This is a genomic window from Polaribacter glomeratus, from assembly GCF_002954665.1.
Lineage (GTDB): Bacteria > Bacteroidota > Bacteroidia > Flavobacteriales > Flavobacteriaceae > Polaribacter > Polaribacter glomeratus.
In genome coordinates this window covers 1,252,836-1,483,521 of sequence record NZ_MSCM01000001.1, presented here as the reverse complement: position 1 = coordinate 1,483,521, position 230,686 = coordinate 1,252,836, and the positions used below count along the sequence as shown (strand labels likewise).

Below are 230,686 nucleotides of genomic sequence, written 5' to 3'. Positions count from 1 at the left end.
ATTAATTCGTTTACATTATTATCTTGCATAGAATCAAGTGCAGCACGAGTTGTACCGCCTTTAGAAGCTACTTTTTCCATCCAAGAAGTTGGCGATAAGTTAGATTGATTGAAGAGCTCTACGGCACCAATAAAGGTTTGACTCACTAAAACGGTAGAGTCATTTTTTGAAAAGCCCATTTTTAACGCAGCTTCCATCATGCTTTGCATAAAATAGAACACATACGCGGGTCCGCTACCAGAAATCCCAGTCGAGGCATCAATCAATTTTTCACTGCTCACTTCCATCGATTTTCCTGTAGTATCTAACAAACTTTCAACCGTTAGTTTTTCTATTCTAGACACTTCTTCGGATGTTACATAAGAGGTTAAGCCTTTACCAATCTGTGCTGGTAGATTTGGCATTGCTCTTACTATTTTTGTTAAGCCAGAATATTTTTTAATATTATCAATATTTACACCAGCCATAATAGATACAATTACTTGACCTGGTTTTGTAAATGGTTTTAGCGCTTTAAATAAGTTTTCTGCATGATATGGTTTTACGGCAATAAATATAATGTCTGCTTTTGGCACACAGTCTTCTAATTCTTCAAAAGCATCAAAGTGAGACATGCCATTTAGCTCTTCTAATTTTTCTGCAGATTTATCTAAAACCATGATGTTTCTTTTCTTTAACAATCTTGATTTAGACATTCCTTGCGCATATGTTAAACCCATATTACCTGCGCCAATTACTAAAATTTTCATTTTATTTTTATTAATTATTAATACTATTATTTTTATTTAATTTTATCTAAAGTCATTTGAATTTTTTCGGATGTAAACCCTCTTTTTTCAAATAAATTAATTGCATTATTTTCTTTATTTATATTTAATGCAATGTTACCAGTACAATAAGGAATCGCTTTTTCAATTAGTTTTGTTGCTATTCCTTTATTTCTATGTTCCTTGTGCACGGCTACGTAAGCTAAAAGGTTTTCTGATTGGTATTCACTCATTCCTGTTTTATTAATAACCGTAGCGCCAATAATGACCTCTTTTTCTTCCATTACAAATACGTAACCTCCTAAACTGGGAATTTCTTTTGCTGAGTATAATAGCGATTTTCGTATGGCACTTGCAGACTCGTCAGAATCTTCTAAATGTTTATGCAAAAAATTTGTAATTCTGTTAATATTTAAAAAGGACATCCTTGTAAAGGCGTCGAAGGTTTTAATATGCATTATTTATGTTGATTTTATTTATCTGGATACGATAAAATTAGAGGCTAGACTGCTATAGATATCTTTTGGATAAAAGATAAATTCTTCAGTTTAAAAAAAGCGAACTATTTTTGGTAAGTTAATTAAGGAAAAAGGCTAGGAGGTGTAGTTGTTTCTAGATTTATTTCTAAAAACTATAAAACTAAAATTGAATACTATAAAGTTGCGCGGTTCGTGCATGCTTACATTCATAATGCAAATTTACAAAAATGCTTGCCGGTAAGGGTGGTTTTGAAACCCAAATAGTTAATTATTATGATAAACTTAGTATGAGGCGTGTTTTCTTATCGCACTGATAATTTTAGACTAAAATTAGTGTAGAAAGCAAAATTTGATACATCTTTATTTTAAGTAATTAACGTACTTTTTGAAAAATTAACCATAAAAAACTTCAAAATTTAGAGTATTTGTTACAATTAAGCGCTTATGATGTTTTTTTTAAGTTTAAAAAGAATTAAGTTAATTTATAAACTCTCTCTTAAAACCGCAATCTCATCACGCAGTTTTGCGGCCACAATAAAGTCTAAATCTTTTGCAGCGGCCTCCATATGTTTGCGTTTTTCACGGATGCGTTTTTCAATTTCTTCTTTTGGTAAATATTGTAAATCTTGCTCTGCAGCTACTTGTTTTGCATTGTCATAATGATAACTAGAAACAGCGCTTCTAGATAAAGTATCATCAATTTTTTTGTTGATTTGAGTAGGAGTGATGTTGTGTTTTGTGTTGTATGCAATCTGTTTTTCACGTCTTCTATCTGTTTCGTCGATGGTTTTTTGCATACTATTGGTCATTTTATCAGCATATAAAATTGCCAAACCATTTACGTTTCTTGCTGCTCTACCAATAGTTTGGGTAATAGATCTATGACTTCTTAAAAAACCTTCTTTATCAGCATCTAAAATTGCTACCAAAGAAACTTCGGGTAAATCTAAACCTTCTCTTAAAAGATTTACACCTATTAAAACATCAAACAAACCTTTACGCAAGTCTTGCATGATTTCTACACGCTCTAAAGTATCAACATCAGAATGAATGTATCTACAACGAATATCAACTCTGGTTAGGTATTTTGTGAGTTCTTCTGCCATTCTTTTGGTTAAAGTAGTCACCAAAGTACGTTCGTCTTTTTCTACACGAATCTGTATTTCTTCAATTAAATCATCAATCTGATTTAAACTTGGTCTAATTTCAATAATAGGATCTAATAAACCTGTAGGTCTAATTACTTGCTCTACAAAAACACCTTCTGTTTTTTGCAATTCGTAATCTGCGGGAGTTGCAGAAACAAAAATAGTTTGATTCTGAATTGCTTCAAACTCTTCAAACTTTAATGGGCGATTGTCCATTGCAGCAGGCAAACGAAAACCATATTCTACCAAATTTTCTTTTCTACTTCTATCACCACCATACATTGCGTGGGTTTGCGGAACCGTTACGTGGCTTTCATCAATAATTGTTAAATAATCATCAGGAAAATAATCTAACAAACAGAAAGGTCTTGTGCCAGGTTCGCGGCCGTCTAAATAACGAGAATAGTTTTCAATTCCTGAACAATATCCTAGTTCACGAATCATTTCTAGATCGAATTCAGTTCTTTCTTTTAAACGTTTTGCTTCTAAGTGTTTGCCTATTTCATTGAAATAATCAACCTGTTTTACCATGTCTTCCTGAATTAGATGGATGGCATTTTGCAAAACATCTGGCGAAGTAACAAACAAGTTTGCAGGATAAATTGTAAGCTCTTGAAAGCTTTCGATAACAGTATTGTTTTCTAAATCGAAAGATTCAATTTCCTCTATTTCATCACCAAAAAAGTGTACTCTATATCCATGATCTCCATAACTAGGATAAATGGTAACCACATCACCTTTTACTTTAAAGGTTCCGCTTTTAATTTCTACTTCGGTTCTAGAATATAAACTTTGAACCAATTGATGTAAAAATTTAGTTCTCGCAATTTGCTGATTTATTTGAATAGGTATTACGTTTTTCTTAAATTCTACGGGATTTCCAATTCCGTATAAACAAGAAACAGATGCTACAATTAAAACGTCCCGTCTTCCAGAAAGTAGTGAAGAAGTGGCTCTAATTCGCAAGCGTTCAATATCATCGTTGATGGATAAATCTTTTTCTATATAAGTTCCTGTAACAGGGATGTAAGCTTCTGGTTGATAATAATCATAGTAAGAAACAAAATATTCTACAGCATTTTGAGGAAAAAACTGCTTAAACTCTGAGTATAATTGTGCAGCTAGCGTTTTATTATGCGCTAAAACTAAGGTCGGTTTTTGTACTTCTTTTACAAGATTTGCTACCGTAAATGTTTTACCTGAGCCTGTTACACCTAATAGCGTTTGAAATTTTTCACCAGATAAAACCCCTTCTGTAAGTTGTCTTATTGCTTCTGGTTGATCTCCTGTTGGAGAGAATTCTGATACTAACTTAAATTCCATTATGCAAAAATACGGATACTTTCTAAAAAAGTATCCGTATTTTATGATGTTTTAAAACAGTATTTCTATTTTCTAATCAAAGAAAAATTTCCTTTTTTGTTGATGGTTGGTTTTGTGATATCCGCAGGAATTAATGTAATATTAAACCAATAATCATCAGAAGAAAGTGTTTTTCCGCCATAGGTTCCGTCCCAACCTTGACCGTCTATAGGCAGTTGTGCAACTAGTTTTCCGTATCGATTAAAAATATTAATACTACTATTAGGGTAAAAAGTTTTGTTAGCACCTTTTACAATCCAAGTATCATTATCTCCATCTGCATTTGGTGTAAAGAATTTTGGAAACTGAATTACAGAAACCAACAAAGTGGTATCTGGCGAGCAGCCATTTTTATCGTTTACAATTATTTTGTAAATTCCGCCTTCTAAGTTTTCAAAAAGAGGTTCATTTTGAAAGCCTGCAAAAGGAGTTCTAGAGTTATCATCTGTGTTTACAATTGCGAACTGATAGTCGCCTGGTCCTAAATCATTATCAATTGTATTGATGGAAATTGATAAATTATTCTCGCTACCAATATTACTTGATTCATCTATGATTGTAATAAAACTTCTTTCTAAAGTTGCAATATTAGATTCGTTTACATCAATCGTTTCTGTTCTAGAACAGAATGTTCCATTTGTAGTTGTTGCTGTAACAGTGTAGATTCCTCCTGTAGTAATATTAATATTGTCTGTAGAAACGGTGTTTAAAGTTGTTCCGTTTGTATTTTTCCATTCATAAGTGTAAATACCTCGAGGATTTTCTACTCTAATATTTAATGGTAAATTATTTAAACATATAATTTGAGGCGTTGTTACCATAAAATCTGGAAGCGAATTTACGATGACATCAAAAAATGCATCGTCGTTAATACAGCTCGTTTTTTTGTTTTGAATACGAACAAAAATAGTTTCTTTTGATGTTGAATTTTCATAAGGTGTTGAAATAGCAGCAGTGCCAAGAGTTGCATTTGCTTTGGATGCATGAAAGGTTACAATAAAATCGTCTGGATCTTGAGAAGCTCCTAAAATTTCAGGAATTTTGCCGTCTAAATCGATAGTTTGAATAATCCCATTTGCGTCATCAAAATCATCATTGTTATCGCATTCCGAAAGATTAGAAATCGTTTCGAAAGTTGGCTCTGGATTTACAACGACATCAAAATTAGAGATTCCGTTTGCACACTGCGTATCAGCATTAAAAACACGAACATAAATAGTTTGTCTGTTTGCAGTTGTGTTGCTAAAAGGAGAACCTAACGGATTTACTCCATTTTGCGCTTCAGTTAAATTACGATGATAGGTTACTTTATTAATAGTAGCATCTTGGGTTCCTAAAATCCCTGAAGTTTGACTCTCTAAATCTATAGTTTGAGAAAATCCGTTTCTAGCAGAACCATCCGTATTGTCATCACAAACCTCTAAATCATCTACAAAATTTGCAATTGGTAGCGGATTTACAGTTAAATTAAAAGTAGTATGATCTGTAAAACAACCTGTTGAATTATTAGTAACTCTTACAAAAATGGTTTGCAAATCGCGAATTGTATTTGTAAAAAGAGATGCCTGAGGACTGTTTCCTGAATTTGCATCCACAGCAGAAAGATGATAGCTAACTGTAAAATTTGAGTTACTTTGTGTGCCTAAAATAGTTGAAGTCTGACTTTCTAAATTAAAGGTTTGCACAATTCCGTTTTTTCCATCGCCATCATTAGCATCATCACATAATTCTAAACCATTAACATTTGTTGCTGTTGGGGTTGTATTTATTTGCAGATAAAACTCACCTAAACCTTGGCAATTGTTATTGATGGTACTTAAAATTTTATAATAAATAGGAAATTGAATTCCGCCAGAAATAGTTGTAATATCAATTTTATTACTATTATTTCTATAATTTGTAATGTCAATCTCGTTTAAAGTATTGTTTCTGTCATCTGCATTTTCATAGAAAAAAACATTAGTATTTGCAGGTGGATTAATACTCGTAATAATAGCGTCTTTATCTAAATAAAAATTTGTTATATTATCTGTGTCAGAATTATTAACAGTATCATTTCCATCCGCATCTAAAAAATCATCACACGCAGGTGGTTGAATGTCATTGTAATCGTTGTCTGGAGTTTGACCTACTTTTATTTTTAATTCTATAATTTCTCTATCACAATTTTTATCAGAAGTAACTATTACAAAAACAGATTGTGTAGTATTTACTTGAACAGGATAAGAAGTTACATTCGTAATTTGGGCAGTCGCAGCTGCATCTTCATAATATTTGAAAGTAGCATTTACAGTTTCAGAAATACTTTTTTGAGCAGTTGTTAAATTTACGCTAGGGTTACTGTCGTTAGCACTTATACATTGCTCTAATTCTGGGTTATTTTTTAATACAGGCAAAGGATCTACAAATAAATCTAATATTTTGTTGGCATCATAACATGCTATATTGTCCTTGTTTTCAACTCTAATAAAAACCTGTTTACTGTTTGTTACAGAAAGATTATTACTTTTATCAATTACAGTTGAAACATCATTATTTTCTGCACCAATTTTAGTCGTATGATAAGTAATATTATATTGATTTGGATCTAAATCTCCTAATATTTCTGAATCTTTAGTATTTAATAAAAAGGTGTTTATTTTTCCGTCTGTATCGAAACCACTTTCTAAATCATCACAAATTCTATAAGGTATTGGTTGTTTGGGTTCAGGGAAATCTGTTATTGCCAAGTTAAAATTAGTAATTGCGAAACATGCTTTTGGAGCATTTCTGTTCTCTACCCTTGCAAATATTGTTTGTGAACTAAATTTAGTAGTATTTGTATATGGATTTGATAAAGAATTAATGTTAGAATTTGCATCATTAACATTTAAAAAATAGGAAACTTTAAAAACAGCTGTATCTAAACCATTTAAAATTTCAGTGTTTTTATTTGTTTGCAAATCAAAAGCATTAAAGCCATCTCGATCTGTATCACAAAAAATAATATTTTCTGGTTTTTCTTTAGCTGATGCTGCTTCAAAAACATCGATGTTAAAGGTAGCATTGTACTCAACATTATTTCCACAATCATCTTCTAGAGTTATTACGAGTGCATAAATTCCAGCATTATTTAAGCTAATATTAGTTAGCTCTAGTTTTCGTTGAGTTGAAGAAGACGATAACGTAGTTGATGTAGTTCCATTATTAAAAATCCAAGTATAATTTACGTTTGTGCCCGCTATAGTTGCAGGAGTTATAGTTTTATCTTGACCAATACAATATTGTAAATTTTCATTATTAACAACACTGTTGGTGTCTTCGTCTTTTATTTCAATTGGTAGTAAAAGAGAGGCAAGAAAAGGAGGTAATCCTTGTACAGTTCTTCCTGTTATTAAGTCTATTGCATCTTCAGTATAGATTATGTCATTAGCAGGATTATTAGGGTTTTCTATAACATCTAAAAAACTAGATTCTGGTATAGAGGCATAAATCTTACCGTCTGGGCCCAATTGTAATGCTCCTCTAAAACCTCTTTTAGTTATAATTTCGGCTCTACTAGAAGCAATATTTGGACTCTCTAGGTCAAATTGAAATACTGTAAAATTATCATTAAAGGTGGATGTGTATAGTTTGTTAGATTGTTGAGAAAAAGCAACACCGTATGGAGATTGTCCAGAACCTCTTGGTATTAATACTTGTGAAGAATTTTGTTTTACAATACCTGAGCTAGCATCAAAATCAAACAAAATTAAACTTCCTTCCATATCGCTTCCAACTGCATTATAATCTGCAAATGCAATTTTTGCTCCATTTGGAGATACTTGTAAATACCCTCTTTTATCTGAAGCGGTAAAATCAACAACACTTGTAACAACACCAGCAACATCTACGCCAGCGGCATTAACTCTGTATGCGTAAAAAGTGTTTTGTACAAAAGAAAGCACCCAAACTTCATCGCAATTAGACCCTTTAACGGCAGTTACTTTTTCTGACCAAACATCACCTAAATCACTCTTTGTAATTGGGTTTATTGCCAGATTTACTGGGCCGGCTGTTATTTCTCCTAAAGGGTTCGCAGAAAAGTCAATAGTATAATAGTTAAAACCAGGATTAGGATTAACTCCTCTTGGTACAAAGTCTGTACCAACTGTAAATAAATAATAAACTGATGTTGAACCAGGTTTAGGTATAATCATACCCGATTGTGTACTTGATGGATTTCCTTTTAAATCATTTGCTAATCGACCATCGGAATAAGTCATAAGCGCGTGGTCTTTATTAAAAACTTCTATTCCGTCAGAATAAAATAATAATTCTCCCGTTGGTGACGAAAAAGAAGAACAGCCTTCGGTAGTATTTAGCTTGCCATTTGTTAAAGCTGTTGGCGGACTTGTGCTAAAATCTATACCAGCATTTTCACCAAAATACCAAAAATTAGCTTCTTTTTGCGAAAATACATTTAATGTAAATATTAGTAATAAAAAGGGAAATAATTTTTTCATTTATCAATGTTTGTTATTTAAACATCAAATATATTTAAAAAGTATTACAAATCCCTCTTTTTTAACAGTGCAAAAGACAAGTAAATAAAGGCAAAAGTCCAGAAAGAAACAATTAAAATGGTTGTGAATTCTACCGCATAACTTTTTGTAAAAGTTTCACCCATAGTATTGGCAGCAGATCTTACGGCTCCTAATCTAGAAAAAGGCTCTTTTATTAAATTTGTCATAGATTCTAATGGTAAAAATTGCATTACCGCATCTACTTTTTCTCCTGTATTTTCAGCACCATTAAAAGTCCAATATAAATAGCCTTTAAACATACTTTCTATAATTAACCATACAAACATTGCGCCTACAGCAAATGCAGAGCGTTTTACAAGGATTCCTAAAAACAATCCAAAAGAGAAAAAACCAACTAACTTTATAAAAAACGCTAACAAATAATCTAAATCAGAAAAAATAATTGCAAGCTCATTATAATCAGAATATACCATACCTAGAACTAAAGAAACTAGAAAAACAAAAATTGTAGAAACAAATGCAAAAGCAATTACCGTGTAAAATTTTGACAAGATAAATTCCTTTTTACTAAGTCCGTCAATTAAGTTTTGTTTTAAGGTTTTATAGCTGTATTCGTTAGACATCATGGAGACAATTACCAACAGTAAAAAGAATTTTAAAATGGCTGCAATATAAGTGTTAAAGTGCCATATGTATGGAAAATTGAAAATACCGGCATCAGCTAAATGCAGTTTAAAATTACCAAATTCAAATTTTATGGCAGCAATTAATGCAATAGAAGTTAGCAAACCAAAGTAAATAATTATTAATATTTTACTTGCTTTGTTGTATTTTAATTTATGAAATTCTATAGTTAGGAGTCTTAACATGACGTTTTTGTTATTTTGTGAATTTGTTCTCGATAAAATTTCGCGGAAAAACGAAATCACTCGAACTGACATTCTGTTGATTAGTTGCTGTTGGTTAAATCTAAAAATTGCTGTTCTAAGCTAGGTTTTCGTTTTACCAAATGTGATAAAACAAAACCTTTATTGAACAAATAGGTGTTGATTTCTGCGGATGAAATTTCCTTTTTTAAAGTAGCAATTAAAGTCTCGTGATCTTTGGTGATTTTACCAATTGCTTCATGGTTTTCTAATAATTGGATTAATTCATCTTCTTTTTCATCTACTTTTAACTCCAATAAACCATTAGATGCAGTCATTTCATCAACGCGGCCACTGTACAATTTTATACCTTTTCTAATAACTATAACATGCGAACATACTTTTTCAACTTCATCTAAAAGGTGCGAAGCCAGTAAGATCGTTGTTCCGTTTGCGGCAATAGTTTTAATTATTTGTCTAATTTCATGAATTCCTTGAGGGTCTAAACCGTTTGTAGGTTCGTCTAAAATTAGAATTTCTGGATCATTTAATAATGCAGATGCAATTGCCAAACGTTGTTTCATTCCTAAAGAAAACGTGCTAAATTTGCTATGTCTTCTCTCAAAAAGATTTACAGTTGTTAATTTTTCGTCGATTTTTTCTGTTGATATTCCCTTTATTTTACAAATCAGAGCTAAATTTTGAGTTGCCGTCATGTAAGGATAAAAGTTTGGTCGCTCTATAATTGCACCAACTTTTTTTAAGGCTTCATGAGTTGTTAATTTGCCGTTAAACCAAGAGAATTCGCCAGAAGTTCTATTTACAACATTTAAAATAATACCTAAGGTGGTAGATTTCCCGCTGCCGTTTGGACCTAAAATTCCGTAAACATTTCCTTTTAAAATATCAAAAGAAAGGTTGTTTACAGCATGAACAGCTCCGTATTTTTTATCGAGATTTTTGAGAGATAAGATTGTTTCCAAAGAAATTGTTTTAGTCGGTTATAGCATTTAGACGACCAATTTACAATTTTGTTACGAAAAAACAAGTAGGCAGTTTTCAGTTTGCAGTAATCAGTTATTTTTTGGATGAAATTTTTTACTAATTTTTGATTTTTGACAGCTCACTTATTCAGTATTCTACTGAAAACTGTTACTCTAAACTGAATACTAAACTAATATTCATTAAAATCGTAATCATCAAAATGACCATAATTTTCATCTAAATCATCAATATTTTCATCATCAAACTCATCATTTAAGTTTTCTGCAACAAATTCTTTTTTAGGTTCTTTTTCAGGAATTTCGCCAAAGGATAAAATTGTTTCGGGTAAGTTTTCTTTTATTTCTGATGAGATTTCTACAACATCCACATAAAAAGTCCACATTTTTAAGAAATCGTAGACATAAATTAGTTTACTATTTTCTTCTGGTAAAATTTCATTTACAAAACAAGTTTGCATAGAAATATCTTCGCCAGCTTCTGCCATGTTAAATAGAGGGATTTCTTCACCTTGATTCCATTCATCATCTGTTCTATAAAAAGAGGCCATTTGTTGCCCCTCAAAACCAAAAGATGCCGCAATAGTTGTGTGCAAATTTTCTAAACTAACGCTCTCATCAACCAAAATAGTTCTAATAACATCTTCTTTGGTATCTAAAATAATCCGTATTTTATACATAAAATTCAATCAAAATATTGGCGCAAAAATACAAAAAATAATGCGTATTTTTAACCTTTTAAACTTGTTGTTAATGGATAAAATAAAAACGCTAGAAATTTTAAACAATCTTAATAAAAACACATTAATGGAAACGCTACAAATTGAGTTTGTAGATGTTGGTATTGATTATGTTACAGCAAAAATGCCTGTAAATTCTAAGGTGCATCAACCGTATGGGATTTTACATGGTGGTGCAACTGCAGCTTTAGCTGAAACCGTTGGTAGCTGTGCATCTGCGCTTTTTGTGGATACAAAAACCAAGATTGTTAAAGGAATTGAGTTAAGTATTAACCATTTAAAAAGCAAAAAAGAAGGTGTTGTTTATGGTATTGCAAAACCAATTCATCAAGGCAAAACAACGCATTTATGGGAAATTAGAATTGTTGATGAAGAAGATAATTTAATTTCTATTTGTAAACTTACCAATATTATTTTAGACAAAAAATAGCTTGAAAATTTTTAAAAAAATTACTACTTTTTACCAAGAAGACAGACCTTTTGTTGTGTATAGAAAACCAAATTCAGAGTATGTTTCTGGTTTGTTTATGAAAAACGATACGCTACTGTTTACTAATGATTTTTCTGAATCTGGTTTTGTATTTGCACCTTTTGATAGTGAACAAAAAGCAATTTTATTTCCTCTAGAAAATTCTGAATTTATAACAGAAAAACTTTTTTTGGATGCTTTTATTGACCAAGAAAAAACTTTTTTTGCTGATGAAGCCGCTAAAGAAAATCATATAAAACTGGTAGATAAAACAATTAAGGAAATTAAAAAAAACGATTTAAAGAAAGTGGTTGTTTCTAGAACGGAACAACTAGAAATTACAGATTTTAGTTTGTTGGCGGTTTATCAGAAATTATTACAGAATTACACTAATGCTTTTGTGTATGTTTGGTTTCATCCAAAAGTTGGTCTATGGCTTGGTGCAACGCCCGAAACGCTATTAGAAATTGAAAATTCAGTTTTTACAACTATGTCTTTAGCAGGAACGCAATTGTATAAAGATACAGTTGATGTTGTTTGGAAAAGCAAGGAGTTAAATGAACAGCAGTTAGTTACCGACTTTATAGAAAATCAATTATCTGGTATTTCATCACAATTAAAAATTGATAAAACAGAAACGGCAAGAGCAGGTAGCTTGTTGCATTTAAAAACGAAAGTTACGGGTGTTTTAAATCAAAAATCAACCTTAAAAACCTTGGTAAGCGCATTGCACCCAACTCCGGCTGTTTGTGGTATGCCAAGAGAAAAGGCGAAAAAGTTTATTTTAGAAAACGAATATTATAAAAGAAGTTTTTACACGGGTTTTTTAGGCGAAATAAACATCAAAAGTTTAAAGTTTAAAACTCAAAGTTCTTCGTTGTTTGTGAATTTAAGATGTATGAACATCAATAAAAACAACGCTTCTATATTTATTGGCGGCGGAATTACAAAAGATAGCAATGCAGCAAAAGAGTGGGAGGAAACCGTTTCTAAAAGTAATGTTATGAAACGTGTTTTGTAAAAAAAAAATCGCAAACAATAAAGTTTGCGATTTTTTAGATTTAAATTAAACTTGAATTTAAAATTGTTTGGTTGGCTTTGTTTTTTAGAACAAAATCAATTTTAAAAGTTTCTTAAATTTTAAATATCGTCAAAAGAAACATCTGTAAAACTATCTGTAGATTTTGTCTCTTCTGTTTCATTTTCTTCTTTCTTAAAATCTTTTTGATGGCGTTCGCTAATAACTTCATTCCCTTTTTCATTAAGAATGTAATCTGTAGCTTTCCCTAACATTTCATGAAAATCGGTAAAATCTTCTTTGTATAAGTATATTTTATGTTTCTGATAATGAAAAGTACCATCATCATGTGTAAATTTTTTACTTTCTGTAACAGTTAAATAATAGTCATCTGCTTTTGTTGCTCTAACGTCAAAAAAATAGGTTCTTCTTCCTGCTCTTAATACCTGTGAAAAAATTTCTTCCTGTTCAACTCTCTCTGCCATATATTCTTTTAAATAGTTGTTATAAATTATTTGTTATGCTTACAAATCTAATAAAATATTTTACGTAGCAATGTTAAAGATTAATTTTCTTTTTCTAAAAGTTGCTGATCGTACAAATCTTTATAGTAACCTGCTGCTGTTATTAATTGATTGTGAGTTCCTTGTTGTATTATTTTACCTGCATCTAACACAATAATCTTATCGGCATTTTTTGCTGATGAAACTCTATGACTAATAATAAAGGTGGTTTTATTTTTAGAAACTTTTTCTAGATTTGATAGTATTTTTTCTTCAGTTTCGGTGTCAACTGCTGATAAACAGTCATCAAAAATTAAAATTTTAGGATTTTTAATAATCGCTCTTGCAATAGATACACGTTGCTTTTGACCACCAGATAAAGTTACGCCACGTTCGCCCAAAATGGTTTTATATCCGTTGGTAAAATCAATAATATTATCATGCACTACTGCATTTTTAGCGGCTTCTATAATTTCTTGTTCTGTTGCATCTTCTTTTCCGAATTTTATATTATTCTCAATTGTGTCAGAAAACAAAAAAGGATCTTGTGGTACAAAACCAATTTGATTTCTTACGTCATTTAAATTAGCCTCTTTAATAGGTTTATCATCCAGTAAAATAACCCCATCTTGAGTGTCGTATAATCTTGCAAGCAATTCAATAATAGTAGATTTACCAGAACCTGTTTTACCTAAAATGGCTATTGTTTCACCAGAATTTACTGTAAAGTTGATATTTTTTAATGCCGTAATATTTGTATCATCATAGGTAAAAGTGACGTCTTTAAAAGTTACTTTACCAAAAATTTCTGTGGATGATTTATTGGCGTTTGTAATTTCTGGAACCTGATCTAAAAATTCATTTATTCTTGCTTGAGACGCATCAGCTTGTTGAATCATAGAGGTTACCCAACCAACGATTGCCACTGGCCATGTAAGATAATTTACATATAGTAAAAACTGAAGAATGGTTCCTGATTTAATCTCTCCATTTATGTATTGCAAACCTCCAACATAGACAACAATTAAATTACTAATTCCGATTAACAAGATTATTGAAGGATAAAAGAGTGCATTTGCTTTTTCTAAATGGATGTTTTTGTCTTTATTATCGTCAGAAATTTCATCAAAATCTTTGGTCATAGAAGGTTCTATTCCGTAAGATTTTACAACATCAATACCCGAAAAAAGTTCTTGTGTAAAGGTTGTTAATTTTGATAGATTTTGTTGAACAATTGTACTTCTATGATGTATAATTTTACTTAAAAAAAACACAGAAACAGAGAGCAAAGGAAAAGGTAATAAGGTATATAAAGTAAGTTTTAAATCTATTTTAACCATTTCTGCAAAGCAGACTACAAAAAGTACAACCATGTTGGTTGTGTACATTACAGTTGGGCCAACATACATTCTAACTTTTGTAACGTCTTCGCTAATTCTATTCATTAAATCGCCCGTTCTATTTTTTTTGTAAAAATTAAGCGATAGTTTTTGGTATTGCTGATAGATTTCGTTTTTTAAATCGAACTCAATTAAACGAGAAGTTACAATAATGGTTTGTCTCATTAAAAAAGTTAAAAAACCACTAAATAGTGCAACACCAATAATAAGGAGAATGTTTATAAAGAGTTGGTGTTTTACGTCGTCTATGTTTGTAGTAATACCTTTTAAATAATCTTCAACAATATTTAAAGAATCACCAACAAGTTTAGGAACCTTTAAAGCGATAATTTTGGATAGAACTGTGATTAAAATTCCTATTAAAAATCGCCATTTGTATTTATAAAAATATTTGTTTAAATATTGTAATGCTTTCAAAGAAAATTGGATTAAAAAATAATCTACGAATATACGAGATTCAAAGCGAATCTTTTTCTTAAAAAAGTATTAAAAAGACGCAGCCACAAACTAAAATAATAGTACTTTTGCACCGCAATAAAAACGCAAATTATTTAAGTTCTTTACAATGATTAATAGAAGACATATTAGAGTTAAAGTAATGCAATCTGTATACGCAATGCAGCAATCTAGTAATGACGACATTATTAGAGAAGACAAATTTTTAAAACATAGTATTTTAAAAATGTTCGATTTGTACGTTTTAAACATTCAGCTTTTGGTTGAAGTTCAAAAACTAGCGGCAAAAAGAATTGCGCTTTCAAAAAAGAAAATTCTTGTTACAAAAGAAGAATTAAATCCGAACACCAAATTTTTAGACAATAAAGTAATTAACGCAATTGCAGAAAGCATAAGTGTGGAGAGCTATATTGAGATGAATAATCTTAAAAACTGGGAATTAGATACGGAGTACGTGAAAATTATTTTAGATGAACTGCTAAAGAGTGATGTTTACCAAAAATACATCAATACAGCAGAAAATTCTTTTAAAATAGACAAGGATTTTGTAGTTGATTTCTTTAAAGAAATTATTGCTCCTAATGAAAAATTAGCAGAGTATTACGAAGACAAAATGATTTCTTGGGTAGATGATATTCCTTTTGTTAACACTTGGGTTGTAAAATCTTTGAGTAAGTTTAAAGAAGTTGGGATTTTTGTAGTGGGTAGTTTGTATAAAGACAAAGATGATGAAGATTTTGTATCCGCATTATTTAAGAAAACAGTTTTAAAGCAAAAAACTTACGAGGCAGATATTGCAGAAAAAACACCAAATTGGGAAACGGATAGAATTGCAGATGTAGATATGATTTTGATAAAAATGGCTATTACAGAGTTTATCAACTTCCCTTCTATACCAACAAGAGTAACGATTAACGAGTATATAGAGATTTCTAAAGATTACTCTACTGAAAAGAGTAGTTACTTTATAAATGGAGTTTTAGATAAAATTTCAAAAGAATTTATAACTAATAAAAGAATAGTTAAAATAGGAAGAGGCCTGCTTTAAACTATTGTTTTAGACAATTAATTTAGTATTTTTACAAAAATTTTAAATATCATGAGAAAAATAACAATTTTATTTGCTTTTATTTTAGCAGCAAGTTTTTTTACGTCTTGTAAAAACGGAGGTGATGCAACTACAAAAATCAATAAAGAAAATATAGATGATGCAACATCTAGAGATTTAGAAATTAAAAAAGGTACAGCATCTATCTCTTTTGATAAATCAGAATATGATTTTGGTACTGTAAATGAAGGTGATATTGTAGAAACAGTTTTTAAAGTTACAAATTCTGGTAAAACAGATTTAATAATTACAAATGCACAGGCAACTTGTGGTTGTACAATTCCTGTTTGGCCAAAAGCACCAATTAAGCCAGGAGAAACTGGCGATATAGAAGTTAAATTTAATACAAACGGTAAACCAAACAGACAACAAAAATCTGTTACTTTAACTACAAATACAGAATCTGGTAGAGAGATTTTAACGATTAAAGGAATGGTTACACCAAAAGCAATTCAATAATATGTTTATAACAATAGGATTACAATTAGGTATGGAAAATTTAGCATCAATGTTACCATTTGTAGCAATGATTGGGGTTTTATATTTTTTTATGATAAGACCACAAATGAATCGCCAAAAGAAAGAAAAATCTTTTCAGGCAGAAATTAAAAAAGGATCAAAAGTAGTTACCTCTAGCGGTATACATGGTAAAATAGCAGAAATTAATTCTACAGAAAATACAGTAACTATAGAAACTGCAGCAGGAAAAATTGTTTTTGAACGTTCTGCAATTTCTATGGAATTAAGTAAAAAATATTTAACACCAGCTGTTAAATAATACTTTATTCTTAAACTTAATTAAAGTGAGCTTTTTCTATTTATTGAAAGCTCACTTTTTTGTTTTATATCTTTTTACTAGATTGCATTAAAAATTAGAATTAGAGTGAAAACTTCAAGAAAAATACCAAAAACATTTATCGGTTTTTTAATAGCCTCTTTTTTTATCTGGCTAATGATAACCTTTTCTAAAGAGTACTCTGAGGTTATCTCATATCCTGTAGTTTATAAAAATATTCAACAAGATAAGTTGCTACAAGAAGCGCCAATTAAGCAAATAGATATTGCAGTAAAAGCAACTGGTTTTAAGCTTTTACGCGCTAATTTTACAAATAAAACAATCTATTTAGAATCTTCGGTTTTACAACGAAAAAAGAAATCTAAGTTTTATTTATTAGTTAAAAATCAATTTACAAAAATTCAAAAACAACTACCTTCAGGTATTGAATTACAAGAAATTCTCTTAGATACTATTTACTTAGATTTAGGACTCTTAAAATCTAAAAAAGTAGCTTTAAAACCTAATTTAGATATTAAATACCAAGTTGGTTATGATCTTTTAGGTGATATAAAAGTAGTACCAGATTCTATTGTTGTTTCTGGTCCAGAAGAACAGATAAAAAGAATAACACATCTTAATTTAAAGAAAACTAAATTAGATAATTTAAAAGAAAATTTTTCTGAAAATACAACCATTATTCAGCCAGCTACATTTAAAAATCTCAAGTTTACTGTTTCAAAAGCAACAGTTTCTGGAACCATAGAAAGGTTTACAGAAGGCACACTAAGTATACCTTTTACTACAAAAAACCTTCCTGAAGGCGTAAATTTAACAACACTTTCTGAAAATGTTGAAGTGGTTTTTATTGTTGCTTTATCTAATTTTGGAAAAGTTTCTGAAGCCTCTTTTAAAGTAGAATGCGATTTTGAAATATCAGAAAAAAATAATCTTTCTTATTTAATACCTAAAGTAATTATTAAACCAGATTTTATAAAAAGCTTTAAAATTATACCCTTAAAAATAGATTTTTTAATTCAAAAATAACAGATGATTATTGGTTTAACAGGCGGTATTGGTAGTGGTAAAACTACAGTTGCAAATTTTTTTTCAGCATTTAATAATGTTGCTATTTATATTGCTGATGTTGAAGCTAAAAATTTAATGAATTCATCAGAAATTATTAAAGAAAAGTTGCTACATGAATTTGGAGAAAACTCTTTTGTAGATCAAAAATTAAATAGAAAATATATTTCTGAAATTGTATTTAACAACAAAGAAAAATTAGCGGTTTTAAATGCAATTGTTCATCCAGAAGTAAAAAAGCACTTTAAAGAGTTTGTAGAAAATAATAGCGATAAAACCTATATTATTTATGAAAATGCAATCCTTTTTGAAAGTAAAAGCAATCTAGTTTGCGACTATATTATTAGTGTGTATGCTGATATTAATACTAGAGTTAAACGTGTAACTTTAAGAGATACATCTGCAAAAGAGGATGTGTTTAAAAGAATACAAAATCAATGGAATGACGATAAAAAGCTATTACAATCTAATTATATCATCCGTAATGAAAACCTTGAGGAATCAAAAAATCAAGTACACAGTATTCATAATATTTTAACAGAAAAATTTAAATACATTTAAAGATTTTCAACGAAACTGTTAAAACATTCTTAAAGTTGCAGTAAATTAGTTAATTTTCTTTAAAAATCTTAATTGCAATTTTAGAATAGCTTATTTTTGAATGATGGGCAAAAAAATGTTTGTTCTTATTGTTTTTCTGATGAGCGTTTCCCTAATAGGAATTATCGCTGTGCAGCTGTATTGGATTAATAATGCGGTAGAAAGTAAGAAGGAACAATTTAAAAATGATGTTCAAAAATCGCTAGGTAGTGTTGCTGAACGCATAAATGAAAAAGAAAGAACTCTTTTTGATAAAAAGTTTGAAAATATTATAGAAAATGCTGTTTTAGCTAATGAAGCTCAAATTAAAAGCCTTTTTTTTCAGGAGATTGACACTACAAATAATCAAAAAATATCTTTTGGATCAACAATTTTAGAAGAAAATTTTGAAATACCAGCAGATTTTTTAGGAAATGATTCCGTTATTTTTAAACGAGTTACGGGTAAAAAAGATTTTTTTCAATCAAGATTAATTAAAGGTCCAGATAATTTATTTTCTTCTGTAGACGAACATAGATATTCATTTACAAAAAGACTAACGAATATAGAAAAAAGTCAGTTCTCAGAATGGTTTAAAGATTACAATAGAATAAATCCTATTCACAAAAGATTAAGTAATAGAGAGCTTAATGAAACAATAAAAGACGAGCTAAAAAAAAGAAATATACATTTAGATTTTAAATATGGTGTGTATAGTATAGACGGTTTAGCTACAAAACTAAAATCGGGTTATTATACAATTAACAAAAAAGATAGTTATTCATTTCCATTATTTTTTGATTCAGAAGATGAACCAGAATATTTATTATTTGTAACCTTTCCTGCCAAAAATGATCATATTTTATCAGGTATTTCAAATATATTATTATTGTCTATATTTTTTATTTTTATCATTATTGTGGCTTTTTCTAGCTCATTATATCAATTAATTCAACAGAAAAAAATATCAGAAATAAAAACAGATTTCATTAATAATATGACGCACGAGTTTAAAACTCCAATTGCAACTATCAATTTAGCATTAGATTCTATCAAGAATCCTAAAATTATAAATGATAATGAAAAGGTTTTGCGTTATGTACAAATGATTCGTGACGAAAACAAAAGAATGCATACTCAAGTAGAAAATGTATTGCGTATTTCTAGATTAGAAAAAAATCAATTAGATATTAGTAAGGAAATAGTAGATATTCACGACATAATAGAAGACGCAATTAGTCATGTTAGTTTGTTAATTAACGATAAAAATGGAACTGTAGACACACATTTTGAGGCAATTACTGCAGAAATTTCTGGAAATGAATTTCATTTAACAAATGTTATTGTTAATATGTTGGAAAATGCAATTAAATATTCTTCGGAAAGAAGCCCTAAAATTGATGTGTACACAGAAAGTACAAATAAGTTTTTTATCTTTAAGATAAAAGACAACGGAATTGGAATGACCAAAAGCGTTCAGAAACTTGTTTTTGACAAGTTTTATAGAGAACAAAAAGGAAATATACATGATGTAAAAGGTCACGGTTTGGGTTTAGCATATGTAAAAGAAATTGTAGAAAAACATCACGGAACAGTTTTTGTTGAAAGTGAAAAAGGAGAAGGAAGTATATTCACAGTAAAATTACCTTTAATTTAAAAGTATATAAAATGGGAAGTAAAAAGATTCTATTAGTAGAAGACGATCCAAATTTCGGAACCGTTTTAAAAGATTATTTAGCATTAAACGATTATAATGTTACGCATGCAAAAGATGGTATAGAAGGTTTAATCATGTTTAAAAATAGTGATTATGACTTATGTATTTTAGATGTAATGATGCCAAGAAAAGATGGTTTTTCTTTAGCGCAAGATATTAGAGGAACAAATAAAGAAGTGCCAATAATCTTTTTAACAGCAAAAACTTTAAAAGAAGATGTTTTAAAAGGATATTCTGTAGGTGCAGACGATTATTTAAACAAACCTTTTGATTCTGAGGTATTATTGCACAAAATTAAAGCAATTTTACAAAGAAAAGAAAGCGATCAATCTAAAGAATCAGAAGAATTTGAATTTAATATTGGTTCTCTTTTCTTTAATTCTAAATTACGTCATTTATCTATTGGTAAAGATGCAGAGCCCGTTAAATTATCACCTAAAGAAAGCAAACTGTTACGCATGTTGGCAATTCATAAAAATGATTTAATGCCAAGAGAATTAGCGCTTACTAAAATTTGGAGAGACGATAACTACTTTACTTCTAGAAGTATGGATGTTTACATTGCAAAACTAAGAAAGTATTTAAAGGTAGATGAGAATGTTGAGATTTTAAACATTCATGGAGAAGGATTTAGGTTAGTAGATAAGACTTAAAAAAAGAATTTCCCTATAAAATATAACTCAACTTGTATATTTCAAGTTGAGTTTTTTTGTATTTTTATACTATGGCAGAATTTATTAAATTATATAATGACAATCCAAATCAAAAACAAATTGACCAGGTTGTTAAAATTTTAAAAAATGGAGGATTAATTATTTATCCTACAGATACGGTCTATGGTTTAGGTTGCGATATTACAAACACTAAAGCCCTAGAAAAGATAGCGCAGATAAAAGGCATTAAATTAGACAAAGCTAATTTCTCTTTTGTTTGTAATGATTTAAGCCACTTATCAGACTATGTTAAGCAGTTAGATTCGCCAACTTTTAAGCTTTTAAAACGTGCGTTGCCTGGTCCTTATACTTTTATTTTACCAGGTAGCAATAACCTTCCAAAAGCCTTTAAAAATAAAAAAACGGTAGGTATTCGTATACCTGATAATAATATAGCGAGAGCTCTAGTTTCTAGTTTAGGAAACCCAATTGTGTCTACATCGATAAGAGATGATGATGATGTTTTAGAATACACAACAGATCCAGAATTGATTTTCGAAAAATGGAATCATTTAGTGGATGTTGTAATTGATGGTGGTTACGGCGATAACTATGCTTCTACAATTATAGATTTAACAGACGGTTACCCTGTTGTAATTAGAGAAGGTAAAGGAAGTTTAGAGATACTTTAGGATTAAATTTTTAAAGTTCAAAACTTAGGTTTTAACGTTTTTATATTAGTTAGCGCTTTTTTGATTTTTTTTATTGGAAAATCAACTATTTAAGATCCTTAAATTTTTTTCTACCAAGAATAAAATATTGCCAAACAATACTTGTGTGCAGATTATAATCTAATTTTTTTTGCAATACTTTGCGTTTTTTTAAAAATTTATAAAAATTTCTATAAAAACTAAAATGTGCTTTTAGAATTGCGAATGTATGAATTGGCCTTAGTTCAAGAATAAACTTGAGTCCTGCAATCCCGTCTAAAATTAAACGAGAAAAAATTACAAATAAGAACCATTTTTTAGGAACATTTTTGACTACATTTAGTAAACTATTTCTAAAATTTAAGTAAGTTTTCTGCGGATCTGTTTCTTTTAAAGTAGCACCGCCAACATGATAAACAGTTGATAAGCCTACGTATTTTACTTGATAACCAATATTTTGAGTTCGCCAACACAAATCAATTTCTTCTTGATGAGCAAAATAATCTTCGTCAAAACCATTTAATTCGTGGTATACGTTTGCCCTAATAAATAAACAAGCACCAGACGCCCAAAATATTTCTGAGACATCATTAAATTGTTTTCTATCTTTTTCTAGGTGATTAAAAACGCGTCCTCTGCAATAAGGATAGCCGTACAGATCTATAAAACCTCCAGCAGCACCTGCATATTCAAAAGTTGTTTTGTCTTTAAATGCTAGTATTTTAGGTTGAATAATTGCGGTGTTTTCATCCGAAGTAAAAACATCTAGAATAGGAGAGAGCCAATTTTGAGTAACCTCTACATCCGAATTTATGAGGCAGTAAATGTCTGCTTCAATTTTTTGCAAAGCATCATTATACCCTTTTGCATAGCCACCGTTTTCTAAGTTTTTTACAATTTTTACAGACGGAAAATTAGTTTTTATGTAGGAGATAGAAGTATCTTCTGATGCATTATCAGCCACGTAAATTTCTGCTTCATTTGAGCTGAATTTTACGATAGATGGTAAAAATTGTTCTAACAATTTTTTTCCGTTCCAATTTAATATGACTATAGCTATTTTCAAGTGTGCGAATTTACATTTTAAAAATTAGTTTTCTAATAAATTTCTCCTAATAAAAAGGGGAATATTCCTATTTATCTTATCCTTTTTAAGATAAAGGAATATGGTTCTATTTAAAATGATTTTGAAACTATTATACATATTAAAATTTGTATAAATTTATTTAAAATGAGTGAATTTACTTGTAATTAGGAACTTCTTTTAAAAAAATATAGGTTTCATTTTCAAAGTCCATTTTGCAATAAAAATGTTCTAAACCGTTGGTTACAATTAAGAAGTTAGCTTTTAACTTTAAATTATAACGTGCAATTTGATCAAAAGTATCTTGTGTAATTTTAATAGAGGGCGCTTTACATTCAACAATAATCTCAGGGTTACCTTTACTATTAAAAACTAAAATATCTGTTCTTTTTTTGCGATTATTAATTGTTAGTTGTTTTTCTAAAGCAATTAATGATGCTGGGTAGTTTTTTTTATCAATTAAAAAACGTACAAAATGCTGACGAACCCATTCTTCTGGAGTTAAAACCATATATTTTTTTCTCAATTTATCAAAAATAAGCGTCTTATTTTCTTTACTTTTGAGTCGGAAATTATAAGTTGGTAGATTGAGTTTTATCATCAATCAAAAGTAAATAAAAATCAGTTATGATACATTTATTAGTAGGTAATACTGGTGCAGGCAAATCTACCTACGCAAATAGAATGAAGGCCGAATCAAATGGTGTTATTTTTACGATAGATAAATGGAATAAAATATTGTTTTTTCCTGATAAAACAGAAAAAGATGGTTTAGATTGGTTTTTAGAACGCATTGAAAGGGCTGAATTATTGATGCAGAATTTAATTTTACAATTAGAAAACGCAAAAGTCGATAGTATTTTAGATGTTGGGCTTTCTAAATTTTTACACAGAGAAAAATATAGAAATTTTGCTAAGAAACATAACATTGAAGTTAGAATTCATTTTTTAAATATTCCGAAAGAAATACGAAAAGAGAGAGTTCTAAAAAGAAATGTTGAAAAAGGAGAAACCTTTGACTTTGTAGTAACTGAAAAGGATTTTGAATTTATGGAAACTTGGTTTGAAACTCTTACAGAAGCAGAGTTACTAACTGCTATAATCATAAAAGAATAAATGAACGAAATAAGAAACATTGTTTTAGATATTAAAAACGGAAACATAAAACCTATTTATTTTTTAATGGGAGAAGAACCTTATTATATTGATAAAATTTCTGATTATATTGAAGAAAATATTTTAGAAGAAACAGAAAAAGGCTTTAATCAACAAGTAATGTATGGACGTGATTCTACAATAGAAGATATTGTATCGGCAGCAAAGCGTTACCCTATGATGGCAGAAAGGCAAGTTATAATTGTTAAAGAAGCACAAGATTTAAGTAAAAACATAGAGAAATTGGTTTCTTATGCAGAAAATCCGCAACCAACAACTGTTTTAGTTTTAAATTATAAATATAAAAAGCTTGATAAACGTAAAAAACTGCACAAAGCCATTGCTAAATTTGGTTTAATTTATGAAAGTAAAAAGTTATATGAAAATCAGGTTTCTGACTGGATTAGAAGAGTTTTAAGTGGCAAAAAATACCAGATTGAGCCCAAAGCTTCACAAATGTTGGTAGAGTTTTTAGGAACTGATTTAAGTAAAATATCGAACGAGTTAGATAAATTAATGATTATTCTGCCAAAAGAAACGGTTATTAATGATAAACATATTGAGGATAATATAGGTATTTCTAAAGATTTTAATAATTTTGAGTTGCGCAAAGCAGTAGGCGAGAAGAACATTTTAAAAGCGAACAGAATTATTAATTATTTTTCCGAAAATCCGAAGAACAACCCAACAGTGATGACTATTTCCTTGTTGAATAGTTTTTTTACACAACTCTTATTGTTTCATGGTTTACAAGATAAGTCTAAAAGTTCTGTTGCTAGAGCTTTAGGCGTAAGCCCTTATTTTATAGATGAATATTTTTTAGCAGGTAGAAATTATCCAATGCGTAAAGTTGCCCAAGTAATTGCATTTTTAAGAGATGCTGATGTTAAAAGTAAAGGTGTTGGAGCAAATCAAACTCAAGAAGATATCTTAAAAGAATTGTTGTTTAAAATATTACATTAAATTTATTTTAGACACCTATTAATTTTTTTCAGCATTATAAACTAAACTGTTGTTTATTTCTATAAATTCTTTGATAGTTCCATTGGCGTCTTTAACAGGAATAATTGTTGTGTTTACTGTATATACTTTACCTTTTTTTGATTTATTTTTAATTTCTCCTTTCCAGATTTCTCCAGAATTAATAGTATTCCATATTTTTTTAAATAAATTATTTTCTTGATACCTAGCATTTAGATAAGGATGAGAATTACCAATAAGTTCTTCTTTTGAAAAGTTTGAAATTTCACAAAATGAATTATTTGCATACATCATATTTCCATTAATATCTGTTATCGAGAATATTGCAGTTTTATTTAGAGCTTGTTCGTAGCTTTTTAACTTTTTATTTTGTTGCACTAAATTATTTTCTAATCTGTGTCTATTTTTTTCTGTATTATTTAATTTCATTGCAATTCGTGATATATATAAAAGCCCAAGTGGTATCATTATAACAGTAAAAAGAAGGATACTAAAGTCTATACTAATCCAATTTTCGCTAATTCCAAGTAATAATAAGTTTGCAATTACCACAGGGAAAATAATTATTAAAGGAAGCGTTCTTTTAAAAATTTCGCTACCTAGATACCTGCTAGAAAAGAGTTTATGAAATAGTGATATCTTTCTTTTTAAAATTAAATCTAGAGAAATACCAAAAAATAATATAGCTGTCTGTAAAGACATTGTTTTAAAGATATAAATTTTATTTTCTGTTGGTATAATTAAAATATATGCTATCAACGCCGTTAATGAAATTATAAAAACTACTAATGCAGTGTTTTGACTAAACCTTAAAAAAACCATATTTTTAGATTTGGAACCTAAAAAACCTACCCCTAATAGTACGGAACAAATTGCCGTGGCAGGAGACATTCTTCCAGGATTGGTTTCTGAAAAAACATCTTTGATAAAATAATTGTCGATTTCAAAATAAGAAAAGTTTGTATATTCAACTAAAGTCAATAAACCAATTAAAATAATTAAAAAGGAGAGTGTATTATAAATTGAGTTTAATACTGGTTTTTTTTTATTAATGATAAATAAGTTTACACCAGCAAAAAGAAAAACCAAAGCAGTGTTAAACTTCATTGTTGCAGTGCCTGTTAATAACGTTAAAGCTTTTTCGGACTCTATATACCATAAAAAAATAACAGATAAACTTAATAAGGTTGAGACAGTAATAATAAAATTAGCTAAAAATTTATTAGGAAATAGTGTAAAAATGTTTGCAGAACTTAATTTTTTGGGTAAGTATTTCATAGGGATAATACATAAATGATGAATATAAAAATTAAATTAATAGTTTTTATAAAATCTAATTTTTTGTTAGTTGCGTTTTAATAAATTTAATTCGGTTTTAAATTATTGACAAGAAATTTATTTAATTAAATTGTTTGCTGTTTTTTAAAATTTCCCTTAAGGTTATTCACAGTTATTAGTTTTAAGAAATCATATTATTAGGTTTAGTTTCGGTTGATGTTTCTTGTATTATGTGGATATAGCCTGTTATCTCTTTTTTACGATTTTTAAAAGGTATTATTTTAGCATCAACCCAATAAAAAGAATTGTCTTTAGCTTTGTTTTTTATTTGACCAGACCATATTTCTCCTGTTTTCATAGTTTCTTGCATCTTTTTAAAAAAAGCTGGTTCGTGATATCCAGAGTGTATTATTTTAAAAGTAGATCCAATTAATTCTTTTTTAGAATATTGTGAGATTTCACAAAAGGAATCATTTACATAGGTTATAACTCCCTGTTTATTAGTTACTGCCATGGTTGCTATTAAATCTAAAGCTTTATTAAAATTATTTAGGTTTAAATTATGAGCTTCTAATTTCATGTCAAGAATTTTTCTTTCTTTTTCAATAAAATTTATATTTAATGCAAATCTAGAAACATAAAGAATAGCAACAGGAATAATGATTACGGTATAAATAAGAATACCTGCGTCTGCACTAATCCAATTTTCAGCAAAACCAAGTAATAATAGGTTAGAAATTACAATAGGATAAATTATAATTAGTGGAAGTGCACTTCTAAAGTTTTTACTTCCTAAATATGTGCTGAAAAATAATTTGTTAAAAATAGATTTTTTTCTTCTAAACATTAATTCTAAAGAGATTACAAAGAATAATATAGAAGTATGCAAAGACATTGTTTTAAATATAGGTATTTTATTTTCTTGCGGTATAATTAGAATATAAGAAATTAAGGATATCAGCGAAATTATGGAAGCTATTTTAGAGGTATGGTTGCTAAGTTTTAAGAAAACTGTATTGTTAGATTTAAAACGTAAAAAGCTAATACCAATTAATACTGCACAAATAGATGATGTTGGAGACATTCTACCTGGGTTAATTTCATGAAAAACATCATTAATTAAAAAATTGTCTATATCAAAAAAATAGAAACCTGCATTCGCAAATAAGGTAATTAAACCAATGAGAATGGTTGTAATTGAAAGAAGTTTATATATTTTAATGTAAATTTTATCTTCAAAATTAAAAATAATTAAATTAATACCAGCAAAAAGTAAAACGAACGCAGTGTTTAACTTCATTGAAGGATTACCTGTAAATAGTATTAAAATTTTTTGGGAGTTAATGCTCCAACCCAGAATTACAATTAGACTTATTAAAAGACAAGAAGTTATAATTATTTTAGAAGTATAACTTGCTAAATTTAACTCTTTGACTTCAGTAGGGGGACTTATCTTCATTTAAATAAATTTTATCATTACATTTTATTCTTCTAATATTTGAAGAAAAATTTTATTGTGCTATAATAAATAATGTGTTCTACTTTTTATTTGGAATTCAATTCTCGATCTGGTTTTAGAGTTTCAGATATGATTTTGGAAGTTTCAGGTGTATTTGATATAGAATTATATATCTGTACTGCAATTTTTTTCATGAGGGAGGGTTTTAATACAATTATGTATTTTAATAATACATAATGTAGATCATAAAAATATATTTTTTTTTCCAAAATTCCAAAAGTTATGTACTTTTTTTTATAAAAAGTTTAACACCAGTATGTGTTTACTGCTTAAAAAGTGTTACAAAAGGCACTTAAAAAGGCCTTTTTTTCTATTTAAAGTTGTGTTAAAACTTTAAATTTATTTAACAACAATGTGTTTTGCCATTCTTAAAAACATATCTGTAGCTTCGGTTTGGAGGTCGTTGTTTTTAGAGAAAAAATCAATATTATTAATAAATTGATTAATATCTGACTCTTTATTAATAGATTCATGAAAAGCCATACTCCAGCCCGGAAACATTCTTTCTGGTACATCATGTTCCACCAAAAGTGTAACCTCATAATGCCTTGTATCTCTTTTTATTTTTTCGTATAATTCTTGAACAGCCTCTTTTTCGCCCTCTAATAACTGCAAGTATACCTTATTATAAAAAAGTAAACATCCTGTAATATTTTTTTTAGCGTTAGTTGCTCGAGATTTTTTAAGAATATCGTTAACGATCTCAGTAGTTATTTCTGTGTTAGAAATTGAATAATATACTAGTTCAAACATTTTTTTTAGATTTAAGTTCAAAAGACTTATCAGGGAGCAATCTTATTTACACGTAATATAAGCTAAGTTATCTTTATTTTTTAAAAACTAAAGAAGAATAACCTTTTTTTCGATAAAAAAACTCCCAAAGCGGGAGTTAAATCGTTTTTTTATTAGGTTCTATAAGCTTGGTAAGATTCTAATACATATCTTCAGTTTTTGTTGTTAGGTCATTATTTTTTAAAAGAAAGTCAATATTTTTAATAAATTGATTTGTATTGTTAAATTTATGAAATTCCATGCTTCAGCACGGAAACATTCTTTCTTTTATAATCTCTTCAAATACGAATGTAATATTTGTGTGTTTTTTAACTTTTTTTATTTTACGATGCAAATTACGAACCTCTTCTCTCTGCCTTCAGGTAACTGTAAAAAAATCATATTATGAAAAAATAAACATACTGTAATGTTTTTTGAGGCATTATATCCTCGAGCTGGTAAAAGAATATTTGATACATTTTCTTCGGATAGTTCTACCTCTTAAACAGAATAATAAATAAGTTCAATTATCTTTTTTATGTTGAATTTCTTGGCAAAATTTTATATCTTATTTATTGATTAGTAGGTAATTGTGAAAGTATTCTTTTAATCTAAACCTTTTTTAGATAAAAAAAAACTCCCAAAAGTGGGAGTTAAATTAAATTTGATTTTTAAACTATTTATAAATCTTATCATATAAATTTTGATACATTTTTAAAATTATTGCACGCTTCATTTTCATCGTAGGAGTTAAGTGCCCATCATCAATTGTCCATTCATCAGCAGTTAATTCAAAACGTTTAATTTGTTCCCAATTACCAAAATTACAATTACAAGTGTCTACAGCATCTTGTATTTTTTTAATCACTTTTGGGTTTGCTATTAACTCATCATTTGAATTAAAAGGAATATTATGATCTTTTGCCCAACCTTTTAAATATTCGAAATTTGGCTGAATAATAGCTGCTGGCATTTTTTCGTTTTCACCAATAACCATTACTTGCTCTATAAATAAAGATTGTTTTAATTCGCCTTCTAATAATGGCGGAATCACATATTTACCTCCAGAAGTTTTAAACATTTCTTTGGTTCTACCTGTAATTTTTAAGAAACCATCTTTGTCAAATTCTCCTTTATCACCTGTATAAAAATAACCGTCTTTAATAACTTCGGCTGTTTTTTCTGGGTCTTTATAATACCCTAACATTATGTTTGGTCCTTTTGCTAAAATTTCACCTGTTGCAGCAATTATTACTTCTACACCTTCAATAACTTTACCAACAGTACCTACTCTAAAGCCACCGTTTGTAACATCATTTACTGTAATTACAGGCGAGCTTTCGGTTAAACCATAACCTTCCATTATTGGCATTCCTGCAGCTGCAAAAACACGCGTTAATCTTGGCTGTAAAGCTGCACTTCCAGAAACCATTAATTTTAACTCGCCACCTAAAGCAGCTTGCCATTTAGAAAAAATAAGTTTACGAGCTAACCCTAATTGCTTTTCGTACCACCAACCATTTGCGCCATAAGGTTCGTATTTTAAACCTAGGTTTAAAGCCCAGAAAAATAATTTTTTCTTGATACCAGCAAGATCTTCACCTTTTAAAACGATTTTGTCATAGATTTTTTCGTACAATCTAGGAACAGCAGTCATTACTTCTGGCTTAATTTCTTGAGCATTTTCTGTTAATTTCTCAATAGATTCTGCATAATAAATATCAACGCCACAATATTGATATAAATATAAAATCATACGTTCAAAAATGTGACAAACGGGTAAAAAACTTAAGGCTTTAGAATTACCGTAATCTAAAGGAACTCTTTTTTTAGCAGATAAAACGTTAGAAACAATGTTGTTATGAGATAACATAACACCTTTTGGTCTTCCTGTTGTGCCCGAAGTGTAAATTAATGTAGCTAAATCTTGTGCTTTTACAGCATCTTTTCTTGCTTCAACTTCATTTTGGTTGCTTTCATCTTCACCTAATGATAAGATTTCGTTCCAACTTTTTTCTCCTTTGATATCATCAAAAGTAAAAACAGCTATTAATTTTGTGTTACTTTTAATTTGATTTAATTTTTCAAGTATTGTGGTATCAGAAACAAAACAGTAAGTGGCTTCAGAATGATTTAAAACATACTCATAATCTTCTTTACAAATAGTTGGATATATTGGTACAGTTTGCGCACCAGTTTGTAAAACACCAATATCACAAATATTCCATTCAGTTCTATTGGATGTTGAAATAATAGCTATTTTATCATTAGGTTTTATACCTAATTTTAGTAGACCTCTACTAAATTGATTCGATCGATCTACATATTCTTGCGAAGAAATAGATTCCCATTTTCCATCGTATTTTGTGGAAAACGCTTTCTTAAGATTGTAAGTTTCTAATTGATAATAGGGAAAATCAAATAATCTACTAATTTGTGTCGGCATAAGGTCTTTCTAATTTATACATTGCAAAGTAATAAATATACTTGTATTTTACAAATACTTATTAAAAGACTTTATATTTTAAGAATTTTATATTTTTTAATGTAAATAGTTGTGTTTTTCTTTAATTAACTTTCGTTTTATTTTCATTGTCGGATTGGGTGGTTTTAATTCTAAAAATCATTTAGTAGGTATAATTTCAAACTCTTTAATTTGTTTCTATTTTCTAAATTACTAATTGTAAAAATCTAGATCTTTTTAAGTACTACGAATCAGCCTCTTGTTTCAATTAACAACTTTAAACTACTTGTTTAATCAATAATTGTTAAAGAACCTTTTGTATTAATTTTAGCGATAGAAGTAATGTTCAAGTTTTTGAAATTTTCATTTTTATCTGTAAATGCTATATTTTGTAATAAGTAAACATAGTATTCTTACTATTAAATTTCGTTATCAATGGCAATATTTAAGCATTTTTAAGAAATTTAAGTGCTTTAAGGTTATCTGTTTTCTAGTAAATATTTGTCGAAGCTTTGACCATTAATTTTTGTGTATTTAGAGTCTATATCGTAGCCAACTTTCATATTAGTAATATTAAAATCACCAGAAACATTCATATATTTAATATTTAAATCTTGCTTAAATTGTGCGTTTTTAAAGGAAACCCCGTTATTAAACTTTGTGTATTTAAAAATTGCAGCATCTTTAAACGCAGCGCCATAAAAGCTCACATTTCTGCTAAAATCAGCATATTTAAAAGTTGCTATTTCATTAAATGTTGAGTTAGTAAAATTAATATCACTGTCAAACTTTGCATATTTAAAAGTACTGTCATCATTAAATGCAGCGCCAGAAAAATCAGTATTTCTTTCAAAACGAGAGTATTTAAACATTGCTTTTCTCTCAAAAACACAACTTTTAAAGATAGCCTGTTCTTCAAAATTTGCAGTAAATGTGTAGCCAGAATCTTCGTCTGGTATATATGCTAATACATCATCTTTAAAAATACAGTTTACAAAAGAAATTTTTACATCAATTATTTTTTTTATCACGTTTGTAGTGTTTCCGCTACTCCACCAACTACTTTTCTTTTTGCTTGGTAAATTTTTTAGTGCTTCATCCATATAGGTAAAATCTAAAACACCGGTAATTGTTGCATTTTGATAAGAAACAGATTTACCGTCTTTTATATCTTTTAAAATATCGGATGCCTTCACTGTTTTTTGTGCAAAAGAAAAAGTGGATGCTAAAAGAAAGCAAATGATAAAATTGATTTTGATTTTCATTTCGTGTATTTTTATAGTTATTCTATTAAAAGACAAGAATGAAACTAAATTGTGACAGTTTTAAACAAAAAATAGCTAATTAGAAAATAGTTGTTAAGTTACACTGCAAGTAGGTTTATCTAAAAATGATATAATAGTTACAATTGTATTAAATTATTACCGATTCTATTTTGTAAACTTCATCTATTTTTAAAAAGCAGGTACTCTTCTAATAAAATTTAAAAAATGTGTCACAAACTAAAAATTGCGCAGTCTTTTGAATAGTCTAACGATTGTTTAAACTAAATAACTGCAAATAAAAACTAATTTTAAAATTGATATTATGAAATTTAAATTGATTATTCTCCTTACTTCCTTACTTTTTATAAACAGTAAGATAAATGCACAAAAAGCAATAAAATTAGATGCTAATTTTGATAAAGTTATTGTAAGCCCGCACATAGAAGCTATTTTTAAAAAGGGCAACGAGGCAAGTATTGTTATAGAAGACATTAATGTGCCTATAGAAAAGTTTACCTACGAACTAGAAAACGGAACGCTACAAGTTTACCTAGAAGGTGCCAAAACCTACACTAAAAATAAAAAAATAGTTACTAGAAATACCGAAATGAAAGTGCCTTTATATAATGGGCGAGTAGCTAAATTAATTATTACTTATATAGATGTAAATACTTTTTCTTTAAGAGGAGAAGAGAAAATCACGTTTCAAACGCCTATAATTCAACAAGAATGTAAATTACTAATTTACGGTAAATCCGAAGTTACAATTAACAGCATCGAAGTTAATCAATTAACAGTCGCTATTTATGGCGAAAGCTATTTAAAGATAGATAGCGGGAAGGTTAAAAAGCAAAAAATTACCGCTTACGGCGCAAGTAAAGTAATGGCTTCTAATCTAATTACAGAAGAAACCAAACTAACCGCTTATGGAGACGGAACCTTTAAATTAAATGTTTCTAATAAATTTAAAGTAACTGCATATGGCGAAGCTACGGTGCTTTATAAAGGTGATGCTACCTTAAAAAAAGGAATTGTTATTGGCGAATCTACCATAAAAAAAGTGCAATAGCTTTTGTTTTTGGGCGTTACCAAGGTCGGGCTTTACGTTGCAATCTTTTTGCTTAAAAAAGCAAAAAGGATTTTCACTGCAATCCCTAACGCAAATAAAAAAAATCAGCCTTTAGAGTTTTCTAAAGGCTGATTTTTTTTATTTAGAGATGTTGATTCTTTTTTGTTTTCGATCCACAATCTAGCATTTACAAAAGCATCTAACAAAGGCAAAACTTTTTTCTTTTTTTAATACAAATAGTTTTTCTACAGTACCCTTTTCTTTAAAAACTTTCATTAAAAATTATTTTAATTTTAGTACTTTTTACTATTTCTTTTATGTATTAAAAACTAATCTTTAAAATATTTTAGATGTATTAAAATACCACTTAATATGATACTTTCTATCGTATTTGTTTTTTTAGGTTTAAATTTTTTATTTGCGATTTCATATTTTTTTGTGTTATAATCGTACGTAAGTGGGTATCCTTTTCTTGCAGTGTCATTAAGATGTAGATATAACATATTACCATTCCAAATTTGAACCTCGAAGTCGTGGCTTTTAATTAATTTTCCTTTTTTAAAAATTTCATAATTTCCAAAATATTCTACTATTTTGTGTTTTGTATCATAAACCTCTCGAGTATAACTTCTTGTTTTTAAATCGCTTATACGTGTAGTAAACTTTCCAGAACTAATACTTTGCGCCTGAGTTGTTGGAAATATAAAAAACAAAAAGAATGCAAGAATTAAGATCTTATTTATACTATTTAATGTGTTTTTCATGTTGTTAGCTTTTAAAGATTAATTAAAAATTGGTTTCTCACCAGTAGGATCAGAGGTGTTTAAATAAATAGCACAATTTGGCATGCGTTCTTTTAAAATAAATGCGTTCTCCAATATGTTTTCTTCATTTTCTTCCGAATCCAAAAATACTTCCTTTAGACTTTGATTGTTCAACTGCTCAGATAAATCGGTTAAGGTAATTTTAGTTTTAGTGATGTTTAAACTTTCTAAATTATTCATTTTATTTATAAACGGAATACTTGCTTTAGTTATGTTTTCATGTCTTCTTAAATAGAGGTTTTGAAGTTTTTTAAATTTAGTCATGTATTCAACGGCTTTATCTGTAATTAATGTCTCTTTTAGGTGAACTTCAATAATGCTGGTAACGCGTAAAGTGAAAAAATAAAAGAAATCATCTTTTTCAACTCCGTGCATAGACCAAATTTGTTGCCAATCTCCATGAAGTTGAGAAGGTTTATCAAAATGATAATGGGTTTGCCAGAATTGTTTTTCCTTTTTGGAGAATTTCATATTTTGAGTTTCATTTTACACCATATTATTTGTAGAAAAGACATTTATTTTCATTCATAAAAAATAGAGCATTACATTATTTTAATTTTTGAAATAATAGCTCTGTAGTAGTTGTGTTTTTCCCTGTTACTTTCCCTAACTTAATTGCTATTTCTGCATATATACGTGCATTGTTTTTATCTCCTAGCTTGTAATATAAATTGGCAACAGTGTCATTGTTATGAAAATTGCTGGATTTTGAGACAGATTCAATGGCCCATTTTAAAGCTTTCTCTAGAGATTCAATATTAATACTATGCTCAAAAAAACGCCAAGCTGTATCGTTTAAAAAGCCCATACTTTGGTTTTTGTAATTTTTATCCAAATAGGCAAGCGTATATTTTTCAAACAATGCATGGTCATTCGTGTCCGTAGAAATTTGCATACCAAAACGATTTTTTAGTTCAAATGCTTTTTGTGGCCTAAATTTTAGAATTGTTTTTTCAACCGCTAAAACCATATTTTGAGTGGTTATTGTTTTTGGCTGGTTTTCTTTATTTACAGTTATAGCATATTCTAAAACTACCAAATCTAACTTATCTGAAATTGAATTTTCTTGATATAACTTTTCGGCTTCAACTTCGTTTTTTTGTAAAAAAATAAATTCATCGGATAATGGATTCTCTATATATTGATACATTAAATCGATTGTTTTAGCTGTCATTAAATTCTTTTGCGTTTTGTAGTAAGCCTTAACATAATCGCTTGCATCTTTTTTATTAACTCTTATGGCATTGATGGATAAATCATATAAAAAATCAGGATCTCTTTTACCTCCATTAAACTCTTCAATTTTTGGTTGCAACATAAATGCATCAATATATTCCATGCCAATAAAGGATAAACTAGATCCAGCATCTTGTTTTTCTTTTATTTTTTCGATTAGTTTTTCGGTTGCAGTAATATCCAGCTTCTCTTTTTTGCCTAGTACAAGGGATTCTTCAGCCATTTCCAAAGCCAAGGTATAAAAACCTGTTTTGTATAGCAATGCAGCATAAGTGTCTGTATTATAACTGTCTTTATTTAGTTTAATGGCTCTTTTTACCCAAATAATAGCGTTATTTAATTCAGTAGTAGTACTATTTGTTTTCTCATAAACTCCCCAAGCGAAGCTATTTAAATAATATGCGTTGTCCCAAAAAGGAAGAATACTAAAAGTATCCTCCTTCATTTCTCCATTTATATATTCAATTTTGTTTATTAATAAGCCTTGATAATATTCGTTTACAAAGCCATTTCCATTTTGTAAAGTTTCCTGATTCAGGGCAGTACCATTAACATCAAAATAAGAACTTATGTACATCAGTTTACCGTTTTTTAGGTTTTCAATTTTTTCTAATTGCCCGTTTTCGTAGTAGTGTTTCCAGTCTCCTATTACTATTCCATTTTCCATTTTTCCAATAGAACTTAATTGCCCATTTTCATGATAAAATTTCCATTCACCAGCAGGTTTTACATTTGCGTATTTTCCTATCATCTTTAATTGCCCATTTTTATAATAGAATTTCCATTCTCCTACTACTTGTCCATTTTCTAAATTTCCAATCGATTTTAATTTTCCATTATCGAAATAAAACGTCCATTTTCCTGTTGCTATTTTATTTTCAAACTTTCCAACCCTTTCTAGCTGTCCGTTTTTATAATAGAATTTCCATTCTCCTATAGCTTCACCATTTTCATACTTTCCAATCGATTCTAATTGTCCGTTTTCGTGATAGTGTTTCCATTCTCCTATTGCTTTTCCGGTTGAGTCATATTCACCTATTTCTTTTATATTACCATTTTCAAAGTGTATTTTTTCTACTTGTGCGTTTAAACTTTGAATATAAAATATAAATAAGACTAAAATGATTCGGTTGGCTTTCATAGTTTTAAGTTTTCTAGGTGTTTTTTTTTGAAAAATTTAGTAGGTTACTTGGGGTCTCCAATCTTATTTTTATCTACTATTTGATCTTTATATACTAATGGAATTGCTGCAGCGGTTCCTCCCAGAATCATGAAAACATATGCTCTATTTGTTCTTTTGTCAAAATTATGAAGATCTATTACACTGTTAAATCCAGCTTCTTCTGCTTTATAAATTGAATTTAATAAGTTAAAAGTTGCTTTGCTTCGATGTTTTTCATGCATTTTTATAACAAATTGAGAAGCAGTTACTTTACTTCCAGTTTTTAAATAACCTTGGTAGGTTTTTGATATAGAAAGTGAATCTCCATTTAACGCATTAGTAAAATTTTCTTTTATCAATTTTTGACCTAAATTAAATTGTTCTGTTTGCATTTTCTGTAAATATTCTCTCTCTTTTGCCTCTCTAGCTAATTTTTCGGGTGAAGGTGCAAATAAATCAAAAACACCTTTTACTAAATCTTGATATGCTTTTTCTTCTTGTTGCTTTCTTGCATCTTCTGCCAAAAACATGTTATTATAAACAGTTGCGTCACTAGATAAGGAAGAACTATTTAATGTTGAAGGCGAACTATTAGCAGGTTTGTCAGAAGATGATTCTCCAGAAACGATTAGACCAGGCATTTTGTAACTAGAAGCTGGAATACTTTTGTAATTGGATAAATTCTTAATTAAACTTGGTATGTAAACATCAATAATCAATGGAGATAATTTTTCTACTTGATCAACTGCTAATTTATGATGTTCTTCTGTCCATAGGCTTCCATAAGAATCTCGTGGTTCATAAAATTCATTAAATTCAACCTGAAAGACATAGTAGCCTTCCGCTCTTTTTGAACTGATTAAACGATTCCTACAATCTGCGGAAAATGTTCTTGTACTTGAGTGTTGCGGCATATTTAACTGTTCTCTGGAGGTGATAGGACAGTAGCCATCTGCTTTAACAATAGAATAAAATGATTCTGCAATATTAGAATCAAAAACAATATCTTTTGCAACTCCTGAAACAAATACTCTTTCATTTGTTGTAATTTCATCTAATTTCTTATTAAAGTAATTTATAATATTACCATAATAATTTGTGCTTGCATTTGAAAGCTTATCGGATGCATCTGTGTCTTTGTATTTTTTTCTATAAACATATGAACTTACAATTAGAATTTTAACATTTGGATTTACTGGCGATTCTGCATATGCGTATGCAAAACAAGATTCCCTTTCTGATTCAGCTAAAATTATGCCTTTCTTTTGAGCTTTTACAGTAACAATTATTGATATTAAAAAGCAAATGGTTAGTAGTTTTTTCATTTTATTTTTAATTATGTGCTTGGATTCCTAACGTGTAGGTTTTTTAAGATTTGAACTACCAAAATTATTAAGAAAACCATTATATTAAAAGTGGGGCAATTGCTTCAGTAATTGTTGTAACAGTCTAGAGAAAAGAATTTTGTATTTTGTTTTTTTTCTAAATATCAAACTGTCTGTTTTTTTTATCGGTTTTTTTAGTCTTCATTATTTTTAATAAAAGAACAACCATTTTTTTACTATCACAATACCCATAAATGGGTATTTTTAAACTTTCTATAAGCTTATAGGAAGCGTAATCTGTAGTGTAGTGCCTTCAGATTCTATACTGTTAATTTCAAATTTACCATTGTAAAACAATATTCGTTTTTCAATGTTTTCTATGCCAAAACCTTTTGTTTGTTTAGAAATAGTAAAACCAATACCATTGTCATAATATTGAAAATGATAGGTATCTGAGTGTTTGTAAAGTTCAATAATTATTTCACTAGCATTGCTGTGCTTTAAAGCATTGTTTATAATTTCTAGTGTAATTAAATAGAGGTCAAAAACCCATTCTTCATTTATTTTTTCAGGAAAATCGTACGTGTAAATTTCTATTTTTGTTTTTTTAAGTCCTAAGTTTAAACTGGCTATTTGACTTTTTAAATTAGACATTAAAGCGCCTTCATCTAAAGATTTGGGTAATATTTTATGTGATATTTCTCTAATATCAGAAGAAAGTTCATGTATTGTTTCGGATGCTTGTTTTGAGTTTCCCATATCAAGTAAATGCAATACATGCGCTATTTTACTACCTAAATTATCATGGATAATGTTAGCGATAGCTCTTCTTTCTTTAATTTGAGTTTTTGTAATCGATCGAATAGTTTTTTCTTTTTCCGCAACAATTTCTTTTAATAATAATTTGTTCTCTAAAAATGTAGCCAAATAGTTTTTCGACAAAATATAACCAAAAAGTAAAATTTCAAAAACACTGAATATTGGCAACCAATCTGCTTCAATTTTTTTCGGAATTAATTGAAATGCGTTTAATATCAATGAAAAAACCCAAATTAAATTAGGTAAAAAGGAGAATAACACATAAAAAGCATCTGTTTTATTAATTTTTAAATGGCGCATTGCAGCAAAACAAATAAGAACAATAATTAAACTTAATGCACTATAATTAATGATAAAAAATATTTTTAGTAAACTTAAAAACCCTAGTTTTAAGAACAAAATAGAAAACAATATTAATAACAGATTTATAAAGTTTAGCGTTATTATTATTTTGTTTGTTAAAGGATTATATTGTTTAAAGTTTAAAAAATAAGATAAAAACCAAGTTAAACTGATAAAAGAAAGAACACCAATATAAATTCTAAGTTCACTAAAATATAGGTAATCAGGAAATAGTAAATGCTTTGCATAATTGGTAGAAATGAGAATGTAAATACAGGAAAGTAAAGAATAGATTACAAATAAGAGGTTTTCCTTTTTTTTATTAATCAGAAATAGCAATCCATTAAATAAAACTAACAACGTTATAAAACCTAAAAAAAAGGATAACAATGCAATTTTTTGACCTGATTGCTTATTTAAGTTGTAACTATTAAAAACACTTATTGAAAAATCCAGATAAGAAATTCCCTTTTTAACTCTAGTAATAAATAATTTTTTCTCATTTGGTAACAACTCAATCTCAAAAGCTTGTGTGGTAATAAAAGGGCTAGAATTGGTTGTTCGATCTCCAAGTAATTTTGTCGTTTTACTATCAAAAAAAGTGATACTATCTAGATGATTATTATTAAAACATAACCAAGCTTTAAACTTTTTATTCTCCTTGTTTGTAATATTTATAAGGCACCAAACCGCATCGTTTTTGTTATAACCTACATTTAAACGCTCTTCAAAATCAATAAACGGATACTTGTTTATGTCCTTTAATTTCCAAGAAGAATTGATGTCAATTGCATATTTAGCATCGACAAATACTTGTTTAGATGATTGTGTAAATGTAAAGTTGAAAATTAATAGAAAGCTAATTAAACAAATTGTTTTCATTCGCGAATTTAATAAGTGAACTACTATTTGAAACTTCCAATTTCTTGTTGATATTTTTACGATGTGTATCTACAGTTAACTTGCTAATAAATAATTTTTCTGATATTTCTGCGCTTTTTTTTCCTTCGATGATGAATTTAATAATTTTTATTTCCTGTTTAGATAATCGATATTTATTTACAAAAGTTCCATCAATCGCAGTGTACCTATTCTTATCTGCATTTTTGATTTTATTTGTATAAAAAGGGGCGTTGAGTTCTCTATTTATGACAAGGATAAGTTCATCTACTGTTGTTTCTTTTTTTAAAAAGGCATGAATTCTATTTTTTTTTGCTTTTTGAATCAGAAAGTCTTCATAATAAGCAGACAGAATAATTATTTTGATATTTTGTAGTTGGCTTTTTAATTCTACTAACAAGTCAAAACCATCAAAACTATTAATATTTAAATCACAGATAAACACATCTATTTGTTCAAAGTGATGTTGTATATATATTTTACAAGATTCAACATCACTAAATAAAGTTATCTCAAACGTATTACTTCTTTTTTTTAATATTTCTGATACTCCATTTAAAAACAGCGTGTGGTCATCACAAATAACAATTTTTTTCGTCATAAGTTTTAATTATAAAAATAAAATGGGAACCTTTTCATAATTAGAAGTTGTAAAGCTAAGTTACACAAGTAATTTTTATTTTCAATTTTTAACGTAAAAAAAAATCAGCCTTTAGAATTTTCTAAAGGCTGATTTTTTTAATATAAAAAAAGTAAATTACTTTTTGTTTTCAATCCATAATCTAGCATTCACAAACGCTTCTAACCAAGGCGAAACTTCATCTTTTCTTCCTTTTGGATAATTTGCCCAATTCCATTGAAAAGTAGAACGCTCAATATGTGGCATCGTAACTAAATGTCTTCCTCTTTTATCACATAGCATTGCGGTGTTAAAATCAGAACCATTTGGGTTATTAGGATAGCCTTCATACCCGTATTTTGCAACGATATGGTAATTTTCTTCAACTTCTGGTAAGTTGAATTTACCTTCTCCGTGAGAAATCCATACTCCTAATTCCGTTCCGGCCAAAGAAGCCAACATTACAGAATTGTTTTCTTGAATTTTTACAGAGGTAAAAGAACTTTCGTGTTTATGAGAGTCGTTATGAACTAATTTTCCGTGTACTTTATGCTCCGGATTTATCAAATCTAATTCCATCCATAATTGTGCACCATTACAAATTCCAACAGACAAGGTGTCTTCTCTTTTAAAGAAATTTTTTAATGCTTTTTTAGCTTTTGCATTGTATAAAAATGCGCCAGCCCAACCTTTTGCAGAACCTAATACATCAGAATTTGAAAAACCACCAACTGCACCAATAAATTGGATATCTTCCAATGTTTCACGACCAGAAATTAAATCGGTCATGTGTACATCTTTTACATCAAAACCAGCTAAATACATAGCATTTGCCATTTCACGTTCTGAGTTAGAACCTTTTTCACGGATAATGGCAGCTTTTGGTCTCTTTCCGTCATTTCGAGGCGATTTAGCCGAAGCAATCTCTTCATTTACAGGAAGTTTACCCGTAAAATTGGCTGGGAATTTATACGTTAACGGCTGCTTTTTATAATTGTCAAATCGGTTTTGTGCCAAACCATTTGCAGTTTGTTTTTGATCTAGTAAGAAAGAAGTTTTATACCAAACATCTCTCATTTTAGCAACATCAAAAGAGAAAGTTTCTTCGTTATTCTTGATGTTTACTTTTCCTGAGGTATTAGCAGAGCCAATATTAAAAAAGGCAATTTTATTTTCTGATAAAATACTTTCTACAGCTGCATCCGCTTGAAAAACAATTCCTGAATTTTCTGCAAATAATACTTTAATAGCATCTTCTTCATTTAAAGCAGAAATATTAAAATCTGCACCTAAATTCATATCAGCAAAACAAAGTTCTAGTAAAGTAGTAATCAATCCACCAGAAGCAACATCGTGCCCAGCAACAATTTTATCCGCTTTAATTAAATCCTGAATCGTGTTAAATGTATCTTTTACAAAAGCACTATTTTTAACATCAGGCGCTTCATTTCCAATCGCATTTAAAACTTGATGAAAAGAACTTCCGCCTAACTTAAACTCATCCTGAGAAATATTAATATAGTAGATATTTCCACCATCAACTTGTAAAACAGGTTCAACCACTTTACTTATTTCAGTACAATTTCCGGCTGCAGAAATTATCACAGTTCCCGGAGAAATTACTTCATCATCCGCATATTTTTGCTTCATTGATAAAGAATCTTTTCCAGTAGGAACGTTAATTCCTAAATCAATTGCAAATTCAGAAACCGCTTTTACAGCTTTGTACAAACGTGCATCTTCACCTTCATTTTTACAAGGCCACATCCAATTTGCAGAGAGCGACACGCTCTTTAAGTTTTCTTTTAATGGTGCCCAAATAAGGTTTGTAAGAGATTCTGTAATTGCATTCCTACTTCCGGCTGCAGGATCAATTAAACCAGCAATAGGAGCATGGCCAATAGAAGTTGCAACGCCTTCTCTTCCGTTATAATCTAGTGCCATCACACCCACATTATTTAACGGAATTTGCAAAGAACCCACACATTGTTGTTTGGCAACTTTACCACCAACACAACGGTCTACTTTATTCGTTAACCAATCTTTACAAGCCACAGCTTCTAACTGTAAAACTTGTTCTAAATAGATGTGTAAATTCTTTGTTTTATAACGCGGATTTTTATAATTTCTGATAACAGTTTTGTCAGTCATAACCGTTTTTGGCGAGGATCCAAACATGTCTTCTAAAGCTAAATCCATAGGTTTTTCTCCAGTAGATTTAGACTCAAAAGTAAAACGGTCATTTCCTGTAACTTCACCAACCGTATACATTGGTGAGCGTTCACGATCTGCAATTCTTTGTAAAGTATCTATATGTTTTTCAGCAATTACTAATCCCATTCTTTCTTGAGATTCGTTACCAATAATTTCTTTTGCTGATAAAGTTGGGTCACCAATTGGCAATGAATCTAAATTGATTTTACCACCTGTATCTTCAACCAATTCTGATAAACAATTTAAATGTCCGCCGGCTCCGTGATCGTGAATAGAAACAATAAAGTTTTCTTCGCTTTCTACCATTCCACGAACTGCATTTGCAGCACGTTTTTGCATTTCTGGATTCGAACGTTGCACCGCGTTTAATTCAATCCCGGATGCAAATTCTCCAGTATCCGAAGATGAAACAGCAGCGCCACCCATTCCTATTCTGTAGTTCTCACCACCCAAAATCACAATTTTATCACCTTCTTTTGGTGTGTCTTTTAACGCTTGATCTGCTTTTCCGTATCCAATTCCGCCAGCTTGCATAATCACTTTGTCATACCCAAGTTTTCTGGCTTTAGCAGTACTTACAGCCGAATTTTCTTCGTGTTCAAAAGTTAATACAGAACCAGTAATTAAAGGTTGTCCAAATTTGTTTCCAAAATCAGATGCGCCATTTGATGCTTTAATCAAAATATCCATCGGTGTTTGATACAACCAATCTCTTGCTTCAAATTTATTTTCCCAATACCTTGTGTTTTTAACTGAATCTATAGAAGCTTCTAAACGAGAATATGAAGTCATATAAACCGCTGTTCCTGCTAAAGGTAAAGAACCTTTTCCGCCTGCAAGTCTATCTCTAATTTCTCCTCCAGAACCTGTTGCTGCTCCGTTAAAAGGCTCAACAGTTGTAGGAAAATTATGTGTTTCTGCTTTTAAAGAAATCACAGATTCAAAATCTGATGTTTGATAAAAGTCTGGTTTGTCTGCCGTTTTTGGTGCAAACTGCTCCACTTTTGGTCCTTTTACAAAAGCAACATTGTCTTTATATGCGGATACGATATCATTTGGGAATTGCTTCGCCGTTTCTTTTATCAACTTAAATAAGGAAGTTGGCATTTCTTCCTCATCAATCACAAAAGTTCCGTTAAATATTTTATGTCTACAGTGTTCTGAGTTTACTTGGCTAAATCCAAAAACTTCTGAATCTGTTAATTTTCTTCCAATTTTAGTAGCAACACTTTCTAAATACGCAACTTCTTCATCACTTAAAGACAAACCTTCTTGTGTATTATACGCAGCAATGTCTTCAATATTTAAAATAGCTTCTGGCTTAATTTCAATTGTAAAGCTATCTTGATGTAAACCCTTAAACTTCTCAGAAATCATTGGATCAAAATCAGAAAAATCTTCTGTAACAGCTGTAAACTCTTCAATTCTGATGATGTCTTTGATGCCCATATTCTGAGTGATTTCAACTGCATTTGTGCTCCAAGGCGTAATCATCGCTGCTCTTGGGCCAACAAAAAAAGTATCTAATGATGCTTCTTCTATTTTTGGTTGATTGGCAAAAAGCCAAGTCAATTTAGATATGGTTGTGACAGTTAATTTTTTTGTGGTTTGAACAGCGTATACTTTACTGTCTATATTTCCAAAGAAATGAATCATTATAGTGTTTATTTGGGTATTGATTTAAAAATGCAAATTTACTTTTTTCATCTTAATTCTGATGAATTATTTTTATAGAAATAAAGCTATTCTTCCAGGTATTCTGAATCATAAAAAAGACTGCCTTTGAGAGACAGTCTTTAATATAATTATTTATAAATATGCTTAGTTTCTTAGTAGTTTTTTAGAAATATAAGATTTATCAATATTCATTTTTATAATAAAAACTCCTTTTGATAAATCAGAGATGTCAATACTGTTCTTACTTTCGGTAATTTTTGCTGATTTCACCAATTGACCTAGCACATTGTATATTGTTACAGTAGTGTTTTCATTCGTTTTAAAGTAAATAATATTTCCATTTGTTGGATTTGGATAAAATGTAATCGTATCCATTAAATAAGCGGAAACACTTGCTGTGTTTCTATGAAAACCAATACCATCAAATGTGTTTTGGGAAAATTCATCCCATTCACTAGCTGTATAGGTCGTATTAGGTTTTGTAATGCTATTTTTTCTTCTTAACGTAACATTTTCAGCAAATGTTGTTGTTCCATTTAAATCACCAATAATATCGATTAAAACATCATTTTTAAACAAGCCAATTCTGTCATCACCATTAAAAGTCATCGGAGTTGAATTAGCAATTTGTAAATCTGCTTCTGCAAGTAATGTTGGTTCTATTGCATCTCCTACACCGCTGTTTATGATTACATAAACATCACCAGCAGCAATTATACCACTTAAAACTAGTGGAGTTTCCCAGTTACCTCTAGATTGTCTTTGAATAGAATATGCAGATAAGTCAATAGCATTTTCTGTAATATTTGCAATTTCTAAAGCTTTATTATAGCTACTACCTTCAACGTATTCAGAGAAAAATAATTCAATAATATTATTACTACCATCTGTTGTAGTTGCAGTAACTGCTGTAGATTGTGATGAAGTATTATTTACTTTATCTTTTGCTGAAACTCGAATACTATAAGATGTAGAAGCCGTTAAACCAGTAACACTGTACGTTGTATTTGCGGATGATCCATTAAGAGAACCATCAATAAAAACGTCATAAGCAGTTACGCCTGTATTATCTGAAGAGGCTGTCCAAGTTACTTTAAAGCTTGTTCCTGTTATGCTAGAAACTGTAACATCCGTAGGAACCGATGGAGCGCTATTATCTGCTAAAGTTGTTCCGTTTGCGGCTGCAGATTGTGCAGATTTGTTGTTTGCAATATCTTTTGCTAAAACTGTTATAGCATAAGCTGCATTTGAGTTTAAGCCAGTTATTGTGTAATTTGTGTTTTCAGTTTCTCCGTTTAAAGCTCCATTTGCATATACTTCATATTTTGTAACTGCAATATTATCTGTGGAAACATTCCAAGAAACGCTCATAGTAGAAGTTGTAATATTACTAACTGTAACATTTGTTGGCACAGTTGGCGCTTCATTGTCATTAGAAGTATAAATTCCCCAAGAATCTGCCGCAGGATTTCCACCCCAAATTCTTGTTGCTAAATAAGCATTATCAATAAATGGATTTCTATTACCTTGTGAAGAACTTTGATTTGATTCGTGATACGTATTTCTTTGTCTTTCAAAATCTGAAACAGGATCTTCTACATTCCATTCTAGAAATAAATCAATCATATCATCAGGAGTAGAAGCGGTGCTTCCTAAACCAACACCATTTGGTTTACATTGGTCGCCATAACGTATATACATATACATCATCATTCTTGCAACATCACCTTTCCATTCATCACCAGGATACCATCCGCCAGAAACGCTACCAGAATTTCCAGAACCATTCGCAAATTTTAAATTTCCTCTTTGACTGTTATAGCTTACATCCGAAGGTCTTAAATGATGTGCATCTGCTCCAGGACCTGTATCTCCTAAATTAGGGCTTCCTAGAGATCTTGCGTAGGTATGTTCTCTATTCCAATCTCCTTGACCACCACCATTTAGGTCCTTGTTTCTTGATCTAGCAGTTGCGCCAGACGCAGCATAACCATATACCAATAAAACCTCAGAACTATTTTCTGGGTTTAAATCTGTTACTTTTAAAGCGTCCCAAACACCAGGTGTATAACTAAGAAAATTAGTGTGCGCACTGATTGTTTTTGCTGATAAATTATTTTTTAATTCTAAACCTTCCGCAGTTAAGTCTACACCATTGTAGTAGGATTCTTGAGCTGAAACTACAAATGTTAAAAATAAAGATAATAAGAGTAATTTTTTTTTCATTTTTTTAGGATTAAAGAAACGATTCAAAATTTTGAATCGTTTCTTGTTAAAGTATAATTTTAGTATTAATTTTTAATTAATTTTTTGGTAATAAATTGCTTACCAGAGTTTATTTTTAAAAGATACATACCAGTTGCGAATTTTGAAATATCAACACTGTTCTTACTTTTTGTAACCTTAGATGTTTGTACTAATTTTCCTAATACCGTGTAGATTTGAATAGTAGCATCTTCTGTAACACTAAAATAAATTTGATCTCCATTTGTAGGATTCGGAAACATTTTAAAAGCTTCAAAAGCATTATTTTTTGTACTTAAAGTGGATGTATGGCTACCAATGCCATCAAAAGTGTTTTCAGAAAAAGAAGTCCATTCACCTTGTTTATCAAAAGTAGTATTTGGGCTACTAATATTTCCGTTTCGTCTTAATGTTACGTTTGCAGCAAAAACTGCTCCGTTACCAAAAACACCAATAATATCAATTAATACGTCGTCTTTAAACAAACCAACGGCATCGTCTCCATTAAAATTTACAGGTTGACCATAACTAGTGGCCTCAATATTAGGTTGAACTAAATCTACCTGCCCAACCGTATTATTATTTGAATAAGGTTGTAATATAGGATCTGAATTATCTCCATTACCAATTACAAATACATCACCAGGTACAATGTTTTTAACAGTTCCGCTGTTTAATGCTAGTGGTGTAGTCCAAACTCCTGCACCATTCCTTTCTAATTTTACCACGTAACCAACAAGACTTACTGTAGCGCCTGTTAAATTATAAATTTCTAATGCTTTATTTGTACCGCCATTACCTTCAACATATTCAGAGAAAAATAATTCTGAAGCAGCTCCAGCTGTCGAACCATTGGTTGTAACGCTTACATTGCTGCTTTTTGCAGATTTGTTATCATCTTTATCTTTTGCTAAAACAGCCGCAGTAAAAGTTGTAGATGAAGTTAGACCTATTACCGTATAAGAAGTTGATGTAGTAGAAGCTACTAAAAGGCCATCAACAAAAACATCGTAACCTGCAACTTCGTTATTGTCTGAAGAAGCAGACCAATTTATGTTAAACGAACTATCTGTAATAGTCGATATAGTTACATTTAACGGTACCGATGGTGGCGTAGTATCCTGTAACGTTTTTGCATTTACAGCAGTACTTGCAGCAGAAAAATTGTTTATAAGATCTTTAGCGATTACAGTAAACCTGTAGGTTGTGTTTGTATTAAGATTAGAAATTGTTGTATTTGTATTCGAAGTTTGTGCTGTTAAAACATCATTAACATAAACGTTATAGCCAGTTACACCAAAATTATCGCTAGAAGTATCCCAAGAAACATCCATTGAAGTTAAACCTATGTTAGTTAATGTTACGTTAGTTGGACTCGTAGGAGCTTCAGTATCGCTAGTTGTGTAAATTCCCCATCTATCTTCTGCAGAGGTTCCTCCCCAAATTCTCGTTGCTAAATATGGATTGTCTATAAACGGATTTCTATTTCCTTGGGCATAGGTGTTAGAGGTGTTTTCATGGTAGGTATTTCTCGCTATTTCAATAGCTGAAACTGGGTCTTCTGCATTCCATTGTAAAAATAAATCAATCATCTCATCAGATGTAAATTCACTGCTACCAACACCAACATTGTTAGGTGTACATTGTGTTTTACTAACGGAAGTTCCATCTCCATTATAGTGTAAATACATATACATTATAATCCTTGCTACATCTCCTTTCCATTCATCTCCAGGATACCAACCTCTTGTATTTGGACCATCTGGACCATTATAGGTAACGGAAGAACGACCGGAATTACCAGTGCCAGGCGCGAATTTAAAATTATTTCTTTCAGAGTTTCTACTTCTATCAGCAGGTCTTAAATTATGAGCATCAGTTCCAGACCCTGGGTCATTCGTTTCTAAACTAGGTATAGCTAAAGATTTAGAAAAAACATGTTCTCTATTCCATCTAAAAGATTCACCATTTCCACTATCTTGTAAAGTGTTATTTCTAGTTCTGTCGTTTGTAATGTCTTGATCAGTACCATCTTCCCAACCATAAATTAAAACAACTTCTGACGTATTTGATACGTTAGCATCCGTTATTTTAGATGCTTCCCAAACGCCAGGAGTATACGTTAACAACTTTGTATGTGTTGTAATAATTTTAGTAGCTAAAGCGTTTTTTAAATCTGCACCTGTTAAGTTCAGGTTTACATCACTATAATAAGATTCTGCTTGTGAAAAAGTAAATGTGCAAGTAGTTATTGCAATTAAAAATAGTAGTTTTTTTATCATGTTTTTTATTTAAAATGAAACAAAATTTTACTTTCTTTTTCTGCAATTATTACACTATATCAGCAATAAATATAGGGTTTTATTTTCTTTCTAAAAGCGCCATGTAAAATCCGTCGAAACCAGAAATATGCGCTAACACTTTTTTATCGGATACAAATGTAAAATCTTTTCCTGATTCTGATGTTAAGAAAGTCTTAACTTGTTCTTGATTTTCTGATGGTAAAATAGAACACGTTGCATATACCATTTTTCCGCCTGGTTTAACCATTTTAGAATATTGTTGTAAAACTTCTTGTTGTACTTTTTTAATATTTTCTATAAACTCAGGCTGTAGTTTCCATTTAGAATCTGGGTTTCTTCGGATAACACCTAAACCAGAACAAGGAGCGTCAATTAAAACTCTGTCGGCTTTTTCATGTAATTTTTTAATCACTTTTGTAGAATCAATTACACGCATGTCTATGTTATGTGCACCATTTCTGCGAGCTCTAACTTTTAGTTTTCTAAGTTTACTTTCGTAAATATCCATGGCAATTATTTGCCCTTTATTTTCCATTAAAGCAGATAAATGCAATGTTTTTCCTCCTGCACCAGCACAAGTATCAATCACTTTCATTCCTGGTTTTACGTCTAAATATGCTGCAACTAATTGCGATGAAGCATCTTGAACTTCAAAAAAACCTTTATGAAAAGCTTCACTTTTAAATACATTTGCTCTTTCTGGCAATAGCAATGCATCTGGATGATTTGGAACAAATTCAGTAATAATATCTTCTGCCTTTAATTTCTTTTGAAGAATTTCTTTAGAAATGTTTAAGGTATTTGTTCTTAAAATTACTTTTGCTTGCTCGTTTAAAGCCGCAATTTCTTTGGTCCAAACTTCTTCTCCCAATTCAGAAACACAAAGCTCATCCATCCAATCAGGAATAGATTCTCTATATTTTCTTGTTCTTGATAATTCTGCAAAACGACCTTTAATTCTTCGTTCTGGCACATCACCAACTTGGTTCCAATCTGGTAAAGCGATTCCTCTTAAAATACACCAAACAGAAAATAATCTCCAAATATTATCTCTGTCATATGGTACTTTTACTTCTGCAATTTCTGCATATAGTCGGTTCCAGCGAACAATATCATAAATCGTTTCAGCAACAAATTTACGGTCTCTTGCGCCCCAACGTTTATCTCTCTTTAAGGCTTTTTCTACCGCTTTATCTGCGTAAACACCTTCATTAAATATATCTCGAATGCTGTCTATAACGGCAAAAGTTAAGTTTCTGTGTAATCTCATTTTTTCATTATAATAGTGTGCAAAGGTACGTTAAATAAAAGGTATTTTGTATTTTCGTTTTTTATATCTTTTTAAATTGAATTTAAGTTATCCTATAACATATATAAACGGAATTAGTGTACAAAGAGCAACGCTTTTGTACACAGAATTGGGCATTAAATCTTGTAATGATTTGCTCAATTTTTTCCCTTTTCGATATATTGATAAAACCGCTTTTTACGCCATAAAAGAGTTACAGCCAAACACATCCGAAGTACAAATTGTTGGTAAAATAACGAGTATTAAATCTGTTGCACAAAAAAGAGGCAGTAGGTTAGTGGCAACTTTTCAAGATGCTACAGGAACCATGGAATTGGTCTGGTTTAAAGGCCATAAATGGATTAAAGAATCCTTGAAGCCAAATGAATCGTATGTAGTTTATGGAAAACTGAATCATTATAATGGTAGCTTTAGCATTCCGCATCCAGAAATAGAATTGGTTACAGAATATAAACAAAAGCTGCAATCTAAGATGCAACCTGTATATCCATCCACAGAAAAATTAACGAATTCTGGCGTTTCTAATAAATTGATGCGAACGTACATTCAGAATTTACTAAAACAGTTTTTCGACGGAATTCAAGAAAGTTTATCACAAGAAATTATTGATGATTTTAAGTTGATGCATAAAAGAGATGCTTTTTTAAATGTGCACTTTCCTAAAAGTCAAGAAAATTTAGCCAAAGCAGAATACCGTTTAAAGTTTGAAGAATTATTTTTTATTCAGTTGCAATTATTGCGTAAAAAACTCATCAACAAAACCAAAATAAAAGGATTTATCTTTGAAAATGTAAGCGATAATTTTAATGATTTTTATAACAATCATTTGCCTTTCGATTTAACAAATGCTCAAAAAAGAGTACTTAAAGAAATAAGAAAAGATGTAGGTTCTGGTGCGCATATGAACCGCCTTTTGCAAGGTGATGTTGGCTCAGGAAAAACAATTGTGGCCTTATTAACCATGCTTTTAGCAATTGATAATGGCTTTCAAGCCACCATAATGGCGCCTACAGAAATCTTAGCATCACAACATTATAAAGCAATTTCTGAATATTTAAAAAACACGAAGCTAAAAGTAGATGTATTAACAGGTTCTGTAAAAATAAAAAAACGAAGAGAAATTCATAAAAATTTAGAAAACGGAACGTTACATATTTTAATTGGCACACACGCTTTGCTAGAAGATAAAGTACAATTCCAAAATTTAGGTGTTGCAATTATTGATGAGCAACATCGCTTTGGAGTTGCACAAAGATCTAAATTATGGTCTAAAGGTGGAGGATCCGTTTTAACCATTGCCAAAGGAACGGGAATTGAAGTACGCAATCGTTACGAAACTGCGCATCCATCAGTATATAAGTTGATGAAAGAATTGCAAAAAGAAAGAAAAAAACAATCCGCAGAAGCAGAAAAAAATCTTTGGGAGCAATTAAAAACAAATAAATTAGAATTTAAATTTAGACGACAGCATATTATTGACGAATTTACGGTTGATTTTGCTTGTATTTCAAAACCGTTACTAGTTGAAATTGATGTAGAATATGACAGTACCGCAGAACAGCAAGAAGCAGACGCGATAAGAATTAAAATTCTTGAAGAATTTGGGTATAAAGTTATCAGATTTACAAGCGAAGAAGTTCTCGAAAATATAGACAATGTAATCGAAAAACTTGCGCAAGAATTAAAAAATATTCCCTTTAAAAAAGCTGAAGTTACGTCTCCGCCACATATTTTAGTAATGACGGCAACGCCAATTCCTAGAACGTTGGCAATGTCTGTGTATGGCGATTTAGATATTTCTGTTATTGATGAATTGCCTCCTGGAAGAAAAGAAGTAAAAACGGTGCATCGATTTGATAGCAATCGATTGTCGGTTTTTAAATTTATGAAGGATGAAATAGCAAAAGGTAGACAAGTATATATTGTGTATCCATTGATTCAGGAATCTGAAACGATGGATTATAAAGATTTAATGGATGGTTATGAAAGTGTTTCGCGCGAATTTCCAAACCCAAAATATCAAATAAGTATTGTTCATGGACAAATGAAACCTGCGGATAAAGAATTTGAAATGCAGCGTTTTGTAAAAGGCGAAACTCAAATTATGGTAGCAACAACGGTTATTGAAGTTGGTGTAAATGTGCCAAATGCGAGTGTTATGATTATTGAAAGTTCAGAACGATTTGGTTTAAGTCAATTACATCAATTAAGAGGTAGAGTTGGTAGAGGTGCAGATCAAAGTTATTGTATTTTATTGTCGAGTTATAAATTATCCGAAGAAGGTAAAACACGTTTAAAAACCATGGTTGAAACTTCCGACGGATTTAAAATTGCTGAGGTTGATTTAAAATTACGTGGACCAGGAAACTTAATGGGAACGCAACAAAGTGGTGTCTTAAATCTTAAAATTGCTGATATTGTAAAGGATACTAAAATTTTAGTGAATGCCAGAAATACGGCAATTTCAGTATTACAAGAGGATTCTAATTTATCAAAACCAGAAAATGCAAATATTAGAAAAACCTATTTAGAAGTGTCTAAAACTTCTAAGATTTGGTCTAATATTAGTTGATATTTTAACCAAACAAAATGAGTTAAAAAACAAAACACTTGCATTTTAAAATGCAAGTGTTTTGAGAACAATAATCTAAAAGGATTATTTAATAAAATGTTGTTTTAATCCCAACCACCACCTAAAGCCTGGTATAATTTTACGTTCGCTAATAGTTGATTTCTTTTTGTTTCTATGATTTCAATTTTAGAATCTAAAGCCTCTCTTTGGGTTAGTAGAACTTCTGTATATTCTGCTCTCGCTGATTTAAAAAGCTGAATAGAAAGACCAATAGATTCTGTAAGCGCTTCAACTTGCCCTTCTTTTAATCGGTAGCTTTCTTTAAGGTTTTGTGCATTAGAAAGCTGATTTTGCACTTCAATATACGCGTTTAAAATCGTTTTCTCATATTCAAAAATTGCAGCTAACTGTCTATTATTTGCAGTGCTATATTCAGCTTTAATAGCATTTCTGTTAATTAAAGGAGCAACTACATCTCCAATTAAATTATAAGTTAAAGATTCTGGCGTGTTTATTAAAAATTTTGGTTTAAAAGCTTCTAAACCAAGACCAGCTCGAACTCCAATTGATGGATAAAAATTAGCTTTGGCAACACTTACATTTAATTTAGCCGCTGCTAATTCAAGTTCCGCTTTTTTAATATCTGTTCTGTTTGCTAGTAAATCCGAAGGAATTCCGGATTTTATTACATCCATAGATTTGCTAATAAAAGTGTCTGAACTTCTGATTATTTGTTGCGGATATCTACCTACTAAAAAATTTAATAAATTTTCGGTTTCAACGATCTGCTGCGAAACGATAAATTTATTACTTTGATTTTTAAGTAGTTCTGCTTCAAATCTTCTAACGGCTAATTGCGTAACTCTAGCAGCTTCTTTTTGAAGCTTCACCATTCTTAATGCGTTTGTTTGAAGTTCTAAATTCTGCTCAATAATTAACAATTGATTATCCAAAGCCATCAACTCATAATATGTGCTCGCAATTTCAGAAACTAACTGCGTAACCATAAAATTCTTACCTTCTACGGAAGCTAAATATTCTAACACAGCTATTTTTTTTCCGTTTCTTAGTTTTTTCCAAATATCTAACTCCCAAGAAGCAGAAAGACCTGCAGAAAAGTTTGATAATGGTTCTGGGAATTTTTCATCTTCACGAATACTAAGGTTTTTTTCTACAGCACCATTGCGTGTAAATTCGCCTACTTTTTCAATTTCAGCACCTGCATTAATACTTACAAAAGGTAAATATTCTCCTGTTCTTGCTTTAATTTCATTTTTAGACATTTCTACCCTTTGCAACATAATTTTTAATTCTTGATTGTTAGCAATGGCAATATCAATTAGTGTAACTAAATTAGTGTCAGAAAAAAAGTCTTTCCATTTTACGTTTGCAGAATTAATACTGTCTTCTACTTGATTTTTATACGCATCAGGTAGCGTTTTATCAGCTTCTCTTATTGCTGTTTTTGTTGGCACACAAGAGAAAAGAATAAGCGTTGTTAAAAAAACGATAAGTGTACGTTTTACTATTTTTATATTATTCATTTTTATCGCTTTTACTAAGTTTTTTTAATAGTCTTTTTAGTTTGCTAATTTTATCAGCATTTACTTTTGCTTGACTTTCTGATTCACTATTTCTAATAACTTCTTCCGAAAGAGGTTCGTGCGTTTCATCTTTAATAAGACTTCTTCCTTCTTCTAGCTTCGCAAAAATGTAGAATAATCCGGGAATAATTATAACTCCGAATAGTGTACCTATCAACATTCCTCCTAAAGAAGAACCACCAATAGTTCTGTTACCAATTGCACCGGCACCTGTTGCCATCACTAACGGAATTAAACCAGCTATAAAAGCAAACGAAGTCATTAAAATTGGTCTAAATCTTGCTCTTGCTCCTTCAATTGCTGCTTCTAAAATTGTAGCGCCTTTGTTTTGTTTTTGAACTGCAAATTCTACGATTAACACCGCATTTTTACCCAGTAACCCAACAAGCATTATAATGCCGATTTGTGCATACACATCGTTTGCTAATCCCATCGCCTTTAAGAGGATGAAAGATCCGAAGACACCAACAGGTAACGATAAAATTACCACAAACGGTAATAAAAAGCTCTCGTATTGTGCGGCAAGAACGAAGTAAACGAAGATTAATACAATAATAAAAACGTAAATGGATTCATTTCCTCTACTAGCTTCATCATAAGACAAACCTTCCCAAGCGATATCGTAACCTCTTGGTAATTCTTTAGCAGCTACTTCTTTAATAGCATTAATTGCTTCACCACTCGTAAAACCTGAACCTGGTAAACCTCTTATGGATGCCGAATTGTAAAGGTTATATCGTGTAATTTCATTAGGACCCAATTTTTTTTCAACAGACATAAATGCCGAATATGGTACCATTTCTCCTGATTCATTTTTAACGAAAAGTTTCTCAAGATCTGATGGCAATCTTCGATATTCTGGAGCTGCTTGTGTATACACTTTAAAGAATCTACCAAAACGAATAAACCCTTGTTCATAAGTACTACCAATTAAAATATTTAAATTTTCCATGGCTTTACCAATTGTCACACCTTTTTGCATGGCAATTTTATTGTTGATTTTTAACTCATATTGAGGATAATTTGCCGAAAAGAAGGTAAATAAACCTGTAAGTTCTTTACGTTTTGACATCGCCTCCATAAAATTATTATTAATTTTTTCAAATTCATGATAATCCGTTGAGTTTGTTTTATCTAATAAACGCAATGCAAATCCTCCAGAAGAACCAAAACCAGGAACAGCAGGTGGTTCAAAATATTCAATAATAGCACCAAGGTTTTTTGTTTTTTCTTCTAACTCTTCCATTATTTCATGAACAGAATGTTCTCTTTCTGACCATGTTTTTAGGTTGATTAAACACGTACCCGCATTAGATCCTCGACCTTCTGTCATAATTTCGTAACCCGCTAAAGAAGAAACAGATTCTACACCTGCTGTTTTTTCACAAATTTCTTGAAGTTTTTTAGCAACATCATTTGTGCGCTCTAAAGTAGCACCAGGTGGAGTTTGAATAATAGCGTAAATCATTCCTTGGTCTTCGTTTGGAATAAAACCAGCTGGTAACACTTTATTTGTAAAGTAAATTCCCGCACAGAATGCTATCAATATTCCGAATGTTACAATACGTCTCGCTACAATTTTATTTAAGATTGCTACATACGTTCCTGTTAATCTCTCAAAACCTTTATTAAACCAATTGATAAATTTATCTACTGTTGATTTTTTAATTTTTCCGTGATTATTTTTAAGCAACATTGCACATAATACAGGTGTTAACGTTAAAGCTACAATTGCAGAAATAACTATTGCACCCGCCATTGTAATCGAAAACTGACGGTAGAAAACCCCAATAGGACCAGTCATAAACGAAATAGGAATAAACACCGAAACCATAACTAATGTAATTGCTATAATTGCGCCTCCAATTTCGCCTAATACTTCTGTTGAAGCTTTATAAGGCGATAAATTTTGTTCTTCCATTTTAACATGGACGGCCTCTACAACAACAATTGCATTATCTACCACAATACCAATAGCAAGTACCAAAGCAAAAAGGGTAATTAAGTTGATGGATAAACCGAATAACTGCATTACAAAAAAGGCACCTATTAAGGAAACAGGAACCGCAATAATCGGAATTAAAGTAGAACGCCAATCTCCTAAAAATAAGAATACTACAATCGCAACCAGAATAAATGCATCTCTAAGTGTGTGTAATACTTGCTCAATAGAAGCATCTAAAAAGTTAGAAACATCATAACTTATTTGAAAATCTACATTTGGAGGTAAATCAACTTCTAGTTCTTTTAATTTTTCTTTTACAGCTTTTATTACATCGCTACCATTACTTCCAAAAGTTTGTTTTAGTACAATAGAAGCAGAAGGTTTACCATCTAAATTAGAGTAAATATCATAAAACTCACTTCCTAATTGTACATCAGCAATATCAGATAACTTAATAATTTCGCCTTCTTTATTAGCACGAATAATTATCTCTTTGTATTGTTCTGGCTCATTATAGCGATCTTGATACGTTAATACATATTCTAAAGATTGCGATTTTATACCCGAGCTACTGCCTAAACGTCCTGGTCTTGCCAAAACACTTTGGTCTAACATGGATTCTAAAACTTCTTCTGCAGAAATGTTATAAGCACGCATACGGTCTGGTTTTAACCAAACTCTCATTGCGTATTTTCTACTTCCTAATATTTGAGCATTTGCAATTCCGTTAATACGCTGAATTTCTGGAATAACTTTCGTGTAAGCGTAATTGTACAAAAACTTTTCGTCGTTGTTTTTATCAGAACTAGAAAGGTTTACATACATTAACATACTTGGTTGAACCGGCGTAATAATAACACCTTCACGCTGCACCAATTCTGGTAATAAAGGCATTACTTGGTCTACACGCGTTTTAACCCGAACTACCGCTTGATCTGGATCTGTGCCAGGTTCAAAAATAATTCGAATCGTAGCTTCACCAGCACTTGTAGCATCCGAAGCGATGTAACGCATTCCTTGTACACCATTAATAGCCGTTTCTATAGGGATTAAAGTAGAATTTACTAAAACTTCTGCACTAGAACCTGGATACGCAATAAATATGTTTACTGTGGTTGGTGCTATTTCAGGAAACTGTGAAATAGGCAATTGTTTGATAGCAAGTGTACCAATAAAAATGATGATGACCGATATGACGATTGCCAATACGGGTCTTTTTATAAATTTTTTAAACATGTCTTTTTAGATTATTTATGAAAATTATTCAGCATATAAGTCTAATGAAGACATCACTTTGTTGGCATCCAAAAACTTGGTATTTATTTTTTGATTGTTTTTTACCATTCGAATACCTTCTAATAAAATGGTTTCTTTTTCATTCAATCCTTTAGATACCACAAACAAGTTTGGCAATTCTGCGCCAATCTTTATTTCTCTTTGTTTTACAATATTATCTTTGGTAATTACAAACACATAGGTTTTATCTAAGATTTCGAAAGTTGCTTTTTGAGGAATTATAACTACATTTTTAAAAGGAACTGTCATTAAGATACTTCCGGTTTCTCCATGTCTTAAAATAGCATCAGGGTTTTGAAAAGTTGCTCTAAAAGCAATATTCCCTGTTTCGCTATTGAACTCTCCTTCAATGGTTTCAACAATTCCTTTTTGGTTAAAAACTTTGTTGTTCGCCATTAAAAGCGCTACTTCTTTTTTAGAGTTTTTGTCTGAACTCATAATGTAATCAAGATATTCTGCCTCTGGAACATTAAAGTACACCCACATTTTACTATTGTCGGATAGTTTGGTTAGTAACTCACCTTCTTCTAAAAAACTACCTTCTCTAGCCTCAAGATGATCCATAATACCATCAAAAGGAGCTTTAATTTTTGTAAAACTTAAATGAGTTTCTGCAAGCATAACTTCTGCATTTGCTTTGTCTAATTTCGCTTTTGCTAATGCTAGTTCATTTGGCGAAACCACATTTCCATCAGCTAAAAGTTTTGTGTTTTTTAGTTCTATGGATGCAGCATTTGCCTCAGCTTTTGCTTTTTGTAATTCAGCTTGATAAATATTTGGCATAATTTGGAACATCGCTTGTCCCATTTTAACATGCTGACCTTCATCAACAGATATCTGTTTTAAATATCCTTTTTCTAAAGCTCTGATTTCTATATGTCTAAAAGAATGAATTTGACTCACATAATCTTTTGTAATAGCAGTGTCTTTTTTTATTGGATTTGTAACAAGAAAAGCTGGTAGCTCTTTTGTTTCTTCTTTTTTAGTTTGACAACTTGTGTAAAATAATACCACAAGCGCACCAATTAAAATTTTCTTCATGGAAATGTTATTCTTAAATTTGTTTGGTATAAATAGGTAAACAACCAGTTTACCCTTAAAAATTAATTGTTTTTTAAAAGTATCTTGAGAAATATTAAACAGCTTAAGCAAACTGTTTTAAATTATTATCAAATTTTGTAAACCTGAAACCGCTTATAAAGGCGAATAAATGAAGATGTTGTTATGAAGTTTTTAAAAAGTACTTCTTCTTTAATACTAAGTAAGTTGTTTTCTACTAAGTTTTTATAAAAAAAGGAAGTCTTATTTTTTACAAAAAAATACTTGCTTTTGTTACTTAAAAGGTTTTCCTCAAACTCTTCAACTTCTTCAATCTTTATTTCTTGAAGAAATAAAAGCGAACTATTCGATTCTGTTGTAGATTTTACACTAGCAGTTTTTAAATGCTGCATGTTATTACTAAGCTTAACAAGATAAGACTGCTTAGTTGCGTTCTTTAAGTTGCTTTTAGAATTTACATTTAAATTAGTAAAGCAAACAAGCACAAGCGATAAAAGTAGAAATAAAAATAAATGTACTCTTTTATTCAATTTTTTATTTATTTGAGCGCAAAATTATAGCAAACAAATAATTTCACAAAATAAATTTCATATTAAATAATGTAACTATTAAATTTTTATGAAAAACGTGAATTTAGTATTTTCAAAATGTTAAATCCGTAAAATTTTAGGAGTTTTTAATTTAAAATTAATAGTTTTATCAGTAAAAACGTTAATTTATTAAAAATATTTTATTTCTGTTTTAACGGATTTTAATTTTTTAGATAAAATTTTGCTTTCGTTCTATCAAAAAGAGAAAGTAATAAGCACCATTTAAAATTTTTCATCTTTTCTTAATGATGAGGTTTTACAGGTTAGAGGTTTAAAATTTAAATCAAACTATTTCAACAAGTTGTTTTTAACAAATACCATACAGTGTTGCCAAGGTAAATTCGTGCTATTTTTCTCAAGTTTAAAACCAACCGCTTTCATTTCTTTGACGGCTTGTTTTTCGCTCATTTTATGAATCATTTTTATAGGCACAGAAATGTCTTCACTTTTGTATTCAATTAAATATATTTTTCCGTTTTCTTTTAACGATTTTTTGATAGACAGCATCATTTCTTTGGGGAAATTAAATTCGTGATATACATCCACCATCAACACTTTATCAAAGGTGTTTTCTGGCAGCTTTACACTTTTTTCATCACCTTGTATAAGTTCTATATTTGTATACTTTTTATATTGATTATTTTCTAAAATAGCTTGCAACATTTCTGGTTGAATGTCAACAGCATACACAGCTCCTTTATAAGCAATTGGCGCCATTTTAAATACATGATATCCAGAACCTGCCCCAATATCGGCAATAATATCTGTAGGTTGTATGTGCATGTTTTCGATAAGTTTCGAAGTGTTTTCTTCTTTTTCTCTAGAAGAACGTTCTAGCCAATTAATACCTTCATAACCCATAACGTATGCAATTTCACGGTCTAAATACCATTTTCCAATTCCGTTTTTATCTCCTTCTTTAAAGATATAAGTTTCTTCGGATGTTTTTTGTACCTGTGCTTTGCATGAAAGCAAGGGAATTAACAAGAGTAAAAAAAGTTTAAAAAGAATGGATTTTTTCATTTGTTTAATTTTAAAGAAAACTTTTAGCAATTAAATTTATATCTTTCAAGAACAAAAATAAATAGAACTACAATTCTAACAATCTCTTAGCAGCATTAAAAGGAGTCGTTTTTCCGTTTTTTAAATCTTTAATTTCTTGATGTAACGCATTTTTAATTTTCGGATTTTGATAAAATCGATCTTTTAATTGTTGATTGATTGTAGAAAGTAACCAATACTCATTTTGCTCATTTCTTTTGATATCGAAATACTTGTTTTTTTTCGTTAAAGAAATATAATCAGTAATCATTTTATCAATTTTTGCAATTCCCAAATTCTGCAAAGCACTTGCTGTTAAAACTTTTGGCTGCCAAGTACTTTCTTTTATTGGGTACAAATGCAAAGCTCTGTTAAATTCAATTTTGGCAATAGTTGCGTTTTTTTGATTATCGCCATCGGCTTTGTTAATGACAATTGCATCTGCCATTTCTATAATTCCGCGTTTAATTCCTTGTAATTCATCGCCTGCGCCAGCCAATTTTAGCAACAAAAAGAAGTCAACCATAGAATGCACCACAGTTTCCGATTGTCCAACTCCAACAGTTTCAATAATTATCGTATCAAAACCAGCAGCTTCGCAAAGAATAATACTTTCGCGTGTTTTTTGTGCAACGCCGCCTAAAGAAGTTCCGGAAGGTGAAGGTCTAATAAAAGCATTTGGATCTGTAACCAATTCTTCCATTCGCGTTTTATCACCTAAAATAGAACCCTTGTTTACAGAGCTACTTGGGTCAACAGCTAAAACAGCAACTTTTTTTCCTTGCGCCGTTAAGTGTTTTCCAAAAGATTCAATAAAAGTACTTTTTCCGACACCTGGCACACCCGTAATTCCTATTCTCACAGATTTATTTGCGTGTGGCAAACAACGATCTAAAATTTCATTTGCTTTTTGCTGATGTTTTGCATTTGTGCTTTCTACCAAAGTAATTGCTCTGCTTAAAAAAGTAATGTTTCCTGCTAAAATATTGGACACAAAATCATCAACAGAATTCTGTTTTGCTCTGCTGATTTTTATTTTTTCTGCACTCGATTTACTCGTTGTTTCTGGTTGAGAAACACCTTCATTTTCATGTATAGCAGATTTTTTTTTATCCATGGTAAAAACTTAAATGTAAATTTAGATATAAATATTGAGATTTTTTAGTTTATCAATCTAATAGATTTCTATAAATTTAATCTGATAAATAGGTTTATTAATTAAAAAACTACCACAAAACGAGTCTTTGCAAATCAGTTCTAAAATGCTCTGTGAATTTCTGTAAAACTTTTTTCATGTGTTTTACAGCTAATTTAAATAAGTAACATAAACGTGTAACATCATAAAATCAAGTACTTACAGCAGCTTCAGTTTTCACTAAATTTCTAATAAATTCCATTTCGATATTCTTTTTAAAGTTCCTATCTTTATCGACTGTAAATAGTAACTTTTTTAATGGAACTCTACAAAGAAAATAAACTTAAAGTATACAACTCTCTTAGCAAACAAAAAGAGGATTTTAAAACCTTAACAGACGGATATGTAGGTATGTACGTTTGTGGACCAACCGTATATAGCAATGCGCATTTGGGTAATGTAAGAACCTTTATGTTCTTTGATGTGGTGTATAGATATTTGTTGCATTTGGGGTATAAAGTACGTTATGTGCGTAATATTACAGATGCTGGTCATTTAGAAAACGATGCGGATGAAGGTGAAGACAGAATTTCTAAAAAAGCACGTTTAGAGCAAATAGAACCAATGGAAGTTGTTCAGCGTTATACGGTTGACTTTCATGATGTGTTAAAAAATTACAATTTTTTACCGCCAAGTATCGAGCCTACGGCAACCGGTCATATTGTAGAGCAGATTGAAATGATTAAAGAAATCATAGAAAAAGGGTTTGCCTATGAGGTAAATGGTTCTGTTTATTTTGATGTTTTGGAATATAATAAAAATAGTCATTACGGAATTTTATCTGGCAGAAAAGTAGAAGATTTAATTCATAATACGCGTTCTTTAGACGGGCAATCGGATAAGAAAAACCCGCAAGATTTTGCGCTTTGGAAAAAAGCGGATGAAAGACATATTATGCGTTGGCCTTCGCCTTGGAGCGATGGTTTTCCTGGTTGGCATTTAGAATGTTCTGTAATGAGTACCAAATATTTAGGAGAACAGTTTGATATTCATGGAGGCGGAATGGATTTAAAATTCCCACATCACGAATGTGAAATTGCGCAGTCTCAAACTTGTAGCGGCAAAACGCCTGTAAGTTATTGGATGCACACAAATATGCTGTTGTTAAACAGTCAAAAAATGGCAAAATCTACAGGGAATTTTATTTTACCAAATGAAATTTTATCTGGGAAAAATAATATTCTACCAAAAGCATTTTCAGCAAGTGTAGTGCGCTTTTTTAATATGCAAGCCAATTATAGAAGCATTTTAGATTTCTCTGGTGAAGCTTTAGAAGCATCAGAAAAAGGACATTCTAAATTAATGGAAGCCGTTAATTTTCTTGATAAAATAGAGACAAGTAAAACATCTACTTTTGATGTTCAGAAATGGAAGAAAGGTTGTTATACAGCAATGAACGACGATTTTAATACACCCATTTTAATTGCGCATTTGTTTGAAGCTGTAAAGGTAATTAATCAAGTTAAAGAACAAAAAGCGAGTTTAACTGCTGCTGATTTATCAGAATTAAAACAAATGATACATGCATTCGTTTTTGATGTATTAGGTTTGATGAATGAAAATTCTCAAGACAATTCAGAAAAAATAAATGGAGTAGTGGAGCTGCTTATCAAATTAAGAAAAGAAGCAAGAGAAAATAAAGATTGGGCATTGTCTGATCAAATAAGAGACGAATTAATTGAATTGGGAATTCAGTTAAAAGATGGGAAAGAAGGCACAACGTTTTCAATAAATTAAGGGTTAATTTGGATTCCTTAAAGATGAATAAAAAATACGCAAGTTCGTGTTATTTTGGTTTTTCATCGAAATTGTAACGAGAACTCTTTAAAAATAAAAAGTTTAATTTTTGAAAAAAATACTTTCATATCCATTTATTTTGCTGGTTCGTTTTTATCAAACAGCAATATCGCCTTACACGCCGTCAACTTGTAGATACAGTCCTACGTGTTCACATTACACCATAGAGGCGCTGCAAAAGCACGGTTTGTTTTCTGGCGGATGGTTGGCTTTGAGAAGAATATTTAGTTGTCATCCTTGGGGAGGAAGTGGTTACGATCCTGTGCCAGAGAAAAAAGAGTAACGAAGTTAGAAAAAAGAAGTACGACTTTATTAAGAAAGACGTACGATTTTAACTTTGAAATATAAATTTTGAATAAAAGAATATGAATTTTTTAGCAATAGAATGGAATCCATCATTAGGAATTGATTTAGGATTTTTTGTGATACGTTGGTACAGTTTAATGTTTGTTGCCGCATTTTTATTGGGTTTGCACCTAATGAAAAAGGTATATATAAATGACGAAATTCCTGAAGAAAAGTTAGACACTTTATTTATGTATGTTTTTATATCAATGCTAGTTGGTATGCGTTTGGGTGATGTTTTCTTTTACAGTTGGGATTACTATCAAAACCATTTATTAGAAATAATTATACCGTTTAAACAAATTAACGGTACTTGGAAGTTTACAGGTTTTACTGGTTTTGCAAGTCACGGAGCCGCAATTTCTATTATTATAACGATGTATTTTTATGCTAAAAAACATTTAAACAAACCTTGGCTGTTTATTTTGGATAGATTGGCAATTATGGTTGCTTTAGCAGGATTTTTTATAAGAATGGGTAATTTTTTCAATTCAGAAATTTACGGAAAAGAAACAGGTTCTAATTTTGGAGTTATTTTTAAAGCAAACGGAGAGGATTTTGCAAGACATCCAACGCAATTGTATGAAGCATTTAGCTATTTAGCACTGTTTTTTGTACTTTGGTTTTTATACTGGAAAACAGATAAGAAAAAACAACTTGGTTTCTTATTTGGTCTGTTTATGGTTGTTTTATGGTCTTTACGTTTTATAATAGAATTTTTAAAAGTAGAACAAGCAGAAGGTAGAGAAGATGGTTTCTTTAATTTATTAAATACAGGTCAAGTATTAAGTATTCCTTTAATTTTAATTGGTCTTTGGTTAATGTTTAAAAAAACTAAAAAAGCACTATAATTTTGATGGAAAAATTAAAACAACGTTGGAATATTGATAATAATTGGTCTATAATTGCCATTATATTGGTTTTTTCAATTAATGGTTCTTTTGCTACTTGGGTTGCAAAACCAATTACTATTTTCTTCGGATTGACATTAGAAACAGTTTCGCCTTTTATTTTTTGGCCATTAAGAATATTGCTAATATTTCCTATTTATCAATTGACATTGCCAATTGTGGGTTGGTTTTTTGGGCAGTTTAAATTCTTTTGGGCTTTCGAAAAAAAGTTTTTAACAAGATTAGGTTTGGGTTTTTTGTTTAAAGAATCTTCTAAACCTCAATAATAGTTATTTCTTTTTTATCCTCTTTATTAATTAAATAAGTATAAATCCACATAATTGTAAAAGTTGGAATTACATCTAAAAAAGGAATTATTTCCTCTAAAAAACTGATAACACCAGCTATTTTTCCTTTATTTCCTTTGTACATTTTTGTCATTAAATAACCAGAAATTGGCGCCCAAACTACATCAAAAGGAATTATTGTAAAAAAGCCAATGATATCTAACACAATACTTAAAATTAATTTTTGATATTTTTTATTCATCATTTTATTTGCTTACTGTAAATCAAAATTCTTGCCAAAAAATATTGTTTTGCTGCAGAAAATTATAAGTTTGTTAAAAGTAACTATTCAGAATGAATTTTAAAGACTTCACCCAAAAAATTGAAGAACTAAAAAGTAAGGAATTAGGAGGTTTACAAGCTCAATTTAAAATGGCTCCCAAACTCCGTTTACAATACGATCAAGATAAAATAGCAGCTAATAAGCCCAGAAAAGCGGCCGTTTTAGTATTATTTTATCCAAATAAAGAAAATGAAACTTGTTTTTTATTAACGCAAAGAGCAAGTTATAAAGGCACACATTCTGCTCAAATTAGTTTCCCTGGCGGAAAAACAGAAAAGGCTGATAAAAATTTAGAACAAACTGCTTTAAGAGAAACATTAGAAGAAGTTGGGGTTTTACCTTCAACTGTAAAAATTATAAGAGAATTAACGGATGTGTACATTCCGCCTAGTAATTTTTTAGCAACGCCATTTTTAGGTTTTGTTGATGAGCGGCCTAATTTTGTGTTAAATCATGAAGTTGCCTTAGAAATTGAAGTATTAGTGAGCGATTTATTAGATGATAAAACAATGACTACCGTTACTTTAGATACTTCATATATGAAAAAAATAGCAGTTCCTTGTTTTAAAATTAACAATCATATCGTTTGGGGAGCAACAGGAATGATGCTTTCTGAAATTAAAGAACTCTTAAAATAGGAAGTTATTAAATTGTTTTTGTAATTTTGTGGAGTAACCAATAAAAAAAAGTACAAATGCCCCTATTTAAAAGGAATCCTTTTGGACATTATTTATTTATAAAAAAGTGGATTATTCGCTTTTTTGGCGTTATTTCTCATAGTAGATACCGTAAATTTAATAGCCTTCAAATAGAAGGCTCTCAAATATTAAGAGATTTACCAGACAGCGGAGTTTTGTTTATCTCTAATCATCAAACTTATTTTGCAGACGTAGCAGCAATGTTTCATGTTTTTAATGCCGCTCTAAAAGGTAGAGATGATTCTATTAAAAATATTGGTTACATATGGCAACCTAAATTAAATTTTTATTTTGTTGCTGCTGGTGAAACCATGAGAGCAGGATTACTGCCAAAAATATTTGCGTATGCTGGTTCTATTTCTATAGACAGAACTTGGAGAAGCGAAGGCAAAGATGTAAACAGACAAGTAAAAAATTCTGATATTTCTAATATTGGTAAAGCTATAGATGATGGTTGGGTTGTTACCTTTCCGCAAGGAACCACAACACCTTTTAAACCAATTAGAAGAGGAACAGCGCATATTATTAAAACGTTTAAACCTATAGTTGTACCTATAGTAATTGATGGTTTTAGACGTTCTTTTGATAAAAAAGGTTTACGTATTAAACGAAAAAATGTGTTACAATCTATGGTTATTAAAGAACCTTTAGATATTGATTATGAAAATGAAGACGTTTCTGATATTATCACAAAGATTGAATATGCAATTGAGCAACATCCTTCATTTTTAAAAGTTTTATCTGTAAAAGAATTAGAAGAAATCCAAAAAGAAGAAGACGAACTAAACGAACAACGTAAATTTTGGAGGTCTTAACTTTTAAGATTCTAAATTGTAAAGTACGTAAGTTAAAATCATATAATTATAAAGCATCCATTTTTTATAGATATGGATGCTTTTTTTGTTAGTTAACTTAACTAAGATTTAGTATTGTTCTTAATTATTTGTACGAGAAGTTGTTTAGGTGATATTTTTACAAAAAAAACAATAGTACAAATCTACTTTTTTGATAAAAGAATTTCACAAGTAGGTAAGGTTACTTTAAATTATGGATGTATTTTTCCTCTAAATAGATCGTTTTTTGATATTTAAAAATATTTAGTAATCGTTAACAATTTAGAAGTAACACTGCTTTAAAACCCATTTTTTTGGAGTTTTTTAATTTACTTTTAGTAACTTAAATGTATTGTTTACTATAAAGCCATTTACTTTTTTATCAAATAAAAATTCAATAACAGTACCATTTTCTGGTTCTATGAATTTGGTTGCTGATATAGGAATCATATTTAAGTCACCAAGAGGTGTGTTTGTTATTAAAAGTTGGCTTTCTTTTAATTGAACTTCAAGAATTAAATTTTCTTCCTTAAGTTCGTATTTTCCTAAGTATTTTTTTAAATCAGTCTCTGATAATTTGATAACTTCAATAATTTTCGTTTTGCTTATTGACCAATTATAATATTTTGATACTGAGTTTTCTATTTCTGATATTAATTTACTGCCATTATCAGCATTAGTCATCACTATAATAGCATTTCCTTGATATGCATATGCTTTCATATCATTTGTAAATCCTGCATTTTTACCACCGTGACCAAAAATTAAAGAATCTTTTTCGTTTTGTAAAGAAGGTCCTAGTCCCCAATCATTTTTATGTTTTGTTAGCATTTTTTCAACCGTCGCTTTTGTTAAAATACCTACTTTTTTACTATTTAAGATTTCTTGCATTTCTATACAATACTTTGCTAAATCTGAAGGAGTTGTCCATAAACCCGCCGCAGCTTGTTCAGGATAATTGTTCCATAAGCCTTTAATTAGTTTTCCATTTTCATCGTAAGCCGAACTAATATTTTTTTGAAATTTTTTAGCTATAGGTTGTTGATAAGTACTATTTTTCATGCCCATTGGCTGCAGAATATTTTTATGCATATAGTCCTCTAGAGTTAAACCACTAATATCCTCTACCACTTTTTCCATAATAGTATAACCACCTCCAGAATATCGCCAAATACTACCTGGTATCATATTAACCACTATTTTTGCGGTATTTCCATTACCATTTAAAACATCAATAATATCAGGGAAATTATCAGACTGTTGATAACCAGGAAAACCATGAACGGTTATTCCTGCAGTGTGTGTTAATAGTCTTTCAATTGTTACTTTTTCAGTTTTAGTAAACTTGTTATCAGGAATCTGCCAATTTTTTAAATAATAATTTACATTCTTATCTAACTCTAAACTATCATTTTCAAATAGTTTTAACGCAGATAAAGCAGCAAGAGGTTTACTTATCGAACCAGCTTGAAAAAGGGTTTCCGTATCTATTTTAGTTCCAGTTTCAGTATTTGCGTACCCGTATCCTTTTGCCCATTTTATCTTTCTGTTTTGTACAATTGCAATGCTAACTCCCGGAACTTTATAAAAATCCATCCTTTCTAAAATAGTATATTTTTTAATGGAATCTCCTTTTATTTGAACCATTTTACTTAAACTATTTTCAATAGTATTTATTTCTAGTAAGAGTTGGTCTTCATCTTGGGCATAACAATTACTGATTAAACTTAAAGAGAAAATAATGAAATAGATTTTTTTCATATCGATGTTTTTTAATTATATAAAATTTTAAACTAATACTATAGCGCTTTAATTTTTTATTAAATACAATATTATTAGCTAATTTACTCTTTTTCAATTAAATAGATTGTATGTGGAAGTCTTTTTTTAAAGAATAAAAAAAATATTGATTTACAGTAAACTGTGTAACTTTTTTTGTGAAGCTATTGTTTTTTGATTGTGTATCTGCCAATAAATTATTAAAATAGAAGTAGTTTTTACTTTAGTTGTTAAGTGTTATAATTACTGATAGGTTGGGTTTATAAAGTAAGCAATAATTTTTCAAGTTTCTCAACTGTATAAGGTTTTTGTAGCACAAAATCAATAGTATGTTCTTCTTTTGTTTTGGCATCAATGCTCCATCCAGATACTGTTACAATTTTTATTTCGTTTCCAAAATCTTTTCTAATTGCGGCTATTAATTCCCATCCATTCATGCCAACCATTCCAATATCAGTAAATACAATATCACAGTCGTTTTTGTCAAGATATGCTAAGGCATTTTTTCCATTATTTGCAATATCACAATTATGCCCCATCAATTCCATTAAATCACTAACATCTTCTGTAATTGATGTATCATCATCTACCCATAAAACATTAAATGAAGTTTTATCTTTTTGTTTAGTAGTTTCTAATTCTGTTGCTTCTTTTTCATTACTTACTGGAAAAACAATTTCAAAAGTAGTTCCTTTGGATATGCCAGAGGATGTAATAGTAATATCTCCGTTGTATTTTTTTATGGTATTGTAAACGCCACTCATTCCCAAACCACGCCCTAATTCGAAACCTTTTGTAGTAAAAAAGGGCTCAAATACTTTTATTTTTGTTTCTTCATCCATTCCAATACCTGTGTCGGTAAAAGTAGCATAAACACGTTTCTCTTTTGTAAACGTTTTAATCACAATAGCTCCACCTTTTGGCATGGCTTCAATACTATTTTTAATTAAATTAAAGAAAACTGATTTTAACTCTCCTCTATTACCTAGAAACCTTGGAATATTTTCGAAATCAGTTGTAATAGTTACGCTTAACCCTTTTTTTTCCATATCATCTTTCCATAAAGGGCGAGATTGATTCAAGCCTTCTTCAATCAATGTATTAAAGTCGATTAATTGTACATTTTTGTTTTCATTTTCTGTATCACCAAGTTTTTGAAGTGCACTTACTCGATCTGCAACATCATCTATAATGTCTTCAATATTATTTAAACGTTCAATAGTAGTATTTGAAAATCCTTTTTGAAACTTTATGATTTCTAAATTTCCTGTCATTTGTTGCAACGAATTATTAAAATCATGCGCAATAGAAGAAGACATTTGTCCCATTGCTTTTAATCTTTCATGTTTTACTTGCGCTTTTTCTAATTGTTTTTGTAAAGTAATGTCTTGAATAGTTCCAGTTAGACTAATAACTTTACCGTAATCATCTAATTCTGGTGTACAAATTGCTTTTATTGATTTTTCTTCACCGTTGGGAAGACAAATTCTACATTCAATATCGTATGGAGTTCCGGCTTTAATAATTTTAATAAAAGAGCTACTAAATAACTCTTGGTCATCTATGTGAACTCGTTTATATAGCGCATCATATTCAGGAGCATCTTTCTTTGAATCAAAACCCCAAATACGAAATGTTTCTTCAGACCATACTCGCTTATCATTTGAAAGGTCTAAGAACCAGCTTCCAACTTGTGCTAGTTTCTGAGCCTCTTTTAATTTAGTATCACTGTCTTTTAATTGTAAAATAGCCAACAATTTTTCTTCTTCAACTTCTACTTGTTCAGTAATATCTATAAAACTAATTACAATTTCTGTTAGTTCGTTGTTGTCGTTAAGTGCTGGATATCCATTAACAGATACCCAAACAATATCTTCTTTATCCGATGAGGAGATACCTAAAATTTCATTTTTTATTGATTTCTTACAGGTTACAATTTTGTTAACAGGATACTCTTTTAAAGGTAGCAGCGTTTTATCTGATTTTAGAAATTTCCAACTAGGGTCGATGGCTTTTTTCCCTCTCAACTGGTCGTTGGATAGTTTTAATATCTTTGAAGCTCTAATATTATTTATTATAATAGATGTATCGGGTGCATGCACAACAATACCTGCTTCCATATTACGCATTAAAAGACTAAACCTTTCTTCTATTTCTTCCGTTTGTTCTTCAGCAACAATTATTCTTGTGGCTTGCTTTTCTTCAAAATTTTCCTTTACAATTATTTCTTTATTTGCACTTATTAATTTTTGGCGCGTACTATTTTGTTTTGTTATATCCCTAATTATAGAAGTTATTTTTATTATTTTTTTATCTTTTCGATGAACATTTACAGACCATTCTGTTTCAAGTACAATGCCAAGAACACTTATTTGTTTATTTTCAAAATCAAAATTATTATTCTCTGAAGTTTCCCATTCTATAAATTTAGTTTGCGTGTATTCCTTATCCTCAGGATGTGTAAAGTCAATAATTAATTTACCAAGACATTCATTTGGCGGTAAACCGTAGAATTTTTTTGAAGCATGATTTACAAATACTATTTTTCCAGTTCCGTCAACAACAGTTATAAGATCGTTGCTGGCTTCTACCACGCCTCTATAAGCTTTCTCGCTTTCTAATAATGCTTTATTTTGAATTTCTATTTCTTGTTCTGCAAGTTTACGTGTATGAATATTCTTGCATATTTTAACCATTTCGGTAACCTCACCAGCCGTGTTTTTAATAGGGTATATGTATTGAGAAACCCATCTTTCTTTGCCTAACCAATCTAAAAGTATTTCTACGGTTTCACCTTCACCTGTTTTGGTAACTTTTTTAAACGTAGCAAGAAGAGTATCGGAAACGTCTTTTTTAAAAAGTTCACTAGGTGTTTTACCCACAATATCTTCTGGGCTTTTAACATAATAGGTTGGGCCACTATAATAAAGATATTTGCCGTTTAGATTATGGATGCTAATCATATCTTCGGGTGCTTTTAATAGCGTTTTAAAGCGATCTTCACTTCTTTTTAGTCTATCATTTAATTCTAATTTATCAATTAGTTTTTCCAACTCTTCGTATGTTGGTTTTTTAGTTGATTTCATTTTGTAGGGCTTTAATGATAAATTAATACTGATATGATTACAGTATAGTATTTAAAGTGTAGTGCTTTTACTTAGCTAAGTTAGGCTTTTTTTAATCAACGTGTAAAAGCTATTTTTTTAAAATAAAAAAACCTCACAGATTTGTGAGGTTTCTTATAATAATAGAATTTGTTAAAAATAGTTAATCTTTAATTTTTTCTTTAAATTGATCAAATTTATCAGCATCTTTTTTAGGCCAGCTGTTATTCGATGTATCAACATCTGCCGTTTCTAAATCTGGATCTACGGTAATATTTGTAATTTCTTGTGTAGAAGCAAAAACTCTTTTTACAGAAGTATCATCTTGCATCCAAATTTGAGCAGGGAACGTTTGTTTTACTTTAGAACCGTCTGCATAGGTTAATTCAACAATAATTGGCATTACTAAACCTCCTGGTTTTTCAAACTCAACCGAATAAATAAAAGAAGGTACTTCTTTACCGGCTGCATACATATCCATCGCTTTCGAATTTGCTTCTTCTTTGTTATCTGTAATGTACACTAAGTCTCCTAAACCATCAAAATATTGTTTGTATTGCTCTTTTAACTTAGTAACTCTTTCACTTGGCTTATCCGTTAAATATAAAGGTTTTACTTCCTTAATACCTATATCTGTTACATCCGTAGTATAAAACCATCCTCTAAAAAACCAATCTAAATCCATACTAGATGCATCTTCCATAGTTCTAAAGAAATCTTCTGGTGTTGGGTGTTTAAACATCCATCTTTTTGCATAGGTTCTAAAAGCATGGTCAAATAATTCTGGACCCATAATTGTTTGGCGCAACATATACAAACCAGCTGCTGGCTTAGAATATGCATTTGGGCCAAATTGTTTTACGTAATCTCCTTGAGACATAATAGGAGAGATGTTACTTTGATCTCCGCCCATATATCTTGTAATTTCATTTGTAGGGTTTGTTGCAAATAATTCTGGATCGTAGGTTAATTCAGCTAAAATTTCTACAAAAGAATTTAAGCCTTCATCCATCCAAGTCCATTGTCTTTCATCAGAATTTACAATCATAGGGAAAAAGTTGTGACCAACTTCATGAATAATTACACCTAACATTCCTTTTTTGGTTCTGTCAGAATACGTTCCATCAGCATCTGGTCTACCAAAGTTGAAACATATCATTGGGTACTCCATTCCTTGTCTTTCAGAGTGTACAGAAATCGCTTTTGGATACGGATAATCGAATGTTAATTTAGAATATTCAATTAATGTATGCGCAACTGCTTTTGTAGAATGCTCTTCCCATAAAGGGTTTCCTTCTTTTGGATACAAAGAAACAGCCATTACCGTTTTACCGTTTACATTGGTGGCCATTGCATCCCAAATATATTTTCTAGACGTTGCAAAAGCAAAATCTCTAACTTGCTCTGCTTTAAATTTCCAAGTTTTAGAAGTTGTAACTCGCCCCTTTTCTGCAATTTCAGCTTCTTGTTGTGTTACAATTAAAACAGGATCTTTAAAAGATTTTCTAGCTTTTTCCCAACGATTACGTTGTTCTTTGGTTAAAACATCTTTTTCATTTTGTAAAACCCCAGTTGCATCAACAATATGATCTGCGGGTACCGTTAAGTTTACTTCATAATCTCCAAATTCTAGAGCAAATTCACTTCTGCCCCAGAATTGCATATTTTGCCATCCTTGTACATTGTCATACACACATAATCTTGGAAAAAACTGTGCAATTGTATAGTTATTGTTTCCATCGGGAAAAGTTTCTAAACCAGAACGACCACCATCAATATTGATGTCATTTATTTTATAATTCCATTTAATACTAAATTTAAATGTTTCACCAGGCGCTAATGCTTTTGGCAAATTAATACGCATCATGGTACTATTAATAGTATGTGATAATGGTTTACCATCACTTTCTACTTTTTCTATTTTAAAACCAAAACCTTTACCTTCTTTCATAAAAGAAGTTTTAAAGTTGTCTGGGGTTAAAAAAGCAGCAGCAGCATTAGAAGATGCTAACGGAGTTTTAGAATCATCTGCTCTCATGTTTTGGTCTAATTGCAACCATAAATAATCTAAATTATCTTTAGAATTATTGTGATAGGTAATGTTTTCGTCACCATAAATTTTGTTAGTACTTTCTTCTAAACGAATGTTCATCACATAATCCACCTTTTGTTGTGTATATTGATGACCAGGAGCTCCAGAAGCAGTGTGTTGATCATTAGCTGTTGCCAAAACATCTTTCATTTGTCGAAATTTGTTTTGATCCGTGTGTCCTTGTTGCGTTTTCTTTGCTTCTTGTTTTTCTTGCGCAATATTTGATGCAACTACAAAGAATAAAGAAAATACTACTAAATAGATTTTTTTCATTTGATTTGATTTGAATTTTTAATTGTCCACTAAATTAGCAATATCTCAGTAAATAAGTTAAAGAATGTTAAAATTTTAACAAACCTTTATCATAAAAAAAGGCAATCTGTATAAAGATTGCCTTTTTATGTATTCTTCTGCTAAATTTTAACCCTTAATTTTGTTTTTAAATTGATCAAATTTATCTGTTTTATCTTGCGGCCAATTGTTATTTGTTGTGTCAACATCTGCCGTTTCTAAATCTGGATCAATAGTAATATTTTCTATTTCTTTTGATGAAGAAAATACTTTAGTAACTTCTTTGTCATTTAATCTCCAAATTTGTGCAGGATATGTTTTTCGTTCTTTAGTGCCATCTTTATATGTAAATTCTACAATAATTGGCATTACTAAACCGCCTGGTTTGTTGTATGTAATTTCGTAATGGTATTTTTTATGTTTTTTAGAAAACCCTAATCCTTCGGATGCATCTTCTGTAAATACTACTTCATCGTCACCTTGTGTGGTATAGAATTTTTTTACACCTTTTACACCGATATCTGTTACATCCGTAGTATAAAACCAACCTCTCCAAAACCAATCTAAATCAACGCCTGAAGCGTCTTCCATTGTTCTAAAAAAATCTTCAGGTGACGGATGTTTAAACATCCATCTTTGAGAATAGGTTTTAAAAGCATGGTCAAATAATTCTTTACCCATAATGGTTTCACGCAAAATCCACAGCGCAGTTGCAGGTTTGCCATATGCATTATTACCAAATTCATATACATTGTCTCCTTTGGTCATAATTGGTGCAATTAAAGATTGATCGCCATTCATATACCCAACTATGTTTTTAGGATAGCCTCTTGTTATAGGGAAATCTTTGTCATAATCTAATTCGGCTTGCATTTCCATGTATGAGTTTAATCCTTCATCCATCCAAGTCCATTGTCTTTCATCAGAGTTTACAATCATCGGAAAAAAGTTATGTCCTACTTCGTGTATTGTAACTTTAATCATTCTGTATTTTACTTTATCAGAATAACCACCATCAGCAAGATCTGGTCTTCCTGGATTAAAACAAATTTGCGGATATTCCATACCCATTTGTCCGTCTACAGAAATTGCTTTGTGATACGGATACTCGAACGTGAATTTAGAATATGTTTTTAAAGTTTGTGCAACTGCTCTTGTAGAATGGTCGCCGTACAAAGGGTTTGCTTCTTTAGAATATAAAGAATATGCCATAACCGTTTTGCCATTAATATCTACCGCCATTGCATCCCAAATAAATTTTCTTGAAGTTGCAAAAGCATAATCTCTAACATTTTCTGCGAAGAATTTCCAAGTTTTTGTTTTCTTAGAATTTCCTTTTTCAATTTGTTCTGCTTCTTCTTGACTTCTAATAAGAACAGGCTTGTCGAAGGTTTTTTTAGCAATTGCTAACCTTTCTTGCTCTTTTTTTGATAAAACAATAGTTTCATTTTTTAAAACTCCAGTTGCGCCTAACATATGATCTTCTGGAACGGTAATATTTACGGTAAAATCTCCAAACTCTAACGCAAATTCACTTCTTCCCCAAAATTGGTCATTTTGCCAACCTTCTACATTATCATATACACACAATCTTGGGTAAAATTGGGCAATTACATAGTTATTATTTCCGTCTTCAAAATGTTCAAAACCAGATCTTCCTCCTTGCGTTATATGATTGTTGATGTAATACCACCATTTAACATTAAATTTAAAAGTAGCGCCAGATGCTAATGGTTTTGGCAAATTAATACGCATCATGGTTTGATTAATGGTGTATGATAAAGAACTACCATCAATATTTGTTACGCTCATAATTTTAAATCCACCATCAAAAACTACATCAGGATACGATTGATTAAATTTAGCTTGGCTTAATTTTTCTGGAATTGCAGCTGTTTCAATATCTGGTGATTTAGAATCTGCAGCTCTCATGTTTTGATCTAATTGCAACCATAAATACGTTAATTCATCTCTAGAATTATTATGATATGTAATTGTTTCTGCACCTGTAATTTTTTGTTTTTCGTCATCTAAAACAATATCCATTACATAATCTACTTTCTGTTGGGTGTAATTTTTTCCAGGAGCACCAGAAGCAGTTCTTTGGTCATTTGGTGTTGCAAACTCATCTTTTAACTGTTTAAATTTGTTTTGATTTGTGTGTCCTTGTTGTACTTCTTTTTTCTGTGCAAACGTATTTGCTATAAAAAAAAGAGATAAAAGGAGGATTCCAAGTTTTTTCATAAGTGATTGATTTTGATTTGAATAAATATTAATAAGTAAATTTTGCTGAATTCTCTTCTTTTGTTAAAAGCAAACTTTTATGCTTTTCGCCAAGTTTACATTTTGTTAAATTTTGTTGTTGCGGAAAATGTTCAATTAGTATATTATTCTCAACTTCAATAGTTTTAAATTGATTGATGTTTGGTATTTCTAAATAAAAATAAACTAAATCACCTTCATATTCTTTGCCTACAAAAGTGAATTCTTTGGCAATTCCGTCTATTTTAAAATGTAACTTTTCTTTTAAATACTTTTTAAAGTAAATAGTGTTGTCTTTTAATTCTTTTTTTGTGCTTAGTTTTAAATCGATATTATAATCTTTATTTAAAGCAGTTTCTATATCATCCATAAAAACATTGATAATAATTTGAACGGATTTTGCTTCTGACTTATATTTAATTTGAGTTAAACTCAAATAGTATTTGTGTGCAGAAAAAGAGAGTAAGGGAATAATAAAGAGTAGTAAAAAAGTTTTGTTTAATTTCATACACTGTAAGAATCAAATAGTAGGCCAATTTAATCATTTTTTATGATTTCATGGTACGAGATACTTTCTGTTCTTAATATTTTAATGATTTCTAATAATTTGCCGTCTTTATGCATTTTTTCTATACCTAACGGATTGCAATACTCTAAGAAATGAAAGTATTTTTCAACAGGAATTTTAAGTTCATCAAAAAAGAATTTTTCGCCTAATTCTGAAAGTATTTTAAAAGGAAAAGCTTTCTTTAAAGCCAGCTCTCTTCTTAAAGCCCACAAACGCTCAGAATCTTTAAAAGGTATAGTAGCAGATGCACCCGCACCAACAAATCTACTATTTGGATCTGTATTGTTTACAGGCGGTTTTGCTCTAATATTTGCATCAATTGTTTGATCTTTTTGCTTAAAATTAACGTTTGAAAAATCTAATACTTTCGCTAACAAAGAATCTTTTTTATTATTAGGAACTGCTTTTGTGTCAATACCCAATCGTCCGCTTAAATGATGTCTTTTTAGCTCAAATGTATCTAATGTATAAATATTCGATTTTAATAAAATTTGCATATTTTTTTCTTTGATAATTTTTCTTGTGATAAGAAATAATCTAGGAATATGCTGCACAGACGATACTCTTAAAGAATCACCTTCGGAAACAAAAATTCGAAACAAGCCTTCATCACTAGAAAAAGTACCTTGTTTTGTTTTTAGGTTGATAATATTTGCGTTTTTAATAATACCAAGAGAATCTGAAACTTGACCGCTAATAATCTTGTTTTTTTCTTGAGAAAAGGAGTTGATACAATAGATAAAAAAGAAAGATGCAAAAAGTAATTTTTTTATCATAAGTAAGTTTTAGCTTTTTACAAATTAAGCAAATTTAATTCTTATTTTTAATAAATTTAATTCTAAACTTCTGTTAAATTCTTATTTTTTAAAAACTATTAATGTGTCTGTATTTACAATCTGAGGAAAAGTTTTGCTTTGATCCATTAAAATTTTAGTAACCTTTATATTTTCGTTTCTATTAAAGTAAGCAACAATATTACTTTTGAAACAGTAATTTAAAAACGGATTGATTTGCTCTCTTTTAATATGCAAATCTGTTATAAAAAAGTCATCAGTAAAATGTTTTCTAATTTTTGAAAGTCCGTTATCTTCTAACAAAATTTTTTGTAGTTCTTTTTTACGTTTGTTATTCCCGTTTAAAGTATTAAATAAATTATCTAAACTTACAACGCCACCAGATCTAAATTTTAAAACAGAAAGGTCTTTTTTTGCAATGGTATTTGCATACGGTAAATTAAGTGTGTTAGCATTTACTATTGGTGGCGGCATCATTTGCGGGTCTACATAAAAAATACTTCTAGGTTTTTTAAGAGTAATTTCATTTAAAGAATATGTTTTTTCTTCTAATGTAAGTTCTATTTTTTTTGTAGTTAAGATTTCTTTTGTAATTAGTAACTGTTTTTCCTGTAAATTAACATGTGTAAATTGTAAACTATCACCAATGTAAACAGGTATTTCAAACCAACCTTCGTCATTTGTAATTGTTCCTTGTTTAGTATTTTTATTGATAATATGAACATCAGAAACAACAGCTTTACCAAAAAAGATTTTGCCAATTATAAGTTTTCTGTTTTCTTGACTAAAGCCTAAAATTGAAAAAAAGAGTAAGCAGCAAATTAGATGTTTTTTCATGTTCACAAAGAACAGCCCTGTTTCTCTTAAAAATCTACTAATAAAATTGTAAACTTTTGTTAAACAAAAAAAGCATCCTAGTTATTAGGATGCTTTTAAGATTTTAGCTTCAAATTATTATTTTTCTAAAGTTATAAATGCTTTTCCAACTATTTCTGCATTCACGTTATTGATTGTAATAGTTTGATTAATTTTAGTTTCTACAACTATTTTAGAACCCGTATACTCCATAATTTCAATATTTATAATTTCTCCAGATTTAATTAAACTAAGGATATTATTGTCAATTTGCCAAGAACTAGATGAAGAACCAAAAGTGTTGTTTAAAAGAATAGCATCTAGGTAAAAGTTTTTTGTATAGGTTTGACCGTTTGTATAGGTAAGTTCAAAATTAAAGTTTCCATCTACAGAAACTTGGTTTGGGTTTTCATCAAAAGTAATAGAGGCATTGTAATTTTTACCAAATCCGCTTGCGGTAATAGTTAGTGGATCTGGAGAAGTTATATTTAATATTGCTGAATCAATTCTTAAATTTGTTAAACTCCACGTGCCAACTAGGTCACCACTTGTAATATCTGGTTTGGAACTTGTATTTACTTCACAAGCAAATAAAAGAGGAATTGCAATAAAAAGGAATAATAGCTTCATTTTCATGAGTTTTTTTTAGATTTTTAAATATACGAAAATTAATTATTTCTTTTTGTTATTTTTGAAGGATGAAAAAATTACTGATTGCAAGTACATCAACCATCCACGGAACTGGATATTTAGAATATTTGTTACCAACGTTAACTGTTTTTTTTGCGGATGTAAAAAAACTACTCTTTATTCCGTATGCCAGACCAAGCGGTATTTCTTACGATGCTTATACTAAAATTGCACAAAAAGCATTTGCTAAAATACATATTGAAGTTGTAGGAATTCACGAATTTGATAATCCGAAAGAAGCAGTTTTAAATGCTGAGGCAATTTTTACAGGTGGCGGAAATACTTTTGAGTTGGTATATCAATTGTATAAAAACGATGTTCTTGCTACTTTAAAGCAAGTTTTAGAAAACGGAACTAAGTATTTAGGTACAAGTGCCGGGAGCAATATTTGTGGTGTTTCTATGAAGAATACAAACGATATGCCAATTGTGTATCCACCAAGTTTTACCACTTTAGGATTGCTTCCTTTTAACATTAATGCACATTATTTAGATCCTTTAAAAAACTCAAAACACATGGGTGAAACTAGAGAAACTAGAATTAAAGAGTTTCATGTTTTTAATGAAACGGCCGTTTTAGGTTTGCGTGAAGGAAGTTGGTTAGAAGTTTTAGGGGATTCTATTACTTTAAAAGGCACTGAAACTGGTCGATTATTTGAAAAAGATAAAATTGCAAAAGAGTTAGAGTTGGGTCTTTTGATTATAAAATAGAGTTTACCAATTAATTTTAGTAACAATAGGGAAGTGGTCAGAATTTTTTTCTGAAAATGAACTAAACTGGTTAATAATAGCAGTTTCATCTGTAAATATAAAATCAATTCTCATAGGAAACCAATAATTAAATGTTTTTCCAAAACCTTTTCCTGCTTCTACAAAAGCATCTTTTTTGTTTTTTGAAATTTGATTATAAACCCAAGAATAACAAGTGTTGTTAAAATCGCCAGCTACAATTTTTTTACCTTTAAATTCTTTTTCGTGTGCTAGAAAAATTTCGGTTTGGTCGGCTTGTTTTTTAAATCGCTCTTTTAAACGTGCTACTAATTTTTCTGAGTTTGCTTGACCAAAATTTTCTTTACTTGTATTTAATTGTAAAGATTGTAAATGCAAATTATAAACTCTAATCGTATCTTTTTTTCTTAAAATGTCTGCAAAAATGATGTTGTTAGAAGTATGTTCTAAATTTAATGAACCAGTATTTAGAATAGGGAATTTAGAATAAATAGCCAAGCCAATCTTATCTTGTTTATTTTTTGTTTTAATATATTTATACGGATAATTAAATAGCGGCTTTTCTAAATTATAATATTCTTGAAAAAGTATAATGTCTGGCGATTGTTCGGTTATAAAAGTTTTAATGTTTTTAGAGATTTTATCATCATCTATCCATTTCCAATGGTTAAACATTCTTACATTATAACTCATTACTTTTATATCATCATTTAAAGAAGAGTTGCTTTCTGTTATTTTATAAAATGGCGTAGAAAAAACCCAGCCAATACCTAAAATAATAGCAGATAGCATAAATTGTTTCTTAAATTGTAGCAGCCAATAAAGCGCAAAAACCATGTTAATAATGATTAAAAAAGGAACAAATAAACTTAAAATAGCAAATACTGGTATCGTTTTTGGCGAAATATATGGCAGTAAAAATGACAGCAAAAGTATAGTTGCAATAAGCGAGTTTAGCATGTAAACTAACTTATTAAAGATGGATAAATTTTTCAAGTATTTTTATTTTTTTCCTTGTCTAAACAAGAATTCTTTTTCATTTTTTGTTAATGTATCATAGCCAGATTTACTTATTTTGTCTAAAATAGCATCAATCTGTTGTTGCGTAAGATCTGTATTTTTTTCTGAATTTGTTGTTTTTTTAGCCGATTTATAAACTGTTTTTAAAGGCTTTCTTTTTGTCTTAAACAGCGATAATATTCCGTTAAAGATATTAATTTCTTTATTGTTCGCTTTTGTAACATATAAAAAGCCAAAAAGACTTCCTCCTAAATGCGCAAAATGCCCGCCAGCATTGTTACCATCTAAAGCAATAACATCTAAAGCAAGCCAAAATGCAGCTAAATACCAAAGTTTTACAAAGCCAATAAATCGTAATTTTAATTGATAATTTGGCATGTAAGTGGCAATACCAATAAATATTGCTGAAATTCCTGCAGAGGCTCCAACCAATAAAGATGATTTACCTTCAAATAATGGAAAATAATTCTGACTAAAAATAAACAACAATCCGCCAAAAAAAGTTCCTAAAATATAGAAGCTAAGTAGTTGTTTCTCTGTAAAAAAAGCGATGAATAAATTACCAATAAAATGTAAAACTAAAACATTCATTAAAATGTGTAAAAAGTCTGCATGTAAAAATCCGTAAGTAATAATAGACCACGGTTTTTTAAATAAAGAACTGTAATCGTCATCCAAAGAAAACCATGCTACTAACCAATTTATTTCTCCTTTATACAATCCTTGTAAAACACTAATTAAAAGCGTTATAACAAACACAGCAATATTTATATAGATTAATTTATCTACAATGTTTCCGTTAAAATAGCGTTTTTTAAGATTGTCTATGAAGCTCATTAGTTTGCTTTAAATTCATTTTTTTTCCAATACCAAGCAATTATAAACCCTATTAAAGCACCACCAATGTGTGCAAAATGTGCAACATTACCAACAGAATATTTTGTCATTCCAAAAAATAAATCTCCCAAGATCATTACGGGAATAAAATATTTTGCTGCAATAGGAACTGGGAAAAATATCAAAGCTAATTTTGCATCTTTAAAGAACAGACCAAATGCAACTAAAACTCCATAAATTGCACCAGAAGCACCAACTGCTGGCGTATTATATAAAGATGTTATTTCGTTAAATTGTTCTTGACTAATAGCGCCTACAACTCTTGCATCATTTGTGCTACCACTTTTTAAAATGGATACTACCTCAGAGTTATTTAAACCTGCATTTATAAAGAGTTCATAAAGGTTATTAAACTGGTAATAATTTACTAAAGTATAAATTAAACCTGCTCCGATACCTGCAGAAAAATAGAAGAAAATAAATTTCTTTTTCCCCCACATTTGTTCTAAAGGCGTTCCAAAAGCCCATAAACCGTACATATTAAATAAAATGTGTGCAAAACTGCCGTGCATAAACATGTGCGTAACATACTGCCAAAGTCCAAAATTTTCGTTCATTGGAAAATGGAGCGCAAGCATGTTAGTAAAATCTAATTGTAACAATTGCGGTGCAACAAATACAATTACATTTATAATAATTAGGTGTTTTATAGCGTCTGTTAGATTGTTCATTTTTAACTATTAAATAAATTGTCTATCTCGTTTAAAGTAAGTGTTTTAAAGGTAGCTTTTCCGAAAGGAGAGATAGAAGGTTCTTTGCAAGAAAATAAATTATTTACCAAGCTTTCTCGTTCTTTTTCTGATAGTTGCGTACCTGTTTTTATGCATAATGTTTTTGCAAATGATTTTGCCATTACATCAAAATGACTAAAACTTGCATCTGGTACTTCTAGATTCATGTCGTTTAAAAGCGCTTCTAAAATGATGGTAATTTTACTTTCTATAACAGAAACTGGGATCCCTTTAATTGTTACACTGTCTTTAGTAAATTCATCAAAAGAAAAACCAGCATTTTCTAATTCGGTTTTTATTGTGTAAATCATTTCTATTTCTTGTGATGAAAAAGATATTTTTACAGGAAATAATAATTGCTGACTATTTGCCTCTTTTACTGTTATGCTTTCTAAAAATTCTTCATATAAAATTCTTTGATGTGCCAAAGATTGATGAATTAAAACCACCCCTGATTTTATCAAACTCATGACATATTTACGCTGAATTTGAAATGTTTTTTGGGTTTTTGATTCTTGCTGATGTTCAAATAAATCAGATTGACTTCCTTCATCAGAAAAAGCGGTAGACGTATATAAAGACTCCCAACTTTGTGTACTTTGTTCTCTTTTGTACGGAAAATTAATTTCTTTTTGTTTGGCTTCCCTAAAAGGATTAAAATCTGGATCAACAGTTATTTTGGGTACAGAGCCGTTTACTGCGTTTTTGTTTAAATGATACGAAGTATCTAAATTAGAATCTCGGTTAAAATCCAAGACTGGTGCTACATTATATTGGCCTAAACTGTGTTTTACAGTTGCTCTTAACATCGCATACAATGCCTTTTCATTGTCAAACTTTATTTCTGTTTTTGTAGGATGAATGTTGATGTCAATACTACTTGCAGGCACCGTTAAATATAGAAAATAGGAGGGATGTGCGCCATATTCTAACAAACCATCAAAAGCATTAACAACGGCATGATTTAAATACGAACTTTTTATAAAACGATCGTTCACAAAAAAGAATTGTTCGCCACGTTTTCTCTTAGAAAACTCAGGTTTTGCAACAAAACCTTCAATAGTAAGAATATCTGTATGTTCGCTAATTGGTACTAACTTTTCGTTCATTTTAGAACCAAAAACAGCTACAATTCGCTTTCTTAAATTACCACCTTTTAAATGATACACTTCATTGTTATTGTGGTGCATTAAAAATGAAATGGTAGGATGTGCTAATGCAACTCTTTGAAATTCATCAATAGAATGTCTGGTTTCTACCGTATCCGATTTCAGAAAATTTCTTCTAGCCGGGATGTTGTAAAATAAGTTTTTTACAGCAATGCTTGTACCTTTAGAAGTAGAAATAAAATCTTGAGAAACAATCTTACTTCCTTCAATTTTAATAGAAGTTCCTAATTCTTCACTTTCTTGTTTTGTTTTTAGCTCAACATGTGCAATAGCAGCAATAGATGCTAAAGCTTCGCCTCTAAAACCTTTTGTGCACAAATTAAATAGGTCTTCTGCTTTTTTAATTTTAGAAGTTGCGTGCCTTTCAAAACACATTCTAGCATCTGTAGCGCTCATTCCTTTACCATCGTCGATAACCTGAATAAGTGTTTTGCCAGCATCTTTTAAAAGTAGCGTTATATTTGTTGCACCAGCATCAATAGCATTTTCTAATAATTCTTTTACCACAGAAGCGGGTCTTTGAACTACTTCTCCTGCAGCAATTTGATTAGCCACATGATCTGGTAAAAGTTGAATAATATCTGACATTATTTTGTAAAAAATATAGACAAATCAAAATCTATGATGTACAAGAAAATAAGAACTAATACTAAAATGATATAGACAACCGTTTTGTTTGATCCTTTTTCTGCGTTTTTAAGTTCATTAATTGCACTGGTGAATTTAGTCTTTAAACCTTTATTTTTTCCTGTGGTGTTTCTAAACTTATCTAATTTGTGTTCTATTTTATAAGGACTTCCTTCGCCTTTGTAGTAGCGAGGTTGGTAATCAAATTTTTTGTTTGTTCTTTTTAAAAATCCCATAATGCTAAAAGTAATTGGTTCTTATTGCTCTATAAAAGAGCAATTACTATACCAATTTTAAGTGTTCCAAATTTAAAGAATTAAAAGGAATACATCAAGAAATGATGTTAAAAGTATTCTTAAATGTTTTTACTGATTTTTGCAAAATTTATGACCATTTTTATAATTCTATATAAAATTTATTTCATGCGTTTTTTCAATTAATTCCATCCCAGATTTTAGAAAAATCTTAACTGTAAAAAAGGTAGTTTTTGGAATATTATCAGCACTACTCATGTCAATTTGAAAATAATCATCAGCGTAATACTCATAATTTATGTCAAGTTCTCTATTTTCTAAATACTCTTTTATTGTAATTTGAGTACCAATATTTTGATAGGTGGTAAAATTATCTGTAACATCTAAAATTTCTGCGGTAACAGAATTGGTTGCTAAAATTTGGATAGAAGAAATAGGATTATTGTTAATGTATTTGTCAGGCAGGCAGCTACAAGCATACGCTGCAGAAAAACCCATAGAGCTTAAATTTATTTTAGACCTGTTTAAAGAAATTTGTTTCAGTTCAGATTCAATAAAAATGGATAATCCGAAGGAATTTTTATTAACTGGTGCTGTTATTTCTTCATTTTTAAAACCAGAAGTATCCCAAGCTTTTATATTCAGTATTTTGTTTATTCTTTCATACGTATTAACAGATCCGCAGCCACAAAAGTCGCAAGATGTTACTAAAAACTGAAAAATAAATAGTAGAGAAAGACAAATTACATTTTTGTTCATAGCAATTACGGTATATGTTTCCCTAATTTAAATAATTATATCAAGAATTGATGTTATAAATATTTTAAAATTCTAGATGCTATTTTAATCAAATAAAATGTATGCTTTGCCGCAAAGTTGGTTAGGACTATTTTTAGTATGAAAAAACTATTAACTTTATTTAAAACAATATGTGGTTATGCTTTATTAAAAATGTCTAAAAACCGATACTTTCAGACTTTGCATTTAAGTTTTTTAGAGCCGCCATTTTAATAGCAGCAACAGCACATTCTGTGCCTTTATTACCTAATTTACCACCAGATCTGTCTAAAGATTGTTGTTTAGTATTGTCTGTTAACACACAGAAAATTACAGGAACATCATGTTTTACATTTAAGTCTACAATACCTTGTGTAACTCCTTCACAAACAAAATCGAAATGTTTTGTTTCTCCTTGAATTACGTTTCCAATAGCAATAATTGCATCTACTTTTTGAGATTGAATCATTTTTTTGCAACCATAAACAAGTTCAAAACTTCCAGGAACATCCCAAGAAATAATGTTTTCTTTTGTTGCGCCACAATCTAATAAAGCTTCAATTGCACCTTTTTTAAGGTTTTGTGTAATTTCTGGATTCCATTCAGAAACAACAATCCCAAATCGAAAATTCTTCGCATTTGGGATTGTTGCTTTATCGTAAACTGATAAATTTGTTGTAGCCATTTTTTAGTTTTAAGTGATTAGTCTTTAGTTTTTAGTTGCAATTAACTGCTAACTGCGACTGTTTACTAAAAACTATTGAGCGTATTTAGCTGCATTTATAAATTTATCAATATCTAAACCTTGGTCAGATTTTGAATACTTTTCTTTTATTTGCGTAAATAATTTTGCTGCTTTATCGTATTCTTTTAAAGACATTGCAGTTTGACCAGCTTTGTATAAAAATAGTGGAGTTGTAAACTCATTCGATTTTTTATTTGCTGCTTTTTCATAATATTCTAAAGCATCTTCTGGTTGATTGATATCAGAAAAGGCATCGCCAATTGCTCCTAAAGAAACTGGACCTAACATTTCGTCATCAGAATTAAATTTACTTAAAAATTCGATTCCTTTTTGATATTGTTTCATCTGCAAGTAAGAAACACCTGCATAATAATTTGCTAAATTACCAGCATCCGTTCCGCTAAAAGATTCTGCAATATCTAAAAAACCATATTTACCATCTGCGCCTTCTAAACCTAAATTTAGCAAAGAATCAATTCCTGAACCCGCAAGTGCAGCTTCATCAAAATGTTTTCTTGGAAAAGCTAATTCATTAGAAGCTTCTATTTCATTTGGCTGAACGATATATTTATGATATCCTAAAAAAGCTAAGAAAATAACCACGATTCCTATTAAAGAATAGAATAAAGGTTTGCTGTTTTTTTCAATCCATTTTTCAGATCTTGTAGCAGTTTCTTCTAAAGTATGAAATACTTCAGCAGTTTCAAACTTTGAATCATCTAACTGATTTTGTTCGTTTTTATCTTTTGCTTTAAATCCTTTTTTCTTGTAAGTTGACATATTTCCTTAAAAATTAGTGGCGACAAAAATAGTTTTTTTAATTGGATTTTAAAAGAGGTTATTTCGCTAAATTTTCAATAATTTGCAATTCATTTTCAAACTTGTTTCTAATTCATGTATTTACAGAAAATTTCTCTAGTCAATTTTAAGAATATCGAATCGCAAACTTTTGATTTTCAGCAGAAAATAAATTGCTTTGTAGGTGATAATGGTGTTGGTAAAACCAATGTTTTAGACGCTATTTATTATTTGTCTTTTGCAAAAAGTTACTTTAATTCTGTTGCAATTCAGAATATAAAACACAATGAGCCTTTTTTTATGATCGAAGGCGAGTACAGTTTAAACAACAGAACAGAGCAAATTGTTTGTAGTTTAAAACGCGGACAAAAAAAAGTGTTAAAAAGAAATGGTAAAAATTACGATAAGTTTTCTGAGCATATTGGGCAGATTCCGTTGGTAATAATTTCGCCAGCGGATAGAGATTTAGTAACTGAAGGCAGTGATACCAGAAGAAAATTTATTGACGGAGTTATTTCTCAACAAAATAAAACGTATTTACAAGATTTAATTGCCTACAATAAAGTGTTAAGTCAGCGAAATGCATTGTTAAAATATTTTGCAGCAAATAGAACGTTTGATGCCTTAAATTTAAGTGTTTATAATGAACAATTAGCAGCTTATGGAACTAAAATTTATGAGGTTAGAAAAGACTTTTTAGAAAAATTTATTCCTATTTTTAATGAAAAATATCAAATAATTTCTGGTGATAAAGAAAGTGTAAACCTTCTTTATAAAAGTCAGTTGCAAGAGTATTCGATGCTAGAGGTTTTAAAAAAATCATTAGAAAAAGATAAAATTTTACAATATACAACATCAGGTATACATAAAGATGATTTAAGTTTTGAGATTGAAGAGTATCCTATTAAAAAGTTTGGTTCTCAGGGACAACAAAAATCGTATTTAATTGCGTTAAAATTGGCGCAGTTTGAGTTTATTAAGCAACAATCGAACATAATTCCTATTTTATTGTTTGATGATATTTTTGATAAATTGGATGAAAACAGAGTTTTACAGCTTATAGAATTGGTTAATAATGATGAATTCGGACAGATATTTATTACAGACACACATCAAGAAAGAACAGAAAATATTGTAAAACAGAGTAACAAACCGTATAAGATATTTAAACTATAATTTTTATTATTACTTTAGATGAACTTGTTTCAGTAAGAATAATAAAGCGTTCTTAACATTAATAATGAGATTGCCACATCAAACAAAAAAAGCTTGATTCGCAATAACAAATAACACAAATGGCAAAAAGAGAAAACGATTCATTTTCAATTCAGGATTTAATGCAAAGTTTTATCAAGGAAAATAACTTGACTAAAGGAATGCATAAAATTAAAGTAGAAGAAACTTGGACTAAAATGATGGGGCCAGGAATTGCAACACATACAACTTCTGTAAAACTGCAAAATAAAACATTGATTATTCAATTAAATTCATCCGTTCTAAGAGAAGAATTAAGTTACGGAAAAGATAAAATTATAAAAATGATGAATGAAGAATTGGGGGATGAGTTGGTTACTAAGTTGATGCTGGTTTAACTAATAGTTTTAAGTTATTAAGAAAAGTGTTCTTTATTCTGCTGTTTTAAAATCAATCAAAAAAGGGTTTAACGGAATTTCATCTTCAGTTCTACACCCGTTTTCTAGTAAAATTTGATATCTTTTATTCGGTTTTAATGTTATTTTATAAGGTATAGAAAGTCCGTCTTTTGAAAAATTAACTCCTATTAATGTAGGAAAATGTTCCTTACCTAATTCTCCAAATCCGCTTGATTTTATTCTGATATCCATTTTTTTAGAGAAAACTAACGTAATTTCAGTTGTTTTTGAGGAAACAGTTTGACTGTCATTTTTAAACTGTTTTATAGCAGTTACCATCGGTCTTTTTGCTTCAAATTTTTGATAAAGATTTTCTAAAGTATCCGAAAAATAACCAGCATTATTAACGAATTTTTCAATTTGAGATTCATTGTTATAATCCAATTCAATCATTTCTTTTATTGCTGCTTTTTTATCCAAAGACATGTTGTAATTTTTTTTTGCAATTCGGTATCCAATAAAATAGATTAAATCTCTAGTGTTGAATTGGTTGTTTTCATTCCACATCCAATCGCCCATTTTTCTAATATTAAACATTTCATTTCCGTATGCTTTTTTAAGCGCTACTTCGTTTTGTAAGCCGAATTCGAAATATTTAAAAGGTGCATTTTTGTTGGTTACCTTACTTGCTATAAAATCTGCAATGCCTTCAAATAAACTTTGAGATAGCGTATTATTTAAAGTAGGTTTTTGTTACGTGTGTAAATATTCATGAATATTTAAAAAATCTATATATTTTGTCGGATTTATTTTAAAGTAGTTTTTAATGGGGACTTAGATTCTCGTCAAATTCATCTGTAACCGTATTTTTATCACCTATAACAAATTCACATCTTATTAGCTAAATTGTCAAAACCAGTTCCTGCAGATTTAAAAACAACTATGGTATAGTAAAGAGTAGCAGGTTTTAAATTTGAATATAATTCTTTAAAATTTGCAATTCCTTCTCTAATTTTTAGATTGTACTTCTTGCTTTCTAAGGTTTTTTTTTTAATAGAATTCCAAAACTTAGGATACGTATTAATAGCATTAACACATTCTTTTGGTGTATAATTCCGAGCTTCAAACATCCGCTTTTAACCAATAGGGGCTTTGTCAATAAAAAGTTCATTGATCTATTTTAATTGAAGAATTGTATTTTTTGTAGTGGTAACTTTATCAAAAGCATCCCAAAAATTAAGTACATCTGTATTTATAATTTCTTGTGTTATTTTTGGTTACAGTTGAAAAATAGGAAAGTTTTCAATAGAAGTGTGACAGTTTTTTTTACTTCTAGTTAATTTCACAATTTATAATAAAACGTATAATTTCTCTTGTTATCACAAAAAAAATTCACAATAATTACGTTTTGAGTTTTAAATATATTAACGTATGGATTACTTAAAATTTTTTAAAAAGTCCAGCAAGAACTTCGGGACTTGTAGCTTGTGCTTTTTGTAGATTAAGAATTAGATAGGTGCCCAAAGCTTTTAATGCAGCATGTTTACCATAATTTCCTATCTTTTTAATGGCATCTTTACGTGTAATTTTTTCTTTAGACTTTGGTGTTTTTATTTGTTTTTTATGAAGCTTCGCCTTTCTAAATGGAGGTTGTTTATTCTAAGATTATTTTCTTGCTCAATGTACCCGCTTCGGTTTCTATCTGAATGATATAAACACCCTTTGCTAGTTTGGGTAACGCAAGATCTTTTGTTCCGTTAGTTACGAAAGTAGTAAGCAGCACTTGTTGGCCAGCTGCATTGTATCCCTTAATTGTTGTATTTCCTTGTGGTAAACCATCAAATCTTAAGGTAGTATTCGCTGTTTTATAAATGCTAATAGTGTTTAATGTAGCATTTTCTAGCACATTTAAAACATTTTGTGACGTATGTAAATAGAATCTTCCAATATCACTAATAGCTTCTGCTAAAGTAATTTTGTAGGTGGTATTTACTTGGTCTAATTGCGTAAATGTATTGTTCTCTCTATCTTCTAAATACACTTTAAGACCTTCTGGTAAGTTTAAAGTTTCTATAGAGAAAGTAATTTCTATATCGGCGGCAGTTTTTATACCAATGGGAATTACCATGCTTTCATAATCTGAGTTTGGCAACGATTGAATTCCTAGTTTTCTACCCGTACTATTTGCAACAGCATGCGTGTATAGGCTAAAGTTTTGATTGGCTCCCCCAAAAATAGAACTGTCATATCCGTTATCAAAACTGGTTGTGGTTCCTGCTATATAATAGATTTCTGAATGTTTAAAAACGGTGCCGTTTGTGAGTGATATTTTTATTTCTGGTCTGTTGTTGTTTGTTTTTAGGAAGGTATCTGTGCCTTGATGGCTTTGCATTGCTTCTGTAAAACTAAACGTTTTATCGCCATTCGCACTTACAAAAAAACCTTGCCCAGGCGCAATAAAGAAAGCTGCAGAAGCTAAGTTTTTGGTTGTGTAAGATTCGTTAGATTGGTCCCAAAACCACAATGTAGCTTCAGTTAAAAAATCATTGTCTACATCATTTATCGTTAAAAGATTGTTAACTGCATCTGCACCTGTATTTGCAGCAATATAAGAAGGATACGGGTTGCCAATTAAGTTAAAGCCGTTTGTGTTTGATGTTATTGCAATGTCTACTTTTTCAGTAGAAAGAGTGCCTGTAAAAGTAATGTCTTCGGTTTCTGATAGTTTAATTGCGCGCCCATCGCCTAAAACAAAATTTCCAGAATTGGTAGTTCCTGCTTGCCAAAAAGTAAAAGCTTCTGTAGTATTGTTATAATCTGATAAACCTCTATTGTCATCAGTACCAACAGCCATACTTTGCGCTCCTATAAAAGCGTCAATATCTTGCCCGCTAACAGGTGAAGAAATGAATTGCCAATTGGTACTTTCTATATTTCTTTTATAGTTGATTTCTCCAGTCGCATTGCCTGCTACAATAATAGAACTCCCAGAATTAAGTGTTGTAGTACCAGTATTTGTAAAATTTGTTGCAATTGATAATCCTGCACTGTTGCCTGATTCGGTAAAAGAGGCATCTGAATTTACAGTGATACTTTTTACACTTGCAGCCGTTGTAAGCACTGGCGCCGAACCTACATTTTCTATTGTTACATCAGAATTTGTATTAGGTACGCCATTAGACCAATTATCCGCAGTAGCCCAAGCATTACTTTCGCTTCCATCCCAAGTGGTGGCTGTGCTATTTTTATACCAAGATATCTCGCTATCATCAAACGACGTAGCAAGAATATCCATATCGCCATCACCATCCATGTCAGCGGCAGAAATAGACCTTATGTCGTCTGTACCATTTCTAAATGTAGCAGCGGTCCAAGACGGATTTGTATTCCCATCATTTAGATACCAAGATTTAGCTGAAAGAATGTCCATATAACCATCATTATTAATATCTGCTGCAGAAATAGCTATTGGACCAAGCCCTCCAAAAATACCAGTTTGATTTGGACCTGGGCCCGATGTAGCAACATTTTCAGCTGTAAAGGTTGGGTCTGCACTACCATCATTCTCAAACCACTTAATACCATTTTGTTTAACTGCAATAATGTCTATATCACCGTCATTATCCATATCTGCAGCAAAAATAGCTTGCGCAGCAGTTGCACCTGCTATGCCTATTTCAGTAAAAGTTGGATTTGCACTGCCATCATTTTCATACCACGCAATTTTACTATCACCTGATGATGCTGAAATAATATCCATATCACCGTCGTTATCCATATCGGCGGCAAAAATAGATCTTACCGCACTTGCACTGTTTGTAATGATTTCCCCATTTGAAAAAGAACCAGCACCGTCTGTACTTTCGTACCAAGCGATTCTGCTATTACCCCAACCTGACCCAATAATATCCATATCTCCATCGTTGTCCATATCAGCTACAAAAACAGAAGGTTTACCTTCTAAAAGCACACTCTTTCGTCTGTGAGTAAAACCCCTTGTAGACCAAGTAGAACCATCCCCATTATCATTGATATAAATTCTTATAGTGGCCTTAGAGTCTGATCCATCACCACTATCTCCTTCAATAATATCTAAATCGCCATCTCCATCGATATCGGCTGCAAAAAGCGCATATGGTTTAGTTGCCACAGAAGTAGTTCCTATATTTGTAGAGGTAAAGCTAGGGTTTGCATTGCCATCATTTCTATGTAAAGTGATCGTATAGAGCCAAAAGTTACAAGATATAATGTCAATATCTCCATCTCCGTCTATATCAGCTGGTATACTGAAAGTTGTAGCTTCCTGACGTGAACTATATTTAGGAACATCTGCAACATAGTTATCGGTCCAAGAAGGTGTAAAAGCATTCAGCGCGCTTTTGGAGGTAAAACTAAAACTTGTTGGGTTTGTTAAAACTTCATCTGCCGTGTTTAGTACAGCAGCAGTAAGTGTTAGGGTAATTACTTCGCCGGGTTTAAAGTTAGTTGTAGGGTTAAAGACAACAGTTTTGGTGCCACCACCAGAAAAGTCGCCCGCAATACTACCGGTATATCTTCCAGTAATCACAATGTTTGCAGCGGTAATGCTAGCAGTCTTCGTATTGTCACTAAAATTTAAGGTAATGTTCGCATCTAAAGCGATACTATTTGCTACTGCTGCAGGTGAGCTGGAGTCGAATGTAAATTGTGCTTGTAAAGATAGTGTGCACAAAAAGGTTAGAATAAGGGTGTGTTTAAACATAAATTTATAGTTTTTCTTTATTATGTGTACATCTCAAAAAAATAAAAATTTCAAGAATTTAGGATGCAATCAAATTTAAAAGTCTTTTCCAGGAGCTTCGGGGCTTGTAGCTTGTGCTTTTTGTGGATTAAGAATTAGATAAGTACCCAAAGCAGTTAATGCAGCATATTTGCCATAATTACCTATTTTTTTAATGGCGTGTTTACGTGTAATTTCTTCCACATTATTTTCTGACTGTCTTATTTTTTTCTTCATGATGGTTTGTATGTAAGTCTTGGGTTTTATTCTAAGATTATCTTTTTAATCAGTTTACTTGCTTCATTTTCAATTTGAATGATATAAACTCCAGCAGTTCTTTTAGGTAAAGTCGCATTGTAAGATCCGTTGGACATAAAAGAAGTATTTAAAACGTGTTTACCAAGAAGGTTAAATAGTTTTATAGAAGATTTACCTATTGGCAACCCAGTTATTCTTAAAGTATCAGGATTCAAATTATAAACTGTAATATTTTTTAAGACACTCGTTTCGTTAACACTTAAAGCACCATTTGAAGTGTGCAGATAAAATCTACCAGTTCCGTTTAAAGTGATTTTTGGAGTAAAAGAATAGTTAGTACCAACTTGATCTAAACGTGTAAATGTGTTCATTTCTTTGTCTTCTAAGAATAATTTAATACCATTAGGAAGGTTCAAAGATTTCGAAGAAAAGGTAACTTTTTTTCCAGCATCGGCTTTTAAGCCTAAAGGAATAAGCATGTTTTCATAATCTGAGTTTGGCAACACTTGTACACCTAACTTTTGGCCGCTATTATTTGCTACTAATTGGGTGTATAGTTGAAAAGAATTATTGCTATTGCCAAAAATAGTTCCATCATACCCATTGTCAAAACTAGTAGTAGTTCCTTCTATATAGAAAACACGTGTGTATTTGGTGTTCTTGCCTTCTTTTACAAATAATTTAATTTGAGGTCTTGTATCCGCTTGTTTTTGAAAGTTATCTGTTTTTTGATGTGTGATGTCTGCAATATCAAAAGTTGTATTTGTAGATGCACTACCCGCATTTAAAAAGAATGCTTGTGCTGGTGCAATTTCAAAATTGCCATCTACTCCTGAAGTTTTTGTCTCGTATTCACGAGAACTTTGATCCCAAAACCAGGCAGAAGCTTCGGATAAAATACCATCAGTAACATTATCGGCAAAGAAATCACCAAGATTTAAATAGGCAGTAAACGGATTTCCAACTAAATTAAAATTACTTGATGCTTGCGTTATTGTACTTATTTTGCTAACCGTATTTAGAGTTCCTGAAAAAGAAAGATTACCCGCGGTTGCTAATTTTACAGAATATCCTTGCCCAACATTTATGTTACCTGTAGAAGACGTATTTTGATATATCCATCTATTAGAGTTTAATGTATTATTATAACTTGCTAAACCAATATTAGTATCACTACCAGGAGCAAGACTATTATTCGTTCTTAATTTTTCTATAGTTTCGCCCGCAAAAGGGGAAGCCACTAAGTACCAATTTGTAGTTGATAAATTTCTATTATAAATTACAGTTCCTGTAGAAGTTCCGTTTACTTTAAGAGAACCACCAGAATTTATAGTAAAAGTTCCGTTTTGATTAAGGTTACCACTTATAGTAAGGCCGCCAGGAGAATTAACTGTTAATGTTGCCTCTTTTAGGATGGTTAGATCTTTGGATAACGCAATAGTATTTGCATCGATTACAGGTTTTTTTGTCGTATTAGGAATTACAACAGCGTTTGCAGCTGAAGGGGTTGCGCCCGAACTCCAGTTTGTCGTTGTTGCCCAATTTGTATCTGTTGCGCCTGACCAAGTATTACAGTTTGTAGACAAACCTCCATCACCAATAGTCCAACCTTTTGCCTCTAATGCTATTTTAGCATCAGCTCCAGCACAATGTTTTAAGGAAGATAGATCACCTAGATTTTGATTTGCAGGCAAAGAAGCAGCTGAAGCAGCCCATGCGATTAAAAGGTTGTCATAATTTATTGTTGATAAACTTGTTGTCCCATCAAGAAAAAAATCTAGACTTGTAACAGCAGTGCTAAAATCCCAATCAGAAAGATTTGCATTAAATGCTCTAGCATTTCTAAACACACTTTGCATATTGGTAACATTGCTTACATTCCAAGCAGAAACATCTGCATCAAATGCGTATGCATCCCGAAACATATTGTTCATATTGTTAACACTGCTCACATTCCAAGAAGAAATATCTTGATTAAATACTATAGCTCTGATAAACATATGTTTCATGTTTGTAACATTACTTACATTCCAAGAAGAAACATCTCCATTAAATGCGTTAGCATATCTAAACATATACCCCATATCGGTAACATTACTCACAACCCAAGAATTAAGATTTGCATTAAATGCGCCAGCATGTCTAAACATATTTTGCATATTGGTAACATTGCTTACATTCCAAGCAGAAACATCTGCATCAAATACGGATGCACCCCGAAACATCGCTTGCATACTGGTAACACTGCTCACATTCCAAAAAGAAATATCTTGATTAAATACGAAAGCGTTGCCAAACATGGATGTCATATTTGTTACGTTACTAACATTCCATTCAGAAATATCACCATTAAACATTGAAGCTGTATGAAACATGTAATGCATTGTATTAACATTACTCACATCCCAAGAATTAAGATTTGCATTTAATGTTGAAGCACCCATAAACATAAAAGATAAATTAGTGGTATTGGATAAGTCAGGTGCATCTGAGGCAGTTATATTTAATTGCGTACAATATTTAAAAGCATTACTTAAATCAGTTCCCCAAGTAATATCTCCCCATTGTGTAACTGTTTTTATCTTATCTTTTGAGTCAGTGATGCTACTGAAATTTATTCTTGTAGCACCAACACCAATACTAACTGTATAGGTTGCTGCACTTGCGTAACTATGTGTTGCAGTGCCTGTAATGGATTCTATTGTGCCATCTCCCCAGTCTATAGAGTAAGTACCAGACATAGGTATATTTATAGTTTCGTTTGCAGTGGTAGTTTCCCAAGTTGTAATGAATGCGGAAGAAGTAGTGCAATCTAACCCAGCATCATTAATCGTCCAGTTTTTTTTACCTTCTAGTGTTGCTTTCGCCTTTGCACCTGTACAATGCTTTAAAGTTGAGACATTTCCTATATTTACATCCGAAGGTAAAGAAAGAGCAATCGCATCCCAGGCTCTTAAAAGTTTATCATAATTTCTTGTTGATACGCTTGTTGCGTCTTCAAGGAAAAGGAAGAGATTGGTAACAGCACTAAAATCCCAAGAAGATATATCTTGATTGAATACGGTGGCTTTAAAAAACATAAATGGCATATTGGTAACGCTACTAACATCCCAAGAAAAAATATCGGAATTGAAGGTTGAAGCTCCATAAAACATAGCAGACATGCTGGTAACGCTGCCTACATTCCAAGAAGAAATATCTGAATTAAATAGAAAGGCATCGTAAAACATACCATTCATATTGGTAACATTACTTACATCCCAAGACGATAGATCTCCATTAAATGCGGAAGCAGCGTTAAACATACCTTCCATATTTGTAACATTATTTAAATTAGGCGCGTCTGTTGCTGTACTATTTAATTTGGTACATGCCTGGAAAGCAAAACTTAAGTTTGCTTCCCAAACAGTACCTCCCCATTGTTTAATGTCTTTTATTTTATCTTTGGAATGTGGTACACTTTTAAAATCTATTTTAGTGGCGGCGCCATTAATAGAAACATCGTAGCTTCCTACTGCTGTATAGGTGTGTTCTGCTGTATTAGTTAAAGATTCAGTTGTTCCGTCTCCCCAGTCTATAGTATAAGAACCAGATAAGGGTATTTTTACCACTTCGTTTGGGGAAGTTGTTTCCCAATTTGTAATAAATGGCAATGCTATTAAAATAGAAGTTTCTTTTGCTTCATCAATTTTAATAGACTCACTTTCTAGATGGTAAAACTTGTTTTCTTTGGTAAAACTTAAAGTTTTTGAAACTGTTGTTTTTGCATTTAAGGTTGAATTAATTAAAATAGCAACTAGAAATAGTAGTTGAAGTATTCTTTTCATGATGAGGGCTTTTTGCTAAACTAGCGGGATTTAAGCCCTAAAAAAAATACTTTATGTGCACTATTGGGTTTTCAAAAGATATATTGAGTTTTCAACAAGTATAAAAAGAGATAAAAAAAGAAATGGATAGCATTCACTTATTTTATACTGCTAAAAAATTTTGAAATTCTTGTGTTATAGAAATGAATATAGAAAAAATGCTGCTAAATATTAAGTGGTTTTGTTTTATTCTATCTATTAAAGTTAAAAATTGCTTCGATAACAAGTATATAATTATTTGATAGCAGAAAAAGCAAACGAATTAATTGACTTAATTTGAATTTTTATATAAGCTCTATTTTGTTTAAACGTGCATATTCGCTTGGAGTTAATGATGTGTGTACTTTAAAGGAATTGAAAAAAGTGCTATAAGACTCAAACCCTACTTCTACAGATAAAGATTCAAAAGTTCCTTTGACCAAATAACTATTCTCAATTAATCTAACGGCAACTTCAATTCTTGAATAATTTTTAAATTTTGTAAAACTAGTACTAGTAATATGAAACTTTAACAAATAAAAACAATGCGTTAGTGGAACACCTGTTATCCTTGAAAACTCTTTAACGTTAACTCCTTTTTTTTCAAATATATTATCTTTAAATATGTTTTGCTCAAATAGATGAAACACTTTAATTATTTCATTTTTATTGTAACGCTCGGATATTTTTGCTTCAATTTCTGATAAATCAGTATTCAAAGGTTTAATAGACCATGTATCTGTTAAAATTAAATCACTAAAAACATACCGGCTATTTTTTTTATATTTTGATAATATGTTTTTTCGAAATAGATAAAGAATACTAATTATAAGGATGAAGACATATATTAAAATATAGTTGAGATATTCTTTAAAAATTAGCTTGGTACTTCCTTTATTTAAATTTTCTCCTTTGTATGGAAAAAGATTGTTATTTACTTCCTTATTTCTAACCCTTTTCATGTCCCAACTTTTAGAAACTATCTCAAGTTTTTCTTTAAAGGCTTTGGCTCCATAAAACATCAGTTCCATGTCGGTAACTTTAGCGGTATTCCAGTTTGTTATATCTCCATTAAAAGCTTCCGCATAATAAAACATCCATTTCATATTAGTTACTTCGGCCGTATTCCAAATATCTCCATCTCTTCGGATATTTTGGTTAAAAGTAAAGGCATTTTCAAACATGGACTCTGTATTAAGTAAAGAAGTCGTATTCCAATTTGTTATATCTCCATTAAATGAGTGGGCGCTATAAAACATTCTATACATATTAGTTACCGCAGCTGTATTCCAGGAATTACCGTTTCTATTAATATTTTTATTGAATGCCGACGCCTCAAAAAACATGTATGACATATCCGTTACTTTCTGAGTACTCCAATTACTGATGTCACAATTAAATGCCGCTCTACCCTGAAACATAGCCATCATATTAGTAACGTTAGCTGTATTCCAGCTTGAAACATTTACTTTAAATAAAACATCTATAACATCAACTGAAAACATAAATTGCATATCAGTAACCGCAGCAGTATTCCAATTATTTAAACTTTGAGTTCCACCAACATCAAAGGCGATGCAGTTACCAAACATTCCGCGCATATTGGCAACATTGGCGGTGTTCCAGCCAGAAACATCTCCGTTAAAAATCATAAAATTATTAATATTCTTGTATTTACTGCCACCTGCAAATAGATACCTCATGTTTGTTATGGTGCTTACGTCCCAATTCTTAAAAGTTGTTCCTACTAAAGAAGAACAATTTTGGAATGCTCTAAACATCGAAGTGGTTTTAGAAAGGTTTGGTTCATCTGTTGCGGATACTGTTAAGTAGTTGGCTCCAAAAAAAGCGCCAAAAAAAGAACTCCATATTCCTTCGCCCCAATTAGAAATATCTAAAAGCATCGTTCTAGAAGGATGATTCCCGTTCAGAAACATGCTTCCAATATTTTTGGCTGCATCATTTACATCAATTTCGATGTTATAGCTGCCAGATACATTGTAAGTGTGTGTTGGAAATATACCGTTTTTATGGGTTGTAGCGCTGCCGTCTCCCCAATAAACTGTAATGTTTGCGTACTCTTTTAGAGGTAGCTCAAAAGTGCCATTTGGTATTTTCCATGAAGAAGTAAAGTTGTTATTTTGTGCATTGGTAAAAAAAAGGGAGAAACTATAGACGACTATAAATATTAAGTTTCTTAGGGGCATAAATTTTAATAGGAAAAATAATTATTGAATTTCTTGAAACAAACCTAAGGCGAATATTCTTTATATGCCTTAAAAATTGGATAACTTTTTATAATTCTAAAAGACAAATTATCTTTTTAAAAGATGAAATAGTAATAAAGTAATAAAAAGGAATGCTAAATAGAATTTGTAAATTTTACTTTTTAGCACAAAAAAACTCACAACAATTACGTTGTGAGTTTTTTAAATATGTTGTAAACTAAGAATTAAAAATCCTTAAAATTGCTCTCTTCCAGAAAAGTGAAAGTTTCCTTCAATTTGAGCATTTTCATCAGAATCAGAACCATGTACAGCATTTTCTCCCATAGAAGTAGCGTATAATTTTCTAATTGTTCCTTCTGCAGCATCCGCAGGATTTGTAGCACCAATTAAGGTTCTAAAATCTTCTACTGCATTTTCTTTTTCTAAGATTGCAGCAACTACTGGTCCACGTGTCATAAATTCAACTAATTCTCCAAAAAACGGACGCTCATTATGCACAGCATAAAAAGTTTCAGCATCAGCTTTTGTCATTTGTGTTTTCTTTAAAGCTACAATTCTAAATCCTGCAGCATTTATTTTTTCTAATATTGCGCCAGTATGTCCGTTTTCTACAGCATCTGGTTTAAGCATTGTAAATGTTCTATTTGTTGCCATTCTGTTTTTTAATTTTTTGCAAAAGTAGGTCTTTTATTATAAATGACAAATTATGGATAAACTTGATTAATTTCTTGCAGTATTTTGTTGTTTTTTCCTCTCATTTGCATACGAACAGATTTCGATTGAAAATTAAATTGCAACAACCCAAAACTAATTTCTGAAACTACATTTTGCACTCTATATTGATTGGGTTCTGAAACAAAAGTAGCATAAGCATGTGTTAATCCGCTAGACGTAAAATCGATTAAAGGATATTCTAGGTTGTTTACAGTTGTTTTTGAAAACTCAGAAATATGTCGATCTCCCGATAACATAAAAACTCCTTTTGCCTTACTTTTAACGATACTATTTTTTAGTCTTTCAACATCATTTGGGAAATTTCCCCAAGTTTCAAAGCCGTGTTCCGAAGATAAAATTTGAATACTACTTACAATAATATTAAAATCTGCTGTAGAGGTATCTAGTTCATTTTTAAGCCAATTCCATTGCGCAGCTCCTAAAACCGAACTGTCTGGATCTGTATTTGGAATGTATCTCTTTTTTGATCCTTCGGATGCTTTTAAAAGTTCAGTTCTAAAATAGCGAGTATCTAAAATAATCACCTTAATAGTTCCTTTTGCTGTTTTAAAATCTTTGCTTGTATAAATTCCTTCTTGTTTTCTAAGTGGACTATTTTCATCCACCTTAAAAAAATCTAAAAATAATTTTTGAGCTTCCTTTTTTTTATAAAATTCGACTCCGCTATCGTTAAATCCGTAATCGTGATCATCCCAAGTAGCCATTACAGGTAAATTTGCTACAAGTTCTAAATACCCTTTTTGTTTATTTAAAAGGTCATAGTCTTTTTGCATTTTAGACATATCATCTGTATCCGAATAAATATTATCTCCGCCCCAAATCCATAAATCTGGTTTATTTTTTTTAATTTCTTGCCATAAAATATTTGGTTTGTATTGTTTATTACAAGAGCCAAACGCAATTGCAAAATCAACTAGATCATTAGAAATTGCTATATCTTTTTTAGATATTGTTTTGCAAGAAAAGAAGCTGAGAAGTAAAAGAGCACATACTGTAAGTGTCGTATTTTTCATTAATTAGAATAAGTATTGGAAACAAAGGTATCATAAAATTTATTTTGAACACTATTAATAAATTGTATCTTCGCTGCGTATGATTTTAAAAGGAATTGAAGAGTTAAAAACCTTTCTTGAAAAACCAAGAAATATTGTAATCGTTGGACATAGAAATCCTGACGGTGATGCGATGGGTTCTACATTAGCTTTAAAGCATTACTTTGTTAAAAAAGGTCATATTGCAACAGTAGTTGTGCCCAATGAGTATCCAGAATTTTTGCATTGGCTGCCAGGTTCTAACGACACATATCGTTTTGATTGGCAAAACAATCAGTCTCAAAAAGCAATAAATGCATCAGATATAATTTTTCTTTTAGATTTTAATGCGTTGCACAGAGTAGGTTCTGATATGCAGCATACTTTAGAAAAATACCCAAATAATTTTGCAATGATTGATCATCATCAGCAACCAGATGACGTAAAATATATGTTTTCTGATGTTGAAATTTGTTCTACAAGTCAAATGATTTATCAATTTATTGAAATGAATAATGACTTAGATTTAATAGATGCTGATATTGCAACCTGTATCTACACAGGTATTATGACAGATACTGGCTCTTTTAGATTTAGATCTACAACCAGCACAACGCACAGAATTATTGCCGATTTAATTGATAAAGGTGCTAAAAACGACCGAATTCATAATAATGTATATGATGCAAATTCATACAACAGATTGTTATTACTAGGGAAGGCTTTAAGTAATTTGCAAATTTTACCAACTTATAAAACAGCATATATTACTTTAACGGATGAAGATAAAAAACGGTTCGATTTTCAAAAAGGAGATACAGAAGGCATTGTAAATTATGCATTGTCTTTAAAAGGAATTATTTTTGCGGCTATTTTTATTGAAGACGAAGAACAACGAATTATAAAAATATCCTTTAGATCGAAAGGAAACTTTTCTGTAAATCAATTTTCTAGAAATCATTTTGAAGGTGGAGGTCATGATAACGCAGCAGGAGGAAAATCTAATTTATCACTAGCAGAAACCGTCACTAAATTTAAAACATTAGTAGCAACTTATAAAACTGAATTAGAAACCTCTTATGAAGATTAGGTATTTGTTTTTTTTGATGCTTTTTTGTTATTCTTGTTCAAAAAATGAACCTAGAAAACCTATAAACCCAAAACCATCCACAACATTATATAAAGAAACGATTAAAGAAGCAATTTCTTTAAACAAGATTGAAGACGCTAAAATTCTTCAATTAATAAAAAATGATTCTACCAAAATATATTTGCAATCTTCGCAAGGATTTTGGTACACTTACATCAATAAAATTGAAGAAAATTTGCCAACTCCTGTAAACGGAAACGAAGTAATTTTTGAATATGAGATCAGAAATTTGAACGATTCTTTAATATATAGCAAAGAAAATTTAGGTATTAAAAGCTATGTAATTGATAAAGAGGATTTTATTTCTGGATTACAAAAAGGAATAAAGTTGATGAAAATAGGAGAAACCATTACATTTGTACTTCCTTCTTACAGCGCTTTTGGCATTACTGGAGACGGAAACAAAATAGGAATAAATCAATCGATAATTAGTACAGTAACATTAACAAACATTAAATAAATAGAAAAATGAAAATACTAAAAGGTTTAGTAATTATGGTAGCAGTGGCATCTTTGACTTCTTGTAAAGGACAAAAAGCAGATGTAAAATCTTTAGAGACAGAAATTGATTCTGCGAGTTATGCTCTAGGAATGGATATGGCAATTAAAGTAAAAGCAAATTTTGATGAAGCTAGTACAGATTTATTTTTACAAGGGTATAGAAATGGAATGGATTCTACAAACCTATTAATCTCAGAAAAAGATTTAAATACTTTTTTAAGAGATTTCTTTCAAAAACAACAAGTAGTTAAGCAAAAAGAAGCGCAAGAAAAAGCGGCCAAAGATGCAGAAGCAAAGTTTGCTGATGTAAAAAAAGCAGGTGAAGATTTTTTAGCTGTTAATAAAACAAAAGAAGGTGTTGTTACTACTGCAAGTGGATTGCAATACATTATTTTAAAAGCAGGAGCTGGAGAGAAAACTATGCCAACTTCAAAAATTAAAATTCACTATCATGGTACAACGATTGATGGTCAAGTTTTTGATAGTTCTGTAGATAGAAAAGAACCAATGGAGTCTGTTGCAAATCAGTTTATACCAGGTTTTAACGAAGGTTTAGCTTTAATGAATTCTGGAGCAAAATATAGATTCTTTATTCCTCAAGATTTAGCTTACGGTGTTCAACAAAGAGGCGAATTAATTAAGCCGTTTTCAGCATTAATTTTTGAAGTAGAATTATTAGAGATTATAAAAGAGTAAATGAAAAACGGTATTTACATTTTCTTTGCTTTAGTTGTTGCATCGAGTTGTACCTCAGAAAAATATAAGAATTTAAATGATGGTTTGTATGCAGAAATACAAACCAACAAAGGCAATATTTTTTTAGAGTTGTATGCAACTGATGCACCAATGACAGTTGCTAACTTTATTTCTTTAGCAGAAGGAACTAATACAAAAGTGTTAGATTCTTTTAAAGGAAAAAAATATTATGATGGATTAACTTTTCATAGAGTTGTACCAAACTTTATTATTCAAGGAGGAGACCCAACAGCATTAGGTACAGGAACTGCTGGTTATAGATTTGGAGACGAATTTATAAAAGATGAAAATGGTAAATTATTGCATTCTCATAATGATGCAGGTATGTTATCTATGGCAAATAGTGGCCCTGAAAGAAATAGTAGTCAGTTTTTTATAACACATAGAGCAATACCTCATTTAAATGGCAAGCACACTGTTTTTGGAAAAGTAATACTAGACAACGCACAATTAAATTCCGTTAAAAAGCAAGCAAAAGATTCTAAAAAGCTTAAAAATGCTATTGATTCTATTAGGATGGTTGTTGTAAACAGTATACAGCAAGCAGACACAATACTTTCTATAAAAATAATTAGATTAGGTGATAAAGCTGCATCTTTTGATGCGCCTACAATTTTTGAAAATGAGCTAATTAAATATACAAAAAGTAAAAAAGATCGAGCGCAAAAAGAGATAGAAGCAGATATTGCAAGATATGCTAAATACCTAGAAAATAAAGCTATGTTTTCATCAGAAATGAATGAATCAAAGGCTGTAAAAACAGATTCTGGTTTAGGTATTTTAATGTTAAAGAGAAACCCAAAAGGAGAAAAAGTGGTTGATTATAAACCAATAAAAACTCATTTTACAATTTATACTGCGGATGGTAAAAAAATACAATCTACAGAAGATAGTGGAGAGCCATTTGTGTTTCAATTAAACGATGCCTCAAAACCAATGATTACAGGTTTTGAAGAGGGGGTTTCAACTTTAAAAGTAGGAGAAAAAGCAAGGCTTTTTATACCTTATTACATAGGTTATGGAGAAGCTAAATATGGACCATTTCCTGCAAAATCAGATTTAGTTTTTGAAGTAGAAATTTTAGAAATAAATAAATAATTTGTTCGACTCAATTATACAAAAAGACAAAGAATTACTAATTTTCTTAAATAATTTAGGAAGTGAACAATGGGATTCATTTTGGTTGTTAATTACCAACCAATTTTCTTGGACTCCATTGTTCCTTTTTATTTTTTATTTAATTTTTAAGACCTTCGGATTAAAAAAAGGAGGTTTTGTAATTGTATCACTCATTGTTTTAGTTACATTTTCAGATCAGTTTGTAAACCTTATTAAAGACTCGGTAGAAAGGTTAAGGCCTAATAATGATCCAGAGATTCAGCATTTATTAAGACATTTAAATAATCCTCAAAGTTTTAGTTTTATTTCTGGTCACGCTACAACATCTACTTTTTTCTCTGTATTTATGATTCTTTTATTAAGAGAAAAGTATAAATATATTTATCTTATTTTACTATTTCCTTTCGTATTTGCTTACAGTAGATTGTATTTAGGAGTTCATTATCCAATAGATATTTCATTGGGTATTTTAATGGGCGTTTTACTCGCAAACGGATATTATTTTCTCTTTCAAAAAGTTTGTAACAAACTATTTGTCTAGCTTTTTATTATTAAAATACAAATACTTTGTAGCATTGTAATAAGCAGATAATAAACTATCCATTTCTGCTGCTTTCTTAGGATATTGATCCTTCAAATCAATTAAAATTTCACTATTCAAATTGTATAAACCTTTGGTTTTAGTAACAATTGTGCTAGAATAATATAAACTATCTTGCAGCAAACCAACAGCGGGTTCTCCATTAATTTGCAAATAGACAAAAGAGGCTGTTTGTTTGTTATCTAAAAGGTTATTACCTAAAGTATAATTTGTGTGATTCATTTTTAGTAAACTGATTACCGTAGGAAACATATCAATTAATTTTCCGTTTTTAGAAATTTCTCTTGGTTTTACAAATTGTGGCGCATGAATAATAAAAGGGACATGTTGCAATTGAATATTTAAATCATATTCGTTGGTGTATTTATCGGTTCTGTTCATAGCTGTATTATGATCACCAAAAAACACAAAAATAGTATTATCATAATAACCAGATTTTTTTGCTCGTTCTAAAAATTTGCCAATGTTAAAATCCAAATAACGCAAAGCATTTAATTGAGCTACAGATTTAAAACCAGATTTTTCTAATAATGCTTCAGAAATAGAAGCTTCAGAAATAGGAGTGTAGCTTTCTTTTTTGTCTGGTACTGTAAAAGGCATGTGGTTAGAAGCCGTTTGAATATAAGCAACAAATGGTTTATTTTGATCGTGTAATTTTTTAAGTTCTTTGTCAGATTCATTAAATAACTCATAATCATCAATTCCCCAAACATCTGCTCTGTTTTCAGTATCATAACTGCCTTCTTCAAAGATTCTTAACCCTTTAATATTTGATTGAAAAATTCCCCTAATGTTTGCCCAATTTGCGCTTCCTCCTAAAAAATAAAGTTTTTCATAGCCATTAAATTGATCAAATAAAATTCTTTGATCAATAATCATTGGATTTCTGGAAGCTGTATTTACATCATCAATATCTGGTAAGCCAGTAACACTTGCAAAAACGCTTGCTGCTGTTCCTGATTTATGAACGTAAAAGTTAGAAAAACTTAAACTCTTTGTAATTAAAGAATCGATGATAGGAGAACTATTTATTGCATTACCATAGTAACTTAAAGGCTTAACACCAACAGATTCTAACATTACAAAAACTACATTAGGTTTTGTAGTTAAAGAGTCTGTAAAAACCACTTTTCTTTCAAACGAAATAGTATCTAGAGATAGGTTTAATCTTTTGGCAATTACAGGATAATATTTTTTAAATTCATCCATATTTACAGCTTCACTTCTAAAAGCAAAACTGTCAAAAAAGTATAAAACTGGGTTTAAAGCAAACTGATTTACCTTGTTGTTTTTTGAGAAAAAAGCTTCACTCCAGCGCAATGGGTAATGGTTAAAACTATTATAAATACTAAAGGCTAATAGTAAAAATGTTGTTATAAAATAAATTGCTTTTCTCTTTTTAGAAATAATACTTTCATCGTTTTTAAATTTGTAATAGAGAAATATACACATCTTGAAAATTAAAAAACCAAGAACCAAAAATCCTATTAAACCTTTAAAAACAGGGTAACTTTCTAGTAAAACTTGAGAAGAAATTTTTAAATCCTCTAAAAACCTTAGCGAAGCTGCATCTAATCTAATTGATAAATAATCATAATATCCAAAATCAATGGCGTAAAATACTGTTAATATAATGTAGGTTATTACAAAGTAAATGTTAGCAAATTTCCTCCAAAAAGAACTTTTAAAAAAACGTTTGTTTGTAATTAAAACTAATAAAGTAAATGGGAAAATTGCAATAGCAGCTAGTTTAATATCAAATCTAAAACCCAACCAAAAAGCATTTTGAACTTCTAATAATGTTGCATTGTCTAATTCAGCAAAAAAGGAATAGAAGAGTATCCTAAAAATTGAATTAAAGACAATTAGTAAAATAAAATTACTGAAAATATATTTTATGTAATTAGGTGTTTTATTTAACATTGCTTTAAATTATAATACAAAGATATTTATTTTGAGCTTGGTAAAATCAATAATTATTGATTATAAGATTATTTGCACTTAAAAATAGGAGTTTATGGTAATTTTAAATTTATTGAGTTTGAGTATCGCTAATATTTTATTACACACTTATTAATAGAATAAAACTTTTTTTAAAATATAAATATTTATCGGATGATTATTTAAGTATGAACTCCTCATTTTATCAGAAAGAACTATTGAAACTATTTTAGTTTAATAAACTTCATTAAAAGGTTCTTTTTAGGGATCTTTTTTTTTACAACAATTTATCAATGAAAATAGGCCAACTTATTTTAAGTTTTTTTTGTTACAAAGTTAGGGTTTTGTCTTGTTTTTTATTTTTTCAGGTTGAGCAGATTTTTTCTTCTATTGGTTAATAAAGATCAAAAAAATAGGATTCTTAGATTTTAAAAAGACATTTATTATTTTTTTAATAATTTTTAGATATACAATCTATCATAAACAGTTTTAAATGGTACTTTGTGTTAATTAAGTTGATAAAAAACTTTAAATTTGCAGCAATAAAATGTTTAAAAAAACAAATGAAAATATCATATAATTGGTTACAACAATTTTTGCAAGTTAACTGGGAAGCTATTAAAGTAGGTGAACTATTAACTGATTTAGGTTTAGAAGTAGAAGGTATAGAAACTAAAGAATCTATTAAAGGTAGCTTAAAAGGTATCGTTGTTGGTAAAGTTTTAACTTGTATACAACACCCAAATGCAGATAGGCTAAAAATTACTACGGTAGATTTAGGTGATGGTAATCCTGTACAAATTGTTTGTGGAGCTCCAAATGTTGCTGTCGGTCAAAAAGTACCTATTGCAACGATTGGTACTACTTTATATGATGATAAAGGTGAAGGTTTTATAATTAAAAAAGGAAAAATTAGAGGAGAAGAAAGCCATGGAATGATTTGTGCAGAAGATGAATTAGGTCTTGGAACAGGTCACGACGGTATTCTAGTTTTAGACGAAAACATAAAAGAAGGAACTACGGCTGCAGAAGTTTTTAATATAGAAACAGATTATGTTTTCGAAATTGGTTTAACACCAAATAGATCTGACGCAATGAGCCATTTTGGTGTTGCTAGAGATCTAAGAGCAGGATTAATTCAAAAAGGTAATAAGCTAGAATTTATTTCTCCGTCTGTTAGTAATTTTCATGTGGATGAAAGAACGCTGCGTTTTGATGTAGAAATAGAAAATAAAGAATTAGTGCCCCGTTATTGCGGAATTTCAATTACAGATATTACTGTAAAAGATTCTCCAGAATGGATTCAAAATAGATTAAAAGCAATCGGTATTACCCCAAAAAACAATATTGTAGATATAACAAATTATGTATTACATGAGTTGGGGCAACCCCTTCATGCTTTTGATGCGCAAAAGGTTAAAGGAAATAAAATTATAGTAAAAACGTTAAAGGAGGGGACTAAATTTACAACTCTAGACAACGTAGAAAGAAAACTTTCTGCAGAGGATATTATGATTTGTGATGCAGATTCTAATCCTCTGTGTTTAGGTGGTGTTTTTGGCGGATTAAAATCTGGAGTTACAGAAAACACTACTTCTATCTTTTTAGAAAGTGCTTATTTTAACCCTGTTTCTATCAGAAAAACGGCAAAAAGACATGCTTTAAATACAGATGCTTCTTTTCGTTTTGAACGCGGAATTGACATCAACAGTACCGAATATGCTTTAAAAAGAGCTGCTTTGTTAATTGAAGAATATGCAGGTGGTAAGTTAGCTTCTGATGTTTCTGATTTTTATCCTGTTAAAGTTGAAGATTTTCAAGTATTTTTCTCTTACGAAAATGCCTATCGATTAATTGGGCAGGAGATTGAGAAAGATACGATCAAGAATATTTTGGCTTCTTTAGAAATTAAGATTAATAGTGAAACAGAAAGTGGTTTAGGGTTAACAATACCTTCTTATAGAACAGATGTGCAGCGTGAAGCTGATATTATTGAAGAAATTTTACGTGTTTATGGATACAATAATATTGAGTTTTCTCATAAATTAAATACTTCTATTTCTTTTGATTCTAATAATACTACGAAGATCGAAAATGTAGTTGCAAACCAATTAAGTTCTTTAGGATTTAATGAAACCATGGCAAATTCTTTAACAAAAGCAACGTATACAGCCCTATCAGAAAATTTAAATGAAGAGGCAAATGTTGTGATGTTAAACCCTTTAAGTGCTGATTTAGCAGTTATGCGTCAATCACTGTTGTTCAGTGGTTTAGAATCTGTTTCGTACAATTTAAATAGAAAGAATAATTCATTAAAATTTTATGAATTTGGTAAAACGTATCATAAATACAATGATAAATACCAAGAAGATAAACATCTAACACTTTTTGTTACTGGTAATAGAACAAAAGAATCATGGAATACAAAGGCTGCAACTTCTGATTTCTTTTATTTAAAAGGAATTATTATTTCAGTTTTAAGTAGATTAGGTATTGATAATTTAAAAACAACACCAACTAAAGAAGATGTTTTTTCAGAAGGAATTACTTTAAGTTTAGGTAAAATTAAATTAGTAGATTTTGGGGTTGTAAAACGTTCTTTATTAAAAGAATTCGGTATAAAACAAGAAGTATTATTTGCTGATTTTAATTGGGAAAATGTTTTAAAATTATCAAGTAAGAAAAATACTAAGGTTTCTGAATTGTCTAAATTTCAATCTGTAAAAAGAGACTTAGCGTTGTTAATAGATAGTAAAATTGAATTTAAAGAAGTGTATAATTTAGCTTTTCAATCAGAAAAAAGTTTGTTAAAAGAAGTTGATTTATTTGATGTATATGAGGGGGATAAATTACCTGAAGGGAAAAAATCGTATGCAGTTAGTTTTGTTTTACAAGATGAAACTAAAACTTTAGAAGATAAGCAAATAGATAAAATAATGCAAAAATTACAGCAAACTTTCGAAAAGAATTTAGAGGCTGTTTTAAGATAATTAATAAGCTCCTTTTTGGGGCTTTTTTTATAGTTGATAAATAGCAAATGTTGCCTAAAACAGCTCTGCTAGCTTTATTAAAATTCATACTATTTAGATCTCGCTATAACAACTAAATTAGAATTATGTACAAAATATTTATACGACCAATATTCTTTCTTTTCGACCCAGAGAAAATACATTATTTTACATTTTCTTTAATTCGGTTTTTATGTAAAATTCCGTTTATTCCTGCTATTTTTAGAAGTATGTATCAAGTAAATGATAAAAAGTTAGAACGTACTTTATTTGGATTAACTTTTAAAAATCCGGTTGGTTTGGCTGCCGGTTTTGATAAAAATGCGGTTTTGTATAACGAATTGGCAAATTTTGGTTTTGGTTTTATAGAAATTGGTACTGTAACGCCGAAAGGTCAGGTTGGTAATCCGAAGAAAAGATTATTTCGTTTAAAAGATGATCAAGGAATTATTAATAGAATGGGTTTTAATAACGAAGGGTTACAAACAGCCATTCAGCAATTAAAAAAGAATAAAGGTAAAGTTATTATTGGTGGAAATATTGGCAAAAACACGCAAACCTCACCAGAAAATTACACAGCAGATTATCTTGAATGTTTTAAAGGTTTGCATCCTCATGTAGATTATTTTGTATTGAATGTAAGTTGCCCAAACGTTGGTAGCCATGCAAAACTAAATGATAAAGAGTATTTATTAGAGCTAATTTTTGCTTGCCAAAAGTTAAACACTCAACTTTCTTTGACTGATAAAATAAAGTCGAAACCAATACTTCTTAAAATTGCTCCAGATTTAAATAATCTACAATTAGATGAAATTATAGCGTTAGTTGCAGAAACAAAAATAGATGGTGTAATAGCTTCTAATACGTCAACAAATAGAGCTAATTTAAAAGTATCTAAAGAGCGTTTAGAAGAAATTGGTAATGGAGGTGTTAGTGGTCAGCCAATTAAAAATCAGAGTACAAAGGTTATTAAATATTTGTCAGAGAAATCTAATAAATCTTTTCCAATAATTGGAGTAGGAGGTATTCACTCAGAAAATGATGCTTTAGAAAAAATAAAAGCTGGCGCTGATTTAGTTCAAATTTATACTGGTTTCATTTATGAAGGTCCTGGTTTGGTAAAAAGAATAAACAAAGCAATTTTAGAAAACATATAATTGTTAACTTTAATTACACCTAAAATAGAACGTAGTTTTTAAAATATCTATTAAAGCACAAAATTTAAAACTCCGAAAAACACAATCTGTGATCCAATAATGATCAAGCTAATTTTAGTGTTTATTTTAGGACGAAAAAAGTGAATTAATCCATGAATAAAGATGCTTGTCACAAACCACATTACATAATTTTGTAATGGAATGGTATCATTTTCCCAACTCCAAAAGTCTAATTTCATAGCTACAGGTTCCACCAAAAAATCTAAACATGTCATTAATAATGGGGGAAGAATAATAAGCCAGAATGTTTTTTTAGTAAAAAATTGTACAATTCCGTAAGTGCTAAGTGCTAGAAAAAGCCAATTTACACCAATAACTATTGGAGTTTCAAAAACTTTGAATCCAAGAGAATTTCCATAAGCATAATTTCCGAAGAGAACACCTGTAGCAATTCCGATTACTTCTACTGTATATCCGATAAAAAAAACAATACATGAAAGCAGTATAAAATTGCTGCTAAAATCTTTGTTAACTTTATAAAAAACTAGTAAAGTAAGTAGTAAGTTTAGTGGTGTAAACGGTAAAAAGAAATCTCGAAATTGCGGTAAAGACATGCCTAGTAACCCAAAAAAATAGAACAAAAGCAAAAGCCCGATCCATCTATTTTCAGTGGAGATTTTTTTCATCATTTTATAAATTTATCAATTATTTTTGCTGAAGAAAGTGCCAATGGAATTCCGCCACCAGGATGTACACTTCCACCACAGAAAAAGAGATTTTTATATTCATTAGAGAAATTTTTGTGACGAAAAAATGCCGAAAACCGATTATTACTAGACGTTCCGTACAAAGAACCTTTAAATGAATTTGTTTTATCTTGGATAAGTTGAGGCGTTAATTGTTCTTCAAATTCGATAAGACTTTCAATATCTTGGTTTAAAATTCTAGAAATTTTAATTAAAATATTTTTTCTTGCTTCTGCAATCATATTTTCCCAATCTTGTTCATAAACCGATGGTACGTTTATCATTACAAACCAATTTTCTTTATGTTTGGGTGCATCACCTTTTATCTGTTTACTAGTTATATTGATGTAAATAGTGGGGTCTTTGTATATCGTCTTGGATTCAAAAAGATAATCAAATTCAGTTTTATAATCTTCTGTAAATAAAATATTATGCACATCTAATTCAGCAAATTCTTTGCCAATTCCCCAATAAAAAATAAGTGCAGAGCTAGATCGTTCTTGTTTATCAACTTCTGCTAGTTTTTTTGCTGATGGAATTAATTTTTCATACACAGTATGAATATCTGCATTGCATACAACAATATCACCAGCATAGGAGCCTGATTTTGTAACAACGCTTTGCGCCAAATTATTTTTTGTTTCAATGGCAGTTACTTCTTCATTAAAGTGGAATTGCACTCCGATTTCTTTTGCCAGTTTTACCAAGCTATTTGTAATTTCGTGCATGCCTCCTTTTGGTAAATATGCGCCTAATCCAAACTCTAAATGAGGAATAATATTTAAAATGCCAGGAGCTTTGTATGGATTAGAACCATTATAAGTGGCATATCTATTAAAGATTCGTATTGTTTTAGAATCTTTAAATGCTTTTTGATTTACTTGATTCATCGAACTAAAAATATTCAAAAAAGGAAGTTTAAAAAGAGAAAGCAATGTAGAGAAGGATAGAAATGAGCTTATCTTATGAAGCGATTTACTTAAAAATTGTGCTTCGGTAGCTTTATAAATAAATGCACTTTTTTCGAGGTGTTTTTTTACTTGTTTAGCAGAATCAGTTGTTTTAGTTTCAATTTCATTAGCAAAAGTATTTATATCTGCATTTGCAGAAATACGTGTTCCGTCTTCATAAAAATAATTACAAAGTATATCAAGTTTTTCATACTTAAAATAATCAGAGGGATTTTTACCAGAAATTTCAAAAAGTTCGGTAACTAAATTTGGCATTGTAAAAAGCGAAGGACCAGCATCAAATCTAAATCCGTTACCATGAAGTTGCGTGAGTTTTCCGCCAGGATACGAATTTTTTTCAAGAACTTTAACTGCGTATCCTTTGTTTTGTAATCGAATTGCTGTTGCAATTCCTGCAATTCCAGAACCAACAATAATTGCTTTTTTCATTAAGCACTTGTTTTTTTAAGTTCTTGTTTTAAGTATTTAAAAGGTACAATTAGCATCCCAAAACATTCTCCTTCTTCTTTACCCATATGCTTGTGGTGTATTTTGTGTGCTCTACGGATTGCTCTTAAATAGGTGTTGTCACTATTTCTAAACCACTTTAATCGTTGATGAATAAATACTTCATGCACTAAAAAATAAGCGATACCGTACGATAAAATTCCAAAACCGATATACATAATTGTCCATGCGGCAAACATTGAACCTAGCATAATACACAACCAAGACGGAATGGCATAAATTAAGAAAAAGGCATCATTTTTCTCAAAAAATGTTTCTCTATTTGGCACGTGATGATCTAAATGTAAATTCCATAGAAAACCATGCATTACATATTTATGCGTAAACCAAGCCATAAATTCCATTCCCCAGAAAGTAGCAAAAATGATTAAAAAACTCATCAATATTAAATTTTTAAAAGTTAAATAAAAAAAATATTTTTTACTAATTAACAAATATTCTTAGCTTTTAAGTTTCTCTATTTTACGCTAATCATCTTATTTTAAAAGGATTTTTAGAAAAAAAATAGATGAAATAAAAAATATTAATTTGCTAATTACTTTGTGCTTTTACCAGATTAATTAGCTATCAAATTTCTTTACAAATATAAGAAATTTACAAGGGAAGAATCAATTTTTTGTTTAATTTTTAACTATTTACACTAAACAATATTTTTATTGAATACTTGTTTTGATTAAAATAATCAATAGAAAATTTTGGATTTTATGATTTAAATACATAAAAAAATCAGCAAATAAGGATAGCTTTTTTATCAACCTAAATAATCGAAAATGTCTACTTTTACAATGATGATAGAAACCCTTTTGTCTTTTGCTTTTGCAACTGTTATTTTAGCAATTTCACCTGGACCAGACAATATTTTTGTGTTAACACAAAGTATTGTAAATGGCAAAAAATTTGGCTTAGCAACTGTTTACGGCTTAATCTCTGGTTGTTTACTTCATACAACTTTGTTAGCTTTTGGAGTTTCTGCAATTATAAATGAATCTAAAAATTTATTTTTTGCAGTTAAATTATTTGGTTCAATTTATTTGGTATACTTGGCTTTTAAAGTTTATAAATCGGATGCTTCTATTATTTTGTCTGAAGAAAATATAGCGCAAAAAACTACGCTACAACTATTTAAACAAGGATTTATTATGAATGTTCTAAATCCGAAGGTGTCAATTTTCTTTTTAGCTTTTTTTCCAGGATTTCTGTTTTCGGATAGTCTTTCTACCGTAATTCAGTTTTATGTTTTAGGGTTGCTTTTTATGTTGGTTTCACTCATTATTTTTTCTATAATTGCTATTTTAGCAGGAGTTATATCAGCAAAAATTAAAGAGAATAAAAACATTGGTTTGTATTTAAAATGGACTCAAATTGTTGTTTTTATGCTGATAGCAGTTTATATATTGTTTTAATATTCTATTTGGTTACTAATTATTTTTACTTTTATTTGGCCTTTAAATTTAAATTTACTTGTTAAAATTCGTTTATAAAATTGGTTGTTTTACTTATTTTTTAGCGTTTCAAATTTGTACTTTTGCAGACCGAAATAAAAAATAAAAGTGAATATTACTCAATATACATCAGAATTTAAATACAATTGGAAACTTGCAGCACCTGTAATGTTAGGAATGTTAGGTCATACTTTTGTGGTTTTTATTGATAATATTATGGTTGGGCAATTAGGAACTGCAGAATTAGCAGCGGTTTCTCTGGGAAACAGCTTTATGTTTATCGCCATGTCTATAGGAATCGGTTTTTCTACAGCAATTACTCCTTTAATTGCAGAAGCAGATTCGTCCGATAATATTCAGCAAGCCAGATCTACCTATAAAAACGGATTGTTTTTATGCACCGTTTTAGGAATTGCCTTGTTTTTAGGAATTTATTTTTCGAAACCATTAATGTATTTAATGAAACAGCCAAAAGAAGTGGTGGAATTAGCAATTCCGTATTTAGATTTGGTAGCATTTTCTCTAATTCCGTTAGTTATTTTTCAAGCAATAAAGCAATTTAGTGACGGTATGTCTATGACAAAATACCCAATGTATGCAGCTTTACTGGCCAATATTATAAACATATTTTTAAATTACGTTTTAATATTTGGTAAGTTAGGTTTTCCAGAAATGGGCATTGTTGGTGCAGCTTATGGTACACTTGTATCTAGAATAGTAATGGTTTTTTATCTATGGTTTTTATTGCGTTATAAAGAGCGATCTGCACAAATTGTAAAAAACATTAAATTCTTTGTTTTAGATACTTTAACGATAAAAAAAATTGTTAATTTAGGTTCTTTAAGTGCAATGCAGATGTTCTTTGAAGTAGCTATTTTTACATCAGCAATTTGGTTAAGTGGTCTATTAGGTAAAAATCCGCAAGCAGCAAATCAAATAGCATTAAATTTATCTTCCATGACATTTATGGTTGCTATGGGTTTAAGTGTTGCTTCTATGATTAGAGTTGGCAATCAAAAAGGATTGCAAAATTTTAAAGAATTACGTAGAATTGCATTCTCAATTTTTTTTCTCGGATTGATTTTAGCGACAGTTTTTGCAATTCTGTTTTTTGTTTTCCACAAAAGCTTACCAAGTATTTATGTAGATTTAAATGATAAGGTTAACTATGAAGACAATATGGAAGTTATTTCGATAGCTTCAAAATTATTAATTGCAGCTGCATTTTTTCAAATATCAGATAGCATACAAGTTGTAGTTTTAGGAGCTTTACGAGGTTTACAAGACGTTAAAATACCAACAATTCTTACGTTTATTTCTTATTGGGTTGTAGGTTTTCCTATTTCTTACTTTCTTGGAAAAGAAGAAATGTACGGTAGTTTTGGTATTTGGTTAGGTGTATTAGCAGGATTAACAATGGCGTCTATTTTATTGTTTATCAGATTTAATTATTTAACTTTAAGGTTGATAAAAGAGAATGGCGAATAACGCCAAGTTTTTAGTAGTGTGCAAAAAATAATAGTACAAAAAAGTATCGAATTCAAGAACTCTAACAGATTAAAACTCCTGAATTCGTGTTAAAAATTAACAAATAAATAAAATGGACTTACCTAAATTTTTACTAGCTGATAACAGCAATTTCCCTGAAGATGTTTTTGTGTTACACACAGAGTTCCCTCGTTTTTTAATCAACTTAAAAGATGATGAAATAGAATGGTTTGAAGATTTAACAGGAGAAAACGAAGAAGATATTGCAACTGAACTAGCTGATTTAATGAACAAAGCAGGTGAGTTTTATGACGAAGAAATGAAACAGCTTGACTAGTTTTTTAGAAAAGCATAAATAATAAATATATGTTAATTCTTTTCTTAAATAAGTATTTTGTCTAATATTTATTTAAGTTTGTTAGACAATTATAAACCAAACCTATGAAAACTTTCTATTTTACACTTAGCTTTTTATTTTTATCATTAATTATTAAGAATAATGATCAGCCTAAAAACACACCTAATTTAAGTAAAGAATTTCAAGGAAAAGCTACTTATATTTCTAAAACAAAAATGGATTTAGGTAATTGGGGCGCAAAATTAACTGAAGTTCAAAAAAAGCAAATTGAAGCTAGGATGAAAAATAGGTTAGAAAAAACCTATACTCTTACCTTTAACAGTCAAGAATCTTTTTTTAAAGAAGATGATAAAATAGATGCAATTTCTGGGGCTACAGATTCTTGGGGTAAATATTTTACTCCAGGTGATCAATATAAAAATATAGCAACAGATACCCAAATTCAGAGTCAAGAATTTTACGGTAAAGATTTCTTAGTTAAAGACAAATTACAGCCAATAGATTGGAAGTTAGGAGACGATACAAAAATGATAGGCGATTATGTTTGCTTAAAAGCGACTGCTATGATACCTATGGAAGAGTTAACTTGGTATTCTTTTTCTTGGGATAAACTTAGTAGTAGAGAAAAAAAGGAAGGAGATACAGCCAATTCTATAATTTACACTGCAATAGAAGCTTGGTATTCTATACAAATTCCTGTTAGTCATGGCCCACAAGAGTTCTGGGGTCTTCCTGGTTTAATTTTAGAAGTAAGTTATGATAAGACTACTTTTCTATGTTCCGAATTGGTATTAAATACCTCTGGTAAAATAAAAATCGATATTCCATCAAAAGGAAAAGAGGTTACTAAAACCGCATATCAAGATATTATTTCTGATAAAATGGTAGAGTTTCGTGAAATGCGTTCAGGAAGAGGCGGAAGGTAAGTTTATCTTTTTTACCAACACATTTTATACAGTATACATTACACAATTTTAGTTTTATTACCATTTAACCTTTTAGTTAAAACGTACTCTAAATTATTTTTCAGTTCTACTTTATAATGGCTTTTACTTCTGTAACTGGCTATAATTATTTTTTGTTAACTTAGTTGAAAATCAAATAGAGTTCAATAAAATAGGATGGTTAAATTGGTTTCTCTATTTAAGTTCAGCTCTATTAATAGTTAACTGTATTTTAAGCAGTTTATTAAGATAAAAAAACCTCACATTTGTGAGGTTTTTAAATATTGTAATATTAGTAATTTATTATTCAGTTTCTTTTTTAACTACAGCTTTATCAGCAATAATTCTCGTTTCTCTATTTGCAACTTCCCAAGCCGTATAAAAAACCAAGCGTGTTCTGTTTTCTAGTAAATCATATTCAATTTTTTCAGGCGTATCCGTTGGTTTATGATAATCGTCATGGGTACCATTAAAATAGAAAATAATAGGAATGTTGTGTTTTGCAAAGTTGTAATGATCAGATCTGTAATAGAATCTGTTAGGATCATTTTCATCATTATACGTATAATCTAATTCTATATTTGTGTATTTTTTATTGACTTCTTCAGAAATAGTATGTAATTCGGTACTTAATTTATCACTACCAATTAAATAAATATAGTTTCTGTTTTCGCTTTTTCTTTTAGGATCTGTTCTACCAACCATATCAATATTTAAGTCGCAAACAGTATTTGCAAGCGGAAATAAAGGGTTTTCTGTATAATATTTAGAACCTAATAAACCTTTTTCTTCACCAGTAACATGTAAAAATAAGATAGAACGTTTTGGACCTTTACCTTCATCAGCGGCCATTTTAAATGCTTGTGCAATTTCTAAAAGTGCAACAGTACCAGAACCATCATCATCAGCGCCATTATAAATTTTACCATCTTTAATACCTTCATGATCTAAATGTGCAGAAATTACTACAATTTCATCAGGTTTTTCTGTTCCTTTTATAAAAGCAACAACATTTTCTGAGTCTTTTAAGTTTCCGCGTCGTGTATTTTTGTTTAACCATTCTGCTGGTACTTCTTGAAAATAATCATCACCACCAATAGCAGACTCAATTTTTTGAGTTACATAAAAGTTTTTTAAATATTCAACTGCCTTTTTTTGTCCAGGTTCACCTGTATTTCTTCCTTCAAATTCATCCGAAGCATAAATAAATAAGTGAGTTTTTAAGTCTTCCGCAGTAATAGAAGCTCCATATTTAGTAGCTTGATCTACGTTTACATCGTTTTCTTTAGACGCTAATTTGCTAGAACCACAAGCTATAAAAGCCAAGGCACTCGCTACATAAAGTATTTTTTTCATTTATTTAAATGTATTTAATAGTTGTTAGAAGTTACTATTTGTTCAAAATTACTTATAGTTTAGAGCAAAAAACTCTAAATTTTTGTTAAAGTTAATTTATTTATAAAGTAAAAACCTCACTAATTGTGAGGTTTTTAATCTATTTATAACGTTTTATTATTCCTTTTTTTCTGCTTTATCTACAACAATTCTATTTTCTCTGTTAGCTAATTCCCAAGCTGTATGAAAAACTAAACGTGTTCTATTTTCTAATAAATCATATTCAATTTTATCTGGTGTATCACTTGGTTGATGATAATCATCGTGTGTGCCATTAAAATAAAATATTACAGGAACATTATTTTTTGCAAAGTTATAATGGTCAGATCTGTAGTAAAATCGGTTAGGATCATTTTCGTCATTATATGTATAATCTAATTCTATATTGGTATATTTTTTATTAACTTCTTCAGATACAGTATGTAATTCTGTGCTTAATTTATCGCTACCAATTAAATAAATATAGTTTCTGTTTTCGCTTTTTCTTTCAGGATCAGTTCTACCAATCATATCAACATTAAGATCTGCTATTGTATTTTCTAGAGGAAAAATAGGATCAATATCTGTATAGTGGCTAGAACCTAAAAGACCTTTTTCTTCACCTGTTACATGTAAAAATAAGATAGAACGTTTTGGTCCTTTACCCGCATTTGAAGCCATTTTAAATGCTTCTGCAATTTCTAATAAAGCTACAGTTCCAGAACCATCATCATCTGCACCATTATAAATTTCACCATCTTTAATGCCTTCATGATCTAAATGTGCAGAAATTACAAGAATTTCGTCTGGTTTTTCTGTTCCTTTTATAAATGCAACCACATTTTCTGATGTAAATTCTTTAGATCTTTCTTTATATGTAAAACTAATAGGTGTTTTTATTGCTTTAGATTCAGAATCTGTATCTATAGTAGGTAAAATAGTTTTAGCCATGGATGCGTTAACAAAAAAGTAAAACATTTTATCACTCTCTTTATTATTCTTTAACGACATTCTACTACTACTTTTACCATATTGTTCAGAAATCATTGGGTAAATCTCTGGACTAAAGAATAAAATTGCTTTTGCTCCTTTAGCAATTGCAACCTCTCTTTTTGCACCGTATTGCTCTCTTGTAGACCATTTAGAACTTTCATTTGTTCCAGATATCATATAAGAATCTCCAATTTTTGGTTCTCCTTCTTTAATTAAAACAACTTTGTCTTTAACATCAATATCTTTATAGTTAGAGTATTTTTCGTTTTCAATACCAAAACCAACATAAATAATCTCACTCTCGGTTATTGTAGCATCACTACCATCTAAAACGGAAACTAAATCATCACCTATTTTAAAACTTTTATCACCAACAGTAAAGTTGATTTCTGGATTTTCTTGCTTCATTAACGGAACTTCTTGAAAGTAATCATCTTTTGAAATAGGAGAAGGAATTTTTAATGAAACATATTGTTTTTTTAAATATTCAATAGCTTTTTTTTGTCCTGGCTCACCAGTTTCTCTACCCTCAAACTCATCCGAAGCATAAATGTATAAATGCTCACTTAACTCTTTGGCTGTAATTGTAGCAGCATATTTAGCTGCTTGATCTACATTTGCATCTTCTTTTGATGCATCTTTACTAGCACCACAGGCTATAAAAGCCAATGCACTAGCAATATAAAGTATTTTTTTCATCGATTAATAAAGTGTTTAATTTGGTTTTACTGATAATTTAAAAGTAAGAAAATTTACTATATCCTCAAAATTACTTTTTGTTTATTATAAACTGTTGTAAATTTCTGTTAAAATTAACAATTTCTTTAGGAAATAAGTTGTCGAAAGCATTTTTTTTAATTAGTTCTAACGGAGATCCATTACATATTTTAAGATCCGTAAAAAGAATAATCTCATCTGCAAATTTAATTGACAAATTAACTTCATGAGAAGACATGATAATTGTTTTGGAAGTTTTTGCAACCAAATTTTTAAGCAAAGAAAAAATTTTGATGGTATGATGTAGATCTAAATGTGCCGTTGGCTCATCTAAAATAATAATTTCTGTATCTTGTGCTAAAGCTCTTGCAATTAATACTCTTTGCAACTGACCATCACTAAGTTCATAAAAACGTTTGTTTTTTAGGTGATTTATTTCAGTTTCATCAATAGCCCAAGTTATTTTTTCTAAATCAACAGCAGATAATTTATCAATCCAATTTGTGTAAGGTTGTCTGCCAAACGCAACAAGTTCAAAAACGGTTAATTGACTTTCTGGAAGTCTTTCTGTTAAAACCATGCTTAAACAAGTTGCTAATTCTTGATGCTTATAGGTTTCTAAACTTTTATTTTTGATAAAAATTGTTCCGTTTAAAGGTTCTTGAACTTTGGCTATAGTTCTTAATAATGTTGATTTTCCAATTCCGTTTTTACCTAAAACAATAACTAATTTTCCTTTTTCAATAGATATATCAATGCTAGAAGCCACAATGTTTTGTGCTTTTTTTGACTGATAACCTATCGATAAGTTATCGGTTTTAAGAACGATATTTTTGTTTGACTGTTTAATCGGGTGCTTGTTTATTTGTGTAAATATTATATTGTTTGTCTTGTAACTTTATCTTGCTAAATAAATATCTTCTTTTTTCTGATGAGCAACCATATAACAACAGGAGCGCCAAAAAGAGATGTAATTGCGTTTATTGGTAATGTAAATTCGCTGGTTGGTAATTGAGCAATCGAATCACAAATTAACAATACGATTGCGCCAATAATTGCTGTTGCAGGTAGTAATATTTTATGATTAGAAGTTGTAAAAAGCATACGTGCAATATGAGGCACAGCCAAACCAACAAAAGCAATTGGACCAGAAAAAGCAGTAATTACACCTGTTAATAAACTTGTAATTAGCAAAATAATATTTCTACTTTTTTTAATATTGATTCCTAAGCTTTTTGCATAATTTTCACCTAATAAAAAACTATTTAATGGTTTAATAACTACTATTGTTCCTGTAATTCCTATAAAATAAATGATAGCAAAAATGCTAATTTCATTCCAACTTAAATTACCCAAACTTCCAAAACTCCAAAATAAATATTGTTGAATTTGAGCCGCTTCAGAAAAATAAGCTAAAACACTTATAATTGCAGATGTTAAACTACCAAACATTAAACCAATAATTAAAATTGACATGGTGTTTCTAACTTTGTTTGCCGCTATAATTACTGCCGATAATACTAAAAAAGCACCTAAACTTGCTGCGATAGGCAATGATAAGCTTGCCGCTGATGCACTTAGTAAAAAGCCGCCAAAAATGGATGAACCTAAAATTAACAAGGCAACGCCTAAACTTGCTCCAGACGAAATACCCAAAACAAATGGCCCTGCCAAAGGATTTCTAAAAAGTGTTTGCATTAATAAACCACAAATAGACAAACCAGAACCCACTAAAACTGCCGTAATTGCTTTTGGCAATCTAAAATTTATAATAATTGTTTCCCAACTTTCTTTGGCAGGAATTCCGCCAGTTAGTGAGGTAAATATATCTTTAAACGGAATTGAAACAGAACCCAAACTTACATTTACAAAAAACAAAATCACCGTGAAAACGGATAAAATAATAAAGTGTTTTGTGTAATTTGTTTGTTTCATAAATAATTATTAGGTTTTGTAAAACCAGCACCTAACTTTAATATTTATTCAAAAATTCAACTAATTTCTGAATTGCAATTCCTCTATGAGAAATTTTATTTTTTTCTAAGGATGACATTTCTGCAAAAGAAATTTTATATCCTTCAGGTTCAAAAATAGGATCATAGCCAAAGCCTTTTTTACCTTGTTTTTTTGTTAAAATTTCTCCTTTACAGACTCCTTCAAATAAATATTGATTCTCACCTATATTTAAACAAATAGCAGTTCTAAATTGTGCTTTTCTGTTGGTTTTGTGTTCTAATTCACACATTAATTTCTGCATATTATTTTCAGAATTACTAGGTTCACCAGCAAAACGTGCAGAATAAACACCTGGTTTCCCATCTAAACTTTCTACTTCTAAACCAGTATCATCAGCAAAACAATTGTAACCAAATTTTTGTGAAATGTAATTGGCTTTTAGTTTTGCATTTCCTTCTAAAGTTATTTCGGTTTCCTCAACTTCATCAAAACAATTAATGTCATTTAAACTAAGTAATTCAATTGAGCTTGGTAGCATTTTTTGCACTTCTGCAAGTTTATTAAGATTATTGGTAGCAAAAACAAGTTTCATTTTTTTTTGTTGATAATTTAACGATTCAAAGTTACAAAAGATAAGACACGAATTTCATAGATTTTTAAGAATTTAAAAATTCTAACTTTTTTAATAATCTAAGTAAGCGTAATAAATTTTTAGAACAACAATAAGTTACTCATTTTACTATAAATTAAAAGGGAATTCACTTTAAAAGATTCAAAGTAATAAGAAGTCGTTTTTGTGTAATTTGAGTTATCTTTAAGATCGAGTGATTTCGCTTTTCAGAAATATTTTATTTAGAACTCAATTAAAGTATAGTTTTAAAGAACCATTTTAAGAAATTAAAACTGATTAAAAAATATGATTAAAGCCTTTAAGACAGAAAAGAAAAACTTTTTAATCAAAATATAACCTGTCAATATTAGTTTTAATGAAAATTTAAGTAAGTTTATTTTAGCTTCCCCCAAAGTTAAATAGTTACTATTTTATTTTTACTAAAATTTTATATTAACAGGTATATTAAAAAAATGTAATTTGGTTAGTTGTTATTAAATAAAAAAATAATTTTTATTATTAATCTAATATAAAAAAAATAATGTTACGTTGTTGTATGCGAACATGTGTATTGTTGCTTTTTTAGTTAAATCAGTAAGAGTTTTAATGATTCAGTGAGTTATTTTTAAAGAAAACAATCAATTTTAATTATATTTGAGTTTAAGTAATGAAACTATTTTGATAGAAACATTCATATTTTTAATTACCGCTATTATAGGTTTCGTTACGTTGGCTTTATTGCTAAGGTCTTACAGATCAAATCCTTTTTGTAATTTTTTTTTAATAATAATTATAGGTGTAATTTCTTATCGTTTTTTCGTTCATGGTACTTATTATTTAGGTTTGCAATCTATTTTAAAACCAGTAACTGGTTCTTATTCAATATTTTATTTAGTATTAATTCCTTGTTTTTATTTGTATTATAAATACTTAACAATACAAGTTAAATCTTTTAGCTTCAAAGATTTAAAGCATCTTATTTTTATTGTATTTCTATTTCTTATTAATTCAATTGAAACCTTAGATAACACTGTTATCTTTCATTTTGGACCCATGACCAATTTCTTTTTTGTAGCAATATTTATACTATTTTACTTAATAATAACTTTTAAATTACTTATTAAGAAAATATGGTTCAGAAAAAATTTACTTTTAAATACTGAGCATTTTAATTTAATAAAAAATTGGACAATATATTTTTCTATTATTAATGCACTTTGTGCTCTATCGCTACTTGCCTCTATCTATAAAGAATTTAATAACGGAATTAGTGTTTCAGGAAAATCGTTGGCTATTTTTGGATTACTTTTTTGGGTATTTATCTTTTTTAAAATTTTAATTTCTCCAGAAATATTATATGGATTGCCAATATTGAATAGTACCTTATTAAAATTTAATGGCCCTTTAATTGAAGAAAAAGTGCCTGTGTTAGTTCAAAATAATAATTGGGTATTTGAAACGAACACTACTAAAAGCGATCAAGATCAAAGATTACAAGAAAATATTAGAGCCAATATAGAGAGTTATAGTAAAGAAGTCGATTTATTAAGTAAAGAAAAACTAATTTTTCGTAATCCAAAAATGTCACAAAGTGACGTTGCCGAAAAATTAGGAGTTCCTACAAGCCATATTGTGTATTTATTTAAATACCATTCAAAAATTTCTTTTTCAGAATACAGAACAAATGCTAGAATACAAGATGCTATTTTGATGATAAAAGAAAATTTTTTAAATACAGAAACACTAGAGTCTTTGGCATATAAATCAGGTTTTGCTTCTTACAATCCGTTTTATATCGCTTTTAAAAAAGTAACCACATATTCGCCTCAAGAGTATTTAAAGAGAAAAAACACTTAAAAAATATTTTTGCTTATTCGTGATGATAAGGCTCATTCTTTAAAATAGTAAAACCTCTGTACAATTGTTCAACAATAAAAAGACGAATCATTTGATGCGAAAATGTCATTTTTGATAAGGAAATTTTTCCTTGAGATTTACTATAAACTGCATCAGAAAAACCATAAGGACCGCCAATTACCAAAACTAATTGTTTTATTCCTGAGTTCATTTTTTTTTGTAAATAGGTAGAAAACTCAATAGATGTGTAGTGTTTGCCTTTATCATCTAACAAAATTAATTCATCTGTATTTTGTAGTTTTGATAAAATCAATTCACCTTCTTTTTCTTTTTGCTGTATTTCGCTTAAATTCTTAACATTTTTAATATCAGGAATAATTTCTAACTCAAACTTTATATAATGTTTTAAACGATTTTGATATTCATCAATTAATTTAATTAACTGTTTGTTATCCGTTTTTCCTATGGTAAGTAATTTAATTTTCATTTTTTTATGTCTGTTCTAGCGCAGTTGAGAACTAATTGTTTTCTCGATTATACTATCTTTAAGCATTACAAATTTATCAGTTTTTAAAACATAAATTAGCTTGAACGGACAAAAAGTTGAAAATCATCCCTATTTTTACATCAGAATAAAAAAACATGATATCAAAAGAACAATTTAACAACGAATTAGACCTAATTATAAAAAATGCTATTAGAGAAGATGTTGGTAATGGCGATCATACATCACTTTCATGTATTCCTGCGGATGCAAAAGGTACAGCAAAATTATTGGTAAAAGATAATGGAATTATTGCCGGAGTTGAATTTGCAAAACAAGTTTTTAAATATGTGGATGCAGGTTTACAAGTAGAAACTTTTATAAATGATGGCGAAAAAGTAAAATATGGTGATATTGTTTTTCATGTTTCTGGTAAATCTCAATCCATTTTAATGGCAGAGCGATTGGTTTTAAATGCGATGCAAAGAATGAGTGCAATTGCAACGAAAACTGCTTTTTTTGCTGATTTGTTAAAAGGAACCAAAACCAAAGTTTTAGATACTAGAAAAACAACGCCAGGAATTAGAGCTTTAGAAAAATGGGCAGTTAGAATTGGAGGTGGAGAAAATCACCGTTTTGCCTTGTATGATATGGTGATGATTAAAGATAATCATATCGATTTTGCAGGCGGAATTACAGCTGCAATTACAAAAACTAAAAAGTATTTAACAGAAAAAAATCTTGATATTAAGATAATTGTAGAAGCCAGAAGTTTAGCAGAAATTAAGGAAATCTTAACCAATAAAGGTGTTTATAGAATTTTGATTGATAATTTTAATTATGAAGACACAAAAAAAGCAGTTGCGTTAATTGGTGATGCGTGTTTAACAGAATCTTCTGGCGGAATTAACGAAGAAACCATTAGAAAATATGCAGAGTGTGGTGTTGATTTTATTTCATCGGGTGCATTAACACATTCCGTTTACAATATGGATTTGAGTTTGAAAGCGCTATAAAATTTCATGTTTAAAATTTAGAATAAAAAATATGGACGATTATTTTGAAAGCGAAGAATTCATAAAGATAGATTTTAGAAAAACAAAAATCAAAAAAGGAGAGTATGATAATTGTACATTTACAAACTGTAATTTTGAATTAATTAACACTTTAAACATCCAGTTTGTATCGTGTATATTTAAAGATTGTAATTTAAGCAATGCTATTGTAAAACATACTGCTTTTAAAGATGTACAGTTTGTTAATTGTAAATTATTGGGTGTAAAATTTAATGAATGTGATGCATTTTTATTACAGTTTTCGTTTAAAGATTGTCAGTTAAATTTCTCATCATTTTATCAATTAAAAATAAAAAACACAAAATTTACAAATTGCAATTTAGAAGCAGTCGATTTTACAGAAACTGTTTTATTTGGTTCAATTTTTGATAATTGTGATTTAAAACAAGCCGTTTTTGATAATAGTAATCTGGACAAATCAGATTTTAGAACAGCTTTTAATTTTAATCTTCATCCAGAGAAAAATAGTTTAAAAGGAGCAAGGTTTAGTAAAGAAAATATTACAGGACTTTTAGTAGCTTATAAAATAAATATAGAATGAAAAGTATAAAATTTTGTTTGATTTTAGTGGTATGTATTATTTTTTCTTGTCAAAGTGAGCAAAATAATATTTCAGTTTTTAGGTATTCTTTACAAAATGATAGCATTCAAAAATTAAAATTGAATACCAATAAAATAGCTGATTTACAGATTTTTAAATATCAAGACTCTCAAGATGCTATTAAAAGTATAGATTTGAAGTATAATCTTAATCGTGATTTTCTAATAACCGATATGGATACTTTTTTGGTTCAAGAAAACACGTATAAATCTAAAAGCTTAGAGTTTAAAATGTATCAAACTAAAAAAGTTACAAGCCATAATAGAACCTTAGTTTTTAATGAGAATTATGGTCTTTTGGCAAGCTTAGCGGTTGGTGCAGATTTTATATTTTTAAAAGATTCTTTAGCAAATAAGGATCGAAATATAATTTTTAAAGAAATATTTTTAAATTTAAATAAAGTTAATATTGATTAACTATGCCACTTAATTAATGACAAAAGAAATAGAAAAAAACATCTCTAAAGTACCAATTTTAAATTTATTGGTAAAATTTGGAAAACAAATAAAAATACCAGGTTTAGAAGGAATGTCTCTGTATGACGTTCTAGAAATGTATGGTATTGGTATCATTAGAGGCGCTTTAACATCGCGAGCTGGCGGAATTGCTTTTAGCTTTTTTATGGCAATTTTCCCTTTTATGCTATTTATTTTAACGTTAATTCCGTACATCCCAATAGACGGTTTTCCCGAAGGATTATTTTCATTTATCAAAGATGTTTTGCCGCCTCAAACCTTTGAATCTGTTGATTCTGTTTTAATTGATATTACAAATAACCAATACGGTGGTTTGTTATCCTTCGGATTTTTAGGCTCTATTTTTTTAATGACAAACGGTATCAATGCTATTTTTGGAGGTTTCGAATACTCGTATCATGTTAGCGATAATCGTAATGTTTTTAGAGCGTATTTAATTTCATTAGCAGTTTCTTTATTAATATCATTTTTTTTAATTATAACAGTAACTTTAGTAATTTTATATGAAGTAGCCCTCGTAAAAATGAACGATAAAGGTTGGCTAAATAACGAAGATTTAAATTTCTTTTTCTACGGTAAAAATATTTTATTTTTAATCATGATTTTTACTACAGTTGCAATATTATTTAGATTTGGAACAAAACAAGTAAAAGCGATTAAATTCTTTTCTGCTGGCGCAATTCTAACTACTATTTTATCACTATTTACCTTTTACTTATTTGGTATTTACGTTGTTAAATTTGCACAATACAATCAACTTTATGGTTCTATTGGTACCTTATTAATTTTAATGTTATTTGTTTGGTTAAATGCAATTATTTTGTTGCTTGGGTTTGAGTTAAATGCAACATTATTCATGCTAAAGCGGATAAATAAAAAAGATTCTACTCAGTAATTTCATCTCATTTTCACGATATTTGCACGCGCAATTTAAAATTGCAAGTGTTAAATTTTAAGTGATTAGCTTTAAGTGTAAGTACTAAAACTAAAAACTAAAAACTAAAAACCAATAAATGAAACCAAGCATACCTAAAGGAACAAGAGATTTTTCGCCAACAGAAGTAGCAAACAGAACGTATATCATGAATGCGATTAAAGCTTCTTTTGAAACTTTCGGATTTCAACCAATAGAAACTCCTAGTTTTGAAAATTCAGAAACTTTAATGGGTAAATATGGCGAAGAAGGTGATCGATTGATTTTTAAGATTTTAAATTCTGGAGATTATTTAGCCAAGGCTGATGAAAAATTATTATCAGAAAAAGATAGTTTAAAAGTAACGTCTCAAATATCAGAAAAAGCACTTCGTTACGATTTAACGGTGCCTTTTGCAAGATACGTTGTACAACATCAAAACGAAATTACGTTTCCTTTTAAACGCTATCAAGTGCAGCCCGTTTGGAGAGCAGACAGACCGCAAAAAGGACGTTTTAGAGAATTTTTTCAATGCGATGCAGATGTTGTTGGTAGTACATCTTTGTGGCAAGAAGTAGAATTTATTCAATTATACGATACTGTTTTTACTAAACTAGGTTTACATAAAACTACAATCAAAATTAATAATAGAAAAATCTTATCAGGAATTGCAGAAGTTATTGGCGCTCAAGATAAATTAATCGATTTTACAGTTGCTTTAGATAAGCTAGATAAAATAGGGAAAGATGGCGTTGTAAAAGAAATGTTATCAAAAGGAATTACAGAAGAAGCGATTGAAAAAGTGCAACCTCTATTTAATTTTACGGGTTCAAATTTAGATAAACTAGCTTCTTTAGAAGGAATGTTGCAAACATCCGAAGAAGGAAAAAATGGAGTAGAAGAGTTACGTTTTGTAATAAATGCGGTTGATTCTTTGGGCTTAACATCTGCTAATTTAGAGGTTGATGTAACACTTGCAAGAGGCTTAAATTATTATACAGGCGCAATTTTTGAAGTATCAGCGCCAAAAGGTGTAAATATGGGCTCAATTGGTGGTGGTGGAAGATATGATGATTTAACAGGTATCTTTGGTTTAAATGATGTTTCTGGAGTGGGTATTTCTTTTGGATTAGACAGAATTTATTTAGTTTTAGAAGAATTAGGCTTGTTTAAAGCTGTCGATAACCCAAAACCAAAAGTTATTTTCTTAAATTTTGACGCTTCAACAGATTTATTTAAAATGAAGGCCTTAAAAGCGTTAAGAGAAAATAATATAAAATCAGAGTTTTATCCTGATTTAGGTGAAAGTAACAAGCAGCAAAAGCGACAATGGAAATACGTTACGAGCAGAGAAATAGAATTTGTAGTTTCTAGCTTAGAAAATGACGTTTTCACCTTAAAAAACATGATTTCTGGAGATCAGATAGAATGTTCGTTATCAGAATTAGTAAATAAGTTAAACTGATATTAAGTTATAGTTTTATAATTTTTATTGATTGGTAAATTAAAATAATACGTTGCAAACTCGTAAATTTGCACTTTAATAACGAATGAAATGTTTGAATTGAGTAGCAAAATGAATGACGAAAGAATTAACGAAATAGGAGAAAACCATGTGGGAACTTCGGCACAAAACCCGATAAGACCAGATGCTTTTGATATTTCTGATGAACAAAAAATTAAAAAAATCGAAGAAAGTGTTAGAGATATTTTAAACACTTTAGGGATGGATTTAACAGACGATAGTTTACAAGGAACTCCAAAAAGAGTTGCAAAAGCATTTGTAAATGAAATATTTATGGGATTGAATCCTAAAAATATGCCAAAACCATCAACTTTTGAAAACAACTACAGCTATGGCGAAATGTTGGTAGAAAAAAACATTGTTGTGTATTCTACTTGCGAACATCACTTATTGCCAATTATTGGTAGAGCACACGTTGCCTATATTTCTGATGGAAAAGTAATTGGTTTATCAAAAATGAACAGAATTGTAGAGTATTTTTCTAAAAGACCTCAAGTTCAAGAGCGTTTAACCATGCAAGTTGTGCAAGCAATGCAAGAAGCTTTGGGTACACAAGATGTTGCTTGTGTAATTGATGCCAAACATTTGTGTGTAAATTCAAGAGGAATTAAAGATATTGAAAGTTCTACGGTTACCGCAGAATTTGGAGGTAAATTCAAAGAAAAAGACACAAAAAGAGAGTTTTTAGATTACTTAAAAATGAATACTAAATTCGATTAAATTTTAAATTCTGAGTAGTCAGAAATCAATATAAATTGTAAATATCCGTTTAGAAATTTCTAAACGGATTTCTTTTATTCATTTCTTTAAAGAATAGTTATTTTTTACATTGTATTGTTCTTGTATTGGTCGGTTTTTACTTTAAATCGGTTAATAATTATATTTTTATCAAAAAACATATTTTGATAAAACAAAAATTTAAAGTCTCTGTCCTAAGTTTTCTTTTTCTTGCTTTTTCAATAGCAATAACTTCTCAAACTACACAAGTTGGTAGTGGTAGTTTTACAAATACTTTTCCTGGTTCAGATTCTGCCGGAAGAAATGGATATCCTTCAGGTACACCTCAATTAAGTGGTAATGCTTTAGGAAAACCAGTACCAACAAATGATTGGTGGTCTAAGTTAGTCAAAGAAAATCATGCAGATAATTTGTTTAATTATCCGATGACTTTAAAAACTACAAATACAGGTTTAATTGTTACCTATATTCCTTGGGGAGTTATTGGTGATTCTGCGCCAATTGAAATAAAACTATCAGGTTTATCAACCACAAAAACAACTGTTTCTGATTATTCAGATTGGACAGTAACCATGAACTGGAAAGACAGTACACACGAATTAAAAGCTACAGCAGGTATCGGAATGCCTTTTTTATATTTTGAAAAAGATGCCGATGATATTGTTGAGATTAAGGTAAACGCGGGTTCAGCAAGCATAAATAACGAGCTTTTAATTATAGAAAATGCTGCTAGTGGAGCCGATTTTGTTTTTTATGCACCAACAGGAAGTTCTTGGGTAAAATCAGGTAACATATATACATCAGCCTTAAATGGCAAAGACTATTGGTCTATGGCAATGTTGCCAATACATACAAGTAATGTTAGTTCTACGGCTCAAGACTTAAAAAAATATGCGTATGTATTTCCTGCAAATACAACAACATCTTGGAGTTACAACGAAAGTAACGCTAAAGTTATAACTACTTTTTTGGTGGATACAAATGTAAAAGAAGGTGCAAATTCAAATATGTTAATAGGTTTGTTGCCGCATCAATGGTCTAATTTAGCTTCTAATTCAGCTACGCCAAGTAATTTATCTTATAGTTCTGTTAGAGGAGAATTAAAAATGTTAGAGGGCAATAGTTTTATAGTAGAAAACACGTACAAAGGTATTTTACCTACAATTCCTTATTTAGCAAATTACAGTGCTGGTTTTAGTCCATCTGAATTAGATACTAAAATTTCTCAAATTGAAAATGATGGCTTAGCAACTTGGACCGATTCTTATAATGAAGGTCAAGTTATGAATCGCTTAATTCAAACTGCCAGAATTGCAGATCAAACAGGTGATGTTGAAGCAAGAAATAAAATGATTGCAACGGTAAAAAAAAGATTAGAAGATTGGTTAACCCATGAATCAGGAGAAGTTGCTTTCTTGTTTTATTATAATAGTACTTGGTCTGCAATGTTGGGATATCCCGCAGGTCACGGACAAGATAGTAACTTAAACGATCATCATTTTCATTGGGGATATTTTATTCATGCCGCTGCTTTTATGGAACAATTTGAACCAGGTTGGGCATTAAAATGGGGCGAAATGATTAATACTTTAATTCGTGATGCCGCTTCTTATGATAGAAATGACACACAATTTCCTTTTCTAAGAAATTTTAGTCCGTATGCTGGTCATAGTTGGGCGAATGGTTTTGCAACTTTTCCACAAGGAAATGATCAAGAATCAACATCAGAAAGTATGCAATTTGCCTCTTCATTAATTCATTGGGGAACAATAACCGAGAATAATACGATTAGAGATTTAGGAATTTACATTTATACCACAGAACAAACTGCTGTTGAAGAATATTGGTTTGATGTCTATGATCGTAATTTTAGAGCAAACCAACAATACAGTTTAGTTTCTAGAGTTTGGGGTAATTCTTCGGATAATGGTACATTCTGGACTTCGGATATTGCAGCTTCTTATGGAATCGAAATGTATCCTATTCACGCAGGATCTTTTTATTTAGGACACAATCAAGAATATTCTAAAAAACTTTGGAGCGAAATTTCCTCAAATACAGGTGTTTTGAGCAGAGAGGATAATGATAATTTATGGCATGATACATATTGGAAATATTTATCCTTCACAAATCCACAAGAAGCGGTTAATTTATACAACGCATATCCAGAGAGAAATTTAAAGTTTGGTATTTCTGATGCACAAACCTATCATTGGTTGCATTCAGTAAATGCAATGGGGGTTATTGATGCAACAATTACGGCAAATTATCCTATTACTGCTGTATTTAAACAAAATGGAGAAACTACGTATGTTGCGCATAATTATTCCGATGTAGAAATTACGGTAACTTTTTCTGATGGATTTCAATTAGTAGTGCCTGCTAATCAAATGAAAACCAATAGAGATATCGATGCTTCTGGTGTTTTATCTTCGGATTTTACGCAGGCTTTTCCAAACGGAAGTGTAAATTTATCTGCGGCAATATCAGGAAATAGTAGTACTAAAGTAGCATTTTATGATGGTTCCACTTTAATTGGTGAAGATGCAACTGCTCCTTATCAGTTAAAAGCAGCGAATCTTACTTTAGGGGTGCATGGTTTTTATGCAAAAATATTTATTGATGAACAATTTAATGTAACAAATATTGTGAATGTTCAAATTGGTGAGCAAGTATCTTATTCAGGAATACCAATTGCTATTCCAGGAACTTTCGATGCTGGATTTTACGATAAATTTGAAGGAGGAAAGGGTCAAAACATAGCATATATAGACAACTCTGTTGGAAATAATGGAGATTTTAGGATAGAAGAAAATGTGGATGCTATTATCGTAAATGGCGAAGGAGCCACTGTTGGATGGACAGGCGCTGGAGAATGGATGGAGTATACAATTAATGCTGAAACGGCTGGTTTGTATGATTTGAGTTATAGAGCAGCTTCGGGAAATTCTAGTGGAGGAGGACCTTTCTATTTTGAAATAGAAGGAAAAAAAATAAGTCCAAGTATAGTTGTACCAAATTCGAATGGCTGGGAAAATTGGAGTACAAATACTGCTGCGGATATTGAATTAACAAAAGGAGAACATGTTTTAAGATTGTTTATCGAAAGTGGAGAATTTAATTTAGGAAGAATCACTTTTTCTTACAAAAGTCCGTTGAGTTTTACGCCACCTGTTGCAAATGCAGGAGAAAATGTTTCTGTAGTTTTACCAGCAACAGTAGCAACTTTAAATGGTTCTTTAAGTAATGATCCAGAAGGCGAGACGATTACTTATAATTGGATGCAGATATACGGACCGTCAATTATAAACTTTGATAGTAAAACAATCGCATCACCAAATGTTTCTAACCTTGAAGATGGTGTTTATAAGTGTAAATTAACGGTCAGTGATGGTACTTATAGCGATTTTGATGAAGTTTTAATTTTGGTTTCAGAATCAGGAAATCTAAGTCCAACAATTTCAATTACTTCGCCTAGCGATGGTTCATCAATTAAAGAAGGAGTTGCCATTACCATAAATACAATTGCAAGTGATCTAGATGGTTCTGTTACAGTAGTCGAATTTTTTGATGGAGCAACAAAATTAGGGGAAGATATAACTGCACCATTTAATTTTGTTTGGAACGGAGCAAGTATTGGAAATCATCAACTTACAGCAGAAGCAACAGATAATTTGGGTGCTAAAAGCACTTCTGCAGTAGTTGCTGTTTCAGTAATGGAAGAAAAGCGATGTTCAGAAATATCAACGGATGCGCAGCAAGGAAGTTTTTCAGAAGGCTATGAAGTAACTTTTGAAACTGTAGGCACAAGTGTAACCATTACATTTAAATTATTAGACACCAATAAAGCCGGAGTGATTGCTTATTTATGGAAACAAACTCCATTTTCTGAAATCCAAATGGATCAAGTATCTGGTTTAACTTTTTCTAAAACCATTAGTGGTTTAACAGCGGGTACAACAATTAGTTATGCTTGTAAATTTGCTTATTCAGGTGGTTTGGCTGTTACAAAATATTTTAGTTACGTTGTAGGAACAGGTTGTACTGGTAGTAATTCTGATGAAGCAGCGCCAGAAAATTTTACTGCTTCTCTTGGAAATATAACTTCCTCTAGTGTTGAGTTTTTATTAAATGCTACAGATGATTCTGGTAAAGTAATGTATGATATATCATATGGTACAACTTCAAAAGTTGTAAACGGAGATTCGGGACTTCAAAAATCGTATATTTTAAGTGGCTTAACTCCAGAAACTTTATATTCATTTTCGATAACGGCTAGAGATCTTTCTGGAAATTTAGCTTCAAATAATCCAGTAACATTGCAAGCGACCACTTTAGCAAATACGAATTCAGAATGCGCTGGTTTAGAAAGTGCCGCTACACAAGGCTCTTTTTCGGTAGGGTATACCTATGGATTTGTGACGAATGGAACAGATGTTACAATTACGTTTGAGCTTTTAGATGCAGATAAAACGAGTGTAGTCGCTTATTTATGGAGACAAACTCCGTTTTCTGAAGCATCAATGAGTGTCGTTTCAGGAAAAAAGTTTTCTAAAACAATTAGTGGTGTAACCAACTGGCAAACCATAAGTTACGCTTGTAAGTTCGCTTTTGCAGGAGGTTTAGCCGTGACAAAATATTTTTCTTATACGGTAGGAAATAATTGCACTTTGCAAGCTGAGAAGTATGATTTTGCACAGTTTGTTCAAATTTTACCAAATCCTGCTAAAAAGAGTTTAAAGATAAATTCCCCTTTATTAACGGTTAAAAAAGTAGAAATTTATTCAGTGTTAGGAAAAAGGATAGGTAATTTTAATACAAGTTTTGAAAGTTTACATATTGAAGATTTATCTAGTGGACTTTATATTATTAGAATATTTTTTCAAGAAGGAATTTATACTACAAAATTTGTGAAAGAGTAGAATCGTAACTAATTATAAAACTAAAAAATCCGTTTAGAAATTTCTAAACGGATTTTTTTATTTTTAGAGAATTTATCAGTTCAAATAATTTTTCTTTTTTTTGAAAAATTGTATCGAGAACTCTTTACTATTATGAAGATTAATTGTTAACAATTACCCATTCCCCTTTTTCAATTAAAGGAATCGCTTGTTTAAATTTCACATCTTTTTGCTCTCCACTCATTACGTTCTTGATACTAACTTTTTCATTTCTACCAATTTTAGGCTGGTCTCTAACAATAGTTTCAACAGGTTCTTGCTGTTGTTTTCTAGAGTTTTGAATCGCTTGTTCTGTAGAGTTTTGAACATCAGCTTTGCTGGTATTTAAACGTTCTCTTTTTTGACTTCTAGCTTCAGAAATTTGATTTCTATCTTGTGCAGGCAATTCACCTTTAAACAAGAATGATAAAACCTCTTTATTAATTTCATCAACAGTTTTCTTAAACAATTCGAAAGCTTCAAATTTATAAACCAATAAAGGATCTTTTTGCTCATAAGATGCATTTTGCACCGAATGTTTTAATTCATCCATTTTACGTAAATGATCTTTCCAGTTTTCATCAATAATTGCTAATGTAATGTTCTTTTCAAAATCTGTAACTAAGCTCTTTCCTTCACTTTCATACGCCTCTTTTAAGTTGGTTACAACTTGTAATGATTTTGTACCATCTGTAAAAGGAACTACAATCCGTTCATATTTATCGCCTTCATTTTCAAATACATCCTTAATTACTGGGAAAGCTAAAACAGCATTTCTTTCAATTTTAGTTTTGTAATGTTTAGATACAATATCATATAATTTATCAGCTAATTCTCTTTCTGATAATTTTTCAAATTCCTCTTTGGTAAAAGGAGAAGTCATTGAAGAAAAACGGATCAATTCAAATTCAAAATTCTGAAAATCTTTTGCACCTTTATTACCGTTGATGATAGATTCACAAGTGTCAAAAATCATATTTGCAATATCAACTTGTAAACGTTTACCATCTAAAGCATTACGTCTTCTTTTATATACAAAAGAACGTTGTGCATTCATGATATCATCATATTCTAATAAACGTTTTCTGATACCAAAGTTGTTTTCTTCAACTTTCTTTTGCGCTCTTTCAATAGATTTTGTAATCATAGAATGCTGAATTACTTCACCTTCTTTTAAACCCATTCTATCCATCATTTTGGCAATTCTTTCAGAACCAAAAAGACGCATTAAGTTATCATCTAAACCAACATAAAATTGCGTTGACCCAACATCACCTTGTCTTCCTGCACGTCCTCTTAACTGTCTGTCTACACGTCTAGAATCATGTCTTTCTGTACCAATAATTGCTAAACCACCTGCTTTTTTAACTTCTTCGGTTAACTTAATATCCGTTCCACGTCCTGCCATGTTTGTTGCAATGGTAACAACACCAGGTTTACCAGCTTCTGCAACAACATCAGCTTCACGTTTGTGTAATTTTGCATTTAAAATATTATGTGGAATTTTACGCATTTGTAACATTCTACCTAATAATTCTGATATTTCTACAGAAGTTGTACCGACTAAAACTGGTCTTTTTTGTTCAACCAATTTTACAATATTTTCAATAACAGCATTGTATTTTTCACGAGCCGTTTTATAAACTAAATCCTCTTGATCATCTCTTTGGATAGGTTTATTAGTAGGAATTTCTACAACATCTAATTTGTAAATTTCCCATAATTCACCCGCTTCTGTAACTGCAGTTCCTGTCATTCCAGAAAGCTTTCTGTACATTCTAAAGTAATTCTGTAAAGTTACCGTAGCAAAAGTTTGAGTAGCATCTTCAATTTTACAATTTTCTTTTGCTTCAATTGCTTGGTGTAAACCATCAGAATAACGACGACCATCCATGATACGTCCTGTTTGTTCATCAACAATCATTACTTTATTATCCATCACCACATATTCAACATCTTTTTCAAAAACAGTATATGCTTTTAAAAGTTGATTCATAGTGTGAATACGCTCACTTTTGATACTAAAATCGTTGTAAAGTTCTTGCTTTTGAGAAGCTTTTTCTTCGGATGTAGTATCAGCAGTATCAATTTCCCCTATTTTTACACCAATATCTGGTAATACAAAGAAATTATCGTTTTCTGTTTTTTCTGATAAATGAGCAATTCCTTTATCAGTTAAATCAATTTGATTATTTTTTTCTTCAACAACAAACAGTAAATCTTCGTCTACTTCTGGCATCAACTTGTTGTTGTCTGCCATATAATAATTTTCTGTTTTTTGTAAAATTTGTTTGTTACCTTCTTGCGATAAAAATTTAATTAAGGCTTTGTTTTTTGGTAAACCTCTGTAAACTCTTAACAATTGGAAACCACCATCTTTCGTATTTCCGTCTGCAATTAACTTTTTAGCTTCTGCTAAAACACTTATTAAATGTTTGCTTTGTAGTAAAACTAAATCTGCAACTAAGGGTTTTAACTCGTTAAATTCGTGTCTGTCTCCTTGAGGTACAGGTCCTGAAATTATTAACGGAGTTCTAGCATCGTCAATTAAAACAGAATCTACTTCATCAATAATTGCATAATTTGGTGGTCTTTGAACTAAATCGTCTTTAGAACTAGCCATATTATCACGCAAATAATCAAATCCGAATTCGTTATTTGTTCCGTATGTAATATCTGCATTGTATGCTTTTCTACGCGCATCAGAATTTGGTTGATGATAATCGATACAATCTGTAGATAAACCATGAAACTCAAAAATAGGTCCCATCCAAGCTTTATCACGTTTTGCCAAATAATCATTTACTGTAACTAGGTGAACTCCATTTCCTGTTAAAGCATTTAAATAAACGGGTAGCGTAGAAACCAAGGTTTTACCTTCACCAGTCATCATTTCTGCAATTTTACCTTGATGTAAAACAGAACCACCAATTAATTGAACATCGTAAGGAACCATGTCCCAAACAACTGGCTTACCGGCAGCATCCCAAGAATTGGCCCAAAAAGCCTTTTCGCCTTCTAAAGAAACATGGTCTCTTTCTCCAGAAATTTCTCTATCAAATGGAGTGGCAGTAACCTCAATTTCTTTATTTTCTACAAAACGTTTTTCTGTTTCCTTGATTACAGCAAATGCTTCTGGCATTATTTTTAATAAGGTCTCTTCAGAAACTTTGTATGCTTCATCTTTTAAAGTATCGATTTCTGCGTAAATATCTTCTTGTCTATCAATATCCGCATTTTTAGCTTCTATTTCTAAAGCTGTGATTTTATCATCAAATACTTTTGTAGCCGCTTTAATTTTGTTTTTAAACTCTTGCGTTTTTGCCCTTAATTCATCGTGAGAAAGTTTAGAAATTTCTGACTCAAATTTTCTTACAGCTTCAACTATTGGTTGTAAAATTTTTAAATCTTTTTGTTGTTTATCACCCACAAAAAGTTTTATAACTGAATTTAAAATGCTCATTGTATTAAATGGTTTAGAAGCTAAATTGATTAGCTTTATTATTTTACTGTATATCAAGTTTTTAAAAAGCTTGAAAAAAATATCTTTTACTTTCTAAAAAGAAAACAAAAAAAAAAGCCCCCTTAGAGACTTTTTATATTTTTATTTAGTATTCATCCTCGTTCCAAAGGTAATCATCTTCGGTAGGATAATCTGGCCAAATTTCAACAATTGAATCATATGCATCACCTTCATCTTCCATATCTTGTAGGTTTTCTACTACTTCTAATGGAGAACCAGTTCTAATTGCATAATCTATTAATTCGTCTTTGGTTGCTGGCCAAGGTGCATCTGCTAAATAAGATGCTAATTCTAATGTCCAATACATTTCTTATTGTTTAATTTTGTGCAAAAATAATTTTTTTACTCAATTACGCAAGTCTTTTTTAAGAAATATAATATCAATAAAAAAAGAACTTCATTATTTTTTCTCAGGAATCCACTTGATTTCCTCCATTAGTAGGTCTTTAGACAACTTTCGTGCCAACACAAAAAGAAAGTCAGAAAGGCGGTTTAAATATTTTAAAATGTCATTATTCAAAGTTTCGTGGTCATTTAGTTCTACAGATAAACGTTCTGCTCGTCTGCAAACGCATCTTGCAATGTGACAAAATGACACAGCTTGATGTCCTCCAGGCAAAATAAAATGAGTCATTTGAGGAAGTTCTGCATCCATTTTATCAATTTCATTTTCTAAATAAAGAATAGAATTTTCATCAACTTTAGGGATGTTTAATCGCTCTTTTCCGTTTTTTAAGGTTTCTTTATCTGGCGGAGTTGCTAACATACTGCCTAATGTGAACAATTCATTCTGAATTTTCAACAAAGAATCTTTTATCGTATTGCTAATTTCTTGATCTTTAATTAAACCGATATATGAGTTTAATTCATCTACTGTACCGTAACTTTCTATGCGTAAATTGTATTTTTTTACTCTCGTACCACCAAATAGTGCGGTTGTTCCTGCATCACCAGTTTTTGTGTATATTTTCATTTAAATAAGTTTCAAAGTTTGTAAAGTAGCAAAGTTACAAAGTTTTAAACTCTTATATTAAAATGTTCTTTAACTTGTTCTTTTCTAAAGAAAACTAAACCAAAATAAAATAGATCAATTGTTACTGTTGCTTTTTTGTTTCTAATTAGTTTGCGCCAAATTGAATTAACATTTTTATTTTTATGAATCTTATTTATAACTACAAAATAGTTAGAATCATTTTTTAAAAAGATATTGTAGTTTAATTCACTTATATATAGTAATTTAAAATCGATATTTGAATCATTTTCTAATGAGTTAAAATCAAAATAAACTGCATTAATCTTAAAATATGCTATAATTTTTGAGAATACTTTTTGCTCTTTTTTAGAGAGTTTTTTAAGTTCAGCGTATTCACTAATATTGTTGTTATTAATTTCTTTTGAATACAATCCTTTGGTAATAAAATTGTAGACAAAAGGCGAATGAACTCCATGTTGATTTGAAGATCTTAAAAGAAATTTGATTTTTGAGATTGTTTTAAAAAGCATTAAAATTTATTTCCGTTAATATAAATTTCATCAATTAAATTAGATCCAAAACTGTAGGGAATAAATCCGTAAGAAGGTATTTCTTTAGTAATGATAAAATTTGCTAGTTTTCCCTTTGTAATACTTCCAACTTCGTTGGATACATTCATTGCAAAAGCGCCGTTAATTGTTGCTGCATTGATAGCCTCTTCTGGTGTCATTTTCATTTTTATACACGCAGTTGCAACTACAAAGTTCATGTTTCCAGATGGTGTAGAACCAGGATTGTAATCTGTTGCCAAAGCCAACGGTAAATTCGCTGCTATAATTTTACGTACTGATGTATACGGAATTCCCAAAAAAAAAGAACAGGAGGGAAGCGCAACAGGCATGGTTTCGGATGCTTTTAAATCTGTTAAATCTTCATCCGTTAAAACCTCTAAATGATCCACAGATAGCGCTTTGTGTTTTGTAGAAATAGCAATGCCGCCAATACTATTAAATTGATTAACATGTACTTTAGGAATTAAATGATATTTTTTAGCAGCAGTTAATATTCGATCTGTATCATCCACAGAAAAATAACCGACTTCACAAAAAGCATCTACAAAATCAGCCAAATTTTCAGCAGCAATTTTGGGCAACATTTCATCAATAATTAAGTTGATGTATCCTTCTTTATTGTTTTTAAATTCAGACGGAATTGCATGTGCTCCTAAAAAAGTTGCTTTGATAGGAATGTTGTAATTTTCTTTAAGTTTTTTGATAACTCGTAACATTTTAAGTTCCGCATCCAACGTTAAGCCATAACCAGATTTTATCTCAATAGCGCCCGTTCCTAAGGCAATAACTTCTTCCAATCTTTTAGCAGATTGAGTGTATAAATCGGCTTCTGAAGTTGCTTGTAATTTTTTAGCTGAATTTAAAATTCCACCTCCATTATTAGCAATTTCTTCATAAGACAAACCATTAATTCTATCTACAAACTCTTGTTCTCTATTGCCAGCAAATACAATGTGCGTATGAGAATCGCACCAAGTTGGCAAGATCATTTTACCAGCACAATCAATCGTTTCATCCGAAGTAAAAGTTGGCATTTTTTGCATCAAACCAAAATCTTTAATCAAACCGTTTTCAATCAATAAAAATGCATTTTTTAAAGTTGGTAAAACGCCCATTTCTTTTCCAGAAACTTTCTGAATAGAAGCATCCCTAATTTGAATTAATTCTTTTATATTGGTAAATAATTTGGTCATAAAAAATGATTAAATTAATTTTAACAAACATACATAAATCTATTTAAATGATTCCAGAAAACGAATACGCACCTTATTATAAACAATATATTAAAGGTATTGAAGAAAATAAAAAATCGATTATTGATAATTTAATTGATTCTCAAAAAGAGTTTGAAAACGTTTTAAATAATATTCCTTTAGAAAAACAAAATTTCGCATATGCTGAAGGCAAATGGACAATAAAAGAAGTGATTCAGCATGTTATTGATACCGAACGTGTTTTTAATTACAGAGCGATGTGTTTTGCAAGAAATGATAAGACTTCTTTACCCGGTTTTGATCATGATCTTTTTGTGGAGAATGCAAATATGGATGACAGAGATTATACCGATTTGTTATACGAAATGGAAGTTTTAAGAAAAAGTACTATATTGCTTTTTAGAAGTTTTTCGGAAGAAGCATTGTTAAGAATAGGTATGGGTTCTGGAAATAAAATGTCTGTTAGAGCTTTGGGCTATTTATTTTCTGGACATCAAATACATCATTTAAATGTTGTAAAAGAACGCTATTTATAACATTTTTTAGTGACTTGCAATTGTAAAAAATTAAGTTTTTAAATTTTATTATTTTTTATCTAAATCATTGAAATTGTGTAATTTTGCGCTTTAAAAATTTTGAAATTAATTTAATATTTATAGATTGAAAGAAGATTATAATAAATGGTATTCACCAACATTAGGCAAAGATATTGAAATGTTGGTTTTTGGTCATGCAGGCTATCCTTTAGTTTTATTTCCAACAACGATGGGGCGTTTTTTTGAATGTAAAAACATGAAACTAATTGAATCTGCAAAATGGTTTTTGGAGGAAGGTTTAGTGCAAATATATTGTCCGGATTCTATCAACGAATTAAGTTGGTATGATAAAGGAATTCATCCTGCAGATCGTGTTAAAAATCATATGTGGTATGATCAATTTATTATGGATGAAGTAGTAAATCCTATTTGCCATGATAGAGGAATCCAAAAAGTAGCAATTGCTGGCGTAAGTTTTGGTGGTTATCATGCAGCAAATTTTGCATTTAAACATCCAGAAAGAGTAAGCCACATGTTTAGTTTAAGCGGTTCTTTTGATATAAAATCTTTTCTAGACGGCTATTATGATGACAATGTATTTTTTAACAATCCTGTAGATTTTTTACCAGGAAGCAATCATCCAGATTTATGGAATATGAAAATTATTTTAGGAACAAGTGATTGGGATATTTGCTTAGAAGCAAACCAAATATTAGCTAAAATACTGACGGATAAAAATATACCTTTTTGGTTTGATGAGCGCAAATGGGCAGAACACGATTGGCCAATTTGGAGAGAAATGTTTCCTCATTATTTATCACAAATTTAAAACAACAACAACAACAACAACAACAACAAAAATCAAATAATTATTATGAGAAAAATAGGAATTTTATTTGGACAAGAAAACACTTTTCCACAAGCTTTTATAGACAGAGTTAATCAAAAAATAGCAGCAGAAGGCATCAAAGATATGATGGCTGAAGCAGTATTAATTGAAACTGTAGAGCAAGCAAAATCTGATGAGTATGCGGTTATTATAGATAGAATATCGCAAGATGTGCCATTTTACAGAGCTTTTTTAAAGAATGCTGCAATTACAGGAACAGCGGTTATAAACAACCCGTTTTGGTGGAGTGCCGATGAGAAGTTTTTTAATAATGCATTGGCAGAAAAAGTAGGAGTACCTGTACCAAAAACTTTTATTTTGCCATCATCACAAAGACCACCAGACACAGACGAAAATTCTTTTAGAAATATGAAATTCCCTTTTAATTGGGATAAAATGTTCGATACAGTTGGTTTTCCAGCATATATGAAACCTCACGATGGTGGTGGATGGAAAAGTGTTTATAGAGTTGAGAATCCTGAAGATTTATGGCAAAAACATGGTGAAACGGAACATTTAGTAATGATGTTACAAGAAGAAATTAACTTTAAAGAGTACTTTAGATGTTATGTTTTAGGAACTGATAATGTACATATTATGCAATATGAGCCTAGAAATCCTCATCATTTGCGTTATGTTTTAGACGGCGAACCTGTAGATCAAAAAATATTAGATACTGTGCATGAGTATTGTATCCGTTTAAATAAAGCTTTAGGTTATGATTTTAATACGGTAGAATTTGCTGTAAAAGATGGTATTCCTTATGCAATTGATTTTTGCAACCCTGCACCAGATGCAGATATCAATTCTGTTGGAGCAGAAAACTTTGAATGGATTGTAGAAAATGCTGCGAACATGGCAATTGAAAAAGCGAAACAATACAAAAAAGGGCAAATGAACCTTACTTGGGGTTCTTTTGTTACAGATCAAATTGTTACAGAAAAGCCAGTTGTAAAAAAAGTAGCTGCTAAGAAAGTAGTAGTTAAAAAGGCTCCTGTTAAAAAAGCCGAAGTAAAGAAAACAACAGCTAAAAAAGTAGTTGAAAAAACTAAATCGACTAAAAAGTAAATTTTAAAAATTAAATTGCGAATCTTTTAATTAGTTAAATTAACCTTTTCACTATGAAATTTACATTAGGTATAGAAGAAGAATATCAAGTAATTGACCCTATTACAAGGGAGTTGGTATCTCACGATCAACAAATTGTAATGAATGCATCAAAAGTTCTAAATGACCAAGTTAAGGCAGAAATGCATCAAGCGGTTGTAGAAGTTGGTACAAATATTTGTAACGACATTCAAGATGCTAGAGAACAAATAACTCATTTACGTAAATCTATTTCAACGTTTGCAGGCGAATTGGGATATAAAATCGGAGCTGCAGGAACACATCCATTTTCTAAATGGGAAACCCAATTGATTACTCCAAATCCACGTTACCATGAAATTATTGATGAATTGCAAGACACCGCAAGATCTAATTTAATTTTTGGTTTGCATGTTCATGTGGGTATGGAAGATAAAAATATGGCGATGCACTTAGTAAATGCGATGCGTTATTTTTTACCACATTTGTATGCTTTGTCTACAAATTCACCTTTTTGGGAAGGTAGAAATACTGGTTTTAAATCTTTTAGATCTAAAGTTTTTGATAAGTTTCCAAGAACGGGCATTCCAGGAGTTTTTAATAGTTATGCCCAATATGAAAATTATGTAAACCTTTTAGTGAAGACGAAATGTATTGATAATCCTAAAAAAATATGGTGGGATATTCGTATTCATCCAGTTTTTCCAACGATAGAAGTACGAATTTGTGACGTTCCACTAACGGTAGATGAAACTATTTGTATTGCAGCATTAATTCAAGCTTTAGTTGCTAAATTACACAAACTAAGATCTCAAAATCTTAACTTTATGAATTATCATAGAGCGCTAATTAATGAAAATAAATGGCGAGCTGGGCGTTATGGAATTGACGGAAAAATGATTGATTTTGGTTTAGAAAAAGAGGTTGAAACAAAATTGTTGATGCGCGAATTTGTTGACTTTGTGGATGATGTTTTAGATGAATTAGGTTCAAGAAAAGAAGTTGAATACGTTTTTGAAATATTAAAAAACGGAACAGGAGCAGACAGACAATTAAAAGTTTTTGAAGAAACAAACGACTTAATAAAAGTAGTAGATTTTATTACAGAACAAACCATTTTAGGTTTATAATTATTCGATTAAATGATGAAAGAAAAATTAAAATTAGCTATTTTAGACATGAACAACGATGAGCCAAATCAAGGCTTGCGTTGCATTAAAGAAATTGCTAATTTTTTTATTAAAAAAGTCGATATTACGGTATTTAATGTTAGAGCTAAACTAGAAATACCAGATACTTCTTTTGATATTTATATTTCAAGCGGTGGTCCTGGAAGTCCTTTAGAAGAGGGGATTTGGAGAAATCCCTATTTGGAATTAATGCAAAATATTTGGGATTATAATTCCTCTAATTCTGAAACTAAAAAGCACGTGTTTTTTATCTGTTATTCTTTTCAGGTAATGTGTCATTATTTTAAATTGGGAGAAATAAAACCTAGAAAAAGTACTTCTTTTGGTATTTTACCAATTCATAAAACTAAAAAAGGAATTAAAGATCCACTTTTAGAAGGATTAAATGATCCTTTTTATGCCGTAGATTCTAGAGATTGGCAATTGGTACAACCAAGGTTAAAAGTTTTTAAAGAACAAGGTGCATCCATTTTAAGTTTAGAAAAAATTAGAACTCATGTAGAATTAGAGCGTGCAATTATGGCGGTTCGTTTTTCTAATGAATTTGTTGGTACGCAGTTTCATCCAGAAGCAGATCCAATAAGTATGGAAGTTTATTTTTCTTTGGAAGAAACAAAGCAAAAAATAGTTACTAATTTTGGGGAAGCAAAATACAGCCAAATGATGGAAAGATTGGATGATCCCGATAAAATTAGTATGACCTATGCAACGATTTTACCAAAATTTATTTCTTCAGCAATCAGCAGTATTCAAGAACCAATATTTTCTTAATTTAAGATGATCGATAAAAATAGAAAACTTTATAATGAGCAATTTTCTGATGAAAAATACCAAGTTTTTCTTCAAGATATCATTAATGAATTTAAATATGTGCCTAAGTTCAAAATATCTGAAACACCAGCTTTTATCCCAAAACAGTTAAAAAATAAATTGATTGAAGCTTGTGCTGAAATTATGGCTACTATTAATCAGCCTAATTTTAAAGAATTAACAAATGGTGCTTTTTTTGATAAGAATACAATTGTGCCAAATGAAGACGAAAATGCGAAGTTTATTCAGTTAGATTTTGGTATTTGTAAAGATGAAAAGGGTAATTTAGTTCCTAAACTAATTGAATTGCAGGGTTTTCCTTCTTTATATTTCTTTCAAGAATTATTAGGAAGAAAGTACCGCGAGCATTTTGGAAATGTAATTCCGGAAAATTATTCTCAGCATATAAACGGAATGACCAACCTCGATTATATTGAATTATTACGTCAAGAAATTGTTGGTGAAACAGATCCGAAGCAAGTAATTTTATTAGAAATAGAACCAGAAAAACAAGCTACAGCTGTTGATTTCTATGCAACAGAAGCTAAATTAGGGATTAAAATTTTATGTATTTCTAAACTGATTAAAAGAGGAAGTGAACTTTTTTATTTGGATGATGAAGGCAAAGAAGTAAAAGTATTAAAAATTTACAATCGAATTATTTTTGATGAGTTATTTCAAAGAGATGATTTAAAAAGGGAATTCGATTTCTTAGATGAAGTTGATATCACTTGGATTGGGCATCCAAATTGGTTTTACAGAATTAGCAAATACACAATGCCTTTATTAAAAGGAGAATTTGTACCAAAATCATTTTATTTAAATGAGTTAAAAACGATTCCTGAAGATTTAGAAAATTATGTTTTAAAACCATTGTATTCTTTTGCTGGTGCAGGAGTTCAAATACATGTAACGCGTAAAATGATTGATGATATTACGAATAAATCAAACTATTTATTACAAGAAAAAGTAGCGTACGCTCCAATTATAGAAACAATGGACGAGCCTGCAAAATGTGAAATTAGAATGATGTTATTACATAACTCTAAAACGAACAAAACAGAAATTATTAGCAATTTAATGCGTTTGAGTAAAGGAGAAATGGTTGGTGTAAAATATAATAAAGACAAAACTTGGGTAGGAGGTAGCACTGGTTTTTTTGAGAGTTAATAAGAATCTTGCTTTCTGATTATAAGCTGAGAATTACAAAATATAAAAACCTTCAAATTTTAAAATTTGAAGGTTTTTTACTGATATAATTTTATATGGTTCTAAAAACCTTGTATTTTTTATATGTAATTTACAAAGACTTATCCGGAGCAGGAATACTCGCATGAAATTCTGAGGCAATTCTCTCAGTATACGTATCTAATAATTCCAAAACACGCTCGCTAGAATCAGAAACAACAATAATACCTATATGCCATTCTTTATCCATTTTCCAAACAATTTCAGCATCCGTAAAACTAGAAGTATCAGGATGTTCAAATCTGCTGAGAGAAACTACAATTCCTGCATATTTATTATGAATAGTAGGTAGCTCATAGGTTTTTTTTCTAATTTTTGCATTTTCTATTTTTGCCCATTCACCCCAAAGATTTACACCTGAAGCAAACTCAACCATTTCAGCTAAATTTGCTCCACCAACTCGAGAAGAAGTTTCTAAAAAAAATAATTCCCCAGTTGCTTTCGATTGAATGAACTCTGTATGTGAAGCACCAGATTGCATTCCGAAAGCTTTCATTACGTCAACATTCATTTTTTGCAAGCCTTTTTCAACTTCAGAACCAATTTTAGAGGTTGCAGATCTAAAAATTCCACCTCCATGAGCAACATCAAAAGGCGTTGCTAAATATTTACTAACTCTGGCAAATACTACTTTTCCGTCTACATTTAAACCATCGACATGAAAAACATCACCAGGAGCAAATTTTTCTATTAAGTAATTATCTCTTTCATCACCTAAAGCATGCACAACTTGCCATAATTCCTCTTTAGAATTCAGTTTTTTAATTCCGGTTGCAGAAGCTTCCATTCTTGGTTTTAACAACCAAGGAGCGGCCACAGATTCTGCAAAATCATTAATTTCATCATTATAAAATAACCCTGTAAACTCAGGTACATTTACACCTTCGCTTTTAGCCTTCATTCTCATTGCTAACTTATCTCTAAAATAATGAGCAGTCGTGCGTCCCATTCCAGGAACTCGAAAGTGTTCTCTTAAAAGTGCTACTTTTTCTACATCAAAATCATCTAAAGCAACAAAATGATCAAATTTTATGGTTCTAAATTTATAGGCAATTCCTTTCACTACATCTTTATGATTCCATTCATCAATATAAAAAACGTCATCAATAGCTTCCCAAGGCCAGGCTTCATTTTCTAAATCCTTTTTAGTCAAAAGATATACATTATTTCCATCAGCTTTGCAGCTTTCTATAAAAGGTTCGCCTTTAAAATAAGTGGTAATGCAAAGAAAATTTAAGGGTTTTTGAGACATCATAAAATTGTTAGTTTTTATAAATTTACAAAAAATCAATTTTATTTACAAGGAAAATATATTTTTAAATTTTGCTTTGAATACACGAAGTATGAAGTTCAAAATCATTTAATAAATTTGAACGATTTTCCAAATATATAAAAGTCAAAAATGAATTTTAGATTCATGAATTCAAAGCTAAATTACAGCGAGTTTATTTCTCGGCTTTTTCTTTTACAAAATTTGTAATTAATTGAATTCCGTATCCAGAAGCACTTTTCATTTTTGCATAAGGAGATGCTCCAAAAGAAACACCTGCAATATCTAAATGCATCCATTTTTCGTGATTTTCTGTAAAAGCTTCTAAAAATTTAGCGGCATTTATGGCGCCTTCAATAGGTTTGCCGTTATAATTTTTTATATCAGCAATATCAGATTGCAAGTCCGCTTCATAATCTTCAAACATCGGCAATTGCCAAACACGTTCATGCACTTTAAAACCAATAACAGACATTGTGGTTGCCATTTCTTGGTTTTTTGTAAACATTCCTGCAGCCGAATATCCTAAAGTTCTAACGACACTTCCTGTTAAAGTTGCTAAATCAATTAAATATTCTGGATTGTATTTTTTGATAGCATAATTAATACCATCGGCTAAAACCAAACGACCTTCTGCATCTGTGTCTATAATCTCTATCGTTTTTCCAGAATACGAATTAATCACATCTCCAGGTCTATAACTATTTGCATCTACAGCATTTTCTGCGGATGCAACAATACCAACGATATTGATGTTTAATTCTAATTTCGCAACCAATTCTATAACACCTAAAACAACTGCAGCACCACCCATATCGCTTTTCATGTAGTGCAAATTTGTAGATGGTTTGATGGATAAACCTCCAGAATCGAACGTAATTCCTTTTCCTACCAAAGCAATATCGAACTTATCTGTTTTTTTAGCTTTGTATTCATTGATGATTACAACTGGTGGATGTACGCTTCCTTTACCAACGGCCAAAACAGCATCAAAACCCTGTTTTTCTAAGTCTTTTTGTTTTAAAACGGTACACTTATAAGAAGCTTCTTTCGATGATTTTTTTGCCCATTCACCTAAATATTCTGGTGTTTTAATATTTGGTGGTGCATCTACTAATGCTTTTATTTTATTGATCGCTTCACCAGTAAACCTTCCTTCCTCAAGAATTTTATCCGTATTTTTTGGGGATGAAAATGAGATAGTTGTAATTTTCTTTTGGTCTACATTTGTTGATTTAAATGCAGCAATAACATATTGCGCCATTTCTAAACCAATAACAGTTTTTAAAATAGCATCATCATTTAAATCATTAGAAAAAACCTGAATTTCTTCACCCCAATATTTCTGAGTTTCAAACGCAAATTTTTGAAAGGTATTTTCTAAATGGGATGCATTTTTTTCATCACCTAAACCAACTAGGTAAATCCTATTTCCGGTTTTACCATATAATAATTGATAGGTTAAAAAACTCCCATCAAAATCTGGTTTTTCAATTGGCAGAAATTGTTGAATTAATTTTAAATCGCCTTTTTTACAAGGCAGGATAAAATCTTTGGTAGTGTCTATATTTTGGATGTGTTTATACGTCATAATGATGGTTGTTAAAAAGCCATTTTATAGCTTTCGGGAATTCTTTTCTCCAATGAATTTCGGAATGATTTCCTTCTTCTTTGATGGAAAAATGAAAATCTATGTGATATCCTTTGATCATTTTCTCTTTAATAATGCCTCCTAATTTTTGTGCATTTGGTAAATGTTCTTCACTTTCTTGTCCTCCAGCATACAAATAGATTTTTGCCTCTTTTAAGGGGGTAAATGATTTTGTATTATCAAATATTTTTTTTGAAATCCATAAACTTGGCGAGAAAATCATCAATTTACCAAAAACACCAGGATTTGATAAACCAGCATGCAAGCTAATTAAGCCTCCCATAGAGCTTCCGCCAATGCCAGTATTTTCAAAATTAGTTAAGGTTCTGTATTTATTGTTGATATAAGGTATTAATTTTTCTATCATAAATTGGATATAAAAATTTCCTTTTCCCTCTCCAAAACGAGGGTGATAATAAGGTAAATATTCATTGATACGTTCTTCTTCACCATGATTAATGGCAATAATAATAATATCAGCTAAGCCTTTTGTAGCTAATTTACCTAAAGACTTGTCTATAGCCCAATCGCCATATTGTGCCATCGGATTAAATAAATTCTGACCATCTTGCAGGTATAGAACAGGATAACGTTTATCAGTTAAATGGTAATCATGCGGTAATAATGCCGAAATTCGTCTAGTTGCATTTAAATGCGGAATCTCATACGCTTCTTCAATAGTTTCAATAATGGGATTAAAATCCGTCAAGGTCATATGCTATATTTTGAGAGTTCAAAAATACAGTTTTATGAATTCATAGTATATAAAATTGTAAATATAAATTGATGAATTAGCAACTATTTTTAAAAAGAAAATCCGAAGTTTTACCTTCGGATTTCATTTTTAATATTCAATTTTATCTTGCTTTTCAGACCATTTAATAAAAGGTTCTAAAGCAATTTCTCTACCCACTTGTTCAAAAGGAATGCTTCTTTTTTCGTAAGGAAGCGGAATTTCTTTATAAATAAATTCGTCATCAAAACCAATATCGGCAGCATCTTGTTGATTACTACCATAATACACTTTGTCTGGTCTTGCCCAATAAATTGCGCCTAAACACATAGGGCAAGGCTCGCAAGAAGTATAAATAATACAGCCGTCTAATTGAAAAGAACCAACGTTTTTACAAGCATCTCTAATTGCAGTAACCTCTGCATGCGCCGTAGGATCATTTGTAGAAGTTACTTTGTTATTTCCTCTACCAATAATTTCCCCATTTTTTACAACAATACATCCAAAAGGACCTCCTTCATTATTGCTCATTCCTTTTAAAGCTGCTTTTACAGCTTCACTCATAAATTCTTCGTGATTGTTCATTTTTTATATTTTTTGGTTTCTCGCAAAGACGCAAAGTGAAAATAAAGTTTGCCACTGCGACTACGAACTGTAGACTAAAACACTACTTAATTACTTACTTAAGCCCTCCAATCATTTCTTCTGGTTTTACCCATTCATCATATTGTTCTGGAGTCACATACCCTAAACGTACCGCTTCTACTTTTAAAGTTGTTCCGTTTTCATGCGCTGTGTTTGCAATTTCTGCAGCTTTATAGTATCCAATTTTTGTATTTAAAGCTGTTACTAGCATTAAAGAATTGTTCAATAATTCTTTAATTCTTGTATAATTTGGTTCAATTCCTGCCGCACAATTTTCATCAAAAGAAACACAAGCATCCCCAATTAATTGAGCTGATTGTAAAACATTTGCTGCCATCATTGGTTTAAAAACGTTTAGTTCATAATGACCTTGAGTTCCGCCAATGGTCACCGCAACATCATTACCCATAACTTGAGCACAAACCATCGTTAATGCTTCGCATTGTGTAGGATTTACTTTACCTGGCATAATTGAAGAACCTGGTTCGTTAGCAGGAATCATGATTTCTCCAATTCCGGATCTTGGTCCAGAAGCCATCATTCTAATATCGTTTGCAATTTTATTTAAAGAAACTGCTACTTGCTTTAAAGCGCCATGCGTTTCTACAAAAGCATCGTGTGCTGCTAAAGCTTCAAATTTATTTTCTGCAGTAATAAAAGGTAAACCCGTAAATTGTGCAATATATTTTGCAACTAAAACGTCGTAACCTGCAGGTGTATTTAAACCTGTACCAACTGCGGTTCCTCCTAAAGCTAATTGACTTAAATGCTCTAAAGTATTTTTTAAAGCTTTAACTCCAAAGTTTAATTGTGCCACATAACCAGAAAATTCCTGACCTAAAGTTAGTGGAGTCGCATCCATTAAATGTGTACGTCCAATTTTTACAACATCTTTAAAGGCCTCTGATTTTGCTTTTAAGGTATCTCTTAATTGCTCAATACCCGGAATTGTGTTTTCTACTATTTTTTTATAAGCAGCAATATGCATTCCCGTTGGAAATGTGTCATTTGATGATTGCGATTTATTTACATCATCATTTGGTTGAATCGTTTTTTCTCCTTCACCAATAATTTTACCAGAAATTTCATGCGCTCTGTTTGCAATTACTTCATTTGCATTCATGTTAGATTGTGTGCCAGAACCAGTTTGCCAAATTACTAAAGGAAATTGATCGTCATGTTTACCAGCTAAAATTTCATCACAGACTTCGGCAATTAAATCTCTTTTTTCGGATGTTAAAACACCTAACTCACAATTTGTAAAGGCAGCTGCTTTTTTAAGATATGCAAACCCATAAATTACTTCTAAAGGCATAGAGCCCGCAGCACCAATTTTAAAGTTATTTCTAGAGCGTTCTGTTTGAGCTCCCCAATATTTATCAGCAGGCACATTAACTTGGCCCATTGTATCTTTTTCGATTCTGTATTTTGTCATTTTTAATGTAATTTTAGGATTACAAATTTACAAAAAGAAAGCCAAAAACAGCGCGAACCAGAGGTGAATTTGAGACGTAAATAGTAGTTTAATTAGAAATATAGGTTGTTAATGTTTTTATAAATTAAACACTATTGGTGAAAAATAATTAGTTTTGATAGTTAAATTTAAAAATAAATATTATTTTTGCGAGAGTAACAAAACTATTATAAAAACAAACAAATGTTAGATTTCTCAGAATTTTCAGGATTAGTTTTATTTATGTTTATTTTTACAGCTGGTTTTTGGTTGTTAATTTTTTTATTAACATTCGTAGTACCTTACTGGATTGGTGGTACAATTTGGGAAAACATGAAGCTGAAAAAAGAAGCAAAAAAAGCTGCTGAAGGAAAGTAGTTTTAAACAAAATATAAAAGAAAATGCTCGCGATTTGCGAGCATTTTTTTTGAACATATTTCATAAATTCTTTACCGATTAAATCTTTTTGACTTTTTTTATTTTTATTACAACGCAACTATCTTAGGCAAGTTTGTTTAAAACTGCATTATTTTACTTGTAAATAATTATCCTTCAAAACCATCACCACCATTATATTCTCCGCCACTTTTTTGTATTTTCTTTTTCTGATTGAAACGATATATAAAACTTGCTGAAATTTGCGGTTCTCTCCATTGAAATTCTGAATATTGTTCTAAAAAACCAGGAAGAGTAGTAGTTCTTCTACTGATGCTGCTATTAAAAACATCACTAAAATTTAAACTTAGAGAAGCTTTTTCATTAAATAAATCTTTACTAGCTGCTATATCCATACTAAAAACACCTTGGCTTTTAGTTTGCACATTTTGCGATGGACCTCTGTAATTTGTGTTGATTTGCAGATCTGTTTTTCCTGGCAGCGTAATTTTTTGGTTTAATCGGATGAAATAAGAGATGTTTTCAAAATCAAAGTTTTGAGTAGTATTTGTTTTTGGATTGGTGTAGTCTCCATCACTTTTAACCTTGTATAAATTAAAGTCACTGTTAATATTCCACACTTTAAAAGGTTTGTAATTTAGTGTAAATTCTAAACCATATTTTTCTTCTGTAGATAAATTTATAGGAAATCTATTTGTAATAGGGTCGCCATTATCTGTGATTTCTCCGGTATCTTCTTGTATTCTCTCCCAATTATCTTTACTTGTATTGTAATAAAGTGAGGTGCTAAATGTAAATTTATTCCAACGTTTTAGATAACCAAGATCAAAAGCATCTGTAATTACAGGGTTTAAATTTATATTACCACTATACAGGTTGCTTTCGCTTGAACGACTTGGAAAAGGATTTAAACTTCTACCTCGTGGTCTGCTTATTCTACGATTATAGCCTAACGTCATGTTCTCGCCATCTTTTAATTCTAAACCAAGATTTAATGTAGGAAATAAGTTTCCATAGCTTCTTTTATCTTTGGTTATTTCAGTTTGTTGCGCTATTTCAATTGAAGTGTATTCATAACGCAAACCACCCAAAATAGATATTTTATCTAACTGCTGACCATATTGTAAATACGCTGCGTTCACAAATTCCTTGTAGTTAAATGAATTATTTAAACCAACGTCTGGCACTAAAGGGCCATTATTTACAAAATCTTTTCTTTCTGCTAGATAAAAACTATTAAAAATATCTCTGTAATTACCTCTGTAACCAGCTTCGTATTGAATGTTTTTGCCCAAAGGGTGCACATAATCAATTTGGAATAAACCACTGTTTTCATCCTGATTTTCAATAACTTGTTCTAAATCGTTTAGAATATTTACTTGCGTATCTACTTCTGTAATATTATTTAATGCATCTTGCACTTCTGTAGAATATTGAGTATTGATAGATAGTTTTCGTCCATTACCATCAAAATTATTTACATAATCAATAGTATATTGCACACGTTGTTCATTTTGGTCTTCACTCTCAGTTCTTAAGGTTGCTTCATTTATACTGCCTTGAGTATCATACCTACTGATGTCATTTGTATTTACATCATCGTCATTACCAGTGTTAAAGACAATATTTCCAATAATACTTGAATTTTTTGAAATATAATATTCGGCACCAAAACTTGTAAATAGAGACCTGCCTTGTCTTCCAAACTTTCTACTTTCAACAACATTCGCATTTTGTGCGCTGGTAGATAGAAAATTAGAATCGCTAAAAGCATTTCCCGGAGTAGAATTGTAACGAAAACCTGTATTTGTAAAAAAGTTCCATTTTTCAGTTCTCCAGTTAGAATTAAAAGCAGTTCCTGCTCTTTCAGGAATCCCTAAATCTAATTGCAGCGAACCATTAAAACCAGTAAGTTTATTTTTTCTTAAAATAATGTTTAGAATTCCTGCAGTACCTTCGGCATCATACCTAGCAGACGGCGAAGTTATTACTTCTACTTTTTCGATCGCTTCTGCAGGAATTTGTCTTAAAGCTTCTGCACCATTCATGCCAACTAAAGCACTTGGTCTTCCATCAATTAAAATAGTTACATTTTCATTTCCACGTAAACTTACAGTTCCTTCAACATCAACTTGCACAGACGGTACATTTCCTAAAACATCACTTGCGTTACCACCTCTAATAGAAAGGTCTTTACCAATATTAAACACTTTTTTATCTAAACGGATGTCAACCGTTGTTTTTTCGGCTATAATTACAATTTCATCTAAAGATTTTAAATCTTCTGAAAGAATTATAGTTCCTAAATCTAGATTTTTTTTAATTTCTTGTTTTGGATATTTTTTAGACTGAAAAGAAATAAATTCTACACTTATTTCATAAACACCTATCGGACTTTGAATGCTAAACATTCCTTTTTCATCCGTAATACCTCCAGAAATTTTACTAGTTTCTGTGTTAGTAATAACAACCGTTGCATATTCTAACGGTTGTTTTGATATTGCGTCAATTACTTTTCCTGAAATTGAAATTTCAGATTTTGAATTTTGAGCATTAGTAAGTGAAACAAATAAAATAAGGCTCAGTAATACTAGAATATTTTTAGTCAAAACGTTTTATTTTTTAGTAGGACTACAAATTTCAGTATTAGTTTAGTTTAAACTCGTTAAATAAAAGTTAAACAAATATATTTAAAAAGAGATTCTAAAGAATAGTAAGAATATTTTCTGATGGTCTACCAATAATAGCGCTATTTTTATTGATGACAATTGGGCGCTCAATTAACTTCGGATTTTGAATCATAGCAGCAATAATGTCTTTGTCTGATAACTCTTTTCCTTTATAATTTTCTTTCCAGATTTTTTCGTTTTTGCGAACTAAATCAATAGGAGCAATGTTTAATAATTTGATAATTTCTGTCAATTCTTTTTCTGACGGAATTTCATCTAAATATTTAACAATTTCAAACTCTTTTCCTGAATTTTCTAGAATTGCTAAACCTTGTCTCGATTTAGTACAACGTGGATTGTGGTATATTTTTATCATTTTATTTCAGTTTTAAGGTTCAAAATTTTTAGTTTTGCTTACTGCTTACTGCTTACTGCTTACTGCTTACTGCTTACTGCTTACTGCTTACTGCTTACTGCTTACTGCTTACTGCTTACTGCTTACTGCTCACTGCTCACTGCTCACTGCTTACTGCTTACTGCTTACTGCTCACTGCTCACTGCTCACTGCTCACTGCTCACTGCTCACTGCTCACTGCTCACTGCTTACTAATTTTCTGCCCGTTCAACATCAAGTAGGCTTTTAAAAACGAGTTGATATTTCCGTCCATTACAGCATCTACATTTCCTGTTTCGTGCGCAGTTCTTACATCTTTTACTAATTTATAAGGATGCATTACGTAATTTCTTATCTGACTTCCCCATTCATTTTTCATTTTTCCGGCTTCAATATCATCTCTTGCAGCTTGTTGTTTTTGCAACTCAATTTCATATAATTGCGACTTTAACATCTGCAAAGCGGTTGCTCTATTTTCGTGTTGCGAACGTGAATTTGAACACGAAATCTGAATTCCGGATGGCTTGTGAGTCAACTGAACTTTCGTTTCTACTTTGTTAACATTTTGACCACCAGCACCGCTAGAACGCGCTGTAACGATTTCTATATCCGCAGGATTAATATCAATCTCAATAGAATCGTCAGCAACGGGATACACATATACAGATGCAAAACTTGTGTGGCGTTTTGCATTGGAATCAAAAGGAGATATTCTTACCAATCTGTGAACGCCATTTTCTCCTTTTAACCACCCAAAAGCATAATCGCCCTCAATTTCTACCGTAATTGTTTTTATACCTACAGAATCTCCCGCTTGGTAATTAAGTGTTTTTAATTTAAAACCTTGTTTTTCAGACCACATCGAGTACATTCTAAACAACATTTCTGCCCAATCACAACTTTCTGTTCCGCCTGCACCCGCAGTAATTTGAATAACCGCAGAAAGAGAATCCCCTTCTTCAGAAAGCATATTTTTGAATTCAATATCTTCTAAAAATGAACTTACTTTTTCAAATTGCTCGTTCATTTCAACTTCTTCAACGTCGCCTTCTTTATAGAATTCAAACAAAACAATGGTGTCTTCATTTAAAGTGATGGCTTTTCTGTAATCTTCAACCCATTTCTTTTTGAAACGAAGTTCTTTCATAAAAATTTCCGCTTCTTTTGGATTGTTCCAAAAATCAGGATTGATTGTTTTTTCTTCTTCATTAGCAATTTCAATGAGCTTTTTATCAATCTCTAAATAAGATTTTAATTTCTCAATTCGTGTTGCTATATCTTTAAGTTGGTCTAGTGTAATCATAAGTTTCACAAAAATAAATGAATTTTTAGGATTTTATGTTTTTATAGCTAAGAGATATTAAAAGGATTACACAAAGATTCGCTGAGAAAAACACAGAGATCCACGGAGTTTAATTTTAATTCTCTGTGCAACTCTGTGTAACTCCGTGAAATAATTGATAAATGAATTTTTAGGATTTCAAATTGTTAAAGTTCATAGTTATTTTATAGCTTTATAGAAAATATAATTATCATGAAAAAATTACTACTTTTTATTTGTATCACTTCTTTTTCTTTCAGCGGATTTTCTCAATTCTTTAACGAAAAAACAGGTAAAAATCTCGAAAAAGGAATTACTAAGTATGAAGGATATGTTACTTTTTATTATGATGATAAAACGGATAAAATCTTTCTTCAAATTGATGCGTTAGATGCAGGTTTTCTTTATGTGCATTCGTTATCCGAAGGAATTGGCTCTAACGATATTGGTTTAGATCGCGGCCAATTAGGCGACGGAGTGGTAGTGTATTTTAAAAAGGCTGGGAATAAAATTTTATTGATTCAGCCAAACCAAAACTTTAGAGCAATTACAGAAAATATAGAAGAAGTAAAATCTGTAAAAGAAGCATTTGCAAAATCGGTTTTACATGGTTTTGTTATCAAAGAAGAAAAAAACGGAATGTATTTAGTAGATGCAACAGATTTTTTGATGCGAGATGCACACGGTGTTGCCTCAACTTTAGCAAATAATAATCAAGGAAATTATAGTTTAGATAAAAGTAAATCTGCTTTTAACATAGAAAGAACAAAAGCGTTTCCTAAAAATGTTGAGTTCGATGTTATGCTAACTTTTAGTGGTTCTCCAAAAGGATATAATATAAGGAGTGTAACGCCAGATGCAAGTTTGGTTACTGTGCATCAACATCATTCTTTTGTAGAATTGCCCGATAATAAGTACAAACCAAGAAAGTTCGATACACGTTCTGGAAGTTACGGAATGTCTTATTTAGATTATGCAACACCCGTAAACGAACCAATTACAAAACGTTTTATTTATAGACATCGACTAGAAAAAGTGAATCCGAATGAACCTATTTCTGAAGTAAAAGAACCTATTATTTATTATCTAGACAGAGGAACTCCCGAGCCAATTAGAACTGCATTATTAGATGGTGGTCGTTGGTGGAATCAAGCTTTTGAAGCCGCGGGTTACAAAGATGCTTTTCAAATGAAAATGTTGCCAGAAGACGCAGATCCTTTAGATGTTCGTTATAATATGGTGCAATGGGTGCATCGATCTACAAGAGGTTGGAGTTATGGCGGTAGTATTTCTGATCCTCGAACAGGAGAAATTATTAAAGGTCATGTTAGTTTAGGAAGTTTAAGAATACGTCAAGATTTTTTAATCGCGCAAGCGTTGCAAGCACCTTATAAAAATAATTCTGCGGATGATGATTTTGCTTTGCAAATGGCTTTGGCAAGAATTAGACAATTGTCTGCACATGAAATTGGGCATACGTTAGGCTTCGCTCATAATTTTGCGGCAAGTACTGTAAACAGAAGTTCTGTGATGGATTATCCGCATCCGAAGTTTACTTTAAAGGACGATAAAATTGATTTTTCTGATGCGTATGATACTAAAATTGGTGCTTGGGATAAAGTTATTGTAGCCTATTCTTATCAAGATTTTACAGATGATATAAATGAAGAAGAACAATTAAATAAAATTTTGTTGGATGCCTTTGCAAGCGGATTAAAATATTTATCAGATTCGGATGCAAGACCTGAAGGAAGTGCAAGTGTTTCTGCCCATTTATGGGATAATGGAGAGAACATTTATGATGAATTAAACAACCTTTTAAAAATCAGAAAAACAGCAATTAATTATTTTTCTACGGATAATATAAAAACAAATGAACCGTATTCAGTTTTAGAAGATGTGTTTGTTCCGTTGTATTTTTTACATCGCTTTCAAACGGAAGCTGCTGTAAAAATTATCGGTGGATTAGAGTATAATTATGCCGTAAAAGGCGGAAATCAAACTGTTGTGAAAAGCGTGTCTGGCGAAATAGAAAGAAAAGCTTTACAAGCAGTTTTAAAAACAATATCTGTGGATGAAATTGCAATTCCGAGAAAAAAACTAGCACTATTTCCGCCAAGAGCTCTTGGTTACGGTAGAACTCGTGAATCTTTTAAAAGTAAACTAGGAGTGGAGTTTGATGCTTTTTCAGCCGTAGAAACTGCCACAGAAATGACGTTGAATTTACTGTTAAATCCGCAAAGAGCATCAAGATTAATTGCGCATAAAAGCTTAGAGAAAAATCAATTGGGATTAATAGAGTTGATAGATGAATTGATTACTAAAACTGTAAAAATAAGCTACAAAGATTCCTATTATCAAGAATTACAAAATGTAATAAATAACCAAGTTTTAGAACAATTATTTAATTTAGCGGCTACTGAAAATCAGTATAAACAAGTAAATACCATTGTGTTTTTTAAATTGGATGAAATAAAGTTATTTTTACAAAATAAAAAATCCGAAGGAAATCAGAAAATATATGATGCTGCAATGATTAAAATGATTGAAGATTTTGAGAAAAATCCTACTTCATTTAAAAAATCAGCAGCACCTCAAATCCCCGATGGTTCGCCAATTGGGAATTAATTAGACACATAGATTTACATTAAAAAGAATCTTAGAGAAACTTTGTGCTGCTCAATGCAGCAATAATAACAACAACTTATAACAAATGATAATTGACTTAATTTCAGATACAGTAACCAGGCCAACAAAAGGAATGTTAGATGCAATGATGCATGCAAAAGTTGGTGACGACGTTTTTAAAAGCGATCCAACAGTAAATGCTTTGCAAGAAAAAGCGGCTGCTATGTTCGGAATGGAAGATGCGTTGTTTTTTCCATCCGGAACGATGGCAAACCAGACTGCTATAAAGTTACACACACAGCCAGGCGATAAATTAATTTGTGATAAATACGCACACGTTTATAATTATGAAGGTGGCGGAGCGGCTTTTAATTCTGGTGTAACCTGTAAATTAATTGACGGACATAGAGGAATGTTTACAGCAAAACAGTTAGAAGAAGCTGTTTCTGGTCGATCGGATATTCATGTACCTTATTCAAGATTGGTTTGTATAGAAAACACTACAAATAAAGGCGGTGGTGCTTGTTGGGATTTTTCTGAATTAGAAAAACTTCAAAAAATATCAAAAGAAAATAACTTGGCTTTTCATTTAGATGGTGCTCGTTTATTTAATGCTTTGGTAGAAAAAGAGGAAACTCCAAAACAATACGGTCAGTTGTTTGATACCATTTCTATTTGTTTATCGAAAGGTTTAGGCGCGCCAGTTGGTTCTATTTTATTAGGATCAAAAGAGCATATTGCAAAAGCATTAAGAATTAGAAAATTATTTGGAGGCGCTATGAGACAAATCGGTTTTTTAGCTGCTGCAGGTATTTATGCTTTAGATAATCATGTTGCCCGTTTGGCAGACGATCACCAAAAAGCAAAAGAAATTGGCGTTGTATTAGCGTCTCTTTCTTATGTTACAAAAGTAGAACCGATAGAGACAAATATTGTTATTTTTTATGTAGACGAAGTTATTGGAGATACAAATTTTATCAACAAAATGAAAGAAAAAAACATTTTGTTAACGCCAATGGGCGAAGGTAAAATTAGAATTGTTACGCATTTAGATTATACAAATGAGATGCATGAAATTCTTTTAAATGAATTGAAAAGTTTTTAAAAATAAAAACGAACTATTGGCGAAAAAGCGGATGCATACACACTCTTATTTTCATCATATAAAACATCGTACCTTATTCCAAACGCAAATCTTCCGCTATTGTAGGCTGCACCTATGTATAGTGCAGGAAAATTGGTGTTTATAGTTCCAAAACTATTTGTTTGTTTTGCAAAAGAGTATTCATATTCTCCAGAAAGCTGAATTCCTATAGTTGGAATTTGATATAAAGAAATAATACTTCCACCATAAACGTTGGTAGTAAAGTCGTTAATTTCACTATAAATATAGGTTAAGCCTGTTCCTAAAGCAAAGCCATTTTGAAAATCATAAATAGCACTAGGAGAAATACCAATGGTAGTTTGTGTGCCAAAACCTAAGGTAAAAGCACCTCCAAAACGAACGTTATCCCAAAAATTAGATTTTTGTTGAGCAGCAATTGTAAGTGAGCAACTTAAAAATAAAAAGACTATAAATTTTTTCATAAAACGCTTAATTTAAGTTGTCTAATTTAGTTAATTCTTTATAGTTGGTGTTTAACTTTCTAAGTAATATGCCATATAATAATTTGTAAAATAACCAAAGAAATACTAAAACAACGATTAATACAATAATCTGGGTGATAATAGTTATGGTTAAAACTTGGCTAATATCCATAGTCAAATTATTAGGATTCATAGTTTTAAGTAATTTATCAGAATCAGAAAACATTGTAATATTCACAATAATACTTATTAAAAAGACCATTGCTAAGTTATAAATTACATAATATTTTACCGTTTTTCTAATTCCTAAAATGCTTTTTATCAATCTCTTTGTATTATCGATAAGAGAAATTCTTTTGTAATTTTTATAAAATAAAAAAAGAAAAGCTACAATTATTAAATAATGAAAAATTGTAAAAATATTAATAAAGTGCATTAGATTTAAGTCTCTGTATATTTTATAAAAATCTTCGGGCATAAGTAAATTTAGAGAAGACCAAAGTACAAACTCTAAAAGCGCAATAATAAAAATCCATTTTACTACGGATGACGATTTAGAGTGCGCAAGTTTATAAATTTCTAAAGCCGAAAACGTATCCGTTTCCTTTGGTTGATTATTCCATGCTTTTTTATATTTGTCTAATAAATCCATCTTTATGGGTTTAAAATATTTTTTAACTTTTCTTTTGCTCTGGTCATTTTTACTCTTGCATTTACTGATGAAATACCTAAAGTATCAGCAATTTCTTTGTAGGGTTTGTCTTCTAAGTATAAAAAAATTAACGCTTTTTCAATATCGTTTAATTGATGAATTGCTTTATATAATGCTTCTAGTTGTTTTTCTTCTGTATCATCGTAATCGGTAGCTTTTATTTTGTAAGCAAAATCGCTAAAATCTTGCGTTTTTACAGTTCTGGTCGATTTTCGATACAAAGAAATTGCGGTATTCAAAGCAACTCGATACATCCATGTGCTAAACTTAGAATCACCTCTAAACTTTGAATAGTTTTTCCAGAGCTGAATGGTAATTTCTTGAAACAAATCTTTATGAGCGTTTGTATTTGTAGTGTATATTCTACAAATTTTATGCGCAATATTTTGATTTTTTTCAAAGTCCGTTAAAAATTTAGTTTCTAAATCTTTTTGCACTCTCTAACTTGTTATTTTAAGTAATTAGTAGCGCAAAAGTAAAAAATGTTACATTTTTTTAAAAATTTAATTGTAGTAAATTTTGTAGTAAATTAAATTCAGTAAATTTGTTGAACACTAAAAGAGTTAAATTGAACAATATTAAGCAGGATTTTACAATAAAAGACCTAGAGAATATTTCAGGAATTAAAGCACATACCATTAGAATATGGGAAAAACGTTATAATTTACTAGAACCTAAAAGAACTGAAACAAATATTAGATATTACACTCCAGAAGACCTAACGAAACTTTTAAATATTGTTTTATTAAATACAAATAATTATAAAATTTCTAAAATTGCAGAAATGTCTGAAGAAGACATAATACTAAAGTCTAGAGAATTAGCTTTTGAAACAGCAACAGACAATGAAGCAATAAATACGTTTAAGTTATCAATGTTTCAATTTGATAAAATTCTTTTTAATAATTCTTATCATACATTATTACACAAAAAAACATTTAGAGAAATTTTTAAAGACGTTTTTATTCCATTTTTAGAACATATAGGTTTACTATGGCATACCGATACTTTATTACCTGCACATGAGCATTTTATATCAAATTTAATTGCACAAAAAATACAAATAAATACAGAAAAATTACAATACAATATCAACGATACAAATAAAACCTATGTTTTATTTTTACCAGAAAATGAAATCCATGAATTGGGTCTCTTATATTTAAATTATGAATTGGTTTTAAGGGGATTTCACACCGTTTATCTTGGACAAAGTTTACCTTTAAATAATTTAAATTATTTTTTAGAAAGTAAAAGAGAAATATGTTTTATTACAGCATTAACTATTCAGCCTTACGATGATAAAATTGATGATTATTTTAAAGAAATTGATACAATCATGGCAAATACAAATAATCAATTTATTGCAACAGGAAGAAAGGTAGAAAAAGTTAGACATCTTAAATTAAATCAGAATATTCAATTGTATGATTCTATTCGCGATTTGTTAAAAGTCTTATAAAATTGGACTCATTTTTTTTAGTTGTTCAATTAATATCTATATTTGTTAGACAAAATAAATAATGAACAAAAATATTCATATAATTGGTTCTGGTTTCTCTGCTTTATCAGCCTCTTGTTATTTAGCAAAGCAAGGCTACAAAGTAACTGTTTTAGAGAAAAATGATACTCTCGGTGGGCGAGCAAGGCAATATCAAAAAGATGGTTTTACTTTTGATTTAGGACCTTCTTGGTATTGGATGCCAGATGTTTTTGAACGCTTTTTTGCAGATTTTGGCAAAAAGCCTTCAGACTACTACACTTTAGATAAATTAAGCCCTGGTTACGAAGTATACTTTGGTGAAAACTCCTCTTTAAAAATTTCTGAAAATTTAGAAGACATTTATAAAATGTTCGAATCAGAAGAAAAAGGAAGTGCAAAACACTTAAAATCTTTCTTAGACTCAGCAAAATCAAATTACGATACAGCGATAAAAGATTTAGTTTATAAACCCGGAATTTCGCCACTAGAATTAGTGACTACAACTACTGTAGCTAGAGTTACTCAATTTTTTTCGACGATAAGAAAACAGGTTAGAAAAAATATAAAGAGTCCTAAATTAATTAAAATTTTAGAATTTCCCGTTTTATTTTTGGGTGCAAAACCGAGTAATACGCCAGCATTCTATAATTTTATGAATTATGCAGATTTTGGTCTTGGTACTTGGCATCCCAGAGGAGGAATGTACAAAGTGGTTGAAGGTATGGTTTCATTAGCAGAAAGTTTAGGTGTAAATTTTATACTGAACGCTAATGTTGAAAAAATTAATACCGACGCAGCTAATAATGTTATTGGTTTGCATGTAAACGGTGAGAATATTGAAACAAGTTTAGTTTTAAGCGGTGCTGATTATCATCACACAGAAACTTTGTTAGCTCAAAATTTAAGACAGTATTCAGAAAATTATTGGGACAAGAAGACATTTGCGCCTTCTTCATTATTGTTTTATGTAGGTTTTGATAAAAAGATAGAAAATGTTTGTCACCATACGTTGTTTTTTGACACGGATTTTGACTTACATGCTAAAGAAATCTATGATGATCCAAAATGGCCAACGGATCCACTTTTTTATGCTAACTTTACATCAATAACAGATAAAACTTCTGCTCCTGAAGGAAAAGAAGCAGGTTTTTTCTTAATTCCGTTAGCTCCAGGAATTGAAGATACTGAAGCGTTAAGAGAAGAATATTTTCATAAAATTTTGGACAGATTTGAGAAATTAACAAATCAAAAAGTTAAAGAGCATGTGTTGTTTAAAAAATCGTTTTGTGTAAATGATTTTAAAGAAGAATATAACTCTTATAAAGGAAATGCTTACGGAATGGCAAATACACTTTTACAAACGGCTTTTTTAAGGCCTAAAATAAAAAGTAGTAAAGTAAAAAACTTGTTTTTTACTGGTCAATTAACAGTTCCTGGTCCAGGAGTTCCACCTGCATTAATTTCAGGTAAAATTGCATCAGAATTAATTATAAAAAATCAGAATTAGTATGAAAGAATTATTTGATAGAGTCTCTAATGACTGTAGCAAACTAGTTACAAAAAGCTATAGCACATCTTTTTCTTTAGCTGTAAACATGTTGTCTACTAAAATTAGAAAAGACATCTATAATATTTATGGTTTTGTTCGCTTTGCGGATGAAATTGTAGATACTTTTCATGATTACGACAAGCAGCAATTAATGGAACATTTTGAAAGTGATTATTATCTTTCAAAAAAGTTAGGTATCAGTTTAAATCCTATTTTAAATTCATTTCAGCAAACTGTAAGTAGATACAATATTCCTGATACAATGGTGCAAGCTTTCTTAAAAAGTATGAAAGCCGATTTGTATAAAACTGAATATGATACACAAGCCGAATATGATGAATATATCTATGGCTCTGCGGATGTTGTTGGTTTAATGTGTTTAAAAGTTTTTGTTGATGGTGATGATGCAAAGTATGAAGAACTAAAAGATGCCGCAATGCGTTTGGGTTCTGCTTTTCAGAAAGTAAATTTTTTAAGAGATTTAAAAGATGATTATGAAGTTTTAAATCGATCTTATTTCCCAAACATAAATTTAGGAGAATTAGATGCTGCTTCAAAACAAATTATTATCGATGATATTGAATCAGATTTTGATTTTGCTTATAAAAACGGAATTCTAAAATTACCCGTTGAAGCAAAATTTGGAGTTTATATGGCTTACAGATATTACAAAAGATTATTGCTGAAGTTAAAATCTGTGCCTTCAGAAAAAATTATGGATACTAGAATCCGAATTTCAGACCCAATGAAATTAAATTTATTGGCTAGAAGTTATGTAAAATATAAATTAAATATTATAAAATAATGTTTTTATTTATTACTCTTGGCGTTTTTTTACTGATGGAAGGTGTGTCTTGGTTTACGCATAAATTTATAATGCATGGTTTTGGATGGTATTTACATGAAGATCATCATCAGCCAAAATACCAAGGTTTTGAAAAAAATGATGCTTTCTTTGTTGTTTTTGCAATACCAAGTATGCTCTTAATCTATTTTGGATCAAATACAGAATATACCTATTTACTGTATATAGGTCTTGGAATTTTATGTTATGGAATTGCTTATTTCTTGGTACACGATGTATTAATTCACCAACGCTTTAAATGGTTTAAAAACACTAATAACAATTATTTAAGAGGACTTAGAAAGGCACATAAAATTCATCATAAAAACATGGGCAAAGAAGATAGCCAATGTTTTGGAATGTTATTTGTACCTTTTAAGTACTTTCAAAAACCTAAATTATAACTTTTTAATTATTCTAAAAATCAGACCTATTTGAATAAAATTAAATAGCTATTTTATTTTTATTAAATTTACCCCATTACAACTATAATGAATTATTACGACTACATAATTGTTGGTGGAGGTGCATCTGGTTTAATGATGGCTTATAGAATGTCAAAAGATACTTTTTTTGATGATAAGACGATACTGATATTAGATAAAGAAAAGAAAACTTTAAACGACAGAACTTGGTGTTATTGGGAAGATAAAAATGATGAATGGAATGATGTTGTAACTATTTCTTGGAATACAATTATTTTTAAAAGTGATGTGTATAAAACCGAACAGGTTATTGCTCCTTATCAATATAAAATGATTCAAAGTAAAGATTTTTACCTTAAAATCTGGAATCATTTAGAACAGAAAACAAACTTTACTTTTCAGTCTAAAAATGTTACCAGTATTCATCAACTTAAAGGCGAAGCAGAAGTAATAACAAGTAATCAAGTCTTTAAAACAAAGAAACTTATTAATAGTATTCTTTTTAATAATGAATATAAAGAACAAACTAAATATCCAGTTTTACAACAACATTTTGTAGGTTTTTTTATCAAAACTAAAGAAGATACCTTCGACGATAATGCTGCAACCTTCATGGATTTTACAGTTGCTCAAAATGGAAATACTCGTTTTATGTACATCTTACCTTACAAAAAAAATGAAGCTTTATTTGAATATACCTTATTTTCGGAAGATTTATTGAAGTACGAAGAATATAAACTAGCAATAGAAAAATACTTAGAAAGTAAAAATATTACCGACTACGAAATTGTAGATAAAGAACAAGGTTCAATACCGATGACGTGTTATAAATTTTGGGAACAAAATTCAGAAAATATTATACATATAGGTACAGCTGGCGGTTGGTCTAAGGCAAGTACAGGATTTACTTTTAAAAATACAACTAAAAAAACTGCCGAACTTATTGTACATTTAAAACAAAATAAATCTTTAGAGCGTTTTCATAAAATTAATAAATTTTGGTTTTACGACTTACTTTTACTAGATATTTTACATGAAAAAAATCATTTAGGTGCTGTTCTTTTTTCTGATTTATTTAAAAGAACTCCTTCTAAAAGAATACTAAAATTCTTAGATGAAGAAACTTCATTATTTGAGGATTTACAGGTTATTTTAAAAATGCCTCCTAAAAATTTTATTCGAGCTATTTACAGAAGAATTTTTTAAAACACACTATTGGTTAATTTATAAAAACTATTTAAACGCAGTTTCTTTCATAAAATGAAATAAAACAGACCAAACACTCAACTTAGGATTTGGCAATTCGCCTTTACCCATTAGCTTCATTTGTTGAGAAAAATAAGAGATATCTAAAAATCCCATTTTGTCAATAAAATTCAAACCTGTTTTTACTGGTGGAATATTGACTTCTGTTTTTGTCCCTTCAAAAAACTCTTTAGAAAGGTAAGGGAAAACCGCAAAAGGTCTAGCCAAACCAACAAAATCTAGTTCGTTATTTTCAATAGCTTTAGCCATCACATTAACCGTTCTAAAACCACCTGTTAATAATAAAGGCGCTTCTGTTTTTGCTCTAGCTTTTACAATAAAATCGGCAAAATAAGCTTCTCGTTTTTGTGTACTTTCTTTTACTTTTTTACCTGCTCCCATCATCGCCGCTTTTTCATACGTTCCGCCAGAAACTTCTATCATATCCATTCCTTCTGCAGAAAGCATGTCAATTACTTCTAAAGATTCTTCTTCTGTAAATGCGCCTCGCTGAAAATCTGCTGAGTTTATTTTAATTCCGATTGGATACTCTGGCCCAACCTTCTTTCTGATATTTCTATAAATTTCTAAAGCAAATCGAGCTCTGTTTTCTAAAGAACCGCCCCATTTATCTGTGCGTAAATTGGTTAGTGTAGATAAAAACTGACTTACCAAATACCCATGAGCACCATGTATTTGCACCCCTTTCCAACCGGCTTTTTTAGCAATCAAAGCACAATCTCCAAAACCATCTATGGCTTTCCAAATTTCATCTTCTGTCATTGGTCGAGGTTTAGGAAACAATGATTTCATTGGCAATTGAACATCTGAAGCACTTACAACATCTTTATTAAATTTTGGAGATTGTCTTCCTGGATGATTAATTTGCATCCAAAGATGGCTGCCATGTTTTTGAGCAACTTCTGCCCATTCTTTTAGTTCAGCCAAATGTTTTTCGTCTTCTACAATCACATTTCTAGGCTCATTTAATGCTTTGCTATCCATCATTACATTACCAGAAATCAAAATTCCAGTACCACCTTCTCCCCAAGTTTTATAAAGTTTTATAATACGTTCAGAAGGTTTACCACCTTTATCTGCATTATTTTCACTCATAGCAGATTTTACAATTCTATTAGGAATTGTTACACCACAAGGTAAAGTAAAAGGTTGTTGAAGAATTTCTGCTGATTTCATTAGGAAGTTTTATTATTTGTAAATGGAATTTATGAGATTGCAAATTACTTTTTATTATTGAATTTTATAGGGTGTTTGTTTTGGAAAGTAATATAGAAAGGGTGTTTTTCCTCTTGGGTTTGTGGTTTAAAAAGCCGAACTTCGCTAACGTCTGGTAGTTGGCATTAAAACGGACGTCATATCAGTTAACAGTTAGCAGTAATTTAAACATACCGATTGCATTTAAACAAAATTTAAGAAAATGTCGCCACTTACAAAATATAGAGTAAAGCTTAACTTAACACAAGAAGAGTTGGCAACAATATCAGGTATCTCTGTAAGAACTATACAAAGGATTGAGTCAGGAACAAAACCTAAAGGATATACTTTAGAAGCCTTATCTAAAGCTTTAGGAATAAGTAAGAATGATTTATTAACAGAACAAAATGAATCAACAACAATCAATAAACACTTCATTAAATACATTAACTTATCCTCAATTTTATTAATGATAGTTCCTTTTGGGAGTATCATAATGCCTTTAATAATTATGTATTGGAAAAAAGAAGTCAATAATTTATCTAAACAAATAGTTAACATTCAAATTTTATGGACTTTAATTGTTATTATTCTAATTTTGGCGAGTTCATTTTTAAAAAATCTGCTTTCTTTAAGTAATCAAATAACTACATTAACAATTCTCATTTTATTAGTGATAAACCTGTATATAATTCTTCGAAATACTTTAGAAATAGAGAAAAACGACAAACTACATATAAAGCTGAATTTCAACTTTATATAAACGCGCCATTTTATTGTCGGGAATTTGTCGGGCTACATTTTCGCTTTCTTTGCGGAAAAAAAGTGAATTTTACATCAAACTTAAAATTCAAATAATGAAAAAACATTTCATAATAATTCCTATATTATTACTTACAACATTAGTAAATGCTCAAGTTAAAAAATCTTCTGAACTATATAAAACAATAAAAGAAAAAGACAGCCTTCTTTTTAATATTGGTTTTAATAATTGTGACATCAAACAATTTAAAAAACTAGTATGTTATAATTTTGAGTTTTATCACGACCAAGGAGGTATTACAACTTCAAAATCTGAATTTATTCAAAGTATAGAGAACGGACTTTGTAAGTTAGATTATAAACCAAAAAGAGTTTTAGATGTAAAATCATTAGAAATTTTTCCATTAAAGAAAAATGGAGTTTTATATGGAGCAATAGAAACTGGCATACATAGTTTTTATGCTATTGAAAAAAATAAAGAAGAATACTTAACGAGTATTGCAAAATTTACTTATTTATGGATTCTTGAAAAAGGTAATTGGAAATTAAGTAAAGGTTTAAGTTATGACCATAAAGATGTTGACAGACCAATTGACAGCAAATTATTATTTAGGGACCAAGAAGAAACAGAAAGATGGTTAAAACAAAAAAGCGTTTCAGCAGTAGGAATAGGATATATAGAAGAAGGTACAATTAAACAAATTAGCGTTTTTGGAGAATTAGAAAAAGGAAAAAAAGCACCAAAAAATACGATTTGGAATGTTGCCTCACTTACAAAGCCAATTACAGCATTAATAGCTTTGAAATTAATCAATTCAGGTCATTTAAGTTTAGACGAACCAGTATATAAATACTATATAGACCAAGATATTATTAATGACCCAAATACGATGAAGCTTACTACAAGAATTATTTTAAGTCATGGAACAGGCTTTATAAATAATAGAGATAGTTATGAAAATGGAATATTAAAATTTGAATTTGAACCAGGAACACAATATCAATATTCAGGAGAAGGTTATGACTATTTAAGAAAAGTTATTGAACATAAATTTGAGACTACAATTGAAGAATTAGCAGATTCACTCATCTTCAAGCCTTTGAAAATGAAAGACACTAAGTTTTATTGGAATAACAACACAGATGAATTAAGATTTGCTAAATGGCACACAGAAAAGGGAGAGACATATCAAGATAAAAAGCACACAACCGCTTCTGGAGCAGATGATTTATTAACGACTATTGAAGATTACAGTAAGTTTATGGTTTATATTTTGAGTGGTGCTGATTTATCAAAAGAATTACAACGAGAAATGCTGAAAAATCAATCAAGAATTAATAAAAATCAATATTTCGGTTTAGGTTGGTATATTGACGAAAACATAAATGCAAATAATGACTTTGCCATAATTCACGGAGGAGATGATATTGGAGTTCATACTATTGCTTTTATAATTCCAAAAACAAAGCAAGGACTTTTAATATTTACCAATAGTGATAATGGAACAAATGCTTTTCAAGAAATTTTACTAAATTATTTAGGGGAAAATGGACAAGGAATACTTGAGGTAGAAATGAAATTGAGATAAAAACTGCTGTTAACAATCGCTAAAATTTTTTCTATATTATGCTAAGCACAAAAATTCGACTAACTTTTTACTACCCAATAAGCAGCGGAAAAATTACAGTTACAAAGCCGCAACTTTCCCTAACCTAAACCATTAGCAAAATCTTTAATTATCAGGATACTTCCCACGAATCTTATCCAAACTCAAATTATGAATACTACCAACATGAGAATGCTGTTTTCCTAAATCTGGTTTGTAAGTTCCTGCTTTTACTAGACCTCCAATTTTGGTAAGCTTCTCTAAAAGACATTCTTTTAAAAACTAAACTATACTCAACAAATAAGAATACAGAAATAATGTATTTGTACTTGTTGTTTTTTGAAAAGCTTGTTTACTTACTATTTATTAAAGTTTAAAAAATTTTAGAATTACTTGTTTTATCGCTTCTCAAGTTCCAAATAAGCATTATTTGGTTTTAATGTGATTAGTGGAGTAATACCAATAGTTGCAAATTGAGGCTTAATTTTATAATTTAAAACCATTTCTCTAACAGCAATAATCATTTCAAACATTGCAAAATTATTTCCAATACATTTTCTTGGACCTGCACCAAAAGGAAAGTATTGTGATGAATATTCGCGGCTACCATTTTCAAAACGTTCTGGTTGAAATTGCTCTGGATTTTTCCAAAGCTTTGGATGACGATGAATTTCGTAAATAGAAAATAATAAGTCTGATTGTGGCTTTATTATAATACCATTGTATTCATCAGTTTTATAATTTAAACGATCAATAAAATATGCAGGTGGATACAAACGCATTGATTCTTCAATTACTTGTTGGCAAATTTTTGATTGACCAACAATTTCCATTAAATCATCATTATTTTCGTTTAGAGTTTTAGCTTCTTTAAAAATTCGTTCTTGCCATTCGGGATGTTGTGCTAACAACTGACTCGTAAAAGTAAGTGAGTTAGAAGTGGTTTCATGACCTGCAACAAAAAGAATCAATATTTCATCCATCAATTGTTTTTCTTCCATTGCACTACCATCCTCATATTTTGAATCTAACAGTAAATCTAATAAGTCGTTAAAACGAGCGTTAGATTTTTTGCGTTGCTCTACAATTTTCTTCAATATTTGCCTGGCATCTTCTGTAAGATTTTTATACTCCTGAATTTTACCACTTAATGAAAACCACCATCCCAAATAAGGTTGTCTTAATTCTTTAACCAACATTCGTTGAGAATCTTCTGTAATCTGTTGAAGTTGTGCAATATCTTTTTTCTCTGAAGTACTACTAAATAAGGCTTTAGCGACTACTTGAAATGCTAAATCATTGAATATTGGGAAAACATCAAACTTATTATTAGTTTTTAGCTGACTATAATTATCCCTAATTTGTTCTTGAATTGTAGTTAATAGTCCTTTTATTTTCTGCTTATGAAATGCAGGCTGAATTAATTTACGTTGTTTTTTCCAATGTTCACCTTCTGCAGTTAGCAAGCCTTTACCCAAATATTTAGCAACTTCTTTGGTTTGTATTTTTGACTTTGTGTAATTTTTTTGATTTTTCTGGAGTACATATTCTAAAAGTTTAGCATCCCTAGAGAAAAAAATATGAGTTTTAAATCCTACATTTAGTTGAAAAGTATCTCCTAAATTTTCAAAGTTTTTTCGATGAAATGGAAGTGGGTTTTTAAGAATCTCAAGACTATGCTTTATAAAACTTGTTAAGGGAACTATTGGAAATTCATTAGCGTTATTCATAAATCAATTTTTAATCAGTTGGTATTTTTATTTCGGATATTTCTCACGAATCTTATCTAAACTCAAATTATGAATACTTCCCACATGGGTATGTTGTTTTCCTAAATCTGGTTTGTAAGTTCCTGCTTGTACTTGTCCTCCAATTTTTTGGTAGGCTTCTCTAAAAGACATACCTTCAATTACTAAATTATTGATGCTATCAACCGTAAATAAATACTGATATTTTTCATCATTCAAATCAATGTCTTTTACAATTACTTGCTGAATAGAATAATTAAAGATGTCTAAAATATCTTTCACATCTTCAAAAGCATTGATAATATTTTCTTTTAACAATTGAAAATCTCTGTGATAACCCGTTGGTAAATTATTGGTAATCATCACCATTTCTGTGTGTAAAGCCTGAATTTTATTACATTTTCCACGGATTAATTCAAAAACATCCGGATTTTTCTTGTGAGGCATTATGCTACTTCCTGTTGTTAATTCATCAGGAAAAGAAATAAAATTAAAATTCTGACTCATATATAAGCAAACATCCATTGCAAAACGAGACATCGTGTTACACAATCCGCCTAAAGCAGATGCGATTGATCTTTCACTTTTTCCACGGCTTAATTGTGCAGCAACCACATTGTATTTTAGTGTTGCAAAATGTAACTCTTTGGTGGTTAATTCCCTGTCAATAGGGAAGGAGCTTCCATAACCAGCAGCAGAACCTAGAGGATTTTGGTCAACAACTTTAGAAACTGCATTTAACATATACACATCATCAATTAGCAACTCAGCATACGCAGAAAACCACAATCCGAAGGAGGAAGGCATCGCAACTTGCAAATGTGTATAACCGGGTAATAATGCTTCTTTGTGAGTTTCAGCCAAACCTAAAAGTGTGTCAAAAAGTGTTTTGGTTTTATTATTAATTACTGATAAATTTTCCTTGTAATACAGCTGAAGAGCAACTAAAACTTGATCATTTCTAGAACGTGCTGTGTGAATTTTCTTACCAACTTCACCTAATTTATTCGTTAATTCCCATTCAATTTTAGAATGTACATCTTCAAAAGATGCTTCAATAATAAATGTTCCGTTTTCAATATCAGCAGCTAATTCTTGCAAACCTCTTTTTAAATCTTTTAATTCATCAGCAGTAATAATACCAATAGATTGTAACATTATTGCGTGTGCTAAAGAAGCTTGAACATCATATTTTGCAATATGCATGTCAATTTCTCTATCATTACCAACTGTAAATTTTTCAATTTGTTTGTCTATTGAAAATCCTTTATCCCACAACTTCATATTTCTTGGTTTTTGGTTTTTGGTTTTTGGTTTTTGGTTGAAGGCGCTTTTACCATCAACTAACAACCATCAACCAACAACTATTTTATAATTACTCGATTCAATAATTCTACATAAATTTTAATTCCCTCTTCAATTTCTGCAAGATAAATAAATTCATTGGCAGAATGAGAACGAGTGCTATCTCCAGGTCCTAATTTTAAAGATTTACACGTTAAAACCGCTTGATCTGACAATGTTGGTGATCCGTAAGTTTCTCTTCCCATGGCAATTCCTGCTTTTACTAAATCGTGATCTATAGGAATAGCTGAGGAGTTTAATCGCAAACTTCTGGGAGTTATTTTTGTACAAGGTGATTTTTCTTGTAAAATGTCTGCAATTTCTTGATTAGAATAGGCATCATTTACACGAACATCAACTACCAAGTCTACATGAGCAGGCACCACATTGTGTTGAGAACCCGCAGCAATTTGAGTTACCGTCATTTTTACATCACCTAAAGCATCCGAAGTTTTTTCAAACTTAAAATCTTTAAACCATTGTAAAACTTCAATCGTATTGTAAATTGAATTGTTAGTATTTGGATGCGCAGCATGACTTGGAGTTCCCGCTACAACTGCATCAAAAACAACCAATCCTTTTTCTGCAACGGCTAAATTCATTAACGTAGGTTCGCCAACAATGGCAACATCAATATGCGGAATAATTGGCAACATAGAATTTAATCCGTTTTTACCACTATTTTCTTCTTCTGCGGATGCAACAATGACTAAATTGTATTTTAAATTTTCTTGGGCGTAAAAATTAGTAAAAGTTGCAATTAAAGAAACTAAACAACCACCAGCGTCATTGCTTCCTAAACCGTATAATTTTCCGTCTTCTACAATCGCTTTAAAAGGATTTTTTGTGTAGGCAGAATTTGGTTTTACCGTATCGTGGTGCGAGTTTAACAACAATGTTGGTTTACTTTCATCAAAATACTTGTTGGTTGCCCAAATATTATTTTTTGTTCTTTTAAACGGAATTTCATTTTCCAAAAACCATCCTTCAATAAGTTTGGCGGTCTTTTCTTCTTCTTGTGAAAATGATTGTGTTTCAATCAAATTTTTTAAAAGAGAAATTGCGTTTTCTGTTAATTTTTCGATTGTCATATTATAAAGTTATAGTTGTAAAATTATTGTTTTCTTTTGTTAACATAGAAGTATTTCCCATTTTTACTTGATGAACTCCGTTTTTTAAAGCGTCGAAACAATTTTCTAGTTTTGGTAACATCCCGTCAGCAATAATACCGTCATTTAATAATTCTTGATACTTTTTGGAATTAATATTTTTTATCACTGAATTCTTATCACTAAAATCTTGTAAAACACCATTCAGTTCAAAACAGTAGTAAATGGATGTTTCGTAAATTTTGCTCATTCCAATTGCAACTTGACTTGTAATGGTATCGGCATTTGTGTTTAATAATTGCCCTTTTCCATCATGTGTAATCGCACAAAAAACAGGTGTAAAATCAGCTTTAATTAATTTATCAATCGAATTAGAAGCAACTTCTTTTACATCACCAACAAAACCAAAATCAATTTCTTTTATTGGGCGTTTATCAGATTTAATACTGTTGATATCCGCACCCGTTAAACCGATTGCATCAATTTGTAAAGCTTGTAATTTTGCAACTATATTTTTATTTACTAAACCACCATAAACCATGGTTATTACTTCTAAAGTTTCAGCATCTGTAACTCTTCTGCCATGCACCATTTTAGATTCAATTCCTAATTTAGAAGCCATTGCAGTTGCACGTTTTCCGCCTCCATGCACAAGAATTTTCTTTCCTTTTAATGCAGAAAACAATTTTAGAAAATCATGTAAAGAAGTTTCATCTTCAATAATATTTCCGCCAATTTTTATGATTGATAATTTTTCCATATATGTTGTATTCGTCATTGCTAGGTACGAAGCAATCTGTTAATTATTCATAAGATTGCCTCGTAAACTCGCAATGACGTTAGTTGTTTTCTAAAATCTTCTTCAAAACTAATTGTGCAGCAAAAGTTCTATTATTTGCTTGTTCAATAACCAAAGAATTATCAGAATCTAAAACAGCATCTTCTACAACCACATTTCTTCGCACGGGCAAACAATGCATAAATTTAGCATTGCCAATTTTCTCTTTGGTAATCATCCAAGTAGGATCTGTGCTTAGTACTTTTCCGTAGTCATCATAAGAGCTCCAGTTTTTTGTATATACAAAATCAGCATCTTTAAAAGCTTCTTCCTGATTGTGTAAAATAGGCGTGTTTTTAGTGATTTCTGAGCTTAAATTATAACCTTCAGGATTTGCAATTACAAACTCTACATCCATTTTTTGCATTGCTTGTACAAAACTATTTGCAACTGCATGTGGCAATGCTTTTACATGTGGCGCCCAACTTAAAACAACTTTTGGTCTCTTTTTCGGGCTGTTTTCAGAAATTGTAATGGCATCTGTTAAACCTTGTAAAGGATGACCAGTAGCACTTTCCATGCTAATAATCGGCACAGAAGCAAATTTTACGAATGATGTTAGAACATGCTCAGATTCGTCTTTTTCTTTGTCTGTTAAAGTAGGGAAAGCTCTCACTGCAATAACATCACAATATTGAGAAACTACCGCAGCAGCCTCTTTAATATGCTCTGCAGTAGTGCCGTTCATGATGGTTCCGTCTTCAAATTCTATTCCCCAAGCATCACCAGAAACATTCATTACAATCGGATTCATTCCTAAATTTAAAGCTGCTTTTTGTGTACTTAAACGCGTACGTAAACTTGAATTAAAAAAAAGTAAACCAATGGTTTTATTTTTGCCTAATTCTATATTTTTTAAAGGATTTGCTTTGATTTCTTTGGCTTCTTCAATCCAAGAATTGATATCGTCAATGTCATTAATCGATGTGTACTGTTTCATTATATTCTGTTTTTGTCCCTTCAAAGTTTTCAAAACCTTGCTAGAAAAATTATTTTATTTTGGTAAACGGCACTTTATTTTCAAAAGCATTTGTAATAAAATGATCTTCCAAACCGTTTACAATCCAAGTTTCTATGTTTGCTTTTTTACTTAAAGCTGCAGCCTCAATTTTAGATTGCATTCCGCCACTGCCGTGCGTAGATTTTGAGTTCACAACTTCTTCTAATAAATCATCAAAATTCGTGACTTCTAAAATGGTTTTAGGATCATTATTTTCGATGGATTCTTTTGTGTAAATTCCAAATGTATTGGTAGCAATTATTAACAAATCAACCTCTAATAAAGTCGCCGTTAAAGCCGCTAATTTATCATTATCACCAAACTGAATTTCATCCGTAGCAACGGTATCATTTTCGTTGATAATAGGAATGTAATTATTCTGAACCAACACATTAATCGTGTTGACAATATTAACTTTACTTTGTTCTCTCTCAAAATCTGAGTAGGAGAGTAGACATTGCGAAGTTAACAAACCATATTCTCTAAAAATTTCTTGATAAATTCTAATTAAATGCGGCTGACCAATAGAAGCAAGTGCTTGTTTTACAAATACTTCTTCATGTTTACTTTCTAATTTTACAAACTGTTTTGCAACAGCAATTGCGCCAGAACTTACAATAACAAATTCGCAGGTATCTTTCAATTTTGCAATCTGATTTGCAATATCTTCAATTTTTCCTCTAGAAATATTATTCGTTTCTTTTGTAAGGGTATTAGAACCTATTTTTAGTAAAATGCGTTTCTTTTTTTGCATTGTGTTTAATTAGGAGTTTTACTTCTTAATTTTCTATTTATATTTTCTTAATAATTTGCGAATGGTAAAAGTTTTTACTGCCAACTGCCACTGTAAAACTGTTAACTTCTTACTTGTCCATTTCCGTGAACATACCATTTATTAGTTACCAAATGTTGCAAACCAATCGGTCCACGTTGGTGTAATTTATCTGTACTTATTGCCAATTCTCCGCCTAAACCTAATTGCCCACCGTCTGTAAAACGAGTGGAAGCATTATGATACACAGCGGCATTATCTACATTTTCCATAAATATTTTTGCAATAGCATCATTTTTTGTGATGATTACAGATGAATGCCCGCCAGAATAGTTGTTAATCATTTTAATTGCAGCTTCGCTGGATGAAATTTCTCCAATTACTATTTTGTAATCTAAAAACTCTTCAGACCAAACTTCGTTGGATGAAATTTGCTCTAAATTATAATTTTTTGATACAATTTCATCAGCCATAACCTGAATTTTAAATTCCCTCAATTTTGATATTAATTTGTTAATGAATTCCTTTTTATTCGGAAGATTTTTAGCAATCAAAACTTTATCAACGGCATTACAAGCAGATATTTTCGATTTACCATTGATGATAATAGCTATTGCAATGTCTACATCTGCTTCTGTATGAACATACACAAAATTATTTCCACGTCCGCTAATAATTACCGGACAAGTAGCGTGTTCTTTAACAAAAGCAATTAATTTTTCGCCACCTCTTGGTACAATTAAGTCTACTTTCTGAGTTGGTTTTTCTAAAAACGCTTGTGTTTCTGTTCTGTTAAATTGTAAATATTCTACCCAATCAAACGAAGCATTATGTTTTTCTAAAGCTTGATGCCACAATTCAACAATTTTTAAATTTAAATTTAAAGACTCTTTTCCGCCTTTTAATAAAATTTTATTTCCAGATTTAAAAGCAATTCCCGCAGCTTCTACCGTAACATCTGGTCTAGATTCATAAATGATTAAAATCGTGCCAAAAGACGCTGTTTTATTATACACTTGCATTCCGTTTTCATGCTTAAAACTAAAACGCTCAACACCAACAGGATCTTCTTGAGAAGCTAAGTGTGTAGCCGCCGCAATCATTTCATCAACTTTTGCATCATCAACTTTTAAGCGATCAAACATAGAAATATCGTCACCTTTGTACGCGTTCAAATCCTTTTTATTGATGCTGATAAGTGCGGCTCTATTTATTTCTAAAAGTGCCGCCATTGTTTGCAAAACATTATTTCTAGTTTCTATGGATAAAAGCGTGTTCATTTTTTTAGTTTTCAGTTTTCAGTTGCAGTTTTCAGAAAAGCTTTGCGAGTTTAGCTATAACATTTGCGTTTTCGCGCTTAATTATTTTTACGCATCCAAAGCATTTACCAAAGCTTCAAAAAACTGATTGATATGTTTTTTTTGAACCGTTAACGGAGGTAAAATTCTCAATACTTTTTTGTTTGATGCTCCTCCAGTAAAAATTTGATATTCGTAAATTAGTTTTTTTCTTAAATCGCTCACTTCAAAATCGAATTCTAAACCAAGCATTAATCCTTTTCCTTTAATCTTTTTAATTTGAGGAATGGTTTCTGCTATTTTGAAAAAGTATTCAGAAATTGTTTGAACATTATCCATTAAAAAATCATCATGAATCACATTTAAAACGGATAAACCAGCAGCACATGCTAAATGATTTCCGCCAAAAGTGGTGCCTAACATCCCAAATTTCGCCTCAATACTTGGATGAATTAAAATTCCGCCAATAGGAAATCCATTTCCCATACCTTTTGCAATCGAAATAATATCCGGAGTTACATTATAATGTTGAAAAGCAAAAAACTTTCCAGAACGACCATAACCAGACTGCACTTCATCAGCAAGAAAAAGCGTATTATTTGCTTTACAAAGCACATCCACTTGCTCAAAAAATTCTTTTGTTGCCTGATCTAAACCACCAACACCTTGAATAAATTCGATAATTACAGCACAAACATCTCCTTTTTCAAGTTCAGTTTTTACGCTTTCAATATCATTTAAATCAAGAATAGTAACTTTTTGTTGTGCGTTAATTGGTGCAATAATACTTTTACTATCAGTTACCGCAACAGCTGCAGAGGTTCGCCCGTGAAATCCATTTTTGAACGCAATTACTCTTGATTTTTCAGTTTTAAAAGAAGCTAATTTTAATGCATTTTCATTTGCTTCTGCGCCAGAATTGCATAAAAAAAGCTGATAATCTTTACAACCAGAAACAGCTTCTAATCGGTCCGCTAATTCCTCTTGCAAAGGATTCCGAATCGCATTTGAATAAAAACCTAACTTTGCAACTTGACTGGTAATTGCTTCTACATATTTTGGATGCGCATGACCGATAGAAATTACAGCATGACCTCCATATAAATCTAAGTATTCTATTCCTTTTTCATCATAAACATATACATCTTTTGCTGAAACCGGAGTGATATTATATAGCGGATAAACGTTAAATAATGACATTTTTTTATTTTTTAATTTGATTGATTTTATCAAATGATTTATTAATTCCTTTAATTAAAGAAGAGCTTAAACCTTGGTGTTCCATTTCGTTTAAACCCTCTATAGTGCAGCCTCCAGGAGTTGTAACTCTGTCTATTTCTGCCTCCGGATGATTGCCAGATTCCTTTAATAAACTCGCAGCACCAAAGCATGTTTGCATTGCTAAAACATGTGCTTCATGCGCTTCAAAACCTAATTGAATTGCGCCCTGAGTTGTTGCACGAATTAAACGCATCCAAAAAGCAATTCCGCTTGCACAAATAACCGTTGCAGCTTGCAATTGTTCTTCGGGTATTTCCATAGTTTGTCCTAAACTATTAAAAATAGTTTTTGCCAATTCTATCTTTTCTTTCCCTTTTTCATTTGCAGAAATACAGGTCATCGATTGCCCAACAGAAGCAGCCGTATTTGGCATAGAGCGAATAATAAATTGGTCTTTACCAACAATAGCTTCAATTTTTGCGATAGAAAAACCAGTGATTACAGAAATTAACACATGATTTTTAGTTAGAAATGGTTTTACATTTTCTAAAATACTTTCAAAATGCCTTGGCTGAACAGCAAAAATTAAAATATCAGCATTTTTAACAGCTTCTGCATTATCCGAAGTTAAAAGTACTTCCTTAGAATCTTCAAAACTTTTGATAGAACTTGTATTTCTCTTTGTTAAATAAAGCGATTTTACAACTTTATTTTTCAAAAGACCTTTTGCGATCGATTGTCCTAAACTTCCGGCACCAATTATTGCTACTTTCATAATTTATTATTTTTGGGCGTTACCTAAAGGTCGCGCTTTACACTATATCTTTTTTTTTAACTTCGTTAGGTGCGCTTCATAAAAATTCCTTTTTATGAAACCCAATCTCTAAAAAAAGGATGTCGTTTCAATCGCTAACGCAAGCCAAGCTAGTAAATAATCAACAACATACTTCTAATTATAATTACGAGGAATCCTTTGGGAAATAAATCTTTGGCTATCGCCCTGCGGTTAAAAATAATTAGCTTTTAAATTCAATCCCAATGTTTCTTCAAAGCCGTACATTAAATTCATATTCTGAATTGCTTGACCAGAAGCTCCTTTTAATAAATTATCTATTGTGCTTGTAATCAATAATTTGTTATTATGTTTTGCTAAATGAATCAAACATTTATTGGTGTTTACCACTTGTTTCATATGAATATCAACATCAGAAACAAACGTAAAAGCAGCATCTTTATAATATTCTTTATACATTTTAGTAGCCGCTTCAATTGAACCATTAAACTTTGTGTATGTAGTTGCAAAAATTCCTCTTGAAAAATTCCCTCTATTCGGAACAAAATTAATTTCGGATTTAAAATCTGCTTGCAATTGATGTATCGTCTGATTAATTTCTCCTAAATGCTGATGGTTAAATGCTTTATAATGAGAAAAATTATTATCTCTCCACGTAAAATGAGTCGTTTCAGACAAAGAAGTTCCAGCGCCAGTTGCACCAGTTACAGCATTAATATGAACATCATTTTGTAACAAACCATTTGCTGCTAAAGGTAAAATTGCCAATTGCAAGGCAGTTGCAAAACAACCAGGATTAGCAATATATTTGGCTGCTTTTATACCTTCTTTATCCAATTCTGGTAAACCATAAACAAACTCTTTTCCTTCGAAATTTTTATCAGCAGTTAATCTAAAATCATTACTTAAATCAATGATTTTTGTAGTTGATGAAAAACTATTTTTAGCTAAAAAGGCAGTCGAATTTCCATGACCTAAACACAAGAATAAAACATCAACTTCAGTGTTAATTTCATTTGTAAAGCTAATTTCTGTATCACCAATTAAATCTTGATGCACTTTATAAACTTTGTTGCCAGCATTAGACGTGCTATACACAAAATTAATATTCGTTTCAGGATGGTTTAGCAATAATCTAATTAATTCTCCTGCTGTATAACCTGCGCCACCGATAATTCCTATTTCTAAATTCTTCATATTTAAAAAGTGTAAAAGTATAAATGTGTAATTGTTTCGATGTGTAATCGTTTTGAAAATAAACAGTTAAAGAATTACACAATTGCACATTTTTTCAACATTATTTATTTACTTGCTGGTATATTTTATTCTGATTTCCTAAAATTTTGATAAATCCTTTTGCATCATCCGCGGTCCAAGCTTTGTTTTCTTCGCCATATGTACTAAATGCACTCGACATTAAATCGTGTTTAGAAACAATGCCATCCAAAGAAAAATGATACGGTTTTAAAGTAACAGTTACATCGCCAGAAACCATTTTTTGAGAACTTTGTAAAAAAGCCTCTGTATCTCTCATCACAGGATCTAAATATTGGCCTTCGTGCAAATGCATTCCGTAAAAACTAGACAAATACTCTTTGTGTTGCAATTGCCATTTGGTTAACGTGTGCTTTTCTAACAAATGATGTGCTTTTATCGTAATTAATGCAGCAGCAGCTTCAAAACCAACTCTTCCTTTTGTACCAACAATGGTATCTCCAACATGGATATCTCTACCAATTGCATATTTTGATGCACTGTCATTTAGTTTTTCAATATTAATTTCAGGCGTATCTTGTACGCCATTAAAAGCAACAAATTCACCTTGTTTAAAAGTCAAGGTTACTTTTTCTTCACCTTCTTTTACTAATTGAGAAGGATATGCTTCGCTAGGTAAAGGTAATTCTGATTTTAAGGTTTCAACACCACCAACGCTCGTTCCCCACAAACCTTTGTTTACAGAATATTTAGATTTCTCCCAAGACATGTCAATTCCTTCAGACTTTAAATACTCAATTTCTTCTTGTCGGGTTAGCTTTTGATCTCTAATTGGCGTAATGATTTTAATATTTGGTGCTAAGGTTTGAAAAATCATATCAAAACGAACTTGATCATTTCCTGCACCTGTGCTTCCGTGCGCAATATATTCTGCATCAATACTTTTTGCGTATTCTACAATTTCAATAGCCTGAATAATTCTTTCTGCGCTTACAGAAAGAGGGTACGAATTATTTTTTAAAACATTACCAAAAATTAAATACTTTACAACTTTTTGATAAAAAGTGGTAATGGCATCAATGTTTTTGTAGGTGGAAACGCCCATTTTGTAAGCGTTACTTTCAATATTTTTTATTTCATCTTTAGAGAATCCGCCTGTGTTAACGCTAACTGCGTGCACTTCATATTCTTTTGATAAACTTACGGCACAATAAGAGGTGTCTAAGCCTCCGCTATAGGCAATTACTAATTTTTTCATTCTTTATCTTTTTTTACAAATAAGTTTTGTTTCATGTTTTTTAATCTGTGAAAAACGCTGTCTTTAACTTCTTTAGACGCCGCTTTATTATTGTTTTTTGGATCAAACAACATACCAGTACACAAACACATTTTACGTTCTGTTCTCGTTAAAATATCGTAATTTCTGCAGGTTTGGCAGCCGTCCCAAAAAGTTGGGTCGTCTGTTAATTCAGAAAAAGTTACCGGTTTATAGCCTAAATCGCTATTAAGTTTCATTACTGCTAAGCCTGTTGTGATACTAAATACTTTTGCATCAGGAAATTTTGTTCTAGAATGATTAAAAATAACTTTTTTAATTTCTTTTGCAAGTCCTACATTTCTATAATCTGGATGCACAATTAAACCTGAATTGGCAACAAATTTTCCATGTCCCCATTTTTCGATGTAGCAAAAACCTGCAAATTTATCGCCATCTAAAGCAATAACTGCATTGCCATTTTCCATTTTGGTGGCAATATATTCAGGCTTTCGTTTTGCAATTCCTGTTCCTCTTACTTGCGCAGCATCTTCAATTGTTTTACAAATTATTTCTGCGTAAGCGATGTGTGATATATTAGCAATTACAATTTCCATTGCATTGATTTTTTATGTTATAAAATTAATTTTGGTTGATTGACTTGAGAACCGGACTCACCTAAATTCTTTAAATAATAAAACACCCCAAAGGGCGAAAAGATAAAGTCCTTCGTACATTTTTAGGGTTATTTTTTAAAATAACTAAAGATGGTAAGTAAGATTTTTTTGGAAGATTCACAATGAAAAAATAAATGGTTAAATACTGAAATAGATTGTTTTACAGTTAATTTAAAATATTAACAACGTCGGTTGCGCAATCGTAAAATAGCAACTATTGTAGTATATAATTTATTTTCTTTTGAAGTAAACATATGGCTAAAGTATGTGTTTTTTAAAACTTATAGTCAAAAATAGAATCTTTTTTAAAAGTTTTATTAATTTTAAACAAAATAGGAACCTGAGTTGAAAATTAATCAAAATAAGGCCTAAATACTACTTTTATGATAATTTTAGCGAACATCTTTAAAGATAGAAGCTAGTATTTTACTTGTTAATTTAAGTTAAACCTACAATTCAGTAATAAAAAAATACAGTTGGGTTGTTTTAAATTTTAAAATCTGCCGTTCTGTTGCAAATTTGTACCATAATTAATCATAAAAAATAAACATCATGAAATTTTTAGTAGCAAGTTTAGTAACGGCAGTTTTATTTATTTCGAATACAATTACTGCCCAAGAAAATGTAAGTATTACCACAACAGTTGTAAATGTAACTTCGGATGAAGGAAAAGTAAGTTTTGCTTTATATGATAAAGAGAACTTTAGAATGAAACCTTTACAAGGCGTTTCATCAGAAATTAAAGATGGAAAAAGCGTAGTTACTTTTATTGATATTCCGTCTGGTGAATACGCTATTATTTGTTTTCATGATAAAAATGAAAATAATAAAATGGATTTTGCACCAAATGGAATGCCTTTAGAAAATTATGGAGCATCGAATAATGTGATGAATTATGGCCCGCCAAATTACGAAGACGCAAAATTTGTAGTTGTAGATAAAAGCGTTCGTTTAGAGATTAGATTTTAGTAAATTGCAAATAATTTTTACAAAATAAGAACATTAAAGATGGAGGATCAAGAAGTTTATACCTTAAAAAGCATGAAGAAAGGAGTATTATTATGCCTAAAGCTTACAATTATTTTCGGGATACTTTTTAGCATCATTTTTGGTCAAAGAACAATAGAAGGTATTGTTTGGTCTTTCATTATTTCTGGTATGTATTCTTTTGGTCTTGGCTTAGGTAATGGAGTTATTAATAAATTTTTATCAAAAAAATGGGATTGGATAACGCAAACAAATCAGAGAGTTTGGTCGGGAATTATATGCACTTTATTATATACTATTCCGTTAGTTTTATTAATTGATTATGTAGTGTTTGTCTTTATAAATAACAGTAATCCCGTAAATTTTTTTAAAGGAAGCTATCTGTTGACTCACTTTTTTTATATCATTCTCTCTTTAGGAATCTCTACTTTTTTACATGCAAAGGATTTTATGATCAACTGGAAATCTGCAATGACCCAAGAATCTACAAAACAAGAAATTGTTGCGAAAACAGAAACAGCGAAGTTTGAGTCTTTAAAAAGTCAGATTGATCCACATTTTTTGTTTAATAGCTTAAATGTATTAACCAGTTTGATTGGCGAAAATCCTGCGCAAGCAGAAAAATTTACCACAAAATTATCTAAAATTTACAGATATGTTTTAGAGCAAAGAAACAAAGATTTAACAACGCTTACAGAAGAATTAAATTTCGCAAAAACTTATATGGAGTTGCTTGGAATGCGTTTTGAAGACGCTGTACAATTTAATATTCCGGATACTGTAAGCAACATCGATTTAAAGATTGTGCCGCTTTCTTTGCAACTATTATTAGAGAATGCTGTAAAACACAATGTGGTGTCATCGTCTAAACCATTAACGATTCATATTTATGAAAAAGAGGATTATTTAATTATAGAAAACAATGTAAATCCGAAAGAAGCAATTGGTAAAAGCACCAAAGTTGGCCTACAAAATATTGCTGATAGATATGGTTTAATAACGCCTAAAGGTGTTAAAATAGAAAATAATAACAAAACGTTTAAGGTGAGTTTACCTCTCTTAATTAAAATGGAAAACAGCATGTATCAAGATAATTTAGAAAATAGTAAGTACGTCAAAGCAGTTGAAAGAGTAGAAAAATTAAAAGAATTTTATCAGAATTTAGCATCGTACTGTTTGGTAATCCCCTTTTTGATTTTTATAAATTTAAGATTTTCTCCAGGTTTTTACTGGTTTTGGTTTCCAATTTTTGGATGGGGAATAGGGTTAACTTTCCATTTTTTAGAAGTAAATAATTACAATGTTTTCTTGGGTAAAAACTGGGAAGAAAGAAAGATTAAAGCAATGATGGATAAAGAGAATCAACATAAAAATTACAGATAATGGAAACCGATTTCACAAAAGAACAAAGATATATTCTTGCTAAAAAAAGAGTTGAAAAAGTAAGTAAATTTTATAAGCATTTAGCCGTGTATGTTGTGGTAAATATCTTTTTAACTGCCGTTTTTATTGTAGGTGATTTAAATGATGGCGATACTTTTAAGGAAGCAGTTTTTAATTATCATAATTATAAGATTTGGTTTTTTTGGGGATTAGGAATTTTATACCAAGCATTAAATGTTTTGGGTGTTAATATGATTTTTAATAAATCGTGGGAAGAAAGAAAGATTAAAGAATTCATGAATGAAAACAAGTCATAAAATGGAGGCTAGCAATATGCAACAAGAGCGCTATTTTAAAGCTCAAAAGAAGGTAAAAGATATTAGAGGTTTTTATACACATTTACTAATTTATTGTTTGGTAATACCTGTTATCATTTATATAAACCTAACCTTTGAACCTCATTTTCATTGGTTCTGGTTTTCTGCTTTAGGTTGGGGAACAGGTCTTTTTTTTCATTGGATGAGCATTTTTGGTTTCAATTTATTAGGAATCGGAAAAGATTGGGAAGAGAAGAAAATTAAAGAATATATGAATCAAAATAAGTAAGAAAATGGAAGTAGATTTTATGCAAGAACAAAGCTATTTAAGAGCTAAAAAGAGAGTAAAAGTAATAAAAGGGTTTTACGTTCATTTAATTGTGTACGTTTTGGTAAACATTTTTATTAGCGGAGTAATTGTCTTCGGCTTAATGCAAAGTGACTATTCTTTTGCGGATGCAATAACAAATTTTGGAGTAATTTCTACTTGGCTTTTCTGGGGAATAGGAATGTTTTTTCATTGGATGGGAGTTTTTGGTTTTAAATCTTTAGGTTTAGGAAGCGACTGGGAAGAACGAAAAATTAAAGAAATGATGGAAAAAGATGATCAAAGAACTAAAAATTTTTAAGAATATGAAAAGCTTGAATGATAAAAAATTAGCAAGAGCAAAGAGAAAAATTGAAGAAATTAAAAAATTCTATAAACATGTAGTTGCTTATATTTTAATAAATTTATTTTTAGCTTTTGTCTGGAAATTTTCTTTTAAAATCGTTGGAAATTTTACGGTAAGCAATCAATTTGATGGCGACGGATTTACACATATTCCTATTTGGCTCATTTGGGGAATTTTCTTAGCACTTGATGCTTTAAAAACTTTTGGTTTTCTTAATTTACACGGAAAAGATTGGGAAGAAAGAAAAATTGAAGAATTCATGAAAGATTAAAAAAGGGTTTCGCAGATATTCACAGAGAAAATTACAGCGTTTTAATTTGTCTTCAAATTTTTTAACAACAAAACCAGCAACTAAGTATAAATAACTAACAAACAGTAAAATGAACGTATTAATTATTGAGGATGAAAAACCCGCAGCAAGAAGATTAAATAGAATGTTGGCAGCTTTAAATATAGAAGTTAAACAAATGTTGCACTCTGTCGAAGAGTCTTTAAATTGGTTGCAAAACAACGAACATCCTGATTTAATATTTTTAGATATTCAACTTTCCGATGGATTATCTTTTGAGATTTTTGAAGAAATTGAAGTTAAATCTGCCATTATTTTTACAACTGCTTATGATGAATATGCGTTAAAAGCTTTTAAATTAAATAGTGTAGATTATTTACTAAAACCTTTGGATGAAGATGAATTAAAAGTTGCTTTAGATAAGTTTAAAGAAAACAGACCAAAGCAATCTAATGTTCAGGTAAATATAGAGGATATTAAAAAATTATTGATCAATCCGGTAGATCGAAAATTTAAAAAACGCTTGTCTATTAAAGTTGGTCAGCATATTAAAATTATTTCTATAGATGATATTGAGTGTTTTTTTAGTGAAAATAAATCAACCTACATACATACTTTAGAAAAGCGAAATCACTTGTTAGATAACTCTTTAGAATATTGGGAAGAACAATTAAATCCAGAACATTTTTTTAGAGTAAATAGAACCTTTATTGTGCATATAAATGCAATAAAGGATATTATTTCGTATGCAAATTCGAGACTTCAATTAATTTTAAACTCGTATTCTGAATCAGAAATTATTGTGAGTAGAGAGCGTGTTAAAGATTTTAAGAATTGGATTGAGTAACACAATTAGCTTTAGTGTTTTAGTTTGTTTATCAATTTATTTTCAGAAAACTAGTCTAATTTTACTGATTTTTTAGAAATTATTAAAATATATGTGATTTTATTTTTTTATTTCTAATCAAGTGATTAGTTTTGTGCTTTAATATATTTTTATGCCTAGAGAAAAACAATACAATGAAGCAGAAGTAATAGAACGTGCTATGGTTTTATTCTGGAAGAATGGCTATAAAAGTACTTCTTTGCGTATGTTATCCAAAGAAATGGGCATTAATCAATTTTCTATAAATGCTAGTTTTGGTAATAAGAAAAACCTTTTTTTAGAAAGTTTAAAATTATATAAAAGTAAACTACAGCAAGTATTGAAAAAATTTGAAGATTCTTCTAATGGTAAAGATAGTATCAAGAATTTCTTTTATGCATTTGCTGCATTTTCAAATCAAGATAATAATAAAAGAGGTTGTTTAATGGTCAATACAATGTCAGAATTTGGCCTAGAAATAGACGAACAAGTTGGAGCTGTTATTTCTAATTACGGCGAAAAATTAAGAGGTTTATTTAAAAAAAACCTTGAATTTAATACTGCAATAGATAGCGTTACTTTAAATAAGCAAATAAATTTTCTAGTTTTGGCTATTGGTGGGTTAGGTTTGGCAGGTAAAATACAAAATAATACTGTTATTGAAGATTATATAGAAATGACATTTAAAAACCTATAACATTTTTTTTATCCTAAAACTAATCGATTGATTAGTTAAAATTAAACACATTTAAATTATAATAATTATGGAAAACAATATACAGAAACAAGAAATATACAACAAAGATAAAACGAACAAAAAGCAGAGACCATTTATTGTTGACAAGGTTGAATATCCTTTTAGAAGTAATTGGTTTGAAAAAGACGGAATTTCAATGCATTATATTGATGAGGGTGAAGGAATTCCAATTGTACTAACACACGGAAATCCGGATTGGTCTTTTTTAAATAGAAATATAATTAAACAACTTTCTGGTGAAGCCAGAGTAATAGCCTACGATTTACCTGGTTTTGGTTTTTCTGATACTCCTAAGGATTTTGGTTTTACACCACAAGAGCATGTAACATGGATTAGTGCACTTCTTTTTGATCATTTAAAGTTAGACAAGTTTATTATCGTTGTTCAAGATTGGGGCGGACCAACAGGATTATCTGTAGCAACAAGTAATCCTGATAAAGTTTTAGGTGTTGTAATTAGCAATACTTGGGCTTGGAAAGCAGAAGGCAAGTTAGAAGGTTTTTCTATGCAAATGAGCTCTAAAGAAATGGAAAACAAAATTTTAGAAGAGAACTTTTTTGTAACAGGAATCATGCGTGGTTCTATCAACAAAAAGTCTAGCAGTAATAAAGCAATTATGGATGCTTATGAAATGCCTTTTCCTACCAAAGAATCTAGAAAAGGAACTGCCATATTTCCACAACAAATTACATTGGCAACAGATTGGTTGGTAGATTTAGAGCGTAAACTAAATACACTACAAGACAAACAAGTAGAGTTTATTTTCGGTTTAAAAGATGTTGCAGTCGCTTCGCAAGAGATTCAAGACAAATGGCGTTCTATTTTTCCTAATGCGCCAGTAGAATTACTTCCTGATGCAGGTCATTTTACACAAGAAGATAGTCCAGAAAGTTTTGTTATTTCATTAAGAAGAATACTGAAAAATATAGAAGTAAAAGAATAGATTAAATTAAATGGCTGCCTCAACTGATTATTTAGACTTTATTCTTGACCAATTATCAAACTGGAAAACGGTTAACACAAAACGAATGTTTGGTTGTGTAGGTCTTTATGCAGACGGTTTAATGTTCGGTATTATAGCAAAAGAAACTATTTTCTTTAAAGTAGACCAAACGAATAAGGAGCAATATCTAAATGCCGGTTCAGAAACTTTAAAGCTTTTTAAAAATAACAGTATAGTAGCTTCTTTTTATGAGGTTCCTATCGAAATTATCGAAAATGCTGATCAATTTGTTCTTTGGGCAGAAGCGTCATTAAATATTCAAAAAAATAAAATAAAATAATAAAAATGAAAAACACAACTAACATATTTAAAAAATTCGTTCTAATCACAAGTATATTAAACTTCCCGATAGGTATAGGAATGATTATACAAGCTATTGCTAGTAAAACGGGAGAAGCTTTAATAACCAACTCTATAGCGGGAGCGTTTATAATATTTGCTGGCGCATCACTTATTTGGGCAATTCAAGAGATTGAAACTAGGTCGTCTATTGTCCTTTGGAATGGTTTAGTGCGTTTATTTAATGTATTTCTAGTTTCTTATGCAACAACTGTTGGCGATGTTCCACAAGAAATGATTATAACCACAGGAATGGATTTATTATTAGCAATTGTCTTTATTGTAGGAAGTGTGAAAATTACGGGTATACCATTTTCAAAATTAGTTATAGGGAAAATTAAATAACTTAAAATAGTAGTCTTATTTATTTTGTTTCTAAACTCACCTATATTCAGGTAGTTGGCTTTAAAATGACCTCATATCAGCATTAACGGTAGTAAAGTCTCTATCATATAATTTTCAACTAAAACAATCAATAATCCCTAGTAATTAAACTTTAATAACTTCCTTCCTCACTTCAATAATAAACCTAACTTCGCATCCTCAAAAAAACACATACAATTGCACACTATACGCAATTGAAAAAACACAATCCATGAATATTTACAAACAAATTGAAGCAGAAATTCAAGCTGCGTCAAATATCGTTATTACGGCACACAAATCTGCAGATGGAGATTCTATTGGCTCATCTTTAGGATTACTTTATTTTATAGAAAAATTAGGTAAAAAAGCAGTGGTTTGTCATCCGGATAAAGCACCCGATTTTTTAGATTGGTTAGATACTTCTTCAATTGTTTTGATGGATGAAAATCCAGAAGAAGTAACAACACAAATGCAAAATGCAGATTTAATTTTCTGTTTAGATTACAATGCTACCAATAGAGTAGGACCAGAAATGCAAGTTTTGTTGGAAGCTGTAACTTGTAAAAAAATAATGATCGATCATCATTTACATCCGGAAGAATTTCCTACAATAACGGTTTCAGAAACAACAGCTTCGTCAACCTCTCAATTAATTGTAGATTTAATAGAAGAATCTGGACATTTAGAGTTGTTGGATGAAAAAATAGGAACGCCTTTGTATTTGGGTATTTTAACAGATACAGGTAGTTTTAGATTCAATTCTGTAAAGCCAAGAACACACGAAGTTTTAGCAAAAATTTTAGAAGCAGGAGTAGCGCATCATTTAATTCATGAAAAATTAAGCGATACTAACACCGAAAATCGTTTGCGATTACAGGGATTTGCAATGAGCGAAAAGCTAGAAATTTTATACGATTACAATGTTGCTATTATTTCTTTATCAAAAGAAGAATTGGCAAAATACAACTATAAAAAAGGAGATACAGATAGTTTAGCAAACTTGGTTTTATCAATAAAAGGAATGAAAGCGGCGATTGTTTTTACCGAAAGAGACGGAATTATGAAAATTTCTTTCCGTTCTAAAGGTGCAGAAAATCCTGTAAATATTTTGGCAAAAGAACATTTTAACGGTGGAGGACATGCTAATGCTTCTGGAGGAATGAGCGATTTAACCGTTGATGAAACTTTAGAGAAATTAAAAAGATTGATTCCTGAATATTTTCCAAAAGGATAGGAAGTGTATTTTTAAAATCGCTGATGTCTGATAAAAAACTATAAATAGCTTCGCTTTAATAAGCCAGAAAAAATAAAAACGACTTGTTTCTAACTATTTGACAAATAGCGGTTATTTAAAATAAAAAAGGTGCTAACTTTTCATAAAGTCAGCACCTTTTTTTATTAATTTATGTTTTTAGCAAAACTAATCTTCCTTCTTTTTTGGATCTCTTTTCACTTCTTTTAGCGCCTGCATCAACATCCATTCTATTTGTCCGTTTGTAGAACGAAATTCATCCGAAGCCCATTTTTCGATGGCTTTCATCATGTCTTCGTTTATGCGCAATGCAAAAGCTTTTTTCTTTGTCATATTCTTACAAAAATGAAATAACTAAGTTTATTATATATATAATTAGAAATAAAAATATTCTTAACATATTTATGCTATTTTATGTTGATAGGTTTCTAAAACACTTTCTGCTTCAGCTTTTTTTTGTGTTCCTATTAATAATTTTTTTCCGTTTTTAAATTCAAGCTGAATGCCAACATCACCAGAAATATTTATAGCTTTTCCTTTAGATTTGTTCCAAAGAAAACCACTTCTAAAACCCCAACCACCATATTCGCCTATTGGATTATATGTCCTTACTTTAACCTCTTTTAATTCTGACCATAAAATTGTTTTTAAGGAAAAATGAATAGGATAAAACTGATAATGAATTCCCACTTCATCTATTTTAGTATCTAATTTCAAAGTAAAAATTAATATAACAGGCAAAATAGTAATACTAATAATTGTAATTATGCTTGATGAATTAAAATCAGTATTTCCATCAGAAAATTCTTTTAAGATAAAACATATGGGCACTATTGTGCTAATTGCTATAATTACAATTAACCATAATTGTCTAAAACGTTGTTCTTCTACAAATACTTTCATTTACCTGTTTTTGTCTTTTTCTAAAACGGCATATACGCCACCATTTGAGTTTGCATATACACTAATTACCCGCCAACCTTGTTTGGCATGCGAATTAATTTCCTCTTCAAAATTATTTTGGCTATTAGACCAAGACATTTTTTGTTTCAAAAATTTATACTCTTTCATTTATCTATTTTTTTCTCTTTCAAAAACGATGGTTGTGTAAGATTCATTAATTTTTACAACACTCCAACCTTCTCTAGCATATTGATTTAATACATCCTCAAAATTTTGCATCCTATTTCTAAAACCTAATTTTGGTGTAACTATTTTATACTCTTTCATTTTTAATATAAGTTTTAATGTTTTAAAGTCGCAGAGTTTTCATTTTTGCTAACTGCTAACTGCTAACTGCTAACTGCTAACTATATTACTAATGACTTAAAGTTCCTGCATTTACAACAGGCGAAGCTTCTTTGTCACCACATAAAATAACTAATAAATTACTAACCATTGCTGCTTTTCGTTCATCATCTAACTCAACAATTTTTCTTTTATTTAATTCATTTAAAGCCATTTCAACCATTTCTACAGCACCTTGTACAATTTTATGTCTTGCAGCTACAATTGCAGTTGCTTGTTGTCTTTTAAGCATGGCACTTGCAATTTCTTGCGCGTAGGCTAAATATCCAATTCTTGCTTCTAAAACTTCAATTCCGGCAATCGATAGACGTTCGTCAATTTCTTTTTCTAAAGCTTCAGAAACTTCATTTACACTTGAACGCAAGGTAATATCTTCATCAGAACCTTCATCAGCAAAATTATCATAAGGATACATACTTGCTAACTTTCTAACAGCAGCATCGGTTTGTACTCGTACAAAATTTTCATAGTTATCAACATCAAAGGCCGCTTTATACGTGTCTGTAACTCTCCAAACTAAAATGGTAGAAATCATAATAGGATTTCCAAGTTTGTCATTTACTTTTAAACGCTCACTATCAAAGTTACTTGCTCTTAAAGAAATTGCTTTTTTTCTGTATAAAGGATTTGCCCAATACAAGCCGTTGTCCTTTATGGTTCCTACATATTTACCAAAAAGTAAAATTACTTTTGATGTATTTGGATTTACTAAAATAAAGCCAAAAAACCCAAAAAAACCGATTGCTGAGGCTAAAAGAAAAATAGGAGTTTCATTTAGTATAGACAAAGTTAATCCGCCAAAGAATAATAGTAAAACTACTAATAACATTAAATAACCGTTTGCGGGTTTAATAATTTTTTCTGCTTTCATGTAAGTTAAGTTTAAATTTATATTAAATTGATATCACAAAGATATAATATTATTTTTAATATTAACAAATTTGTACGTATTTTTTTTTATACTTTAGCTGAAAATTAATTTTAAAATATTCAAATGAATTTCAAAATCCTTTTATTGATTCCTTTTTTCTTTTTTACAAAATCATCTTCGGATGATGCTGTTTTCTGGGGTAAAAACGGACATAGAGTTACTGGTAAAATAGCTGAAAAACACCTTAGTAGAAAAGCTAAAAAATGTATTGATAAAATACTTAAAGGTCAAAGTTTAGCTTTTGTATCTACCTACGCAGATGAAATAAAATCTGATAGAAAATACAGTAAATATTATCCTTGGCATTATGTAAATATGGATTTAGACCAAACGTATGAGCAAGCAGAAAAGAACCCTGAAGGAGATTTAGTAACAGGAATCAACACCTGTATTGCTGTTTTAAAGGATAAAAAAAGTACAGACGAAGAGCAGAATTTTCATCTAAAAATGCTAGTTCATTTTATTGGCGATTTACATCAACCAATGCATATTGGTCAAAAAGAAGACAAAGGCGGTAATAGCATACAAGTGGAATGGTTTGGAAGTGGCACAAACTTGCACAGTGTTTGGGATAGCAAAATGATTGACGATTGGGAAATGAGTTATATAGAATTGGCTGATAATGCAGATGATTTATCAAAAAAACAACTAGAAGCTATTGAAAAAGGTTCTATTATTGATTGGGTAAATGAAGTACATGTTGTTACCAAAGAAGTCTATAATTCAGTAAAAGTTGGCGAGAATTTACGCTATAATTATTCGTATGATCATTTTGGTACGGTAAGAACTCAATTGCAAAAAGGCGGAATTCGTTTGGCAAAAGTATTAAATGATATTTACAACTAAATACTTGTAAAACAGCATAATGTAATCTCGTAAATTAATATTTACGAGATTTTTTTTGTTAAGAATCAGTTAATTATTTAAAAGTTACTAATAAATAATGTAATTTTATAAAATGATTAAAAAATCGATATGTGTTCTTTTGCTTTTTGTAGGAATTATTTCTTGCAAAAAAGAGGTTGTTAAAGAAACTATTAAAGAAGAAACAACCCAAATTTCATCAGTTAAAACATATAATTACAATGAGTTAAAGCCTTTGTTAGAAAAGAGTGATGATAAAATTTATATCATTAATTTTTGGGCAACTTGGTGCGCACCTTGTGTAAAAGAATTGCCTTATTTCGAGAAAATTAAACAAGATTATGCAAACAAAAATGTAGAAGTTTTGTTGGTAAGTTTAGATTTTCCTAAACAAGTAAATAAAAAATTAATCCCTTTTATGAACAAGCATAAAATACAATCGAAAGTTGTTTTATTAGACGACATTAATGAAGATGTTTGGATAAAAGCAATAAACGAAAGTTGGAGTGGAGCAATACCTGCAACTTTAATTTACAGCAAAAAAAATAGAAAGTTTTATGAGCAATCTTTTGAATATGAAGCTTTAGAAAAAGAAGTATTAACATTTTTAAATTAACAAATTATGAAAACATTAAAAACAGCTACAATATTAGCTATTTTATCTTTTTTTACCTTAGCTTTTACTGTTAAAACGGATGGTTATAAAGTAGGTGATAAAATTGAGAATTTTAAATTAAAGAATATTGATGATAAAATGGTTTCTTTATCTGATTATAAAGCAGCAAAAGGATTTATTATCATTTTTACTTGTAATATGTGTCCATATTCTGTTGCAAATGAAGACAGAATTATTGCTCTAGATGCAAAATATAAAACAAAAGGATATCCTGTAATTGCAATTAATCCAAACGATCCAAATGTTTCTACAGGTGATGGTTTTGAAGATATGAAAGTGAGAGCTGCCGAAAAAAGATTTACGTTCCCGTATTTATTTGATGCAAAGCAAGATGTGTTTCCAAAATTTGGGGCTTTAAAAACACCACATGTTTATATTGTAACTAAAAACACCATGAAAGTTGAATATATTGGCGCTATTGACAACAGTTCTAAAAACGCAGATGCAGTTACAGAAAAATATGTAGAAGATGCAGTAGATGCATTATTAGTAGGTAAAAAGCCAGAAAAAACAGAAACAAGAGCAATTGGTTGTTCTATAAAAGTTGATGAAAAGACATATAAATAAATTATATTTTTTATAAAAAAATTAAATTCCCAAGTTAGTAGCTTGGGAATTTTTTTATAAATCTTTTTTTAATTCTGTTTAAACAACCTAATGTACTTTAGTAAAAAAGCAGGAATACTATTTAAATTATTTCTTTAGTTTGTAATCTTTTAGAATAGCTAATAAACCTTATTAACATTGCTTTTTTCATGTATCCAATCTAAAACTAGTGGATACAATTCTTTTTGCGAATTTCTTGAAAGTATTATTCTACTGTGATTGTAATCTTCTAAATTGCCGTTCTCTTTTGAGCAAAAATATAATTTGTTTTCAGTATTATTAAAAGCGTTAAGAAAATCTTCACAACCTTTTCTAGGTGCAACAAAATCATCTCCTTTTGCACATATTGATAGTATTGGTATTTTAATTGTTTGCATTTTTTCTAGATAATCAAAATTATTTTCTCCAACAAAATTTTGATTCAAGTTCCAATCAAACCATTGTTTTAGTGTGTAATAATTTTCACTATCTTCAATAGAACCAGCTCTTTTTGCAGGAACTTTTCCTATTAAAGCTGAAATATATTTTCCCATTAAAATTTTTATTTTGCTTTTAACATCAGTGCCCGCTCCAAAAGCTTGCACAGCAAACAGCGTAATACTGTTTATTTTAGATTTATAGGTTGGGTTATGAATTAGAAACATAGTTAATGTAATACCACCACCACTATGAGTTAAACAATCAATATTTTTTAAGCCTATGGTGTTAAATAGAAAATTAAATGTAGAGATTAAATCATACTTAGCAACGGTTTCTAGATTGAATTTTTTTACACTTTTAGAACTTTCACCGTGGTTTCTCCATTCCATTATCCAACAAGTAAATCCTTTATCACATAAAAAAGAAGCGATTCCTATAAATGTTTTTTTGTTAGAGAATGCGCCATGCGTTAAGAAAATATGCTTACCCAAATCAATCTTTGAACTTAGTTTCCAAAGTGCAATGTTTTCATTATCGGCTGTTTTTATAGTATAAAGTTGTTCTTTCAAGATGTCGATTTTAAATTATTTTCAAATGTAAAGCTTCGATACTTTTTGATTTCAGAAGCAAAAACTAGCAAAGGTATTTTGTGTAAACTACTATTATTTTGTGACTTTTTTTAAAGTAAAAAAGCTTTGTAAATCAATTAAGAAAAGCATAGCTAGCTATGTTAAAGTTTTTAAGTTGATAAACTCACAAAATTATTTTCGTTTCAAAAAATCAGCATACGAATTTTGAGTAATCGCTTTTCCTAAAGAATCTAGTTTTTTTGTGTTTTTACCCGTTTCTAAAAGTGCTTTTTTACTTGTATAATCATATAAAAAAAGTCCATCTTTAGTAAGTGTGCCAAAGCCTTTATTAAAGGTATAGTGTGCAAATTGCTCTGGCGAATTATTAAAAATATGTTTACTAAAAACAAAATCGGTATTGTCTGCTTTTAATAAATCGAGCAATGTGTAAGGGAAATCAACTTGACTACTAACAGTATTAATTTCTTTGATGTTTTTATTTATGGCGCCGCCCAACCATAACATAGGAATTTTAAATTTTTTAGGAGAAAAATAAAGTCCTTGATGCTTTGGAGAACTATGACCATGATCTGCCATAATTACAATTAAGGTGTTTTTATACCAATCTTGTTGTTTGGCAAACGCAATAAAATCGCCAATTACTTGGTCTGTATAATGATGTGCACTTCTAAATTTATTGTCTTGTGTATCGTTGCCAAATACATATTCGCCTTTTATTTCATAGGGTTCGTGGCTTGTTAAAGTAAGTGCTATTTTAAAAAAAGGTTCATTTTGTTTTGCTGATAAATCTTTTGCAAAACGTTTCATAAAAACATCGTCATACGCACCCCATTTTGAGTTCCAGTCTTTTTTATCAAACTCACTTCCGTCTACAATATCTGTAATCCCTGCATTTCGAATATACGTATTCATGTTTCCGAAATTTAAATCTCCACCATAATAAAAGGAAGTTTTATAACCTAAATCTTCCATTTTTTTTGGCAACATTGGCAAACTCCTAGTTTTATTAGGCATGCGCATAATTCTTTTAAAAGGCAAAGGATAATAACCGCTTAAAATAGCAGGAATCCCTTTGTCTGTTCTGTCGCCATTACCGTAAAAGTTTGTAAATAAAATTCCTTCTTTAGAAAGTCTGTTTAAATTAGGTGTTACATTTGCTTCGCCACCCAAAGAACCTACAATTTTTGCAGGCAAACTTTCCCAAAGAATTAAAATCACGTTAGGTCTAGAAGTAGTTAAAACTGAATCTTTTATAGTAGCATACAAAAGTTTATCTCTAGTTTTATTTATGATATTAATGGCTGTTTCATCATCAAAAGATGTGTATGGATTTGTACCATCCGTTACGAAAGTAAGCGTGTTAAAAAAGTTCCAGATAAAATTGATAGCTGCATGATTTGCAAACATTTTATCAGAGAAATAAACGTTGCTTTGATTTACAGGTATTGTTTGAAAGCCGCCTCTAACCGGAATTATTAAAGCTGCTGTTATAAACAGAAAAATAGGAATTTCTAACCAACTCCCAAAATTGAGTCTTTCATTATTTTTCTGATGAATTTTGTTATAAAGTTTAACAAACAAATACGCAATTAACCACCAAGCTAAAACACCTAGAACAAACTGATATGTTGATGCCGAAGAAACCATTAGTAATGGTGTGTTTAAATAGGGTAGAAGTGATGTATCTAAACGAACACCCCAAGGTTGATACAAACCTGCGTCAATCATTAGCATTAAACTAATAAAAAATAGAATAGGAATTGTGTACCATTTTATAACTTTTACAATAATTTTTGGGTTGATGAAAGTTGAGAAAATCATCAGTAAAAAAGGAATAAAAGAAATATATGCAGTAAAAGAAATGTCTAATTGAATGCCATATAAAAATGTTTTTAAAATGGTGTAAAAATCTAGTTCTTTCGTTTTTTCAACATAATAAATAAGAAAAAATAAACGTGCAAAAACAAAGTAAACAATCCAAAATAGAAAGTAATACACATTAAATAAAAGTCTGTTTTTAAAGTTTTTCACGTAGTTAAAGTTCTAGTTTATATTTTTTAATCGTCTTAGAGGTCTAATCTGTTACTTTTAAACGTGCTTTTGCTGAAACAGAAATAGCTGCATACGTGTGGTCTAAATATTTTAAGTATCCAGTAACAGCAATCATTGCGGCATTGTCTGTAGTATATTCAAACTTTGGAACAAAGGTAGTCCAACCAAAATGTTTTTCTGCTAATTGTAAACGGTTTCTAATTTCTGAATTTGCAGAAACGCCACCCGCAATTGCAATTTGTTTAATTCCGGTTAGTTTAACTGCTTTTTTTAATTTGTCCATTAATATTTCTGCAATTGTATATTGAATAGAGGCACAAATATCATTTAAATTTTCTTCTATAAACTTAGGATTAATTCTCTGCTGTTTCTGAATAAAGTATAAAATTCCGGTTTTTAGTCCGCTAAAACTAAACTCTAAATCGCCTACTTTTGGTTTGGTAAATTGAAATGCTTTTTCGTTTCCTAATTGCGCATATTTATCAATTAATGGCCCGCCAGGATATGGTAAGCCTAAAATTTTTGCAGATTTATCAAAAGCTTCACCAACAGCGTCATCAATTGTTTCGCCTAAAATTTCCATTTTAAAATAATCAGAAACTTTCACAATTTGGGTGTGTCCGCCGCTAATAGTTAAACAAATAAAAGGAAAAGTTGGTTTTTTACTTTTTTCATCATCAATAAAATGCGCTAAAATGTGTGCTTGCATATGGTTTACATCAATTAACGGAATTTGTAAACCCAAAGCCAATGATTTTGCAAAAGAAGTACCTACTAATAAAGAACCCATTAAACCCGGTCCTTTTGTAAAAGCAATGGCAGATAATTGTTCTTTGGTTATATTTGCCTGTGAAAGTGCTTGTTGCACCACAGGCACAATGTTTTGCTGGTGCGCTCTTGAAGCTAATTCTGGCACAACTCCGCCATATTTTGAATGCACTTCTTGGTTGGCAACTACATTGCTTAGCACTTTTGCATCACAAATAACAGCAGCACTTGTATCATCACAAGAAGATTCGATTCCTAAAATATAAACTGGTTTATCCATCAAAAGAAAGTTAAATTCCTGCAAAATTAAGTATAATTTTAAAGATGCCTTATTTTTTTAAGAATAGTTATTAAATTCTTTGTTAAATTTGAACGTTCTTTGTAATAAATGGCAACATTTTTGGTTGTTATTCATAAAAGTTTACAATCACTTTAAAAAGGCAGATCATCAAAAAAGTAGGAAATAAAATAGTAAAAGGGTTAGGGTATTTTATGCTCCTTTTGCTGTTGATTAGTATGCTACTTTCTATACCAGCTATTCAAACAAAATTAGGTAGTTACGTTACAAATAAACTTAATAAAGACTTTGGTATCGATTTAAATATAGAAAGAGTCGATTTTTCTTTTTTGGGTAGTGTGCAATTAAATGGAGTTCAAATTAGAGATCATCATAAAGACACTTTAATTTTTGCAAAAAATGTAAGTACATCAATTTTAAATGCAAAAAGATTTTTAGACAAAGAGTTTAATTTTAAAAGCATTTCGTTGGACGGAGTAGATTTTATAATGAAAACTTATAAGGGCGAAGAAAACGATAACATGTCTATTTTTATTGCTTCTTTTGATGATGGCACTGCGGTAGATTCTTTAAATCCATTTATTTTAAGAACTGCTAATCTTTATGTAAATGATTTAAATTTTACGTTAATTAATGCAAATAAAAAAGATTCTATAAATTACGCTGTTAAAAATGCAGGTGGAAACTTACAAGAATTGGCTATTGTAGGATCAGATTTTTCTGCAAACATAAGAGGTTTGTATTTTGTTGATGAGTTTGGCTTAAAAATAACTAATTTAACTACAGATTTTTCCTATTCCAAAACTGCAATGCACTTCATAAACACAACGCTGCAAACTCAGAAAACAGATATAAAAGGCGATATTGACTTTACATACAAAAGAGAAGATTTATCAAATTTTAATGATAAAGTAAAGATTAAGGCAAAATTTAACGAAAGTAAAATTGCAATTCAAGACATAAAGAAGTTTTATAACGAATTAAACGGCACTGATGTTCTCGACTTTAAAGGCAATTTAGAGGGTACTATTAATAGTTTTGATTTAAATAAATTAAAACTCTCTTCTAAAGAAGGTATAAGAATTGAAGGAGATTTGTCATTTGTAAATGCTGTAAGTCAAGAAAGAGGTTTTGTTTTTGAAGGAAATTTAAAGACTTTATCAGCAACGTATCAAGATTTAAAAAACATTTTACCCAACGTTTTAGGGAATAATTTGCCTTCTGAATTTCATAAATTGGGAACCTTTAATTTAAAAGGATATATTAGGGTTACTCCAGATCAAATGCAGGCAGAGATTGATATTAAATCAGAAATAGGTTCTGCAATTTCAGACTTACAAATAACGAATATAGATAATATCGATTATGCGGTTTATGAGGGTGTAATTCAATTAAGTGATTTTAATATTGGTGCTTTTTTTAATGATCCATTATTTGGAACAGTATCCTTGAAAGGTAAGGTAAAAGGAAGCGGGTTTAAGTTAGATAATATAAATACCGCTTTTAATGGAAAAATTGCTAGAATAAAATTTAAAGGATATCCTTATAAAAATATTGTAGCGAATGGGCAATATCAAAACAATAAATTTGATGGTGATATTAGCATTGATGACGAAAATTTTAAAATGAATTTTAATGGATTGGCAGATTTATCATCTGAAGTAAGAAAGTTTGATTTTAAAACAAATATTACGTATTTAAATCTAAAAAAAACCAACTTATTTGTAAGAGATAGCATTGCAGAATTAAAAGGAAATATAGAACTAGATATTGAAGGGAATAATTTTGACGATATTATTGGACAAGCAATTTTTAAAGATGTTTTTTATACCAACCAAAAAAAACAATATCGATTCGAAGAGTTTAAAATTTCGTCCTCGGTAAAAGATAGTATTAAAAGAATTGATTTAGAATCTAAAGATATTGCCAATGGCTATTTAACGGGTAAATTTATTTTTTCTGAAGTTTCACAAGTTGCACAAAATGCATTAGGGAGCATTTACACCAATTATAAGCCCTATAAAGTTACACCAAATCAGTTTTTAGATTTTAATTTTACGGTATATAATCAAATTGTAAATGTGTTTTTTCCAGAAATTTTTATTGATGATAATACAAAGATAAAAGGAAAAATAGCGTCGGATAAAAACTTACTAAAACTTACACTATCGTCTTTAAGAATTGATGCTTATGGTAATGAGTTAAAAGATATTTTATTAAGAACAGATAATCAAAATCCTTTATACAACTCTCATATTACAGCATCCGAAGTAAATACTAAGTACTACAATATTTCAAAATTAAACTTATTAAATTTAACACAAAACGATACACTTTTTTTTAAGTCAGAATTTATTGGTGGAATTAATAAAAATGAGAATTTTAATTTAGATTTTTATTATACCATAAATAAGGAAACTAAATCTATAGTTGGTTTTGAAAAATCGACCTTTGTTTTTAAAAATACTGCTTGGGACATTAACCCGAATGAAAAAAATACAGATAAAATTACCTTCGATTTAAAAAATGATGAGTTTAACTTTAGTCAATTTGAATTTGTTTCTGGAGAACAAAAAATTGAGTTTAGTGGTGATTTAAAAGGAACTTCAGAAAAAAGACTTCAAGCGGATTTTACCAAAGTTAAATTACAGAGTTTTTTGCCAGACATAGATAGTTTAGCATTGCGAGGTAGAGTTTCTGGTAACTTAGATTTTGTGCAAAAAGGAAATGATTATAGCCCTCAAGCAGTGCTAATAATAAATGATTTTCAAGTTAATAAATTTAAACAAGGAGATTTAGCAATTAATATTAAAGGAGATAATTCTTATGAAAAATATACTGTAGATTTATCAATAGACAACGAAAAAGTAAAAAGTATTGCAGCCATTGGTTCTGTAGATTTTTCTAACTCAAGACCTATTATAGATTTAGAAGTCTTTTTAGAAGATTATGTTTTAGACGCATTTAGCCCGTTGGGACAAGATGTAATATCGGCTCTACGAGGCAGTGTATCTGGTAATTTTAACCTAAGAGGTTTTCTAGGGAACCCTGATATGGACGGAACCTTATATCTTAAAAAAGCAGGTTTAGGATTCCCGTATTTAAATGTAGATTATGATTTTGAAGGTGAATCTACTATTTCATTATTGCAACAATCATTTATTTTAGAAGACATTAAAATATTAGATACAAAATACAAAACTAGAGGTAAATTGTTAGGTAGTATTTCTCATCAAAATTTTGATAAATGGTTTTTAGATTTAGAAATCAACACCAATAATTTATTAGTTTTAGACACAAAAAATACAGACGAGGCTGTTTATTACGGTACTGCTTTTATGGATGGAAGTGCAAATATTTCTGGTTTAACAGATCAATTAACAATAGATATTAATGCAAAAACAAAAGCAGGTACTAAATTTGTTGTGCCGTTAAAAGATATAGAAACAGTAGATAATTTTAAGTTAATTCATTTTAAATCTGATGAAATAAGGGTTGAGGATAGGCAAAGAAGATTAGCGCAGGAAGCTATTAAGGGCTTGTCTTTAAATATTGACGTAGAAGTAACAAAAGATGCCGAAGCGCAGGTAGTTATAGATGAAGTTAATGGCAGCCAATTAACAGGTCGCGGGGCAGGAAACCTTCAAATAAGAATTAACACAAGAGGTAAATTTAATATGTTTGGAGATTATACTATTGATAATGGTGTGTATGATTTTAAATATGGAGGCTTTATTAGTAAACCATTTTTAATACAAAAAGGAGGAACTGTATCTTGGAGTGGAAATCCTTACGAAGCAAATTTAGATGTAATTGCTATTTACAAAGCAAAAGCAAACCCTGCGGTTTTATTAGAAAACTTTAATTCTAACAGAAAAGAGCAAATCGATTTAGTAACCAGAATTACAGGAGGTTTATTTAATTCTAAACAGGAGTTAGATATTCAATTAACCAATGTAGACCCAACAATAGCAAGTGAGTTAGAGTTTATTTTAAACGATAACAACATAAATGAAAAGACAACACAATTTATTTCTCTGTTAGCATTCGGAACTTTTAGAAACCCAGATAAAGTAAGTTTTGATGTAAACAATACGCTTACAAGTACTGCTTCTAGTGCTATTTCATCAGCTTTTTCTAGTCTATTAAATAGCCCAGAAAGTAAGTTTCAATTAGGTTTTGATTATCAGCAAGGTGAAAGAGGAAACGATATAGACCGATTAAATATTGATAACCAAGTAGATTTATCTGTTAGTACACAGGTAAGTGACCGTGTAATTATTAATGGTAAAGTTGGTGTTCCTGTTGGCACACAAACGCAAGCGAGTGTTATTGGAGAAGTAAAAGTTGAAGTTTTATTAAATAAACAAGGTAATTTTAGAGGCACTATTTTTAACCGCCAAAATGAAATACAATATTCTACAGAAGAAGAAGGGTACACGCAAGGTGTAGGTTTGTCTTATCAAGTAAACTTCAATAAATTATCAGACTTATTTAAAAAAGCACTTTTTAAAAGTAAGGCGATAAATAAAAATAAAGAAGCGATTAAAAATGACACTTTAAAAGTCAAAAAAAATGAGCTAATTAATTTTGAAGGAAATTAATTTTAAAGAATTTTAAAGTTTATTGATTATTAAACGATTGAGGTAAAAAGCGATACTGTTTTCAAGTAAATAACTCAATTTTCCTTTTAAAATAAGGCTTTAAGACTAAAACGATTTCGTAATTTTTTTATTTTAAATCATTAAAAAGCAGTAATTTTGTTTAAAGAAGTATGGAAAAAATCAAGAAAATAGGAGTAATGACTTCTGGAGGCGATTCTCCAGGAATGAACGCTGCAATAAGAGCAGTGGTAAGAACTTGTGCCTATTATGAAATAGAATGTGCAGGTATTTACCGCGGTTATGAAGGCATGATAGAAGGTGATTTTATTGAACTAAATGCGCGTAGTGTTAAAGGAATTATCAATAAAGGAGGTACTTTTTTAAAGTCTGCAAGATCAAAAGGTTTTAGAACTGCAGAAGGAAGACAAGAAGCTTACAATCAATTAAAAAAGGCAAATATAGATGCTTTGGTAGTTATTGGTGGTGATGGTAGTTTTACTGGTGCTTTGGTCTTTAATCAAGAATTTGGTTTCCCTGTTATGGGAATTCCAGGAACGATAGATAATGATATTGCAGGAACATCGCACACTTTAGGCTATGATACTGCTTTAAATAATGCAGTAGAAGTTATTGATAAAATTAGAGATACAGCATCTTCTCACAATAGATTATTTTTTATTGAAGTAATGGGTAGAGATGTTGGTCATATTGCTTTAAATGTTGGTGTTGGAGCAGGAGCAGAAGAAATTCTAATTCCTGAAGAAGATTTAGGGTTAGAGCGATTGTTAGAATCATTAAAGAAAAGTAAAGAATCTGGTAAATCTTCTAGTATTGTAATTGTTGCAGAAGGCGATAAAACAGGTAAAAATGTTTTTGAATTAAAAGACTATGTAAATGAGCATTTACCAGAATATGATGTTCGAGTTTCTGTTCTTGGTCATATGCAAAGAGGTGGTTCGCCATCTTGTTTTGATAGGGTTCTTGCAAGTAGAATGGGTGTAAAAGCTGTAGAAAGTTTATTAAACGGTAAATCTAATTTAATGGTAGGTTTAATGAATGATAAAATTACGGTAACTCCGTTAGAAAAAGCAATAAAAGGACAATCAAAAATAAATAAAGAGTTAATTAGAGTTGCAGACATAATGTCTACATAAAAAAATTAAAATTAAATACAATGATAAAAATAGGAATAAACGGTTTTGGTAGAATTGGAAGATTAGCATTTAGATCTACAGTAAATAGAAAAAACGTACAAGTAGTAGCAATCAATGATTTATTAGACGTAGATTATTTAGCGTATATGTTAAAGTACGATTCAGTTCACGGAGCATTTGACGGAACTGTAGAAGTAAAAGACGGCAAATTAATTGTAAATGGAAATACAATTAGAATTACAGCAGAAAGAGACCCAGCTAATTTAAAGTGGGATGAAGTTGGAGCAGATTATGTGATTGAATCTACTGGATTTTTCTTAACAGAAGAAACTGCTGGAAAACATTTATTAGCTGGTGCTAAAAAAGTAGTTTTATCTGCACCTTCTAAAGACGATACACCAATGTTTGTAATGGGTGTAAACAATACAGAATTAAAAGCAGACCAAAAGATTTTTTCTAATGCATCTTGTACAACAAACTGTTTAGCGCCAATTACAAAAGTACTGAATGATAATTTTGGTATTGTTGAAGGTTTAATGACTACTGTTCATGCTGCAACTGCAACTCAAAAAACGGTTGATGGTCCTTCTATGAAAGACTGGAGAGGTGGTCGTTCTGCAATTCATAATGTTATTCCTTCTTCTACCGGAGCTGCAAAAGCTGTAGGAAAAGTAATACCTGCAATGAATGGTAAATTAACGGGTATGGCTTTTAGAGTTCCTACAATGGATGTTTCTGTAGTAGATTTAACAGTTAGATTAGAAAAGCCAGCAACATATGCACAAATTTGTGCAGCAATGAAAGCAGCATCAGAAAGCGGACCGATGAAAGGTGTTTTAGGATATACTGAAGATTTAGTAGTTTCTCAAGATTTTGTTGGTGATACTCGTACTTCTATCTTTGATGCTAATGCAGGTATTGCATTAAACGATAACTTTGTAAAAGTTGTTTCTTGGTATGATAATGAAATGGGATACTCAACAAAAATTGTTGATTTAATTGAATATGCTGCTACTTTATAGTAAAAGTATATTCCATATAAAATTAAAAACCTGATAGAATTATTTTCTATCAGGTTTTTTATTTTAAAAGAGACATAAGAAAATAGAGCTTAAAAAAAATAAGAAAAAAAAAGTATTAGATTTTTTTATTATTGCACAATTTTTTATTTTTTGCTTACTGCTTACTGCTTACTGCTTACTGCTTACTGCTTACTGCTTACTGCTTACTGCTTATTTCACAGCAATCATACTAATTTCTACATTCACAAATTTTGGAAGATTTGCTACTTCTACAGTTTCTCTTGCGGGTGCAGTTTCTTCATTAAAATAGCTACCATATACTTTATTAATTTCTGCAAACTGATTCATATCAGAAATAAAAATGGATGTTTTTATAACGTTTTCGAAAGTCATTTCAGCAGCAGCTAAAACCTCTTTCATATTATTCATTACTTGCGTAGTTTCTGCTTGTATAGTATCTAAAACAAGCGAACCAGTTTCTGGGTTTATTGCAATTTGGCCAGAAGTGTATAAAGTATTTCCGCTTAAAATTGCTTGATTATAAGGTCCGATTGGAGCAGGTGCTTTTGTGGTTGTGATTATTTTTTTCATTATATTTATGTTTCAAAGGTTTAAATGTTCAAAGGTTCAAAGTTGAGATTTTGTTTAAATCTGTCGCTTTGAGTGATTTCAATTTTTTGTCGAAGTTTTATCTAGAAGTTAATTAAAGCTCAAATGACAAATTTATTTAATTTTGATAAATGGAAGTTATAAAGTTCATGAATTATTATTATCACTAACAGCTAACAATTAAAAAAGCCTTCTATCTGGTGGTTTGTTTTTATCCCATTTTAAATCTGATAAAGTAGAGGATTTTACACCAATAAAGAAAGTATAAGAAGAAATCGAACCGAAAGGAACCCAATTAAAATTGAATTGCCAGCTATCTAAATCTCTAGAAAAGTTAAACCGTGAAAAGGAGAACGCTCCATTTTTAACATCATAACCAGAAGAATACCCAACTTTCCATTTTGGAGATAATTCTAAATTACCACTAAAACCTAATGTATGCACGCCAACACTTCCTGGCAAAACGCCGTTATTACTATAATTTGCAGAATACACTAAATTTAAAGTCCAAGGAATTTTTGATTGATACAATTCGGTTTTTGTAGTTTTATTTTTATCGTTATTTTCTCTTCTTCCTTGATTGTTAGTAGGATCAATATTGGCTCCCATAGTATCAACAGGATTATTAGCACCATTTCCGTTTTTATTATCATTCTGATTATCCTTTTTACTTTTATCAAAATCTGCACTTGAAATAGAATAGTTTGCCGTTAGATTTGCGTTTTGTAGTCTAAAAATATTAGGATTAAATTTATTAATATTTCTACCTTGATCATTTACTTGATATGGATCTAAAGAACCATTAAAGTTTAAGGCTAGTTTATCTTTAAATAAACGTGTTCCTGCAGAAAAGCTAACAGAAGACCAGCGCAAACTATCTGCCGCTATGTTGTATGATGAGCTAAAATTTAAGTTATTTAAAAGTGTAATTTTTTCATCCTCTTCATCACTATCAGGATCTTTAGGCGCCATTTTTGCTTCTAAAACATTGTTTAACGAAATACCAATAGAATTGCTTAATCCAGACGATGGCCCGCCATATATTCCTTGATCAAAAACGGTATATTGTTGCAAATCTGTTGCGAGTGCACTTTGTTGTACTTCTTGAATGTATTTGTCTTTAAAATCTGGTCTATAAGAATAAGAGACCGTTGGTCTAAAAGTATGTCTTATGGCTTTTAATCTTCCTTTTTTAAAGTTGAACGTTCCGTAAATATTGGTAGATAAACCTACACCCATATTATATTCTCTATAGGTTTTAAAGCCTCTTAACGTGTCTGTAACAACAACGTTATCTGTAATATCGTATTCTTTATTAATGTAATCAAACTGCCAAGTTTCTTCATAATTTGCACTAGGCGATAACGTAAAATACTTAAATGCTTTAATATTTGTATTTGTACCCGTTTTGTGCTGAACACCAGATCTTGCTGTTTCAAACATTTTACTTGTAAAAAAATCAGCATCTGTGGTATTAATTAGATATTGACCAAGCATGTTGTAGTTAAATCCTAATTTCTGTATTGGGTTATTTTTAACGCCTCCTTTACCCGCAAAAGGATAAATTCTATCCATATTTAAGGTTAAAGAAGGCAGCGTCATCGAAATAGTTTCTGTATTTGTATTTTGTTGATGAGATGCAGTTACTGCCATGTTAAACGGAGTGTCCACAAAAGTTTTACTGTAATTTACGGATGAGTTAAGGGTATTGTTTTGTGTTTGAGAAACATTAAATTGATTTAAAGATTCTCTAAAAAAACGACTACTTCCTAAGTTTACAGAAGCGGTAAATCTTGAATTTGGACTTGCTTTTGCGTCTTGGTTGTGAGACCATCTAACATTAAAATTATTGGCTTTGCTATAATCATCAAAACCTCTAATTCCGTTTATGATATTTTCAAAATTAAAACTAAAGAGGCCACTAAATCTGTATCGTTTTCTATAGTTTGATGAAATTCGTGTTCCCCAACTTCCGTTGGAATACACATCACCTAAAACGGTTAAATCTGCATAGTCGCTCATAGCAAAATAATATCCGCCATTTTGAAAACCAATTCCTCTATTACTACTTCCTGTATCAAAAGCCGGAATTAAGAACCCAGAGACACTTGTTTCTGTCATCGGGAAATAGGCAAAAGGTAAAAATAAGGGTGTTGGCACATCAGCAATAACCAAATTACTTACGCCTACGATAATTTTTTTTCCAGGAACTAATTTTGCTTTATCCGTAGAAATATAATAATCAGGTATTTTTTTATCCGAAGTTGTAAATCTTATTTTTCTGATGTATACCGTAGAATCATTTACACGTTTTGTTTTTTCGCCATAAGTAAACATTTCGCCTTGTTTGGTTTTTAAGCCATATATTAAGGCGCGTTTACTTTTAAAATTATAAAGCATAGAATCTTGTTCTGATTCTTGATTACCTTGTTTAAAAACAGGTTTTTGAACGTATCCTGTGCTGTCTTTTATTCCTTTAGCAAAAAGCGAGTTTTTTTTGTAATCGATAACTATAATTCCTGCTTTTAAATCAATATCTGTATAGGTTATATTAGCTTCATTATAGAGCGTTACTGTTTTATCTTTAGCGTTTTGTATTGTATAATCTTTGGCTATGTGAATTATAACATCTTCTAGAGTTTCTCTAGGTTTTAAAGAATCAACAGAAATTGTATCTTTAGTTTTTAAGAGCAAACTATCACTTTTAATATTTAATAAAGAATCTTTTTTAGTAGATAGTATTGTATCCTTTTTTACAAAAGGAATTTCTACTTTTTTAGTAGACTTAATATCTTGCGCAACACTTGTCTTTATAAAAAAGAGGCAGCAAAATAAAAGAATGAATGATAGGTTTGTTTGCAACGCTTTAAATACTATTTTTGTATGAAAGTAAAAGTATGGCTCAATAATTGGAACACCAAATTAATGTTGCCAAAATTAGTTAAATTTTATCGATGAATTTTCTACAAATCCACAAATTTATTATCAAATTGAAAAAGCTGTTTTATATATTAATTTTTAGTACAATTTTAGGTGCACCATCAACGGTAGTTTTTGCGCAAAAAAGCTATACAGTTGTATTAGATGCAGGCCATGGCGGTAAAGACCCTGGAAATTTAGGAAACGGGTTTAAGGAAAAAGATATTGCATTAAAAGTAGTGCAAATTGTTGGTAAAAACTTAGAAAAGCATAGCGACATTAACGTTATTTATACCAGAAATGAAGATATTTTTATAGATCTTTGGAAAAGAGGCGATATTGCTAACACGGCAAAAGCAGATTTATTTGTGTCAATTCATTGCGATTCTCATACCTCTAATGCGTATGGTGCAGGAACTTTTGTTTTAGGTTTAAGAGGAAATAAAAAAAACTTAGAAATTGCTAAAAGAGAGAACGCTGTTATTCTTCTAGAAGACAACTACAGAGAAAAATATGTAGGTTTTGATCCAAATTCAGCCGAATCTGTGATTGGTTTATCTCTTTTGCAAGAAGAAAATTTAGATAAGAGTTTAGAAATAGCTAGTATTATTCAAAATAACTTTACAAATGATCTAAAAAGATTAGATAGAAAAGTAAAACAAGATAATTTTCAAGTTTTAAGAGAAACTATAATGCCTAGTGTTTTAATTGAGTTAGGTTTTTTAACCAATAGAAATGAAGGTGCTTTTTTAGATTCTTATTCAGGGCAGCATCAAATGGGTAGTTCAATTGCAGCAGCCATAGAAAGTTTTATTGATCATTTAAAGTTAAATACAGTAAAAGCATCAAACGGAACAAGAACAATTTCTAAAGAAGTAAAAGCTACTATTGAAAACAATGTTGGTATTGAATATAAAGTTCAAATTGCATCTGGTAAAAGTTTAATTTCTACAGAAGCGTATAATTTTAAAGGATTAAGAGATGTTCAAAGAATTGAAGTTGGGCGTTTTTACAAGTATTATTATGGTATTAGCACTAAATATAGAGACGTTTTAGAATCGTTAAAAGAAGCAAAACAAAAAGGATATACGTCGGCTTTTATCGTGGCATTTAAAAATGGAGAAAAAATATCGGTAACAGAAGCTAATAAAATGGACTAGTTTTGGTAGCTTCAACCAAAAATTATCAGTAATTTTGTTATTAAATTTTTATTCATGAGTAAAGAATTAAAAACAGGTATTGTACTAATAGTAATTATAGTCGCATTTATTTGGGGTTTTAATTTTCTTAAAGGGCAAAATTTATTTCAGCCAAATAGTAGATTTTATCAAGTAGAATACCCAAACATAGCAGGTTTAACAAAAGCGAGTTTGGTTACTATAAACGGATTAAAAGTAGGTAAAGTTGATGATATCGATTTTAATGAAAGTCCAGAAAAAATGGGTCAATTAATAGTTAAATTCTCTATGAATAACGACTTTAAATTCTCTAAAAATAGCGTTGTTAAAATTTATTCACCAAACCCATTATCTGGCTCAAATTTAGCCATAATACCAAGTTATGAAGGTGCAAATGCAGTTTCTGGAGATTTTTTAAAAGGAGAAATAGAGTCTAGTTTATTTACATCAATTGGTGAGCGATTAGATCCTATACAAGCTAAACTAGAAAGAGTACTAGTTGGTGCAGATACCCTTTTTCAAAGGGTAAACCATGTTTTAGACCAAAAAACTTCTGAGAGTCTTAGAAGATCTGTTCATGAATTAGAACTTACAATGGTAGATTTTAGAACAACTTTAGGTTCTGTAAATTCTTTGATGGATGGAAGTGCTAAAGATTTTAAAGAATCTATAAAGAATACAAAAAAAATTACTGCAAATTTATCTAAAGTAACAGATACCATAGCGAACTCTAATATTGGCGAGATTATGAGAAAAGCAGAAATTACCTTATCTTCTGTTAATTCTTTATTAGAAGGAATGGATCAAGGTAAAGGAACTTTTGGTAAATTGGTTAATGATGAAACTTTATATAATAATCTAGCAACGATGTCTAAAGAGCTCGAGGAATTATTGCAAGAAATGAAGTTAAACCCTAAAAGGTTTGTACACTTTTCTTTATTTGGTAAACGCGCAAAACCATTTAATGAAGAAAATAATAAGGTTAACAAAACAACACAATAACACATATAATAAATTATGCAATACGTACCAAATCTAATTTTTGCACTGGCATTAATTGCTGGGATTGGTTTTTTTGTGATGAATATTCGCAAAATATCTAGAAATATCAACTTAGGAAAAGATGTAAACAGAACAGATAAAAAGCCTGAACGTTTAAAAAATATGATGAAGATTGCGCTTGGGCAATCTAAAATGGTAAGAAGACCGCTTTCTGGTTTTTTACACATTATTGTATATGTTGGTTTCGTTATTATAAACATCGAAGTTTTAGAAATAATTATTGACGGTTTACTTGGAACTCATAGAATTTTTCTGGACTTTTTGGGCTTAGGTATCTATGGTTTTTTAATTGGTACTTTCGAAATTTTAGCAGCATTAGTTTTTGCTGCTGTTATTATCTTTTGGTTGCGAAGAAATGTGTCAAATATAAAACGTTTTTTAAGTAAAGAAATGAAAGGTTGGCCTAAAAATGATGGTAATATTATCCTTTATTTCGAAATGGTTTTAATGACCTTATTTTTAGTTATGAACGCAACAGATCCTGCTTTTCAAGAAGCTGGGTCTGGTAATATAATTAGTCAGTTTATTGCACCTTTATTTGATGGGTTTTCGCCAGAAGCAGTTCATACAATTGAAAGAACAAGCTGGTGGATTCATATTTTAGGAATTTTAGTTTTCTTAAACTATTTATATTATTCAAAGCATTTGCACATTTTACTTGCTTTCCCAAATACATACTTCGCAAATTTAAATCCGAAAGGTCAATTTACAAATTTAGAATCGGTTACGAACGAAGTTAAATTAATGATGGATCCAGATGCAGATCCTTATGCATCTCCAGAAGAAGGAGCAGAAGAAACTGTACCAGAAAAATTTGGTGCTTCGGATGTTGCAGATCTTAGTTGGGTACAATTATTAAATGCATATACCTGTACAGAATGTGGTAGATGTACATCCGCTTGTCCTGCAAATTTAACAGGTAAAGAATTATCGCCAAGAAAAATAATGATGGATACTCGTGATCGATTAGAAGAAGTTGGTAGAAATATAGACGCTAACAAAGGTGTTTTTGTGGATGATGGAAAGCAATTACTAAACGATTATATTACGCCAGAAGAATTGTGGGCTTGTACAAGTTGCAACGCTTGTGTAGAAGAATGCCCTGTTAATATCGATCCATTATCAATAATTATGGATATGAGAAGGTATTTAGTGATGGAAGAAAGTGCTGCGCCTCAAGAATTAAATATGATGATGACAAACATCGAAAATAACGGTGCGCCTTGGCAATACAATCAACAGGATAGATTGAACTGGGCAAACGAAGAATAAAGTTTAGTTTTATTTATATAGTTGTCTTTAGCAGTAAAGCACACAGCTAAATATTTTAAATTAAACTGTTTTAAAATTAAAAAAACGAACAATAATTACACTAAATAATTATCAAAAATATGAACGTACCAACAATGGCAGATATGATGGCTCAAGGCAAGCAACCAGAAGTGTTGTTTTGGGTTGGGGCAGCAGGAAGTTATGACGATAGAGCAAAAAAAATATCTAGAGCTTTCGTTAAAATATTACATCAAGCAAATGTTGATTTTGCAGTTTTAGGAACCGAAGAATCATCTACAGGTGATGCCGCAAAAAGAGCAGGAAATGAGTTCTTGTTTCAAATGCAAGCCATGATGAATATTGAAGTTTTAAACGGTTATGAAGTTAAGAAAATTGTTACTTGCGATCCTCATTCTTTTAATACTTTAAAAAATGAATATCCTTCTTTAGGAGGAAAATATGAAGTATATCATCATACACAATTTATACAAAACTTAATTAAAGAAGGTCGTTTAACAATTAATGACACTACTTTAAAAGGTAAAAGAGTTACTTTTCATGATCCTTGTTACTTAGGTAGAGCAAATGAAGTATATGAATCTCCTAGAGATTTAATTAAAAGATTAGGTGTTAATTTAACAGAAATGAAACGCAATAAATCTACAGCTTTATGTTGTGGAGCAGGCGGCGCACAAATGTTTAAAGATGCAGAAAAAGGAGATAAAGAAATTAATATTTTAAGAACAGAAGATGCTTTAGAGACAAGTCCGCAAATTATAGCAACAGGTTGTCCTTATTGTAATACAATGATGACGGATGGTATCAAGTTTAAAGAAAAAGAAGCTGAAGTAGTTGTAAAAGATATCGCTGAATTAATTGCAGAAGCTAATAATTTATAAAAATAATGACTATTTTTAGTAACGATTTGGTTTTAGAATTACCCGATATTAAAAAGCTAGAATTTATAAAAATAAATAAGAACTATTTAAAAGTAATTTTAATTAATGCTTTTTTGTTCTTTACGCCACTTTTTATAGGATTAATTGTAATGCATCAATATGTCTTTACAGCAGAAATCAATGAGTTTATAGTTCCTATCTATGGCATTTTTATAGCTTTTTTTGGGTTCATTATTTGGTATTTATTGCTAAGTTTTACAAAGCGAAAATATGCGTTAAGAGAAAAGGATATTTCTTACAAATCTGGTTTGTTGGTTAGAAAAATAACAACGGTTCCGTTTTCTAGAATTCAGCATGTAGAGACCGATGAAAAATTAATTTCAAGAGTTTTTGGTTTATCTTCTATAAGTGTTTACACAGCAGGTGATAGTAGTGATGATTTGGTAATTAAAGGTATCACAAAAAAAACAGCATTAAAAATTAAGGAATTTATTACCACAAAAATTAATGAATAATTCTTTTGATTTTTCTAACTTTTCGAGACAATCACCAAAAGGAATTTTAGTTATTTATATACATCTAATATATAAATTAATTAAAGTAAGTTGGTTATTGCTTTTATTACTTATTAAAGATTTTTCTAAACTATCTAATCTAGGTGCAAATTACTTGTATCTAAGTTTAACACTGCTATTACTTTTGTTATTAGCTAGAGCGTATTTAACATATAAAAATTTTCAGTTTAAAATAGCCAACGAACATTTTATTTTAAAGCAAGGAATTTTAAAAAAAACCAACACATCCATCCCTTTTCATAGAATTCAGAATATCAATTTTAAACAGAATATTATTCAGCAAATAATAGGTGTATTTGAAGTTAGTATCGAAACTGCGGGGTCAAAAGATACAGAAATTGCAATTAAAGCATTGCCTTTATTAAAAGCAGAAGCTTTAAAAGAATTTGTATCAAAAAAAGCTCAATTTGGGGCAACTGAAATTATTGACTCAGATAAAAAACCATTGGTTAAGATTGGTGTAAAAGAGCTTTTAAAAGTGAGTCTTACTGAAAATCACCTTCAGAATTTAATGATTTTTTTAGCCATTATTATTGGTTTTTTTCAGCAAATAGAGCAAATTGTAGGTAGTTTAGGTAGAACAGAAGCTTTAGACGGTTTAATAGTAGAAAGTAAAAATGCGCTCTCTGCAAGTTTTTTCTTTATACTTATTTTGTTCATTTTTTTAACAATAGTAGCTTTACTAAGTTCTTTTGTTAAAGTGTTTTTAGTACATTTTAATTTAACAGCTTATTTAACAGATGATTCTTTTGAAATTAGTCAAGGACTATTTACAAAAAAATCAATTGTTTTAAAAAAACAAAAAATTCAAAATATTACCATTTCTACTAATCCATTAAAAAAACTCATTGGTATTTCTTTCATCACATTTAAACAAGTCCTTAGCGGAAGGGTTAACGTAAAAAAAGATAAATTAATACGCTTAGTGGGATGTAAGAAAGCACAAATTGCTAGTATAAAAGCAAGTCTTTTTAATGTAACTGAACTAGAAAATGGAGAAAGAAAATATCCTAATTCTTATTACAAACGTAGAATTTTCACATTTTCTTTTTTGTTTACAATTGGCATGTATGCAGTTTTATTTCTGATCTCCTCTCAAGTAGAAATTTTTTACTCTACTATTTTAGTTTTTCCTATTATCACGTTTTTAGTCCTTAAAAAAGTAAAAAAACGCTTTTATAAAATAACAGATACTATGTTATTAGTTGGCAGCGGATTATTAGAAACACACTTAACTTATTTAGAAATTTTTAAAGTTCAAAATATAAAAATGAAGCAAACTTTTTTTCAAAAAAAAAGTGATGTTGCAGATATTGTTTTGCAAACTGCATCAGGAAAAATTAATATTCCTTGTATTCGTTTTGAGGATGCCATTAAAATTTATAACCACACTTTATATAAAGTAGAAAATAGTAAGACTTCATGGATGTAAAGAGTTTTATAAATGCGGCACGCTTACGAACGTTGCCTTTGTCTGTATCTGGAATTATTGTTGGTAGTATTTTAGGAAATCAAGTATCTGAAAATACGGCAGCTATCAATAATCAGCCAAGCATTTTAGCATCAAGTATTTTTTGGTTAGCAATTTTTACCACAATTGGTTTTCAAGTGCTTTCAAATTTTGCAAATGATTATGGAGACGGCATAAAAGGTTCCGATAAGAATAGAACAGGCGAAGCAAGAATGGTTTCATCCGGCTTAATTACGCCTAAACAAATGAAATTAGCTATGATTATAACTACAATAATTACGTTAATAATTGCTTTGTTATTAATTTATGTTGCTTTTGGCAGTGAGAATTTTGGCTATTCTTTTTTATTCTTCGGATTAGGAATTGCTTCAATTGCAGCAGCAATTAAATATACGGTTGGCAATTCAGCTTATGGTTATAGCGGCTTTGGTGATGTTTTTGTTTTTGTATTCTTCGGATTGTTAAGTGTTGTTGGTAGCTATTTTTTGTATACTAAAAACATCAATTTCGAAATATTTTTACCCGCAATTTCTATCGGATTGTTAAGCACAGCTGTTTTAAATTTAAATAATTTAAGAGATCAAACAGAAGATCAAAAAAATAATAAAAATACTTTAGTTGTTAAACTAGGGAACGAAAAAGCTAAAAAATATCATTATTTTTTAATTTTTGGCGCATTAGTTATGGCGTTAATTTTTGTTTTTTTAGATTTTACATCGGTTTACCAACTTGTTTTTTTAGTTGCTTTTATTCCGTTGATTAAAAATATGAAAACGGTTGCTCAAAATAAAATTCCAGCAGAATTAGACAGCGAATTAAAAAAAGTGGCTTTAAGTACTTTTTTGTTTGCAATTCTTTTTGGAATAGGTCAAATTTTTTAAATATCATTTATGAAAACAATAAAAATAATTTTAGGAATTATAACGGCTATTGTAGTTGTTTTTTTTGCAACGGGTTTGTTGATAAAAGAAACTAGTTACACAACACAAGTTACTGTAAATAAACCTGTAAAAGAAGTATTTGAAACATTTAGCAATTCAGAAAACATAAAAGAATGGATTCCAGAAATAAAATCTTTCGAAGTTATTAACGAAAATATTGGAAAAATAGGAAGCAGTTATAAAATGGTGATTGAAAATCAAGGTCAAGAAATTGCAATGACGCAAAAAGTAATTGCCTACGTTAAAAATGAAAAGTTAACCTTGTTTTTTGATGCTGAAAATATGCTAAAAAGAGACGATTATATTTTTACAGAAAAAGAAGGAAATACTATCATCACTTTAAATACGAGTTGCCAAAGTGAATCTTTTTTAATGGCTTGTATGTTTCCTTATTTTAAAGGCACTTTCGAAAAACAAGACCAATCGTATTTGAATAATTTAAAAGCGTTTATTGAAGAAAATAAGTCTTCAGTTGACAGTTTTCAATAATCGTTTTTGTTCTTTTTATTTTCAAAAAAAGTTTTAAAAATTAACTTTTACTTCGGTCAATTATTAAAACTATATAAATTTAAAACACCTTTTTAAAGTGATACAAGCTACTTATAAAAAATACACTCTTAATTTTAAAAATCCAAGCGGAACATCGCGTGGAGTTTTGAAAACAAAAGAAACTTGGTTTATCCTTTTAGAAGAAAATGATAAAAATGGAATTGGAGAAACTGGTTTGTTTCGAGGTTTAAGTATAGACGACGTTCCTAACTACGAAGAAAAATTAAGCTGGGTTTGTAAGAATATTAATCTTGGTTTAGAAAATTTAGTGTCAGAAGTTATTGACTTTCCGTCAATTCAATTTGGTTTAGAACAAGCATTTTTATCACTCAAAAGTGATGATAAATTTGAGTTATTTCCATCAGAATTTACAAAAGGAAACGAGGCTATTGCTATAAATGGTTTAATTTGGATGGGCGAGAAGCAGTTTATGAAAGATCAAATAAAAGAAAAACTAAAAACAGGTTTTTCTTGCATCAAAATGAAAATTGGTGCTATTGATTTTGATGCAGAAATTGAGTTGTTAAAATCCATCAGAAAAGAATTTTCATCCAACGAAATCGAATTAAGAGTGGATGCAAATGGTGCTTTTAATCCGAAGAATGCGCTAGAAAAATTAGAACGACTATCGGCATTAGAAATCCATTCTATAGAACAACCCATAAAACAAGGGCAAGTTCAAGAAATGGCAGCATTGTGTGCAAAAACACCATTGCCAATTGCGTTAGATGAAGAATTAATAGGGGTTTTTAAATCGGAAGAAAAAAAGGAATTATTACAAACTATACAACCGCAATTTATCATTTTAAAACCAAGTTTAATTGGTGGTTTTGCAGGCAGCCAAGAATGGATTAATTTAGCAAAACAAAATTGTTGTGATTGGTGGATTACATCTGCATTAGAAAGCAATATTGGGCTGAATGCAATTGCACAATTTACCTATACTTTAAAAAGTAATTTACCACAAGGTTTAGGAACTGGCGGTTTGTTTACAAACAATTTTGAAAGCCCTTTACAGGTTAAAAACGGAACATTAATTTATAATAGAACGTTAAATTGGAACTTTAATTTAAAGTAGTTTTTGTTTAAATTAATATTAGATAAAAGAAAAAATGAATTATATACAACAAGCTTTTAAAGGAAATAATGAATGGTATCATTGGATATTTACTATCATCATAGTTTTTATAGGATGGCAAATTTTAGGGGTAATTCCTTTAGTAATGACGGCTTTTGCTTCTACAGAAAATATGACTGAGTTTGCAAATGCTGCTGCAGATAATTTTATGACCCTAGGCATCAACAAAAATTTATTTTTATTTTTAATGCTTTTTATGTTTGCTGTAGGATTGGTTTTTTTACTAATTGGTATTAAATATATTCATAAAAGAACCATAACATCTTTAGTAACTAGTAGAAAAAAAATTGATTGGAAACGGTTTTTGTTTGGATTTTTAAGCTGGGGTATTTTGGTTGTAGTGCTCTCTGTAATTGGTATTTATTTAGCTCTAGAAAATTATACGTTTAATTTTAACGCAAAACCATTTTTTATTTTAGTAGCAATTTCCATAGTATTTATTCCCTTGCAAACAAGTTTAGAGGAGTTGTTGTTTAGAGGCTATTTTATGCAAGGTTTAGGCGTTTTAGCAAAAAATAAATGGGTTCCTTTAGTTATAACTTCGGTTTGTTTTGGTTTATTACATGGCGCAAATCCTGAGGTTCAAAAATTGGGAAGCATACTTATGGTTTTTTATATTGGAACAGGTTTTTTTTACGGAATTACAACTTTAATGGACGAAGGCACAGAGTTAGCGCTTGGTTTACACGCAGCAAATAATATGATTGCAGCATTTTTAGTAACTACAGATTGGATGGTTTTTCAAACAGATGCGTTATTTATTGATACATCAGAACCTTCGGTAACTTGGGAAATGTTTATTCCGGTTTTTGTTCTATATCCTTTAATTTTATGGATGTTTTCCAAAAAATATGGCTGGAATAATTGGATAGAAAAATTAACAGGTAAAGTTGAAAAACCTTTAAGTTTAAAAGAAAATTATAGAGTTTTAGATGAAATCGGATCAGATTAAATTTCATAAAAGTTTTCAATTAAATGGATATTCATTTACTTCTGTAGCTGAAATATTAGCGTATACAAAAGGTTTTTCTGATGAAATTCATCAATTTTTAGAAAGTTGGTTTTCTTCGGATAAATGCATATCAGTGCAAACTTCTGGTTCTACAGGAACACCAAAATCAATTTTATTAAAAAAAGAGTTTGTAGTAAATTCTGCGGTTGCAACAGGACTTTATTTTGATTTACAAGAAAATACAACTGCTTTACTGTGTTTGCCAACAGTATATATTGCTGGTAAATTAATGCTGATAAGAGCCATTACTTTAGGTTGGCATTTAGATGTTGTAGCACCAAATTCTTATCCTTTAGAAAAAGTTGATAAAATGTACGATTTTTCTGCGATGGTGCCGTTACAATTAGAAAATTCCATTTCTAAACTCTCTAAAATAAAGACATTGATAGTTGGTGGAGGAGTAGTTTCAAAAGAATTGAAAACTAAAATTCAAGATGTTTCTACTGTCATTTTTGCAACCTATGGAATGACAGAAACCATTACTCATATTGCAGTCAAAAAATTAAATAATTTTTCATCATCGAAGCGAATAATCACGAAACAGTCATTTTATAAAACGTTGCCAAATGTAACAATTTACATAGATGATAGAAATTGTTTGGTTATTAACGCGCCAAAAGTTTCGGATGAAATTATTTTTACAAATGATGTAGTTCAGTTGATTTCCGACACGCAATTTGAATGGTTAGGCCGTTTTGATACTGTTATTAATTCTGGCGGAATTAAATTACATCCAGAGAAAATAGAGGAGAAGTTATCCGAAATAATTACACGTCGTTTTTTTGTTGCCGGAATTCCTGACCAAAAATTAGGCGAAAAATTAGTTTTGATTATTGAGGCAGATAATTACAATAACTTTGATTTTCAATTGTTTATAAAAAAAGAAATTTTAAATTTAAAATCAATATCAAAATTTGAAACTCCGAAAGAAATTTATTTTGTAACTCATTTTATAGAAACAGGCACAAAAAAAATCCAACGAAATAAAACATTAGATTTATTAAAATTATAAGAGATTGTTTTTTACTGAAACATGAATTCTAGCGTCAAAACGTCTATAAAACCATCGGCTAAAAGATCATTCTTTTCTTCAAATTTTTTAATTGCTTCTAAGGTTTCTATTCTATAAACACCATCTTTCTGTATTTTGTAACCGAGTACTATTAATCGTTTTTGAACTTCATAAATAATGGCATTTTTTTCGCCTTTGTATAAATTAACTTTAGGATCAAAGAGGTTTTTTATTTTATCGAAATTCAATTTTTTATTATATGAGTCTAAATCGAGACCATTTTCTTCTATAAATTGTACCTCTTTATTAGAGAGTCCTTTTTCTTTTAATTGTAAAGAATTTTCAAGTATCGTTTCGTAATACTTTATTTTTGCTAATTTTTTAGCGTACCCATCAACCGCAATTTTAGTTTTATTCGTATCCTCTTCTGGCGTTCTTACATCAATTTCATTTGCAGACCATTGCAACATTACGTAACCGTCTAAATTTGAGACAGCTTGATAATAATTTAAAACAAGTTCTTGATTGTAATAAGCTACATCTAAATTTTTGGCTGTTTTGTAATTTATTTCAGGAGAATTATATCTTTTGTATTGACTGTATTTTACATAACCAACTAAGCCAGCTATAATTAAAAGTATAAAAATTATTAGTTGTTTCATGTTATAGTTAGGGTTAATTATTAGCACAAATGTAGTAAAAGTTTATAAACTGTTGTTTGCTAAAATTTCACGGTAAATAAAAATATATTTTAATTTAACAAAGAATATTAAAAGCCTTGAGCAATTTTTTCAAGTTCTTTTTTATTTAAAATGGTAATATCTTTACCAATAAAATCAATAATTTTTTCTTTTTTTAATTCAGATAGTAAACGAATAGCAGACGCGGTTGCTGTGCCAATTATATTTGCAATATCTTCTCTAGAAAGTTGAATATTTATAGCGGCATCTGTATTTAAGCCAAATCTTTCTAATAAATGTAAAAGTGTATCCGCTAATCTTTGTTTTACACTTTTTTGAGCCATATCAACAATAAGGTTATCAGCATTTTTTAATGAATTTGCCATTGTTTTTAAAACATCTAATGTAAAATTAGGGTTTTTTTCAAGGTCTTTTATAATTTCTTCTTTTGGGATAAAACACACTTCCATGTCACTTAAAGCAGTTGCTGTAAGGTTAGAAATCTCATCAGAAATTAAACTTCTTTCGCCTAACATGCTTCCTTGTTGTATTAAACTTATAATCTGGTTTCTACCGTTTTCACTCATTTTAGAAACTTTACATACACCATCTCTAATACAAAAAACACCGTTTAAATATTCTCCTTCCTTAAAAATAACTTCTCCTTTTTTAATAATTTTAGAAGTTTTACATGCAGATATCTTTATCAATTCGTCTTTAGTAAGTGTTTTTAAAGAATTAAATTGACGTACAATACATTGTTCACATTTGTTCATTTTCGGGAATATTTGATTTTCAAATGTATAATAAAGCTGATAAATATCATATTTTAAAACCAATTCTTATTGGAGATTTGTTGTAGGCAAACGAGTAAATATGAAAACTACACATTGTTATCACTGTGGGGATTCTTGTAATGATACAAATATAAAGGTAGAAGAGAAATTTTTCTGCTGTAATGGTTGTAAAACAGTTTTTGAAATTTTTTCTGAAAATGATTTAACATGTTATTATGATTTTCAAGAAAATCCAGGAGCAATTCCGATAGAAATTCAGGGCAAATATGATTTTTTAAATAATAAACAAATCATTGAAAAACTATTAGATTTTAATGACGGAAACATCCAAATAGCTACTTTTTATATTCCGCACATCCATTGTAGTTCTTGCATTTGGATTTTAGAGAATTTACATAAATTAAATGCAAAAATTACGGCATCACAAGTTGATTTTCCTAAAAAAACAGTAAGAATTACATTTAATTCAGAAACCATTTCTTTAAAGGATATTGTGTTGTTATTAAGTTCAATTGGGTATGAGCCATATATAAGTTTAGAAGATTATGAAACGGGCAAAAAGAAAGTTGATAGAAGTTTAATTTATAAACTAGGAATTGCAGGTTTTGCTTTTGGTAATGTTATGTTTTTGTCGTTTCCAGAATATTTTGAAGTTTCAGAATTTTGGTTAGAGCAGTATAAATATATTTTTAGAGGATTGATGTTTTTCTTTTCATTACCAGTTGTTTTTTATGCTGCAAATGATTACTTTATATCTGCTTATAAAGGTTTACGTTCAAAGATTTTAAATATTGATGTGCCAATTGCACTGGGCGTTTCAGTACTTTTTATTAGAAGTACTGTTGAAATTATTCTTGATTTAGGAACTGGTTTTTTTGACAGTTTAACCGGTTTGGTTTTCTTTTTACTTTTAGGAAAATACTTTCAACAAAAAACATACAATTTCTTGTCTTTTGAAAGGGATTATAAATCGTACTTTCCTATTGCAGTTACTAGAATTGTAGCAAATCAAAAAGAGGAAAATGTACAAATTTATGAAGTTGAAAAAGGAGACCGATTATTAATAAGAAATCAAGAATTAATTCCGGTTGATGGAATCCTTATCAACGGAAATGCGCAAATTGATTACAGTTTTGTAACCGGTGAAGCCGCGCCGGTTGCTAAAAAATCTGGGGATAAATTATTCGCTGGCGGTAAACAACTTTCTGGTGTACTAGAGATGGAGGTTTTGTCTTCGGTTTCTCAAAGTTATTTAACGCAGCTTTGGAGTAACGATGTTTTTGCAAAAGACAAAGCATCATACTTTAAAACAGCAACCGATACAATTAGTAAAAATTTTACCCTATTTGTGTTATCCGTTGCATTTTTAGCAACTGCCTATTGGCTGTATTTTGATTCATCAAAAGCACTGAATGTCTTTACAGCTGTGCTAATTATTGCTTGTCCGTGTGCAATTGCATTGGCCGCTCCTTTTGCTTTAGGAAACCTTTTAAGAATTTTTGGAAAGAAAAAATTCTACTTAAAAAATGCTACGGTAATAGAAAAACTAGCCAGTATAGATTCAATTATTTTTGATAAAACAGGCACATTAACAACTAATAAAGAAAACACAGTTTCTTATGCGGGAATTGAGTTAAACAATCAAGAAAAAATAATTTTAAAAAGTTCTTTAAGAGCTTCCAACCATCCTTTAAGTAGAAGTATCTACAATAGTTTTGCCGAAGTAGAAACGTTAGAAGTTTCTAATTATAATGAAATTATTGGACAAGGAATAGAAGCAGGTTATAAAGAGCAAAAATTAAAATTAGGTTCGGCTTCGTTTGTTAAAAATGATCAAGATATATTTTCTTTAGATACTTCTGTTCACATCAGTTTTAACGATGCGTATAAAGGTAAATTCACATTCAAAAACACCTATAGAAAAGGAGTGAAGCCGCTTTTTAATTCATTAAAGAACAACTACGACTTGGCAGTGGTTTCTGGTGACAACGAAGGTGAAAAAGAATTTCTACAAGAAAATCTTCCAAAGGAAACAGTCTTAATATTCAATCAAAAACCCGAAGATAAATTAGAGGTTGTTGCTAGTTTTCAAAAAGAAAATAAAAAAGTTGCGATGATTGGCGATGGTTTAAATGATGCCGGAGCGCTTGCAAAAAGTGATGTTGGTATTTCCTTATCAGAAAATATTAACGTGTTTTCTCCTGCTTGCGATGCTATTTTAGATGCTTCTCAGTTTCATCAAATTGAAGAATTTTTAAAAGCATCTAAAAAAGGAATTACCATTATAAAACAGAGCTTTTTACTATCACTTTGTTACAATATTGTTGGCTTATATTTTGCTGTAGTTGGTGATTTAATGCCTGTAATTGCAGCAATATTAATGCCTTTAAGTTCAATAAGTATCGTGATTTTTACAACAATTTCAACCAATTTAATCGGTAAAAAAATAAAATAAATAGTATGAAAGTAGCCTCATTTTTAGAAGACATTAAATTTAATACATTAAAACCAGCTGTTACATTGCTGTTAGATACAGATTTTTCGAAAGAAATAAGAGTTGTATTTAAAAAAGGTCAAGTAATGGAAGATCATCAAGCGCCATTTGCAATTGTTGTTCAGGTGATAAAAGGAAACATCGATTTTGGTGTAAATGATGAAATAAAACAACTTAAGACAGGCGATTTAGTTGCTTTAAAACCACATATAGTTCATAATTTAACAGCAACAGAAGATAGTGTTGTACGATTAACTTTGTCAAAATCAGATTCTGTAAAAAGAGTAAAAAACGTATAATAAATTTTTTGGAAAGACTGTTTTTTCTTAATTGTAGAAACGACTTTAAAAAAGCGGAACTAGAAAAAATCAATTAATATGAGTGTACATATTGGAGCAAAAAAAGGAGAAATAGCAGAAACTGTTTTATTGCCAGGAGATCCTATGAGAGCAAAATGGATTGCAGATACTTTTTTAAAAGATGTTTTTTTGTATAATGATGTACGCGGAATGTTAGGTTTTACAGGCACTTATAAAGGTAAAAGTATTTCTGTACAAGGAACGGGAATGGGCATTCCTTCTACGTTAATCTACTGCCACGAACTTATTAATGAATACGGAGTAAAAAATTTAATTAGAGTGGGTTCTGCAGGTTCATATCAAAAAGAAGTAAAAATTAGAGATATTATTTTAGCGATGTCGGCTTCCACAAATTCTGGGTTAAATACCATCCGTTTTAACGGTGCAGATTATGCGCCAACGGCAAGTTTTACTTTATTTCAAAAAGCAATTGAAGTAGCAAAAGAGAAGAAAATTCCTTTAAAAGCAGGTGGAATTTTAAGTTCTGATGAGTTTTATGCAGACGATTTTGAAAGCTATAAAAAATGGGCAGAATACGGTGTTTTGTGTGTAGAGATGGAAACTTCTGGCTTGTACACACTTGCTGCAAAATACAATGTAAATGCATTATCAATCTTAACAATTTCTGATAGTTTGGTAACTAAAGAAAGAACCACAACCGAAGAAAGAGAGCAAACCTTTAAAGAAATGATAGAAATTGCTTTAGAATTGGCATAATTGGCTATCAGTTTTAGCAATTTTATTAAAGAATAAAACAAAATTGTACCCAGAACATATGAAATCACTAGTACAGAAATATAATATTCCCGGACCAAGATATACCAGTTATCCAACAGTTCCTTTTTGGGATAAAGCAACTTTTACAAAAGAAAAATGGATTCAAACTTTTAAAAACTCGTTTACAGAAAGCAATCGTACAGAAGGCATAAGTGTATATATTCATTTACCGTTTTGTGAAAGTTTGTGTACATTTTGTGCATGCCATAAACACATTACAAAACGTCATGAAGTTGAAGAAGAATATATTAAAACTGTTTTAAAAGAATGGCAATTATATACAAATTTGGTCGATGAAAAACCAATTATAAAAGAATTACACTTAGGTGGGGGAACGCCTACTTTTTTTTCGAAAGAAAATTTAAAATTTTTAATTGATGGCTTGTTAAAATATGCAAAAAAACATCAAGCATCCGAATTTAGTTTTGAAGGCCATCCAAATAATACAACCAAAGAACAATTACAAACGTTGTTTGATGTAGGTTTTACAAGAGTAAGTTTTGGGGTGCAAGATTACAACGAAAAAGTTCAGGAAGCTATTCATAGAATTCAACCTTTTGAAGCAGTAAAAAACGTTACAAATTGGGCTAGAGAAATTGGTTACACTTCTGTAAGTCACGATTTAATTTTCGGGCTGCCACATCAAACTAAAGAAAACGTAATTTATAGTATTAATAAAACTAAAGAATTACAACCAGACAGAATATCTTTTTACAGTTATGCGCATGTTCCTTGGATAAAAGGTGTAGGTCAAAGAGGTTTTAATGAAAAAGATTTGCCCAAAAATGAAGAAAAAAGAGAACTCTATGAAATAGGAAAAGAACTTTTTTATGAATTAGGATACGAAGAAATTGGTATGGATCATTTTGCATTGAAAACAGATAGTTTGTATTTGGCAACGATTAACAAAACATTGCATAGAAATTTCATGGGGTACACAGCTAACAAAACCAAATTAATGATTGGTTTAGGAATGTCTGCAATTTCTGATTCTTGGTACGGATTTGCCCAAAATGTAAAGACGGTAAAGGAATATCAGCAGCTTGTAAATTTGGGAGAAATTCCTGTTTTTAGAGGTCATGTTTTATCCGAAGAAGATAAAATTATAAGAAAGCATATTTTAAACATTATGTGCAATTTTTACACTTCGTGGGAAGAAGAATCAACTAAAATAAAAAATATTGATGCTCATTTAAGCTTATTACAAGAAATGCAAAATGACGGTTTGGTAATAATTGAGGGCGCTTCCTTGTCAGTTCCAGATTCAGCGAGAGCTTATGTTAGAAATATATGCATGGCTTTTGATAAAAAATTGCAACAAAAACAACCAGAAACGAAGTTGTTTTCAATGACAATCTAGTTATATTTAAACGTGGTTTTTAAGTAATTTAGATTATGATTTATATCATATTTAGTCTCTAATACATTGATTATATTTGAAGTATAAAATTATAAAAAAAATATTTAAAATAAAATTATGACTATTTTACACTATTAAATTTTAGAAAAAGAAAGCGTAAAGTTTAAGTATCTCTCCCTATT

General features: G+C 30.2%; 198 protein-coding genes and 1 pseudogene (1 of these 199 running past the window's edge). 91 read left to right on the top strand and 108 right to left on the bottom strand.

What is annotated here, in order from left to right:
• From proC (BTO16_RS06330) to BTO16_RS06300, 7 genes are all read right to left on the bottom strand, one after another.
• Positions 1 to 749, bottom strand: the 5' portion of a protein-coding gene (proC, locus tag BTO16_RS06330; protein ID WP_105020781.1) for a pyrroline-5-carboxylate reductase. The gene continues 58 nt to the left of window position 1, outside the view; 749 of the gene's 807 nt are visible here — the first part of the coding sequence; it begins with the start codon at positions 747 to 749; its stop codon lies beyond the left edge, outside the window.
• 32 nt (positions 750 to 781) lie between these two features.
• Positions 782 to 1,225: a GNAT family N-acetyltransferase gene (locus tag BTO16_RS06325; RefSeq protein ID WP_105020780.1), complete on the bottom strand. Its 444-nt coding sequence runs from the start codon at positions 1,223 to 1,225 to the stop codon at positions 782 to 784.
• Positions 1,226 to 1,728: 503 nt separating this feature from the next.
• Positions 1,729 to 3,717 carry an excinuclease ABC subunit UvrB gene (gene uvrB, locus BTO16_RS06320; RefSeq protein WP_105020779.1) on the bottom strand — a complete coding sequence of 663 codons (1,989 nt, stop codon included), beginning with the start codon at positions 3,715 to 3,717 and terminating at the stop codon, positions 1,729 to 1,731.
• A 65-nt stretch (positions 3,718 to 3,782) separates the two neighbouring features.
• Positions 3,783 to 8,240, bottom strand: coding sequence for a T9SS type B sorting domain-containing protein (locus tag BTO16_RS06315; protein ID WP_105020778.1), 4,458 nt, complete (start codon positions 8,238 to 8,240; stop codon positions 3,783 to 3,785).
• Positions 8,241 to 8,284: 44 nt separating this feature from the next.
• Complete coding sequence (locus tag BTO16_RS06310; protein WP_105021532.1) at positions 8,285 to 9,130, bottom strand: ABC transporter permease; 846 nt, start codon at positions 9,128 to 9,130, stop codon at positions 8,285 to 8,287.
• 80 nt (positions 9,131 to 9,210) lie between these two features.
• Positions 9,211 to 10,110 carry an ABC transporter ATP-binding protein gene (locus tag BTO16_RS06305; protein WP_105020777.1) on the bottom strand — a complete coding sequence of 300 codons (900 nt, stop codon included), beginning with the start codon at positions 10,108 to 10,110 and terminating at the stop codon, positions 9,211 to 9,213.
• Positions 10,111 to 10,301: 191 nt separating this feature from the next.
• Complete coding sequence (locus BTO16_RS06300) at positions 10,302 to 10,808, bottom strand: IS1096 element passenger TnpR family protein (RefSeq protein WP_105020776.1); 507 nt, start codon at positions 10,806 to 10,808, stop codon at positions 10,302 to 10,304.
• Between the two features lie 73 nt (positions 10,809 to 10,881).
• Between BTO16_RS06300 and BTO16_RS06295 the strand changes: the two genes are divergently transcribed.
• Both BTO16_RS06295 and BTO16_RS06290 read left to right on the top strand, forming a co-directional pair.
• Entirely contained in the window at positions 10,882 to 11,298 is a 417-nt protein-coding gene (locus BTO16_RS06295; protein ID WP_105020775.1) for a PaaI family thioesterase, read from the top strand.
• Between the two features lies 1 nt (position 11,299).
• Positions 11,300 to 12,358 carry a chorismate-binding protein gene (locus tag BTO16_RS06290; protein ID WP_211298205.1) on the top strand — a complete coding sequence of 353 codons (1,059 nt, stop codon included), beginning with the start codon at positions 11,300 to 11,302 and terminating at the stop codon, positions 12,356 to 12,358.
• 119 nt (positions 12,359 to 12,477) lie between these two features.
• On the opposite strand, the gene BTO16_RS06285 is transcribed toward BTO16_RS06290, so the two are convergent.
• Both BTO16_RS06285 and BTO16_RS06280 read right to left on the bottom strand, forming a co-directional pair.
• Positions 12,478 to 12,840, bottom strand: coding sequence for a PUR family DNA/RNA-binding protein (locus BTO16_RS06285; protein ID WP_105020774.1), 363 nt, complete (start codon positions 12,838 to 12,840; stop codon positions 12,478 to 12,480).
• Positions 12,841 to 12,920: 80 nt separating this feature from the next.
• Complete coding sequence (locus tag BTO16_RS06280) at positions 12,921 to 14,675, bottom strand: ABC transporter ATP-binding protein (protein ID WP_105020773.1); 1,755 nt, start codon at positions 14,673 to 14,675, stop codon at positions 12,921 to 12,923.
• A 148-nt stretch (positions 14,676 to 14,823) separates the two neighbouring features.
• On the opposite strand from BTO16_RS06280, the gene nusB reads away from it, so the two are divergent.
• The 8 genes from nusB (at position 14,824) to BTO16_RS06240 (ending at position 21,324) form a co-directional block, all read left to right on the top strand.
• Entirely contained in the window at positions 14,824 to 15,762 is a 939-nt protein-coding gene (gene nusB, locus BTO16_RS06275) for a transcription antitermination factor NusB (protein ID WP_105020772.1), read from the top strand.
• 51 nt (positions 15,763 to 15,813) lie between these two features.
• Positions 15,814 to 16,281, top strand: a complete 468-nt coding sequence (locus tag BTO16_RS06270) for a DUF1573 domain-containing protein (RefSeq protein WP_105020771.1) — start codon at positions 15,814 to 15,816, stop codon at positions 16,279 to 16,281.
• A 1-nt stretch (position 16,282) separates the two neighbouring features.
• Positions 16,283 to 16,600 (top strand): preprotein translocase subunit YajC, encoded by a 318-nt coding sequence (yajC, locus tag BTO16_RS06265; RefSeq protein ID WP_105020770.1) that lies wholly within the window; start codon positions 16,283 to 16,285, stop codon positions 16,598 to 16,600.
• Between the two features lie 105 nt (positions 16,601 to 16,705).
• Positions 16,706 to 17,644, top strand: coding sequence for a YbbR-like domain-containing protein (locus tag BTO16_RS06260; protein WP_105020769.1), 939 nt, complete (start codon positions 16,706 to 16,708; stop codon positions 17,642 to 17,644).
• 3 nt (positions 17,645 to 17,647) lie between these two features.
• Positions 17,648 to 18,244 (top strand): dephospho-CoA kinase, encoded by a 597-nt coding sequence (gene coaE / locus BTO16_RS06255; RefSeq protein WP_105020768.1) that lies wholly within the window; start codon positions 17,648 to 17,650, stop codon positions 18,242 to 18,244.
• A 103-nt stretch (positions 18,245 to 18,347) separates the two neighbouring features.
• Positions 18,348 to 19,919 (top strand): sensor histidine kinase, encoded by a 1,572-nt coding sequence (locus tag BTO16_RS06250; protein WP_105020767.1) that lies wholly within the window; start codon positions 18,348 to 18,350, stop codon positions 19,917 to 19,919.
• Positions 19,920 to 19,930: 11 nt separating this feature from the next.
• Positions 19,931 to 20,632, top strand: coding sequence for a response regulator transcription factor (locus BTO16_RS06245; RefSeq protein ID WP_105020766.1), 702 nt, complete (start codon positions 19,931 to 19,933; stop codon positions 20,630 to 20,632).
• Between the two features lie 71 nt (positions 20,633 to 20,703).
• Entirely contained in the window at positions 20,704 to 21,324 is a 621-nt protein-coding gene (locus BTO16_RS06240) for an L-threonylcarbamoyladenylate synthase (protein WP_105020765.1), read from the top strand.
• A gap of 85 nt (positions 21,325 to 21,409) precedes the next feature.
• Here the strand turns inward: BTO16_RS06240 and BTO16_RS06235 are convergent, their stop codons facing one another.
• On the bottom strand, positions 21,410 to 22,408 hold the full coding sequence (locus tag BTO16_RS06235; RefSeq protein WP_105020764.1) for a glycosyltransferase family 2 protein: 999 nt from the start codon (positions 22,406 to 22,408) through the stop codon (positions 21,410 to 21,412).
• A gap of 175 nt (positions 22,409 to 22,583) precedes the next feature.
• Complete coding sequence (locus BTO16_RS06230; protein WP_105020763.1) at positions 22,584 to 23,027, bottom strand: type I restriction enzyme HsdR N-terminal domain-containing protein; 444 nt, start codon at positions 23,025 to 23,027, stop codon at positions 22,584 to 22,586.
• A gap of 26 nt (positions 23,028 to 23,053) precedes the next feature.
• On the opposite strand from BTO16_RS06230, the gene BTO16_RS06225 reads away from it, so the two are divergent.
• Both BTO16_RS06225 and holA read left to right on the top strand, forming a co-directional pair.
• The gene (locus tag BTO16_RS06225; protein WP_105020762.1) at positions 23,054 to 23,542 is read left to right on the top strand and encodes an AAA family ATPase; all 489 of its coding nucleotides are present in this window, start codon (positions 23,054 to 23,056) and stop codon (positions 23,540 to 23,542) included.
• Positions 23,543 to 24,544 carry a DNA polymerase III subunit delta gene (gene holA / locus BTO16_RS06220; protein WP_105020761.1) on the top strand — a complete coding sequence of 334 codons (1,002 nt, stop codon included), beginning with the start codon at positions 23,543 to 23,545 and terminating at the stop codon, positions 24,542 to 24,544.
• A gap of 18 nt (positions 24,545 to 24,562) precedes the next feature.
• Here holA and BTO16_RS06215 read toward each other — a convergent pair whose 3' ends face one another.
• The 6 genes and pseudogenes from BTO16_RS06215 to BTO16_RS06190 form a co-directional block, all read right to left on the bottom strand.
• Positions 24,563 to 25,840, bottom strand: coding sequence for a PAS domain-containing protein (locus tag BTO16_RS06215; RefSeq protein WP_105020760.1), 1,278 nt, complete (start codon positions 25,838 to 25,840; stop codon positions 24,563 to 24,565).
• Between the two features lie 181 nt (positions 25,841 to 26,021).
• Positions 26,022 to 27,299, bottom strand: coding sequence for a PAS domain-containing protein (locus BTO16_RS06210; protein WP_105020759.1), 1,278 nt, complete (start codon positions 27,297 to 27,299; stop codon positions 26,022 to 26,024).
• Positions 27,300 to 27,698: 399 nt separating this feature from the next.
• Positions 27,699 to 28,112, bottom strand: a complete 414-nt coding sequence (locus BTO16_RS06205; RefSeq protein WP_105020758.1) for a BLUF domain-containing protein — start codon at positions 28,110 to 28,112, stop codon at positions 27,699 to 27,701.
• A gap of 357 nt (positions 28,113 to 28,469) precedes the next feature.
• Positions 28,470 to 28,613 (bottom strand): annotated as a pseudogene (locus tag BTO16_RS18035) (BLUF domain-containing protein); the annotation flags it as partial.
• Positions 28,614 to 28,806: 193 nt separating this feature from the next.
• Positions 28,807 to 30,576 (bottom strand): AMP-dependent synthetase/ligase, encoded by a 1,770-nt coding sequence (locus BTO16_RS06195; protein WP_105020757.1) that lies wholly within the window; start codon positions 30,574 to 30,576, stop codon positions 28,807 to 28,809.
• A 497-nt stretch (positions 30,577 to 31,073) separates the two neighbouring features.
• On the bottom strand, positions 31,074 to 31,859 hold the full coding sequence (locus BTO16_RS06190; protein WP_105020756.1) for a pentapeptide repeat-containing protein: 786 nt from the start codon (positions 31,857 to 31,859) through the stop codon (positions 31,074 to 31,076).
• Positions 31,860 to 32,181: 322 nt separating this feature from the next.
• Here BTO16_RS06190 and BTO16_RS06185 point away from each other — a divergent pair, with 322 nt between their 5' ends.
• Entirely contained in the window at positions 32,182 to 32,928 is a 747-nt protein-coding gene (locus BTO16_RS06185) for a head GIN domain-containing protein (RefSeq protein WP_105020755.1), read from the top strand.
• Between the two features lie 329 nt (positions 32,929 to 33,257).
• Here BTO16_RS06185 and BTO16_RS06180 read toward each other — a convergent pair whose 3' ends face one another.
• The 10 genes from BTO16_RS06180 to BTO16_RS06135 all read right to left on the bottom strand — a co-directional run bounded on the left by BTO16_RS06180 (position 33,258) and on the right by BTO16_RS06135 (position 49,863).
• Positions 33,258 to 33,692: a hypothetical protein gene (locus tag BTO16_RS06180; protein ID WP_105020754.1), complete on the bottom strand. Its 435-nt coding sequence runs from the start codon at positions 33,690 to 33,692 to the stop codon at positions 33,258 to 33,260.
• Between the two features lie 18 nt (positions 33,693 to 33,710).
• Positions 33,711 to 34,223, bottom strand: coding sequence for a hypothetical protein (locus BTO16_RS06175; RefSeq protein WP_105020753.1), 513 nt, complete (start codon positions 34,221 to 34,223; stop codon positions 33,711 to 33,713).
• Between the two features lie 76 nt (positions 34,224 to 34,299).
• Positions 34,300 to 36,129, bottom strand: a complete 1,830-nt coding sequence (locus BTO16_RS06170; RefSeq protein WP_105020752.1) for a toxin-antitoxin system YwqK family antitoxin — start codon at positions 36,127 to 36,129, stop codon at positions 34,300 to 34,302.
• A 44-nt stretch (positions 36,130 to 36,173) separates the two neighbouring features.
• Positions 36,174 to 37,475: a hypothetical protein gene (locus tag BTO16_RS06165; RefSeq protein ID WP_105020751.1), complete on the bottom strand. Its 1,302-nt coding sequence runs from the start codon at positions 37,473 to 37,475 to the stop codon at positions 36,174 to 36,176.
• Positions 37,476 to 37,748: 273 nt separating this feature from the next.
• Positions 37,749 to 39,518: a 7TM diverse intracellular signaling domain-containing protein gene (locus tag BTO16_RS06160; RefSeq protein WP_105020750.1), complete on the bottom strand. Its 1,770-nt coding sequence runs from the start codon at positions 39,516 to 39,518 to the stop codon at positions 37,749 to 37,751.
• The gene (locus BTO16_RS06155; RefSeq protein WP_105020749.1) at positions 39,496 to 40,137 is read right to left on the bottom strand and encodes a response regulator transcription factor; all 642 of its coding nucleotides are present in this window, start codon (positions 40,135 to 40,137) and stop codon (positions 39,496 to 39,498) included. Before BTO16_RS06155 ends, BTO16_RS06160 begins: the two co-directional genes overlap by 23 nt.
• A gap of 156 nt (positions 40,138 to 40,293) precedes the next feature.
• Complete coding sequence (gene purL, locus BTO16_RS06150) at positions 40,294 to 44,025, bottom strand: phosphoribosylformylglycinamidine synthase (protein WP_105020748.1); 3,732 nt, start codon at positions 44,023 to 44,025, stop codon at positions 40,294 to 40,296.
• Between the two features lie 165 nt (positions 44,026 to 44,190).
• Positions 44,191 to 46,272, bottom strand: coding sequence for an endonuclease (locus tag BTO16_RS06145; protein WP_105020747.1), 2,082 nt, complete (start codon positions 46,270 to 46,272; stop codon positions 44,191 to 44,193).
• A 65-nt stretch (positions 46,273 to 46,337) separates the two neighbouring features.
• Entirely contained in the window at positions 46,338 to 48,572 is a 2,235-nt protein-coding gene (locus BTO16_RS06140) for an endonuclease (RefSeq protein ID WP_105020746.1), read from the bottom strand.
• Positions 48,573 to 48,651: 79 nt separating this feature from the next.
• Positions 48,652 to 49,863, bottom strand: a complete 1,212-nt coding sequence (locus BTO16_RS06135; protein WP_105020745.1) for an RsmB/NOP family class I SAM-dependent RNA methyltransferase — start codon at positions 49,861 to 49,863, stop codon at positions 48,652 to 48,654.
• A gap of 76 nt (positions 49,864 to 49,939) precedes the next feature.
• Here BTO16_RS06135 and BTO16_RS06130 point away from each other — a divergent pair, with 76 nt between their 5' ends.
• Positions 49,940 to 52,474, top strand: a complete 2,535-nt coding sequence (locus tag BTO16_RS06130) for a DUF559 domain-containing protein (RefSeq protein ID WP_105020744.1) — start codon at positions 49,940 to 49,942, stop codon at positions 52,472 to 52,474.
• Positions 52,475 to 52,578: 104 nt separating this feature from the next.
• Here BTO16_RS06130 and BTO16_RS06125 read toward each other — a convergent pair whose 3' ends face one another.
• The 5 genes from BTO16_RS06125 to meaB all read right to left on the bottom strand — a co-directional run bounded on the left by BTO16_RS06125 (position 52,579) and on the right by meaB (position 61,126).
• Positions 52,579 to 54,018, bottom strand: a complete 1,440-nt coding sequence (locus BTO16_RS06125) for a TolC family protein (protein WP_105020743.1) — start codon at positions 54,016 to 54,018, stop codon at positions 52,579 to 52,581.
• Positions 54,011 to 57,259, bottom strand: coding sequence for an efflux RND transporter permease subunit (locus tag BTO16_RS06120; protein WP_105020742.1), 3,249 nt, complete (start codon positions 57,257 to 57,259; stop codon positions 54,011 to 54,013). The genes BTO16_RS06125 and BTO16_RS06120 overlap by 8 nt, the downstream gene beginning before the upstream one ends.
• A gap of 24 nt (positions 57,260 to 57,283) precedes the next feature.
• On the bottom strand, positions 57,284 to 58,360 hold the full coding sequence (locus tag BTO16_RS06115) for an efflux RND transporter periplasmic adaptor subunit (RefSeq protein WP_105020741.1): 1,077 nt from the start codon (positions 58,358 to 58,360) through the stop codon (positions 57,284 to 57,286).
• Positions 58,361 to 59,256: 896 nt separating this feature from the next.
• A complete protein-coding gene (locus BTO16_RS06105) occupies positions 59,257 to 59,991 on the bottom strand; it encodes a class I SAM-dependent methyltransferase (RefSeq protein WP_105021529.1) in 735 nt (244 codons plus the stop codon).
• Between the two features lie 67 nt (positions 59,992 to 60,058).
• Positions 60,059 to 61,126, bottom strand: coding sequence for a methylmalonyl Co-A mutase-associated GTPase MeaB (meaB, locus tag BTO16_RS06100; RefSeq protein WP_105020739.1), 1,068 nt, complete (start codon positions 61,124 to 61,126; stop codon positions 60,059 to 60,061).
• A 336-nt stretch (positions 61,127 to 61,462) separates the two neighbouring features.
• Here meaB and cysS point away from each other — a divergent pair, with 336 nt between their 5' ends.
• The 4 genes from cysS (at position 61,463) to BTO16_RS06080 (ending at position 64,523) form a co-directional block, all read left to right on the top strand.
• On the top strand, positions 61,463 to 62,941 hold the full coding sequence (gene cysS / locus BTO16_RS06095; RefSeq protein WP_105020738.1) for a cysteine--tRNA ligase: 1,479 nt from the start codon (positions 61,463 to 61,465) through the stop codon (positions 62,939 to 62,941).
• 109 nt (positions 62,942 to 63,050) lie between these two features.
• Positions 63,051 to 63,284: a membrane protein insertion efficiency factor YidD gene (gene yidD, locus BTO16_RS06090; protein WP_105020737.1), complete on the top strand. Its 234-nt coding sequence runs from the start codon at positions 63,051 to 63,053 to the stop codon at positions 63,282 to 63,284.
• Positions 63,285 to 63,366: 82 nt separating this feature from the next.
• A complete protein-coding gene (gene lgt, locus BTO16_RS06085) occupies positions 63,367 to 64,197 on the top strand; it encodes a prolipoprotein diacylglyceryl transferase (protein WP_105020736.1) in 831 nt (276 codons plus the stop codon).
• 5 nt (positions 64,198 to 64,202) lie between these two features.
• On the top strand, positions 64,203 to 64,523 hold the full coding sequence (locus tag BTO16_RS06080; RefSeq protein WP_105020735.1) for a DUF6787 family protein: 321 nt from the start codon (positions 64,203 to 64,205) through the stop codon (positions 64,521 to 64,523).
• Here the strand turns inward: BTO16_RS06080 and BTO16_RS06075 are convergent.
• Positions 64,510 to 64,785: a hypothetical protein gene (locus BTO16_RS06075; protein WP_105020734.1), complete on the bottom strand. Its 276-nt coding sequence runs from the start codon at positions 64,783 to 64,785 to the stop codon at positions 64,510 to 64,512. The genes BTO16_RS06080 and BTO16_RS06075 overlap by 14 nt on opposite strands.
• Positions 64,786 to 64,877: 92 nt before the next feature.
• On the opposite strand from BTO16_RS06075, the gene BTO16_RS06070 reads away from it, so the two are divergent.
• Positions 64,878 to 65,504 (top strand): NUDIX hydrolase, encoded by a 627-nt coding sequence (locus BTO16_RS06070; RefSeq protein WP_105020733.1) that lies wholly within the window; start codon positions 64,878 to 64,880, stop codon positions 65,502 to 65,504.
• Between the two features lie 56 nt (positions 65,505 to 65,560).
• Positions 65,561 to 66,379, top strand: coding sequence for a lysophospholipid acyltransferase family protein (locus BTO16_RS06065; RefSeq protein WP_105020732.1), 819 nt, complete (start codon positions 65,561 to 65,563; stop codon positions 66,377 to 66,379).
• Between the two features lie 342 nt (positions 66,380 to 66,721).
• Here the strand turns inward: BTO16_RS06065 and BTO16_RS06060 are convergent, their stop codons facing one another.
• The 8 genes from BTO16_RS06060 to BTO16_RS06025 form a co-directional block, all read right to left on the bottom strand.
• Positions 66,722 to 68,158: a serine hydrolase domain-containing protein gene (locus BTO16_RS06060; protein WP_105020731.1), complete on the bottom strand. Its 1,437-nt coding sequence runs from the start codon at positions 68,156 to 68,158 to the stop codon at positions 66,722 to 66,724.
• Positions 68,159 to 68,436: 278 nt separating this feature from the next.
• On the bottom strand, positions 68,437 to 71,262 hold the full coding sequence (locus tag BTO16_RS06055) for a hybrid sensor histidine kinase/response regulator (protein ID WP_105020730.1): 2,826 nt from the start codon (positions 71,260 to 71,262) through the stop codon (positions 68,437 to 68,439).
• A 181-nt stretch (positions 71,263 to 71,443) separates the two neighbouring features.
• On the bottom strand, positions 71,444 to 73,645 hold the full coding sequence (locus tag BTO16_RS06050; RefSeq protein ID WP_105020729.1) for a M1 family metallopeptidase: 2,202 nt from the start codon (positions 73,643 to 73,645) through the stop codon (positions 71,444 to 71,446).
• Between the two features lie 147 nt (positions 73,646 to 73,792).
• Positions 73,793 to 75,907 (bottom strand): M1 family metallopeptidase, encoded by a 2,115-nt coding sequence (locus BTO16_RS06045; RefSeq protein WP_105020728.1) that lies wholly within the window; start codon positions 75,905 to 75,907, stop codon positions 73,793 to 73,795.
• A gap of 28 nt (positions 75,908 to 75,935) precedes the next feature.
• Positions 75,936 to 76,433 carry a DUF6702 family protein gene (locus BTO16_RS06040; RefSeq protein ID WP_105020727.1) on the bottom strand — a complete coding sequence of 166 codons (498 nt, stop codon included), beginning with the start codon at positions 76,431 to 76,433 and terminating at the stop codon, positions 75,936 to 75,938.
• 29 nt (positions 76,434 to 76,462) lie between these two features.
• On the bottom strand, positions 76,463 to 77,269 hold the full coding sequence (locus BTO16_RS06035; RefSeq protein WP_105020726.1) for a hypothetical protein: 807 nt from the start codon (positions 77,267 to 77,269) through the stop codon (positions 76,463 to 76,465).
• A gap of 81 nt (positions 77,270 to 77,350) precedes the next feature.
• Positions 77,351 to 78,124 carry a peptidase associated/transthyretin-like domain-containing protein gene (locus BTO16_RS06030; RefSeq protein ID WP_105020725.1) on the bottom strand — a complete coding sequence of 258 codons (774 nt, stop codon included), beginning with the start codon at positions 78,122 to 78,124 and terminating at the stop codon, positions 77,351 to 77,353.
• Positions 78,125 to 78,241: 117 nt separating this feature from the next.
• Complete coding sequence (locus BTO16_RS06025) at positions 78,242 to 78,772, bottom strand: lipocalin family protein (RefSeq protein ID WP_105020724.1); 531 nt, start codon at positions 78,770 to 78,772, stop codon at positions 78,242 to 78,244.
• Between the two features lie 68 nt (positions 78,773 to 78,840).
• On the opposite strand from BTO16_RS06025, the gene pepE reads away from it, so the two are divergent.
• Positions 78,841 to 79,542: a dipeptidase PepE gene (gene pepE, locus BTO16_RS06020; protein WP_105020723.1), complete on the top strand. Its 702-nt coding sequence runs from the start codon at positions 78,841 to 78,843 to the stop codon at positions 79,540 to 79,542.
• 3 nt (positions 79,543 to 79,545) lie between these two features.
• Here pepE and BTO16_RS06015 read toward each other — a convergent pair whose 3' ends face one another.
• The 8 genes from BTO16_RS06015 to BTO16_RS05980 form a co-directional block, all read right to left on the bottom strand.
• The gene (locus BTO16_RS06015; RefSeq protein WP_105020722.1) at positions 79,546 to 80,556 is read right to left on the bottom strand and encodes an endonuclease/exonuclease/phosphatase family protein; all 1,011 of its coding nucleotides are present in this window, start codon (positions 80,554 to 80,556) and stop codon (positions 79,546 to 79,548) included.
• 6 nt (positions 80,557 to 80,562) lie between these two features.
• On the bottom strand, positions 80,563 to 81,417 hold the full coding sequence (locus BTO16_RS06010; RefSeq protein WP_105020721.1) for a rhomboid family intramembrane serine protease: 855 nt from the start codon (positions 81,415 to 81,417) through the stop codon (positions 80,563 to 80,565).
• On the bottom strand, positions 81,417 to 82,148 hold the full coding sequence (locus BTO16_RS06005) for a rhomboid family intramembrane serine protease (RefSeq protein ID WP_105020720.1): 732 nt from the start codon (positions 82,146 to 82,148) through the stop codon (positions 81,417 to 81,419). Before BTO16_RS06005 ends, BTO16_RS06010 begins: the two co-directional genes overlap by 1 nt.
• Positions 82,149 to 82,150: 2 nt before the next feature.
• Entirely contained in the window at positions 82,151 to 83,965 is a 1,815-nt protein-coding gene (gene mutL / locus BTO16_RS06000) for a DNA mismatch repair endonuclease MutL (RefSeq protein ID WP_105020719.1), read from the bottom strand.
• Positions 83,965 to 84,240: a riboflavin synthase subunit beta gene (locus BTO16_RS05995; RefSeq protein WP_105020718.1), complete on the bottom strand. Its 276-nt coding sequence runs from the start codon at positions 84,238 to 84,240 to the stop codon at positions 83,965 to 83,967. Before BTO16_RS05995 ends, mutL begins: the two co-directional genes overlap by 1 nt.
• Before the next feature lie 168 nt (positions 84,241 to 84,408).
• Positions 84,409 to 85,017, bottom strand: a complete 609-nt coding sequence (locus BTO16_RS05990) for a hypothetical protein (RefSeq protein WP_105020717.1) — start codon at positions 85,015 to 85,017, stop codon at positions 84,409 to 84,411.
• Between the two features lie 196 nt (positions 85,018 to 85,213).
• On the bottom strand, positions 85,214 to 85,720 hold the full coding sequence (gene ribH / locus BTO16_RS05985; protein WP_105020716.1) for a 6,7-dimethyl-8-ribityllumazine synthase: 507 nt from the start codon (positions 85,718 to 85,720) through the stop codon (positions 85,214 to 85,216).
• Positions 85,721 to 85,792: 72 nt separating this feature from the next.
• Positions 85,793 to 86,560 (bottom strand): tetratricopeptide repeat protein, encoded by a 768-nt coding sequence (locus tag BTO16_RS05980; protein WP_105020715.1) that lies wholly within the window; start codon positions 86,558 to 86,560, stop codon positions 85,793 to 85,795.
• 114 nt (positions 86,561 to 86,674) lie between these two features.
• On the opposite strand from BTO16_RS05980, the gene recF reads away from it, so the two are divergent.
• Both recF and BTO16_RS05970 read left to right on the top strand, forming a co-directional pair.
• On the top strand, positions 86,675 to 87,754 hold the full coding sequence (gene recF / locus BTO16_RS05975) for a DNA replication/repair protein RecF (RefSeq protein WP_105020714.1): 1,080 nt from the start codon (positions 86,675 to 86,677) through the stop codon (positions 87,752 to 87,754).
• Positions 87,755 to 87,873: 119 nt separating this feature from the next.
• Positions 87,874 to 88,170 (top strand): DUF721 domain-containing protein, encoded by a 297-nt coding sequence (locus BTO16_RS05970; protein WP_105020713.1) that lies wholly within the window; start codon positions 87,874 to 87,876, stop codon positions 88,168 to 88,170.
• Between the two features lie 33 nt (positions 88,171 to 88,203).
• On the opposite strand, the gene BTO16_RS05965 is transcribed toward BTO16_RS05970, so the two are convergent.
• From BTO16_RS05965 to BTO16_RS05930, 8 genes are all read right to left on the bottom strand, one after another.
• The gene (locus BTO16_RS05965; protein ID WP_105020712.1) at positions 88,204 to 88,767 is read right to left on the bottom strand and encodes a hypothetical protein; all 564 of its coding nucleotides are present in this window, start codon (positions 88,765 to 88,767) and stop codon (positions 88,204 to 88,206) included.
• A 290-nt stretch (positions 88,768 to 89,057) separates the two neighbouring features.
• Positions 89,058 to 89,300 carry a hypothetical protein gene (locus tag BTO16_RS05960; RefSeq protein ID WP_105020711.1) on the bottom strand — a complete coding sequence of 81 codons (243 nt, stop codon included), beginning with the start codon at positions 89,298 to 89,300 and terminating at the stop codon, positions 89,058 to 89,060.
• A gap of 524 nt (positions 89,301 to 89,824) precedes the next feature.
• A complete protein-coding gene (locus BTO16_RS05955) occupies positions 89,825 to 92,911 on the bottom strand; it encodes an FG-GAP-like repeat-containing protein (protein ID WP_105020710.1) in 3,087 nt (1,028 codons plus the stop codon).
• A gap of 75 nt (positions 92,912 to 92,986) precedes the next feature.
• Positions 92,987 to 93,166, bottom strand: a complete 180-nt coding sequence (locus BTO16_RS05950) for a hypothetical protein (RefSeq protein ID WP_105020709.1) — start codon at positions 93,164 to 93,166, stop codon at positions 92,987 to 92,989.
• Positions 93,167 to 93,192: 26 nt separating this feature from the next.
• Positions 93,193 to 97,014, bottom strand: coding sequence for a BspA family leucine-rich repeat surface protein (locus BTO16_RS05945; protein WP_105020708.1), 3,822 nt, complete (start codon positions 97,012 to 97,014; stop codon positions 93,193 to 93,195).
• 323 nt (positions 97,015 to 97,337) lie between these two features.
• Positions 97,338 to 99,239 carry a BspA family leucine-rich repeat surface protein gene (locus tag BTO16_RS05940; protein ID WP_105020707.1) on the bottom strand — a complete coding sequence of 634 codons (1,902 nt, stop codon included), beginning with the start codon at positions 99,237 to 99,239 and terminating at the stop codon, positions 97,338 to 97,340.
• Positions 99,240 to 99,494: 255 nt separating this feature from the next.
• A complete protein-coding gene (locus BTO16_RS05935; RefSeq protein ID WP_105020706.1) occupies positions 99,495 to 99,914 on the bottom strand; it encodes a nucleoside-diphosphate kinase in 420 nt (139 codons plus the stop codon).
• 50 nt (positions 99,915 to 99,964) lie between these two features.
• Positions 99,965 to 101,008, bottom strand: a complete 1,044-nt coding sequence (locus BTO16_RS05930; protein WP_105020705.1) for an alkaline phosphatase D family protein — start codon at positions 101,006 to 101,008, stop codon at positions 99,965 to 99,967.
• Between the two features lie 79 nt (positions 101,009 to 101,087).
• Here BTO16_RS05930 and BTO16_RS05925 point away from each other — a divergent pair, with 79 nt between their 5' ends.
• From BTO16_RS05925 to BTO16_RS05905, 5 genes are read left to right on the top strand one after another with little or no spacing between them, the layout of a single operon-like run.
• Complete coding sequence (locus tag BTO16_RS05925; RefSeq protein ID WP_105020704.1) at positions 101,088 to 102,116, top strand: DHH family phosphoesterase; 1,029 nt, start codon at positions 101,088 to 101,090, stop codon at positions 102,114 to 102,116.
• Positions 102,106 to 102,636 (top strand): gliding motility-associated peptidyl-prolyl isomerase GldI, encoded by a 531-nt coding sequence (gene gldI, locus BTO16_RS05920; RefSeq protein WP_105020703.1) that lies wholly within the window; start codon positions 102,106 to 102,108, stop codon positions 102,634 to 102,636. The genes BTO16_RS05925 and gldI overlap by 11 nt, the downstream gene beginning before the upstream one ends.
• 8 nt (positions 102,637 to 102,644) lie before the next feature.
• Entirely contained in the window at positions 102,645 to 103,373 is a 729-nt protein-coding gene (locus tag BTO16_RS05915; protein WP_105020702.1) for an FKBP-type peptidyl-prolyl cis-trans isomerase, read from the top strand.
• Positions 103,374 to 104,531 carry a peptidylprolyl isomerase gene (locus tag BTO16_RS05910; RefSeq protein ID WP_105020701.1) on the top strand — a complete coding sequence of 386 codons (1,158 nt, stop codon included), beginning with the start codon at positions 103,374 to 103,376 and terminating at the stop codon, positions 104,529 to 104,531.
• Between the two features lies 1 nt (position 104,532).
• On the top strand, positions 104,533 to 105,093 hold the full coding sequence (locus tag BTO16_RS05905) for a phosphatase PAP2 family protein (protein ID WP_105020700.1): 561 nt from the start codon (positions 104,533 to 104,535) through the stop codon (positions 105,091 to 105,093).
• Here BTO16_RS05905 and BTO16_RS05900 read toward each other — a convergent pair.
• Positions 105,082 to 107,076 carry an LTA synthase family protein gene (locus BTO16_RS05900; RefSeq protein ID WP_105020699.1) on the bottom strand — a complete coding sequence of 665 codons (1,995 nt, stop codon included), beginning with the start codon at positions 107,074 to 107,076 and terminating at the stop codon, positions 105,082 to 105,084. The two genes, BTO16_RS05905 and BTO16_RS05900, sit on opposite strands and share 12 nt — an antisense overlap.
• A gap of 581 nt (positions 107,077 to 107,657) precedes the next feature.
• Between BTO16_RS05900 and pheT the strand changes: the two genes are divergently transcribed.
• Together pheT and BTO16_RS05890 are read left to right on the top strand one after the other, a co-directional pair.
• Positions 107,658 to 110,084, top strand: a complete 2,427-nt coding sequence (gene pheT / locus BTO16_RS05895) for a phenylalanine--tRNA ligase subunit beta (RefSeq protein ID WP_105021528.1) — start codon at positions 107,658 to 107,660, stop codon at positions 110,082 to 110,084.
• A gap of 125 nt (positions 110,085 to 110,209) precedes the next feature.
• Entirely contained in the window at positions 110,210 to 111,259 is a 1,050-nt protein-coding gene (locus BTO16_RS05890) for a quinone-dependent dihydroorotate dehydrogenase (protein ID WP_105020698.1), read from the top strand.
• Between the two features lie 50 nt (positions 111,260 to 111,309).
• On the opposite strand, the gene BTO16_RS05885 is transcribed toward BTO16_RS05890, so the two are convergent.
• Genes BTO16_RS05885 through BTO16_RS05875 form a run of 3 tightly spaced genes read right to left on the bottom strand, consistent with a single transcriptional unit; the run spans position 111,310 to position 113,863 of the window.
• The gene (locus BTO16_RS05885) at positions 111,310 to 111,948 is read right to left on the bottom strand and encodes a carotenoid biosynthesis protein (RefSeq protein WP_105020697.1); all 639 of its coding nucleotides are present in this window, start codon (positions 111,946 to 111,948) and stop codon (positions 111,310 to 111,312) included.
• A complete protein-coding gene (gene crtD, locus BTO16_RS05880) occupies positions 111,945 to 113,405 on the bottom strand; it encodes a 1-hydroxycarotenoid 3,4-desaturase CrtD (protein WP_105020696.1) in 1,461 nt (486 codons plus the stop codon). Before crtD ends, BTO16_RS05885 begins: the two co-directional genes overlap by 4 nt.
• Positions 113,405 to 113,863 (bottom strand): sterol desaturase family protein, encoded by a 459-nt coding sequence (locus BTO16_RS05875; protein WP_105020695.1) that lies wholly within the window; start codon positions 113,861 to 113,863, stop codon positions 113,405 to 113,407. Before BTO16_RS05875 ends, crtD begins: the two co-directional genes overlap by 1 nt.
• A gap of 408 nt (positions 113,864 to 114,271) precedes the next feature.
• On the opposite strand from BTO16_RS05875, the gene BTO16_RS05870 reads away from it, so the two are divergent.
• The 4 genes from BTO16_RS05870 to BTO16_RS05855 all read left to right on the top strand — a co-directional run bounded on the left by BTO16_RS05870 (position 114,272) and on the right by BTO16_RS05855 (position 117,697).
• Positions 114,272 to 114,886: a LysE family translocator gene (locus BTO16_RS05870; RefSeq protein WP_105021527.1), complete on the top strand. Its 615-nt coding sequence runs from the start codon at positions 114,272 to 114,274 to the stop codon at positions 114,884 to 114,886.
• Between the two features lie 207 nt (positions 114,887 to 115,093).
• On the top strand, positions 115,094 to 116,413 hold the full coding sequence (locus BTO16_RS05865; RefSeq protein WP_407675515.1) for an MATE family efflux transporter: 1,320 nt from the start codon (positions 115,094 to 115,096) through the stop codon (positions 116,411 to 116,413).
• A gap of 112 nt (positions 116,414 to 116,525) precedes the next feature.
• Complete coding sequence (locus BTO16_RS05860) at positions 116,526 to 116,750, top strand: hypothetical protein (protein WP_105020693.1); 225 nt, start codon at positions 116,526 to 116,528, stop codon at positions 116,748 to 116,750.
• A 104-nt stretch (positions 116,751 to 116,854) separates the two neighbouring features.
• Entirely contained in the window at positions 116,855 to 117,697 is an 843-nt protein-coding gene (locus BTO16_RS05855) for a GLPGLI family protein (protein WP_105020692.1), read from the top strand.
• Between the two features lie 321 nt (positions 117,698 to 118,018).
• On the opposite strand, the gene BTO16_RS05850 is transcribed toward BTO16_RS05855, so the two are convergent.
• The 5 genes from BTO16_RS05850 to BTO16_RS05830 form a co-directional block, all read right to left on the bottom strand.
• Positions 118,019 to 119,071, bottom strand: a complete 1,053-nt coding sequence (locus BTO16_RS05850; RefSeq protein ID WP_105020691.1) for a M28 family metallopeptidase — start codon at positions 119,069 to 119,071, stop codon at positions 118,019 to 118,021.
• A 156-nt stretch (positions 119,072 to 119,227) separates the two neighbouring features.
• On the bottom strand, positions 119,228 to 120,781 hold the full coding sequence (locus BTO16_RS05845) for a M28 family peptidase (protein WP_105020690.1): 1,554 nt from the start codon (positions 120,779 to 120,781) through the stop codon (positions 119,228 to 119,230).
• A 70-nt stretch (positions 120,782 to 120,851) separates the two neighbouring features.
• Positions 120,852 to 121,649: an ABC transporter ATP-binding protein gene (locus BTO16_RS05840; RefSeq protein ID WP_105020689.1), complete on the bottom strand. Its 798-nt coding sequence runs from the start codon at positions 121,647 to 121,649 to the stop codon at positions 120,852 to 120,854.
• A gap of 56 nt (positions 121,650 to 121,705) precedes the next feature.
• Entirely contained in the window at positions 121,706 to 122,734 is a 1,029-nt protein-coding gene (locus BTO16_RS05835; RefSeq protein WP_105020688.1) for a FecCD family ABC transporter permease, read from the bottom strand.
• 37 nt (positions 122,735 to 122,771) lie between these two features.
• The gene (locus BTO16_RS05830) at positions 122,772 to 123,347 is read right to left on the bottom strand and encodes a non-canonical purine NTP diphosphatase (RefSeq protein ID WP_105020687.1); all 576 of its coding nucleotides are present in this window, start codon (positions 123,345 to 123,347) and stop codon (positions 122,772 to 122,774) included.
• Positions 123,348 to 124,019: 672 nt separating this feature from the next.
• Here BTO16_RS05830 and BTO16_RS05825 point away from each other — a divergent pair.
• A complete protein-coding gene (locus BTO16_RS05825) occupies positions 124,020 to 125,222 on the top strand; it encodes a helix-turn-helix domain-containing protein (RefSeq protein ID WP_245891997.1) in 1,203 nt (400 codons plus the stop codon).
• Positions 125,223 to 125,235: 13 nt separating this feature from the next.
• Here BTO16_RS05825 and rlmH read toward each other — a convergent pair whose 3' ends face one another.
• Positions 125,236 to 125,709, bottom strand: a complete 474-nt coding sequence (gene rlmH / locus BTO16_RS05820; RefSeq protein WP_105020686.1) for a 23S rRNA (pseudouridine(1915)-N(3))-methyltransferase RlmH — start codon at positions 125,707 to 125,709, stop codon at positions 125,236 to 125,238.
• A 155-nt stretch (positions 125,710 to 125,864) separates the two neighbouring features.
• Here rlmH and nadC point away from each other — a divergent pair, with 155 nt between their 5' ends.
• The 7 genes from nadC (at position 125,865) to BTO16_RS05785 (ending at position 135,957) form a co-directional block, all read left to right on the top strand.
• Positions 125,865 to 126,722, top strand: a complete 858-nt coding sequence (gene nadC, locus BTO16_RS05815) for a carboxylating nicotinate-nucleotide diphosphorylase (RefSeq protein WP_105020685.1) — start codon at positions 125,865 to 125,867, stop codon at positions 126,720 to 126,722.
• 31 nt (positions 126,723 to 126,753) lie between these two features.
• Positions 126,754 to 127,323: a pentapeptide repeat-containing protein gene (locus tag BTO16_RS05810; RefSeq protein ID WP_105020684.1), complete on the top strand. Its 570-nt coding sequence runs from the start codon at positions 126,754 to 126,756 to the stop codon at positions 127,321 to 127,323.
• On the top strand, positions 127,320 to 127,799 hold the full coding sequence (locus tag BTO16_RS05805; protein ID WP_105020683.1) for a hypothetical protein: 480 nt from the start codon (positions 127,320 to 127,322) through the stop codon (positions 127,797 to 127,799). The genes BTO16_RS05810 and BTO16_RS05805 overlap by 4 nt, the downstream gene beginning before the upstream one ends.
• Positions 127,800 to 127,815: 16 nt before the next feature.
• Entirely contained in the window at positions 127,816 to 128,754 is a 939-nt protein-coding gene (locus tag BTO16_RS05800) for a YihY/virulence factor BrkB family protein (protein ID WP_105020682.1), read from the top strand.
• 118 nt (positions 128,755 to 128,872) lie between these two features.
• On the top strand, positions 128,873 to 130,237 hold the full coding sequence (hisS, locus tag BTO16_RS05795; protein WP_105020681.1) for a histidine--tRNA ligase: 1,365 nt from the start codon (positions 128,873 to 128,875) through the stop codon (positions 130,235 to 130,237).
• A 111-nt stretch (positions 130,238 to 130,348) separates the two neighbouring features.
• The gene (gene folE, locus BTO16_RS05790) at positions 130,349 to 131,017 is read left to right on the top strand and encodes a GTP cyclohydrolase I FolE (RefSeq protein ID WP_245891996.1); all 669 of its coding nucleotides are present in this window, start codon (positions 130,349 to 130,351) and stop codon (positions 131,015 to 131,017) included.
• Between the two features lie 182 nt (positions 131,018 to 131,199).
• A complete protein-coding gene (locus BTO16_RS05785) occupies positions 131,200 to 135,957 on the top strand; it encodes a glycosyl hydrolase (protein WP_245891995.1) in 4,758 nt (1,585 codons plus the stop codon).
• A gap of 139 nt (positions 135,958 to 136,096) precedes the next feature.
• Here the strand turns inward: BTO16_RS05785 and secA are convergent, their stop codons facing one another.
• From secA to hutI, 5 genes are all read right to left on the bottom strand, one after another.
• Positions 136,097 to 139,438: a preprotein translocase subunit SecA gene (gene secA / locus BTO16_RS05780; protein WP_105020679.1), complete on the bottom strand. Its 3,342-nt coding sequence runs from the start codon at positions 139,436 to 139,438 to the stop codon at positions 136,097 to 136,099.
• Between the two features lie 145 nt (positions 139,439 to 139,583).
• Complete coding sequence (locus tag BTO16_RS05775) at positions 139,584 to 139,805, bottom strand: DUF2795 domain-containing protein (RefSeq protein ID WP_091892486.1); 222 nt, start codon at positions 139,803 to 139,805, stop codon at positions 139,584 to 139,586.
• Between the two features lie 93 nt (positions 139,806 to 139,898).
• The gene (locus BTO16_RS05770; protein WP_105020678.1) at positions 139,899 to 140,471 is read right to left on the bottom strand and encodes a cob(I)yrinic acid a,c-diamide adenosyltransferase; all 573 of its coding nucleotides are present in this window, start codon (positions 140,469 to 140,471) and stop codon (positions 139,899 to 139,901) included.
• A 44-nt stretch (positions 140,472 to 140,515) separates the two neighbouring features.
• Positions 140,516 to 141,001, bottom strand: a complete 486-nt coding sequence (locus BTO16_RS05765; protein WP_105020677.1) for a hypothetical protein — start codon at positions 140,999 to 141,001, stop codon at positions 140,516 to 140,518.
• Complete coding sequence (hutI, locus tag BTO16_RS05760) at positions 141,001 to 142,236, bottom strand: imidazolonepropionase (RefSeq protein ID WP_105020676.1); 1,236 nt, start codon at positions 142,234 to 142,236, stop codon at positions 141,001 to 141,003. The genes BTO16_RS05765 and hutI overlap by 1 nt, the downstream gene beginning before the upstream one ends.
• A 47-nt stretch (positions 142,237 to 142,283) precedes the next feature.
• Here hutI and BTO16_RS05755 point away from each other — a divergent pair, with 47 nt between their 5' ends.
• The 6 genes from BTO16_RS05755 to BTO16_RS05730 all read left to right on the top strand — a co-directional run bounded on the left by BTO16_RS05755 (position 142,284) and on the right by BTO16_RS05730 (position 147,938).
• Positions 142,284 to 142,793: a DinB family protein gene (locus tag BTO16_RS05755; protein WP_105020675.1), complete on the top strand. Its 510-nt coding sequence runs from the start codon at positions 142,284 to 142,286 to the stop codon at positions 142,791 to 142,793.
• 124 nt (positions 142,794 to 142,917) lie between these two features.
• Positions 142,918 to 143,622, top strand: coding sequence for an esterase family protein (locus tag BTO16_RS05750; RefSeq protein WP_105020674.1), 705 nt, complete (start codon positions 142,918 to 142,920; stop codon positions 143,620 to 143,622).
• 45 nt (positions 143,623 to 143,667) lie between these two features.
• Positions 143,668 to 144,750, top strand: coding sequence for an ATP-grasp domain-containing protein (locus tag BTO16_RS05745; protein ID WP_105020673.1), 1,083 nt, complete (start codon positions 143,668 to 143,670; stop codon positions 144,748 to 144,750).
• A gap of 53 nt (positions 144,751 to 144,803) precedes the next feature.
• Positions 144,804 to 145,898 (top strand): carboxylate-amine ligase, encoded by a 1,095-nt coding sequence (locus BTO16_RS05740; RefSeq protein ID WP_105020672.1) that lies wholly within the window; start codon positions 144,804 to 144,806, stop codon positions 145,896 to 145,898.
• 15 nt (positions 145,899 to 145,913) lie between these two features.
• The gene (locus tag BTO16_RS05735; protein WP_317045790.1) at positions 145,914 to 146,729 is read left to right on the top strand and encodes a type 1 glutamine amidotransferase; all 816 of its coding nucleotides are present in this window, start codon (positions 145,914 to 145,916) and stop codon (positions 146,727 to 146,729) included.
• A 6-nt stretch (positions 146,730 to 146,735) separates the two neighbouring features.
• Complete coding sequence (locus tag BTO16_RS05730; RefSeq protein ID WP_105020670.1) at positions 146,736 to 147,938, top strand: hypothetical protein; 1,203 nt, start codon at positions 146,736 to 146,738, stop codon at positions 147,936 to 147,938.
• Positions 147,939 to 148,068: 130 nt separating this feature from the next.
• On the opposite strand, the gene BTO16_RS05725 is transcribed toward BTO16_RS05730, so the two are convergent.
• The 5 genes from BTO16_RS05725 to fumC form a co-directional block, all read right to left on the bottom strand.
• Positions 148,069 to 149,271: an ATP-grasp domain-containing protein gene (locus BTO16_RS05725; RefSeq protein ID WP_245891993.1), complete on the bottom strand. Its 1,203-nt coding sequence runs from the start codon at positions 149,269 to 149,271 to the stop codon at positions 148,069 to 148,071.
• 190 nt (positions 149,272 to 149,461) lie between these two features.
• Entirely contained in the window at positions 149,462 to 150,877 is a 1,416-nt protein-coding gene (locus tag BTO16_RS05720; RefSeq protein ID WP_105020668.1) for a leucyl aminopeptidase family protein, read from the bottom strand.
• Positions 150,867 to 151,652, bottom strand: a complete 786-nt coding sequence (locus tag BTO16_RS05715; RefSeq protein WP_105020667.1) for an alpha/beta hydrolase — start codon at positions 151,650 to 151,652, stop codon at positions 150,867 to 150,869. Before BTO16_RS05715 ends, BTO16_RS05720 begins: the two co-directional genes overlap by 11 nt.
• 129 nt (positions 151,653 to 151,781) lie before the next feature.
• Positions 151,782 to 152,255, bottom strand: a complete 474-nt coding sequence (locus tag BTO16_RS05710; RefSeq protein ID WP_105020666.1) for a nucleoside deaminase — start codon at positions 152,253 to 152,255, stop codon at positions 151,782 to 151,784.
• Positions 152,256 to 152,349: 94 nt separating this feature from the next.
• The gene (gene fumC / locus BTO16_RS05705; protein WP_105020665.1) at positions 152,350 to 153,750 is read right to left on the bottom strand and encodes a class II fumarate hydratase; all 1,401 of its coding nucleotides are present in this window, start codon (positions 153,748 to 153,750) and stop codon (positions 152,350 to 152,352) included.
• A gap of 222 nt (positions 153,751 to 153,972) precedes the next feature.
• On the opposite strand from fumC, the gene BTO16_RS17560 reads away from it, so the two are divergent.
• On the top strand, positions 153,973 to 154,146 hold the full coding sequence (locus tag BTO16_RS17560; protein WP_165733463.1) for a hypothetical protein: 174 nt from the start codon (positions 153,973 to 153,975) through the stop codon (positions 154,144 to 154,146).
• A 167-nt stretch (positions 154,147 to 154,313) separates the two neighbouring features.
• On the opposite strand, the gene BTO16_RS05700 is transcribed toward BTO16_RS17560, so the two are convergent.
• From BTO16_RS05700 to prfB, 3 genes are all read right to left on the bottom strand, one after another.
• Positions 154,314 to 156,773 (bottom strand): outer membrane beta-barrel protein, encoded by a 2,460-nt coding sequence (locus BTO16_RS05700; protein WP_211298204.1) that lies wholly within the window; start codon positions 156,771 to 156,773, stop codon positions 154,314 to 154,316.
• Positions 156,774 to 156,867: 94 nt separating this feature from the next.
• Positions 156,868 to 157,209 (bottom strand): arsenate reductase (glutaredoxin), encoded by a 342-nt coding sequence (gene arsC, locus BTO16_RS05695; protein ID WP_105020664.1) that lies wholly within the window; start codon positions 157,207 to 157,209, stop codon positions 156,868 to 156,870.
• A 220-nt stretch (positions 157,210 to 157,429) separates the two neighbouring features.
• Positions 157,430 to 158,530 (bottom strand): peptide chain release factor 2, encoded by a 1,101-nt coding sequence (prfB, locus tag BTO16_RS05685; RefSeq protein ID WP_105020662.1) that lies wholly within the window; start codon positions 158,528 to 158,530, stop codon positions 157,430 to 157,432.
• 231 nt (positions 158,531 to 158,761) lie between these two features.
• Here prfB and BTO16_RS05680 point away from each other — a divergent pair, with 231 nt between their 5' ends.
• Together BTO16_RS05680 and BTO16_RS05675 are read left to right on the top strand one after the other, a co-directional pair.
• Positions 158,762 to 161,176 carry a zinc-dependent metalloprotease gene (locus BTO16_RS05680; RefSeq protein ID WP_105020661.1) on the top strand — a complete coding sequence of 805 codons (2,415 nt, stop codon included), beginning with the start codon at positions 158,762 to 158,764 and terminating at the stop codon, positions 161,174 to 161,176.
• An 85-nt stretch (positions 161,177 to 161,261) separates the two neighbouring features.
• Positions 161,262 to 162,281 (top strand): threonine aldolase family protein, encoded by a 1,020-nt coding sequence (locus BTO16_RS05675; RefSeq protein WP_105020660.1) that lies wholly within the window; start codon positions 161,262 to 161,264, stop codon positions 162,279 to 162,281.
• Here BTO16_RS05675 and BTO16_RS05670 read toward each other — a convergent pair.
• The 3 genes from BTO16_RS05670 to BTO16_RS05660 are packed head-to-tail and all read right to left on the bottom strand — an operon-like array spanning position 162,278 to position 163,912.
• On the bottom strand, positions 162,278 to 162,763 hold the full coding sequence (locus tag BTO16_RS05670; RefSeq protein ID WP_105020659.1) for a hypothetical protein: 486 nt from the start codon (positions 162,761 to 162,763) through the stop codon (positions 162,278 to 162,280). The genes BTO16_RS05675 and BTO16_RS05670 overlap by 4 nt on opposite strands.
• Positions 162,764 to 162,770: 7 nt before the next feature.
• Positions 162,771 to 163,415: a hypothetical protein gene (locus BTO16_RS05665; protein ID WP_105020658.1), complete on the bottom strand. Its 645-nt coding sequence runs from the start codon at positions 163,413 to 163,415 to the stop codon at positions 162,771 to 162,773.
• 2 nt (positions 163,416 to 163,417) lie between these two features.
• A complete protein-coding gene (locus BTO16_RS05660) occupies positions 163,418 to 163,912 on the bottom strand; it encodes an RNA polymerase sigma factor (protein WP_105020657.1) in 495 nt (164 codons plus the stop codon).
• 131 nt (positions 163,913 to 164,043) lie between these two features.
• On the opposite strand from BTO16_RS05660, the gene BTO16_RS05655 reads away from it, so the two are divergent.
• The 5 genes from BTO16_RS05655 to BTO16_RS05635 all read left to right on the top strand — a co-directional run bounded on the left by BTO16_RS05655 (position 164,044) and on the right by BTO16_RS05635 (position 168,982).
• Positions 164,044 to 164,937, top strand: coding sequence for a MerR family transcriptional regulator (locus BTO16_RS05655; protein WP_211298203.1), 894 nt, complete (start codon positions 164,044 to 164,046; stop codon positions 164,935 to 164,937).
• Between the two features lie 61 nt (positions 164,938 to 164,998).
• Positions 164,999 to 166,465: a phytoene desaturase family protein gene (locus BTO16_RS05650; protein ID WP_105020655.1), complete on the top strand. Its 1,467-nt coding sequence runs from the start codon at positions 164,999 to 165,001 to the stop codon at positions 166,463 to 166,465.
• A 1-nt stretch (position 166,466) separates the two neighbouring features.
• Complete coding sequence (locus BTO16_RS05645; RefSeq protein ID WP_105020654.1) at positions 166,467 to 167,312, top strand: phytoene/squalene synthase family protein; 846 nt, start codon at positions 166,467 to 166,469, stop codon at positions 167,310 to 167,312.
• Positions 167,312 to 167,755 carry a sterol desaturase family protein gene (locus BTO16_RS05640; RefSeq protein WP_105020653.1) on the top strand — a complete coding sequence of 148 codons (444 nt, stop codon included), beginning with the start codon at positions 167,312 to 167,314 and terminating at the stop codon, positions 167,753 to 167,755. The genes BTO16_RS05645 and BTO16_RS05640 overlap by 1 nt, the downstream gene beginning before the upstream one ends.
• An 87-nt stretch (positions 167,756 to 167,842) precedes the next feature.
• Positions 167,843 to 168,982 carry a lycopene cyclase family protein gene (locus BTO16_RS05635; protein WP_170064414.1) on the top strand — a complete coding sequence of 380 codons (1,140 nt, stop codon included), beginning with the start codon at positions 167,843 to 167,845 and terminating at the stop codon, positions 168,980 to 168,982.
• A gap of 27 nt (positions 168,983 to 169,009) precedes the next feature.
• Here BTO16_RS05635 and BTO16_RS05630 read toward each other — a convergent pair whose 3' ends face one another.
• Positions 169,010 to 170,218 (bottom strand): NADH:flavin oxidoreductase/NADH oxidase family protein, encoded by a 1,209-nt coding sequence (locus BTO16_RS05630; RefSeq protein WP_105020651.1) that lies wholly within the window; start codon positions 170,216 to 170,218, stop codon positions 169,010 to 169,012.
• A gap of 241 nt (positions 170,219 to 170,459) precedes the next feature.
• Between BTO16_RS05630 and BTO16_RS05625 the strand changes: the two genes are divergently transcribed.
• On the top strand, positions 170,460 to 170,999 hold the full coding sequence (locus BTO16_RS05625; protein ID WP_105020650.1) for a helix-turn-helix domain-containing protein: 540 nt from the start codon (positions 170,460 to 170,462) through the stop codon (positions 170,997 to 170,999).
• Positions 171,000 to 171,093: 94 nt separating this feature from the next.
• Positions 171,094 to 172,587, top strand: a complete 1,494-nt coding sequence (locus BTO16_RS05620; RefSeq protein ID WP_105020649.1) for a serine hydrolase — start codon at positions 171,094 to 171,096, stop codon at positions 172,585 to 172,587.
• Between the two features lie 416 nt (positions 172,588 to 173,003).
• Here the strand turns inward: BTO16_RS05620 and BTO16_RS05615 are convergent, their stop codons facing one another.
• The 12 genes from BTO16_RS05615 to BTO16_RS05560 all read right to left on the bottom strand — a co-directional run bounded on the left by BTO16_RS05615 (position 173,004) and on the right by BTO16_RS05560 (position 185,815).
• Complete coding sequence (locus BTO16_RS05615; RefSeq protein ID WP_105020648.1) at positions 173,004 to 174,335, bottom strand: cytochrome P450; 1,332 nt, start codon at positions 174,333 to 174,335, stop codon at positions 173,004 to 173,006.
• Between the two features lie 27 nt (positions 174,336 to 174,362).
• On the bottom strand, positions 174,363 to 175,637 hold the full coding sequence (gene argH, locus BTO16_RS05610; protein WP_105021523.1) for an argininosuccinate lyase: 1,275 nt from the start codon (positions 175,635 to 175,637) through the stop codon (positions 174,363 to 174,365).
• Positions 175,638 to 175,717: 80 nt separating this feature from the next.
• Positions 175,718 to 176,788 carry a M20 family metallo-hydrolase gene (locus tag BTO16_RS05605; RefSeq protein ID WP_105020647.1) on the bottom strand — a complete coding sequence of 357 codons (1,071 nt, stop codon included), beginning with the start codon at positions 176,786 to 176,788 and terminating at the stop codon, positions 175,718 to 175,720.
• A 1-nt stretch (position 176,789) separates the two neighbouring features.
• Positions 176,790 to 177,566: an acetylglutamate kinase gene (gene argB, locus BTO16_RS05600; RefSeq protein ID WP_105020646.1), complete on the bottom strand. Its 777-nt coding sequence runs from the start codon at positions 177,564 to 177,566 to the stop codon at positions 176,790 to 176,792.
• 79 nt (positions 177,567 to 177,645) lie between these two features.
• A complete protein-coding gene (locus BTO16_RS05595) occupies positions 177,646 to 178,584 on the bottom strand; it encodes an N-acetylornithine carbamoyltransferase (RefSeq protein WP_105020645.1) in 939 nt (312 codons plus the stop codon).
• A gap of 49 nt (positions 178,585 to 178,633) precedes the next feature.
• Positions 178,634 to 179,398 carry a glutamate 5-kinase gene (gene proB / locus BTO16_RS05590; RefSeq protein ID WP_105020644.1) on the bottom strand — a complete coding sequence of 255 codons (765 nt, stop codon included), beginning with the start codon at positions 179,396 to 179,398 and terminating at the stop codon, positions 178,634 to 178,636.
• A 101-nt stretch (positions 179,399 to 179,499) separates the two neighbouring features.
• Positions 179,500 to 180,696, bottom strand: coding sequence for a glutamate-5-semialdehyde dehydrogenase (locus BTO16_RS05585; protein WP_105020643.1), 1,197 nt, complete (start codon positions 180,694 to 180,696; stop codon positions 179,500 to 179,502).
• 87 nt (positions 180,697 to 180,783) lie between these two features.
• Positions 180,784 to 181,914, bottom strand: coding sequence for an aspartate aminotransferase family protein (locus tag BTO16_RS05580; RefSeq protein ID WP_105021522.1), 1,131 nt, complete (start codon positions 181,912 to 181,914; stop codon positions 180,784 to 180,786).
• 4 nt (positions 181,915 to 181,918) lie between these two features.
• Positions 181,919 to 182,710: a pyrroline-5-carboxylate reductase gene (gene proC, locus BTO16_RS05575; RefSeq protein ID WP_105020642.1), complete on the bottom strand. Its 792-nt coding sequence runs from the start codon at positions 182,708 to 182,710 to the stop codon at positions 181,919 to 181,921.
• Positions 182,711 to 182,941: 231 nt separating this feature from the next.
• Entirely contained in the window at positions 182,942 to 183,925 is a 984-nt protein-coding gene (gene argC, locus BTO16_RS05570) for an N-acetyl-gamma-glutamyl-phosphate reductase (RefSeq protein ID WP_105020641.1), read from the bottom strand.
• A 100-nt stretch (positions 183,926 to 184,025) separates the two neighbouring features.
• Positions 184,026 to 185,201 (bottom strand): argininosuccinate synthase, encoded by a 1,176-nt coding sequence (locus BTO16_RS05565; protein ID WP_105020640.1) that lies wholly within the window; start codon positions 185,199 to 185,201, stop codon positions 184,026 to 184,028.
• The gene (locus BTO16_RS05560; protein WP_105020639.1) at positions 185,198 to 185,815 is read right to left on the bottom strand and encodes a GNAT family N-acetyltransferase; all 618 of its coding nucleotides are present in this window, start codon (positions 185,813 to 185,815) and stop codon (positions 185,198 to 185,200) included. Before BTO16_RS05560 ends, BTO16_RS05565 begins: the two co-directional genes overlap by 4 nt.
• A gap of 612 nt (positions 185,816 to 186,427) precedes the next feature.
• Here BTO16_RS05560 and BTO16_RS05555 point away from each other — a divergent pair.
• From BTO16_RS05555 to BTO16_RS05500, 12 genes are all read left to right on the top strand, one after another.
• A complete protein-coding gene (locus BTO16_RS05555) occupies positions 186,428 to 186,844 on the top strand; it encodes a DUF2141 domain-containing protein (protein ID WP_105020638.1) in 417 nt (138 codons plus the stop codon).
• 72 nt (positions 186,845 to 186,916) lie between these two features.
• A complete protein-coding gene (locus tag BTO16_RS05550; RefSeq protein ID WP_245891991.1) occupies positions 186,917 to 188,245 on the top strand; it encodes a 2TM domain-containing protein in 1,329 nt (442 codons plus the stop codon).
• Positions 188,245 to 188,562, top strand: a complete 318-nt coding sequence (locus BTO16_RS05545) for a 2TM domain-containing protein (RefSeq protein WP_105020636.1) — start codon at positions 188,245 to 188,247, stop codon at positions 188,560 to 188,562. Before BTO16_RS05550 ends, BTO16_RS05545 begins: the two co-directional genes overlap by 1 nt.
• Positions 188,546 to 188,851, top strand: a complete 306-nt coding sequence (locus tag BTO16_RS05540) for a 2TM domain-containing protein (RefSeq protein ID WP_245891989.1) — start codon at positions 188,546 to 188,548, stop codon at positions 188,849 to 188,851. Before BTO16_RS05545 ends, BTO16_RS05540 begins: the two co-directional genes overlap by 17 nt.
• 4 nt (positions 188,852 to 188,855) lie before the next feature.
• The gene (locus BTO16_RS05535) at positions 188,856 to 189,191 is read left to right on the top strand and encodes a 2TM domain-containing protein (RefSeq protein ID WP_105020635.1); all 336 of its coding nucleotides are present in this window, start codon (positions 188,856 to 188,858) and stop codon (positions 189,189 to 189,191) included.
• 4 nt (positions 189,192 to 189,195) lie between these two features.
• Positions 189,196 to 189,507: a 2TM domain-containing protein gene (locus tag BTO16_RS05530; protein ID WP_170064413.1), complete on the top strand. Its 312-nt coding sequence runs from the start codon at positions 189,196 to 189,198 to the stop codon at positions 189,505 to 189,507.
• Positions 189,508 to 189,616: 109 nt separating this feature from the next.
• Positions 189,617 to 190,372: a LytR/AlgR family response regulator transcription factor gene (locus BTO16_RS05525; protein ID WP_105020633.1), complete on the top strand. Its 756-nt coding sequence runs from the start codon at positions 189,617 to 189,619 to the stop codon at positions 190,370 to 190,372.
• 151 nt (positions 190,373 to 190,523) lie between these two features.
• A complete protein-coding gene (locus BTO16_RS05520) occupies positions 190,524 to 191,087 on the top strand; it encodes a TetR/AcrR family transcriptional regulator (protein ID WP_105020632.1) in 564 nt (187 codons plus the stop codon).
• A gap of 67 nt (positions 191,088 to 191,154) precedes the next feature.
• Complete coding sequence (locus BTO16_RS05515) at positions 191,155 to 192,090, top strand: alpha/beta fold hydrolase (RefSeq protein ID WP_105020631.1); 936 nt, start codon at positions 191,155 to 191,157, stop codon at positions 192,088 to 192,090.
• A 10-nt stretch (positions 192,091 to 192,100) separates the two neighbouring features.
• Positions 192,101 to 192,430: a TfoX/Sxy family protein gene (locus BTO16_RS05510; RefSeq protein WP_105020630.1), complete on the top strand. Its 330-nt coding sequence runs from the start codon at positions 192,101 to 192,103 to the stop codon at positions 192,428 to 192,430.
• Positions 192,431 to 192,435: 5 nt separating this feature from the next.
• The gene (locus tag BTO16_RS05505; protein WP_146105346.1) at positions 192,436 to 192,834 is read left to right on the top strand and encodes a hypothetical protein; all 399 of its coding nucleotides are present in this window, start codon (positions 192,436 to 192,438) and stop codon (positions 192,832 to 192,834) included.
• 250 nt (positions 192,835 to 193,084) lie between these two features.
• On the top strand, positions 193,085 to 194,089 hold the full coding sequence (locus tag BTO16_RS05500; RefSeq protein ID WP_105020628.1) for a DHH family phosphoesterase: 1,005 nt from the start codon (positions 193,085 to 193,087) through the stop codon (positions 194,087 to 194,089).
• 186 nt (positions 194,090 to 194,275) lie between these two features.
• On the opposite strand, the gene BTO16_RS05495 is transcribed toward BTO16_RS05500, so the two are convergent.
• From BTO16_RS05495 to BTO16_RS05475, 5 genes are all read right to left on the bottom strand, one after another.
• Complete coding sequence (locus BTO16_RS05495) at positions 194,276 to 194,440, bottom strand: Arc family DNA binding domain-containing protein (RefSeq protein ID WP_105020627.1); 165 nt, start codon at positions 194,438 to 194,440, stop codon at positions 194,276 to 194,278.
• Positions 194,441 to 194,509: 69 nt separating this feature from the next.
• On the bottom strand, positions 194,510 to 195,010 hold the full coding sequence (locus BTO16_RS17725; RefSeq protein WP_211298202.1) for a hypothetical protein: 501 nt from the start codon (positions 195,008 to 195,010) through the stop codon (positions 194,510 to 194,512).
• Entirely contained in the window at positions 195,011 to 195,178 is a 168-nt protein-coding gene (locus BTO16_RS05485; protein ID WP_105020626.1) for a DUF4177 domain-containing protein, read from the bottom strand.
• Positions 195,179 to 195,337, bottom strand: a complete 159-nt coding sequence (locus BTO16_RS05480) for a DUF4177 domain-containing protein (protein WP_105020625.1) — start codon at positions 195,335 to 195,337, stop codon at positions 195,179 to 195,181.
• Between the two features lie 88 nt (positions 195,338 to 195,425).
• Positions 195,426 to 196,286, bottom strand: coding sequence for an SPFH domain-containing protein (locus BTO16_RS05475; protein WP_105020624.1), 861 nt, complete (start codon positions 196,284 to 196,286; stop codon positions 195,426 to 195,428).
• A gap of 123 nt (positions 196,287 to 196,409) precedes the next feature.
• On the opposite strand from BTO16_RS05475, the gene BTO16_RS05470 reads away from it, so the two are divergent.
• From BTO16_RS05470 to BTO16_RS05460, 3 genes are all read left to right on the top strand, one after another.
• Positions 196,410 to 197,192, top strand: a complete 783-nt coding sequence (locus BTO16_RS05470) for a S1/P1 nuclease (protein ID WP_105020623.1) — start codon at positions 196,410 to 196,412, stop codon at positions 197,190 to 197,192.
• A gap of 112 nt (positions 197,193 to 197,304) precedes the next feature.
• Positions 197,305 to 197,826, top strand: a complete 522-nt coding sequence (locus BTO16_RS05465; RefSeq protein WP_245891987.1) for a TlpA disulfide reductase family protein — start codon at positions 197,305 to 197,307, stop codon at positions 197,824 to 197,826.
• Between the two features lie 6 nt (positions 197,827 to 197,832).
• A complete protein-coding gene (locus BTO16_RS05460; RefSeq protein ID WP_105020622.1) occupies positions 197,833 to 198,453 on the top strand; it encodes a thioredoxin family protein in 621 nt (206 codons plus the stop codon).
• A gap of 158 nt (positions 198,454 to 198,611) precedes the next feature.
• On the opposite strand, the gene BTO16_RS05455 is transcribed toward BTO16_RS05460, so the two are convergent.
• The 3 genes from BTO16_RS05455 to tsaD all read right to left on the bottom strand — a co-directional run bounded on the left by BTO16_RS05455 (position 198,612) and on the right by tsaD (position 202,602).
• Positions 198,612 to 199,481, bottom strand: a complete 870-nt coding sequence (locus BTO16_RS05455; RefSeq protein ID WP_170064412.1) for an alpha/beta hydrolase — start codon at positions 199,479 to 199,481, stop codon at positions 198,612 to 198,614.
• Positions 199,482 to 199,673: 192 nt separating this feature from the next.
• Positions 199,674 to 201,533 (bottom strand): LTA synthase family protein, encoded by a 1,860-nt coding sequence (locus BTO16_RS05450; RefSeq protein ID WP_211298201.1) that lies wholly within the window; start codon positions 201,531 to 201,533, stop codon positions 199,674 to 199,676.
• A 43-nt stretch (positions 201,534 to 201,576) separates the two neighbouring features.
• Positions 201,577 to 202,602: a tRNA (adenosine(37)-N6)-threonylcarbamoyltransferase complex transferase subunit TsaD gene (tsaD, locus tag BTO16_RS05445; protein ID WP_105020620.1), complete on the bottom strand. Its 1,026-nt coding sequence runs from the start codon at positions 202,600 to 202,602 to the stop codon at positions 201,577 to 201,579.
• A gap of 236 nt (positions 202,603 to 202,838) precedes the next feature.
• Between tsaD and BTO16_RS05440 the strand changes: the two genes are divergently transcribed.
• The 3 genes from BTO16_RS05440 (at position 202,839) to gap (ending at position 209,400) form a co-directional block, all read left to right on the top strand.
• On the top strand, positions 202,839 to 207,224 hold the full coding sequence (locus tag BTO16_RS05440; RefSeq protein WP_245891986.1) for a translocation/assembly module TamB domain-containing protein: 4,386 nt from the start codon (positions 202,839 to 202,841) through the stop codon (positions 207,222 to 207,224).
• Positions 207,225 to 207,394: 170 nt separating this feature from the next.
• Positions 207,395 to 208,378: a 6-phosphofructokinase gene (gene pfkA / locus BTO16_RS05435; RefSeq protein ID WP_105020618.1), complete on the top strand. Its 984-nt coding sequence runs from the start codon at positions 207,395 to 207,397 to the stop codon at positions 208,376 to 208,378.
• Between the two features lie 20 nt (positions 208,379 to 208,398).
• Positions 208,399 to 209,400, top strand: a complete 1,002-nt coding sequence (gap, locus tag BTO16_RS05430) for a type I glyceraldehyde-3-phosphate dehydrogenase (RefSeq protein WP_105020617.1) — start codon at positions 208,399 to 208,401, stop codon at positions 209,398 to 209,400.
• A gap of 210 nt (positions 209,401 to 209,610) precedes the next feature.
• Here gap and BTO16_RS05425 read toward each other — a convergent pair whose 3' ends face one another.
• Positions 209,611 to 209,991 (bottom strand): Rid family detoxifying hydrolase, encoded by a 381-nt coding sequence (locus BTO16_RS05425; protein WP_105020616.1) that lies wholly within the window; start codon positions 209,989 to 209,991, stop codon positions 209,611 to 209,613.
• 198 nt (positions 209,992 to 210,189) lie between these two features.
• Positions 210,190 to 212,871 (bottom strand): putative LPS assembly protein LptD, encoded by a 2,682-nt coding sequence (locus tag BTO16_RS05420; RefSeq protein WP_211298200.1) that lies wholly within the window; start codon positions 212,869 to 212,871, stop codon positions 210,190 to 210,192.
• 128 nt (positions 212,872 to 212,999) lie between these two features.
• Between BTO16_RS05420 and BTO16_RS05415 the strand changes: the two genes are divergently transcribed.
• From BTO16_RS05415 to BTO16_RS05365, 11 genes are all read left to right on the top strand, one after another.
• A complete protein-coding gene (locus BTO16_RS05415) occupies positions 213,000 to 214,088 on the top strand; it encodes an N-acetylmuramoyl-L-alanine amidase family protein (protein ID WP_317045789.1) in 1,089 nt (362 codons plus the stop codon).
• Positions 214,089 to 214,142: 54 nt separating this feature from the next.
• The gene (locus tag BTO16_RS05410) at positions 214,143 to 215,108 is read left to right on the top strand and encodes an MlaD family protein (RefSeq protein WP_105020614.1); all 966 of its coding nucleotides are present in this window, start codon (positions 214,143 to 214,145) and stop codon (positions 215,106 to 215,108) included.
• Positions 215,109 to 215,123: 15 nt separating this feature from the next.
• Positions 215,124 to 216,440, top strand: a complete 1,317-nt coding sequence (locus BTO16_RS05405; RefSeq protein WP_105020613.1) for a (Fe-S)-binding protein — start codon at positions 215,124 to 215,126, stop codon at positions 216,438 to 216,440.
• Positions 216,441 to 216,559: 119 nt separating this feature from the next.
• Complete coding sequence (locus BTO16_RS05400) at positions 216,560 to 217,339, top strand: (Fe-S)-binding protein (RefSeq protein ID WP_105020612.1); 780 nt, start codon at positions 216,560 to 216,562, stop codon at positions 217,337 to 217,339.
• Between the two features lie 5 nt (positions 217,340 to 217,344).
• Entirely contained in the window at positions 217,345 to 217,854 is a 510-nt protein-coding gene (locus BTO16_RS05395; RefSeq protein WP_105020611.1) for a PH domain-containing protein, read from the top strand.
• Positions 217,847 to 219,346, top strand: coding sequence for a PH domain-containing protein (locus BTO16_RS05390; protein ID WP_105020610.1), 1,500 nt, complete (start codon positions 217,847 to 217,849; stop codon positions 219,344 to 219,346). Before BTO16_RS05395 ends, BTO16_RS05390 begins: the two co-directional genes overlap by 8 nt.
• Positions 219,337 to 220,266 carry a 1,4-dihydroxy-2-naphthoate octaprenyltransferase gene (gene menA / locus BTO16_RS05385; RefSeq protein WP_105020609.1) on the top strand — a complete coding sequence of 310 codons (930 nt, stop codon included), beginning with the start codon at positions 219,337 to 219,339 and terminating at the stop codon, positions 220,264 to 220,266. Before BTO16_RS05390 ends, menA begins: the two co-directional genes overlap by 10 nt.
• A 9-nt stretch (positions 220,267 to 220,275) precedes the next feature.
• The gene (locus BTO16_RS05380; protein WP_105020608.1) at positions 220,276 to 220,815 is read left to right on the top strand and encodes an SRPBCC family protein; all 540 of its coding nucleotides are present in this window, start codon (positions 220,276 to 220,278) and stop codon (positions 220,813 to 220,815) included.
• 97 nt (positions 220,816 to 220,912) lie between these two features.
• Complete coding sequence (locus tag BTO16_RS05375; protein WP_105020607.1) at positions 220,913 to 221,953, top strand: o-succinylbenzoate synthase; 1,041 nt, start codon at positions 220,913 to 220,915, stop codon at positions 221,951 to 221,953.
• 34 nt (positions 221,954 to 221,987) lie between these two features.
• A complete protein-coding gene (locus BTO16_RS05370) occupies positions 221,988 to 222,965 on the top strand; it encodes a CPBP family intramembrane glutamic endopeptidase (protein ID WP_105020606.1) in 978 nt (325 codons plus the stop codon).
• Positions 222,946 to 224,037, top strand: a complete 1,092-nt coding sequence (locus BTO16_RS05365) for an AMP-binding protein (RefSeq protein WP_105020605.1) — start codon at positions 222,946 to 222,948, stop codon at positions 224,035 to 224,037. The genes BTO16_RS05370 and BTO16_RS05365 overlap by 20 nt, the downstream gene beginning before the upstream one ends.
• Before the next feature lie 11 nt (positions 224,038 to 224,048).
• On the opposite strand, the gene BTO16_RS05360 is transcribed toward BTO16_RS05365, so the two are convergent.
• Positions 224,049 to 224,699 (bottom strand): peptidoglycan-binding domain-containing protein, encoded by a 651-nt coding sequence (locus BTO16_RS05360; protein WP_105020604.1) that lies wholly within the window; start codon positions 224,697 to 224,699, stop codon positions 224,049 to 224,051.
• Positions 224,700 to 224,806: 107 nt separating this feature from the next.
• The gene (locus BTO16_RS05355) at positions 224,807 to 225,493 is read right to left on the bottom strand and encodes a Crp/Fnr family transcriptional regulator (protein WP_105020603.1); all 687 of its coding nucleotides are present in this window, start codon (positions 225,491 to 225,493) and stop codon (positions 224,807 to 224,809) included.
• Between the two features lie 100 nt (positions 225,494 to 225,593).
• Between BTO16_RS05355 and BTO16_RS05350 the strand changes: the two genes are divergently transcribed.
• The 4 genes from BTO16_RS05350 to hemN all read left to right on the top strand — a co-directional run bounded on the left by BTO16_RS05350 (position 225,594) and on the right by hemN (position 230,504).
• Positions 225,594 to 227,969: a heavy metal translocating P-type ATPase gene (locus tag BTO16_RS05350; RefSeq protein ID WP_105020602.1), complete on the top strand. Its 2,376-nt coding sequence runs from the start codon at positions 225,594 to 225,596 to the stop codon at positions 227,967 to 227,969.
• 5 nt (positions 227,970 to 227,974) lie between these two features.
• Positions 227,975 to 228,307, top strand: coding sequence for a cupin domain-containing protein (locus BTO16_RS05345; RefSeq protein ID WP_105020601.1), 333 nt, complete (start codon positions 227,975 to 227,977; stop codon positions 228,305 to 228,307).
• 78 nt (positions 228,308 to 228,385) lie between these two features.
• Positions 228,386 to 229,084, top strand: a complete 699-nt coding sequence (gene deoD / locus BTO16_RS05340; protein ID WP_105020600.1) for a purine-nucleoside phosphorylase — start codon at positions 228,386 to 228,388, stop codon at positions 229,082 to 229,084.
• Positions 229,085 to 229,142: 58 nt separating this feature from the next.
• Positions 229,143 to 230,504 carry an oxygen-independent coproporphyrinogen III oxidase gene (gene hemN, locus BTO16_RS05335; RefSeq protein ID WP_105020599.1) on the top strand — a complete coding sequence of 454 codons (1,362 nt, stop codon included), beginning with the start codon at positions 229,143 to 229,145 and terminating at the stop codon, positions 230,502 to 230,504.
• The last annotated feature ends 182 nt before the right edge of the window (positions 230,505 to 230,686 follow it).

Excerpts from the sequence above, each read along its gene's own strand:
- BTO16_RS06035 (WP_105020726.1), bottom strand. The coding sequence starts at position 77,269 with ATGATAAAAAAATTACTTTTTGCATCTTTCTTTTTTATCTATTGTATC.
- BTO16_RS05355 (WP_105020603.1), bottom strand. The coding sequence starts at position 225,493 with ATGAACAAATGTGAACAATGTATTGTACGTCAATTTAATTCTTTAAAA.
- BTO16_RS05425 (WP_105020616.1), bottom strand. The coding sequence starts at position 209,991 with ATGAAAAAAATAATCACAACCACAAAAGCACCTGCTCCAATCGGACCT.
- crtD (WP_105020696.1), bottom strand. The coding sequence starts at position 113,405 with ATGAAAAAAGCAATTATTGTTGGTTCTGGAATTGCAGGAATTGCAACA.
- BTO16_RS05525 (WP_105020633.1), top strand. The coding sequence starts at position 189,617 with ATGAACGTATTAATTATTGAGGATGAAAAACCCGCAGCAAGAAGATTA.
- BTO16_RS05480 (WP_105020625.1), bottom strand. The coding sequence starts at position 195,337 with ATGAAAGAGTATAAAATAGTTACACCAAAATTAGGTTTTAGAAATAGG.
- rlmH (WP_105020686.1), bottom strand. The coding sequence starts at position 125,709 with ATGAAAATTAAATTACTTACCATAGGAAAAACGGATAACAAACAGTTA.
- meaB (WP_105020739.1), bottom strand. The coding sequence starts at position 61,126 with ATGGATAAAAAAAAATCTGCTATACATGAAAATGAAGGTGTTTCTCAA.
- BTO16_RS06145 (WP_105020747.1), bottom strand. The coding sequence starts at position 46,272 with ATGAAAAAAAAATTACTCTTATTATCTTTATTTTTAACATTTGTAGTT.
- BTO16_RS05520 (WP_105020632.1), top strand. The coding sequence starts at position 190,524 with ATGCCTAGAGAAAAACAATACAATGAAGCAGAAGTAATAGAACGTGCT.
- BTO16_RS06295 (WP_105020775.1), top strand. The coding sequence starts at position 10,882 with ATGGATAAAATAAAAACGCTAGAAATTTTAAACAATCTTAATAAAAAC.
- recF (WP_105020714.1), top strand. The coding sequence starts at position 86,675 with ATGTATTTACAGAAAATTTCTCTAGTCAATTTTAAGAATATCGAATCG.
- BTO16_RS05595 (WP_105020645.1), bottom strand. The coding sequence starts at position 178,584 with ATGAAACAGTACACATCGATTAATGACATTGACGATATCAATTCTTGG.
- nusB (WP_105020772.1), top strand. The coding sequence starts at position 14,824 with ATGATTAATAGAAGACATATTAGAGTTAAAGTAATGCAATCTGTATAC.
- BTO16_RS05645 (WP_105020654.1), top strand. The coding sequence starts at position 166,467 with ATGAAAGAATTATTTGATAGAGTCTCTAATGACTGTAGCAAACTAGTT.
- BTO16_RS05960 (WP_105020711.1), bottom strand. The coding sequence starts at position 89,300 with ATGTTTGAAGCTCGGAATTATACACCAAAAGAATGTGTTAATGCTATT.
- yajC (WP_105020770.1), top strand. The coding sequence starts at position 16,283 with ATGTTTATAACAATAGGATTACAATTAGGTATGGAAAATTTAGCATCA.
- BTO16_RS05390 (WP_105020610.1), top strand. The coding sequence starts at position 217,847 with ATGAATAATTCTTTTGATTTTTCTAACTTTTCGAGACAATCACCAAAA.
- BTO16_RS05990 (WP_105020717.1), bottom strand. The coding sequence starts at position 85,017 with ATGAACAAAAATGTAATTTGTCTTTCTCTACTATTTATTTTTCAGTTT.
- BTO16_RS05620 (WP_105020649.1), top strand. The coding sequence starts at position 171,094 with ATGAAAAAACATTTCATAATAATTCCTATATTATTACTTACAACATTA.
- BTO16_RS05755 (WP_105020675.1), top strand. The coding sequence starts at position 142,284 with ATGATTCCAGAAAACGAATACGCACCTTATTATAAACAATATATTAAA.
- BTO16_RS17560 (WP_165733463.1), top strand. The coding sequence starts at position 153,973 with ATGTTAGATTTCTCAGAATTTTCAGGATTAGTTTTATTTATGTTTATT.
- purL (WP_105020748.1), bottom strand. The coding sequence starts at position 44,025 with ATGATTCATTTCTTTGGAAATATAGACAGTAAAGTATACGCTGTTCAA.
- cysS (WP_105020738.1), top strand. The coding sequence starts at position 61,463 with ATGGAACTCTACAAAGAAAATAAACTTAAAGTATACAACTCTCTTAGC.
- BTO16_RS05585 (WP_105020643.1), bottom strand. The coding sequence starts at position 180,696 with ATGAACACGCTTTTATCCATAGAAACTAGAAATAATGTTTTGCAAACA.
- BTO16_RS06250 (WP_105020767.1), top strand. The coding sequence starts at position 18,348 with ATGGGCAAAAAAATGTTTGTTCTTATTGTTTTTCTGATGAGCGTTTCC.
- BTO16_RS05680 (WP_105020661.1), top strand. The coding sequence starts at position 158,762 with ATGAAAAAATTACTACTTTTTATTTGTATCACTTCTTTTTCTTTCAGC.
- BTO16_RS05400 (WP_105020612.1), top strand. The coding sequence starts at position 216,560 with ATGAACGTACCAACAATGGCAGATATGATGGCTCAAGGCAAGCAACCA.
- BTO16_RS05460 (WP_105020622.1), top strand. The coding sequence starts at position 197,833 with ATGAAAACATTAAAAACAGCTACAATATTAGCTATTTTATCTTTTTTT.
- gap (WP_105020617.1), top strand. The coding sequence starts at position 208,399 with ATGATAAAAATAGGAATAAACGGTTTTGGTAGAATTGGAAGATTAGCA.
- BTO16_RS05835 (WP_105020688.1), bottom strand. The coding sequence starts at position 122,734 with ATGAAACAAACAAATTACACAAAACACTTTATTATTTTATCCGTTTTC.
- BTO16_RS06210 (WP_105020759.1), bottom strand. The coding sequence starts at position 27,299 with ATGAAGATAAGTCCCCCTACTGAAGTCAAAGAGTTAAATTTAGCAAGT.
- pheT (WP_105021528.1), top strand. The coding sequence starts at position 107,658 with ATGAAAATATCATATAATTGGTTACAACAATTTTTGCAAGTTAACTGG.
- BTO16_RS06045 (WP_105020728.1), bottom strand. The coding sequence starts at position 75,907 with ATGAAAAAACTTGGAATCCTCCTTTTATCTCTTTTTTTTATAGCAAAT.
- BTO16_RS05470 (WP_105020623.1), top strand. The coding sequence starts at position 196,410 with ATGAATTTCAAAATCCTTTTATTGATTCCTTTTTTCTTTTTTACAAAA.
- BTO16_RS05405 (WP_105020613.1), top strand. The coding sequence starts at position 215,124 with ATGCAATACGTACCAAATCTAATTTTTGCACTGGCATTAATTGCTGGG.
- BTO16_RS06160 (WP_105020750.1), bottom strand. The coding sequence starts at position 39,518 with ATGAAAACAATTTGTTTAATTAGCTTTCTATTAATTTTCAACTTTACA.
- hemN (WP_105020599.1), top strand. The coding sequence starts at position 229,143 with ATGAAATCACTAGTACAGAAATATAATATTCCCGGACCAAGATATACC.
- BTO16_RS05725 (WP_245891993.1), bottom strand. The coding sequence starts at position 149,271 with ATGATGTCTCAAAAACCCTTAAATTTTCTTTGCATTACCACTTATTTT.
- BTO16_RS05800 (WP_105020682.1), top strand. The coding sequence starts at position 127,816 with ATGACAAAAGAAATAGAAAAAAACATCTCTAAAGTACCAATTTTAAAT.
- BTO16_RS06010 (WP_105020721.1), bottom strand. The coding sequence starts at position 81,417 with ATGAGCTTCATAGACAATCTTAAAAAACGCTATTTTAACGGAAACATT.
- BTO16_RS06180 (WP_105020754.1), bottom strand. The coding sequence starts at position 33,692 with ATGAAAAACACATTAAATAGTATAAATAAGATCTTAATTCTTGCATTC.
- BTO16_RS05380 (WP_105020608.1), top strand. The coding sequence starts at position 220,276 with ATGAAAACAATAAAAATAATTTTAGGAATTATAACGGCTATTGTAGTT.
- BTO16_RS06025 (WP_105020724.1), bottom strand. The coding sequence starts at position 78,772 with ATGAAGCTATTATTCCTTTTTATTGCAATTCCTCTTTTATTTGCTTGT.
- BTO16_RS05510 (WP_105020630.1), top strand. The coding sequence starts at position 192,101 with ATGGCTGCCTCAACTGATTATTTAGACTTTATTCTTGACCAATTATCA.
- BTO16_RS05890 (WP_105020698.1), top strand. The coding sequence starts at position 110,210 with ATGTACAAAATATTTATACGACCAATATTCTTTCTTTTCGACCCAGAG.
- BTO16_RS06030 (WP_105020725.1), bottom strand. The coding sequence starts at position 78,124 with ATGAAAAAACATCTAATTTGCTGCTTACTCTTTTTTTCAATTTTAGGC.
- BTO16_RS05715 (WP_105020667.1), bottom strand. The coding sequence starts at position 151,652 with ATGACCTTGACGGATTTTAATCCCATTATTGAAACTATTGAAGAAGCG.
- BTO16_RS05855 (WP_105020692.1), top strand. The coding sequence starts at position 116,855 with ATGAAAACTTTCTATTTTACACTTAGCTTTTTATTTTTATCATTAATT.
- BTO16_RS06225 (WP_105020762.1), top strand. The coding sequence starts at position 23,054 with ATGATACATTTATTAGTAGGTAATACTGGTGCAGGCAAATCTACCTAC.
- BTO16_RS06195 (WP_105020757.1), bottom strand. The coding sequence starts at position 30,576 with ATGCCGACACAAATTAGTAGATTATTTGATTTTCCCTATTATCAATTA.
- BTO16_RS05505 (WP_146105346.1), top strand. The coding sequence starts at position 192,436 with ATGAAAAACACAACTAACATATTTAAAAAATTCGTTCTAATCACAAGT.
- holA (WP_105020761.1), top strand. The coding sequence starts at position 23,543 with ATGAACGAAATAAGAAACATTGTTTTAGATATTAAAAACGGAAACATA.
- argB (WP_105020646.1), bottom strand. The coding sequence starts at position 177,566 with ATGGAAAAATTATCAATCATAAAAATTGGCGGAAATATTATTGAAGAT.
- BTO16_RS05980 (WP_105020715.1), bottom strand. The coding sequence starts at position 86,560 with ATGTCAACTTACAAGAAAAAAGGATTTAAAGCAAAAGATAAAAACGAA.
- BTO16_RS06190 (WP_105020756.1), bottom strand. The coding sequence starts at position 31,859 with ATGAAAATCAAAATCAATTTTATCATTTGCTTTCTTTTAGCATCCACT.
- BTO16_RS05465 (WP_245891987.1), top strand. The coding sequence starts at position 197,305 with ATGATTAAAAAATCGATATGTGTTCTTTTGCTTTTTGTAGGAATTATT.
- BTO16_RS05730 (WP_105020670.1), top strand. The coding sequence starts at position 146,736 with ATGATCGATAAAAATAGAAAACTTTATAATGAGCAATTTTCTGATGAA.
- BTO16_RS05850 (WP_105020691.1), bottom strand. The coding sequence starts at position 119,071 with ATGAAAAAAATACTTTATGTAGCGAGTGCCTTGGCTTTTATAGCTTGT.
- BTO16_RS05930 (WP_105020705.1), bottom strand. The coding sequence starts at position 101,008 with ATGAAAAATACGACACTTACAGTATGTGCTCTTTTACTTCTCAGCTTC.
- BTO16_RS06165 (WP_105020751.1), bottom strand. The coding sequence starts at position 37,475 with ATGAAAAAACTACTAACCATTTGCTTTTTAATATCAATAATTGTTACT.
- BTO16_RS06245 (WP_105020766.1), top strand. The coding sequence starts at position 19,931 with ATGGGAAGTAAAAAGATTCTATTAGTAGAAGACGATCCAAATTTCGGA.
- uvrB (WP_105020779.1), bottom strand. The coding sequence starts at position 3,717 with ATGGAATTTAAGTTAGTATCAGAATTCTCTCCAACAGGAGATCAACCA.
- BTO16_RS05875 (WP_105020695.1), bottom strand. The coding sequence starts at position 113,863 with ATGAGTTTTTTAATCATTTTTGCTACTTTCTGGGGAATGGAATTTATG.
- BTO16_RS05565 (WP_105020640.1), bottom strand. The coding sequence starts at position 185,201 with ATGAAAAAATTAGTAATTGCCTATAGCGGAGGCTTAGACACCTCTTAT.
- BTO16_RS06070 (WP_105020733.1), top strand. The coding sequence starts at position 64,878 with ATGAATTTTAAAGACTTCACCCAAAAAATTGAAGAACTAAAAAGTAAG.
- mutL (WP_105020719.1), bottom strand. The coding sequence starts at position 83,965 with ATGTCAGATATTATTCAACTTTTACCAGATCATGTGGCTAATCAAATT.
- BTO16_RS06075 (WP_105020734.1), bottom strand. The coding sequence starts at position 64,785 with ATGAATAAAAAATATCAAAAATTAATTTTAAGTATTGTGTTAGATATC.
- BTO16_RS05345 (WP_105020601.1), top strand. The coding sequence starts at position 227,975 with ATGAAAGTAGCCTCATTTTTAGAAGACATTAAATTTAATACATTAAAA.
- tsaD (WP_105020620.1), bottom strand. The coding sequence starts at position 202,602 with ATGGATAAACCAGTTTATATTTTAGGAATCGAATCTTCTTGTGATGAT.
- BTO16_RS06215 (WP_105020760.1), bottom strand. The coding sequence starts at position 25,840 with ATGAAATACTTACCCAAAAAATTAAGTTCTGCAAACATTTTTACACTA.
- BTO16_RS05615 (WP_105020648.1), bottom strand. The coding sequence starts at position 174,335 with ATGAATAACGCTAATGAATTTCCAATAGTTCCCTTAACAAGTTTTATA.
- BTO16_RS06115 (WP_105020741.1), bottom strand. The coding sequence starts at position 58,360 with ATGAAGAAAATTTTAATTGGTGCGCTTGTGGTATTATTTTACACAAGT.
- BTO16_RS05915 (WP_105020702.1), top strand. The coding sequence starts at position 102,645 with ATGAAAATACTAAAAGGTTTAGTAATTATGGTAGCAGTGGCATCTTTG.
- BTO16_RS05830 (WP_105020687.1), bottom strand. The coding sequence starts at position 123,347 with ATGAAACTTGTTTTTGCTACCAATAATCTTAATAAACTTGCAGAAGTG.
- BTO16_RS05540 (WP_245891989.1), top strand. The coding sequence starts at position 188,546 with ATGAAAACAAGTCATAAAATGGAGGCTAGCAATATGCAACAAGAGCGC.
- BTO16_RS06170 (WP_105020752.1), bottom strand. The coding sequence starts at position 36,129 with ATGAAAGCCAACCGAATCATTTTAGTCTTATTTATATTTTATATTCAA.
- BTO16_RS05965 (WP_105020712.1), bottom strand. The coding sequence starts at position 88,767 with ATGTTTAATATTAGAAAAATGGGCGATTGGATGTGGAATGAAAACAAC.
- BTO16_RS05360 (WP_105020604.1), bottom strand. The coding sequence starts at position 224,699 with ATGAAACAACTAATAATTTTTATACTTTTAATTATAGCTGGCTTAGTT.
- lgt (WP_105020736.1), top strand. The coding sequence starts at position 63,367 with ATGAATTTTTTAGCAATAGAATGGAATCCATCATTAGGAATTGATTTA.
- BTO16_RS06155 (WP_105020749.1), bottom strand. The coding sequence starts at position 40,137 with ATGACGAAAAAAATTGTTATTTGTGATGACCACACGCTGTTTTTAAAT.
- secA (WP_105020679.1), bottom strand. The coding sequence starts at position 139,438 with ATGAGCATTTTAAATTCAGTTATAAAACTTTTTGTGGGTGATAAACAA.
- BTO16_RS05970 (WP_105020713.1), top strand. The coding sequence starts at position 87,874 with ATGGCAAAAAGAGAAAACGATTCATTTTCAATTCAGGATTTAATGCAA.
- BTO16_RS05770 (WP_105020678.1), bottom strand. The coding sequence starts at position 140,471 with ATGAAAATATACACAAAAACTGGTGATGCAGGAACAACCGCACTATTT.
- BTO16_RS05535 (WP_105020635.1), top strand. The coding sequence starts at position 188,856 with ATGGAAGTAGATTTTATGCAAGAACAAAGCTATTTAAGAGCTAAAAAG.
- BTO16_RS06125 (WP_105020743.1), bottom strand. The coding sequence starts at position 54,018 with ATGAATAATATAAAAATAGTAAAACGTACACTTATCGTTTTTTTAACA.
- BTO16_RS05350 (WP_105020602.1), top strand. The coding sequence starts at position 225,594 with ATGAAAACTACACATTGTTATCACTGTGGGGATTCTTGTAATGATACA.
- BTO16_RS06050 (WP_105020729.1), bottom strand. The coding sequence starts at position 73,645 with ATGAAAAAAATCTATTTAGTAGTATTTTCTTTATTCTTTGTAGTTGCA.
- BTO16_RS06080 (WP_105020735.1), top strand. The coding sequence starts at position 64,203 with ATGGAAAAATTAAAACAACGTTGGAATATTGATAATAATTGGTCTATA.
- BTO16_RS05440 (WP_245891986.1), top strand. The coding sequence starts at position 202,839 with ATGCTACTTTCTATACCAGCTATTCAAACAAAATTAGGTAGTTACGTT.
- BTO16_RS05500 (WP_105020628.1), top strand. The coding sequence starts at position 193,085 with ATGAATATTTACAAACAAATTGAAGCAGAAATTCAAGCTGCGTCAAAT.
- BTO16_RS05665 (WP_105020658.1), bottom strand. The coding sequence starts at position 163,415 with ATGGATTTATTAGACAAATATAAAAAAGCATGGAATAATCAACCAAAG.
- BTO16_RS05745 (WP_105020673.1), top strand. The coding sequence starts at position 143,668 with ATGAGAAAAATAGGAATTTTATTTGGACAAGAAAACACTTTTCCACAA.
- hutI (WP_105020676.1), bottom strand. The coding sequence starts at position 142,236 with ATGACCAAATTATTTACCAATATAAAAGAATTAATTCAAATTAGGGAT.
- BTO16_RS05370 (WP_105020606.1), top strand. The coding sequence starts at position 221,988 with ATGAATTATATACAACAAGCTTTTAAAGGAAATAATGAATGGTATCAT.
- BTO16_RS06240 (WP_105020765.1), top strand. The coding sequence starts at position 20,704 with ATGGCAGAATTTATTAAATTATATAATGACAATCCAAATCAAAAACAA.
- BTO16_RS06285 (WP_105020774.1), bottom strand. The coding sequence starts at position 12,840 with ATGGCAGAGAGAGTTGAACAGGAAGAAATTTTTTCACAGGTATTAAGA.
- BTO16_RS05775 (WP_091892486.1), bottom strand. The coding sequence starts at position 139,805 with ATGTATTGGACATTAGAATTAGCATCTTATTTAGCAGATGCACCTTGG.
- pfkA (WP_105020618.1), top strand. The coding sequence starts at position 207,395 with ATGGAAAAAATCAAGAAAATAGGAGTAATGACTTCTGGAGGCGATTCT.
- BTO16_RS05410 (WP_105020614.1), top strand. The coding sequence starts at position 214,143 with ATGAGTAAAGAATTAAAAACAGGTATTGTACTAATAGTAATTATAGTC.
- BTO16_RS06270 (WP_105020771.1), top strand. The coding sequence starts at position 15,814 with ATGAGAAAAATAACAATTTTATTTGCTTTTATTTTAGCAGCAAGTTTT.
- BTO16_RS06060 (WP_105020731.1), bottom strand. The coding sequence starts at position 68,158 with ATGAAAAAAATCTATTTCATTATTTTCTCTTTAAGTTTAATCAGTAAT.
- BTO16_RS05870 (WP_105021527.1), top strand. The coding sequence starts at position 114,272 with ATGATAGAAACCCTTTTGTCTTTTGCTTTTGCAACTGTTATTTTAGCA.
- BTO16_RS05475 (WP_105020624.1), bottom strand. The coding sequence starts at position 196,286 with ATGAAAGCAGAAAAAATTATTAAACCCGCAAACGGTTATTTAATGTTA.
- BTO16_RS05625 (WP_105020650.1), top strand. The coding sequence starts at position 170,460 with ATGTCGCCACTTACAAAATATAGAGTAAAGCTTAACTTAACACAAGAA.
- BTO16_RS05945 (WP_105020708.1), bottom strand. The coding sequence starts at position 97,014 with ATGAAAAGAATACTTCAACTACTATTTCTAGTTGCTATTTTAATTAAT.
- pepE (WP_105020723.1), top strand. The coding sequence starts at position 78,841 with ATGAAAAAATTACTGATTGCAAGTACATCAACCATCCACGGAACTGGA.
- BTO16_RS05545 (WP_105020636.1), top strand. The coding sequence starts at position 188,245 with ATGGAAACCGATTTCACAAAAGAACAAAGATATATTCTTGCTAAAAAA.
- BTO16_RS06135 (WP_105020745.1), bottom strand. The coding sequence starts at position 49,863 with ATGAGATTACACAGAAACTTAACTTTTGCCGTTATAGACAGCATTCGA.
- BTO16_RS06185 (WP_105020755.1), top strand. The coding sequence starts at position 32,182 with ATGAAATTTAAATTGATTATTCTCCTTACTTCCTTACTTTTTATAAAC.
- coaE (WP_105020768.1), top strand. The coding sequence starts at position 17,648 with ATGATTATTGGTTTAACAGGCGGTATTGGTAGTGGTAAAACTACAGTT.
- BTO16_RS05605 (WP_105020647.1), bottom strand. The coding sequence starts at position 176,788 with ATGACAATCGAAAAATTAACAGAAAACGCAATTTCTCTTTTAAAAAAT.
- ribH (WP_105020716.1), bottom strand. The coding sequence starts at position 85,720 with ATGGCTACAACAAATTTATCAGTTTACGATAAAGCAACAATCCCAAAT.
- menA (WP_105020609.1), top strand. The coding sequence starts at position 219,337 with ATGGATGTAAAGAGTTTTATAAATGCGGCACGCTTACGAACGTTGCCT.
- BTO16_RS05550 (WP_245891991.1), top strand. The coding sequence starts at position 186,917 with ATGAAGAAAGGAGTATTATTATGCCTAAAGCTTACAATTATTTTCGGG.
- BTO16_RS06105 (WP_105021529.1), bottom strand. The coding sequence starts at position 59,991 with ATGAAAAAATCCATTCTTTTTAAACTTTTTTTACTCTTGTTAATTCCC.
- prfB (WP_105020662.1), bottom strand. The coding sequence starts at position 158,530 with ATGATTACACTAGACCAACTTAAAGATATAGCAACACGAATTGAGAAA.
- nadC (WP_105020685.1), top strand. The coding sequence starts at position 125,865 with ATGATATCAAAAGAACAATTTAACAACGAATTAGACCTAATTATAAAA.
- proC (WP_105020642.1), bottom strand. The coding sequence starts at position 182,710 with ATGAAAGTAGCAATAATTGGTGCCGGAAGTTTAGGACAATCGATCGCA.
- BTO16_RS05515 (WP_105020631.1), top strand. The coding sequence starts at position 191,155 with ATGGAAAACAATATACAGAAACAAGAAATATACAACAAAGATAAAACG.
- argC (WP_105020641.1), bottom strand. The coding sequence starts at position 183,925 with ATGAAGAATTTAGAAATAGGAATTATCGGTGGCGCAGGTTATACAGCA.
- proB (WP_105020644.1), bottom strand. The coding sequence starts at position 179,398 with ATGCAAAAAAAGAAACGCATTTTACTAAAAATAGGTTCTAATACCCTT.
- BTO16_RS05720 (WP_105020668.1), bottom strand. The coding sequence starts at position 150,877 with ATGACGTATAAACACATCCAAAATATAGACACTACCAAAGATTTTATC.
- BTO16_RS06205 (WP_105020758.1), bottom strand. The coding sequence starts at position 28,112 with ATGTTTGAACTAGTATATTATTCAATTTCTAACACAGAAATAACTACT.
- BTO16_RS05860 (WP_105020693.1), top strand. The coding sequence starts at position 116,526 with ATGGACTTACCTAAATTTTTACTAGCTGATAACAGCAATTTCCCTGAA.
- hisS (WP_105020681.1), top strand. The coding sequence starts at position 128,873 with ATGAAACCAAGCATACCTAAAGGAACAAGAGATTTTTCGCCAACAGAA.
- BTO16_RS05555 (WP_105020638.1), top strand. The coding sequence starts at position 186,428 with ATGAAATTTTTAGTAGCAAGTTTAGTAACGGCAGTTTTATTTATTTCG.
- BTO16_RS05495 (WP_105020627.1), bottom strand. The coding sequence starts at position 194,440 with ATGACAAAGAAAAAAGCTTTTGCATTGCGCATAAACGAAGACATGATG.
- BTO16_RS05935 (WP_105020706.1), bottom strand. The coding sequence starts at position 99,914 with ATGGCAACAAATAGAACATTTACAATGCTTAAACCAGATGCTGTAGAA.
- BTO16_RS05580 (WP_105021522.1), bottom strand. The coding sequence starts at position 181,914 with ATGTCATTATTTAACGTTTATCCGCTATATAATATCACTCCGGTTTCA.
- BTO16_RS05560 (WP_105020639.1), bottom strand. The coding sequence starts at position 185,815 with ATGGAAATTGTAATTGCTAATATATCACACATCGCTTACGCAGAAATA.
- BTO16_RS06310 (WP_105021532.1), bottom strand. The coding sequence starts at position 9,130 with ATGTTAAGACTCCTAACTATAGAATTTCATAAATTAAAATACAACAAA.
- BTO16_RS05995 (WP_105020718.1), bottom strand. The coding sequence starts at position 84,240 with ATGGGATTTTTAAAAAGAACAAACAAAAAATTTGATTACCAACCTCGC.
- arsC (WP_105020664.1), bottom strand. The coding sequence starts at position 157,209 with ATGATAAAAATATACCACAATCCACGTTGTACTAAATCGAGACAAGGT.
- BTO16_RS05740 (WP_105020672.1), top strand. The coding sequence starts at position 144,804 with ATGAAATTTACATTAGGTATAGAAGAAGAATATCAAGTAATTGACCCT.
- BTO16_RS05630 (WP_105020651.1), bottom strand. The coding sequence starts at position 170,218 with ATGAAATCAGCAGAAATTCTTCAACAACCTTTTACTTTACCTTGTGGT.
- BTO16_RS06140 (WP_105020746.1), bottom strand. The coding sequence starts at position 48,572 with ATGATAAAAAAACTACTATTTTTAATTGCAATAACTACTTGCACATTT.
- BTO16_RS05650 (WP_105020655.1), top strand. The coding sequence starts at position 164,999 with ATGAACAAAAATATTCATATAATTGGTTCTGGTTTCTCTGCTTTATCA.
- BTO16_RS05810 (WP_105020684.1), top strand. The coding sequence starts at position 126,754 with ATGGACGATTATTTTGAAAGCGAAGAATTCATAAAGATAGATTTTAGA.
- BTO16_RS05485 (WP_105020626.1), bottom strand. The coding sequence starts at position 195,178 with ATGAAAGAGTATAAATTTTTGAAACAAAAAATGTCTTGGTCTAATAGC.
- BTO16_RS05675 (WP_105020660.1), top strand. The coding sequence starts at position 161,262 with ATGATAATTGACTTAATTTCAGATACAGTAACCAGGCCAACAAAAGGA.
- BTO16_RS05805 (WP_105020683.1), top strand. The coding sequence starts at position 127,320 with ATGAAAAGTATAAAATTTTGTTTGATTTTAGTGGTATGTATTATTTTT.
- BTO16_RS05885 (WP_105020697.1), bottom strand. The coding sequence starts at position 111,948 with ATGATGAAAAAAATCTCCACTGAAAATAGATGGATCGGGCTTTTGCTT.
- BTO16_RS06065 (WP_105020732.1), top strand. The coding sequence starts at position 65,561 with ATGCCCCTATTTAAAAGGAATCCTTTTGGACATTATTTATTTATAAAA.
- argH (WP_105021523.1), bottom strand. The coding sequence starts at position 175,637 with ATGAAGTTGTGGGATAAAGGATTTTCAATAGACAAACAAATTGAAAAA.
- BTO16_RS06315 (WP_105020778.1), bottom strand. The coding sequence starts at position 8,240 with ATGAAAAAATTATTTCCCTTTTTATTACTAATATTTACATTAAATGTA.
- BTO16_RS05900 (WP_105020699.1), bottom strand. The coding sequence starts at position 107,076 with ATGTTAAATAAAACACCTAATTACATAAAATATATTTTCAGTAATTTT.
- BTO16_RS05765 (WP_105020677.1), bottom strand. The coding sequence starts at position 141,001 with ATGCTTTTTAAAACAATCTCAAAAATCAAATTTCTTTTAAGATCTTCA.
- BTO16_RS05640 (WP_105020653.1), top strand. The coding sequence starts at position 167,312 with ATGTTTTTATTTATTACTCTTGGCGTTTTTTTACTGATGGAAGGTGTG.
- BTO16_RS06040 (WP_105020727.1), bottom strand. The coding sequence starts at position 76,433 with ATGAAATTAAACAAAACTTTTTTACTACTCTTTATTATTCCCTTACTC.
- BTO16_RS05925 (WP_105020704.1), top strand. The coding sequence starts at position 101,088 with ATGATTTTAAAAGGAATTGAAGAGTTAAAAACCTTTCTTGAAAAACCA.
- gldI (WP_105020703.1), top strand. The coding sequence starts at position 102,106 with ATGAAGATTAGGTATTTGTTTTTTTTGATGCTTTTTTGTTATTCTTGT.
- BTO16_RS06005 (WP_105020720.1), bottom strand. The coding sequence starts at position 82,148 with ATGAACAATCTAACAGACGCTATAAAACACCTAATTATTATAAATGTA.
- deoD (WP_105020600.1), top strand. The coding sequence starts at position 228,386 with ATGAGTGTACATATTGGAGCAAAAAAAGGAGAAATAGCAGAAACTGTT.
- BTO16_RS06325 (WP_105020780.1), bottom strand. The coding sequence starts at position 1,225 with ATGCATATTAAAACCTTCGACGCCTTTACAAGGATGTCCTTTTTAAAT.
- BTO16_RS05735 (WP_317045790.1), top strand. The coding sequence starts at position 145,914 with ATGAAAGAAAAATTAAAATTAGCTATTTTAGACATGAACAACGATGAG.
- BTO16_RS06120 (WP_105020742.1), bottom strand. The coding sequence starts at position 57,259 with ATGTTTAAAAAATTTATAAAAAGACCCGTATTGGCAATCGTCATATCG.
- BTO16_RS06055 (WP_105020730.1), bottom strand. The coding sequence starts at position 71,262 with ATGAAATCAACTAAAAAACCAACATACGAAGAGTTGGAAAAACTAATT.
- BTO16_RS05635 (WP_170064414.1), top strand. The coding sequence starts at position 167,843 with ATGAATTATTACGACTACATAATTGTTGGTGGAGGTGCATCTGGTTTA.
- BTO16_RS05955 (WP_105020710.1), bottom strand. The coding sequence starts at position 92,911 with ATGTTTAAACACACCCTTATTCTAACCTTTTTGTGCACACTATCTTTA.
- BTO16_RS05395 (WP_105020611.1), top strand. The coding sequence starts at position 217,345 with ATGACTATTTTTAGTAACGATTTGGTTTTAGAATTACCCGATATTAAA.
- BTO16_RS05670 (WP_105020659.1), bottom strand. The coding sequence starts at position 162,763 with ATGAAAAAATTTATAGTCTTTTTATTTTTAAGTTGCTCACTTACAATT.
- BTO16_RS05910 (WP_105020701.1), top strand. The coding sequence starts at position 103,374 with ATGAAAAACGGTATTTACATTTTCTTTGCTTTAGTTGTTGCATCGAGT.
- BTO16_RS06175 (WP_105020753.1), bottom strand. The coding sequence starts at position 34,223 with ATGAAATTCTCCAAAAAGGAAAAACAATTCTGGCAAACCCATTATCAT.
- fumC (WP_105020665.1), bottom strand. The coding sequence starts at position 153,750 with ATGACAAAATACAGAATCGAAAAAGATACAATGGGCCAAGTTAATGTG.
- BTO16_RS05950 (WP_105020709.1), bottom strand. The coding sequence starts at position 93,166 with ATGAAGAAAAAAATAAGACAGTCAGAAAATAATGTGGAAGAAATTACA.
- BTO16_RS17725 (WP_211298202.1), bottom strand. The coding sequence starts at position 195,010 with ATGAAAGTATTTGTAGAAGAACAACGTTTTAGACAATTATGGTTAATT.
- BTO16_RS05865 (WP_407675515.1), top strand. The coding sequence starts at position 115,094 with ATGTTAGGAATGTTAGGTCATACTTTTGTGGTTTTTATTGATAATATT.
- BTO16_RS05710 (WP_105020666.1), bottom strand. The coding sequence starts at position 152,255 with ATGAACAATCACGAAGAATTTATGAGTGAAGCTGTAAAAGCAGCTTTA.
- folE (WP_245891996.1), top strand. The coding sequence starts at position 130,349 with ATGAATGACGAAAGAATTAACGAAATAGGAGAAAACCATGTGGGAACT.
- BTO16_RS05940 (WP_105020707.1), bottom strand. The coding sequence starts at position 99,239 with ATGCCCCTAAGAAACTTAATATTTATAGTCGTCTATAGTTTCTCCCTT.
- BTO16_RS05365 (WP_105020605.1), top strand. The coding sequence starts at position 222,946 with ATGAAATCGGATCAGATTAAATTTCATAAAAGTTTTCAATTAAATGGA.
- BTO16_RS05845 (WP_105020690.1), bottom strand. The coding sequence starts at position 120,781 with ATGAAAAAAATACTTTATATTGCTAGTGCATTGGCTTTTATAGCCTGT.
- BTO16_RS06230 (WP_105020763.1), bottom strand. The coding sequence starts at position 23,027 with ATGATAAAACTCAATCTACCAACTTATAATTTCCGACTCAAAAGTAAA.
- BTO16_RS05530 (WP_170064413.1), top strand. The coding sequence starts at position 189,196 with ATGAAAAGCTTGAATGATAAAAAATTAGCAAGAGCAAAGAGAAAAATT.
- BTO16_RS06300 (WP_105020776.1), bottom strand. The coding sequence starts at position 10,808 with ATGTATAAAATACGGATTATTTTAGATACCAAAGAAGATGTTATTAGA.